General features: G+C 65.7%; 186 protein-coding genes, 1 tRNA gene and 1 other RNA gene (1 of these 188 only partly in view). 102 read left to right on the top strand and 86 right to left on the bottom strand.

All coding sequences use genetic code 11. The annotated features are described in order from the left end of the window. The 3 genes in view from ACE191_RS07435 to ACE191_RS07425 are tightly spaced (at most 24 nt apart) and all read left to right on the top strand, a layout consistent with a single transcriptional unit that may run on beyond the window. Window positions 1–1,818, top strand: partial view of a carboxypeptidase-like regulatory domain-containing protein gene (locus tag ACE191_RS07435; protein WP_400191559.1) — the 3' portion only. It extends 1,014 nt beyond the left edge of the window; only the last 1,818 of its 2,832 coding nucleotides appear in the window; its start codon lies beyond the left edge, outside the window; the stop codon is at window positions 1,816–1,818. Between the two features lies 1 nt (window position 1,819). Then, the gene (locus ACE191_RS07430; RefSeq protein WP_400191558.1) at window positions 1,820–2,968 is read left to right on the top strand and encodes a DUF4249 domain-containing protein; all 1,149 of its coding nucleotides are present in this window, start codon (window positions 1,820–1,822) and stop codon (window positions 2,966–2,968) included. 24 nt (window positions 2,969–2,992) lie between these two features. Beyond that, on the top strand, window positions 2,993–5,422 hold the full coding sequence (locus tag ACE191_RS07425) for a hypothetical protein (RefSeq protein ID WP_400191557.1): 2,430 nt from the start codon (window positions 2,993–2,995) through the stop codon (window positions 5,420–5,422). Window positions 5,423–5,521: 99 nt separating this feature from the next. On the opposite strand, the gene ACE191_RS07420 is transcribed toward ACE191_RS07425, so the two are convergent. Both ACE191_RS07420 and aspA read right to left on the bottom strand, forming a co-directional pair. After that, window positions 5,522–5,881 (bottom strand): DoxX family protein, encoded by a 360-nt coding sequence (locus tag ACE191_RS07420; RefSeq protein ID WP_400191556.1) that lies wholly within the window; start codon window positions 5,879–5,881, stop codon window positions 5,522–5,524. Between the two features lie 67 nt (window positions 5,882–5,948). Then, a complete protein-coding gene (aspA, locus tag ACE191_RS07415; protein WP_400191555.1) occupies window positions 5,949–7,355 on the bottom strand; it encodes an aspartate ammonia-lyase in 1,407 nt (468 codons plus the stop codon). Between the two features lie 159 nt (window positions 7,356–7,514). Between aspA and ACE191_RS07410 the strand changes: the two genes are divergently transcribed. From ACE191_RS07410 to ACE191_RS07315, 20 genes are all read left to right on the top strand, one after another. Then, entirely contained in the window at window positions 7,515–8,987 is a 1,473-nt protein-coding gene (locus ACE191_RS07410) for a CoA-acylating methylmalonate-semialdehyde dehydrogenase (protein WP_400191554.1), read from the top strand. Window positions 8,988–9,072: 85 nt separating this feature from the next. Continuing rightward, window positions 9,073–9,369 (top strand): GIY-YIG nuclease family protein, encoded by a 297-nt coding sequence (locus ACE191_RS07405; RefSeq protein ID WP_400191553.1) that lies wholly within the window; start codon window positions 9,073–9,075, stop codon window positions 9,367–9,369. 120 nt (window positions 9,370–9,489) lie between these two features. Beyond that, window positions 9,490–10,842 carry an aminotransferase class III-fold pyridoxal phosphate-dependent enzyme gene (locus tag ACE191_RS07400; RefSeq protein WP_400191552.1) on the top strand — a complete coding sequence of 451 codons (1,353 nt, stop codon included), beginning with the start codon at window positions 9,490–9,492 and terminating at the stop codon, window positions 10,840–10,842. Window positions 10,843–10,945: 103 nt separating this feature from the next. After that, window positions 10,946–12,736, top strand: coding sequence for an NCS1 family nucleobase:cation symporter-1 (locus ACE191_RS07395; protein WP_400191551.1), 1,791 nt, complete (start codon window positions 10,946–10,948; stop codon window positions 12,734–12,736). A 161-nt stretch (window positions 12,737–12,897) separates the two neighbouring features. Further along, a complete protein-coding gene (gene hydA, locus ACE191_RS07390) occupies window positions 12,898–14,274 on the top strand; it encodes a dihydropyrimidinase (RefSeq protein ID WP_400191550.1) in 1,377 nt (458 codons plus the stop codon). Between the two features lie 169 nt (window positions 14,275–14,443). Next, window positions 14,444–15,265 (top strand): nitrilase-related carbon-nitrogen hydrolase, encoded by an 822-nt coding sequence (locus tag ACE191_RS07385; protein WP_400191549.1) that lies wholly within the window; start codon window positions 14,444–14,446, stop codon window positions 15,263–15,265. Window positions 15,266–15,300: 35 nt separating this feature from the next. Continuing rightward, entirely contained in the window at window positions 15,301–15,600 is a 300-nt protein-coding gene (locus tag ACE191_RS07380) for a hypothetical protein (protein ID WP_400191548.1), read from the top strand. A 117-nt stretch (window positions 15,601–15,717) separates the two neighbouring features. Next, on the top strand, window positions 15,718–17,046 hold the full coding sequence (locus ACE191_RS07375; RefSeq protein WP_400191547.1) for an FAD-dependent oxidoreductase: 1,329 nt from the start codon (window positions 15,718–15,720) through the stop codon (window positions 17,044–17,046). 81 nt (window positions 17,047–17,127) lie between these two features. Continuing rightward, window positions 17,128–18,522: an NAD-dependent dihydropyrimidine dehydrogenase subunit PreA gene (gene preA / locus ACE191_RS07370; protein WP_400191546.1), complete on the top strand. Its 1,395-nt coding sequence runs from the start codon at window positions 17,128–17,130 to the stop codon at window positions 18,520–18,522. Between the two features lie 264 nt (window positions 18,523–18,786). After that, window positions 18,787–20,184 carry an undecaprenyl-phosphate glucose phosphotransferase gene (locus ACE191_RS07365; protein WP_400191545.1) on the top strand — a complete coding sequence of 466 codons (1,398 nt, stop codon included), beginning with the start codon at window positions 18,787–18,789 and terminating at the stop codon, window positions 20,182–20,184. 223 nt (window positions 20,185–20,407) lie between these two features. Then, window positions 20,408–21,169, top strand: coding sequence for a WecB/TagA/CpsF family glycosyltransferase (locus tag ACE191_RS07360; RefSeq protein ID WP_400191544.1), 762 nt, complete (start codon window positions 20,408–20,410; stop codon window positions 21,167–21,169). A 354-nt stretch (window positions 21,170–21,523) separates the two neighbouring features. Further along, entirely contained in the window at window positions 21,524–22,414 is an 891-nt protein-coding gene (gene rfbF / locus ACE191_RS07355) for a glucose-1-phosphate cytidylyltransferase (RefSeq protein ID WP_400191543.1), read from the top strand. Window positions 22,415–22,506: 92 nt separating this feature from the next. Beyond that, complete coding sequence (locus ACE191_RS07350) at window positions 22,507–23,613, top strand: NAD-dependent epimerase/dehydratase family protein (protein ID WP_400191542.1); 1,107 nt, start codon at window positions 22,507–22,509, stop codon at window positions 23,611–23,613. A gap of 35 nt (window positions 23,614–23,648) precedes the next feature. Further along, window positions 23,649–24,194, top strand: a complete 546-nt coding sequence (rfbC, locus tag ACE191_RS07345; RefSeq protein ID WP_400191541.1) for a dTDP-4-dehydrorhamnose 3,5-epimerase — start codon at window positions 23,649–23,651, stop codon at window positions 24,192–24,194. A gap of 32 nt (window positions 24,195–24,226) precedes the next feature. Further along, window positions 24,227–25,528 carry a methyltransferase domain-containing protein gene (locus ACE191_RS07340; protein ID WP_400191540.1) on the top strand — a complete coding sequence of 434 codons (1,302 nt, stop codon included), beginning with the start codon at window positions 24,227–24,229 and terminating at the stop codon, window positions 25,526–25,528. A gap of 69 nt (window positions 25,529–25,597) precedes the next feature. Continuing rightward, the gene (locus ACE191_RS07335) at window positions 25,598–26,419 is read left to right on the top strand and encodes a glucose-1-phosphate cytidylyltransferase (protein ID WP_400191539.1); all 822 of its coding nucleotides are present in this window, start codon (window positions 25,598–25,600) and stop codon (window positions 26,417–26,419) included. Then, a complete protein-coding gene (locus tag ACE191_RS07330) occupies window positions 26,413–27,075 on the top strand; it encodes a PIG-L deacetylase family protein (protein ID WP_400191538.1) in 663 nt (220 codons plus the stop codon). Before ACE191_RS07335 ends, ACE191_RS07330 begins: the two co-directional genes overlap by 7 nt. 37 nt (window positions 27,076–27,112) lie before the next feature. Then, window positions 27,113–28,378, top strand: a complete 1,266-nt coding sequence (locus tag ACE191_RS07325) for a methyltransferase domain-containing protein (protein WP_400191537.1) — start codon at window positions 27,113–27,115, stop codon at window positions 28,376–28,378. A 46-nt stretch (window positions 28,379–28,424) separates the two neighbouring features. Continuing rightward, window positions 28,425–29,714 (top strand): DUF4910 domain-containing protein, encoded by a 1,290-nt coding sequence (locus ACE191_RS07320; protein WP_400191536.1) that lies wholly within the window; start codon window positions 28,425–28,427, stop codon window positions 29,712–29,714. Between the two features lie 50 nt (window positions 29,715–29,764). After that, on the top strand, window positions 29,765–31,132 hold the full coding sequence (locus ACE191_RS07315; protein ID WP_400191535.1) for a glutamate-1-semialdehyde 2,1-aminomutase: 1,368 nt from the start codon (window positions 29,765–29,767) through the stop codon (window positions 31,130–31,132). Between the two features lie 129 nt (window positions 31,133–31,261). Here ACE191_RS07315 and ACE191_RS07310 read toward each other — a convergent pair whose 3' ends face one another. The 18 genes from ACE191_RS07310 to ACE191_RS07225 all read right to left on the bottom strand — a co-directional run bounded on the left by ACE191_RS07310 (window position 31,262) and on the right by ACE191_RS07225 (window position 57,466). Further along, window positions 31,262–32,551 (bottom strand): UDP-glucose dehydrogenase family protein, encoded by a 1,290-nt coding sequence (locus ACE191_RS07310; RefSeq protein WP_400191534.1) that lies wholly within the window; start codon window positions 32,549–32,551, stop codon window positions 31,262–31,264. After that, entirely contained in the window at window positions 32,548–33,666 is a 1,119-nt protein-coding gene (locus ACE191_RS07305; protein ID WP_400191533.1) for an NAD-dependent epimerase/dehydratase family protein, read from the bottom strand. Before ACE191_RS07305 ends, ACE191_RS07310 begins: the two co-directional genes overlap by 4 nt. A 45-nt stretch (window positions 33,667–33,711) precedes the next feature. Then, window positions 33,712–35,025 carry an NAD(P)H-dependent oxidoreductase gene (locus ACE191_RS07300; protein WP_400191532.1) on the bottom strand — a complete coding sequence of 438 codons (1,314 nt, stop codon included), beginning with the start codon at window positions 35,023–35,025 and terminating at the stop codon, window positions 33,712–33,714. Between the two features lie 91 nt (window positions 35,026–35,116). Continuing rightward, window positions 35,117–37,120, bottom strand: a complete 2,004-nt coding sequence (locus tag ACE191_RS07295) for a glycosyltransferase (protein WP_400191531.1) — start codon at window positions 37,118–37,120, stop codon at window positions 35,117–35,119. A gap of 46 nt (window positions 37,121–37,166) precedes the next feature. Next, entirely contained in the window at window positions 37,167–38,387 is a 1,221-nt protein-coding gene (locus tag ACE191_RS07290) for a glycosyltransferase family 61 protein (RefSeq protein WP_400191530.1), read from the bottom strand. 53 nt (window positions 38,388–38,440) lie between these two features. Then, window positions 38,441–39,394 (bottom strand): GDP-L-fucose synthase family protein, encoded by a 954-nt coding sequence (locus ACE191_RS07285; RefSeq protein WP_400191529.1) that lies wholly within the window; start codon window positions 39,392–39,394, stop codon window positions 38,441–38,443. Between the two features lie 102 nt (window positions 39,395–39,496). Beyond that, window positions 39,497–40,609, bottom strand: coding sequence for a GDP-mannose 4,6-dehydratase (gmd, locus tag ACE191_RS07280; RefSeq protein WP_400191528.1), 1,113 nt, complete (start codon window positions 40,607–40,609; stop codon window positions 39,497–39,499). 211 nt (window positions 40,610–40,820) lie between these two features. Further along, complete coding sequence (locus tag ACE191_RS07275; RefSeq protein WP_400191527.1) at window positions 40,821–44,144, bottom strand: Ig-like domain-containing protein; 3,324 nt, start codon at window positions 44,142–44,144, stop codon at window positions 40,821–40,823. A gap of 638 nt (window positions 44,145–44,782) precedes the next feature. Further along, window positions 44,783–45,988, bottom strand: a complete 1,206-nt coding sequence (locus ACE191_RS07270) for a hypothetical protein (RefSeq protein ID WP_400191526.1) — start codon at window positions 45,986–45,988, stop codon at window positions 44,783–44,785. 25 nt (window positions 45,989–46,013) lie between these two features. Beyond that, a complete protein-coding gene (locus ACE191_RS07265; RefSeq protein ID WP_400191525.1) occupies window positions 46,014–46,889 on the bottom strand; it encodes a hypothetical protein in 876 nt (291 codons plus the stop codon). A 33-nt stretch (window positions 46,890–46,922) separates the two neighbouring features. After that, complete coding sequence (locus ACE191_RS07260; RefSeq protein WP_400191524.1) at window positions 46,923–47,762, bottom strand: glycosyltransferase family 2 protein; 840 nt, start codon at window positions 47,760–47,762, stop codon at window positions 46,923–46,925. A gap of 12 nt (window positions 47,763–47,774) precedes the next feature. Then, entirely contained in the window at window positions 47,775–49,127 is a 1,353-nt protein-coding gene (locus tag ACE191_RS07255) for a glycosyltransferase family 4 protein (RefSeq protein WP_400191523.1), read from the bottom strand. Continuing rightward, window positions 49,124–50,158 (bottom strand): nucleotide-diphospho-sugar transferase, encoded by a 1,035-nt coding sequence (locus tag ACE191_RS07250; RefSeq protein WP_400191522.1) that lies wholly within the window; start codon window positions 50,156–50,158, stop codon window positions 49,124–49,126. The genes ACE191_RS07255 and ACE191_RS07250 overlap by 4 nt, the downstream gene beginning before the upstream one ends. Further along, a complete protein-coding gene (locus tag ACE191_RS07245; RefSeq protein ID WP_400191521.1) occupies window positions 50,145–51,461 on the bottom strand; it encodes an O-antigen ligase family protein in 1,317 nt (438 codons plus the stop codon). The genes ACE191_RS07250 and ACE191_RS07245 overlap by 14 nt, the downstream gene beginning before the upstream one ends. A gap of 12 nt (window positions 51,462–51,473) precedes the next feature. After that, window positions 51,474–52,580, bottom strand: a complete 1,107-nt coding sequence (locus ACE191_RS07240) for a glycosyltransferase family 4 protein (protein WP_400191520.1) — start codon at window positions 52,578–52,580, stop codon at window positions 51,474–51,476. Beyond that, on the bottom strand, window positions 52,577–54,199 hold the full coding sequence (locus ACE191_RS07235) for a lipopolysaccharide biosynthesis protein (RefSeq protein ID WP_400191519.1): 1,623 nt from the start codon (window positions 54,197–54,199) through the stop codon (window positions 52,577–52,579). The genes ACE191_RS07240 and ACE191_RS07235 overlap by 4 nt, the downstream gene beginning before the upstream one ends. A gap of 47 nt (window positions 54,200–54,246) precedes the next feature. Then, window positions 54,247–56,622 carry a GumC family protein gene (locus ACE191_RS07230; protein ID WP_400191518.1) on the bottom strand — a complete coding sequence of 792 codons (2,376 nt, stop codon included), beginning with the start codon at window positions 56,620–56,622 and terminating at the stop codon, window positions 54,247–54,249. Between the two features lie 67 nt (window positions 56,623–56,689). Continuing rightward, the gene (locus ACE191_RS07225; RefSeq protein ID WP_400191517.1) at window positions 56,690–57,466 is read right to left on the bottom strand and encodes a polysaccharide biosynthesis/export family protein; all 777 of its coding nucleotides are present in this window, start codon (window positions 57,464–57,466) and stop codon (window positions 56,690–56,692) included. A gap of 283 nt (window positions 57,467–57,749) precedes the next feature. Between ACE191_RS07225 and ACE191_RS07220 the strand changes: the two genes are divergently transcribed. After that, complete coding sequence (locus ACE191_RS07220; protein ID WP_400191516.1) at window positions 57,750–58,430, top strand: response regulator; 681 nt, start codon at window positions 57,750–57,752, stop codon at window positions 58,428–58,430. Here the strand turns inward: ACE191_RS07220 and ACE191_RS07215 are convergent. Next, window positions 58,413–59,588, bottom strand: a complete 1,176-nt coding sequence (locus tag ACE191_RS07215; RefSeq protein ID WP_400191515.1) for a glycosyltransferase family 61 protein — start codon at window positions 59,586–59,588, stop codon at window positions 58,413–58,415. The two genes, ACE191_RS07220 and ACE191_RS07215, sit on opposite strands and share 18 nt — an antisense overlap. A 238-nt stretch (window positions 59,589–59,826) precedes the next feature. Between ACE191_RS07215 and ACE191_RS07210 the strand changes: the two genes are divergently transcribed. From ACE191_RS07210 to ACE191_RS07195, 4 genes are all read left to right on the top strand, one after another. Further along, entirely contained in the window at window positions 59,827–61,212 is a 1,386-nt protein-coding gene (locus ACE191_RS07210) for an ATP-binding protein (RefSeq protein ID WP_400191514.1), read from the top strand. Between the two features lie 144 nt (window positions 61,213–61,356). Next, a complete protein-coding gene (locus ACE191_RS07205; RefSeq protein ID WP_400191513.1) occupies window positions 61,357–62,985 on the top strand; it encodes a SulP family inorganic anion transporter in 1,629 nt (542 codons plus the stop codon). Between the two features lie 54 nt (window positions 62,986–63,039). Then, window positions 63,040–63,759 (top strand): carbonic anhydrase, encoded by a 720-nt coding sequence (locus ACE191_RS07200; protein ID WP_400191512.1) that lies wholly within the window; start codon window positions 63,040–63,042, stop codon window positions 63,757–63,759. Window positions 63,760–63,971: 212 nt separating this feature from the next. Next, window positions 63,972–64,865, top strand: coding sequence for a hypothetical protein (locus ACE191_RS07195; RefSeq protein WP_400191511.1), 894 nt, complete (start codon window positions 63,972–63,974; stop codon window positions 64,863–64,865). A 92-nt stretch (window positions 64,866–64,957) separates the two neighbouring features. Here the strand turns inward: ACE191_RS07195 and ACE191_RS07190 are convergent, their stop codons facing one another. Continuing rightward, the gene (locus ACE191_RS07190; RefSeq protein ID WP_400191510.1) at window positions 64,958–65,752 is read right to left on the bottom strand and encodes an alpha/beta fold hydrolase; all 795 of its coding nucleotides are present in this window, start codon (window positions 65,750–65,752) and stop codon (window positions 64,958–64,960) included. Between the two features lie 220 nt (window positions 65,753–65,972). On the opposite strand from ACE191_RS07190, the gene ACE191_RS07185 reads away from it, so the two are divergent. From ACE191_RS07185 to ACE191_RS07165, 5 genes are all read left to right on the top strand, one after another. Beyond that, window positions 65,973–66,527 carry a hypothetical protein gene (locus ACE191_RS07185; protein ID WP_400191509.1) on the top strand — a complete coding sequence of 185 codons (555 nt, stop codon included), beginning with the start codon at window positions 65,973–65,975 and terminating at the stop codon, window positions 66,525–66,527. A gap of 91 nt (window positions 66,528–66,618) precedes the next feature. Beyond that, window positions 66,619–69,225 (top strand): DNA topoisomerase 3, encoded by a 2,607-nt coding sequence (locus ACE191_RS07180; RefSeq protein WP_400191508.1) that lies wholly within the window; start codon window positions 66,619–66,621, stop codon window positions 69,223–69,225. 17 nt (window positions 69,226–69,242) lie between these two features. Then, a complete protein-coding gene (locus ACE191_RS07175; RefSeq protein ID WP_400191507.1) occupies window positions 69,243–70,139 on the top strand; it encodes a hypothetical protein in 897 nt (298 codons plus the stop codon). Between the two features lie 13 nt (window positions 70,140–70,152). Next, window positions 70,153–71,223: a hypothetical protein gene (locus ACE191_RS07170; RefSeq protein WP_400191506.1), complete on the top strand. Its 1,071-nt coding sequence runs from the start codon at window positions 70,153–70,155 to the stop codon at window positions 71,221–71,223. 5 nt (window positions 71,224–71,228) lie between these two features. Beyond that, complete coding sequence (locus ACE191_RS07165; RefSeq protein ID WP_400191505.1) at window positions 71,229–71,453, top strand: DUF2905 domain-containing protein; 225 nt, start codon at window positions 71,229–71,231, stop codon at window positions 71,451–71,453. A 13-nt stretch (window positions 71,454–71,466) separates the two neighbouring features. On the opposite strand, the gene ACE191_RS07160 is transcribed toward ACE191_RS07165, so the two are convergent. Then, a complete protein-coding gene (locus ACE191_RS07160) occupies window positions 71,467–72,960 on the bottom strand; it encodes an SDR family oxidoreductase (protein ID WP_400191504.1) in 1,494 nt (497 codons plus the stop codon). 108 nt (window positions 72,961–73,068) lie between these two features. Between ACE191_RS07160 and ACE191_RS07155 the strand changes: the two genes are divergently transcribed. Then, the gene (locus tag ACE191_RS07155) at window positions 73,069–74,739 is read left to right on the top strand and encodes an ArnT family glycosyltransferase (RefSeq protein WP_400191503.1); all 1,671 of its coding nucleotides are present in this window, start codon (window positions 73,069–73,071) and stop codon (window positions 74,737–74,739) included. A gap of 89 nt (window positions 74,740–74,828) precedes the next feature. On the opposite strand, the gene lysA is transcribed toward ACE191_RS07155, so the two are convergent. Together lysA and ACE191_RS07145 are read right to left on the bottom strand one after the other, a co-directional pair. Next, window positions 74,829–75,974 (bottom strand): diaminopimelate decarboxylase, encoded by a 1,146-nt coding sequence (lysA, locus tag ACE191_RS07150; RefSeq protein ID WP_400191502.1) that lies wholly within the window; start codon window positions 75,972–75,974, stop codon window positions 74,829–74,831. Window positions 75,975–75,993: 19 nt separating this feature from the next. After that, complete coding sequence (locus ACE191_RS07145) at window positions 75,994–77,328, bottom strand: aspartate kinase (protein ID WP_400191501.1); 1,335 nt, start codon at window positions 77,326–77,328, stop codon at window positions 75,994–75,996. Window positions 77,329–77,767: 439 nt separating this feature from the next. Here ACE191_RS07145 and ACE191_RS07140 point away from each other — a divergent pair, with 439 nt between their 5' ends. Beyond that, window positions 77,768–78,634, top strand: a complete 867-nt coding sequence (locus tag ACE191_RS07140; RefSeq protein ID WP_400191500.1) for a DUF2911 domain-containing protein — start codon at window positions 77,768–77,770, stop codon at window positions 78,632–78,634. 192 nt (window positions 78,635–78,826) lie between these two features. On the opposite strand, the gene ACE191_RS07135 is transcribed toward ACE191_RS07140, so the two are convergent. Both ACE191_RS07135 and ACE191_RS07130 read right to left on the bottom strand, forming a co-directional pair. Beyond that, window positions 78,827–80,215 (bottom strand): FAD-dependent oxidoreductase, encoded by a 1,389-nt coding sequence (locus ACE191_RS07135; protein WP_400191499.1) that lies wholly within the window; start codon window positions 80,213–80,215, stop codon window positions 78,827–78,829. Between the two features lie 252 nt (window positions 80,216–80,467). Beyond that, window positions 80,468–82,192, bottom strand: coding sequence for an OmpA family protein (locus ACE191_RS07130; RefSeq protein WP_400191498.1), 1,725 nt, complete (start codon window positions 82,190–82,192; stop codon window positions 80,468–80,470). Between the two features lie 314 nt (window positions 82,193–82,506). Between ACE191_RS07130 and ACE191_RS07125 the strand changes: the two genes are divergently transcribed. The 3 genes from ACE191_RS07125 (at window position 82,507) to ACE191_RS07115 (ending at window position 85,215) form a co-directional block, all read left to right on the top strand. After that, window positions 82,507–83,070 carry a TetR/AcrR family transcriptional regulator gene (locus ACE191_RS07125; protein ID WP_400191497.1) on the top strand — a complete coding sequence of 188 codons (564 nt, stop codon included), beginning with the start codon at window positions 82,507–82,509 and terminating at the stop codon, window positions 83,068–83,070. Window positions 83,071–83,456: 386 nt separating this feature from the next. Next, window positions 83,457–84,479, top strand: coding sequence for an LLM class flavin-dependent oxidoreductase (locus tag ACE191_RS07120; protein WP_400191496.1), 1,023 nt, complete (start codon window positions 83,457–83,459; stop codon window positions 84,477–84,479). Between the two features lie 127 nt (window positions 84,480–84,606). Beyond that, complete coding sequence (locus tag ACE191_RS07115; RefSeq protein WP_400191495.1) at window positions 84,607–85,215, top strand: glutathione peroxidase; 609 nt, start codon at window positions 84,607–84,609, stop codon at window positions 85,213–85,215. Window positions 85,216–85,223: 8 nt separating this feature from the next. Here the strand turns inward: ACE191_RS07115 and ACE191_RS07110 are convergent, their stop codons facing one another. From ACE191_RS07110 to ACE191_RS07030, 17 genes are all read right to left on the bottom strand, one after another. Then, window positions 85,224–85,940: a hypothetical protein gene (locus tag ACE191_RS07110; RefSeq protein ID WP_400191494.1), complete on the bottom strand. Its 717-nt coding sequence runs from the start codon at window positions 85,938–85,940 to the stop codon at window positions 85,224–85,226. Between the two features lie 243 nt (window positions 85,941–86,183). Beyond that, a complete protein-coding gene (locus tag ACE191_RS07105; RefSeq protein WP_400191493.1) occupies window positions 86,184–87,116 on the bottom strand; it encodes an alpha/beta hydrolase in 933 nt (310 codons plus the stop codon). A gap of 67 nt (window positions 87,117–87,183) precedes the next feature. Further along, window positions 87,184–87,648, bottom strand: coding sequence for a hypothetical protein (locus ACE191_RS07100; protein ID WP_400191492.1), 465 nt, complete (start codon window positions 87,646–87,648; stop codon window positions 87,184–87,186). Window positions 87,649–87,793: 145 nt separating this feature from the next. Beyond that, entirely contained in the window at window positions 87,794–89,164 is a 1,371-nt protein-coding gene (locus ACE191_RS07095; protein ID WP_400191491.1) for a M28 family peptidase, read from the bottom strand. 131 nt (window positions 89,165–89,295) lie between these two features. Further along, window positions 89,296–90,480 (bottom strand): beta-ketoacyl synthase N-terminal-like domain-containing protein, encoded by a 1,185-nt coding sequence (locus ACE191_RS07090; RefSeq protein WP_400191490.1) that lies wholly within the window; start codon window positions 90,478–90,480, stop codon window positions 89,296–89,298. Next, on the bottom strand, window positions 90,477–91,772 hold the full coding sequence (bioA, locus tag ACE191_RS07085) for an adenosylmethionine--8-amino-7-oxononanoate transaminase (RefSeq protein ID WP_400191489.1): 1,296 nt from the start codon (window positions 91,770–91,772) through the stop codon (window positions 90,477–90,479). The genes ACE191_RS07090 and bioA overlap by 4 nt, the downstream gene beginning before the upstream one ends. A gap of 46 nt (window positions 91,773–91,818) precedes the next feature. Beyond that, a complete protein-coding gene (gene bioD, locus ACE191_RS07080) occupies window positions 91,819–92,433 on the bottom strand; it encodes a dethiobiotin synthase (RefSeq protein WP_400191488.1) in 615 nt (204 codons plus the stop codon). Window positions 92,434–92,471: 38 nt separating this feature from the next. After that, a complete protein-coding gene (locus tag ACE191_RS07075; RefSeq protein ID WP_400191487.1) occupies window positions 92,472–93,323 on the bottom strand; it encodes an acyl-CoA thioester hydrolase/BAAT C-terminal domain-containing protein in 852 nt (283 codons plus the stop codon). Window positions 93,324–93,397: 74 nt separating this feature from the next. Continuing rightward, window positions 93,398–93,970 carry a Crp/Fnr family transcriptional regulator gene (locus ACE191_RS07070; protein ID WP_400191486.1) on the bottom strand — a complete coding sequence of 191 codons (573 nt, stop codon included), beginning with the start codon at window positions 93,968–93,970 and terminating at the stop codon, window positions 93,398–93,400. Between the two features lie 78 nt (window positions 93,971–94,048). Continuing rightward, window positions 94,049–95,215: an aminotransferase class I/II-fold pyridoxal phosphate-dependent enzyme gene (locus ACE191_RS07065; RefSeq protein ID WP_400191485.1), complete on the bottom strand. Its 1,167-nt coding sequence runs from the start codon at window positions 95,213–95,215 to the stop codon at window positions 94,049–94,051. A gap of 19 nt (window positions 95,216–95,234) precedes the next feature. Next, window positions 95,235–95,498, bottom strand: coding sequence for a hypothetical protein (locus ACE191_RS07060; RefSeq protein WP_400191484.1), 264 nt, complete (start codon window positions 95,496–95,498; stop codon window positions 95,235–95,237). A gap of 135 nt (window positions 95,499–95,633) precedes the next feature. Continuing rightward, the gene (gene bioB, locus ACE191_RS07055; protein ID WP_400191483.1) at window positions 95,634–96,632 is read right to left on the bottom strand and encodes a biotin synthase BioB; all 999 of its coding nucleotides are present in this window, start codon (window positions 96,630–96,632) and stop codon (window positions 95,634–95,636) included. 142 nt (window positions 96,633–96,774) lie between these two features. Beyond that, complete coding sequence (gene yiaA / locus ACE191_RS07050; RefSeq protein ID WP_400191482.1) at window positions 96,775–97,206, bottom strand: inner membrane protein YiaA; 432 nt, start codon at window positions 97,204–97,206, stop codon at window positions 96,775–96,777. A gap of 88 nt (window positions 97,207–97,294) precedes the next feature. Continuing rightward, window positions 97,295–98,005 (bottom strand): hypothetical protein, encoded by a 711-nt coding sequence (locus tag ACE191_RS07045; RefSeq protein WP_400191481.1) that lies wholly within the window; start codon window positions 98,003–98,005, stop codon window positions 97,295–97,297. Window positions 98,006–98,137: 132 nt separating this feature from the next. Beyond that, window positions 98,138–99,142, bottom strand: coding sequence for a 23S rRNA pseudouridine(2604) synthase RluF (gene rluF, locus ACE191_RS07040; RefSeq protein WP_400191480.1), 1,005 nt, complete (start codon window positions 99,140–99,142; stop codon window positions 98,138–98,140). A 200-nt stretch (window positions 99,143–99,342) separates the two neighbouring features. Then, entirely contained in the window at window positions 99,343–99,756 is a 414-nt protein-coding gene (locus ACE191_RS07035; protein WP_400191479.1) for a DoxX family protein, read from the bottom strand. A 445-nt stretch (window positions 99,757–100,201) separates the two neighbouring features. Next, window positions 100,202–101,266: a proline iminopeptidase-family hydrolase gene (locus ACE191_RS07030; protein WP_400191478.1), complete on the bottom strand. Its 1,065-nt coding sequence runs from the start codon at window positions 101,264–101,266 to the stop codon at window positions 100,202–100,204. 305 nt (window positions 101,267–101,571) lie between these two features. On the opposite strand from ACE191_RS07030, the gene ACE191_RS07025 reads away from it, so the two are divergent. Further along, window positions 101,572–104,238: a M36 family metallopeptidase gene (locus ACE191_RS07025; protein WP_400191477.1), complete on the top strand. Its 2,667-nt coding sequence runs from the start codon at window positions 101,572–101,574 to the stop codon at window positions 104,236–104,238. Between the two features lie 231 nt (window positions 104,239–104,469). Here the strand turns inward: ACE191_RS07025 and ACE191_RS07020 are convergent, their stop codons facing one another. The 3 genes from ACE191_RS07020 to ACE191_RS07010 all read right to left on the bottom strand — a co-directional run bounded on the left by ACE191_RS07020 (window position 104,470) and on the right by ACE191_RS07010 (window position 107,052). Beyond that, complete coding sequence (locus ACE191_RS07020; RefSeq protein ID WP_400191476.1) at window positions 104,470–105,534, bottom strand: serine hydrolase domain-containing protein; 1,065 nt, start codon at window positions 105,532–105,534, stop codon at window positions 104,470–104,472. A 111-nt stretch (window positions 105,535–105,645) separates the two neighbouring features. After that, on the bottom strand, window positions 105,646–106,380 hold the full coding sequence (locus tag ACE191_RS07015) for a YebC/PmpR family DNA-binding transcriptional regulator (RefSeq protein WP_400191475.1): 735 nt from the start codon (window positions 106,378–106,380) through the stop codon (window positions 105,646–105,648). 198 nt (window positions 106,381–106,578) lie between these two features. After that, window positions 106,579–107,052 (bottom strand): hypothetical protein, encoded by a 474-nt coding sequence (locus ACE191_RS07010; protein WP_400191474.1) that lies wholly within the window; start codon window positions 107,050–107,052, stop codon window positions 106,579–106,581. Window positions 107,053–107,166: 114 nt separating this feature from the next. Between ACE191_RS07010 and ACE191_RS07005 the strand changes: the two genes are divergently transcribed. Then, a complete protein-coding gene (locus ACE191_RS07005) occupies window positions 107,167–108,081 on the top strand; it encodes an arginase family protein (protein ID WP_400191473.1) in 915 nt (304 codons plus the stop codon). Window positions 108,082–108,228: 147 nt separating this feature from the next. After that, window positions 108,229–109,062, top strand: a complete 834-nt coding sequence (locus tag ACE191_RS07000; protein ID WP_400191472.1) for a DUF4097 family beta strand repeat-containing protein — start codon at window positions 108,229–108,231, stop codon at window positions 109,060–109,062. Between the two features lie 102 nt (window positions 109,063–109,164). Here ACE191_RS07000 and ACE191_RS06995 read toward each other — a convergent pair whose 3' ends face one another. Then, window positions 109,165–110,193, bottom strand: coding sequence for an MBL fold metallo-hydrolase (locus ACE191_RS06995; RefSeq protein ID WP_400191471.1), 1,029 nt, complete (start codon window positions 110,191–110,193; stop codon window positions 109,165–109,167). Between the two features lie 154 nt (window positions 110,194–110,347). After that, window positions 110,348–110,797, bottom strand: coding sequence for a hypothetical protein (locus ACE191_RS06990; RefSeq protein WP_400191470.1), 450 nt, complete (start codon window positions 110,795–110,797; stop codon window positions 110,348–110,350). A gap of 315 nt (window positions 110,798–111,112) precedes the next feature. Here ACE191_RS06990 and hutU point away from each other — a divergent pair, with 315 nt between their 5' ends. The 7 genes from hutU to ACE191_RS06955 all read left to right on the top strand — a co-directional run bounded on the left by hutU (window position 111,113) and on the right by ACE191_RS06955 (window position 119,160). After that, window positions 111,113–112,870, top strand: coding sequence for a urocanate hydratase (hutU, locus tag ACE191_RS06985; protein ID WP_400191469.1), 1,758 nt, complete (start codon window positions 111,113–111,115; stop codon window positions 112,868–112,870). A gap of 31 nt (window positions 112,871–112,901) precedes the next feature. Beyond that, a complete protein-coding gene (locus tag ACE191_RS06980) occupies window positions 112,902–114,275 on the top strand; it encodes a PIN domain-containing protein (protein WP_400191468.1) in 1,374 nt (457 codons plus the stop codon). Between the two features lie 494 nt (window positions 114,276–114,769). Next, window positions 114,770–115,477, top strand: coding sequence for a hypothetical protein (locus ACE191_RS06975; RefSeq protein WP_400191467.1), 708 nt, complete (start codon window positions 114,770–114,772; stop codon window positions 115,475–115,477). A 463-nt stretch (window positions 115,478–115,940) separates the two neighbouring features. Continuing rightward, the gene (locus tag ACE191_RS06970; protein WP_400191466.1) at window positions 115,941–116,666 is read left to right on the top strand and encodes an NADPH-dependent F420 reductase; all 726 of its coding nucleotides are present in this window, start codon (window positions 115,941–115,943) and stop codon (window positions 116,664–116,666) included. Window positions 116,667–116,858: 192 nt separating this feature from the next. Further along, the gene (locus ACE191_RS06965; RefSeq protein WP_400191465.1) at window positions 116,859–117,758 is read left to right on the top strand and encodes a DUF5694 domain-containing protein; all 900 of its coding nucleotides are present in this window, start codon (window positions 116,859–116,861) and stop codon (window positions 117,756–117,758) included. A 169-nt stretch (window positions 117,759–117,927) separates the two neighbouring features. After that, window positions 117,928–118,257, top strand: a complete 330-nt coding sequence (locus tag ACE191_RS06960) for a GNAT family N-acetyltransferase (RefSeq protein WP_400191464.1) — start codon at window positions 117,928–117,930, stop codon at window positions 118,255–118,257. 279 nt (window positions 118,258–118,536) lie between these two features. After that, the gene (locus ACE191_RS06955; RefSeq protein ID WP_400191463.1) at window positions 118,537–119,160 is read left to right on the top strand and encodes a hypothetical protein; all 624 of its coding nucleotides are present in this window, start codon (window positions 118,537–118,539) and stop codon (window positions 119,158–119,160) included. A gap of 117 nt (window positions 119,161–119,277) precedes the next feature. On the opposite strand, the gene ACE191_RS06950 is transcribed toward ACE191_RS06955, so the two are convergent. Next, window positions 119,278–119,847 carry a hypothetical protein gene (locus tag ACE191_RS06950; protein WP_400191462.1) on the bottom strand — a complete coding sequence of 190 codons (570 nt, stop codon included), beginning with the start codon at window positions 119,845–119,847 and terminating at the stop codon, window positions 119,278–119,280. Between the two features lie 322 nt (window positions 119,848–120,169). Next, window positions 120,170–121,573, bottom strand: a complete 1,404-nt coding sequence (locus tag ACE191_RS06945; RefSeq protein ID WP_400191461.1) for an FAD-binding oxidoreductase — start codon at window positions 121,571–121,573, stop codon at window positions 120,170–120,172. Window positions 121,574–122,095: 522 nt separating this feature from the next. Between ACE191_RS06945 and ACE191_RS06940 the strand changes: the two genes are divergently transcribed. Both ACE191_RS06940 and ACE191_RS06935 read left to right on the top strand, forming a co-directional pair. After that, window positions 122,096–122,578 carry a hypothetical protein gene (locus tag ACE191_RS06940; RefSeq protein WP_400191460.1) on the top strand — a complete coding sequence of 161 codons (483 nt, stop codon included), beginning with the start codon at window positions 122,096–122,098 and terminating at the stop codon, window positions 122,576–122,578. A gap of 330 nt (window positions 122,579–122,908) precedes the next feature. Further along, window positions 122,909–125,083: a glycoside hydrolase family 44 protein gene (locus tag ACE191_RS06935; RefSeq protein ID WP_400191459.1), complete on the top strand. Its 2,175-nt coding sequence runs from the start codon at window positions 122,909–122,911 to the stop codon at window positions 125,081–125,083. A gap of 55 nt (window positions 125,084–125,138) precedes the next feature. On the opposite strand, the gene ACE191_RS06930 is transcribed toward ACE191_RS06935, so the two are convergent. Then, window positions 125,139–126,095, bottom strand: a complete 957-nt coding sequence (locus tag ACE191_RS06930) for an NmrA family NAD(P)-binding protein (RefSeq protein WP_400191458.1) — start codon at window positions 126,093–126,095, stop codon at window positions 125,139–125,141. A gap of 297 nt (window positions 126,096–126,392) precedes the next feature. Here ACE191_RS06930 and ACE191_RS06925 point away from each other — a divergent pair, with 297 nt between their 5' ends. The 4 genes from ACE191_RS06925 (at window position 126,393) to ACE191_RS06910 (ending at window position 130,867) form a co-directional block, all read left to right on the top strand. After that, window positions 126,393–128,840, top strand: coding sequence for a PQQ-binding-like beta-propeller repeat protein (locus ACE191_RS06925; protein ID WP_400191457.1), 2,448 nt, complete (start codon window positions 126,393–126,395; stop codon window positions 128,838–128,840). Between the two features lie 175 nt (window positions 128,841–129,015). Continuing rightward, a complete protein-coding gene (locus ACE191_RS06920) occupies window positions 129,016–129,444 on the top strand; it encodes a BLUF domain-containing protein (RefSeq protein WP_400191456.1) in 429 nt (142 codons plus the stop codon). 98 nt (window positions 129,445–129,542) lie between these two features. Beyond that, entirely contained in the window at window positions 129,543–130,382 is an 840-nt protein-coding gene (locus ACE191_RS06915; RefSeq protein ID WP_400191455.1) for a phosphatase PAP2 family protein, read from the top strand. Window positions 130,383–130,675: 293 nt separating this feature from the next. Beyond that, the gene (locus tag ACE191_RS06910; protein ID WP_073287653.1) at window positions 130,676–130,867 is read left to right on the top strand and encodes a cold-shock protein; all 192 of its coding nucleotides are present in this window, start codon (window positions 130,676–130,678) and stop codon (window positions 130,865–130,867) included. Window positions 130,868–130,939: 72 nt separating this feature from the next. On the opposite strand, the gene ACE191_RS06905 is transcribed toward ACE191_RS06910, so the two are convergent. Beyond that, window positions 130,940–132,034, bottom strand: a complete 1,095-nt coding sequence (locus ACE191_RS06905; RefSeq protein WP_400191454.1) for a mechanosensitive ion channel family protein — start codon at window positions 132,032–132,034, stop codon at window positions 130,940–130,942. A 274-nt stretch (window positions 132,035–132,308) separates the two neighbouring features. Here ACE191_RS06905 and ACE191_RS06900 point away from each other — a divergent pair, with 274 nt between their 5' ends. Further along, window positions 132,309–133,487, top strand: a complete 1,179-nt coding sequence (locus tag ACE191_RS06900; protein WP_400191453.1) for an outer membrane beta-barrel protein — start codon at window positions 132,309–132,311, stop codon at window positions 133,485–133,487. A 28-nt stretch (window positions 133,488–133,515) separates the two neighbouring features. Here ACE191_RS06900 and ACE191_RS06895 read toward each other — a convergent pair whose 3' ends face one another. Together ACE191_RS06895 and ACE191_RS06890 are read right to left on the bottom strand one after the other, a co-directional pair. Beyond that, a complete protein-coding gene (locus tag ACE191_RS06895) occupies window positions 133,516–134,349 on the bottom strand; it encodes an ion transporter (RefSeq protein WP_400191452.1) in 834 nt (277 codons plus the stop codon). Window positions 134,350–134,676: 327 nt separating this feature from the next. Further along, the gene (locus ACE191_RS06890) at window positions 134,677–134,982 is read right to left on the bottom strand and encodes a hypothetical protein (RefSeq protein WP_400191451.1); all 306 of its coding nucleotides are present in this window, start codon (window positions 134,980–134,982) and stop codon (window positions 134,677–134,679) included. A gap of 109 nt (window positions 134,983–135,091) precedes the next feature. On the opposite strand from ACE191_RS06890, the gene ctlX reads away from it, so the two are divergent. Beyond that, window positions 135,092–136,453 carry a citrulline utilization hydrolase CtlX gene (ctlX, locus tag ACE191_RS06885; protein WP_400191450.1) on the top strand — a complete coding sequence of 454 codons (1,362 nt, stop codon included), beginning with the start codon at window positions 135,092–135,094 and terminating at the stop codon, window positions 136,451–136,453. 45 nt (window positions 136,454–136,498) lie between these two features. On the opposite strand, the gene ACE191_RS06880 is transcribed toward ctlX, so the two are convergent. Together ACE191_RS06880 and ACE191_RS06875 are read right to left on the bottom strand one after the other, a co-directional pair. Further along, on the bottom strand, window positions 136,499–137,065 hold the full coding sequence (locus tag ACE191_RS06880; protein ID WP_400191449.1) for a GNAT family N-acetyltransferase: 567 nt from the start codon (window positions 137,063–137,065) through the stop codon (window positions 136,499–136,501). A 60-nt stretch (window positions 137,066–137,125) separates the two neighbouring features. Beyond that, a complete protein-coding gene (locus ACE191_RS06875; RefSeq protein ID WP_400191448.1) occupies window positions 137,126–138,652 on the bottom strand; it encodes a malate:quinone oxidoreductase in 1,527 nt (508 codons plus the stop codon). A gap of 92 nt (window positions 138,653–138,744) precedes the next feature. On the opposite strand from ACE191_RS06875, the gene ACE191_RS06870 reads away from it, so the two are divergent. Together ACE191_RS06870 and ACE191_RS06865 are read left to right on the top strand one after the other, a co-directional pair. After that, window positions 138,745–139,548 carry a class I SAM-dependent methyltransferase gene (locus tag ACE191_RS06870; protein ID WP_400191447.1) on the top strand — a complete coding sequence of 268 codons (804 nt, stop codon included), beginning with the start codon at window positions 138,745–138,747 and terminating at the stop codon, window positions 139,546–139,548. A 344-nt stretch (window positions 139,549–139,892) separates the two neighbouring features. Further along, window positions 139,893–143,717, top strand: a complete 3,825-nt coding sequence (locus tag ACE191_RS06865; RefSeq protein WP_400191446.1) for a T9SS type A sorting domain-containing protein — start codon at window positions 139,893–139,895, stop codon at window positions 143,715–143,717. A gap of 97 nt (window positions 143,718–143,814) precedes the next feature. On the opposite strand, the gene ACE191_RS06860 is transcribed toward ACE191_RS06865, so the two are convergent. The 3 genes from ACE191_RS06860 to pncA form a co-directional block, all read right to left on the bottom strand. Then, complete coding sequence (locus ACE191_RS06860; protein ID WP_400191445.1) at window positions 143,815–144,390, bottom strand: hypothetical protein; 576 nt, start codon at window positions 144,388–144,390, stop codon at window positions 143,815–143,817. Window positions 144,391–144,438: 48 nt separating this feature from the next. Further along, window positions 144,439–144,972, bottom strand: a complete 534-nt coding sequence (locus ACE191_RS06855) for a 2'-5' RNA ligase family protein (RefSeq protein WP_400191444.1) — start codon at window positions 144,970–144,972, stop codon at window positions 144,439–144,441. 127 nt (window positions 144,973–145,099) lie between these two features. Further along, window positions 145,100–145,696, bottom strand: a complete 597-nt coding sequence (pncA, locus tag ACE191_RS06850; RefSeq protein WP_400191443.1) for a bifunctional nicotinamidase/pyrazinamidase — start codon at window positions 145,694–145,696, stop codon at window positions 145,100–145,102. A 459-nt stretch (window positions 145,697–146,155) separates the two neighbouring features. Here pncA and ACE191_RS06845 point away from each other — a divergent pair, with 459 nt between their 5' ends. Beyond that, window positions 146,156–146,707: a cupin domain-containing protein gene (locus tag ACE191_RS06845; protein WP_400191442.1), complete on the top strand. Its 552-nt coding sequence runs from the start codon at window positions 146,156–146,158 to the stop codon at window positions 146,705–146,707. Between the two features lie 100 nt (window positions 146,708–146,807). Here the strand turns inward: ACE191_RS06845 and ACE191_RS06840 are convergent, their stop codons facing one another. After that, window positions 146,808–147,674 carry a hypothetical protein gene (locus ACE191_RS06840; protein ID WP_400191441.1) on the bottom strand — a complete coding sequence of 289 codons (867 nt, stop codon included), beginning with the start codon at window positions 147,672–147,674 and terminating at the stop codon, window positions 146,808–146,810. A 214-nt stretch (window positions 147,675–147,888) separates the two neighbouring features. Between ACE191_RS06840 and ACE191_RS06835 the strand changes: the two genes are divergently transcribed. The 8 genes from ACE191_RS06835 (at window position 147,889) to ACE191_RS06800 (ending at window position 157,387) form a co-directional block, all read left to right on the top strand. Further along, window positions 147,889–148,335 (top strand): hypothetical protein, encoded by a 447-nt coding sequence (locus ACE191_RS06835; RefSeq protein WP_400191440.1) that lies wholly within the window; start codon window positions 147,889–147,891, stop codon window positions 148,333–148,335. A gap of 557 nt (window positions 148,336–148,892) precedes the next feature. After that, window positions 148,893–150,149, top strand: coding sequence for an imidazolonepropionase (gene hutI / locus ACE191_RS06830; protein WP_400191439.1), 1,257 nt, complete (start codon window positions 148,893–148,895; stop codon window positions 150,147–150,149). A 147-nt stretch (window positions 150,150–150,296) separates the two neighbouring features. Continuing rightward, complete coding sequence (gene fdhD, locus ACE191_RS06825) at window positions 150,297–151,187, top strand: formate dehydrogenase accessory sulfurtransferase FdhD (RefSeq protein WP_400191438.1); 891 nt, start codon at window positions 150,297–150,299, stop codon at window positions 151,185–151,187. Between the two features lie 282 nt (window positions 151,188–151,469). Then, complete coding sequence (locus ACE191_RS06820) at window positions 151,470–153,815, top strand: FdhF/YdeP family oxidoreductase (RefSeq protein WP_400191437.1); 2,346 nt, start codon at window positions 151,470–151,472, stop codon at window positions 153,813–153,815. 193 nt (window positions 153,816–154,008) lie between these two features. After that, window positions 154,009–154,812 carry a PhzF family phenazine biosynthesis protein gene (locus ACE191_RS06815; protein ID WP_400191436.1) on the top strand — a complete coding sequence of 268 codons (804 nt, stop codon included), beginning with the start codon at window positions 154,009–154,011 and terminating at the stop codon, window positions 154,810–154,812. Beyond that, on the top strand, window positions 154,809–155,228 hold the full coding sequence (locus ACE191_RS06810) for a DUF5071 domain-containing protein (protein ID WP_400191435.1): 420 nt from the start codon (window positions 154,809–154,811) through the stop codon (window positions 155,226–155,228). The genes ACE191_RS06815 and ACE191_RS06810 overlap by 4 nt, the downstream gene beginning before the upstream one ends. A 114-nt stretch (window positions 155,229–155,342) precedes the next feature. Continuing rightward, window positions 155,343–156,404: a tetratricopeptide repeat protein gene (locus ACE191_RS06805; protein ID WP_400191434.1), complete on the top strand. Its 1,062-nt coding sequence runs from the start codon at window positions 155,343–155,345 to the stop codon at window positions 156,402–156,404. A 14-nt stretch (window positions 156,405–156,418) separates the two neighbouring features. Further along, on the top strand, window positions 156,419–157,387 hold the full coding sequence (locus ACE191_RS06800) for an NAD(P)-dependent alcohol dehydrogenase (protein WP_400191433.1): 969 nt from the start codon (window positions 156,419–156,421) through the stop codon (window positions 157,385–157,387). A gap of 28 nt (window positions 157,388–157,415) precedes the next feature. Here ACE191_RS06800 and ruvC read toward each other — a convergent pair whose 3' ends face one another. Then, the gene (gene ruvC / locus ACE191_RS06795) at window positions 157,416–158,048 is read right to left on the bottom strand and encodes a crossover junction endodeoxyribonuclease RuvC (RefSeq protein WP_400191432.1); all 633 of its coding nucleotides are present in this window, start codon (window positions 158,046–158,048) and stop codon (window positions 157,416–157,418) included. A 75-nt stretch (window positions 158,049–158,123) separates the two neighbouring features. Here ruvC and ACE191_RS06790 point away from each other — a divergent pair, with 75 nt between their 5' ends. The 7 genes from ACE191_RS06790 to ACE191_RS06760 all read left to right on the top strand — a co-directional run bounded on the left by ACE191_RS06790 (window position 158,124) and on the right by ACE191_RS06760 (window position 164,786). Continuing rightward, a complete protein-coding gene (locus ACE191_RS06790; protein ID WP_400191431.1) occupies window positions 158,124–159,086 on the top strand; it encodes a YbhN family protein in 963 nt (320 codons plus the stop codon). Next, window positions 159,083–160,264, top strand: a complete 1,182-nt coding sequence (locus tag ACE191_RS06785) for a glycosyltransferase (protein WP_400191430.1) — start codon at window positions 159,083–159,085, stop codon at window positions 160,262–160,264. The genes ACE191_RS06790 and ACE191_RS06785 overlap by 4 nt, the downstream gene beginning before the upstream one ends. 343 nt (window positions 160,265–160,607) lie before the next feature. Beyond that, window positions 160,608–161,231: a hypothetical protein gene (locus tag ACE191_RS06780; protein ID WP_400191429.1), complete on the top strand. Its 624-nt coding sequence runs from the start codon at window positions 160,608–160,610 to the stop codon at window positions 161,229–161,231. 130 nt (window positions 161,232–161,361) lie between these two features. Next, window positions 161,362–161,778, top strand: a complete 417-nt coding sequence (locus ACE191_RS06775; protein WP_400191428.1) for a hypothetical protein — start codon at window positions 161,362–161,364, stop codon at window positions 161,776–161,778. A gap of 187 nt (window positions 161,779–161,965) precedes the next feature. After that, window positions 161,966–162,223 carry a hypothetical protein gene (locus ACE191_RS06770; RefSeq protein WP_400191427.1) on the top strand — a complete coding sequence of 86 codons (258 nt, stop codon included), beginning with the start codon at window positions 161,966–161,968 and terminating at the stop codon, window positions 162,221–162,223. Further along, window positions 162,223–163,407 (top strand): ABC transporter permease, encoded by a 1,185-nt coding sequence (locus ACE191_RS06765; RefSeq protein WP_400191426.1) that lies wholly within the window; start codon window positions 162,223–162,225, stop codon window positions 163,405–163,407. Before ACE191_RS06770 ends, ACE191_RS06765 begins: the two co-directional genes overlap by 1 nt. A 110-nt stretch (window positions 163,408–163,517) precedes the next feature. Next, window positions 163,518–164,786 (top strand): PP2C family protein-serine/threonine phosphatase, encoded by a 1,269-nt coding sequence (locus ACE191_RS06760; RefSeq protein WP_400191425.1) that lies wholly within the window; start codon window positions 163,518–163,520, stop codon window positions 164,784–164,786. 233 nt (window positions 164,787–165,019) lie between these two features. Here the strand turns inward: ACE191_RS06760 and ACE191_RS06755 are convergent, their stop codons facing one another. Next, entirely contained in the window at window positions 165,020–166,483 is a 1,464-nt protein-coding gene (locus tag ACE191_RS06755; RefSeq protein ID WP_400191424.1) for an O-antigen ligase family protein, read from the bottom strand. Next, window positions 166,480–167,574, bottom strand: coding sequence for a hypothetical protein (locus ACE191_RS06750; protein WP_400191423.1), 1,095 nt, complete (start codon window positions 167,572–167,574; stop codon window positions 166,480–166,482). The genes ACE191_RS06755 and ACE191_RS06750 overlap by 4 nt, the downstream gene beginning before the upstream one ends. A gap of 107 nt (window positions 167,575–167,681) precedes the next feature. Between ACE191_RS06750 and ACE191_RS06745 the strand changes: the two genes are divergently transcribed. The 7 genes from ACE191_RS06745 to ACE191_RS06715 all read left to right on the top strand — a co-directional run bounded on the left by ACE191_RS06745 (window position 167,682) and on the right by ACE191_RS06715 (window position 175,225). Continuing rightward, window positions 167,682–169,136 (top strand): oligosaccharide flippase family protein, encoded by a 1,455-nt coding sequence (locus tag ACE191_RS06745; RefSeq protein WP_400191422.1) that lies wholly within the window; start codon window positions 167,682–167,684, stop codon window positions 169,134–169,136. Between the two features lie 149 nt (window positions 169,137–169,285). After that, a complete protein-coding gene (locus ACE191_RS06740) occupies window positions 169,286–170,425 on the top strand; it encodes a glycosyltransferase family 4 protein (RefSeq protein ID WP_400191421.1) in 1,140 nt (379 codons plus the stop codon). Window positions 170,426–170,686: 261 nt separating this feature from the next. Beyond that, window positions 170,687–171,313 (top strand): polysaccharide deacetylase family protein, encoded by a 627-nt coding sequence (locus ACE191_RS06735; protein WP_400191420.1) that lies wholly within the window; start codon window positions 170,687–170,689, stop codon window positions 171,311–171,313. A 297-nt stretch (window positions 171,314–171,610) separates the two neighbouring features. Beyond that, window positions 171,611–172,702 (top strand): glycosyltransferase, encoded by a 1,092-nt coding sequence (locus ACE191_RS06730; protein ID WP_400191419.1) that lies wholly within the window; start codon window positions 171,611–171,613, stop codon window positions 172,700–172,702. A 418-nt stretch (window positions 172,703–173,120) separates the two neighbouring features. Then, window positions 173,121–173,888, top strand: a complete 768-nt coding sequence (locus tag ACE191_RS06725; protein ID WP_400191418.1) for a TatD family hydrolase — start codon at window positions 173,121–173,123, stop codon at window positions 173,886–173,888. 92 nt (window positions 173,889–173,980) lie between these two features. Continuing rightward, complete coding sequence (locus tag ACE191_RS06720; protein ID WP_400191417.1) at window positions 173,981–175,087, top strand: asparaginase; 1,107 nt, start codon at window positions 173,981–173,983, stop codon at window positions 175,085–175,087. Between the two features lie 50 nt (window positions 175,088–175,137). Then, window positions 175,138–175,225, top strand: a tRNA-Ser gene (locus tag ACE191_RS06715). A gap of 162 nt (window positions 175,226–175,387) precedes the next feature. Here the strand turns inward: ACE191_RS06715 and ACE191_RS06710 are convergent. Both ACE191_RS06710 and ACE191_RS06705 read right to left on the bottom strand, forming a co-directional pair. Further along, a complete protein-coding gene (locus tag ACE191_RS06710) occupies window positions 175,388–177,016 on the bottom strand; it encodes a hypothetical protein (RefSeq protein ID WP_400191416.1) in 1,629 nt (542 codons plus the stop codon). 120 nt (window positions 177,017–177,136) lie between these two features. Continuing rightward, on the bottom strand, window positions 177,137–178,129 hold the full coding sequence (locus ACE191_RS06705) for a LamG-like jellyroll fold domain-containing protein (protein WP_400191415.1): 993 nt from the start codon (window positions 178,127–178,129) through the stop codon (window positions 177,137–177,139). A 506-nt stretch (window positions 178,130–178,635) separates the two neighbouring features. Between ACE191_RS06705 and ACE191_RS06700 the strand changes: the two genes are divergently transcribed. Continuing rightward, window positions 178,636–179,628 carry a helix-turn-helix domain-containing protein gene (locus ACE191_RS06700; protein WP_400191414.1) on the top strand — a complete coding sequence of 331 codons (993 nt, stop codon included), beginning with the start codon at window positions 178,636–178,638 and terminating at the stop codon, window positions 179,626–179,628. A 42-nt stretch (window positions 179,629–179,670) separates the two neighbouring features. On the opposite strand, the gene ACE191_RS06695 is transcribed toward ACE191_RS06700, so the two are convergent. Beyond that, on the bottom strand, window positions 179,671–180,123 hold the full coding sequence (locus tag ACE191_RS06695) for a hypothetical protein (protein ID WP_400191413.1): 453 nt from the start codon (window positions 180,121–180,123) through the stop codon (window positions 179,671–179,673). A gap of 142 nt (window positions 180,124–180,265) precedes the next feature. Next, entirely contained in the window at window positions 180,266–180,766 is a 501-nt protein-coding gene (locus ACE191_RS06690) for a nuclear transport factor 2 family protein (RefSeq protein ID WP_400191412.1), read from the bottom strand. Window positions 180,767–181,430: 664 nt separating this feature from the next. Between ACE191_RS06690 and ACE191_RS06685 the strand changes: the two genes are divergently transcribed. The 9 genes from ACE191_RS06685 to ACE191_RS06645 all read left to right on the top strand — a co-directional run bounded on the left by ACE191_RS06685 (window position 181,431) and on the right by ACE191_RS06645 (window position 196,468). Further along, on the top strand, window positions 181,431–183,497 hold the full coding sequence (locus tag ACE191_RS06685; RefSeq protein ID WP_400191411.1) for a 7TM diverse intracellular signaling domain-containing protein: 2,067 nt from the start codon (window positions 181,431–181,433) through the stop codon (window positions 183,495–183,497). A gap of 496 nt (window positions 183,498–183,993) precedes the next feature. Next, window positions 183,994–187,095, top strand: coding sequence for a SusC/RagA family TonB-linked outer membrane protein (locus ACE191_RS06680; RefSeq protein ID WP_400191410.1), 3,102 nt, complete (start codon window positions 183,994–183,996; stop codon window positions 187,093–187,095). Window positions 187,096–187,194: 99 nt separating this feature from the next. Further along, window positions 187,195–188,670, top strand: a complete 1,476-nt coding sequence (locus tag ACE191_RS06675; RefSeq protein WP_400191409.1) for a RagB/SusD family nutrient uptake outer membrane protein — start codon at window positions 187,195–187,197, stop codon at window positions 188,668–188,670. 40 nt (window positions 188,671–188,710) lie between these two features. Beyond that, a complete protein-coding gene (locus ACE191_RS06670) occupies window positions 188,711–189,979 on the top strand; it encodes a PKD domain-containing protein (RefSeq protein WP_400191408.1) in 1,269 nt (422 codons plus the stop codon). 34 nt (window positions 189,980–190,013) lie between these two features. Next, window positions 190,014–190,880 carry a family 16 glycosylhydrolase gene (locus ACE191_RS06665; RefSeq protein WP_400191407.1) on the top strand — a complete coding sequence of 289 codons (867 nt, stop codon included), beginning with the start codon at window positions 190,014–190,016 and terminating at the stop codon, window positions 190,878–190,880. Window positions 190,881–190,890: 10 nt separating this feature from the next. After that, window positions 190,891–191,697 carry a sugar-binding protein gene (locus tag ACE191_RS06660; RefSeq protein ID WP_400191406.1) on the top strand — a complete coding sequence of 269 codons (807 nt, stop codon included), beginning with the start codon at window positions 190,891–190,893 and terminating at the stop codon, window positions 191,695–191,697. A 19-nt stretch (window positions 191,698–191,716) separates the two neighbouring features. After that, entirely contained in the window at window positions 191,717–192,583 is an 867-nt protein-coding gene (locus ACE191_RS06655; protein ID WP_400191405.1) for a family 16 glycosylhydrolase, read from the top strand. Window positions 192,584–192,648: 65 nt separating this feature from the next. After that, window positions 192,649–193,920 (top strand): sugar MFS transporter, encoded by a 1,272-nt coding sequence (locus tag ACE191_RS06650; protein WP_400191404.1) that lies wholly within the window; start codon window positions 192,649–192,651, stop codon window positions 193,918–193,920. Between the two features lie 166 nt (window positions 193,921–194,086). Then, window positions 194,087–196,468 (top strand): glycoside hydrolase family 3 N-terminal domain-containing protein, encoded by a 2,382-nt coding sequence (locus ACE191_RS06645; protein ID WP_400191403.1) that lies wholly within the window; start codon window positions 194,087–194,089, stop codon window positions 196,466–196,468. A 131-nt stretch (window positions 196,469–196,599) separates the two neighbouring features. Here ACE191_RS06645 and ACE191_RS06640 read toward each other — a convergent pair whose 3' ends face one another. The 3 genes from ACE191_RS06640 to ACE191_RS06630 form a co-directional block, all read right to left on the bottom strand. Next, on the bottom strand, window positions 196,600–196,809 hold the full coding sequence (locus ACE191_RS06640) for a PID-CTERM protein-sorting domain-containing protein (RefSeq protein ID WP_400191402.1): 210 nt from the start codon (window positions 196,807–196,809) through the stop codon (window positions 196,600–196,602). 13 nt (window positions 196,810–196,822) lie between these two features. Next, window positions 196,823–200,341, bottom strand: a complete 3,519-nt coding sequence (locus ACE191_RS06635; protein WP_400191401.1) for a LamG-like jellyroll fold domain-containing protein — start codon at window positions 200,339–200,341, stop codon at window positions 196,823–196,825. 410 nt (window positions 200,342–200,751) lie between these two features. Then, entirely contained in the window at window positions 200,752–202,077 is a 1,326-nt protein-coding gene (locus tag ACE191_RS06630) for a chloride channel protein (protein ID WP_400191400.1), read from the bottom strand. 157 nt (window positions 202,078–202,234) lie between these two features. Here ACE191_RS06630 and ACE191_RS06625 point away from each other — a divergent pair, with 157 nt between their 5' ends. The 5 genes from ACE191_RS06625 (at window position 202,235) to ACE191_RS06605 (ending at window position 206,636) form a co-directional block, all read left to right on the top strand. Continuing rightward, complete coding sequence (locus ACE191_RS06625) at window positions 202,235–202,666, top strand: HU family DNA-binding protein (RefSeq protein WP_400191399.1); 432 nt, start codon at window positions 202,235–202,237, stop codon at window positions 202,664–202,666. 158 nt (window positions 202,667–202,824) lie between these two features. Beyond that, on the top strand, window positions 202,825–203,631 hold the full coding sequence (locus ACE191_RS06620) for a hypothetical protein (RefSeq protein WP_400191398.1): 807 nt from the start codon (window positions 202,825–202,827) through the stop codon (window positions 203,629–203,631). Between the two features lie 183 nt (window positions 203,632–203,814). Further along, window positions 203,815–205,185: an MFS transporter gene (locus tag ACE191_RS06615; protein WP_400191397.1), complete on the top strand. Its 1,371-nt coding sequence runs from the start codon at window positions 203,815–203,817 to the stop codon at window positions 205,183–205,185. Between the two features lie 95 nt (window positions 205,186–205,280). Further along, window positions 205,281–205,787: a DinB family protein gene (locus ACE191_RS06610; RefSeq protein WP_400191396.1), complete on the top strand. Its 507-nt coding sequence runs from the start codon at window positions 205,281–205,283 to the stop codon at window positions 205,785–205,787. 81 nt (window positions 205,788–205,868) lie between these two features. Beyond that, entirely contained in the window at window positions 205,869–206,636 is a 768-nt protein-coding gene (locus ACE191_RS06605) for a hypothetical protein (protein WP_400191395.1), read from the top strand. A gap of 1 nt (window position 206,637) precedes the next feature. On the opposite strand, the gene ACE191_RS06600 is transcribed toward ACE191_RS06605, so the two are convergent. From ACE191_RS06600 to ACE191_RS06590, 3 genes are all read right to left on the bottom strand, one after another. Then, window positions 206,638–208,302, bottom strand: a complete 1,665-nt coding sequence (locus ACE191_RS06600; protein WP_400192300.1) for an amidohydrolase — start codon at window positions 208,300–208,302, stop codon at window positions 206,638–206,640. A gap of 116 nt (window positions 208,303–208,418) precedes the next feature. Further along, complete coding sequence (locus ACE191_RS06595) at window positions 208,419–208,874, bottom strand: hypothetical protein (RefSeq protein WP_400191394.1); 456 nt, start codon at window positions 208,872–208,874, stop codon at window positions 208,419–208,421. Between the two features lie 21 nt (window positions 208,875–208,895). Further along, window positions 208,896–209,669, bottom strand: coding sequence for an AMP nucleosidase (locus ACE191_RS06590; RefSeq protein WP_400191393.1), 774 nt, complete (start codon window positions 209,667–209,669; stop codon window positions 208,896–208,898). Window positions 209,670–209,913: 244 nt separating this feature from the next. Here ACE191_RS06590 and ACE191_RS06585 point away from each other — a divergent pair, with 244 nt between their 5' ends. The 3 genes from ACE191_RS06585 (at window position 209,914) to ACE191_RS06575 (ending at window position 212,765) form a co-directional block, all read left to right on the top strand. Then, complete coding sequence (locus ACE191_RS06585) at window positions 209,914–210,384, top strand: type I restriction enzyme HsdR N-terminal domain-containing protein (protein WP_400191392.1); 471 nt, start codon at window positions 209,914–209,916, stop codon at window positions 210,382–210,384. Window positions 210,385–210,504: 120 nt separating this feature from the next. Beyond that, window positions 210,505–212,346 (top strand): PAS domain S-box protein, encoded by a 1,842-nt coding sequence (locus ACE191_RS06580; protein ID WP_400191391.1) that lies wholly within the window; start codon window positions 210,505–210,507, stop codon window positions 212,344–212,346. Between the two features lie 8 nt (window positions 212,347–212,354). Further along, window positions 212,355–212,765 carry a two-component system response regulator gene (locus tag ACE191_RS06575; RefSeq protein ID WP_400191390.1) on the top strand — a complete coding sequence of 137 codons (411 nt, stop codon included), beginning with the start codon at window positions 212,355–212,357 and terminating at the stop codon, window positions 212,763–212,765. Here ACE191_RS06575 and ACE191_RS06570 read toward each other — a convergent pair. From ACE191_RS06570 to ACE191_RS06550, 5 genes are all read right to left on the bottom strand, one after another. Then, entirely contained in the window at window positions 212,762–214,726 is a 1,965-nt protein-coding gene (locus ACE191_RS06570) for an LTA synthase family protein (RefSeq protein ID WP_400191389.1), read from the bottom strand. The two genes, ACE191_RS06575 and ACE191_RS06570, sit on opposite strands and share 4 nt — an antisense overlap. Window positions 214,727–214,729: 3 nt before the next feature. Next, window positions 214,730–215,470, bottom strand: a complete 741-nt coding sequence (locus tag ACE191_RS06565) for an SMI1/KNR4 family protein (RefSeq protein WP_400191388.1) — start codon at window positions 215,468–215,470, stop codon at window positions 214,730–214,732. A 117-nt stretch (window positions 215,471–215,587) separates the two neighbouring features. Then, entirely contained in the window at window positions 215,588–216,715 is a 1,128-nt protein-coding gene (gene ald / locus ACE191_RS06560) for an alanine dehydrogenase (RefSeq protein ID WP_400191387.1), read from the bottom strand. 192 nt (window positions 216,716–216,907) lie between these two features. After that, window positions 216,908–217,396 (bottom strand): hypothetical protein, encoded by a 489-nt coding sequence (locus ACE191_RS06555; protein WP_400191386.1) that lies wholly within the window; start codon window positions 217,394–217,396, stop codon window positions 216,908–216,910. Window positions 217,397–217,588: 192 nt separating this feature from the next. After that, entirely contained in the window at window positions 217,589–218,383 is a 795-nt protein-coding gene (locus ACE191_RS06550; RefSeq protein ID WP_400191385.1) for a DUF1573 domain-containing protein, read from the bottom strand. A 225-nt stretch (window positions 218,384–218,608) separates the two neighbouring features. Here ACE191_RS06550 and ACE191_RS06545 point away from each other — a divergent pair, with 225 nt between their 5' ends. Continuing rightward, on the top strand, window positions 218,609–221,032 hold the full coding sequence (locus ACE191_RS06545; RefSeq protein ID WP_400191384.1) for a thiamine pyrophosphate-dependent enzyme: 2,424 nt from the start codon (window positions 218,609–218,611) through the stop codon (window positions 221,030–221,032). 72 nt (window positions 221,033–221,104) lie between these two features. Here ACE191_RS06545 and ACE191_RS06540 read toward each other — a convergent pair whose 3' ends face one another. Then, window positions 221,105–221,641 (bottom strand): hypothetical protein, encoded by a 537-nt coding sequence (locus ACE191_RS06540; protein WP_400191383.1) that lies wholly within the window; start codon window positions 221,639–221,641, stop codon window positions 221,105–221,107. A gap of 120 nt (window positions 221,642–221,761) precedes the next feature. Between ACE191_RS06540 and ACE191_RS06535 the strand changes: the two genes are divergently transcribed. Both ACE191_RS06535 and ACE191_RS06530 read left to right on the top strand, forming a co-directional pair. Continuing rightward, window positions 221,762–222,781: an acyl transferase gene (locus tag ACE191_RS06535; protein WP_400191382.1), complete on the top strand. Its 1,020-nt coding sequence runs from the start codon at window positions 221,762–221,764 to the stop codon at window positions 222,779–222,781. A 96-nt stretch (window positions 222,782–222,877) separates the two neighbouring features. Then, window positions 222,878–223,267, top strand: coding sequence for a hypothetical protein (locus tag ACE191_RS06530; RefSeq protein ID WP_400191381.1), 390 nt, complete (start codon window positions 222,878–222,880; stop codon window positions 223,265–223,267). 81 nt (window positions 223,268–223,348) lie between these two features. Here the strand turns inward: ACE191_RS06530 and ACE191_RS06525 are convergent, their stop codons facing one another. From ACE191_RS06525 to ACE191_RS06500, 6 genes are all read right to left on the bottom strand, one after another. After that, window positions 223,349–224,566 (bottom strand): S8 family serine peptidase, encoded by a 1,218-nt coding sequence (locus ACE191_RS06525; RefSeq protein ID WP_400191380.1) that lies wholly within the window; start codon window positions 224,564–224,566, stop codon window positions 223,349–223,351. A 242-nt stretch (window positions 224,567–224,808) separates the two neighbouring features. After that, window positions 224,809–225,966, bottom strand: a complete 1,158-nt coding sequence (locus ACE191_RS06520) for a sigma-54-dependent transcriptional regulator (protein ID WP_400191379.1) — start codon at window positions 225,964–225,966, stop codon at window positions 224,809–224,811. A 190-nt stretch (window positions 225,967–226,156) separates the two neighbouring features. After that, window positions 226,157–226,618: RNase P RNA component class A (gene rnpB / locus ACE191_RS06515), an RNA gene on the bottom strand. A 46-nt stretch (window positions 226,619–226,664) separates the two neighbouring features. After that, window positions 226,665–228,554, bottom strand: coding sequence for a M1 family metallopeptidase (locus tag ACE191_RS06510; protein WP_400191378.1), 1,890 nt, complete (start codon window positions 228,552–228,554; stop codon window positions 226,665–226,667). Between the two features lie 24 nt (window positions 228,555–228,578). After that, complete coding sequence (locus ACE191_RS06505; protein WP_400191377.1) at window positions 228,579–229,313, bottom strand: hypothetical protein; 735 nt, start codon at window positions 229,311–229,313, stop codon at window positions 228,579–228,581. Between the two features lie 30 nt (window positions 229,314–229,343). Further along, complete coding sequence (locus ACE191_RS06500; RefSeq protein WP_400191376.1) at window positions 229,344–230,492, bottom strand: Smr/MutS family protein; 1,149 nt, start codon at window positions 230,490–230,492, stop codon at window positions 229,344–229,346. Window positions 230,493–230,686: the final 194 nt, after the last annotated feature.

Raw genomic sequence — 230,686 nt, 5'->3', positions numbered from 1 at the left:
GACGCGACCATCTTCAACCCCTCGCACCTGTTCGGCTTTTTCTCGGCCTTCAACCCCGACATGCTGCGCTCGGTGGAGCTGCACAAGAGCGTGGTGCCCGCCCGCCACGGCGGCCGCCTCTCCTCGGTGCTCGACATTGCCACCCGCGACGGCAACAAAAAGGAGTTTGGCGGGGCCGGCGGCATCGGTTTACTTTCCAGCCGCCTCACCCTGGAGGGGCCGCTGGCCAAGGACCGCAGCGCCTTTTTGGTGGGCGGGCGCACCTCGTACTCCGACTGGTTGCTGCAGAAGCTGCCCAACCGCAGCCTGCGCGAAAGCGCGGCCTCGTTCTACGACCTGAACGCCCACCTCACCCACGAGCTCAACGAACGCAACACCTTTTACGCCACCGGCTACCTGAGCCGCGACAAGTTCAAGCTGGCCAGTGATACGCTCTACGCCTACCGCAACCTGGCCGGCAGCCTGAAGTGGAAGCACGTGTTCAACAACCAGCTCTACGGCGTGGTGACGGCCACCCACAGCGGCTACGAGTACGACATTGCCAGCGAGAAAAACCCGGTCAACGCCTCGGAGCTGAGCTACGGCATCAAGCAAACCGGGCTGCGCGCCGACGTGAACTACTTCCAGAGCAACCGGCACACGCTGGACTTCGGTGCGAGCACGCTGCTCTACAACGTGCAGCCCGGCCAGATCAAGCCCCGGGGCGCCGAGTCGCTGATTGGCCGCGACGTGCTGGCGCGCGAGCGGGCCGTAGAAAGCGCCGTGTACGCCGCCAGCCTGCTCGACCTGACGCCGCGCCTGGCCATTTCGCTGGGGCTGCGCTACTCCCTGTTCAACGCCCTGGGCCCCCGGCAGGTGTACGAGTACCTGCCCGGCGTGAGCCGCTCGACCAGCACCATTGCCGACACGCTGGACTACCGCGGCGGGCAGGTGCTGGCCACCCACCACGGCCCCGAGTACCGCGTCTCGGCCAAGTACGCGCTGACCGACAACTCCTCGGTGAAGCTGGGCTTCGGGCGCATGCGCCAGTACCTGCACATGCTTTCCAACACGGCCTCGATGTCGCCCACCGACATCTGGAAGCTCAGCGACAACAACATCCGCCCGCAGGTGGGCGACCAGGTGTCCTTGGGCTACTACCGCAACTTCAAGCGCAACACCATCGAAACCTCGGTGGAGGCCTACTACAAGCGCACGAAGGACTTCGTGGACTACAAGAGCGGCGCCTCGCTGATTCTGAACCACACCATCGAAACCGACGTGGTGAATGCCCGCGGCGAGGCCTACGGGGTGGAGGTGCTGGTGAAAAAGCTCACCGGCAAGCTCAACGGCTGGGTCAGCTACACCTACTCCCGCTCCCTGGTGCAGCTGAACCCGCCCGTGGTAGCCGACCGCATCAACGGCGGGCGCTGGTACCCCAGCAACTTCGACAAGCCCCACGACTTCACCCTGATCGGCAACTACCGCTTCAACCGTCGGTTCAGCGCCTCGCTCAACTTCAACTACAGCACCGGCCGCCCCATCACGCTGCCGCTGGCCAAGTACTACGTGGGCAACTCCATGCGCGTGTACTACTCCGAGCGCAACGCCTACCGCGTACCCGACTACTACCGCGCCGACTTCGCGCTCAACATCGAGGGCAACCACAAGGTGAAAAAGCTGGCCCACAGCTCCTGGACGGTGTCGGTGTACAACCTGACGGGCCGCAAGAACCCGTACTCCATCTACTTCCGGGCCGAAAACGGCCGCATCAACGGCTATCAGCTGTCCATCTTCGGCCAGCCCATTCCCACCGTCACCTACAACTTCAAGTTTTAGCATGAAAGGCAAGCTGTCCTTGATTTCCCGGCTGCTGCTGGGCGCGGTGCTGGTGCTGCTGGCCGGCTGCGTGGAGCCCTTCAACCCCAAGGTGAAAAACGCCTCGGCCAACCTGCTGGTGGTCGATGGCTTCATCAACAGCCAGGGCGTGTCGACCATCAAACTCTCGCGCACCATCAACCTGGACGTAAACCGCCTGCCCCCGCCCGAGCCGCGGGCCGTGGTGTTCATCGAGGCCGAGGGCGGCGCCCAGTACAACCTCACCGAGGGGTTGCCCGGCACCTACTCCTCGCCGGCGCTGACGCTGGACCCCGGCAAAAAGTACCGCCTGCGCTTCACCACCGCCGCCGGCAAGGTCTACGCCTCCGACTTTGTGGCCGTGAAAACCACCCCGGAAATCGACCGCGTGAGCTGGGAAGCGCTGCCCACCGGCCTGCAGCTGAGCGTGAGCACCCACGACCCGCAGAACCAGACCCGCTACTACCGCTGGGACTACGACGAAACCTGGGAGTTTACCTCCGCCTTCAATGCCTACCTGGAATGGCGCAACAACCAGGTGCAGCGGCGCACCGACAACATCTACCGCTGCTGGACGTCGGAGAAGTCGACCCCTATTCGGCTGGGCAACAGCCTGCGCCTGACCCAGGACGTCATTGCCAACCAGCCGCTGGCCGTGTTGCCGCCCAACTCACTGAAGCTGCGCTACAAGTACACCGTGAACGTGCGCCAGTACGCCCAGAGCGCCGAGGAGTACGCCTACTGGGACAACCTGCGCAAGAACACCGAGAACATCGGCACCCTGTTTGACCCGCTGCCCAGTCAGCTCACCGGCAACGTGCGCAGCCTGAGCAACGCCGACGAGCCGGTCATCGGCTACGTGGGTGCCTTCTCCGTGGCCGAGAAGCGCCTGTTCATCACCCGCGGCGAGCTGCCCCGCAGTTGGGACCCGCTCACCGGCTACGAAGACTGCATCGACATCGACACGGTGCTGGTCCGCGACATGCCCGATATCTTCGGCGGCGGCAACTACGTCCCGCTCGAGCCACTGTACAACTTCCGCAACCAGATCTGGGCCTACCAGGCCGCCGTTACCGATTGCGTGGACTGCCGCCGCCGCGGCACCAACGTGCAGCCGCCGTTCTGGCAATAGCCCATGACCCTGAACCGCCCCACCTTGCCGAATTTATCTGACCTGACGCGGCGCCTGGCGGCGCCCGCCGGCGGCCTGCTGCTGGGCCTCACGGCCACCCTGCCGGCCCGGGCCCAGGGCGACTACGCCCGGGCCCTGAGCCAGCAGTTTACCCAGTACCAGCAGCAGCACCTGCAGGAGAAGCTGTTTCTGCACCTCGACCGGCCCTCCTACGTGAGCGGCGAAACGCTCTGGTTTAAGGCCTACGCCGTCGACGGCACCCGCCACCGGCCGCTGCCGCTGAGCTCGGTGGCCTACGTGGAAGTGCTCGACGGCGCCGGCCGGGCCCTGCTGCAAACCAAGGTCGCGCTGCGCGCGGCCACCGGCCAGGGTTCCTTGGTTCTGCCCGCCACGCTGCCCTCGGGCACCTACCGGGTGCGCGCCTACACCAACTGGATGAAAAACGCCGGTCCGGACTACTTCTTCCAGGCCCCGGTAACGGTCATTAACACCCTGCTGAGCCTGAACGCGCCGGCCCCGGCCGCCGCTGACTCGGCGGGCTACGACGTGCAGCTGCTGCCCGAGGGCGGCCAGCTGGTGCAGGGCCTGGCCAGCACCGTGGCTGTGAAAGCCACCGACCACCACGGCCGCGGCCTGGCCGCCGCGGGCGAGGTGCTTGACGGCGCCGGCCGGGTGGTGGCCCGCTTCGGCACCAGCCGCCTGGGTATGGCCCGCTTTGCCCTCACACCCGCCCCGGGCGCGGCCTACCGCGCCGTGCTGCGCCTGCCCGATGGCCGCCGCACCGAGCAGCGCCTGCCCACGGCGCAGGCTCAGGGCTTCGTGCTGCACCTCGACGACACCGACCCCAACCAGCTCAAGCTCACGGTGGCGGCCAACGTGGCCGGCGGCCGGCCCGAAGGCCTGCTGCTGCTGGGCCACACCCGCCAGCAGCTGTTTGCGAGCGCCAGCACCTGGCTCACCGACGGCCGGGCCGTGTTCTTCGTCGACCGCAGCCAGCTGCCCGAGGGCGTGGCCCACTTTACCCTGTTCAACGCCGACCGCCAGCCCCTGGCCGAGCGGCTGTACTTCCGCGCCCCGCAGCGCCGCCTGCTGGTGGCCGCCGCCGCCGACCAGACCCGTTACGGCGCCCGCCAGAAAGTGCGCCTGCGCCTAGCCACCACCGACCAGAACCGCCAGCCGGTGCCCGCCAACCTCTCGCTGGCCGTGTACCGCGTCGATTCGCTCAGCTCGGTTGCACCCGCCGACATAAGCACCTTCCTGGGGCTGACCTCGGATTTGCGCGGCCGCATCGAACAGCCCGAGTACTACCTCACGGCCCCGGCCGCCGAGGCCCGCGAAGCCCTCGACAACCTGATGCTGACCCAGGGCTGGCGCCGCTTCCGCTGGAGCGAGGTGCTGGCCGCCACGCCCGCCGCGCCCGCGTTCGTGCCCGAACTCAATGGCCACCTGGTGCAGGGCCGGGTGCTGCACCGCCGCACCGGCCAGCCCGCCGAGGGCGTGGCCACCTACCTGGCCACGCCCGGCCGCCTAGTGCGCCTCTACAACGCGGTGAGCAAGGCCGACGGCTTGGTGCGCTACGAGATGAAGGACTTTTACGGCCCCAAGGACCTGGTGCTGCAAACCAACCAGCTTCGCGACAGCCTCTACCGCTTCGAGCTGCTGAGCCCCTTCGCCACCGGCCGGGCCGCGTACCGCCTGCCCGCCTTCAGCCCCGCCGCGGGCCAGCGGGCCGAGCTGACCGAGCGCCACCTGCAGGCCCAGGTGCAGCAGGCCTACTTCCGCAAGTACCGCAACCGCTACCTCGTGCCGGCCTCCGACAGCCTGGCCTTCTACGGCAAGCCCGACGCGGCCTACATGCTCGACGACTACACCCGCTTCAAGGTGCTGGAGGAAGTGATGCGCGAGTACGTGCCCGGCGTGCTGGTGCGCCGGCGCAAGGACGGCTTCCACTTCCAGGTGCTCGACCTGCCCAACAAGGGTACCTTCACCGACGACCCGATGGTGCTGCTCGACGGCGTGCCGGTGTTCGACCTCAACAAGCTCATGGCCGTGGACCCGCTGCGCATTCGCCGGCTGGAGGTGGTCAACAGCCGCTACTTCCACGGCGAGCTGACCTACAGCGGCCTGCTGAGCTACACCACCTACCGCGGCGACCTGGAGGAATTCAGCCTCGACGAGCGCGCCCTGGTGCAGGACTATGAGGGCCTGCAGCTGCAGCGCGAGTTCTACGCCCCGCGCTACGACACGCCCGAGCAGCAGCAAAGCCGCCTGCCCGATTTGCGCAACCTGCTGTACTGGAACCCCAACGTGAACACCACCGCCGGCCCCGAGCAGGCGCTGGAGTTTTTCACCTCCGACCAGGCCGGCACCTACCGCGTGGTGGTGCAGGGACTCACGCCCACCGGCCTGCCCGGCAGTACCAGCTTCACCTTCGAAGTAACCGGCGCGCTGTAGCAGGCCGCATTACCCGGCTGAGGCCCGCTGCTCCAACCGGGGAAGCGGGCCTCAGTGCGCGGGGGCGGATTCGCGGCGGCGCAGCAGGGCATCGAGGCTTCAGATGCCGGGGCCGTGGGCGGCAATGCACAGGAACACGAAGCAGAACAGCACGGCTGGCTCGCCGCCGTTGAGCAGGGGCAGCGGGTGCTGGGGAAAGTGCTTCCAGAAAAAAGCCACCGCCATCTGCCCGCTGGCCAAGAACGCCGCCAGCCGGGTAAACCAGCCCAAGGCAACGAGCAGCCCGCCCAGCAGCTCGACCACGCCGGCCAAACCCATGAGGGAGGCCAACGGCACGGGCTCCCCGTCGCCGGGAAAACCCAGCAGCTTCTGGCTGCCGTGCAAGGCAAACAGCAACCCCGCCAAGATGCGCAGCAGCGCGTAGGTGTGGGGGGCAAAACGGCTTAGTGAGGTGTCCATAGTGCAGAAGGTTAAGGCGTTTGCCTGCTGCCTACGCACCCCGCCGGCCGGGGTTGGGCGCCCGGGGCTACTGGATAAAGTCGGGCCGAATCAGGTTTTCGAAGGTGAAGATTTCGTCCCACTTGGCCTGGGGCAGCAGCTGCCGCTCGACCACCGCAATCTGGTGCACCGACTTGCCCGTGCGCAGGGCTTCCTTGGCAATTTCCGAGGCCGTCTCGTAGCCCAGCACGGGGTTGAGCTGGGTGACGATGCCGATGCTGTTGCGCACCAGGTTTTCGGCGTGCCGGGCGTTGGCGGTGATGCCCACCACGCACTTCTCGCGCAGGGTGTGGCAGGCATTGGTGAGGTAGCTGATGGACGTGAACAGGGCAAAGGAAATCACCGGCTCCATCACGTTCAGCTGCAGCTGCCCGGCCTCGGCGGCCATGGTCACCGTCAGGTCGGCGCCGATGACGTAGAACGCGGTCTGGTTCACCACCTCGGGCACCACCGGATTCACCTTGCCGGGCATGATGCTGGAGCCGGGCTGCAAGGGCGGCAGGTTGATTTCGAACAGGCCCGCCCGCGGCCCCGAGGACAGCAGGCGCAAATCGTTGCAGATCTTGGAGAGCTTCACGGCCGTGCGCTTGAGCACGCCCGAAAGCTGCACGTAGGCGCCCGTATCATAGGTGGCCTCAATCAGGTCGCCGGCCAGCAGCAAGTCGAGGCCGGTGAGCTGGCGCAAATGCTCGGTGACGCTGGGGGCGTAGCCGGCCGGGGCATTCACCCCCGTGCCGATGGCGGTGGCGCCCATGTTGATTTCGCGGATCAGCTGGCGGCTGTCATCAATGCGCAGCAGCTCCTCACGCAGGTTGGTGGCGAAGGCGTGAAACTCGTCGCCCATGCTCATGGGCACCGCGTCCTGCAGCTGGGTGCGGCCCATCTTGAGCACGTTGCGGAACTCCTCGCCTTTCAGGGCAAAGGCGTCGGCCAGCTTTTCCAGCGCCTGCCGGTAGCCCACCAGTTTGTTGCTGAGCGCGATGCGGAAGGCCGTGGGGTAGGCGTCGTTGGTCGACTGCGAGCAGTTGACGTGGTTGTTGGGGTGGCAGAACTCGTACTCGCCCTTCTGCTTGCCCATCAGCTCCAGGGCCACGTTGGCAATGACCTCGTTGGCGTTCATGTTGACGGACGTGCCCGCCCCGCCCTGAATCATGTCGGTCAGAAACTGGTCGTCCAGCTCGCCGGCCGCCACCCGGTCGCAGGCCTGGGCGATGAAGCCGGCCAGCTCGGGCGAGAGGATGCCCGCGTCGCGGTTGGCCAAAGCCGCGGCCTTTTTCACCAGCGCCAGGGCCTGTACAAACAGCGGCTCCGACCTGAGCGGTATCCCGGTGATGTGGAAGTTCTCGAGGGCGCGCAGGGTTTGGATGCCGTAGTACGCCTGGGCGGGAATGGCCCGCTCGCCGAGGAAATCGTGTTCAAGCCGGGAGTTCTGCATAAAGCTCAACTGGTAGGGTGGGGAAGGGTGTACGCAAATCGACCGGGCGGGGCCGGGGCCTTGCGGCGGCAAAGCTGAAAGAAAATGCGCGGACGGCCCCCGCAAAGTTGCGATTGTGGGGCAAAACCATTACTTGCAAGGGCTTAACCTTGAGGTAACATGGAAGTCGAAGTTTTGAAGTACCCGGCGGTGCGCAATTACGTTGCCGGCCGGTTTGTCGACGGCCCGGCGGCCCGCACCCTGGACGTGTTCAGCCCCCTGAGCGGCGCAATGATTTCCACGGTTCCCCTGTCCGACGCCGCGGCGCTGGATGCGGCCGTGCAGGCCGCGAAGGCTGCTTTCCCCGCCTGGTCGGCCATGCCCATCAAGGAGCGCGTGCAGGTGTTCTACCGCTACAAGACCCTGCTCGAGCAGCACATGCAGGAGCTCACGGAGCTGGTGCACGAGGAAAACGGCAAAACCATGGACGAAGCGCGGGCCGAAATCGAAAAGGCCATTGAGCTGACCGAGTTTGCCTGCTCGCTGCCGCAGCTGGTGTCGGGCGAACTATTGGAGGTGAGCAAGGGCGTGGAGTGCCGCGCCGAACGCCGGCCCCTGGGCGTGGTGGCCAGCATCGCCCCGTTCAACTTCCCCAACATGGTGCCCCACTGGACGGTACCCAACGCCATTGCCCTGGGCAACTGCCTGGTGCTGAAGCCCTCGGAGCAGGTGCCGCTGAGCGCCGGCCGCATGGCCGAGCTGCTGAAGGAAGCCGGCTTGCCCGACGGCGTGCTGAACGTGGTGCACGGCGACAAGGAAATCGTGGAAGCCATCTGCGACCATCCCGACATTCAGGCCGTGTCGTTTGTGGGCTCCACCAAGATTGCCAAGGTGGTGTACCGCCGCGCCACCGCCAACCTGAAGCGCTGCGTGGCGCTGGGCGGGGCCAAAAACCACCTGCTGGTGCTACCCGATGCCCACGCCGATATGACCGCCTCCAACGTGGCCGCGAGTATGTCGGGCTGCGCGGGGCAGCGCTGCATGGCCGGCTCGGCCATGGTAGCGGTGGGCGCGGTCGACCACATCATCGAAAAGCTGGTGGACGAGGCGCGCAAGATCGTGCCGGGCCAGAACCTGGGCTCGGTCATCAGCCGCGAGGCCAAGGAACGCATTGAACGCTACATCACCGAAGCCGAGCAGGCCGGCGCCAAAGTGCTGCTCGACGGCCGCAACGCCACCGTGGCCGGGCAGGAGCAGGGCTACTACGTGGGCCCCACCGTCATCGACTACGTGACGCCCGACATGGCCATTGCCCGCGAGGAAGTGTTCGGCCCGGTGCTGGCCATCATGCGCACCCATTCCCTGGACGAGGCTTTGGCCATCGAAAACAGCTCGAACTACGGCAACGCGGCGGCGGTATTCACCCAGAGCGGCGCCCACGCCCGCTACGTGATGGAAAACGCCTCGGCCGGCATGATCGGGGTGAACATCGGGGTGCCGGTGCCGCGGGAGCCGTTTTCCTTCGGTGGCTGGAACGAGTCGAAGTTCGGCACGGCCGATATCACCGGCAAAAGCTCCATCGAGTTCTGGACCCAGATCAAGAAGGTGACGACCAAGTGGAACCCCGAGTCGCGCACCAACTGGATGAGCTAGTTCGTGTTGAATTGGCAAAATCGGGTGTCATGCCGAGCGCAGCCGAGGCATCTCGCGTGCTGACGGCTGATAGCAGCCTTTCCGCATGAGCTTCTACGTGTACATCCTGGCCAATCCCGCCCGCACAGTATTGTACACCGGCGTCACCAATAATCTGGAGCGGCGCTTGTTCGAGCACAGCCAGGGCTTAGGGGATGAGGCGCGGTTCACGGGCCGCTACCAATGCAATCTGCTGGTGTATTTCGAAATCATTCCGAGCGCCACTCAAGCCATTGCCCGAGAAAAGCAAATAAAGAACTGGACGCGGGCTAAAAAAGAATACTTAATTGGGTTATCAAACCCGAATTGGGAGCCGATTGATTTGCGGACCTGGCCCGGGTAGAAAATAGTATTTGGTATCAGCACGCGAGATGCCTCGACTGCGCTCGGCATGACGTTCTTTCACCTATATTACAAGCCCGTTTGCGCGTGCTTTTAATTGCCCTTTCCCCACAACCAAAAAATGGAAACCTACACCGAAACCGACAAGGAGCAAATCCTGCGCGATAACCTCGATCATACCCTGTTTTCGTGGTCGAAGCAGGCGGGGCTGAACCCCATCAGCGCCGAGCGGGCCGAGGGCGTGTGCCTCTGGGACCGGGACGGCAAACGCTACCTCGACTTCTCGTCGCAGCTGATGAACGTGAACATCGGCCACGGCCACCCGAAAGTGACCGAGGCGGTGGCCGCCCAGATGCGCGAGCTGAGCTACGTGTACCCGGGCATGATTACCAAGGCCCGCGGCGATTTGGGCCGGCGCCTGGCCGACATCACCGCGCCCAACCTGACCAAGGCGTTCTTCACCCTGGGAGGGGCCGAGGCCGTGGAAAACGCCATCAAGCTGGCGCGCATCTATACCGGCCGGCACAAGATTGTGGCTTTGTACCAGTCGTTTCACGGCGCCTCGTACGGGGCCATCAGCGCCGGCGGCGACCCGCGCAAGTTCGCCGTCGACTCGCAGGCCATGCCGGGCGTGGTGCACGTCGAAAACCCGTATTTCTACCGCTGCCCCTGGTACAGCGCCACGCCCGAGGAGTGCGCCGAGCGCGCCGCAGCGGCCATGGAGCGCATCATTCAGTACGAAAACCCCGGCAGCGTAGCGGCCATCATCATGGAGGGCGAGTCGGGCACCTCGGGCTGCATCAAATACCCGCCCGGCTACTGGCAGCGGGTGCGGCAGCTCTGCGACCGGTACGGCATCCTGCTCATTGCCGACGAGGTCATGTCGGGCTTCGGGCGCACCGGCAAGTGGTTCGGCTCCGACCACCACGGGGTGAAGGTGGACCTGATGACCATGGCCAAGGGCATCACGGCCGGCTACCTGCCGCTGGGCGCGGTGATGGTGGACGAGCAGATTGCCCGCCACTTCGACGAGCGGCCGCTGCCGCTGGGCCTCACGTACTCGGCCCACCCGGTGAGCTGCGCCGCGGCCGTAGCCGTGCTCGACATCTACGAGGAAGAAAACCTGGTGCAGAACGCCGCCGAGATGGGCCGCTATTTGGACGCCCGCATCTGCGAGCTGATGGGCCAGCACCCGAGCATCGGCGACTGGCGCAACACCGGCCTGCTGGGCTGCCTGGAGCTGGTGAAAAACCGCGACACGAAGGAGCCCCTGGCACCCTGGAACGCCGCGCCCGACCAGATGGCGGTGATGAACCAGGTAGCGGCCAAGATCAAGGAGCTGGGCATGTACACCTTCGTGCGCTGGAACTACATCTTCATTGCGCCGCCGCTCAGCATCACCAAAGACGAGCTGGAAGAAGGCCTGGCCATCATTTCCGAAGCCCTGCGCATCGCCGACCAGCACGTGCAGTAGCACGCCTTCGGCCCGGCATGGGCTGATACATAATAACATAGTTGCTGACATCTGGCCCGCTCTGCAGGATAGGGGCCGGGGTGAGGTTTAACCCGAACGCGTCATGGCCGACTTCCCCGAACTGCCCGCCGACGTCACCCGCTCGCCGCTCTACAACGCCGACCTGGCCCCCGTGCCGCCCAGCCAGCGCACCTGGAACCGTTGGCACCTGGCGGCGCTGTGGGTGGGCATGGCCGTGTGCATTCCCACCTACATCCTGGCCTCGTACATGATTCGGGCCGGGCTGAGCTGGCAGGCAGCCCTGATCATCATTGCCGTAGCCAACCTCATCATCACCGTGCCGATGGTGCTCAACGGGCACGCCGGGGTGAAATACGGCATTCCGTTTCCGGTGCTGGGCCGGGCGGCTTTCGGTACCCAGGGCATTCACGTGCCCGCGTTGGTGCGCGCCATCGTGGCCTGCGGCTGGTTTGGGGTGCAAACGTGGATTGGCGGGCTGGCCATCTACGCCATCTGGAACGCGGTGACGGGCCAGGCGGCTACCACCGGGCTGGATGCGGCCAAGTTCATCTGCTTCGGCGTGTTCTGGGTGATAAACATCTACTTCATCTGGCGCGGCACCGAAAGCATCAAGTGGCTGGAAAATTTCTCGGCGCCCTTCCTCATCCTGATGGGGCTGGTGCTCATTGGCTGGGGCGTGCTGCGCGGCGGCGGCTTTGCCAACGTGCTGGCCCAGGGCGCACAGCTCAGCCAGCCAGCCGCGCGGCTGCTGCCGGATGCGGGCACGGGCCAGCTACAGTTGCAGCTCTTGCCGCTGCGCGACGCCGCTGGCCGGCGCAAAGCCACCGAATACCGGCTGCACTACCCGATGAACAAGGGAGAAAAATCCTTGGCCGGACCCTGGCAGCCGATACCGGAAAACGCCACGCTTCCCTGGCTGAGTCCGCTGACCAACGCCCCGGTTTCGGCAACGCAGCTTCCCGCTGAACTGAAGATTGAATACCGCGCGCCGAAAGCCCAGGGCGGCTACCTGGTTTCCAGCGTGGCGCCGGTCAAGCTACCAGATGCTGGCACCGGTGGGGTAGGAGCCACCGTCTGGCAATACCTGCTCTGGCTTACGGCCATGGTCGGGTTCTGGGCCACTATGTCGCTGAGCATTGCCGATATCACCCGCTACGCCACCAGCCAGCGCGACCAGGTGGCGGGGCAGTTTATGGGTCTGCCGGGCACCATGGTACTGTACTCATTCGTGGGTATTTTCGTGACCTGCGCCACCGTGCTGCTGTTCCCCGACCTGCTCATTGCCGACGACGCGCCCTGGGACCCGGTGTCGTTCCTGGCCCGCTTCGACAATCCCTGGGTGGTGGTGGTGTCGCAGCTGGCCATGCTGGTAGCCACGCTCAGCACCAACATTGCTGCCAACGTCATTGCCCCGGCCAACGCCTTTGCCAACCTGCTGCCGGGGCGCATCAGCTTCCGCACGGGTGGGGTGCTGGCGGGTCTCATCGGCATCATCATCTGCCCGTGGTGGCTGCTCAACGAAATCAGCGGCATCCTCACCTTCGTCAGCGGGCTGCTGGGGCCCGTGCTGGGCATCCTGCTCTGCGACTACTTTACCATCCGGCGCAAGCAGCTGAACCTGGCCGAACTGTACCGGCCCGCGGGCGAGTACAGCTACGGCGGCCGCGGCTACAACCCCGCCGCCCTACTGGCCTTGGCCCTGGGCGTGGGCACGGCCCTGGTGGGCTACTGGGTGCCGGCGCTGAATTTTCTGTACACGCTCTCCTGGTTTACCGGTTTTCTGGTCGCCTACGTCGCGTATTATTTACTGCACCGGCGGCCGGTTCGACAGCCCGAAAAAAACGACCGACCGGTAGCCGTAGCTGCCGAATAATAGCCGTCGGGTCCCGCCATTTAATGGCATTGGCAATTCGATTTAAAGTCGAGCGGCCGCGGCGTGCGCAACTATTAATAAGAAATGGTCTGATTATTTGGAAAATTGAAATAATAATGGCTACATTTTACGTCTAGTTTGTTCCACATTTCCCCGCTTTAATGGCGTCTTTGCTGATCAAAAACGGCCGCGTCGTCACGGCCGATTCCGACGCGGTGTGCGACATCCTGATTGAGGGCGAAACCATCGCCGCCATCGGCCGCAACCTGCCGGTGCAGGCCGATGAAGTCATCGACGCCACCGGTAAAATCGTGGTGCCCGGCGGCATCGACCCGCACGTGCACCTGGACATGCCCTTCATGGGCACCTTCAGCTCGGACACCCACGAGACGGGCACCCGCGCCGCCTTGCACGGCGGCACCACTACCGTTATCGACTTCGTGCTGCAGAAGCAGGGCCATTCGCTGCGCGAGGCGCTTACCGAGTGGCAGGGCCGGGCCACCGGCACCGCTGTGGGCGACTATTCCTTCCACATGGCCGTGACGGACTTCAACCCGCAGACCAAGGAGGAAATCAAGGACATGGTGGCCGAGGGCATTACTTCCTTCAAAACTTTCATGGCCTACAAGGGCGCGCTCATGATTGACGACGCGCAGATGGTGGGGCTGATGCAGGAAGTGTGCAAGCACGGCGGGCTGGTGACGGCCCACGCCACCAACGGCGACATGATCGACACGCTCATTGCCCAGCACCGGGCCGCGGGCCAGCTCACCCCGCGCTACCACTACCTCTCGCAGCCCGAAGTAACGGAGGCCGAAGCCTCGGGCCGCTTCGCCGACATTGCCAACTACACCGGCGTCAACGCCTACATCGTGCACCTGACCTGCGAGGGGGCTTTGAACCAGGTGCGCCGCGCCACCGAGCGGAATCAGCGGTTGTTCGTGGAAACCTGCATTCAGTACCTGCTGCTCGACGCCTCGCTCTACGGCGACGAGTTTGAGGGCGCCAAGTGGGTGATGTCGCCGCCGCTGCGCGAGAAAAAGGACCAGCAGACGCTCTGGGCCGGCATCAACCAGGGCCTGGTGCAGGTCGTCGGCACCGACCACTGCCCCTTTATGTGGGAGCAGAAAAAGATGGGCGCCGACGACTTTTCCAAGATTCCGAACGGGCACCCGGCCATCGAGCACCGCATGGAGCTGCTGTTTTCGGAAGGCGTGAGCAAGGGCCGTATCTCGCTGCAGAAGTTCGTGGAAGTCAGCAGCACCAACGCGGCCAAGATATTCGGCATGTTTCCGCGCAAAGGCACCATCAGCATCGGCGCCGACGCGGATTTGGTGCTCATCGACCCGGAGAAAAAGCACTCGATTTCGGCCCAGACCCACCACATGAACGTGGACTACTCCGGCTACGAAGGCTGGGAGCTGACTGGCAAAATCGACACCGTACTGCTGCGCGGCCGGGTCGCCGTGCACGACGGGGAGGCGAAAGTCGGCCGCGGCTACGGGCAGTTTATTCGCAGAGGGCCAACGATTTACTAACTTAAATGAGAGGCTTCGCCTCAGCCCGTCGTGCCGAGCGAGCATGACGGCCTTGGTCGGGCGGTTTTCCTGCCTGAACCACTGAAACAGTCTTTTCCCCAACCAAATAACCGCTTACCCCACCATGCCAAGAATTATTAAATCTGGCTTGATCCAGATGAGCTTGCCCATGACCGAAGGCGAAGGCACGATCGAGGAAATCAAGGAGGCGATGGTGCAGAAGCACATTCCCTTGATTGAGGAAGCCGGGCGGCAGGGCGTGCAGATTCTGTGCCTGCAGGAAATCTTCAACACCCCGTACTTCTGCCCCGGCCAGGACAAAGCCTGGTACGCCTCGGCCGAGCCCGTGCCCGGCCCGACAACCGAGCGCATGGCCGAGTACGCCCGCAAGTACAACATGGTCATCATCGTGCCGGTGTACGAAAAGGAGCAGGCGGGTTTCCTCTACAACACGGCCGCCGTCATCGACGCCGACGGCACCTACCTGGGCAAGTACCGCAAGAACCATATCCCGCACACCTCGGGCTTCTGGGAGAAGTACTTCTTCAAGCCCGGCAACCTGGGCTACCCGGTGTTTCAAACCAAGTACGCCAAGGTGGGCGTGTACATCTGCTACGACCGGCACTTCCCCGACGGGGCCCGCGTGCTGGGGCTGAACGGAGCTGAAATCGTGTACAACCCTTCGGCCACGGTGGCCGGCCTCTCGCAGTACCTCTGGAAGCTGGAGCAGCCCGCCCACGCCGCGGCCAACGGCTACTTCATGGGCTGCATCAACCGCGTGGGGGAGGAGAAGCCCTGGAACCTGGGCCGCTTCTACGGCACCTCGTACTTCGTGGACCCGCGCGGGCAGATCATTGCCGAGGCCGACGAATACCAGGACGAGCTGCTGGTGGCCGAGTTTGATCTGGACATGATTGACGAGGTGCGCGCCACCTGGCAGTTCTTCCGCGACCGGCGCCCCGAAACCTACGAGAAGCTGGTGGAGCTGTAGGGCTGTTGAACCGAACAAGGCAACCGACCGCGCAAATGCCCTCTGGCAGAGCCCAGATTGTAACGTGCTACAAACGCGCGACTTACTGCTATGCGCTCCCCTTTGCATTGGGGCTGTTTGGCGTCATCGTTCCGTTCTTTTTCGCACTGGCGCTGCTTTCGCTGCTGCCTTTCGGCCTGGCAGGCCTCTTCCTGACCAAGCGCGGGTGGAAGCTGGCCGTCCGCAGCGGCGACCAGGAGAAAAAAGATGTCGGCTACGCCAACTTCGTCCTCGGTGGCATCATCCTGCTGCTCGGCTTTCTGGGGCTGGGACTGGCTTACGTAGTGACCGGCTGACAGCAGCGCCTCCGCATAGCGCCGGCGGTTCTTCATTCCCGCTCATTGACCGCCGCGCACGAGCAATGGCTCGTCTACAACGGCCTTTTTCCTTCTTCTGCAACCAACGCCACCCCCATGGCTGAGTACCCGACCCCCACGACCGAGCAGGAGTTTGCGGCGAATTTCGCCCAGATCAAGCCCCTGATGAGCAACACCGAGGCGCTGTACGAAAGCTCCCGGTGCCTGTTCTGCTTCGACGCGCCCTGCATCAAGGCCTGCCCCTCGGGCATCGACATTCCGCAGTTTATCCGGCAGATCAACACCGGCAATACCACCGGCGCGGCCCGCACCATCTATGAGGCCAATTACTTCGGCAACGCCTGCGGTAAGGTGTGTCCCACGGAAGTGCTCTGCGAAGGCGCCTGCGTGTACAACCTCAACGAGCAGAAACCCATCGAAATCGGACGGCTGCAAAGCCACGCCACGCGCAAGGTTATCGACAGCGGCCACAAACTGTTCGGGCCGGGGCCGGCCAACGGGCGCAAGGTGGCCGTGATTGGTGCCGGGCCGGCGGGTATTTCGGCGGCCTGTGAATTGCGGGCGTTGGGTTACGAGGTCGACGTGTTTGAGGCGCGAAGCCAGCCGTCGGGGCTGACTTTGTACGGCGTTGCGCCCTATAAAATCACCAACGCGGAAACGCTGGCCGAAATGGACTACCTAGAGCAGCAGTTCGGCTACCGGGTGCACTACAACCAGCGCATCGGCAGCCGCGAGGACTTGCAGCGGCTGGAAGACGAATACGACGCTATCTTCCTTGGCATCGGCCTCGGGGCGACCAACGCCCTGCTGCTGCCCGGCGAGGATCGGCAGAACTGCGTGGGCGCGGTGGAGTTCATCGAGCAGCTGCGCACCGAGCACCAGCACGTACACGTGGGCCGCAAGGTCATCGTGCTCGGCGGCGGCAACACGGCCATGGACGCGGCCTCCGAATCTTCGCGCCTCGGGGCGGAGGATGTGATTCTGGCCTACCGCCGCGGCAAGGACGAAATGGGCGCCTACGCGTTTGAGTACGACCTGGCCAAGAGCGTGGGCGTGAAGGGCTTGTTCAACGTAGCGCCGGTGGAAATCGTGGGCAACGGCCGGGTGGAGGGCGTACGGTTTATTCGGACCGCTACCGTGGATGGGCAGGTGCAGGCCGTGCCCGGCTCGGAGTTCGTGGAACCCTGCGACATGGTCATCAAAGCTACCGGGCAGGCTAAGCAAACCGGCTTTCTGCACCTGATTCCGGGTTTGCAGCTCGACGGTAAGGGCCGCATCGTGGCCGATGCGCGCACCGGGCAGACTTCCAACCCCAAGTATTTCGCCTCCGGCGACGCCCTGAACGGTGGGGCCGAGGTGGTCAACGCCGCCGCCGAAGCCAAGCAGACAGCGCGGGGCATTCACGGGATTTTGGTGGGTGGTTGATGGTTTTTGGCTTTAGACCCGAGTCGTTTAAAGCCGCCTTCATTCCCCCTGAGCCAAAAACCAATAACGAAAAACCAACCCATGCCTGACCTTTCCATCAACTTTGCCGGCATCAAGTCGCCGAACCCGTTCTGGCTGGCCTCGGCGCCGCCCACCAACTCCGGTTACCAGGTGATGAAAGCCTTCGACGCGGGCTGGGGCGGGGCCGTGTGGAAGACGCTGGGCGTGCCCGTGGTGAACGTATCCAGCCGCTACGGCGGGGTGAACTACCGCGACAAGCGCCTTATCGGCTTCAACAACATCGAGCTGATTTCGGACCGCCCGCTGGCCGACAACCTGCGCGAAATCGAGGAAGTGAAAAAGCGCTTCCCGAATAATGCAGTCATTGCCTCGCTGATGGTCCAGAGCCGGCAGGAGTGGCACGACATCGTGCGCGACGTGCAGAACGCCGGTTCCGACGGCATCGAGCTGAACTTCGGCTGCCCGCACGGCATGTGCGAGCGGGGCATGGGCTCGGCCGTGGGCCAGGAGCCGGAGGTGCTGCGCACTATTGTGGAGTGGGTGATGGAAGTGGCCCGCATTCCGGTCATCGTCAAGCTCACGCCCAACATTTCGGACATCACCGAGCCGGCCCGCGCCGCCCGCGCCGGCGGCGCCGATGCCATTTCGCTCATCAACACCATCCAGAGCATCGTGGGCGTGGACCTCGACCAGTTCGCGCCCTACCCCATCGTGGACGGCAAGGGTACCAACGGCGGCTACTGCGGCCCCGCGGTGAAGCCCATTGCCCTGAACATGGTAAAGAACTGCGCCCAGGACCCGGACGTGCGCCTGCCCATCTCCGGAATCGGTGGCATCGAAAACTGGCGCGACGCGGTGGAGCACATCCTGCTCGGCGCTTCAAGCGTGCAGGTGTGCACGGCGGCCATGCACTTCGGCTTCGGCATCATCCGGGAAATGACGGCCGGTCTGGAGCAGTACATGACCGAAAAGGGCTTCCACACCATCTACGACTTCGTGGGCAAGGCTCTGCCGAACGTGAAGCACTGGGAAGACCTGAACCTGAAGTACCAGGTGAAGGCCCACATCAACAAGGACAAGTGCATTGGCTGCCAGCTGTGCTACACGGCGTGTGAAGACGGCGCCCACCAGGCCATCCGGCTGCAGGAGGGTACCCGCACGCCCGCCATCATCGAGGACAACTGCGTGGGCTGCAACCTTTGCTCCCTGGTGTGCCCGGTGGAGCAGTGCATTACCATGGAGCGCCGCGACGACGGCACCCAGCACCGCACCTGGAAGGAGCGCACTGCCGCCAACGACATTCCAGTAACCTTCAATGACGACCGCGCCGGCGGTCTGCACCACTGGGTGCCCGAGCCGGCGGCCGCGCTGGGCAAGGAACGGCACAAGACGCTGCCCGGCAAGGCCCGCGCCCTGGGCAGCCCCACCGAGCCGGCGTTGGCGCCTACCGAATAGCCACCGCTTAAGGCAGCTTCGCAGAAGCCCCGTGCCCCGTCGGCACGGGGCTTTTTGTTGGTATTGAATTAGGAATCAGTGCTTTGTTGACAGAGCTTGGCTCAGCATTCACCAACGGCTAGCGGGATTATTAATTTGTTCTATAGAATTTGTTATAATAAATGTTGTTTAAAGTAAATTAATTGCTTTCTTTGTATCACTTGGTTCATATGTCGCACCAGCCTCAGCATCGCACCTTTTCCGAGCCCAACCTGCCCTGCTGCTATGGAACGCTACCGCCACTACTCCGATGCTTCCCGCTTAGTTCTTCCGGCCATTGATGTTCTCCTGATTCTGGGAGCATTTCACCTAAGCAGTTACCTGATCAGCGGCAGCTGGCAGTTCAGCGGGCTGAACACCGCCCTGTACGCCATCTTCGCCCTGCTTTGGTGGATTCTATCGGGCCACTACGCCAACATTTACCGCGTCGACCGGCTCATCACGTACCCCGAGAAGCTGCTTTACATCATTCGCACCTTCCTGCTGCACGCCGTGCTGCTGGGCCTGGGCGCGGTGCTGTTGCAGCAGTACTGGGTGTCGGCGCGCTTTCTGTTCGCCGTGTACAGCTTCTCGCTGATGGCCGTGGTGAGCGGGCGGTTTCTGCTGGCTTTCAGCTACCGTTTCTACCTGCGGCACTGGGCCCAGGCGCCCAGCCGCTACGTGATTGTGGGAGCCGGCGAAAGCGGCCAGAGCCTCTACCGCTTCCTGGCCTCGCACGACCCGGTGGGCAACGAATTCGTGGGCTTCTTTGCCGACGAGCCGGTGCCCGGCGGCCTGCGGGCCCTGGTACGGGGCAGCGTGGCCGACCTGAAAGCATTCTGCACGCATACCCAGGTCGACCAGGTGTATTTTGCCCTGCCGCTCGACCAGCGCGAGCTGATTGAGGATTTGTCGCGCTTTGCCGACCAGCACTTTCTGTCTTTCCGGATCGTGCCCGATTTCCGCGGCACCGTGCGCAAGGACGTGAACGTGTACTTCTACGACCACCTGCCCATTCTCACCATCCGGCACGAGCCCCTGGGCATCCGCACCAACCAGGTCCTCAAGCGCGTGTTCGACGTGGCCTTCTCGCTCACGGTCATCTGCACGGTTTTTCCCTTTCTGATGCCGGTGCTGGCTTTGCTCATCAAGCTCGATTCGCCGGGACCGGTTTTTTTCAAGCAGATGCGACCCGGCAAGCGCAACCAGCTCTTTCCCTGCTACAAGCTGCGCACCATGCGCACCGACCACGGCAAAACGGAGCTGCAGGCCACCAAGGGCGACGCCCGCATTACCCGGGTAGGAGCCTACCTGCGCAAGTACAACCTCGACGAGTTGCCGCAGTTCTTCAACGTGTTGCTGGGCCACATGTCGGTGGTCGGGCCGCGGCCCAACATGATTTCGCAGCTCGAAGAGTACTCCAAGCACATCACTGAGTACCAACTGCGCCATGCCGTGCCGCCGGGCATCACCGGCTACGCCCAGGTCAACGGCTACCGGGGCGAAACCCGCGAGGCCGGCACCATGGAGAAGCGGGTGGAGTACGACCTGAAATACATGGAAAACTGGTCGTTCAGCCTGGACATGAAAATCATCGGCCAAACGGTGTGGAACATGGTTCGGGGCGAGAAAAACGCCTACTAGATTGTTCGCGGCCCTAGGCCGCAATGCCCGAAATGGGGTGGTTTGGGGACCGGAGCCTTCGGAAAAACGGCCGGCATCAGGTTGCAGGTAGTGTTGGCGCACCTTGCAACAGCCGGTTCGTAGCGCAACGGCAGCGCGCCGTTTGGTGGAGCAGCGGGCTGCGCCTGCGTCGGAGGCTCCGTTCCCCAGCCGCCCCTCTGGTTTTTGTTCAACGCTACCTGCCGTGCTTCCCCGTCAGCAAGTGCTTTCCACCCGGGTTTCCACCGGCGCGCCAACCGATTTCATCGACGCCGTACTGCAGCTGGGAGCAGCGCGCAGTTCGGCGTACGTGTGTTTTGCCAACGTGCACATGCTGGTGGAAGCGCACCGCTCCCCCGAGTTTGCCCGCATCGTCGACGCTGCCACCGTAGTGGCGCCCGATGGCAGCCCCGTGGCGGCGGCCGTGCGGTGGTTTGGCGGCCCCCGGCAGCCGCGCGTGGCCGGCATGGATGCCCTGCCGCAGCTGCTGGCCGCCGCCGCCGCGCGCGGGCAGTCGGTGTATTTCTACGGTACTACGCCGCAGGTGCTGGCGGCCATCGAAGCGCGCATCCGCCACGAACTGCCGCAGCTGCGCCTGGCCGGCACCTACGCTCCCCCTTTTCGGGAACTCACGCTGGCTGAAGACGCCGCCGTGGTCGAGCAAATCAACGCGGCCGACCCCGATCTGCTGTTCGTGGCCCTGGGCTGCCCCCGGCAGGAGCAGTGGATGGCGGCTCACCAGGGACGCATCCGGGCTTGCATGCTGGGGGTGGGGCAGGCATTTCTCACCTACGCCGGCCTGGAGCCGCGCCTGCCCCTGTGGGCCCGCCGGCTGTGGCTGGAATGGGCCTACCGGCTCTGGCTCGAGCCCCGGCGCCTATGGCGCCGCTATCTGCTGACCAACTCCCGCTTTGTGTGGCTGATGCTGCGTCACCTGAAGCGGGTGCCCGGAAAATCTGCGGTTTAAGAGCGGTAAACCCGAAAAGCTGCTCCAGCAACTCGGGTAGCGTGCTGACAACCCGCGGGCTAACCTCTTGTGGGGCTGTGGTTACGCACGAGCCCGCGAGCCGCGCGATGGAAATCGGCTGCAGAGAGCAAGCCAGTCGCCCCGACTTCCAACGTCCAACACCGTTGCTGGTTATTTTGGATAATTCCAATTGTATTTATACTGTGAGGAAAATAATATTCAAAGTTATTGTTGAAAATTTATAATTAAATATATCTTTCGCCATACGCAGCCAGGAAGAAATTCTGACAATCATCCAACTCTGCACACCTCCACTTTTAGGCCTTTCTCACCTCTCAATCTTGCACCGGAGCTATGAAAGCAGTTATTCTGGCGGGCGGCTACGGCACCCGCATCAGCGAAGAAAGCGGGGTGCGGCCCAAGCCCATGGTGGAAGTGGGCGGCCGGCCGATTCTTTGGCACATTATGAAGCTGTATGCCCACCACGGCGTACGGGAATTCGTGGTATGCTGCGGCTACAAGGGCCACCTGATCAAGCAGTACTTTGCCGACTATTTCCTGCATAACGCCGACGTGACGTTCCGGATGGACCGCAACGAAATGCAGGTGCACCGGCACCACGCCGAGCCCTGGCAGGTGACGCTGGTGGATACCGGCCAGGAAACCATGACGGGCGGGCGGCTGCGGCGCGTGCGCGAATACGTGGGCAACGACACGTTCTGCATGACCTACGGTGACGGGGTGGGCGACGTGAATATTCGCGAGGCCATCCGCTTCCACCGGCAGCAGGGGGCGCTGGCCACGCTCACGGCCGTGCGCCAGCCGGGCCGCTTCGGGGTTTTCAGCCTGGGCGACGACGAAACGGCCATCCGCTCGTTTACCGAGAAGCCCGAAGGGGGGGAAACGCCCTGGATCAACGGGGGGTTCTTCGTGCTGGAGCCCGGTGTATTCGATTACCTGGAAGGGGATGAAACCATCTGGGAAAAAGCCCCCCTGGAACGACTGGCCCAGAACGGGCAGCTGGCCGCCTACCGCCATTCCGGTTTCTGGCAACCCATGGATACCCTGCGCGACCGGAACCTGCTAGAGGAAATGTGGCAGCAAGGTAAGGCCCGCTGGAAATTGTGGAGCGACGACCCCGAGCCCCTGCACGACGACCCGGTGCTGGCCGAGATTCTGGCCTCGCCCGTGCAGGCTCCCCACGGGCAGCGCGTAGCCACGCCCACCATCCTACCCCTGGATTAGTAACGGACCCGCCGTACCCGGGTCTGATTTTCCTCCCTCGTTCCCCTTCGGCCCAAGCAAGTCTTTGGCTCCTACCTCATTTCCTTGTTCGCATGAAACCCCTGCGCATCCTCATCACCGGCAACATGGGCTACGTTGGGCCCGGCGTAGTGCGCCAGCTTCGCCAGGCCTTTCCCCAGGCTGAACTTATCGGTTACGACCTAGGCTACTTCGCCCACTGCCTCACCGGGGCTGGCGCGCTGCCCGAAACCCACCTGAACCGCCAGCTTTTCGGCGACCTGCGCGAACTGCCCGCTGATCTGTTCGCGGGCGTCGATGTGGTGGTGAACCTGGCCGCCATTTCCAACGACCCGATGAGCTTCCTGTTCGAGCAGGTAACGCTGGAGGTAAACTACCGGGCCGGCATCCGGCTGGCCCGCCAGGCCAAGGCGGCCGGGGTGAAGCATTTTGTGTTTGCCAGCAGCTGCAGCATCTACGGCTCGGCCAGCGACGCCCCCCGCACCGAAGATGCCGAGTTCAACCCGCTCACGGCCTACGCCCGCTCGAAAATGTTGACGGAGCAGGACCTGCAGCCCCTGGCCGCCGACGATTTCTGCGTGTCGTGCCTGCGTTTTGCCACGGCCTGCGGCTGGAGCCCACGGCTGCGGCTGGATCTGGTGCTCAACGACTTCGTGGCCAGTGCCGTGGCTACGGGCCAAATCAACATCCTCAGCGACGGCACGCCCTGGCGCCCCCTGATTCACGTGGAGGACATGGCCCGGGCCATCGTCTGGGCCGTGCAGCGCCCGGCCAGCCACGGCGGCGCTTTCCTGGCCGTGAATGTGGGAAGCACCGAGTGGAACTACCAGGTGCACGAGCTGGCCCACGCCGTAGCCGAAGCCGTTCCGGGCACCACCGTTAGCCTAAACCCGGATGCGGCGCCCGATAAACGCTCGTACCGCGTCGATTTTGGCCTATACCGCGCACTGGCTCCCCATCACCAGCCCCAGCGCCGCTTGGCCGACACTATCGCCGAACTGCGCGACAACCTGCTGGCCATGAACTTCTGCGACGGCAACTTCCGCGCTTCCCAACTCATGCGCCTGCGCGTGCTGACGGCCCTACGCGAAAGCCAGGCCCTGACGCCGGAGTTGGCCTGGGCGCCCCCAGCGCTGGTGGCGCCCCCCCAACCAATTGAGCAGCCCGCCCTACTATTCTGAGCCTTCCCGTTCCACTGCCAAACCACCGCTTTGCCATGATTTTCACCGAAACCGAGCTGCCCGGCGCGTTTATCATCGACGTGGACCGCATGTCCGATGAGCGGGGATTCTTTGCCCGCTCTTGGTGCGAAGACGAATTTGCCGCCCACGGCATTCTGGCCCCCCCGCTGCAGGCCAACGTCTCCTCGAACCCGCACCGCGGTACGCTGCGCGGTATGCACTACCAACTGGCGCCCCACGAGGAAACCAAGCTAGTACGCTGCACCCGCGGCGCCATTTACGACGTCATCGTGGATTTGCGCGAGGAGTCGGCTACCTACGGGCAATGGCTGGGAGTCGAGCTCACGGCCGATTCGTTTCGCATGCTGTTCGTGCCTGCCCGCTTTGCCCACGGCTTCGTGACGCTGCAGGACCACTCCGACGTGTGCTACCAGGTTTCGGCCAAGTACGCGCCCGGGTACGAGCGCGGTCTGCGCTGGAACGACCCGGCCATCGGCATCGAGTGGCCCGTCGAGCCCACCCTGATTTCGGATAAAGACCGGCGCCATCCGGACTTCCGCCTGCTGGTTCACCAGCATTAGCTCCCCTTGCTCCACCTTCCCCCAACTGCCCTATGAACACCGCTACTTCTGTCAAAAAATCCCGGCGGCCAGCGGCGGCCGCCTCGCCCCCGGCGGCTCCCGCCGAGCACTGCCGTTTCTGCCAAACCGAGCTGCAAACCACGTTCGTCGACCTGGGTACTTCGCCGCTGTGCGAGGACTTCGTGCGCCCCGAGCACTTCAACCGCGCCGAGCCGGTGTACCCGCTGCACGCCCGCGTCTGCCACGCGTGCTTTCTGGTGCAGGTGGGCGAGTTTGTGCGGCCCCAGGACATCTTTCGCGACGAATACCCTTACTTCTCGTCGTACTCGACTTCCTGGTTGGACCACGCCCGCCGCTACACCGAGCAGATGATCGACCGGTTCGGGCTGGGGCCCGAGCAGTTTGTGGTGGAAGTGGCCAGCAACGACGGCTACCTGCTGCAGTACTTCGTGGAGCGCGGCGTGCCGGTACTGGGCGTCGAGCCGGCCGGTAACGTGGCCGATGCGGCCCGCGCCAAGGGCATCAATACGCTCAGCAAGTTTTTCGGCCAGGCCACGGCCCGCAAGATTCTGAGCACCTACGGCCCGGCCGACCTGCTGCTGGGAAACAACGTGCTGGCCCACGTACCCGACATCAACGACTTCGTGGCGGGGCTGAAAATCCTGCTGAAGACCGACGGCGTCATTACCCTGGAGTTTCCGCACCTGCTGCGCCTGATGGCGGGCCGGCAGTTCGATACCATCTACCACGAGCACTTTTCCTACTTGTCGTTCTACACCGTGGAGCAGATCTTCGCCCGCCACGGCCTCACCTTGTTCGACGTGGAGGAGCTGCCCACCCACGGCGGCTCGTTGCGCATCTACGCCCGCCACGCCGCCGACCCCGGACAGCCAGTGGGCGAGCGGGTAGGGGAGCTGCGCGAGCGGGAGTTGCGTGCGGGTGTCAATGAGCTGGACTTCTACCGCAGCTTTGCCGAGGAGGTAAAGCAAACCAAGCGCAGCCTGCTGACTTTCTTGATAGGGGCCAAGCAGGCCGGCAAGACGGTGGTGGGCTACGGCGCCCCGGGCAAGGGCAACACCCTGCTCAACTACTGCGGCATCGGCACCGATTTCCTCGACTACACGGTGGACCGGAATCCGCACAAGCACGGGTTGTTTTTGCCGGGCACGCGCATTCCCATTCACCACCCCGACCGCATTGCCCAAACCAGGCCCGACTACGTGCTGATTCTGCCCTGGAACCTGCGCCCGGAAATCATGCAGCAGATGGCTGGTATCCGCGCATGGGGCGGCCAGTTCGTAACGCCCATCCCAACCGCCCAGGTTTACGCCTAAGCCGCCGCCACGCGGCTTAGCCGGCTCAACGGGGAGCCGGCGCACTTTCCACCACCACATCCACCTACCATGAAAGTTGTTCTGTTCTGCGGCGGGCTTGGCCTCCGGCTCCGGGAGCACTCCGAGTCAACTCCCAAGCCGATGGTAACCATTGGCTACCGGCCCATTCTCTGGCACATTATGCGCTACTACGCGCACCACGGCCACACCGAGTTCATTCTTTGCCTGGGCTACAAAGCCGATCTGGTGAAGGAGTATTTCATGAACTACAACGAGTGCCACTCCAATGACTTCGTCTTTGCCCAGGGCGGGCGCCACGTGCAGCCCCTGCGCACCGACATCGACGACTGGAAAATCACCTTCGTGGATACGGGCCTGCACGCCAACATCGGGCAACGCCTGCTGGCCGTGCAGCCCTACCTGCAGGGCGAGGAAATGTTCCTGGCCAACTATGCCGACGGCCTCTCGGACGTGAATCCCAACGAGATGGTGGCCGAGCTGGCCGCCTCCAACGCCGTGGCCAGCTTCATGGCCTATCAGCCCACCCACAGCTTCCACGTAGTCAGCCTCGACGAAAACTCCCGGGTGGACTACATCAGCCCCATTGCCAAGTCGGGCCTGTGGATTAATGCCGGCTACTTCGCGCTGCGGCAGGAAATCTTCGACTACATCGGCGCCGGCGAGGAGCTGGTGGAGCAGCCGTTTCAGCGGCTCATTGCCCAGGATCAGCTGCTGGCCCACCGCCACCGGGGATTCTGGGCCGCTATGGACACGTTTAAGGACAAGCAAACCCTCGACGAGCTCTACACCCACGGGCCAGCGCCCTGGGAAGTCTGGCGCCAGCCGCTGCTGGCCCCGGCCCCGCAATTCCGGCACCTGGCCGCATGCTGAAGCTGGGTCTGATTCCGCAGGCCGGCAGTGCCGGCCTGCGGATACTGTGCCTCGGTGCCCACGCCGATGATATTGAAATCGGGGCGGGCGGAACCCTACTGCGGTTGCTGGCCGAGCAGCCGGTAGCCGCCGTCGGCTGGGTGGTGTTCAGCAGCACCCCCGAGCGGGCCCGCGAAGCCGAAGCCAGCGCCCAGGCCTTCCTGGCCGCCGCGCCGCCGGCACTGGGGCAGTCGGTGCGGGTGCTGGCCTTTACCGACGGCCGGCTACCCCAGGCCACTGCCGAGGTCAAGGCCGAGTTTGAGCAGCTCAAGGACTTTGCCCCCGACCTGGTTTTCACCCACTACCGCCATGACCTGCACCAGGACCACCGTTTGCTTTCCGACCTGACCTGGAACACCTTCCGCAGCCACCTCGTGCTGGAGTACGAAATACCCAAGTACGACGGTGACCTGGGCAACCCCGCCTTTTTCGTGGAGCTGCCCGCCGCGGTGCTCGACCAAAAGGTGGAGCTGCTGCTGAAACACTTCCCCAGCCAGCGCGGCAAGCACTGGTTTGACGCCGAAACCTTCCGGGCGCTGCCCCGCCTGCGCGGCATGCAGGCGGCCTGTGCCGGCCGCTACGCCGAGGCCTTCTACACGCGCAAACTGGTCCTTTAGTTCGCCCCTGTACTCCACTCTCTCTTCTTTCCTTGCTATGAACTGCCGTCACTGCGACTCGCCCCTGCACCACGTATTCGCCGATTTGGGGCATTGCCCGGCTTCCAACTCCATGCTGACCGCCCTGCAGCTGGAAGAGCCCGAAGTCAGCTATCCGCTCAAAATCTACGTGTGCGACAACTGCTTCCTGGTGCAGGTCGGGGAGGTGAAAAAGGCCGTGGAAATCTTTGGCGACCAGTACACCTATTTCTCCTCGTACTCTTCGAGCTGGCTGCAGCACGCCCGCCGCTACGTCGACATGATGATGGACCGGTTCGGCTACGGCGCTGACTCGCTGGTGATTGAGGCGGCCAGCAACGACGGCTACCTGCTGCAGTACTTTCAACAGCGCGGCGTGCCGGTGCTGGGCATCGACCCCACCGCCAACACCGCCCGCATGGCTGCCGACCGGGGCGTGGATACGCTGGTAGACTTCTTTACCAGCCACCTGGCGCGCGAGCTGGTGGCCCGGGGGCAGCAGGCCGACCTGCTCATCGGCAACAACGTGCTGGCCCACGTGCCCGACATCAACGACTTCGTGAGCGGGATGCAGCTGGTACTCAAGCCCGGCGGCGTGGTGACGATGGAGTTTCCGCACCTGCTGAACCTGGTACGCCAGTGCCAGTTCGACACCATCTACCACGAGCATTTCTCCTATCTGTCGCTGACGGTAGTCAACCGCATCTTCTCCGCCCAGGGGCTGGCCATATTCGACGTGGAGGAACTGCCCACCCACGGCGGCTCGCTGCGCATCTACGCCCGCCACGCCGCCGACCCCGGCAAGCCGGTAAGCCAGGCGGTGGTGGAGCTGCTGGCCCGGGAACGGCAGGAGGGCATGGGCGAGCTGGCCTACTACCAGGATTTTCAGCCCCGTGTCAACACCGTGCGCCAGGAATTTCTGGAGTTTCTGCTCGAGCAAAAGCGCCTGGGCCGGCGCGTGGCGGGCTACGGGGCCGCTGCCAAGGGCAATACCCTGCTCAACTACTGCGGCATTCAGGGTACCGACCTGCTGGCCTTCGTGGCCGACGCCTCGCCCCACAAGCAAGGCAAGTTTCTGCCGGGCAGCCACATTCCGGTGGTGCACCCCGAACAGATCCGTGAGGAGCAGCCCGACTACGTGGTGATTCTGCCCTGGAACCTGCGCGATGAGGTGGCCGAGCGCCTGGCTTACATCAACGAGTGGGGCGGGCAGTTTGTGGTAGCTATTCCGCAGCTCGAAATCTTCAGCCATGTCGCCGAGCCCGCCGCTTACGTCCGCATCTGAGGCTTTGCTGGAACGGGACGGGAAGCCGATTCGGGCGCGACGCAGCATGCACGCGCTGCTGCGGGAGCTGTATCCCATCTGCCGCAGCATTACGGGCGAAGGCGTGCGCCAGACCCTGCGCATCCTGACCGAGCACCTGCCCCCGGGCCTGACCATCCACGAAGTGCCCAGCGGCAGCCGCGTGCTCGACTGGACGGTGCCGCCCGAGTGGAACATTCACGAGGCCTACGTGCGCGATGCCGCGGGCCGGCGGATCATTGATTTTCGCCGGCACAACCTGCACGTGGTGGGCTACAGCACGCCCGTGCAGGGTTGGGTGTCAAGAGCCGAGCTGGAAGCGCATCTGCACTCCCTGCCCGAGCAGCCCGAACTGATTCCTTACCGCACCAGCTACTACAGTCCAGCCTGGGGATTCTGCCTGGCGCATAGCCAGCGCGAGCAGCTGCGCGATGCGGCCTACGAGGTGTGCATCGACTCGTCGCTGGACCCCAACGGCTCGTTGACCTACGGACAGTGGGTGCTGCCGGGCCAAACCGCGGAGGAAGTGCTGCTTTCCTGCCACATTTGTCATCCTTCGCTGGCCAACGATAACCTCTCGGGCGTGGTAGTGGCGGTGGCCCTGGCCCATTGGCTGGCCCGCCAGCCCCGGCGCTTTACCTACCGTCTGCTGTTTGTGCCGGCTACGGTGGGCGCCATTGCCTGGCTGCACGAACACCGCCACGCGGTGCTGCCGCAGATTCGCCACGGACTGGTGTTGTCGTTGCTGGGGGGGGCGGGAGCTTTCACCTACAAAAGCTCCCGGCAGGGCTCGGCCGAGGTCGACCGCGCCGTGGCGCTGGCCCTGCGCGACGCCGGCGCCGCCCACGAGCTGCGGAATTTCAGCCCCTACGGCTACGACGAGCGGCAATTCTGCTCCCCCGGCTTTAACCTGCCCGTGGGCTGCCTCACCCGCACGCCTTTCGGCGAATTCCCCGAGTACCACACCTCCGCCGACAACTGCGACCTGGTGCAGCCCGGACAGCTTACGGCGGCGCTGGGGCTGCTGCGCAATGTGTGCCGGGTACTCGAGCACAACCATCGATACCAGAACCTGAGCCCCTACGGCGAGCCGCAGCTGGGCCGGCGCGGCCTCTACAAACACGTCGGCGGCGGCCTCGACGGCTACCAGTGGCAGATGGCGCTGCTGTGGGTGCTGAATCAGTCGGACGGGCAGCACTCCCTGCTCGACGTGGCTGAGCACTCGGGCCTGCCGTTTGCCCTGCTGCGCCGGGCCGCCCGCCAGCTGGCCGCCGTGGACCTGCTGGCGGCCGCTGAAAAGTCCGATTTCACTGCCTGAGCGGCCGTGGCTGTCACCCCGTTTTCCTTCCACCACTGCCTTCCTCTGCCATGATGCCCTCTGAACTGCTGGCTGCCCCTGTGCAGTCTGCCGCGCCCGCGCCCCAGCCTTCCTTCACCGCTTCCCGGGCCTTGCAGCCGCGGCTGCACGCGCTCATCCCCGGCGGCAGCCACACCTATGCCAAGGGCGACGACCAGTTCCCCGAGCACATGCCGCCGGTAATGGTGCGCGCCCGCGGCTGCCGGGTATGGGACGCCGACGGCAACGCGTATATCGAGTACGGTATGGGGCTGCGGGCCGTCACGCTGGGCCACGCCTACCGGCCCGTGGTGCAGGCCGCCCAGCGGGAAATGCTGCGGGGGCTCACCAACGTGGGGCGGCCGACGGTGCTGGAGCTGCGGGCGGCCGAGGACTTCCTGCAAACAACCCAGGCGGGCGACATGGTGAAGTTCGCCAAAAACGGCTCCGACGTAACCACTGCCGCCGTGAAGCTGGCCCGCGCCGCTACCGGCCGAGACCTGGTGGCCGTGTGCGCCGACCACCCGTTTTTCTCCACCGACGACTGGTTCATTGGCACCACGGCCGTGCGGGCGGGCATACCCGAGGCCGTGCGCCGGCTCACGGTGTCGTTTCGCTACAACGACCTGGAAAGCGTGCGGCGGCTGTTTGCCGAGCATCCCGGGCAGCTGGCCTGCCTGATCCTGGAAGCCGAAAAGGACGTGGCTCCGCTGCCCGGCTTCCTGCGGGAGCTGCGCGAGCTGTGCACCGCGCACGGCACCATACTCATCTTCGACGAGATTATCAGCGGCCTGCGCTGGGCCAGCGGCGGGGCGCAGCAGGTGCACGGCGTCAGTCCCGACCTGAGCACCTGGGGCAAGGCCCTGGGCAACGGCTTCAGCATTGCGGCCCTCACCGGCAAGCGCGAGCTGATGCGTTTGGGGGGACTGCACCACGGCCAGGAGCGCGTATTCCTGCTCTCCACTACCTACGGCGCCGAAAGCCACGCGCTGGCGGCCATGCGCGCCGTGCTGGCTACCTACCGCCGCGAGCCGGTGATTGAGCACCTGCAACAGGCCGGGCGCTACCTGCGTGAGCTGCTGCTGCCCGCCATTGCCGAGCTGGGTCTGCAGAATCACTTCCTGCTGAGCGGCCCGCCGCAGTGCCTGATGTACGGCACCCGCGACGCGGCCGGGCAGCCTTCGCAGGCATTTCGTACGCTATTTCTACAGGAAACCCTGCGTCGCGGCTTGCTGGCTCCTTCGCTGATCGTGAGCTACTCCCACCAGCCGGCCGACCTGGAGCAAACCGCAGCCCGCGTGCAGGAAGCCCTGCAGGTGTACCGCCGCGCCCTCGACGAGGGCATCGAGCAGCACTTACAGGGGCACCCGGTCAAGCCCGTTTACCGCACCCGCAACTAGCCCTACGGCACTGGGCAAAGCCCGACGCCCCACGCCACGGTTTCCGCAGAAACTGGGCGTGGGGCGTTTTCGCGTGAACCTCTTGGAGGGGTACATGCAGGCCAGGCAAGTACGTCTGACCTGGCAAGCTTATACCGCTTCGACGGTAGCCAGCGGCGGGTTAGCCAGGTCAGCAAATACGTAGCGGAAGTCGAACAGGGGCTTGCTGGTGAGCAAATCCCGGTTTTGCTTGAACTCCGGCCAGCCGGTGAGCAGCACCAGGTCGTCGGCCTGGGCTACCAGTTCCTCCAGGGAATCAGCGTAATCAATGGGCAAGCGGTACTCGCGGGCAAACACCTCGTTGGCCAGGGGGTCGTAGGCCACAATGTTGCGGTAGCCCAGGGTGAGTAACTTTTCGATAATGAACTTGCTGGAGCTCAGGCGCACGTCGTCGGAACCGCCCTTGAAGGCCAGGCCCAGAATACCGATGCGGTGCTCCCGCGGAACCGCCGCCGCAATGCGGGCGGCCAGGAAGTCCTTGATTTCCTCGTTCACGTGCAGGTTGCCCTGGAGCATGTGCGGGGTGAAGCCGTGGGTCTGAGCAATGGCGCTGAGGGCGGCGGTATCTTTGGGCAGGCAGTAGCCGCCGTAGCCGCAGCCTGGGTATACGTAGCTGGCCATGGCCGCCGGCATGCCAAACCAGCGCCGGTCCTGGTGCAGGATCTTAAACGCCCGGGCCACGTCGATGTCGCCGATGTGCTCGGCTACCATGGCCATTTCGTTGGAAAAGCTCACCAGCGTCGACAGCAAGGTGTTCGAGAGGTACTTGATGAACTCGGCCGAGCTGTAGTTGACGTAATAGATCGGCGCCGAAAAAGGCAGGTACAGCTGGTCCAGCAGCTCCCGGGTCGAGTCATCTTCTACTCCCAGCACAATGCGGTCAGGCTGCATGAAATCGGCCCAGGCGTGGCCCTCGCGCAGAAACTCGGGATTGGAGGCCAAGCTGATCTGCCGCGGGAAGCGCCGGCTTAGCTCGTCCACGAAGGGCTTCACCCGCCGGGCTACGGTGGAAGGCGGTACCGTGGACTTGACCACCAGCACCCGGAACGCGTCGTCGCTGGCTTCGAACACCTGCTCGACGGCGCTGAGCAGGTAGGTGAGGTCGGCGCTGCCGTCGGGGTTGCCGGGGGTGCCCACGCACAGAAACACGGCTTTACTGTCGCGCACGGCTTCGGCCAGGGGCGCGTCCACGATGAAGTTACGGCCCAGCTCCTCGCGCAGGACCTCATCGAGGTGAGGCTCGTGGAAGGGCACCTCGCCGCCGCCGATTTTGGCCAGCCGCTCCGGGTTCACGTCGATACCGTAGACCTTAAATCCCTTTTTGCTAAATCCCAGGGCTGTTGTCAGGCCCACAAAGCCGAGTCCAAGTACCGTTATCATAAGAGCTTGCCGTTGGTGGTGTGCAGAAATTCCAGGTAGCGCCCCACCCCGTCCTCCACGGCCACGCGGGGCTGGTAATCCAGCAGCGCGCGGGCCTTGTCGATGTTGGGGCAGCGGCGGTTGGGATTGTCGGTCAGGTACTGCTGATCGGGCGAAACCCGGAAGGTGAGCTGGCCCTGGTAGTTGAAGATGCGCCGGCCCTGGCGGGTGAAAATGGCGGCAAACTCGCGCACCGACAGCTCGGGCCGGTCCATGCCAATGTTGAACACGTCGAAGCGGCCGTGCAAGAGCACCTTCAGGTAGCCGGTGATGGCGTCGGAAATGTAGCAGAACGTGCGCGTGGGCGTGCCGTCGGAAAGGATTTCCAGGTCGCGGTTTTCGACCACGGCCTTGGCAAAGTCGGCCGGCAGGCGCTGGTCGTTGAGGTTCATGCCCGGGCCATAGTTGTTGAAGGGGCGTGCGATGCCGATGGGCAGGCCGTGCTTTTCGGCAAACAGGTAGCACAGCGTTTCGCCGAAGCGCTTGGCCTCGTCGTAGCAGGCCCGCGGACCAATGGAGGCCACGTTGCCGCGGTAGTCTTCGCGGGTGGGAATGAACTCGGGAAACGGGTCGCCGTAGATTTCGCTGCTGGAAAAGAACAGAAACCCGCGCAGGGGCTTCTCGGCGTAGAAATTGAGCAGGCGACGCAGTCCGGTGATGTTGGCGTCGACGGTTTCGAGCGGGTAGCGGCGGTAGAAGCTAGGCGAGGCAATGGAAGCCATGTGAATGACCAGGTCGGCCTCGGCGGCGCCGGGTACGTCGGCCACCGAGTCGGTGATGACGTTGAATTCGTGCAGCCTGATTACCTCAGGGTTGCTGGCTACCAACTCGTCGAGCCAGTCCTTGGTGCCGGTCAAAAAATTCTCCAGCCCGATGATGCGCCGGATTTGCAGCTCGGCAGCAAAGTGGGCGAAGAAGTGCATGAAGTAGTAGCCCAGGAACCCACCGCAGCCTGTGAGCAGGATGGTAGAGTCGCGCAGCTTGTCGCGTTCGACCGCGCTCAGCTGCTGGTAGATGGCCTGCAGGTCGGCCTGCAGCACGCGGTTGCCGGTCTGCGGTAGCGGTGCCTCAATCATGGTTGTGTGGTGGTGGAAAGTGGAGCTCGGGTAGGGAGGCCAGCCTCAGGCCAGCACGGGCCGGGTTTGCAACTGCGGGAAAAACCGGCGGGTCTGCTCGCGGTACAGGCGCTGCACCAGGTTGTCGGGGGGCAGCGCCACGTCGTCGAAGGTCAATACCTCGTCCTGGGCCACGGCGCGGCGCAGCACGGCGCCCTCGGCCAGGCCCACCGGCAGCAGGTTTTCCTGCCGGGCCGTGGCGGCGTTTTCGCACTGCCCGTAGGTGTCGTAGCCGCCCAGGCCGTCGAGTACCTGGCCGGCGGCCAGCGGGCGTTTGGCCAGGGTAATGACCTCGACCACCGGTCCGGCCAGCGGGGCCATCGTCACGTCCTGAAACAGCACCAGGCGGGCAATGGAATTGGGAATTTCGGCGTAGATGAGGTGATAGGGCGCGTAGAAGCTGTAGAGCGGCCCCGGCCCGAGCTTGCCGTACTCCAGGTAGTGCCGCGACTTGGCGTCGTCGGTGGTGGCGTACACGAACACGCCGGGGCTGGGCTTGGGGCCCACCACGTAGTCGACGATGCCGCCCAGGCGTTTGAGCTCCGCCACGTCGTAGAGCGACACCATGTCGTCGATGTGCCCGTCGTAGGTGTAGCCCAGCATGCCGCGCTGGGCCACGCCCATGCCCGTGGCGTTGGCTACGCAGGCCTGTTCGATGGAAATCTTGGTGCCGTCGGCAAAGCTGGTCACCATTTCCGGCGTCAGGTGCCAGCGGGCGGCAAACGAGGCCTGGGTGGTGGGGTTGCGGTAGCGGTCCTGCAGGCCTTTGATGTTGCCGCAGAGCAGGGGCGTGAGGCCCATGCCCTTCACGAAGCGGTACAGGTCCATGATGCAGCCCGGCTGGTCGCCCGAGCAGCCGCTGAGCAGCACCCCGGCTTGGTCGGCGTACACTTTCAGGATGGGCCCGATAGTGGCGTCGACTTCGGGATTGAACAGCAGCACGTTGCGGCGGTGCGCAATGGCGTGCATGATCAGGCCCGCCGCATAGTGAATGGTGCCGGTGCACTCCACCAGCAAGTCAAGCCCCTCAACTTCGCACAGCAGCTCACCCTCGGTGGTCACGGCGGGCTGACCCGCCGCAATGCAGGCTTGCAGACTTTCCCGGTCATGGCATTCCTGGGCGGTATGGCCGGTATAGGCGTAGGCTTCGTGGGCTTTGTGCAGGGTGCGGTTGGCAATGGCGGCTACCACCATGCCGGGCGTGTAGCGCATCACCTGGTTTACCATACCCTGGGCCATTTCGCCCGCGCCCCACAGGCCCACCCGAATGGGGTTGCCGGCCTGCTCACGGGCTTGCAGAAACTTGTCGACGATGATCATAAGGCAAAATGGTTGGCGGGTTCAGACGAGGTTATAGCTATTGGGTGATATTAAGAATAAAATGCCTTATATAATGAAGAAGGTAGCGTTTCTAATGATTAAGCAGCAAATCGGTTGATTTTTCCCGCAGCAGGTTGCTGAGGCGGCCGGCGGGCAGGTGCCACCCCAACCGGGAAAGGGCCGTGAGGGCCAGGCGGGCCGGCAGCCAGCGGGCCGGCGTGGGCAGCTCGCGTACCTGGGGCAGCGTGAATAGGGCCAGAATCCGGCGGGCGGCGGGGCGGTCGTGGCGGCGCAGGGCGCGGTAGGCGCCGGCCAGAATAAACTGGTGAAAGAAGTGGGTGCGGGCACGCTGCAGGCGCGGCGCAGTCAGTACCCCAGTAGCTTCCATTTTCTGGAAGATGCGCAGCAGCCGCTGCACGGTGGGGGCGTCGAACATGCCCGTGGTCATAGCGGCCTCGTGCACCGTATAGGCCCCCACGCAGGCGGGCACGCGCAGCACGCCGTGGGCGGCAAACAGGCGGGCCCACAGGTCGGTGTCGTCAGTGTCCTGCTGGCTGGGGTCGAGGCCGAGGCTGCGGCAGGCGTCGCGGCTGGCCACCATGGCGGGCATGCGCACCAGCGAGGAGTTGGTGAGCACCTGCTCAACGGCTGCGGCCGGGGCCAGAAAGTGCTGGCGCCGCACCCGCTGCGTGCGCAGCGGTCGGCGGTTTTCATCGACCACCACCACCCCAAACAGCAGCGCGGCGTAGCGGTCGGGCTGGCTGCGCAGGGTTTGCATGATGGTGGTCAGGCCGTTGGGTAGCAAAAAGTCGTCGTCGTGCAGCATCAGCACGTACCGGCCGCGGGCGCGGCGCAGGCAGAGCTGCCAGTTGTCGGTGGCGTTGCTGCCCGGGGCATTGCGGAAGTAGCGCCACTGGCTTACGGGCTGGTGAGCCAACACGTAGCGCGTCATCTGCTCGCAGTGGTTGTCCCGCACCGAGTTGTCGGACACCACGATTTCCACGTCGGCGGGCAGCGGGCCAATGGAGCGCAGGGCGCGGGCCAGCAGTTCGGGACGGTGGTAACAGGGTACGCAAATGCTGAGCAGGGGCTGATGAATTTTCGCGTCAGTAGCGGCTACGGGCGGGTGCCAGCCTTCCGCGGCGCGGGCCTGCACCTGCTGGCGCGTGGCCCAGACCTCGCGCCAGTGCCGGCGCAGGTAAGCGTAGGCGCGCAGGGATTTTCTTTCGACCAGCAGCGCAAAAAGCAGAATGGCCGCCTGCCGGGGCAGCGCGCGCAGCCAGGTCAGCAGCAGCTGGTGGGGCGCAGGGTTTTTCAGCAGCAGCAGCAGCTGGTTTTTCACCGCGTCGGCTTTCATGGTGCTGCTCAGGCGGCGGCGCAGGCGCAGGTCGGCCGGGCGGAAATGGCGCGGGTGCAGGGCGCGGCAGTGGGGAGCCAGCACCGTGCGCCAGCCGTAGAGTTGGCTGCGCCAGGAAATGTCCCAATCCTCCTTGTGGGCGAAAAACCGCTCGTCGAAAAACTGCCCTTCCACGCGCAAGTCGTCGATAAAACGCCGGCGGTACAGCGGCAGGGCCCCGTCGGCCCCGGCTACGTCTTCCAGGTCGGCTCTCAGCGGTACCTCGCTCAGCCGGCGGCCGTGGTAGCGCAGCTGAAAGCGGCCGTCGGGCAGGGCATTCATGCCCGCCGAGTCGATAACGGGGTCGGGCTCGTCGAGCGACTGCACCAGTACGCCTACCACCGTGCCGATGCGCTCATCGCGCTGCAACACCGCCAGCACCCCGGCCAGGTAGTCGGGCGGCAGCACGATGTCGGGGTTCACCAGCAGCACCGCGTCGGAGTGGGTGCGGTCGAGGGTGTAGTTGTGGCCGCCGCAGAAGCCGGTATTTTCGGGCAAGGCGTGCAGGTGCAGGCGCGCGTCGGTGGCAGCCAGGGCCGCCACGAGGGCGCAGGTGTCGTCGGTCGAGGCGTTGTCAACCACCCACACGGTGAAATCGGCGTGGCTTTGGGCCAGCACCGAGCGCAGGCAGGCTTCGATGCTGTCGGCACTGTTCCAGGTGACGATGGAGAGCAGTACGGAAGGAAGGGGCGCGGGCATGAGGTGGAAGTCGGGGACGGTGAAGGGTAAGGGTAAGGTGGCGGCATCAGGCGGGCTGACTGAGCATGCGCTCGAGGTGGCGGCGCAGCTTGCCCAGGTCCACGGTGAGGTCTTCGCGGCGGGCCTCGGCCATGTTGGTAGCGGGCTGCGGATGGGCGCACACCTGCCAGTGGTAGTGCAGCCCGGCCCGGGCCGACAGCTCCAGGAAGTCGGGCACCACGAAACCCTGGGGCAGCAGCTCCAGGAAGGGGGTGCCGGGTGCGGTAAACACCAGGTTGGCCAGCGCAGCGCCCACGGGTGAGATGAGGGCCTGGGCGCCGGCAAACAGCGCAACCTTCTCGGCGAAGTTTAGCTGGCTGAGTACGTAGGTCTGAAACCCGAACTCGGTCAGCAGCGCTTCCACGGCCGGCTCGTTCAGCACCCGCCGGGCTCCGGCGTCGTTGCGGCTGATGTAAACGCGGGGCGAGAAGCGGGCGGGGGCAGTGGGTGGCAGGTAGGCGGCGCGCAGAAAAGCAACGGCCCAGGGTGGAGTATGGGCGCCGGTGCCGCGCACGGGTGAGGTTACCAGCAGGCGGTCGGCGCGCAGGTGGCGGTGGGTGCTCACATCAATGATCTGCTCGGGCCGGATGCCCAACGGAACCAGGCTGTCGCGCACGAAGCTCAGCTGCCGGTCGTAGACGAGGAAGTAGTCTACTTCGGCCAGCAGCCCGACGGCCTGCAGTAGGTGCAGGCGCGGTACCGAATCGATAAGCCAGTGGTAGTAGTTGCCGATGGCGGCGCCTCCGCCGGCCAGCAGGCTGCACACCGTACCCGGCACGCGCACCGGCTCCAGGAAATAGGCCTGCTGAAAGATGTTGTTGTCTTCGGGCCGGATGGTGTCCCAGGTCTTGTTGGTGTACTGAAAAGAGGCGTCGCCCACCAGAAAGCCGTCGGCGGCTATTACGGCCACGCTGTCGTGGTTGTCGGCGTAGAGGCGGCCCTGGCGCAGCTCCAGCACGAAGGCGGCCGGCACCGGTTCCTGGGCGTTGGGCTTGCTGTGCAAACTGCCCCCGTAGGCCGATGCCTGCTCGTAGAACCGGGGCGGAATAACATAGCTCGACGTATGCGCGGGCACTACTTCGTGGTAGCTCGCGCCACTGCCGGGCATGCCGGCCAATGCCCGGCTGCCGGGGTGCACCCCGGTCGGCCGCCAGTGGCGGTTGTAGGGAACCAGCTCGCGCAGTAAGCGCCCGGCCCGGCGCTGGGCGCGGCTCAGAACAGCGTGCATAGCGGGAAGACTAATGGTGGAAACAACTCCCGGCGGCAGACCGGCAGCTCAACTCAGCCGAGGGCCGGGGCGGGCTGGGCCTGAGCCAGCCAGTCGGCGCTGGCCAGCACCTGCCGCAGGCCCTCGTCGAGCCCGATGTGGTGCTGCCAGCCTAGGCCGTGGAGGCGGCTCACGTCGAGCAGTTTGCGCGGCGTGCCATCGGGACGGGATGCGTCGAAGGCAATGGGGCCGGCGTAGCCGGTGAGGCGGCCGATGAGCTCGGCCAGCTCGCGGATGGTCAGGTCCTGGCCGGTACCCACGTTCACCGGCTCGCGGCCGTCGTAGTGCAGCAGCAGGTGCAGGCAGGCGTCGGCCAGGTCGTCAACGTGCAGAAATTCGCGCCGGGGCGTGCCCGAGCCCCACACTTCCACCTGCGGCAAGCCCAGGCGCGCGGCCTCGCTGAACTTGCGCAGCAGCGCCGGCAGCACGTGCGAGTTTTCGGGGTCGTAGTTGTCGTTGGGACCGTAGAGGTTGGTGGGCATGGCCGTAATAAAGTTGCAGCCGTGCTGGTCGCGGTAGGCTTCGCAGAGCTTCAGGCCGGCAATCTTGGCAATGGCATAGGGCTCGTTGGTGGGTTCGAGCGGGCCGGTGAGCAGGTACTCCTCCTTAATGGGCTGCGGGGCCAGCTTGGGGTAGATGCACGACGAGCCCAGGAACAGCAGCTTGCGCACGCCGTGCCGGTAGCTGGCACCGATGACGTTGGTTTGAATCAGCAGGTTTTCCTGCAGAAAGTCGGCCCGGTAGCAGTTGTTGGCGTGAATACCGCCGACCTTGGCAGCCGCCAGCAGCACGTACTCGGGTCGCTCACGGGTGAAAAACTGCTCGACGGCGGCTTGGTTGCGCAGATCCAGCTCGCGCGAGGTGCGCAGCAGCAGGTTGGAGTAGCCGGCGCGGCGTAGGCGCCGCACCAAAGCCGAGCCCACCATGCCGCGGTGGCCGGCCACGAAAATTCGGGCGTTGAGGTCCATATCAGGTGGAGAAATGGCGGAGTGGTGAAATCGGGAGTTGGGGAGTGGGGAGGCCGGCCCAGTGCGGGCCGAAGGGGACTCCCTCGCTCGCCACTGCCCGGCTTATTCGTAGTAGTTCAGCACGCGGTGGCCGGCTTCGCGCAGGGTGGCGTCGCGCCGGAACAGCTCCAAGTCGGCCTGTACCATGTCGGCGGCCAGGGCGTGCAGGTCGTAGCGCGGCGTCCAGTTCAGCTGCTCGCGGGCTTTGGTGGCGTCGCCAATGAGCAGCTCGACTTCGGTGGGGCGGAAGTACTCGGGGTCGACGGCCACGATTTCCTTGCCCAGCGGCAGCTGGAAATCGGGGTTGTGGCAGGCTACCACGTGGCCCGTCTCGTCGGCGCCCTCGCCAAAGAATGTGAGTTCAATGCCCAGCTCGGCGAAGGCCAGGCGCACGAAGTCGCGCACGGGCGTGGTCACGCCCGTGGCAATGACGAAGTCCTCGGGCTTGTCCTGCTGCAGCATCAGCCACATGGCCTCCACGTAGTCGCGGGCGTGGCCCCAGTCGCGGCGGGCGTCGAGGTTGCCCAGGTAAAGCTTGTCCTGCAAACCCAGCGCAATGCGGGCGGCCGCGCGGGTGATTTTGCGCGTCACGAAGGTTTCGCCCCGCAGCGGCGACTCGTGGTTGAACAGGATGCCGTTGCAGGCGAACATGTTGTAGGCCTCGCGGTAGTTGATGGTAATCCAGTAGGCGTAGAGCTTGGCGACGGCGTAGGGCGAGCGGGGATAAAACGGCGTCTGCTCCGACTGCGGTACCTGCTGCACTAGGCCGTAGAGCTCCGAGGTGGAGGCCTGGTAGATGCGGGTTTTGTGGGTGAGGCCCAGGATGCGCACGGCCTCGAGCAGGCGCAGCGTGCCCACTCCGTCCACGTCGGCGGTGTACTCGGGCGTGTCGAACGATACCTTCACGTGCGACATGGCGCCGAGGTTGTAAATCTCGTCGGGCTGCACTTCCTGCACGATGCGGATGAGGTTGGTGGAGTCGCTCAGGTCGCCGTAGTGCAGGCGAAACCGCACGTCCTGTTCGTGGGGGTCCTGGTAGAGGTGGTCGATGCGGTCGGTGTTCAGCAGGGAAGTGCGGCGCTTGATGCCGTGTACTTCGTAGCCTTTGGCCAGCAGCAGTTCGGCCAAGTAGGAGCCATCCTGACCGGTGATACCTGTGATGAGGGCGCGCTTCATGGTACTAATGAATGAGGTGGAAGTTCGGCAAGGGTTTTTAGAACTTTGCAGTCAAATTATTGTATTTAAAATCAAAGAAGCAACTCTTTCTATAAAAAATGTTAATAATATTACTTTAAAAGTTATATTAATGAGGGTAGCGCACAAAAAAGCCCGGCCACTTGCGCGACCGGGCTTCGAATGGACCGTGGTGGAGGACGGCCCGGCGGAATTACTTCCGCAACTGGATGGTCTGGCCGTTGAGCGAGCCGGAGAGTACCTTCAGCACGTAGCTGCCGGCGGGCAGGCTGCTCACGTTCAGCTTGGTAGTGCTGGTGCCGGCAGCCGCGGCTACCGTGGTGCGCAGCACTTCCGTACCCGAGCCGTTGTAGAGACCCAGGGCGACGTTTTCGGCCTGGGCTACGGTCAGCGACACGTTCAGCTCGCTCACGAAGGGGTTCGGGAAGGCCTGCACGGCGCTAGTAGCGGCGGTGCGGCTGGCCGTGGTGGCGGCCGTCAGGCGGAACACTTCCACACCCGAGAGGTTCATCACGCCCCCGCTGCTCTGCAGGCGGATGGTGCCGTTGGTCACCGTGGTCTTGAAGGGACCGAACTTCTTCCAGGTGCCGGCGGCGCCGCTGTTGTAGCTGCTCACCACAGTCTGGCCGTTCAGGCTCACGTTGAACGTTTCCGGGTTGTTATCCTCGAAGGCGTAGAACGATACCTCGTAGTCACCGTTGGGCACGTTGCTCAGGCTGTACTGCAGGTTGTGGCCCCACACAAACGAGCGGATCAGGCCGGTACGGGCGGCGTCGGTGGCCGGGCTCAGGGCCAGGCTGGGGGCCGTCAGGCTGATGCCCGTGGTGCTCACGCCCGCGGCGCCGATGCCCGACTCGTAGTTGATGCCGTCGATGGTGGCGGCGCTACCATTCACGTTGATGGCGCGGAACAGGGTGCGGGTCGAGGTGGTCGGCGGGGTGGTTACTACCGGCGGGGCCGTGGCGGTGGTGGTGTGCTTCCATACTTCCACGCCCGAGAGGTTGGGGTGGCCACCCGCGGTTTTCAGGTCGATGATGCCGTTGGTAACGGTCGTCTGGAAAGGACCCAGCCGCTCCCAGTGGCCGGCCGAGCCGGTGCTGTAGCCCGAGCGTACGGTCTGGCCGTTGAGCACGATGCTGGTGGTTTCCGGGTTGTTGTCTTCCCAGATGTAGGCGTACACGCTGTAGGTGCCGTTGGGTACGCTGGCGAGCTTGGCGCCCACGGTCGAGCCGCCCACGGCCGATTTCAGCATGTTGGCGCGGGTAGCGTCAGTGGCCGGGTTCAGCACCGAGCCGCTGTTGCTGAACACCATGCCCGTCAGGGTTACGTTGGCAGCGTTGCCGGCTTCCCAGGTTTTGCCGTCCAGGGTCAGGCCCGAGGTCGAGCCCACGTCAATGCCGCGGTAGAAGGTAGCGTTAGCGGGGCCGCTGGTGCCGCCGGTGGGCGGGGTTACTACCGGGGCGGCCTGCACCGTTACGGTTACGGCCGCCGAAGTGGTAGCCAGGCCGGCGTTGTCGGTAGCCTTAGCCGTCAGGGTGAGGGTACTGGCGGCGGCCGGGGTGTAGGTCAGGGCGTAGGGGGCCGTGGCGTCTTCGCCCAGCTTAGTGGTGCCGTTGAAGAATTCCACTTTGGCCACGGTGCCGTTGGCGTCAGCCGCGTTAGCGGTCAGGTTTAGGGCCTGTCCCACGGTAGCGGTGGCGTTGTTGGCGGGGCTGGTCAGGCTCACGGTCGGGGCCGTGTTGGTGGTCGTGGTGTTCTGCTTCCAGATTTCGATGCCCGAGAGGTTGGCAAAGCCGCCCGTAGTGCCCACGGTGATGTTGCCATCGGTTACGTTGGCCGCGAACGGACCCAGGCGCTTCCAGTTACCGGCGTTGCCGCTGTTGTAGCCGCTCTGCACGGTCTGGCCTTCCACCTGGATGTTGAAGGATTCGGGGGCGTTGTCTTCGAAGAAGTACAGGTACACGCTGTAGCTGCCGTTGGCTACGCCCGAAACCGTCGAGCTCAGGGCGTTGCTGTACACAAACGAGCGGATCATGGCGGCGCGGGCAGCGTCGGTGTTGGTCAGCAGCGCAATCTGCTGGGCGGCCAGGGCCGTGCCGTTGACCTGGAAGTTGGCGGCGTTGCCAGCCTCCCAGTTCTTGCCATCGATGGTAGCGGCGCCGCCGTTCACGTTGATGCCGCGGAAGAAGGTCGAGTTAGCGGGGCCCGTCATGGGCGTGCTGCCGGTGTTGCCGCTGCCCGTGCCCGTGGTGGGCGGGGTAGTGGTGGTGGGAGGCGTGGTCGTGGTGGGCGGGGTGGTGGTGCCACCCGTGCCGCCGACGCCGATGGTCACGCCGTTCTGCTGAAGTTTCTGCTGCCAGAGGTTCCACTCGGTCTGCTCGGTCTGCAGCGTCACGGGGTTGGGCAGGTGGGTGGTGTTGGTGCAGGGGTTGCAGGCGCCGGTGTTCACGTCGAAGCGGTCCTGGTACGGCGAGTTGCGGCCCCAGCTCACAAAGCCCACCGTGTTGTTGTCCATGCTGTTGTTGTAGAACACGTTGCTGGGCTGGCCGTAGCCGTTCCAGATGGCAATACCAGCGTAGGAGGCCGTCAGCTTCTGGCCATCGGCCGTCACGCCCGCGGTTACCACGCGGTTGTTGTAGAAGCGGTTGTTGTGACCCGAGGCGATGTTCATGGCGGCGCAGGTGGCCACGAAGTGGTTGTTGTAGGCCTGCACGTAGCAGGTGGCTTCGCGGGCGTTCATGGCGCCGCCGTCGAGGGTCAGGCCCGAGCCGGTGTAGTGCGACGACGAAGCCGGGAAGGGCATGGCGCCGTAGATGTAGTTGTTATGAATGCGCACGGGCGCGGCGGAGGTACCACCCGAGTTGTAGAGGTTGATAACGTCCTCGGCCAGCGAGTTCAGCGGGTCGTTCACTACCTGGTTCCAGGCAATTTCCATGTTGCCCACGCTGTACACCCCGTTCAGTCCCACAAAGTTGGCGTAGGTGCCGCCGCCGTTGCGGTAGCGGCCGTCGATGTTCTTGGCCACGTTGCGCACGATGCGCAGCGTCTGAGTGGCCGAGCCGTCGCCGCTCCACATGTAGATGGCAATGCCGCCGGTCTGCTCGATGTAGTTATTCTCGATGCGTACCGAGTGGCCCTGGTTGGCTTCCACGAAGCGGCCGGGGCGGGTATTATCGGCGGTGGGGCGCTGGCCGTACGCGCGGTTGTTGCGCACGGTGATGTTACAGCCGCTCCACTTCGAATCGATGATGTCGCCGGGCCCCACCAGAGTGGAGTTCTCAATGATGACCGGCTGAGTGGTTTCGATTTTGATTACCGGCACCGACGAACTGGTGCTGCGGTAGTTGCCCGAGTAGGTACCACCCTGACGGATGACCAGCGGGCCTGAATAAGTCACGTTGGGCACCGTTTGCGCCCACACTTTGGCCGGAAGCAGGCCAATTACCAACAGCACGAGCGCCACCAACGGCAGAAAGCGTGCACCAGAGGAGGTGTGACGAGTGAATCGTACGTTCATTCCAGAGGTTTTTTGCATTCTGATTGTGTTTTTGAAAAGCCCTATATAGGGATGTTTGGGTGGTTAACTGGCAGGTAAGCCAATTCGTTCAAAGTGGTGAAATTAAATTTGTTCAATTGGTGGCCTTGGTGCCTGACTCCAATATGCTCAGGGGTGAGCTTGTCGTTTTCAAATCCCTAGCAGCCAGATTAGCTCCCGGGATTTGCCGTCTCGGACTGGGGGAGAAAACGAAAAAAGGCTTTCCTGAACTTTAAAGGAGTTTTTTGAGCCAACTTCACGTACCCACATCACCGGAAGCGCTGCCTTTAGCAGCCTTCCTCTTGCTTCTTCAATTGTCCTATTTGCAGGGCGGCTAGCGGCGTGCTATCGGGTTTTTGAAGAAATTAACTCGGTTTGTACATTTGAAATGTCCTAAACCGTAGACCGAGGTTCATTGCAAATGTATAAAAAGCAATGGTATTGCAAGCGCGAAGAAAAAAAACATATATATAACTATATTAAGGTTGAATTTCCTCATGCTAGCGAAAACCGGGCGCCCTTGCCACGTAGCCCGTTTTGGAGCCCGGAAAAAAAATGACGCTTTGGGCAAAAAAAAAGCCTTCGATTGAAGGCTCAGGAGGTAGGGCAGTAGCTGATAATCAGGGGGTGACCAGCGCGAGGCTGTCGCGGGACAGGCCCGGCGGGCCCAGCCGGATGCCGCGCCGCCGCAGTTTCTGCTGCCAGAGGTTCCACTCGTTCTGCTCAGTTTGCAGCGTTACGGGGTTGGGCAGGTGGGTGGTGTTGGTGCAGGGGGTGCAGCTATCCGAGTTCAGGTCGTGGCGGTCAGGGTACGGATGATTGCGCCCCGGCTTCACAAATCCAATAGTGTTGTGGTCGAAACGGTTGCCGAAGAAAACATCCTTGGGCTGCCCGTAGGCGTTGAAAATGGCCGCGGCCGCGTAGTTGGCTGTCAGACGGGCGCCGCCGGGCAGCAGGCCGCTGGTGACCATGCGGTTGTGGTGGAAGTAGTTGTGGTGGCCGGCGGCAATGTTCATGGCGGCGCAGGTAGCCACGAATTGGTTGTAATAAGCTTCCACGTAGGCCGTGGTGGTCAGGGCCGAGGCACCGTCCCCGTCGGTGGTCATGCCCGAGCCGCTGTACTTGGCGGCGGTTGCGGGGTAGGGGAAAGCGCCGTACACGTAGTTGTCGTGCACCCGGGCCGGGCTGGCCGCCGTGCCCGATGAGTTGTAGAAGTTGATGTTGTCCTCGACCAGGGACTTATCCGGCTCGTTTACCACTTGGTTCCAGGCTACTTCCATGTTAGCCACGCCGCGCACCCCATTAAGACCCAGGAAATTGGAGTAGGTCTGCCCGCCATCGGGGTGGCGCCCGTCGATGTTCTTGGCCACGTTGCGCAGCACAGTTAGCGTTTGGGTGGCCGAGCCATTGCCGCCCCACAGGTAAATGGCAATGCCGCCGGTTTGCTCCAGGTAGTTGTTTTCGATGCGTACCGAGCGGGCCGAGTTGACTTCCAGAAAGCGTCCCGGCCGTTTGTCGCCGAGGCTGGGGCGCAGGCCGTAGGCCCGGCAGTCACGGATAATCAGCTGCGCCCCGCCCTGGGTGGCCTCAATCAGCGTGCCCGCTCCTTCGAGGCGGCAGCCCAGCAGCGTCACCGGCTCAGTAGTGACGATGCGCACGCAGGGCACCATGGAGTCGAGGCTGCGGTAGTGGCCCGTATATACACCGCCACGCCGGATGATGAGGGCGCTGAGCTCGGCCGGTGCCGCCAGCTGCGAGGCGGGTACCAGCAGGCAGCTGCCTTCCAACAGCCAGCTCAACCAGCGCAACGACGGAAACACGGACATGGCAGCACGGCTGATTACGGGTTGATTATTGGTCCAGAAACACCTGGAAGTCGCTGAGTTGCACGTTTTGGTCGGCGCGGTGCAGGTGCAGCAGCGGGGTGAGGCCGTAGAAGGAAGCCCAGTACGAGTAGGAGCTGGGCGGCCCGATGATGTAGTCGCAGCCGGCCAGGGCGTACAAGTCCTCCACAAAATGCCCCGTGGAATGGGCCACCGGCAGCCCCGCAAACGCCTCGGTGCTGACGGCTTCGTTGGAGCACAGCAGAAAAACCACGCGGCGGTCGGGCGGCAGCTGCGCGCGCAGCTGATGCAGGGCCCGGGCGTAGGTGGCATCGTCGTAGTAGTAGGCGCCGGCGCAGTAGGTAGCGTAGTCGCCGCGCCGGATGTGTACGCCCACCACCACGTCGGCCGACTGCCGCAATCGGGTCAGCAAGGCATCCACGGCCTGGCGGTGCGGCGCTACGGGCGCGAAAAGCCGCCGCAGCAACGGGCCGTGCTGGGCAAAGTGGCGTTTGTCGCGAAACAGCCAGCCGTGGGCCAGCACCACGCCGGCGCGGGCCGCGTGCAGGTAGTCGGGGCGGTTCAGGTCGTAGTCCTGGTCGCCCTCGTCTGCCAGCAGGGCCGGGGCGCCGGGGAGCAAGCGGCTGGCCTGGCGCAGCAGGCCGAAGGCCCGCGGGTGCTGCATCAACTCGAACACGCGGTCGAAGCCCGGGCGCGGAAAGGCGTGCAGGCGCACGGGCAGTCCCCCAAAATCGCCGCTGGCCGTAGCCTCAAAAAAAGGAGCGTAACCGTTGAAGCTGGGGTTGATCAGCTCGTAGCCGTATTCGGCGGCGTTGGCCACAAAGTGGGCGAAGAGAAACAGCCGGTTGCCCAGTTGCCCAGTGCGTTTTACCAGAATGACCATGAGCAGGAGTGGAAAAAAGATGGCCCGGCCAGCTTAGTGGAGAAAGTAGCCGACCATGCGCCGAGCGTAACCGTTGAGCAGGAACAGGGGCACCAGTGGGCGAGGGCAGTTTTTGAGGGCGAAGTGCGTGAAGTTGCGCAGGTTGCCGCCGCCGCGGATGCCAAACAGGTGCTCGTAGTAGCCACGCAGGCTGCGCTGCCGCCGGGTTTGCTCCTGGCCGCTTTCGTCGGGATAAGTCAGCAGGCAGGCATCGTAGTTGATGAACACCGGAAAACCGTGGCGCCGCGCCACGCTGGTGTAGTCGTAGTCGGCCAGGTAATGCGGGAGGCGCTTTTCGTCGAACAGGCCGATGGCCGCTACCGCGGCGGCCGGAATGAGCAGGCCCCGTCCGGGGAGATAGGTAACCGGGTGCAGGCCGTGGCGCTGCTCGGGCGGGAGTTGCGCCAGCAGGGGCCGGGGCGTATGCGTGAGCCAGCTGAACCGCTCGCCGCCGTATACCGGCTGGCGGGTGGCCACGTCCAGCTCCAGGGCGCCAAGCAGGGCCCGGGGGTGCTGCTCGGCCGCCCGCAGCATGCGGGCCACGAAGTCGGGGGCGGCCTGCACGTCGTTGTTGAGGGTCATCAGGTGGGTGGCGCCCTGGGCCAGGGCGTGCCGCAGGCCCAGGTTCACGCCCGCGGTCCAGAACAACGAGCCCGTACCGGGCAGTACCTCTACCTCGGGAAACTCCCGGGCCAGGGCCGCTGCCGTGCCGTCGGTCGAGCCGTCGTCGACCACTACCACGCGGAAATCCTGGCAGGTCTGGCGGCGCAACGACAGCAGGCAGTCCCGGGTAAACACCCAGCGGTTGAAAACCGGAATAACAATGTAGAGCATGGCGGGGCAGGGTTAGGGCAGCACGTCGAGGGATGGCACGGGCTCGGCCGGGCGCCGCTCACGCACGGGCTCGTCGAGCAGGGCTTCGAGCGGCTGGGTGCGGGGCTCGGCCGGTAGCGGGGCCGGCACGTTGGGAATCCCGGCTTCGCGCATCAGATTCAGCAGCCGCTCGATGCGCTCGGGCCAGGTCTGGCGCAGGGCAAACTCGTAGCCGGCGCGGCCCATGGCCAGGCGCTCGGCGGGGTGGTCGTAGAGGTATTCCACGGCCCGGGCCAGGGCGTCGGCCGTGGCTTCGGGCTCGTCTACCGGTACTTTTATAGCCGCCGTTTCGGGCAGGTGCGTGCGCGCGCCTTGGTGGTTGACGGTGATGATGGGCAGGCCCGTGGCCATGGCTTCCATGAACTGCGAAGCAAACGACTCGCGCAGGCTGGTGAAGAAAAACACGTCGTGCGAGTGCATCAGCCCGCACACTTCCTGCCAGGGCACCAAGCCGCGCCAGGTTACGTGCTCGGCCACGCCATACTGCTCAATCCAGCCCGGCACCCTGGGGCCCATGGGCCCGTCGCCGAGCACGGTCAGGTGAAAGCGCACCCGCCGGTCGACCCGGGACAGGGCATCGAGCACCAGCGGCAGGGCTTTATTGGGGTAAAGCCGGCCCACCCACAGCAGCTTGAGCACGGGTCCGGGCTGGCGGTCGGGCAATTGGGCGCCGTAGAACGCCTCGGGCAGGCCCGTATCAAGGAACACGCGCACGCGCCGGGCGCCCAGGTGGCGCGCCAGCTCAGCCGACTCATCGTTGGAAGCCAGCACCAGGGAGCAGTGGCGCAGGTGCTGGCGCAGGTTGGGGTCGAAGCGGGTGAGCACCCAAGTTACCCAGGAGCGCAGGGTTTCGGTGCGAAACCAGTCGGGCACGTAGCGGCGGAAGGCAAGGGGGGCTTTCTGGGCGCCGCCCACCGGCCCGTATACCAGGGGCTTGCCCAGGCGCCACAGCCACGAGCCCATCTTCAGGCTGCTGTAGGTAGCGTGGTGCACCACGTCGAAATCAACCTCGGCGTCGAGGCGGCGGGCTACCCGCCAGGCGGCGTACTGCCAGGCGATGTAGTGCAGGTACACGCCGAATTGCCAGCGGTAAAGAAACTCAAACAGCGCGGGCACGGTCACAAACACGAAGTGCAGCCGGGCCAGGGCCGGCTCGTCGTCGGCGTGGCGGGCGAGGTAGCGGTTGATGTCGTCGCGGCCGAAGTCGGTGGTCAGGCACCACACGTCCTGCCCGCGGCAGGCCATCTGCAGGGCCCAGTGAAAGCCAATATTGTCCTCGCCCCCCTGGGCAGGGTTGCAGGCATAGGCGGAGAGCAGCAGTTTCATAGGTGGAGAGAGTTGGCGAGGGTAACCGGGGCGGGCCGTGGCGGGGCCGTCGTGGGCGAGAGAGCAGGCAGCGGAATGAGGCGGGCCAGCCATTTTCGGGCTTTGACCCGCGCCCGGCCGAGCAGAAACTCGCGGAAGCGCTGCTGGTCGCGGCGCCGGTCGCAGAGCACGAAGGCCGGGTGGTGGAGCGGAAAATTCAGGTCGGTCGTGGGCACGGCGGCCTGTTCGTCGTCGAAGTCAAAGGTGTGGGTGCCGTCGTCGCCGAACCCGATGTTGCTCACCAGGTTGACGGCGGGCACGATGGCCAGCCCCGAGTGCGCGGCCACCGTGAAGTGCCACTGGTAGTCCCACACGTCGGGGGGCTGCGGCAGGTCGAGCACGCTTTCGATCTTGCCCAGCCGGTAGCGGGTTTCCAGGGCCGAGCTGTAAAGCCCGCGCAGGGCGCCGCGGCGGCGCAATTCGTGGTAGCTGCCGAGCTGAAAGTCGTAGAGCTGCCAGGCCCGGCGCCAGGTGGCCCAGCCCCAGCTTTCCACCTGCCGCGAAAAGTGGTAGGAGGGCGCCCCGGGGGCCAGCGGGTGGCGGGCTTCGGCGCTGAAGTTGTTGCCGCCCACGTGCATCACCCGGGTGTCGTGGCGGTAGCGGGCCAGCATTTCGGCGCAGAACCGGAAAAAGCTGGGCGCCGGCACGCAGTCGTCCTCGAGGATGATGCCCTCGGGTTCGTGCTGAAAAAACCAGTCGATGGCCGTGGCCGGGGCCAGCCCGCAGTTCAGGTTGGTGGCGCGGTACAAAGTGCGCAGCTCGCAGGGCCAGTCCACCAGCTCGCGCACCAGTTGGCGGGCCGCCTGGCAATTAGCGGTGTCGGTGGGGTGGCTGGTGCGGGGGCCGTCGGCGGCTACGTACAGACGCGCGGGGCGGGCCTGGCGCAGCACTTCCAGCACCCGTCGCGTGGTGGCGGGGCGGTTGAAAATCAGGAGCAGAACCGGCGCCGGCCGGGTGGCGTCAGACCGGAGGACATCGTCAGGCGGTAGCATGGGCGTGGGGTGAGGAGGGCGTAAGGGGGGCCGCCGCGGGCGCGGGTTCGCGGGTCGGCAGGGCGGGCACGGGAGCGGCCGCGGGTACGGGCTCGGCGGCGGCCAGCGTCAGGCCCATGATGGCGTAGACGAAGACCGGCCAGTCGTACGACACGCCGTAGAGCAGATTGCTGGCGCTGTAGGCAATGAGGGCGGCCGCGGTGGCGTCGAGCGGGGTGGCCTGCCGCAGGCGGCGCACTACCTGCCCGATGGGCACGGCCAGCACCAGCAGCACGCCCAGCGTCCCGAAGTAGAACATGCGGTCGACGTACCAGCTGTGGAAGTGGTGGCCGGTGCCGTTGCGCCACACCCGCGAGTCCTCTACATCGTCGGTGTAGGAGCCGGTGTAGAACTGCACGGGCAGCTCAAAGCCCTTCAGGCGCATGCCCGCCACGGGATATTCTTCCATGTAGGGCACGTAAGCCTGAAACTGCTTGAGGCGCCAGCTGCCGGTCCCCTGCTTGTCGGCATTCTGAATGTCGGCAATGCTGGTTTGGAAGCGCTCAAGCACGGCCGGGTTTTCGAGGAAGGCCGCCAGCCCGCCGATCAGCAGCACGCTCACGGGAAACACGGCCAGGGGAATCAGCCGCGGCATGGCAAAGCTCACGCCCGCCACGCGCCGCAGCAGCAGCGCGTTTACGCCCAGCGCCAAACCCGTCGACAGCCACACGGTGCGGTGCTGCAGAAAAATGACGAAGCCCAGCAGGGCGAAAAACAGCACCATGCGCAGCAGCCCGCCTTTGGTCATGTACTGGTTGAAGTAGTACAGGGCCAGCAGCGGCAGCAGGTAGGTGGAGGTCGAGCCGAATCCCCGCTCGTTGTCGACGAAGGCCGAGGCGCTGAGCGCGTCCGGGTGGTAGAGCAGCATGTTGCTCAGCAGCCCCACCAGAATCACCAGCATCAGCGGGCCGTAGGGCGGCAGGCCGTAGCGCCGGTGAAAGCCGTACACGGCGAAGATGGCAAACAGGAAAATCAGCTTGGAAAACACATGCGGGTACACCATCCAGGTGCCCCAGCCGGCGTACGACTCGAAGGCTAGCAACACCAGGCACCCCAGCGTGAGCAGGCACCACTTGCGCATGGTGGGGCCGAAGTAGCGCAGCAGCAGCACGGCCACGCCCAGCGAGGCAAAGCTCAGCCCGTAGTTGTAGAGGCCCAGGCGCGGGTCGTCCTCACTGGCAAACACCAGCTCCGTAAAAGCCGTGTCGGTGACCACGAAGGCCAGCACCGCGACGATGAAGCGAAACCGGAGGCTGATTTTCATGACGGATAGAGCTTAGGCAAACACGGAAACTTCGCGCGCGGCCTGGTACACCCGGTGCGTGAGGGCGGCGGTGTGGCGCCAGGTAAAGTCCTGGCTACGCAGCTCCCCGGCCCGGCGCAGGTGCTGGCGCAGTTCGGCGTCGGCCACCAGCCGGTCGAGCTGGGCGGCCAGCTCATCGGGGCGGTGCGGGTCGAAGTACAGGGCGGCTTCGCGGGCCACCTCGGGAAAGCACGAGGCCTGGCTCAGCACCACGGGGCAGCCTTGGGCAAAGGCTTCGAGAATGGGCAGCCCGAAGCCTTCGTAGTGCGAGGGAAACACGAAGGCCAGTGCGTCGTGGTAGAGCCGGGCCAGTTGCTGGTCCGACACGGGGCCGAGCTGCCGGACCCGATCGGCCAAGCCCAGCTCCAGCAGGCGCTGCTGCTCGTCGGCGGTGAACGGGCCGCCGCCGGCGCACACCAGGTGCAGCCGCGGATGGCGGGGGCGCAGGCTGGCCAGGGCCGTCAGCAGGCAGGAGAAGTTCTTGTAGTAGTGGCGGGTGCCCGTGTACAGCAGGTAGTGCTCGGGCACGGGCAGAGCAGTGGAGGCCGGTGCCACGGCGGTGCGGCCGTGGGGCACCACGTGTACCCGCTCCGGCACCACCGGCAGCAGCCGTAGCAAATCGGCTCGGGTGTTTTCCGATACGGCAATAATGCGCGTGGCCTGGCTGATTACCCGCGTGGCCACCTCGCGGGCGGCATTGGCGTAGTACTGTGGGTAGAGAAAGGGAATTAAATCGTGCACCGTCACCACGTAGGGCCGGCCAACAAGCAGGGGCAGGAAGTAGTCGGTGTCGTTGAGGGTGGGGTGAAAGACGTCGAAGTCGCCGCGGCGCAGGGCGCGCCCGGCGGCCCACTGGTTGATCTGGCTGGAAGCCCGCCAGGCCTTTTCGGCCAGCCACTGGGGCCGGATGGCCAGGTGGCTGGTGTGGCGCCGGTCGCGCAAATACAGGTTATTGCTGAGCACCAGGGGCAGCTGGCACTGCACCGCCGGGGCCGCGTGGTCGAGCAGTTCGCTGAAGTAGCGGGTAATGCCTCCCACGTCCTGCAGCGAAAACGCATGGTGGTCGTAGAGGACTCTCATACCAGGGTGGTTTCAGGATCGGGAGTTCGGCGGTGAACCGGCGTGGAGGCCAGGGGCCGGCGCGGCGCAGGGGCTTCAGCTGGTCGCGTGAGGCGACCGGTAAGCCAATGCAGGGCCGGGGTTAGGCGGCCGTGGCGGGGCAGGGGCAGGCGTGCGAGGATGCGGCCGATTTCGGTGCGCAGTCGGGCCGGGGGCCAGAGCAGCAGCCCGGCTCCCAGGGCCAGGGCGCCGGTCAGCACCTCGGCGGCGAACAGCAGCGGCAAGGGAGTGGCAGACCCGCGCAGCGCCCAGGCTACCGCGCCAATGGCGGCGGCGACCGTGACGGCGGCCATCACCCCGGGGCCGTAGGCGCGCAGCACCTGCCAGGGGCTCACGCGCAGCACCTGCCGCATCAGGCCCAGGTACAGCCCGGTACGCACCAGCTCGCCCAGCACCACTGCGGCGGCCACGCCCAGCAGGCCGTAGCGACTGAAGCCCACGAACAAACCCGCCAGCAGGCCGGTGTACACCAGGTTCAGCACCAGCTTGCGGGTGAGCGTGGCCGTGGCGTCGCACACCACACCGGCAAACATGGTCACCATGCTCAGCGCAAAGGCCGCGCACACTACCTGCAGGATGGGTACGGCAGCCTGCCATTTGGGGCCCAGCATCACCAGCACGATTTCGGGCGCGGCCACGGCCACGCCCGCGCAGATGGGCATTACCAGGGCGCCTACCAGCACTACGCTGCTCAGGTACACCGTGCGCAGCCGCTCGCGGTCGGCCTGCACCTGACTGAAGGAGGGAAACATCACCTTGGCCACGCTGCTGGTGAGCAGGTACACGGGCAGGCCCACCAGCATCCAGGCCCGGCTGTAGAGGCCCAGCGCGGCGGCGCCCAGTAGCCGACCTATTAGTAAGGTGTCGAGTGAGGAAGTGAAAAACTCCAGGAAGCTGATGGCCGACATGCGGCTGCCGTAGGCCAGCATGGGCCGGTAGGCTTCCCAGCGCAGCAGCAGCACCAGGCTGTGGCGCACGGCCCCGTAGGCCAGCACCGTCAGCAGCAGGGCCTGCGCCAGCTGCGCGCCCACCAGGGCCCAGAGCCCGAAGCCCGCCGCTGCCAGGCCAATGCCCACCGCGCCGTAGCTCAGCACGTACGAAGCTACTTCCAGCAGGGCCAGGGTGCGAAAGCGCATCTGTCGGCGCAGCAAGCTCAGGGCCGTGGCGTTCAGGCCGGTGAGCAGCAGCCCACAAGCCAGAGCGCGCACCACGGGCACCACCGCGGGCTCGTCGAAGAAGAGCGTGGCCAGCGGGGCGCCCAGTAGCAGCAGGCCGGCAAACAGGGCCGAGAGCAGCACCGACGAGGTAAAGGCCACGCGCACGTCGTCGTCGTGCAGGTCGGCTTTCTGAATCAGCGCCTGCTCCATGCCCATCTGGGCAAAGTAGGAGCCGAAGCGCAGCACCACGCCGGCCAGGGCCACTACGCCAAATGCCTCGGGTGGCAGCAGGCGGGCCATGACGGCGGTGTAAGCCACCTGCAGCAGGGAGGTGGAAATGGTAGCGGCCGTGGTCCACTTCACGCCGTGCACGGTGGCGGCGGTCAGGCTGGGGGCCGGGGCAGGGGCAGCAGTCGAAGCCATGCTGGACGGGGGGCGCGGAGGTGGAGGAGAAGCAAGGCGGGCCGGGGCTAACTGTAGCCGTAGGCGTAGGCTTTCTGCTTGTAGCGGTACTCGTAGGTTTTGGTGAAGTGCACGTCGTTGATGATGAGGTAGACGTGCTTGATTTTCTCGTCGCGGTGCAGCTCGTCGATCTGGTTCACCAGCGCGCGGTCGGTGTAGTTCTGGCGCACCACGTACACGTTGGCGTCGAGGTGGCGCAGCAGCACGAAGTACTCCGAGACGTAGCCCACCGGCGGCGTGTCGAGCATCACGTAGTCGTACTCGTCGCGCAGCCGCTCAATGAGCGCGCCCATGCGCGGCGACTCCAGCAGCTCGATGGGGTTGGGGGGCACTTCGCCACAGCAAATCACGTCGAGGCGCTTGACGCCGCTGGGGCGCAGGCATTCTTCCAGACTGTTGAGTCCGGCCAGGTAGTTGGCCAGCCCGGGCGCTTCGGCATCGTGGCGGAAGTAGCGGGCCATGGTGGGGCGGCGCAGGTCGGTTTCGATCAGGGCCACGCGGCGGCCCGAGTGGGCCAGCTCCACGGCCAGGTTCACGGTACAGAAGGTTTTGCCCTCGCCCGGTACCGACGAGGTGACGCCCAGCACCTTCTTGTCGAGGCCGGCCGACATGTACTGCAGGTTCACCCGGATGGAGCGGAACGACTCGGCAATGGGCCCCTTGGGGTTGGTCAGCATCTGGTCCTGGTCGGCGGCGGTGCCGTGGGCCACTACCCCCAGAATCGGGATGTTGGTCAGGCGCACCAGGTCTTCGCGGCCCTGAATGCGCTGGTTGACTTTCTCCAGCAGGAAAGCCAGGCCCAGCGGCCCGAACAGACCGGCCAGCAGCGCCATCAGCGCCACAAACATGGGCTTGGGCTCCGAGGGACCCGCGCCCCACATGGCGGCCCGGTCGATGATGCGCTTGTCGGTGGCGTTGGTGGCCAGGGCAATGGCCGCTTCGGCGCGCTTCTCAATCAGGAAATTGTAGTTCTTGTCGTTGAAGTCCGACTGGTTTTTGAGCACGGCCAGCTGCCGCTCGTTGTCGGGCATGCGGCTCATGTCGCCGCGAATACGCCCGATCTGGCTGTTCAGGTCGCCGAGCTGGTAGTCCATCGAGCGGATCATGCTCGTCAGGTTCTGCTCCAGCGAGCCTTTGATGGTGCGGATGCGCTCCTCGAGCACGGTTACCAGCGGGTTCCGGTCGCTGGCATTGACCACCAGCCCGGCCTTCTGGTTCGACAAATCGGCCAGCTGCAGAATCAGGCTGCTGAGCACTTGGTCGTTGACGCCCGACGAGGAAAGGGCCGACATGTCGCGGTTGTTGCGCACGGTGTAGAGCAGGTTCTCGTAGTGCTTGCGCTGCGAGCTGAGCCGGCTGCGCTCCACTTCCAGGTTCGAGAGCTGCGAGATGCTGGAGGACGACTGCGCCCCCACGTCGACCACGCCGCGCTCGGCCCGGAACGAGCTGAGCGCCGAGGCCGACTGCTGGCGGGAGCGGTTGAGCTTGTTGATTTCCCCGTCGAGGAAGGCCACGGTTTTCTGGCCGGTAAGGTTTTTCTCGCGCAGATCGGCGGCAATGAACACGCTCATGAGCGTATCGAGAAACTGCTGCTCCTTGGCCGGCACGGTGCCCTTGGTGCTAAGCTCGATGATGCGGGACTCGTGGTCGGCAGCGCGTACCATCAGGGCGCCGCCGTAGTGACCTGCCAGGCTGCTCAGGTCGTTGAGCTGAAAGCTGTAGCGCTCCTGGCCCGCCGGCACCCCGGGCTCGGGCTGCAGCGTGACGCTCAGCAGCGGCGTGCGCAGGAGCTGGCCGGCCTTTACTACTTCATCCAGCTCCACCCCGAGCACCTCGCGCACCAGCTCGCCGGTGGGCAGGCTGCTCAGCTCGGCCTTGTCGGCCTTGGCGCGCAGGCGGTAGCGGCCGTCGGGCAGCACTTCCACCGAGATGCGCGTGCCGCTGAGCTGGAGGGCCGCCGGGTCAGGCACCACGCGGAAGGGCATGGCGCCGGCCGGTCGCTCGCGCACCTGCAGGTCGCGGAGCTGGTTCAGCCAGTTGTCGGGCGTGGCGTAGTAGCTGACCATGAAGCCCGGCAGCCGCTGCAGGGCCTGGCGCACCATGCCGGCCGAGCTGATGAGGCCGATTTCGTCCTCCATTTTGATGCCCTTGTCTTTGACTTCGAGCAGATTGAGCAGCTCCTGGGCGCGCTTCGAGCCGCTGCTCTGGTTGCCCAGCAGCATGGTGGCGCGGAAAGCGTACACGGGCGGCTTCACCTTCAGGTAAAGCAGGGCCCCGCCGAAAGCCAGCACCAGCCCGATGACAAACAGGGGCCAGCGGGCCCGCAGCTTGAAGAACAGCAGGTGAAGATCAATTTCGTCGGAGGCGGTAGGGCGGTTTTCCATGCCGGTAGGAGTTAAGGCGAAAGGGGCGCGCAACCGGGCCCGCAACGACAGGGCCGCACCGAGGCGGCTAAAACAGCTTCAGGTAATTCATTACCAGCACCGCGGCCGAAACCCCGGCAAACACCAGTCCCAGGTTGGCCACGTTGGCCCGCACGGTGCGGGCCCGCAGGGGTTCCACGTAGAGCGCGTCGTTGGGTAGCAGGTAGTAGTTGGGCGAACTCAGCAGCGCGGGGCTGGTCAAATCGAGCAGCACTACTTCCGAGCCCTGGGGCGTTTGGCGGATCAGCTTCACGTTCTGGCGGTTGCCAAACTCGGTCAGGTCGCCGGCCAGGCCCAGGGCTTCGAGCACGGTGGCCTGGCCGTTGTGCACGAAGTAGCGGCCGGGCGTGCGCACCTCCCCCAGGATCGTGATTTTGAAGGAGATGAGCTTGACCAGCACGTTGGCGTCGCGCACGAAGCGGTTGACCTGCTGCTGCACCATTTTCTGGGCCTCGTCCACGGTGAGCCCGGCCAGCTGCACTTTCCCGACGGTGGGCAGGTTGACCTGCCCGCTGGCGTCGATGTTGTAGCCGGCCAGAAACATGGTACCCGGGTCGCCCCCGAACATGGCGCGCGAGTCCGTCACGTTAAAGATGTCGTTCAGCGTGGGCTGGGCGCTCTGCACCCGCACCGACAGCACATCGTTGGGCTGGAGCTTGTAGGCTTGGGGAGCATTGGCCACGGCGACGGTAGCTCGGGTGGAGTACTCGGTGCCTTGCAGGTAGGGCAGCCGGCGCTGCGCTATGCAGCCGCTCAGCAGCACACCTGCCAGCAGCAAGTGGAAACATTGGCGCAGAAGCATCATGGCGGTGGAGATAATGCGGAAACCAAGACGACCGGCCGGCAGAGCTTGTGGCGAAGCCTACTGCAAACAAGTCAACGAAAGAAAAAACCGGGGTAAACAACCCGATAGAATTTTTCTCTAAACCTATAGGACTTGGGCCTAAATGTCAAGCTAATTTTAAATTATTCTGATAAAAACTTGTAATCATTTTTGTTTCCAGACTTTGGCCAACCCGTGCCGCCCGGTCCAAAGGCGTCCTCCCAATCCTACTCCCGTAATTTCGGGGCCCCAACCGTGCCAGCTTATGAAGATTTTGCTCGTTGAAGACGAACCCAAAGTGGCGGCCTTTCTGCAGAAGGGCCTGACCGAGCAGACGCACAACGTGGACATTGCTTCCGACGGGCTGCTGGGGCTGCGGCTGGCGCTGGCCAATCCTTACGACCTGATCATCCTCGACCAGCTGCTGCCGGGCCTCTCGGGCCTGGAAGTGTGCCGCGAAGTGCGCAACCACGACACCCGGGTGCCCATCCTGATGCTCACGGCCCTGGGCGAAACCGACGACAAGATCCGCGGCCTCGACGCCGGCGCCGATGACTACCTGGTCAAGCCCTTTGCCTTTCAGGAGCTGCTGGCCCGCATCCGGGCGCTGGTGCGCCGTCGGCAGGAGGCCCCGGCCCAGCTGCCCGTGCTGCGGCTGGCCGATCTGGCCCTCGACCCCATCAGCAAAATGGTTACCCGGGCCGGGCAGCCGGTGCAGCTCACCGCCCGCGAGTTTGCCCTGCTGCACTACCTGCTGCGCAACCAGGGGCGGGTAGTGTCGCGGGTCGATATTCTGGAGCACGTCTGGGAAACGTCCTTCGACACCGGCTCCAACGTCATCGACGTGTACATCAACTTCCTGCGCAAGAAAATCGATAAGGACTTCACCCCCAAGCTTATTCACACCCTGGTGGGCATGGGCTACGTGCTAAAGGAGGGCGACTGAGGCCCGTTCGGGCGGAGGCGAGCCGACCAGCAGGCGTTGCAGCTGCCGCTCCAGCGCGGGCACGTCTACCAGCATGTCGTGGCTCATGTTGGTCCAGTGGTTGCCGGCCGGGCCGGCGCTGTAGTCGACCAGGAAATGGTAGTCCAGCTGCAGGGCCGTGGTCAGGTAATGGTAATAGTTCGGCGCGTAGCCGTTGTAGAAGAACTCCAGCACCCGCGTGCCCGGCTCGCACCAGAGCAGGTTGGTGAGGCCCGCGCCGTGGGGCGCCACTACCACGCCGGCCTGCTGAAACAACGCAATCTGCTCATCGATGCTGTAGGCCCGGTCCTCGAGAATCTCGAAATCGTGGGCCCGCAGCAACTCGTACACCGGTGCCTCGTTGAGCACCCGGCGGCGGCCCCGGCGCTCAAGGTAAATGCGGCGCCCCGCGCCCGCGGCCATTTCCGGCAACCGGAACCGTTGCCGCAGCAGCGCCAAATCGCCCGCACTCGACGACCAGCTGGGCTGGCTGTTGGCCACAATTACCCGGTCGGCGCTCAGGGCCGTGTTCCACAGCGGGGCCGTGTCAATCAGGTTTTCAGCCGGGATGCCCAGCTTCCGCAAAAAGTCCCGCTCGAAGCCGGTGTGCAGCAGTGGGTAGCACACCTTGGCCCGCAGCCAGATTTCGGGGCCGTACACCTGCTCGATGCGGCACAGCTTGGCTACCACAAAGGTGACGTAGTCGTAGAAGCTGGCCCACAGGTGCGGCCAGGGCGCCACCACCAGCGGGTAGTGCTGCCGCCGGGGCTTCAGGGGCAAGTCGAGCAGGCCGGCCGTGGCCGAAAAGTCCAGGTCGGGCAGCCACTTGCCGTTGATGATCAGCCCACCGGCCCGGCACACGCCTAGGCTCCGGATGTCGGCCTGCCCGACGGCCAGCTCCCACACGCAATCGGGGACAAAAGTTCGGGTTTCGGCGGCGTGGGCCAGGTCGCCGCAGTTGGCGGCTGGCTGGTAGGGGAGGGCTACGGGTGGGTGGGGGCGCTCGTACACCAGGTGGCGGCGCAGCCGCTCGAAGCTGGCCGGCTGGCTGAGCGGCGCCCGCCACACCCGGGCCGAGGCCGCCAGCGCCGCCGTTTTTAGCAGCTCGCGGGTTTCCCCGGCAAGTTCCTTGATGTTCATGGACGGGACAGTGAGCGGGTTAAAGAAAGCTGCTGCTCCGTGGCGGAGTGAGCAGGCACAAGGAATGTTATAAATAGTATAATATCAAAAAATAATATGGTTTATGTATTGGTGGTAGGTGCCGCCCAAGTCCCTGAAGCAAACAGCAACCGCAATTCCCCAACTTTGCCGGCCTGCGGTCGGTTGACCAGCGGCTGCCCTGTGGGCAGTTCACCTGCCCTTCCAAACTGCCCGTTGCATGTCTATTCGCCTTCGGCTGGCGCTGCAGTTCGCGGCCATCGTGGCCATTACTCTGCTGCTGTTTTCGCTGCTGATTTATTTTTTCACGGCCCGCTCCCGCGGTGAGGTGTTCGAGCGCAGTCTGCGTAACCGGGCGCTGGTGGTGGCGCACGTGTACTTCGATGCGGGGCATCCGCGCTCTGACGAGCGGCACCGCAGCACCTACCAACGCTACCTGCGACAGTTCTACCGCACCCTGCCCGACGAAGAAGTGCGCATCTACGACGCGCAGGGCAAGGTGGTGTTCCGGGAAGGCCTCTCCACTGCCCGCCGCGTGCCGGCCGACTGGTTCGGGCGCCAGGAAGAGCTGCTGGTGAGCGAGCAGGGCGACTGGGCCTACACCGTGGGGCTGCGCTATACCGTGCCGGGCCGGGGCACTTTCCTGGTAGCGGCGTGGTCGGTGGATACCGACAGCCGGCAGATGCTGGGCACGCTGCGGGGCATTCTGCTGCTGGGCCTGCTCACTTCATTGGTGCTGGCGGGCGTGGGAGGCTGGGTGTTTGCCGACCAGGTTCTGCGGCCCATGCGCCAGATTGTGCGCGAGGTCAGCCGCATTTCGGCCTCCGACCTGCACCGGCGCCTTTCCCGCGCCGACGGCCACGACGAAGTGTCGCAGCTGGCCATGACGTTCAACCGCTTGCTCGACCGGCTGGAAACGGCTTTCGTGGGGCAGCGCACGTTTGTGCGCGACGCCTCCCATGAGCTGCGCACCCCGCTCACCGTGCTCATTGGCGAGCTGGAGGTAGCCCTGTTGCAGCCCCGCGAAGCCGAGGAGTATCGCCACGTGATGCAAAGCACCCTCGACGCGGCCCGCCTGCTGAAGGACCTCACCAACGGCCTGCTGCAGATTGCCCGCGCCTCCGACGACCCCTCGCAGGTGCCCCTCACCCGCCTGCGCTTCGACGAGCTGCTGCTGCAGGCCCACGACGAGGTGCGCCGCCGTCACCCCACCTACCGCATCGACCTCGATTTCCAGCTGCCCCCCGACTTGGATCCGGTGGTCGAGGGCAACGAGCCGCTGCTGTTGGTGGCCATGCTCAACGTGCTCGAAAATGCCTGCAAGTTTTCCCGCGGCGCCCCGCGCCCGGTGCTGGCCAGTTTGAGCGCCGACGCGCGCCGGTTACGGCTGGTCGTCAGCGACTGGGGTGTGGGCATGGCCGAGGCCGACCGCCTGCAGGTGTTCGTGCCCTTCTTCCGGGCCGACAATGCCCGGGGGGTGCCCGGGCACGGCATCGGCTTGCCGCTGACTAACAAGATTATGGAGCTGCACGGCGGAGCCGTGCACGTGAGCAGCCAGCTGGGGCAGGGCACCCAGGTGATGCTGGAACTGCCCCGGCAGGCCTGAAAGTCGTTTTAACCCGCTTTTAATGCGCTTTTAACCCCCTCTTAAGGCCACGGACGGAGCTTTGCGCCGTAGTATCCCTGCGTGGGCTCAAGCTGATCATGGCTAGGGTCCGGTTCGCGGTTCATTCTACCCCAAGCAAGCCCTATGTCTAATAACTCTGTTGTGTCGACGCCCGAGCCGCCGGTGAAGCCCAAGGTCGCTGCCGCGCCTCTGCAACCTTCCAAGATTTCGTACCGCGACTCGCTGTCCAAGGATTTGCCGGCCGGTTTGGTCGTATTTCTGGTGGCTCTGCCGCTGTGCCTGGGCATTTCTCTGGCCTCGGGGGCGCCCTTGCTGTCGGGTCTGATTGCCGGCATCGTGGGTGGCCTGGTCGTGAGCATGCTCAGCGGCTCGTCGCTGAGCGTGAGCGGCCCCGCCGCCGGCCTGACCACCATCGTGCTCGGCGGTATCAGCTCGATGGGCACCTACCAGGGCTTCTTGGTAGCCGTGGTGCTGGCCGGCCTGCTGCAGATGGCCATGGGCGCGCTTAAAGCTGGCGTCATCGGCATGTATTTTCCCACCTCGGTTATCCGGGGCATGCTGGCCGCCATCGGCCTGATCCTGATTCTGAAGCAGATTCCGCACTTCCTGGGCGGCGACTCCGACTTCTTTGAAGACCTGAACTTCTTCCAGGCCGACGGCCGCAATACCTTCTCCGAAATCGGTTATGCCTTCACCCAGCTCTTGCCCGGGGCCCTGGCTATTGGGGTGGTGTCGCTGCTGATTCTGCTGCTGTGGGAGCGGAAGTTTATTCAACGCAACCGCGTACTGAAGCTCATTCCCGGCGCCCTGATTGTGGTGGTGGTAGCCATCCTGCTCAACCTGCTGTTCCGCAGCGTGAAGCCCGAGTGGGTAGTGGCCAACACGCATTTGGTTAACCTGCCCACCATCAGCAGCATGCAGGATGTACTGGGCTTGCTCACCTTCCCCGACTGGTCGGTGCTGGCTTCGTCCAAAGTGTACCTGCTGGCCTTGACCATCGCCATTGTGGCCTCGCTGGAGTCGCTGCTGAGCGTGGAGGCTGTAGATAAGCTCGACCCGCACAAGCGCAATACGCCGCCCAATCGCGAACTGCTGGCCCAGGGCGCGGGTAACATGGTGTCGGGTCTGCTGGGCGGCCTGCCGGTGACGGCCGTAATCGTGCGTTCGTCGGCCAACATCAACTCAGGCGCCCAAACCAAGCTGTCGGCCTTCTGGCACGGCATTCTGCTGCTGCTGGCGGTGTTGTTCCTGGGCCCGGTGCTGAACCTGATTCCTTTGTCGGCGCTGGCGGCCGTGCTGCTGATGGTGGGTTACAAGCTCACCAAGCCGGCCCTGTACCGCACCCAGTGGAAGCTGGGCTGGGAGCAGTTCCTGCCCTTCGTGGTGACGGTAGGCGTTATCCTGTTCACCGACCTGCTCAAGGGCGTGGGCGTGGGTCTGGTGCTGGCCGTGTTCTTTATCCTGAAAGCCAACGCCGAGTCGGCCTTTTTCTTCCACCACGAGCCCAGCTTCGAGCGCGGCACCATTCACCTGAAGCTCTCCGAGCACGTATCGTTCCTGAACAAGGCCGCTATTGCCACCACCCTGGAGCGGTTTAAGCCCGGCAGCCACGTCATTCTCGACGGCACCGACACGGTTTCGATCGACTACGACGTGCTGGAGGCCATTGAGAACTTCCGCCAGACGGCCCCGGAGCGCGGCATCGAGCTGGAGCTGCGAAACATTCCCCAGGTAGAAGTGCTTGGGCACTAAGGCCGGCGCGACACCCGCTTACAATTTCCCTCACTACTCTCTCTTCTGCAGACTATGCAACGAATCATGGAAGGCAACCGCCGCTGGGTAAAAGAGCAGCTTGCCAAGGATCCGCAATACTTCGAGAAGCTGGCCATCGGGCAGAAGCCGCGCTACCTGTTCATCGGCTGCTCCGACTCCCGCGTACCCGGCAGCGGCATCACCGGCACCGGCCCCGGCGAAATGTTCACGCACCGCAACATTGCCAACCTGGTGGTGCACACCGACATGAACATGCTCTCGGTGCTGCAGTACGCGGTGGAAGTACTGAAAGTGGAAGTGGTGATGGTGGTGGGCCACTACGGCTGCGGCGGCGTGGCGGCGGCGGCTTCCGACAAGCAGTTCGGCCTCATCGACAACTGGCTGACCAACATCAAGGACGTGATTCGCCTGCACGAGACGCAGCTGCTGCGCATCAGCGACGAAGAGCAACGCCTGCGCCGGCTGGTGGAGCTGAACGTGATTGAGCAGGTGCGCAACCTGGCCAAAACCAACATCATCCAGAACGCCCGCCGCGGTTCCAACCCGCCCAAACTCTACGGACTGGTATACGACCTGCGCGAAGGCCTGCTGAAAGATCTGCAGGTGCAGACCGAGGACATCGACCAGCTGCAGCACATCTACGCCATGAACGCCCCCGAGCGCGCCAAGGCGGCCAAGGAGCCCGTTCAGGAGGTTGAAGCCGCGCTGGCGGAGTCGTCGACCAACCACCAGCCCAAGTCGGCCGCGAAATAAGCCGCCGGCCAGCCCCGCGCGCCGCGGCAAGGCCCCGAAATGTCCTGGCTTGGCGGGTTTCATAGCTCACCCACCCAGCCCCGAAACCTCCGGCACCCATGGTCCGGAGGTTTTTCGGTTTTGGGGCAGGCTCACATCATCGTGTGATGCCGGCTGCTGCAACGCCCCGGAGCCTGGGTAGTCTTCTGAGCCGAACCTCTACGCTCCGTTTCATGCTTGCTTCCCTTGGCCTGTGGGCCCTGGCCGCCGCGCTGTGGCTGCCCACCCCGACTCTTGCTCCCGCCGCCGACGCCCCCGACGACCTGGCCGCGCTCAGCGACGAATTCAACGATGCCGGCAGCCTGAGCCGCTGGCGGCAGTTTCACCAGGCCGAGGGCTGGCCCAGCATGGTGCAGCGCCTCGACGTGAACCAGACCGCCCGGGGCCAGCTGTACCTGGCGCCCACCACCAGCGGCTGGTACGCCGACTTCCACGGCACCTACCTCTACCAGGAAGTAACCGGCGACTTTCTGGTGACTTCGCGCGTGCACGTGACGGGCAAAACCACCGAGTTGCCCAAGGCGGCCTGGTCGCTGGCCGGGCTGATGGTGCGCGAGGCCCGCCCGGCCGTGACGCCCGCCAGCTGGCAGCCGGGCGGCGAGAACTGGCTGTTTCTGACCGCTGGAGTGGCCGAGCCCGTCAACCAGTTCGTGTTCGAGTCGAAAAGCACGGTGAACAGCCGCTCCAACCTGAAGCTGCGGCCGGCTAAAACGGGCTGGGTCGAGCTGGGCATTCTGCGGGTGCGCTCGGCCTTCGTGCTGCTGTACCGCTACGAGGGCCAACCCTGGCAAGTGCACGAGCGGTTTCACCGCCGCGACCTGCCCCGTACCCTGCAGGTGGGTCTGAACGCCTACACCGACTGGAACTCGGCCCGGCCGCTGCACAACGACCCGCAGCGCTTCAACACCACCGTGGTCACCAACGGCCAGCCCGACCTGGCCCTGTATGCCGACTACGTGCGCTTCAGCCGCCCGGCCTACCGCGTGGCCGCGCCCTACAGCGACGGCAGCGAGCTAACGGATTATTCCCTGACCAACGACGAGCTGCTGCGCCAGTTGAAGCTGTGAGTGCGGTGCCCGGCGCAGCCAGCCGGCCGCGTCGGGTACTGCCAGGGCCGCCGCCACCTTCGGGCGGCAGGCTCAGGAATGAGGGGCGGTGCTTAGTCGAGCAGGTAGTCTTCCAGCGCCGCTACGGTAGCCAGCGGTGCGCTCAGGTGGGGGCAGTGGCCAGTGGCATCGAGCGTGACCAGCTGCGACCCGCGCAGGTGCTGCTGCAGGTAGTGACCTACTTCGGGCGGGGCAATGAGGTCGTCGCGGCACTGCAGGATGAGCGAGGGCGTGCGCAGGCGCGGCAGGTCGCTGCGGTTGTCCGACAAGAAGGTGACGCGGGCAAACTGCCGGGCAATGGTGGGGTCGGTGCGGCAAAAGCTGGCGGCCAGCTCTTCCCAAAGCTCGGGCTGGGCGGGGTTGCCCACGATGAGCGGGGCCACCACCTGCGTCCAGTGCTGGTAGTCGTCATCCATCAGCTTCAGCAGCTCTTCCAGCTCGGTCCGCTCGAAGCCGCCCACGTATCCCGGCTCGTTGATGTAGCAGGGCGAAGGCGTAACCAGCACCAGCCGCTCGAAGCACTCGGGCGCCTGCATGGCCGCGAGCATGGTAATCATGGCGCCCACGGAGTGGCCCACGCCCACCACGCGCTCGAGGTTCAGCGCCCGGCAGATGTCGAGCAGGTCGTCGGCGTAGCCTTCCAGCTGCCCGTACTTGTAGGGGCTGTAGGCCGTCAGCTGCGAGCCGCCGGCGCCCACGTGGTCGTAGAGCACCAGGCGGTGGGTGGCCAGAAAACGCGGGGTTACGAAGCGCCAGATGTTCTGGTCGCAGCCGAAGCCGTGGGCAAGAACCAGGGTCTGCTGGCCCTGGCCCATTACGGTGACGTTGTTGCGTTTCAGAACATCCATGGCGACTGGCTGGGGAAGCTGATTCGACCAAGAGTAGTATAAGGTACCATTATTGGCCCGCAAAGCGTTCCATTGCCGTTCACTTTTCGCGGCCCCGGGGCGGGAGTGGTCAGGGGCCGGGCGGGCGCGGCGCAAGCCGGCCGACGGGCGTATCTTCGCGGCCTGAGAGCTGCTGGGCCGGCATGTGGCCCCGCCCGAAGGGCAGCTCTCCACTGCCCGTATGACCCGGATTCCGGCCTTATTGCTTTCGATGCTGGCCTCGCCCGCCCTGGCGCAGGCGGCCGCCCCAGCGGCGAGCGAGCCGGGCGGTTTGCAGGCAGCGAAGGGCTATTTGCCGCTGCTGGCTTTGCTGATTCCGCTGGTAGCCTACCTCACCACCCAGTACAAGGACTGGCGCACGGCCCAGGGCACGCTCAATAAGGCGTTTCAGGGCGACAACGACGCGGTGGTGTACATGACCCACAAGGTGCAGCACAACGAGTGGAAGCGCCGCATGAAGCGTGCCCCCGGCTTTCGGCGCGAGGTCATCACGGCCCTGTGCCTGGCTTGGTCGGTGCAGCGGCTCGACTACATCAAGGCGCTGCTCTTCGACGCGCTGCTGTGCGTGGGCCAGCAGGGCTACGGCGCCGAAACCCAGCAGGTGCTCGACAAGCTGCTGCGCCAGTACCGCCAGTACCAGGAGCGGTTCGGCGCGGCCGAGTTCACGGGCGTCATCCACGGCATCGAGCAGCTGCAGCGGGAACTGGCCCGCGGGTACGCCGACGGGGAGCGGTAGCTAGGGCTAGGGCGCTACGCTGCTGGCGGCCGGAGGGCCAGTCCGCTTTCCCAACTTCGCCCGTCCCAACCGACTTTTTCCCGGCTTATCTTTGTTGATTCCCTGGCTGCCGGTGCCCAATGCTGGCGGCCTGAATCAGAAGCCGAGAGAAGTGAAAGTCTGCATTGCCGAAAAACCCAGCGTCGCCCGTGAAATTGCCAACGTGCTCGGCGCCCGCCTGCGCATGGATGGCTACTTCGAGGGCAACGGCTACCAGGTTACCTGGACCTTCGGCCACTTCTGCACCCTGAAGGAGCCCCAGGACTACCAGCCCGAGTGGAAGCGCTGGAGCATTCACGACTTGCCCATGCTGCCCGAGCAGTTCGGCATCAAGCTGATGCAGGACGAGGGCGTCAAAAAGCAGTTCAACACTATCAAGCGCCTGCTGGCCGAGGCCGACGAGGTCATCAACTGCGGCGACGCCGGGCAGGAAGGCGAGGTGATTCAGCGCTGGGTGCTCACCGAGGCCAAGTACCGCAAGCCCTTCAAGCGCCTCTGGATTTCCTCGCTCACCGAGGAAGCCATCCGCCAAGGCTTCCAGAACCTGCGCGACGGCAAGGAATTCGACCGCCTGTACCTGGCCGGCAAGAGCCGCGCCATCGGCGACTGGCTGCTGGGCCTGAACGCCACGCGCCTGTTCACGCTCAAGTACGCCCAGGGCCGCGGGCAGGTGCTCAGCCTGGGCCGGGTGCAAACGCCCACGCTGGCTTTGCTGGTGGACCGCTACCACGAAATTCAGAACTTCAAGCCCGAGCCCTACTGGGTGCTGCGCACCGAGTACCGCGGCACCATGTTCAGCCACGTGGCCCCGCCCAAAAAAGGCAAGGCCGAGGACGACGAGCCCGACGAGAAGGCCCGCCTGAAAGCCCGCGGCTACTTCGTGAGCCAGGAAGAGGCCGATGCGGCTATGGCGGCGGTGAAAGATGCGCCGCTCACCATCACCGGCGTCGAAATCAAGAAGGCCCTGGAGTCGCCGCCCGCGTTGTTCGACCTAACCTCCTTGCAGGTGCAGTGCAACAACCAGCTGGGCCTTTCGGCCGAAGACACGCTCAAAACCGTGCAGGGCCTCTACGAGAAGAAGGTGGTCAGCTACCCGCGCGTCGACACCACCTTCCTGCCCGACGACCAGTACCCCAAGATTCCCGGTATTCTGCAGGGCTTGAGCGCCTACCACAGCCTCACCCAGCCGCTGCTGGCCGCCAAAATCCGCAAGTCGGCCAAGGTCTTCAACAACAACAAGGTTACCGACCACCACGCCATCATCCCGACGGGCGCGGCGGCCCAGGGCCTGGGCGGCACCGAGCACGCGGTGTACGACATCATCGTGCGCCGCTTTCTGGCCGCGTTTTACCCCGACTGCGAAGTATCGAACACCACCGTGACGGCCGAGGCCGCCGGGCACCCGTTCCGCGTGCGCGGCCGCCAGATTCTGTCGCCCGGCTGGCGCGTGGTGTACGGCGACCCCACCCAGCAGCAGGCCCCCAGCACCGCTAAGCCCGGCGAGGGCGACGACGACGTGGTGAGCACCGTGCTGCCCGCGTTTGAGAAAGGCGAAAGCGGCCCGCACAAGCCGCGCCTCGACCAGAAAGTAACCCAGCCCCCGCGCGAGTACACCGAGGCCATGCTGCTGCGCGGCATGGAAACCGCCGGCCGCAATGTGGACGACGAGGAGCTGCGCCAGGCCATGAAGGAAAACGGCATTGGCCGGCCCTCCACCCGCGCGGCCATCATCGAGACCCTGTTCAAGCGCGGCTACATTCAGCGCGAGAAGAAGCGCATCGTGCCCACCCAGACCGGCGTCGAGCTGATCGGCCTGATTCGCAACCCTACCCTGAAATCGGCCGAGCTGACGGGGCAGTGGGAGCGGAAGCTGCGCCAGATTGAGGGCGGCAACCTGGAGCCCGACGTGTTTCTGGACGAGCTGAAGGCGCTGGTGCGCGAGATGGTGCTGGAAGTCAAGCAGGACCGCGCCCGCATGACGGCCCCGCCGCCCACCCCCGCCGAGGTAGCTGCTACCGCCGGCAAAAATGGCGGCAGCAAACCGGCCCCGGCCAAGCCCACCGCGCCGGCCGGCCCTCTACCCGAGGGTGCCCTGGGCCTCTGCCCGGCCTGCCAGCAGGGCCACGTGCTGCGCGGCAAAACCGCCCTGGGCTGCTCGCGCTGGAAAGAGGGCTGCGCGTTTCGCCTTGCGCCGGTGGTCGAGGGCAAGAAGCTCACCGACCCGCAAGTGAAAGCCCTGCTCAGCAAGGGCCGCACCCCGGTGATGAAGGGCTTCATCGACGACCTGGGCGCCAAGTTCGACGCGGCCATTGGTCTGAACGCCCAGCACCAGCCCGAGCTGCTGCGCGCCGCCGAAAGCAAGCCCGCCACCGACGACAAGCCTCAGCAGATTCCCTGCCCGGTGTGCCGGCTGGGCACCATGCTCAAGGGCAAAACCGCCTGGGGCTGCTCGCGCTTCCGCGAAGACTGCCAGTTCCGCGTGCCCCTGGAGCTCTGCGGCCGCCCCCTCACCGATGCGCAGGTGGCCAAGCTGCTGCGCCGCGGCAAGTCCGACGTCATCCGCGGCTTCACCTCCCAGCGCACGGGGCAAAAGTTTGAGGCCGCCCTGGAAATCAGCGCCGAGGGCGAGGTAAAGTTTGTGTTTGAGCAGAAAGCGTGAGAAGCCCGGCTACCTGGTTGTTCGCGCTGCTGGCGCTGTGCGCGGTGGCCCGCAGCAGCCTCGCGCAGCAGCCTGGTGGCAACCGGATAGACGGCATCAGCACCGCGCAGGCGGTGGAAGAGTTGATTCACGGCGCCGATACGGCGGGGCAGTTTTCCCGCGTTACTGTTTCAGATACCTTGTCTATTCGCAATCGGGCCTGCAAATGCCAGGCGCGCAAGCGGAGTGTGCAGCCGTGGGTAAAAGCGGACTTCGACGGCAACGGCCACACCGATCTGCTGGCAATCGGCGACGACAACCGGCAGGAAGTACTGCTGGTTATGGCGTTTGGCAGTGACAAATACCACGTCCGGAGGGTCAATTCCGGCAGTAAGTACTGCTTTCTTCCCGTCGTTGCCAATGAAGGGGGCACTAGGCTGATAGAGGCTAAATCCTATGCGCGTCGGTTCGGCGGCGCGCTGGGGCCGTCCAGGCACTACCGGTTGGTTTACAAGCACGGTGGGCTGCTAGAGCACAACGCTCGGCCGGCCGTCCATCGGGTTGAAAGTGTGGCCCTGACTTACTTTATGTCGTATCATAGCACAACGAAAGTCGATCTGACCATCACCCGTTCCGGCTTTGTCGTTTGCCGCGAGGAAACCGATGGCGTGGTAAAGAACCGCGTGGCTATGCTGGCAAAGGAGGAATTTGAAGCCTTGAACGGCTTGGTCAACTATGCAGGAGTAGCCCGCCAACGCTCGTCGTATACCCGGAGCGGTAACCATCACGCGAATTATTATCTGACGGTGGCCTACGAGGGCAGCTTCAAGCAAATAGACGACGACGGCGGCGAAGGCTCAATGGGGCTGGAGCTGCTTTATGAGAAAATACTGGCCTTGCGTGAGTCTCTGCACTGGCAGGAGGTGCAGCAATAAGGCTTGCGTAACCGTGAAATCCTCTTGGCTGTGCGCACGAACAACTCGGCTTGCTACTGCTGCGGTTTGGTATCGAGCCTTTCCTTGCATTGCGGGCCTGCTGCTGAGCGCCTGTCGGCCCGACTCTGCGCCGCAGAATGCGCCGTCGGCCGTAGTCACCTCCGACTCTGTACTTCTCGCTCCACCGAAGCAATCAAGAATTGCGGCTTTGCGCACGTCGGCGCAGGTACAGCAACTGCTGGCATCGGTAGACTCTACCTATAACCACAAGCGCTTTACCGTTGATACGGCGATGCGCCTGCTCGACCCTCGGGTGGCATGGCGCTACCGCAAGGCGGGCGTACGCGCCTGGGAGCGGGCCGATTTGGATGGCAATTGCCGCCCTGATCTGGTAGTGACCGGCGTGTTTAATTCAGGCGCCCCTTATCCGCAAACCGGTGCGGTAGTTTGCCTGCTGGACATGGGTGATTCGCTGGTGCTGGATAATCTGGGTCGCGACTACGAGCGGTACGCACCGATAGCCCGCGTGGTGTATCGGCAGGGCCAGCCGCTGCTGCAGTATCAGGACTTTGACCCGCCAATTATTACGGTTGATAGCCTCCGGGATGCACAGTCGTTCCTGCTCACTTACCGTTTCGGAGGCTTTATCGAGTACAACCCGCGGCCCGGCCAGGATGGGCCGCTCGACAGCCTTAGCTATAAATACGATTTTGCCTACGACGACTATCTAACCTTCAAGCTGGTGCTAAAAGCCAACAGAGCGGCAACTTATCGGGCATGTGAAGGGCCGGTACTGAAGGTAGAAGGCCCAACCATCTGTGAAGACCTGACTACCCGGGTTACCGAAGCGAAAATGGCCGAAATCAATACGTTGTTGAGCTACCTGGATGCCGCTCAACTAAAGCCGTACTACCAAGCATCGGTCAACCACGTTCCCCATGCTACGCTGACGCTAGCCTATCGGGACGGCCGGTGCGTCAGGGTGTCCGATGCGGGCGAGAACGGCACCTTCGGTCTGGCCAGGTTGTACACGTTGCTGGCTGAGCTACGCAAAACCCAGCGCTGGCAACGCCTCAAACCCTAACTACTATGCCTCCCCAACTCGGCAAACTGCTCGTGCTCATCGGCCTTGGCCTGGCTTTGCTGGGCGGCATTATCTGGCTGGGCGGCGGCAGCTGGCTGAGCTGGTTTGGCCGCCTGCCCGGCGACATCCGCATTGAGCGGCCGGGCTTCCGCTTCTACCTGCCCCTGGCGTCGATGCTGCTGGTGAGCTTGCTGTTGAGCGCGGTGCTGTGGCTTTGGCGTCGGCTGTAGCCCCCGGAGCTATTCATCCGGTGCTGGCACGCTGAGGCCGTACCGGAGTTGCGGTCTGGTCGCCGTACTGCCCGATGTTCTCCACCATGCCCTTGAAGATGACGAAGTGGAAGGGCACCAGCGCGTACCAATACAGGCGCCCGGCCAGCCCGCGCGGGCGGAAGGCGGCCAACTGCTCCAGCGTGTGCGAGCCGTCGTCGTTGCCCACGATGCGGAACTGCAGCCAGGCCTCGCCGGGGAGCTTCATTTCGGCGTAGAGCAGCAGTCGCCGGGCCGCACGGTCGGCTACCAGCACGCGCCAGAAATCCAGCGAGTCGCCAGCCCGCAGGTCAGTAGGGGAGCGGCGGCCACGGCGCAAACCCACGCCGCCCACCAGCTTGTCGAGCACCCCGCGCAGCCGCCACAGCCAGTCGACCTTGTACCAGCCGCGCCGCCCGCCAATGCGCCAGATGTTGTCGAGCACTTCCCCCGGGGGGCGCGTAAAGCGCAGGTGTTGGCGGTCGAAGAACATGCCGTGCTGGGGAATCTGCACGTAGTCCATGTAGTGGCGGTCGGCCACGCCGCTGCTCACGGCGTCTTTCCAACTGCTGACCACCTCGTTTTGCTCGATGCGCTGAAAGGCCAACTGCAGGGCTGCGGCGTAGCTCATGCAGCGGTGCGGCACGGCCGCCTCGATGCTGTGCGCGGGGTCGGCCACCGAGTCGTTGCGCAGCGAGTCGACCAGGTTCTGGGCCAGCGAAAACGAGGTGCGCGTAACCAGAAACAGCCACCACGACGACAGCCGCGGCGTGAGCACCGGTACGGTGATGATGCGCCGCCGGAAGCTGCGTTGGCGGGCAAAGCCCGCTAGCATCTGCCGGTACGTCAGCACGTCGGGCCCACCGATGTCGTAGGTCTGCCCCAGGCATTCAGCCCGGCCCAGCACCTGGGTGAGGTAGTGCATCACGTCGCGTACGCCAATGGGCTGGCAGCGCGAGTTCAGCCAGCGCGGCCCGATCATGACCGGCAGCTTTTCCACCAGGTCGCGGATGATTTCAAACGAGGCCGAGCCCGAGCCGATGATGATGCTGGCCCGCAGCACGGTCAGGCGGGCGCGGGCGGCACGGCCCAGCTCGGTTTCCACGCCCTGCCGCGAGCGAAGATGGTGCGAGAGGTCGGCGTCGTTGGCCAGGCCCGATAGGTAGATAACCTGCCGCACCGGCGTGCGGTCGAGCAAGGCCACGAAGTTGCGGGCCGACTGCTGCTCGGCGGCGGCAAAGTCGCGGCCGTTGGTGCTCATTGAGTGCACCAGGTAGTAGGCCGCGTCGAAGTCGGTGGGCAGCTCGCGCAAGGACTCGGGCTGGCGCAGGTCGGCGGCCACCACCCGCACCCGGTCCGCCAGGTCGGCGGGCAGCTCGAAGCGGCGCGGGTCGCGCACCAGGCAGGTGACGGCGTGGCCGGCCTGCACCAGCAGGGGCAGCAGGCGCTGACCAATGTAGCCGGTGGCGCCGGTGAGGAGGATGCGCATAAGGCCGACGGGCAGGTGGGAAGCTCCGCCGAAGGACCAACCGCCGGCCGCGGGGTAAGGTTGGCTGCCACCCGGGTTTTGGCCTATTTTTACCGCCTTATCCCGCTTATGCACTTTTCATTTCTGTCTGCGCACAAGTGGCTGCTGCTGTGGTTGCTGCTGCTGGCCGCCGTTCTGCTGCTCAACCTGGGAGGCTGGGGCGTGCTCGAAACCAGCGAGGCCCGCTACGCCGAAATCGGCCGCGAGATGCTGGCTGGCGGCGACTGGTGGCACCCGCGCCTGCTGGGCATTCAGCACTACCACAAGCCCCCGCTTACCTACTGGCTCACGGCCGCCGGCCTGGCCGTGTTCGGCCACGGCGCCGCCGCCGTGCGGGTGCTGCCGGTACTGGCCTTGCTGGGGCAGGTAGCCTTGGTGTACGGGCTGGGGCTGCTGTACTTTGGGCCCGACCGGCGCCGGGCCCTGGCCGCGGCGGTGGTCTACGGCAGCCTGCCGGTGGTGCTGGCCGCGGCCCTGAACGTGACCACCGACGGCTACCTGATTACCCTGGAGCTGCTGGCCACCTACGCCTTCGTGCGCTACCACCACACACCCCGCGAAAAGCCCGCGGCCCCCTGGCTGTACCTGGGCTGGCTGGCGCTGGGCCTGGGCTTGCTCACCAAGGGGCCCGTTACGCTGGTGCTGCCGCTGCTGGCCGTGCTGAGCCTGCACCTGACGCCCACCGCCCCGCGCCGGCCCTGGAGCCCGCACCACCTGCTGGCGGGCGGGGTGTTTGGGCTGACCGGGCTGAGCTGGTACCTGGCGCTGCTGGCCGAAAACCCCGCCTTCCGCGACTATTTCCTGTTCAAGCACCTGGTCGACCGCTACGCCAATGCCCTGGCCTTCAAGCGCGACAAGCCCTGGTGGTACTACCTCGTGCTGGTCCCGCTGGGGAGTCTGCCGTGGTCGGGGCCGCTGCTGGTGGAGCTGGGGCGCACGGGCTGGCGCGGACTGGGGCGGCGCTGGCAGATGGTGCTCTTGTGCTGGGTACTGCTGCCGCTGCTGTTCTTTTCCTTTTCCAGCTCCAAGCTGCTGTTCTACGTGCTGCCCGTCTTTCCCGGCGTGGCCCTGCTCACGGTAGAGCTGCTGGGCCGCCGCACCGATGCCGTGCTGCTGCGCTGGTACGTGGGCTTCGTGGCGCTGTTTGGGCTGGTGCTGGGTGGCCTGTGCCTGCTGCCCGTTTTTGGCCCGGCCTACGGGCTGGAGGTTCGGCCCGCTACCCTGGCCTGGCCCGCGACGGGGCTGGTGGTCATCATTCTCACCCACATTTTCTGGGACGAAGTGCGCATCGCGCCCCGCTTGCTGCTGCTCACGGCCCTCTACACGGCCGCCCTGGTGCTGGGGCTGAAGGCGGTGCTGCGCCAGGCCGAGCCAGCCGTGGGCAGCCTGCGCCCGGTTGCCCAGCGCCTGCGCGAGCTGGGCCTGGACCGGCGCCCGGTGCTGGTCTACGACGAAATGCTGCCCTCGCTGGCCTTTGAGCTGCAGCGCCTGCCCGTGACCCTGAACGCCGGCGACGACAACCTGCGCCGCGAAACCCAGTTCGAGCACGACGACCAATGGCGCCGCTACTGGGTCAACCTCAACGACCCCGCCGACACCCTCGTGCTGGGCCCGCTGCTGCGCCAGCGCCCCGTCATCCTGGTGAAAGACCAGTTGCCGACCGACCGCCAGTGGCTGGTGCAGGGCCTGATGCAGCACGAGCACCTGGGCCGCTGGCGCATCTACTATACCGGCTGGTAGCCCCGCCCGACTGCCCCCGCGCCGGGACTTTCGCGGCGGAGGCGCCGCGTCCGGCCGCCGTTCTTCCTCGCACCCGACCGCTGCCCAGGCTAGCCCACGTACACGGCCGGAGCTTCATCGCGCAGGTTGTAGCGCGAGGCCATTACCTGCCCGTAGGCGCCGGCCGTGCGCAGCACCACCAAGTCGCCGCGGCGGGTTTCGGGCAAACTCACCTGCCGGCCAAAGGTGTCCGACGACTCGCAGATGGGGCCCACCACGTCGTAGAGCTGCGCCGGGGCCTGGCTGCTCAGGTTTTCGATGCGGTGGTAACTCTGGTACAAGGCCGGCCGAATCAGCTCGGTCATGCCCGCGTCGAGAATGGCGAAGCGCGTCTGCTGGCTTTCTTTCACGTACAGCACCCGGCTCACCAGCGTGCCGCACTGGGCAACCAGGGAGCGGCCCAGCTCCACGTGCACCTGCTGGCCTGGCCGCCGCTGCAAATACCGCTCAAACAAGCTGAAGTAGGCTTCAAAATCCGGAACCAGCTGTTCGTCGGGCTGCTCGTAGTCCACGCCCAGGCCGCCGCCCACGTTGAGGTGGGGCAACGCCAGGCCGCGGTGCTCAAACCACTGCTGCAATTCGTTCACGCGGTGGCACAGCGTCTCAAACACGGCCAAATCGGTTATCTGCGAGCCGATGTGCACGTGCAGGCCCACCAGCTCCACGTGGGGCAGCGTGGGCAGCAGCTCCACCACGCCCGCCAGCTCGCCCAGCCCAATGCCGAACTTGTTGGCTTCGAGGCCGGTGGTGATGTAGTGGTGGGTGCGCGCGTCCACGTTGGGGTTCAGGCGCAGGGCCACCCGGGCCCGGCGGCCCTGCCGGCCGGCCAGCTCGTTGAGCACCAGCAGCTCGGGCGCCGACTCCACGTTAAAGCACCAGATGTCGGCGGCCAGGGCCCGGTTGATTTCCGCGTCGGACTTGCCCACGCCGGCAAACACCACGTGCGCGGGCGCGAAGCCCGCATCGAGGGCGCACTGCACCTCGTTGCCGCTCACGCAGTCGGCTCCCAGGCCATACTCGCGCACCAGGTCCATAATGGGTTGGTTGGCGTTGGCTTTCAGCGCGTAGTGCACCTGAATGGCGCGCGGGCGGGCGGCCTGCTGCGCGGCCTGCAGGGTCCGGCGCAGCAAATCCAGGTCGTATAAGTAGAAGGGCGTGGGCCGGGCATCAAGGTCCGGCGGTAAGTGTAGGGGCATGGGTACGAGCAATAAGGCGCTACAAGGTAGCGGCGGCGCGGCGGAACAAGCCTTCGTTGAGAGCGTGCAGGGCGCGGGTTTTGTCGGCGGTGTGAATGAGCAGGCTGATGTTATTGGGCGAGCCGCCGTAGCTGATCATGCGCAGAGGAATGTCCTGCAGCGCGTCGAACACCTGCCGCGCGGCGCCGTGGGTGTTCTGAATCAGGTTGCCCACCAGGCAGATGATGGTTTGCTGCTCGTCGACCTCCACCTCGCCGATGCGGCGCAGCTCGTCGAGGATGGCGGGCAGGTGGGTGGCGTCGTCGATGGTGAGCGACACGGCTACTTCCGAGGTGGTAATCATATCAATCGACGTGCGGTGCCGCTCAAATACCTCAAACAGCGCCCGCAGAAAGCCGTGGGCCAGCAGCATGCGGCTGCTCTTGACCTTGAGGGCGGTGAGCCCGTCCTTGGCGGCCACGGCCTTGATGGCGTCGTGGCCGGTGCGGGCGGAGATGAGCGTGCCCGGGGCCTGGGGCTGGAGCGTGTTCAGCAGGCGCACCGGAATGCCGTGCTCGCGGGCGGGCAGCACCGAGCTCGGGTGCAGGATCTTGGCCCCGAAGTAGGCCAGCTCGGCCGCCTCGTCGAACGACAGCTCCCGGATGGGGTAGGTGCCCTCCACCACGCGCGGGTCGTTGTTGTGCAGCCCGTCGATGTCGGTCCAGATCTGGATTTCCTGCGCCCGCACCGCCGCCCCGATCAAGGAAGCCGAGTAGTCTGAGCCCCCGCGCTTGAGGTTGTCCACCTGCCCCTGCGCGTTGCGGCAGATGTAGCCCTGCGTGATGAACAGCTGCTGCCCCGCGTGCCGGGCCAGCTGGGCGCCGAGCTGCTCGCGGATAAAGGCCGCATCGGGCTCGTCGTCGGCGTCGAGGCGCATGAACTCCAGCGCGGGCAGCAGCACGGCCTCCCGGCCCAGCATGGCGGTGAGGTAGCGGTGAAACAGCAAGGTGCTCAGCAGCTCGCCCTGGGCCAGAATCACCCGCTCGCCCGCGGCCGAGAGCGGGGTGCGGGTGAGGTTGAACAGGGTTTTGAACGACTCGTCGAGCAGGCGCAGGGCCTCGGGCACGGCGGCCTCGGTCAGCAGCTCGCGGGCCACCATGTGGTACTGCTGGCGCAGAATTTCGATGCGGGCCGAGGCCGCTGTCAGCTCGCCCTCGTAGAGCAGGCGGGCAATGTCGACCAGGGCGTTGGTGGTGCCGGCCATGGCCGAGAGCACCACGATGCGGGGCTCGGCGGGGGCCTGAATCAGCTCGGCCACCGCGCGCATGCGCGCGGCCGACCCGACGGACGTGCCGCCGAACTTGAGAACGATCATGGAAGAAGAAGCGGAAGTAGTCAACTGCGGGGCCGAACCCGAGGGGCCGACAGCTTAAGTGAAACGCAAGAAAAAAGCGCCGGTTGGAAGACCGGCGCTGACTCGTGAAGGCAAAAAACCAAACAGAAGGCGACGGTCAGGGGCGGGCGTGTTTCACCCGTTTAGCGCCCTTGCATTTCTTCCCCGACAAGCACACCTCGACCAGCGCCGAACAGCGCGGGGCGGCGGGAAAGCAGGTAGAGGAGAAAAGCAGGTTCAACATCGTTGTCGTCAGGCAGAAAGCCGCAAGAACAGGCGGGGCCCGGGCTTTTGCGGCCGCAAGTACGGACATAATCGGCCAAAATCCAGTTCGCCGGCCGAAAAACCGCGCCGCGGGGGCAGGCAATAATCGGCGGGCCGGGGCGTTGCCGCTGCTGGTTTGCTTTCGTTATTTGCCCGCATGAAACGTTTCCCCGTTCTCCTTCTCTTCGCGGCCTGCCTGCTGGGCCCGGCCCTGCCCGCGGCCCGGGCCCAGCAGCTGAGCTTGCCCGCCATGAGCCCCGCCGTGCACTTGCGGCAGGCCTTTTCCACCACCTACATCGACCTGAAGTACTCGCGCCCCTCCAAGCGCGGGCGCGAGGTGTTCGGCAAGCTCGAGCCCTACGGCAAGGTGTGGCGCACCGGCGCCAACTCGTCGACCCGCATCAAGTTCGGCGAAGAGGTGAAGCTGGCCGGCCAGGTAGTACCCGCCGGTACCTACGCCCTGTTCACCATTCCCGACGCCAAGGAGTGGACCGTGATTCTGAACAAGGACACCTCACAGTGGGGCGCCTACGACTACAAGCCCGCCCTCGATTTGCTGCGCGTGAAGGTGAAGCCCACCGCCCTGGCCACGGCCGTCGAAACGTTTTCGCTGACCCTGGAAAACCTGCAGCCCGAAGCCGCCGACCTGGTGATGCGCTGGGACAAAACCCAACTGAGCGTGCCCATCACCGCCGACGCCGACGCGCGGGTGCTCAGCCAGATTCAGCAGGCCATGCAGGGCGACAAGAAGCCGTACTTCGAGGCCGCCCAGTACTACTACAGCACCGGCAAAGACCTGAACCAGGCCGTGAAGTGGATGGACGAGGCCATCAGGCTGGAGCCCAAGAGCTACTACTTCCAGTACTGGAAGGCCAAGATGCTGCAGAAGGCCAAGCGCCCGGCCGAAGCCGTAGCCGCCAGCCAGCAGTCGTTGGAGCTGGTGAAGGCCGAAACCAACCAGCCGGTAAAGGACGAGTACATCCGCCTCAACCAGCAGCTGCTGGCCGAGTTGGGCAAGAAGTAACGCTCCGCTGCTGCAAACCAAACCGCCCGCTACCCTTGGCCGCTGCCAAAGGTACCGGGCGGTTTTTTCGTGCGGCTACTGAACCGCCGCCGTAGCGGCCAGCTGCGGTTTGTAGCGCTGGTAGAAGTAGTTCTGAAACCGTTCTTCGGGGTCGTGCCGGAGTTTGTGCCGGAAGAAGTCATCGGCCATAGGTTAGGCCCGGCGAAACTGCTCGGCGCTGGCGTGCAGGCGGTAGGGCAGGTAGTAGGTGCCGCCCAGCTGGTCGGCCGCGTCAATTAGCTCCCGGGTCAGGGCCGCCATCCGCTGGTCGGCGGCCGCGTCTACGGGCTGGTCGAAGAACATCACGAAGGCAAACATTTCCTCGTCAGCGTAGCGTAGGAGGGCGTCCTGGTCAGGGTACACGTTGCGGATGGTGACGTTGAGCAGGTTGAGGTGGTGCCGGGGCACGATGGCCTGCAGCCGGCGCACGAAGCCCGCAAACTGCCGCCGCGGAATAAAGTACTCGTGCAGCACGTCGGTGCGCCGGGCCGACTGGTTGAGGTACAGCGCCGGGCTTTCGTTCATGATCTGGTTGCGCGCGACTTCGGTGCCCACGGTCAGGCGCGAAAACAGCTGCTCGGCATTCCAGCGCAGGGCCTTGCCGTAGTCGTCTTCCTTGGAGCCCAGAAATACTGCCCGCTTCACCGCCGCCAGGGCCGGCGCTTCGAGGGCCAGTCCGGGTGCGGCCGGCCGCCGGAACTCAAAGTAGTTCAGGCTGGCGTCCTGCAAAAACCGCTCGGCACTCACGTTCAGCCGGCCATAAACCATGCGCGCCCGCGGGTTGCGGTCGACGTGCTGGCGGTAGGCAGTGGTGTAATCGGCGGCGGCCACCAGCACCCGGCGGTAGGCGTATACCTCGTTGGGTACGGTGCGCAGTTCTACATTCAGGATGATGCCAAACAGCCCGTAGCCGCCCAGCGCCAGCCCAAACAGCTCGGCGTGCTGCTGCCGGCTGCAGCGCACCACCGTGCCATTGGCCAGGAGCAGCTGAAACGACTGCACCGTGGCGGCAATGGGCGGGGCGTTGTGCTGCCAGCCGTGGCAGTTCACGCTCAGCGAGCCGCCCACCGAAAAGGCGTTGTCCGACTGCATGGTGTGGATGGCGCGGCCGTAGCGGTTCAGGTAGGGAATCACGTCCGACCACAGCGCGCCGGCCCCCACCGTAAGCGTGCCAGTAGCGGTGTCGAGGCGCATGTGCCGGAAGGGGCGCATATCGACCTGGATGCCGCCGGGGGCAATGGTATGACCGCCCATGCTGTGGCGCGCCCCGGCAATGGATACGGGCAGCTTCCGTTGCCGGGCTTCAATCAGCAGGTGCTGCAGCTGCGCCACCGCCCGGGCCGAGTCGGCCGCTACGGGCACGATGGCCTGCACGCGCGTTTGGTTGAGCCGGCTCACGTCGTTGGCGTAGCCGGGCGCGTCGGTAGGCAGGTCGTGGGCGTCGTGGCGCAGGGCCTGCACCAGGGTGCTGGCAGGCCGCAGCAGCACCGCGCCCAGCACCAGCACCGCCAGGAAAACCCCGTAAAGGAGGCGTCGCTTCATTGGGTAGAATGGTTATGTACAGGCAACGCCGCGGCCGGTGCGCCAGTCTGGTCGCCACTGAAGTTGACTTCGGCGCAACATTAGTTATGCGGCCTCAACTTACCGAAGTTGGCCGGTAACGCCGGCCGCGCCGGCCCGGCGCATATCCCGCACCGTAGCGCGCAGGGCCCGGTCCCGCCGGAACGTGGTAGTTCCGGCGGGACCGGGCCCTGCGCAGCGGACTCAGAAGAATAGTTACTGACCGAGCCGGCTTTACCGCTGACCTGGGCGCGCGCCCGGTCGGGCGGGGGCTTTAGCGGGCTTCTTGGTCGGAACCTTGGCCTTGCCGGCCGGCCGCGCGGCCTTGGTCGGGGCTTTGGTGGCGCGGGCGGATGGACTCAGCGCTTTTCTAGCCGGGGCCTTCCGCGCGGGGGCTTTCCGGGCCGGGATTTTTTTCGCCGGTGCTTTCTTTACCGGAGTCGCCTTCTTGAGGGTTGCCGGGCTGGGCGCCGTGGGCTCGGGGCCATACTTGGCCTCGGCCGCGTTCGGGTCGCCGGTCAGGAACAAATCAAACTCCACGCGGCGGTTGCGGCTGCGGCCGGCATCGGTGGCGTTGTCGGCCAGGGGGTGTTGGGCGCCGTAGCCGCGCAGGGCCACGCGCGCCGCGTCAATGCCGCGGGTGAGCAGGTAGTCGCGGGCGGCGGCGGCCCGCTCGCGCGAGAGGCGCAGGTTGTAGGCGGCCGCCCCGCGGCTGTCGGTGTGGCCGGCAATGCTCAGGGTGTAGTCGGGGTAGCGGCGCAGCAGCTGGGCCAGGCTGTCCAGCGTGGGGTAGGAGGAGGGCAGCAGCGTGGCACGGTTCAGCTCGAAGCCGATGAACTGGGTGGCTTCCTTCAGCCGCTGGCGCACGTCGGCCCGGATTTCGGGGCAGCCGCGGTTGCTGGCCGGGCCGGGGCTGCTGGGGCAGCGGTCCACGTCGTTGGCCACGCCGTCGCCGTCGGTGTCGTTGTTGGCCTCGGTGGGCGAGGGGCAGCCCTGGGCATCCACCTGCGCGCCGGCCGGGGTGTCGGGGCACTGGTCTTCCTGGTCGGGCACACCGTCGTTGTCGGCGTCGGGACAGCCTTGCAGCTCTACTTTGCCGGGCACTTCCGAGCAGGCATCTTCCGCGTCGCCCACGCCGTCGCCGTCCTGGTCGGGGCAGCCGCGCAGCTCAGCCGTGCCCGCGTCGGTGGGGCACTGGTCCTGGTAGTCGGGTACGCCGTCCCCGTCGCCGTCGGGCGGGCAGCCGGTGGCGTTTACTTCCACGCCGGGGGTGGTGCTGGGGCAGCGGTCGAGGCGGTCGGGTACGCCGTCCTCGTCGGCGTCGGGGGCCTGGCCCAGGTTGAAGGTGAGGCCGGCGGTGTGCTGCAGAAAGCGGTCGGCCCAGCGCGGGGTTTCGGTTTCGCTTATGCCGTCGAGGTTGGCATTCAGGGGCAGGTGCTGGCCCGACTGCACAAACAAGCTCACGCCCCCGCCCAAGCGCAGGCTGATGCCGGCCGCGCCGAACACATCCACGTACCCCTTGTCGAGGTCGATGCGCTTGCCGTCGAACATGCCCGAGCGGCTGGCGTAGGTCCAGCCCGAGCCGGCCAGCAGGTAGGGCTGAAAGAACGCGTTCTGCTTGAGCACCCAGCCGTTGTTGAGCTTGAACTTGAAGCCCGCGTTGGCATTCACCAGGGTGGTGTTGAAGTGGGTCTTGTCGTCGCGCCGCCCGCTGAGCTCCCCGAAAAACAGCTGCGTGTTCAAGTCAATGCCCCGGCCCAGGTACTGGTTGATGGCCAGCCCCGGGGCGTAGCTGCTGCGCTCCATCTTCCAGTAGTCCGAGCCGAAGTCACCCTGGTACTGCAGGGCGCTGAGGTTGAGGCCCAGGCTGGTCCGGCGCTCGGCGGTCTGGGCCCCGGCCGCGAGGGGCAGAGCGGCCAGCAAAGCCAGCAGCCGCAGGTGAGGTAGCAAGTGCTTCATCGGGACGGGTGAGTTGAACAGCGAATTGTCCTTTGGCGGGTAAGGCCGTATACCGGTTGCGGGCTGCAAGGTTGATAATCTTCCGCGGGTTCGGGCAGCGCCGCCCCTGATTTCCGGCAAATAAACGCCCGCGGCCCGCGGCACCACGCCCGGACCACCGCCGCCGGCCAACTAAAATAGGAACATTTAGGTAATGCCCGGCCCCGGGCCGGGCCGGAAACCGGCGGGTGGAAAACCGGCCGGCGGCCGCGGCGCGGCCGACCGTGTTGATTGGGCGCTTAACTTGCGCCGGGCCGGAGCCCGCCCCTGAGCACATGAAAACCAGTTCGAAGATTCCCGCCCCGGGCAGCCGCAAGGACCTCATTGCCCGCACCGCCCTGCTGCAGTTTGCCGACAAGGGCTACGAGCACGTGTCGACCCAGCAGCTGGCGCGGGAGGCGGGCGTGTCGGAGGCGCTTATTTTCAAGCATTTTGGCACCAAGGAGCAGCTGCTGGCCTTCGTGGTCACCACCGGCTACCAGCGCGTGGTCGAGCGCATCCGCGGCCGCCTGGCCGAAACCGACCCGCTGTTGTTCGTGCACCGCATGATTGAGCTGCCGCTGGTGCTGGTGCGGGAAGAGCCCGAGTTCTGGAAGCTGCAGGCCCGGCTCGCCGACGTGGAGTTTGCCCGGCGTCAGCACGCGCGCTTTCTGCAGCCGCTGCCGCCCCTGCTCGAGCAGGCCTTCGGGAAACTGGGCTACGCTCAGCCCGCGGCCGAGGCCCAGCTGCTGCTGCTGCTGGTCGACGCGGTGTGGAAGGGACTGGCCACCAACCCCAGCGAGCAGCTGCCCGAGCTGCTGGACTTTATCAAAACCAAGTACCAGCCCCAGCCGGCCTAGCCGGCGGGCCGCCGCCCGGGCCCGTTCGGATCAGTAGCAAGCCCGGCCGCGGCTTGCGGCCGCCCGTCGAGGAAGGGATACACCCGCGGCTGGCGGCCGCCGGAAAGCCGGGAGAAGAAGGGGGCACAGCCCCACCCGGGCGTTGCAACAAATCTTTTGCAACAATTTAAATTGTTTCAGCCCGTGTGTTTCGGGTTTGCAACAAATATTCCGCAACAAAATAAAATGTTGCAGAATATTTGTTGCAGCCCGCGACGGGGGGCTGCTCCGGCGGCGGACCCGGGTGGGCTGCAACGCGCTACCCAATTGGGCGGCGCGGATGGGCGGGGATTGGCCGTGGGGACGGCGGGCAAACAACTCGTGGGCCGGGGCGGTTTAAGGGGCTTATGCAGCAGACCACCCCCGCCCCCGCTTTTTCCGCTTCCCCGCTGCCGCTGTCCATTCTGGACCTGGCGGCCATTCGGGAAGGCCACACCCCCGCCGATACTTTCCGCCACAGCCTCGAGCTGGCCCAGCACGCCGAACGCTGGGGCTACCGGCGCTTCTGGCTGGCCGAGCACCACAACATGGCCAGCATTGCCAGCTCGGCCACCTCGGTGCTCATCGGCTACATTGCCGGCGGCACGGCCACCATCCGGGTGGGCTCGGGTGGGGTGATGCTGCCCAACCACGCCCCGCTCATCATCGCCGAGCAGTTTGGCACCCTGGCCACGCTCTACCCCGGCCGCATCGACCTGGGCCTGGGCCGCGCCCCCGGCACCGACCCGCTCACGGCCCGCGCCCTGCGCCGCGACTTGCAGGGCAGCGTGGACGACTTCCCCCAGCACGTGCAGGAATTGCAGCAGTACCTCTCGGCCGACAACCGGCACAGCAAGGTTCGGGCCGTGCCGGGCGAGGGGCTCGACATTCCCATCTGGCTGCTGGGCTCGAGCACCTACAGCGCGCAGCTGGCCGGCTGGCTGGGCCTGCCCTTTGCCTTTGCCAGCCACTTCGCGCCCACCCACCTGCAGGCGGCCCTGCACCTGTACCGCGAAAATTTCCGCCCTTCCGAGCACCTGGCCCAGCCCTACGCCGCGGCCTGCGTCAACGTCATTGCCGCCGACACCGACGAAGAGGCCCAGAGCCTGGCTACCTCGTTTCACCAGCTGGCCCTGAACATCATCCGCGGCACCTCGCGGCCCCTGCAGCCGCCGGTGCCGAGCATGCAGGGTATCTGGAGCGAAATGGAGGCCGAGGCCGTGGGGCAGATGATGGACTACTCCTTCGTGGGCAGCGCCGCCACGGTGCAGCGGCAGCTGAAGGGTTTTGTGCAGGCCACCGGCATCAGCGAGCTGCTGGCCGTGTCGCACATCTACGAGCCGGCCGCGCGCCTGCGCTCCTACGAGCTGCTGGCTCAGGCCATGGCCTGAGCCGGTTCGTTGGCCGGAAGGCGCGGGCGCAGGTTGGCCGGGCAGCCAACTTTTTCGGCCCGAATTCGCTTGTAGGGCCAGCCTGGTCGCGTCGGCCCGTTTTGTTTGATTTACCCAACCCTTCCCTATGGCCTCCTTCCGCCAGAAACTCCTGAAAAAGCTCTACCCCGCCATCATGCGCCTGACCAAGTCGTCGGACCGGGGCAAGGTGCTCGAAAGCCCGCAGCCAGCGGCCGCGCCGGTGCCCTTTTACCAGCTGGGCGGGCAGCTCAACAACGGCCAGGAGCTGTCGTTTGAGCAGCTCAAGGGCAAGCAGGTGCTGCTGGTGAACACGGCCTCGAACTGCGGCTACACCGGCCAGTACGCCGAGCTGCAGCAGCTCTCGGAGCAGTTTGCCGACGAGCTGGTGATACTGGGCTTCCCAGCCAACGACTTTGCCGAGCAGGAAAAAGCCGACGACAAAACCATCGAGCAGTTCTGCCAGGTCAACTTCGGCGTGTCGTTTCCCCTGATGAAGAAAAGCGTGGTGGTGAAGCAGCCCCAGCAGCACCCGGTGTACCAGTGGCTGAGCGACGCGCGCCGCAACGGCTGGAACGAGCAGGCCCCCGACTGGAACTTCGCCAAGTACCTCATCAGCGAAGACGGCCGCCTGACCCACTACTTCGGCCCCGCCGTGTCGCCCCTGAGCGAGACGGTGACCCAGCACCTGAACGGGGCCAAGCGGGGCAGGGTGTAGGCGGGGCTTCAGCAGCCTGCCGAGGCATGCTGGCCCACGGCTTTGAGCAGCTGCCCCTTGCCGGCCGGTTTCGACAGGTACAGCGTGGGAATGAAGCTGTTATTCTGGCAGGAGGTGTCGAGGATGAAGTCCGGAAACGCGTCGCCATCCAGGTCGCCGGCAAAAAGCACGTAGGTCGACTGCGCGTTGAAAGACGGGTGGGCCACGAGCAGCGCGGTGGCCGTGTGGTTGCCGCGCATGGCTTGCAGGTACAGGCGGTAGTGGCGAATCTCAACGTCGGCCGGGGTGCCGTGCAAAGCTCGCTGCTGGCCGGTGGCAAACAGGCGGTAGCGCCCGTTGCCGTAGCTAAACGTCAGCTCCCGGCCCGGCAGCACGGATTTGGGGGACAAGGCCACTGGGCGAACCGGGCGGTTACGCAGGTAGCCGGGGCCGGCCACGAGCAGCAGGCAGGAATCGGGGTGCTGAACGCTGACTTGCCAGCCGGTGCGGCTGGTCAGGCTGTCGTCGAGCACCGGGTCGTACACCCGCCGCGTACTGACGGAACTCTGGGCCAGGTAAAAGCCGGTTTTGCCCTTGAAAAGCCCGACCCAGGATGCCTTACCCGCCTCCGGCCAAACCTCGTCGGCGTGGAATCTGCCCGGCGTTAACACCTGGGCAGCAAAACTTTCCTGGTTGGGAAACGACAACGCCGTATCCGGTGCTGCTTCGGGCTGCTTGGCTTGCAAATGCGGAAGAGAATCAACGTAGGCCAGAGCCGGGTGGGCCAGTGCCATTTGAGCCTGCTGCGGAGACTGGCAGGCTACCAGTCCCAACAGGAGGCTGCATGAGGGGAGCGAAATACACCGGAAGATAGTTTGCATGGGCCACGCTGCTGATACCGAATAGCTTTAGCTCAATAAAGCAACTTTTGGCGAACTGAGCTGTCGGCATTGGCGGCACTATTGCCGGTGCCCCTTAAGCCTGACCGGCTACTGGCTATGGCTGAGAGCTGGCCGCTGGTTATGCGCGGACTGACTGATGACTACAGCCAGTTCGCCGAGGGCCGCGCGGGCTTCACGCATGACGGGCAGCAGCGGCCAGATGTGCGGCATGCCGGCGCCGCGCACCACGCCGACGGGCACTCCGGCGGCAGTCATTTTCGCGGCCAGCCGCTCGGCGTCGGGCTGCATGATGTCGCGCTCGGCAATGAAGACGGTGGTGGGCGGAAAGCCGTGGAATGAGCCGTAGAGCGGGGATATTTCCGGGCTTTGCAGGCTTACCGGCCCGGCGCACAGCTGCTTGGCCGAGCGCGCCCCCGCCGGGGAGAGCATCAGGTCGCGGGCATCGAGGGCGGCAATGGCCGGGTTGCTCAGGCTTGCATCGGCTACCGGCGACACCAGAATCAGGCGGTTGGGCAGCGCGGGCGCGGCGGTCTGCAGCTGGCGCTGCAGGAGCAGCGTCAGCAGGGTGGCACCCACCGAGTCGCCCAGCAGCACAAGGTTGCGGGCCGCATACCGTTCGCACAGGTAGGCGTAGGCCTCGTCGACGCTGCGGTTGAGCGTGCCGATCTGGTGCTCGGGAGCTTTGGGATAGTCGAGCAGGTAGGCGCGGCGGCCGGTTTGCCGGGCCAGATTAGCCACGGCCTGCCAGTTCAGCTCGGTGGGGCCGTACACGAACGCACCGCCGGGGCAGTAGAAAATGGCGCTTTCCGGCGGGCTGAGCTTGGGCGGAGTCAGCTCCGTGAGCGTGCCCAGGCCGAGCGGAATGCGGCGGGTAACCAACCCCAGCGTGTGCTTGCTGGTCGGCACGGGCGCGTCGTCGCGGCGCAGCCGGTGGTAGTTGATGGGCGACTCCGAAAAAGTCTTTTTGAGGCCCTTGAGTTGGATGACGAGAGCGGTCAGGTAGTAGGTCAGGCTGGGCATGCGGCGGCAAGGTAAGCTGCCGCACTGACCAATGACGAGCGGTTCGGCTGCACGGCCTATAAACCAATCACTCGTTTATGCGATTGGAGGGGAGCGTGCTTATGTTGTCTGATGCATGGGCAATGGGTAGTTCCTCAATTTCAAATCTTCCCTTCCTTCTGGTTAAAAAGATGAATAGAAATGAAGCCGCCCAAATTCCGTAATCGAACTGATGAGGAAGGGCATAAACCCTCTTCAGGAATGCATAGACGAGGTTCAACAGAAATACTACTCCTAAGCTCCCAAGGTTGATAGTTTTACCTTTCTTGTAACGGCACGAGTAGACTTTCCTCTTGGTGTCGTTTTTATAAAAAGCGCACTGAATGGCACCTGTAAGAATACTATCTACTGTAAAGACGACTTGGTAGACAGAGCCGTTTGCTTCAAACACATGCTCGCCAACCCGGGCTATGTTTCTTTTTTCAGAAACCAACTCGTTGTTGAAGTATATTCTCTCTTTACCGTCTAGGCTGGAGCCGTTGGCGTGCAGCACGTCTCCGTCGATATGGCAAACGAACCAGAACCCTGTGGTTAGCCCGGCTTGGTGTCCGGTTGGGAATTGCTGCATTTCACTGAACCTGAACTCAGTTTGGTTGCACCATTAATGACCGGCTGCCAAACTGCTCGCATGTTATTTTTTACCGTACCGGCTTGGGAATAACCGGCAGGCTTTCGTGGCCCTGCTCATCCACGGCGGCCACGCCGAAAATAAAGTTGTCCTTGCTGTGGGGCAGGTTGGCCGTGGTGCCCTGCACCGGAAAGCGCTGCTGCCACACCGGCGACGAGGTTTCGCGCATCAGCACCACGTAGCCGGCGGGGGGGCGGCCGGTGGCCGGGGCTTCCCATTTCAACTCGGTTCGGTTGGTGAGGCCTGCCGTGAGTACGCCCACGTTCTGCGGGGCGGCGGGGGCCAGGGCTAGGCTGGCCATAGTAGCCAGGTTCACGCCGGTGTTCTTGCGCAGGTACTCGTAGTCGACGAACTCGGGCAGGTCGCCGTACTGCCGGCCGTTTTCGGTGCGCAGGTCCTGGTGCTGGTGGGTGAAGTCCTCGTTCATTTCCGAGAAGCGCACCGCCGCGTAGCCCTGCTGGTTGAAGGGGGTATGGTCGCCGCCGCGCAGGAAACGGTCGGGGCGGTACTCCAGCTCCACGGTGTGGCCCGGCACGTACCGCTCACCGGCTTCCTTGGCGTAGCGGGCCAGCTGGCGCGAGGGCGAGTCGTTTTCGGAGGAAAGCTGGCGGCGCAGCTGGGCCTGCTCGGGCGTTTCATTCGCCGGCACGCCCTCGCTGAACACGCGCACCTGGTTGGGGGCGTGCAAGTCCGGGTCGTGGCCGTGGGAGTTGCCCACGATGTCGTTGTTGAGCATGCCCACGATGTTCCAGTTCTGAGCCTTGGCCTTGCGCGCCAGGTAGCCCGAGCCGATTAGGCTTTGCTCTTCGCCCTGCACGGCCACGAAAACCAGGGTGCAGGGAAACTTGCGCTGCGACATCACCCGGGCCATTTCCATCACGATGGCCACGCCCGAAGCGTCGTCGTTGGCGCCGGGCGCGTCGGCGGTGCGGTTCATCACGTCAGTCACGCGCGAGTCGAGGTGGCCGCTGACGATGAACACGCGGTTATCGCGCGGGTCGGTGCCGGGCAGCGTGGCCATCACGTTGGCCATGACGGTTTTAACGTCCACGCGGCGGCCGTCGGGCTTCACCGTGAAGGTGTCCTGCTCTACTTTCAGGCGGCCGCCGCTGGCCTTGGCGTACTTCCGGAACTCGTCTTCCACCCAGCGCCGGGCCGCCCCGATGCCGCGCTTCTTGCTCTTGGTGTCGGACAGCGTGTGGCGGGTGCCGAAGGCGGCCATCTTGTAGACGTCGTCCTTGAGCCGCTCGGCGGAAATTTCGGCCACCATCTTCTGAATATCGGGGTCGATGGTAACCGTAGCCGGGGTTTGGGCCCGCAGCGGGGCGGCACAGAACAGCACGGCGGCGAGCAGGCAGGCGGGGAAGCGCAGTTGAATCATGGGAAAGGGAAAGTCGGGTCGGGCCTGGGCGGAAACTCCGGCGGGCCAGACCGTCTACGAAACTGGGTAGCGGCGCGGTGGTTTGCAAATTTCGGCGCAACTGCTTTTTCGCCGCCGCCCCACCGCCCAACTCACCCGGCCGCCACCACCGACACCAGCGCACTGGCCGCGTTGCCGCCGAAGCCGGCCGCATTCACCAGCACCCGCCGCAGGTGCGCTGGCGCGGGCCGCTGATTCAGCCAGCTGGCAAAGGGCAGGGGCGCCGGAGCCTGCTGCCCGCGGAGGAGGCGCAGCGCCAGATCGAGGCTGAGCGCGCCCGAAGCGCCCAGGGTATGGCCCAGCAGCCACTTGTTGGAGGTGCAGGCCGGCAGCGCGGGGTTGAACACCTGCGCCACGGCGGCGCGCTCGGCGGCGTCGCCGGCGGCGGTGCCGGGGCTGTGCAGCACCAGCAAATCCACCTCGGCGGGCCCGCGGCCGGCCAGCGTCAGGGCCTGGCGCATGGCCAGCTGGAAGTGTCGCCCCTCGGGGCTGAGGCCGGTTTTGGTGCCGGTAGCCTCGAAGCCAAAGCCCACGCTTTCGAGCAGCAGGTCGCCGGGGCGCAGCTGCGCGGCGGCCACGGCTTCGAGGGCCAGCACCGCCGCGCCCTCGCCCAGCACGAAGGTTGAGGCGCCGCCGGCGCCCGGGCGGCAGGGGTGCTGGTCGGCGGGCAGGGCGGAATAAATGCCCAGGGCCCGCATCTGGGCCAGGGTGAAGGCCGTGAGGGGTGCCTCGGTACCGCCGGCCACAAAGCGCGGTATCAGCCCGGCGCGCAGCCAGGCCACGGCGTTGCCCAGGGCCTGCAGCGCCGTGCTGCAGGTGCTGCTGTGGCTGATGGCCGCGCCGCTGCTCCCCAGCGCGTCGGCCACCCAGCTGGCCACGTTGCCCAGCGTGGTCAGCGGCGACGAAGCCGGGGCCGCCGTGCCGGAATGCAGGAAATCGGCGTGGTAGGCTTCCAGTCGCTCGGTGGCGCCCCGCGACGAGCCCACGCTCACTGCCAGCGGCTGCTCGTCCCGGGCCGACCAGCCCGCCCGCTGCGCCGCGGCCTGCGCGGCCAGCAAGGCCAGCAGCACGCTGCGGTCGAGGCTGCGGTAGGCTGGCCGCTGGCGGCGCAGGGTTTCCAGGGCCGCCTCGGCAGCCGGCGGCAGGGCCCCAACGGGCAGGCCCGTGGCCGCGTCGGACCGGAAACCGGGCTGGTTTAGCCAGGCGTCGGCTCCGGTGCCCAGGGCCGACACGCTGCCCCAGCCGCGGATGACTACGTGCAGGTCGGAAGGGCTCATGCGGTGGGCTCGGCTGGCAAAACCAGTTCCCGCAGCTCGTCCATCACCTGGTAGATCTGCTCCAGCTCCAGGTCGGTGGTGCAGTAGGGCGGCAGGGTGTAGACGATGTTGCCGAGGGGGCGCAGCAGCACGCCGCGGCGCAGGGCGTGGTGGTAGAGCTGGTCGCGCAGGGTGCTGAAGTAGCTGGTGCCTTCGCCGGGCACGGCCAGCTCCAGGGCCAGCATGGTGCCCAGCGTCCGCACGGCCCGCACGCCCGGCCGGCCCGCCAACCGCTGCGCCTGGGCGGCGTGGGCCGCGGCTATGCGGTCGATGTGGGCCCGGGTTTCGGGGGCGAGCAGCAGCTCCAGGCTGGCCAGCCCGGCCGCGCAGGCCACGGGGTTGGCGGTGTAGGAGTGGCCGTGAAACAAGGTCTTCTGCCGGTCCGGGCTCAGAAACGACTCGTACACCGCGGCCGAGCAGGTAGTAACACCCAGCGCCATGGTACCGCCGGTCAGGCCCTTCGACAGGCACACCAGGTCGGGCTGCTCCCGCAGGTAGTGGCTGGCAAACAGCCGGCCGGTGCGGCCGAAGCCGGTCAGCACTTCGTCGGCAATGCACAGCGTGCCGTGCTGCCGGCACAGGCGCAGCAGCTCGTCCAGCACGCCGGGCTCGTAAGTAACCATGCCGGCGGTGCCCAGCAGCAGGGGCTCGAAGATGAAGGCGGCCACCTGCCCGGTCGCCAGCAGCGCGGCGGCCTGGGCCAGCACCTCGGCTTCGCGGCCGGGCACGGGCACGTCGAGGTAGTCCACGTCGAAGAGCAGCCGGGCGAAGGGGGCAGTGAAGGTGCCGCGGCTGCTCACGCTCATGGCCCCGAAGGTGTCGCCGTGGTAGGAGTCGCGAAAGGCCAGGATGCGCGGGCGGGGCCAGTCCTGGTTGTGGTGGTACTGCAGAGCCATTTTCAGGGCCACTTCCACCGCCGTCGAGCCGTTGTCGGAGTAAAACACCCGGGCTTGGTTCGGGGGCAGAATCTGCAGAACACCCTCTGCCAGGGCCACCGCCGGCTCGTGCGTAAAGCCGGCGAAGATGACATGCTCCAGGGTTTGCAGCTGCCGGTGCACCCGCTCGGCAATGTGCGGGTGGGCGTGGCCGTGCAGGTTGGTCCACCACGAGGCAATGGCGTCGAGGTAGGCCGTGCCATCGTCGGCGTACAGCCAGGCGCCTTCGCCGCGCACCACCGCAATGGGCGCGGGCGCGGTCTGCATTTGGGTATACGGGTGCCAGATTACCTGTTGGTCGCGGGCGGCTAAGGACATAAGTGGGGAAAGCAGGCGCGGAATAGGCGCGGAAAGGAAACTGCGGTTACGCCGGCAGGTTTACCTGCGCGGCGTAGGCAGCTATTACCGAGGAGGTAAGCGTTGGCTCGGGGCGCAGCCGCAGCAGCACCGGCAGCGGAAATGCTTCCAGGATGGCCTGCTCCGAAGCCGGCGTCTCGGGCCCGTTGAACACCAGCCCGCGCACCGGCAGGCCGCGCTGCCGCAGCACTTCCAGGGTCAGCAGGGTGTGGTTGATGCTGCCCAGGTAGTGCCGGCTCACCACCACCACGGCCAGGCCCAGCTGCTGAATCAGATCGGCCACCAAGTAGCCCGGGGCCAGCGGCACCAGCAGGCCGCCGGCGCCTTCCACCACGAGGTGGTTGGCGGTGGCGGGCAATTGAAAATCGGTGGGGCGCAGGGTGAGGCCTTCGGCAGCGGCGGCGGCGTGGGGCGAGGCCGGCAGCTGCAGTCGGTAGCGTTCCGGCCAGAACTGGCTGATGGGGTTCTGGACCAGCTGGCGGACCGTGGCCGCGTCGGTGGTGGGCTCGAGGCCGGCCTGCACGGGCTTCCAGTAATCGGCCCGCAGGGCTTCGGTGAGCACGGCCGCGGCCACGGTTTTGCCCACGTCGGTACCGATGCCGGTGATGAAAAGTCGTTCCAAGGAGAAGAAGGTGAGCGGCGGGAAAAGCGCGGGTAGGCTTATCGGGCCGGAAAGTTCGTGTGCAGAAAGCGAATGATGGTGGGAAAGTGCTTAAGCGGCTCGGCGTGGCCGCCTTCGATGGCTAGGTGCTGCTGCGGGTAGCGTACGCCGCGGCGCTGCAGCCGGGCCAGCATGTGCTCGGCCATGGGCGTGGAGGGGCAGACCTCGTCCTGGGTGGCCGACACCAGCAGCACCGCGCCCCGGATGTTTTCGACCGGAATCAGCGCCGGCCGCACCGCGGCCGAGTCGGTGAGCATGGCCGCGAACGTCGCCCGCAGGTTGCCCTGTAGCAGGAACGGCACGGCCGCCTCGTTTACGGGCACAAAGGGCAGCTGCCGCCCCTGATACGACCAGGCCGAGGTGGTGAAATGGGCCGTGTGACCCGGAAACGCTACGTGGCTGCCCACGATGCTCACCACGCAGCGAATGTCGGGGTAGCGGCTGGCCAGCAGCAAGGCCAGGTCGGCGCCGCGCGAGCCGCCAATCAGCGCGATTTTGCGGCCGTTCACCCGCGGGTGCCGGGCCGCGGCCTGGATGGCGGCGTACACCGTGTCGAGAGAAATCCGGTCGAGCAGCGGCGGCGTGCCTGCGGCCTTGAAATACCCCAGGGCTAGGAAGGCGTAGCCGTCGGCTACCAGCTGGTCGCGGGTGGGCTGCCAGTGGGAGCTGGCCCAGGCGTTGCCGCCTTCCGAGCCGCCCAGGCCCACCAGCAGCGGCTGCTGGCGGCCGGAGCCCACGTACAGCAGGCTTTGCACACCGGGAGTTTGCAGGTCGAGCGGGGCCGAAGCGGCCGGGAGGGCAGCGAGCAGCAGGCCCAGGAAAAAGGCGAAAGAAAGCAGGAACTGGCGCATAACAGGGGTTGGTTGCGGGTGTCCACAAAGGTTATCCGGGCCCGGCCCCCACCTCTTTGATGTAGGTCAAATAATCACCGGTCGGCCCGAATGCGGCTCAGGGTTTCCTGGGTAATGCCCAGGTAGGAGGCCACCATGCCCAGCGGCAGCCGATGCAGAATATCGTGGTGAGTGCGGCAGAAGTGCGCGTATTTCTCCCGGGCCGAGGTAAAGCGCAGGGAAGTAATGCGGTCCATCAGGTGCCCGAACACGGAACCCATCGACAACCGGGCGTAGCGCTCCATTTCCGGGAAGTTGTCGAACAGGTAGCCCAGGTCCCGCACGGGCAAGCTCAGGGTCTGCGTCGGCTCCAGGGCTTCCAGGTAGTAGATGTCGGGCGTTTGCTTTATGAGGCTGTTGGGCGAGTTCACCCATTCACCCTCGGCGCTGAAGTACTCGGTTATCTTTTCCCCGTCGTGCTCATAGTAGAGGCGCACCAGTCCCTGCTGAATGAAGTCGCTGCGGGTGCACACGTGGCGGGCGTCGTGCAGCAGCTCGCCCTTGGCGTAGCTGGCGGCCTGTACGCGCGCCAGCAAGGCCGCCCGCAAGGTTTCCGACACCCGGATGTATTGCTCGATGTGCAGCAGTAAGGCGTCGGCGGAAGGCATGGGTGGCGGGAAAGGGTTGGAAGGGGCGCAGCTGGGCGCAAATACGGGCGCTTTCGGGCGGAAATGCGGGCGCCGGGCTTAGGCCCCGCGGGCCAGCTCCCGCCGCAGCACCGCCGTGAGCCCGTCGATTTCGGATTCGGTGTTGAAGCTGTGCACAATGACGCGCAAGCACTGCTGGCCCGGCGGCACCGTGGGCGGCACGATGGCGCGCACGTCGAAGCCGGCGGCCTGCACGGCGGCGGCCAGCTCGCGCACCCGCGAGGCCGAATAATGGGGCAGGCGCAGGGGCAGGATTACGCGGCAGTCGGGCGGCAAGTGCCCCGCGCCCAGGCCGCTGAGCTGGGCGTGAGCGTAGGCCGACAGCGCGAGCAGCCGGGCGCGCTCGGCCCCCAGCGTGGGCAGCAGCGCGTAGGCCGCCCGCAGCGGGGCCAGGGCGTAGTCGGGCGGGGCGGTGGTGTAAATGAAGGGGCGGCTGAAGTTCAGCAGGTAGTCGCGCAGCAGCGCCGGACCGAGCACCGCCGCGCCCTGCCCGCCCAGGGCCTTGCCGAAGGTGACCACCCGCGCCAGCACCTGCCCGTCGAGGCTCAAGGCCGTGACCAGTCCCTCGCCCCGCGGCCCGTACAAGCCCACGCTGTGCGCCTCATCGACCAGCAGGTGGGCGCCAGCGGCGGTGCAGGCCACCGCCAGCTCGCGCAGCGGGGCCGCGTCGCCGCCCATGGAATACAGCGCCTCCACGGCCACGAACACGGCCGCGTCGGCTGCCAGGGTAAGCTGGTCGAGGCGCCGGCGCAGGTCGGCCACGTCGTTGTGGCGGAAGCTGTAGGCGGTGGCGAAGCTGGCGCGGATGCCGTCCTTGACCGAGGCGTGGGAGGCTTCGTCGTAGAAAATCACATCGGCGCGCCGGGGCAGGGCCGAAAACAAGCCCAGGTTGGCGGCGTAGCCCGAGTTGAATAGCAGGGCGGCTTCGCTGCCGTGGAAGGCGGCTATGTCGGCCTCCAAATCCTGGGCCGGGGCCGAGTTGCCGGTGAGCAGGCGGGCGCCGGTGCTGCCCAGCCGGGGCGCGTCGGCAACGGCCCGCTGCAGGGCGGCCCGCAGGGCGGGCGCGCGGGCCAAACCCAAGTAGTCGTTGGAGGCGAAGTCGATTTGCCCGGCGGGCGGCAGCGCGAGGCGGCGGCGGGTGCCGGCCACCTCGCGCTGCCGCAGGTGCCGGGCCAGGCGCCCGAACAGGGGCGAGGCAGAGCTCATCGGCGGCAGGCGGGGCGGCTCAGGCCTCGAAGCGCTTGACCGCCAGCCACACGCTGCCGTCGCGGCCGAAGGTGCGGGCGCTGACCACCACCCACTGCTCGTCAACCTCCACCCGGTCGCCCACGGCAGGCAGCACGCCGTGGCGCTGGTACACGCGGTTGACGTCGGCACCGATCTGGTCTTCCAGGTCGGTTATCAGCTCCTGGGCGGCGAGGGAGCCGTGCTGCTGGCGCAAAGCCTCGGCGTATTCAAAGTCCAGGTTCAGCTCGAAGGAAATATCCATGGAGGCGGGCAATGGCGGAGTGAGTGAATGAGTGAATGGGTGAGTGAGCTGTTGCCGGGTAGTTGGGGGCCGGGATGGGACAACGCTGCCGGTCCATACGTGGTGGCCTGGCAAAGCGCCCGGTGCCTCATTCACTCAGGCCCCGCAGCCAGCCAGCACGGTGGCGCCTGCGGGCACGTGGTTTTTAAACGACTGCCGGGGCGTGAGGCCCAGCAGGGCAAACATCTGCTGGTCGGCGTCGAAGTCGGGGTTGGGCGTGGTCAGCAGCTTTTCGCCCGAGAAGATGGAGTTGGCGCCGGCCAGAAAGCACAGGGCCTGCTCAGTGACGGGCATTTCCTGGCGGCCGGCCGAGAGGCGCACCATCGTGCCGGGCATCAGGATGCGGGCGGTGGCAACCATGCGCAGCATTTCCCACACGCTCACCCGCGGCTGCTCGGCCAGGGGGGTGCCCGCTACCGGCACCAGCGCATTCACCGGCACCGACTCGGGGTGCTGGGGCAGGGTGGCCAGGGTGTGCAGCATCTTCACCCGGTCTTCGTCGGTTTCGCCCAGACCGATGATGCCGCCCGAGCACACCGAGAGGCCGGCCTTGCGCACGTTTTCCAGGGTGCCGAGGCGGTCGTCGTAGGTGCGGGTGGTGATGATTTCCGAGTAGTGCTCCTCGCTGGTGTCGAGGTTGTGGTTGTAGGCGTAGAGGCCGGCCTCTTTCAGGCGCTCGGCCTGGTACTCGTTGACCATGCCCAGGGTGGCGCACACTTCCAGACCCAGGTCGTTTACCTGCGTCACCATGTTCAGCACGCGGTCGAAGTCGCGGTTGTCGCGCACTTCGCGCCAGGCGGCCCCCATGCAGAAGCGGGTGGAGCCGGCGTCTTTGGCGCGTTGGGCAGCGGCCAGCACCTCGGCGTCGGGCAGCAGCTTGTGGGCCTGCACGCCGGTGTGGTAGCGGGCGGCCTGGGGGCAGTAGGCGCAGTCTTCGGGGCAGCCGCCGGTTTTCACGCTCAGCAGGGTACACACCTGCACTTCGCCTGTGGTTTGGTGCTGGCGGTGCACCTCGGCGGCCTGGGCCACGAGCTGGAGCACGGGTTGGTGGTAGAGGGCGTGTACTTCGGCAAGCGTCCAGTCGGTACGGAGCATAAACGGCGGGAGGGGTTGTGGTCGGGGAAAGGGCTGGTTCGTGGCAACGAAAACGGCCCGCCGGGGCAGCGCGGGGCTGCTTGGGCGGGCCGAAGGTAAGAGGCTGGCGCGTTTCAGGCGGGCACCTGCCCAAGATCAGGCATCACCGATCAAAGTTGGCGGGGGCCTGATCGGGACCGGCCGGGGAGTTGGGACTGCGGCTGTCGCGGGTGTTTTTCTGCACGGCAATGGCGGCGAACATGCTCAGCAGGAAGGACATGGCGTAGAAACCCTTCTCGCTGGGCGCGAGCGTGGCGTTCCACAAACCCACCGTGAGCAGCACCAGCGTGAGGATGGTGGAAAACCAGCACAGCCCGTAGTAAATGGGCGTGACGGCAATGCCCTCGAGCTGGTCGCGCACCGATTTCTGCAGCGACACGGCCGAAAACAGCCCGTACATGAGCACGGTGAAGTAGTAGCCTTTTTCGTTGAGCGCCATCTGCGCGTTCCACAAACCCACCACGAAGGCCGTCATGCCGGCGAGCAGGGCCACCCAGGAGGCGGCAATAAAGGCGTTGGAAGGTTTCTGGGCCATAAAGCAGGAGAAGGTTTGCGGGGCCGAAAGAAAGCTAATATTCCGAATCAGCAGCGCTCGGGGCGGAAAGCTGCCGGCCCGGCGGTATTTAGGGTTTGCCCACCAGCGTGTTTTGCTGCCAGAGCACCGTGCCGGTTTGGTCGACGGCTACCGCCCCGGCCAGCTCCCGGTCCGACTCGAAGATCATGCTGTGGGGGGCGGTTTTGCCGAAAAACAGCTGACCTTGGGCGTGGCCGATGCGCAGGCCCTTGGTCCCGTCTTCCAGCGCAAACAGGTGCACGGCCTCCCCGTCCTGGTCGTCTACCCCCAGCACGGCGCGGGTCTTGCCCTCGGCGGTGGTCGATACGCCCACGCCGCCGCGCTCAAAGCCCCGGTCATCGTTGAAGGTCATGCCCGCCGACTTCACCAGGCGCTTGCCCGTGTTGGGGTCGGGCATGGTTTCGCCCACTACTACCTTGTCGAAACCCTGCTCGTTGAGAAACACGATGCCGTTGGCGCTGTGGTTGTAGGTGGCGTAGTTGGCCATGTACTTTTCGCCCCCCAGGCGCCCGGCCCAGGCCTGCTTCGCCTTGGCAGGGTTGGTGCGCACGCGCTGACGTGAGTCAGGAATAGGGGCCCCAATCAGAATTCGGTCGCGGCCCTGCGCGTCTTCAATCACGATGCCTTTGACCCGGATAACGCCTTTCTGGGCGGAGCTGAGACTGAATAAGGTGAACGAGAGCAGCAGCAGGCTGCTGGTAAGAGCGTAGGCTTTCAGGTAATTAAGCTGGCGCTGAAGCTGCTGGAGTTGGGTTTGCATGGCTGCGGGAGCGAAAGGAAGAAAAGCGTTGGGCGGGGATACATTCCCCGTTCTGGCGCTTAGATTCCTTCTGGCTCCCGACCGTTGCCCCGTTTTTCGCTGCTCACATCATCGTGTGAGGCCGGCCGAGAGCTAGCGTCCCGCGCCGCGGCGGCCTTTGGGCTGGGGCTTGCTTTTGGGCGGGGCACCGGCCTTGCCGCCCGCGGCGGGCTTGGCGCGGGGAGTAGCGGAGGCCTTGGGCTTGGCGGGCGCGGTGCGCTGGCGGCCTTTGGCACCAGCTTCGGCGGCGCGGCCGGCCACCTTGGGTTTGGCCGGGACCCCGCCGCCGGGGCGGGCGGCGGGCTGACTGCGGGGAGCCTCGCTCAACCATTCCTGGCTGGCCAGCTTTTGGGGGCTGCGCGCGCCGGGGCGCCGCCGGCCGGCGGTGCCGCTGGAGCTTTCGATGGCGGCGAACAGGCCTTCCAGCTCTTTTTCCGTCAGCTCGCGCCAGTCGCCCACGCCCAGGCCTTTCAGCGTGAGGTGCATGATGCGGATGCGCTCGAGCTGCACCACTTCGTAGCCGAAAAACTCGCACATGCGGCGAATCTGGCGGTTCAGGCCCTGCACCAGGGTGATGCGGAAGATGTAGTCGGTTTCCTTTTTCACCTCGCACTTGCGGGTGACGGTACCCAGCATGGGCACGCCCTGGCGCATGCCTTCCAGAAAGGCCTCGGTGATGGGCTTGTCGACCATCACGATGTATTCTTTCTCGTGCTGGTTGCCGGCGCGCAGGATCTTGTTGACGATGTCGCCGTTGGACGTGAGCAGAATCAGACCCTGGGAGTCCTTGTCGAGGCGGCCGATGGGGAAGATGCGCTCCGAGTGCTTGATGTAGCGGATGATGTTGTCTTTGACGCCCCGCTCGGTGGTGGTGGTGATGCCCGGGGGCTTGTTGAAGGCAATGTAGATGGCGTCTTCGGCGGCGCGGGGCTCGATGTGGTTGCCGTTGACGACGACTTTGTCGTGGGGCTCGACTTGGTCGCCGATGCTGGCGCGGCGGCCGTTGATGAACACCACGCCCTGCTCGATGAAGCGGTCGGCTTCGCGGCGCGAGCAAACGCCGCTTTCGCTGATGTATTTGTTGAGACGGGTGGCCATGGGAAAGTGGGTTAGGGCGGTAGCAGACCGCTGATGCCGGGAGCCAGGGTAAGGGATTTGGGCCGGATAATGGTCTAAAAAAGGCTGCCGACCCGGAAAAGGAGTCGGCAGCCCGCAAAGATAACCCAGAACCGGACGCCGGGTCGCGCCGGCCGTTGGGCCGCGGGAAGCGAGCTACTCGCGCAGCGGCACCGGACCCGTTAGGCCACCCGCGGGCGGGCGGCGGCCAGGCGCGCGGCCAGCGAGTACCGGCCGGGTCCGCTGAGGGCCACCGAGACGCTGCCCAGCAGCATGGCTAGCGGCGCTACGTTCTGCGAAAACGGCAGGCCCCAGTGCACCATGCCCAGGGCCACCAGGAAGTTGACGGCCACTACCAGGGCCGCGGGGCGGGTAAACAGGCCCAGGCCCAGCAACAGGCCGCAGGCAAACTGGGCGTACACCGACAGCCGGGCGGCCAGCGGCGGCAGGGGAAACCGGTGCTGGGTCAGAAACTGCTCAAACTCCAGCATGCGCTCCGCACTCACGATGTTGTCAAGTACGCCGTACACCAGCACGCTGCTCAGGAAAAGCCGCAGCACCAGAATGGCCGCATCGGGGTAGTAGGGGAGCCGCATGGGAGAATGGGTAGACCAGTGGACAGACAAGCGGGGCGCGGAGGGTTGCGGCGAAAGATCAGTTCAGAAGCGCCGAAGGGGCTGGACTCGGCGAAAGGAGGTTTGCGGGCGCCAAGGGGTGTTTTGCGTTAGGCGCAAAGTGTTTTGCGGCTGACGGGGAGTGCTTCGTGGTTGCCGAAAGGTGTTTTGTGGCCCGCGAAAGGTGTTTTGCGACAGCCAAAAGGTGTTTTATGACTGGCAAGAGGTGTTTGGCGCTGGTCGAAGGGTGTTTTTTCGTTGCCGAATAGTGTTTGGCAATAGCCGAAGGGCGTTTTGCCTCGCTAGTCAGGTATTTATCCAGTTAGTGCGTGTTTTACTCCTATTGGTTGAGTAGCAAAACGGCAAGATTTTCCGGGATGCCCGATCGGTTAGTGGCACTACTCGTCGCAAGCGGGGCTTGAGGCATCTACAGCGCCACTTCCTTTTCGCCCCGGTCAACGCCCTTGAGGAACTTGATAAGACCGCGCATGTAGGTTGGCTGATCGTCATAGAAGCTCATGTGGCTGCCGCGGGGGCAGATGAGGGCCGTGCCGTTTTGCACCTTGTCGGCCACCATGCGCATGTGCGCGGGGTCCATGGTGTCGTGCTTGCCGCCGATGCTGAGCACGGGCACGGCGAGCTTGGGCAGGTCGGCGGTTCGGTCCCAGCCCAGCAGCTTGCCGGCTACGCCGAATTCGCTGGGCCCCTGCATGGTTACGTACAGGCTCTGGTTCATTTTGGCGAAGGAGCGGTTCACCGGTTCGGGCCACTGGTCGAGGGGCAGGCGCAGGATGTGCTCGACGTAGAAGTTGGGCAGCAGCAGCTCCATGTAGCGCGGGTTCTGGAAGTCCTTACGCGCTTCGATCTGGCGGATTTCGCGCAGCACCTCGGGCCTGAGCTGCGGGGCCAGCACCTCGTCGGCGTAGCGGCCATAGGCGGGCACGCTCATCATCATGTTGGAAATGACGAGGCCTTTGAGGTGCTGCTGGTACTTGAGGGCGTACTCGGCGGCCAGGATGCCGCCCCAGCTGTGGCCCAGCAGGTAGAAATTGTCCTTGTCGAGCCGGAGGGCCTGGCGCACCTGCTCCACTTCCTCCACGTAGCGGGGCAGGCTCCACATGCTGGTGTCCTTGGGGTTGTCGGAGTTGCCGCAGCCGAGCTGGTCGTAGTAAATGAACTCGATGCCTTCCCGGGGCAGGAAGCTCTCCAGGCACTCGAAGTACTCGTGGGTGGCGCCGGGGCCGCCGTTGAGCAGCAGCAGGCGGATGCGCGGGTTGTGGCCCACGCGCTTGGTCCAGACCTTAAAAGTGCCCTTGGGGGTGCTGATGGGAATCATCTGCACGCCGCCGGTTTTCACGCGGGCGGTGTCGCCGGCGAAGTAGCTGGCGGGCACGGCCGCGGCGGCCGGGGTTTCCGGCGAGTGCGAGGTGCAGGCCGGGGCAAGCAGGCTGGCGGCCAGCAGCCCGCCGGCCAGGAAACGGGAAAGGAGCATGATCCGTGAGGCGAGGAGTAGGCAATGGGTTAAACCTAGGTCATTGCCGGATAGCTTCCAACGCCCGGGGCCGAAGTTCGGGCGCCGGGGGAGCTGACGCGGGGCGCAGGCGGGCCGGAACGGGTGCTGCGGGTGGTGGCTGCGCTGCGTTGCGGCGCCGTGAGCCCGGCTGCGGGGTCAGGGCCCAAACTTCCCGCTGTTGCTGACGAGGTCTGGCATAATGTAAGTATGGTTGTATAATATATAGTACTATTCGAATATTAAATATTAATCATATACATTCCACTACACCAAACTCCGTTATCATGTTACACCCCATACCCCTTCTGCGCCGGCCGGTGCTGCTGGTAGCCCTAATGCTGGGCACCCTCACCGCCACCAGTCAAAACCGGGCTGCCGCCCCAAAACCGGTGCCCCAGGCCGCCCTGGAACATTTGCGGGAGCACAAGCAGCAGCTGCAAGTCAGCGACGAAGATTTAAGCGACCTGACGGTGAGCAGCGAAACCCGCACGGCGCACAACGGTATGCGCCACCTGTATCTGCAGCAGCGCTACCGCGGCATTCCCATCCACGGGGCCATCAGCACGGTAAACATGCAGGGCGAGGCCAAGGTGGTGAGCGTGGGCAACCGCTTTTACCGGGGCATTGCCCGCAAGGCCAACAAGCCGCTGCGGGTGATGGACGCCAAGCAGGCCGTGGCCGCCGCAGCCCGGCACCTGAACCTGAGTTTGCGGGAAACGCTCCAGGCCAGCGTCAGCAGCGGCGACGCCGAGCGGTTTACCCGGTTCGGCACCGGCGGCATTGCCCTGGAGCCCATTACGGCCCGGCTGGTGTATCAGCCACGGTCCGATGGCAGCCTGCTGCTGGCCTGGGAGGTGTTTATCTACAAGCTCGACGCCCTGAATGCCTGGAACATCCGGCTGGACGCCAGCAGCGGCGAAGTGCTCGACCAGGATGACCTGGTTACGCATTGCGAGTTCGACGTCGCCGAATCAGTAGGGGCTTTTGCCGGCTACAAACAGCTGCTGGCGCCCCGGACGGCAGCCCCCCTAGTGCCCTACGCGGCGCCGGCCGACAACGCCTATAACGTATTCGCGCTGCCGGCCGAAAGCCCCAGCCACGGCCCGCGCAACTATGTCGGCGCGACGCAGGCCGACGCCACGGCTTCACTTTACGGCTGGCACGATACCAACGGCGCGGCCGGGGCCGAGTTCACCATCACCCGGGGCAACAACGTGCACGCCTACGAGGACCCGGATAACAATAACAACAGCGGGGGCACCAATTACAGCCCCAACGCCGGGCCTGGGCTGCTGTTCGACTATCCCATCGACTTCGCGCAGCAGCCGGTAACGTACCGCGACGCGGCCACTACCAACCTGTTCTACATGAACAACATCATGCACGATGTGTGGTACCGGTACGGCTTTGACGAAGCCAGCGGCAACTTTCAGGTCAACAACTACGGGCGCGGCGGCCTCGGGGCCGACGACGTGCGCGCCGAGGCCCAGGACGACCGCAACGACCCCACCACCCGCAACAACGCCAACTTCTTCACGCCCGCCGACGGCGCCCGCCCCCGCATGCAGATGTACCTGTGGACCACCAGCAGCGGCATCGAGCTGGACGGCGACCTGGACAACGGCATCATCGCCCACGAATACGGCCACGGCATCAGCAACCGCCTCACCGGCGGCCCGAACGTGACGGGCTGCCTGAGCAACGCCGAACAGGGCGGCGAAGGCTGGAGCGACTGGTTTGGGCTGATGCTGACCATGCAGGCGGGCGACACCGGTGGCAAGCGGCGCGGCATCGGCACGTATGCCCTGAGCCAGCCCACCAACGGCCGCGGCATTCGGCCGGCGCCCTACAGCACCGACATGGCCATCAACGGCTACACCTACGACGATACGAATGATCCGGCGCTGTCCCGGCCCCACGGCGTGGGCTTTGTGTGGGCCACCATGCTCTGGGATTTGAACTGGGCGCTTGTGGACCGCTACGGCTTCGAGCCGAATGTGTACGCGGGCACCGGCGGCAACAACAAAGCCATGCAACTGATCATCGACGGCCTGAAGCTGCAGCCCTGCGGCCCCGGCTTCGTGGATGCCCGCGATGCTATTCTGGCGGCCGATAATGCGAACTACGGCGGCGCGAACCAGAAACTGATCTGGGAAGTGTTTGCCCGCCGCGGGCTGGGGTTCAGCGCCAGTCAAGGCTCGGCCAACAGCCGCTTCGACCAGGTAGAAGCCTTCGACCTGCCGCCGCTGTACGCTTGCGTGCCGCCCACGATTACGGCTACGCCAACGGCGGGAGCGTATACCGGCGGCGCTCCGGGTACTATTTTCCTGGGTTACGGCCCGCAAAGCATTCAACTCCAGGCCAGCGGCGTCAACATCAGCACCTACAGCTGGTCGCCGGCAGCGGGCCTGAGCAATGCCAACATTGCCAACCCGGTGTTTACGCCCACCGCCGCCGGTACCTACACCTTTACCGTAACGGCTACCGACGTGAACAGCTGCGTGGCCACGGCCCAGGTAACGATTACCGTACTGGATGTGCGCTGCGGCAACCGCAACAGCAAGGTGCTGGTGTGTCATAAGGGCAACACCCAGTGCATCGACGCGCACGCCGTGGCCGCGCACCTAAGCCACGGCGACAAGCTCGGCGACTGCGGCGTGCTGGCGCCGAGTACCCGCGAGTTGCCCGCCGCCGCCGGGCTCACCGCCGCGCCCAACCCCGCCGGCGCCCGCACCACTATTTCCTTTGAATTGCCGCAGGACGGGAATTACCGGCTCGAAGTAGTGAATATGCAGGGCCTGGTGGTGGCCGTGATAGCCGAAGGATCGGGCCGCGCCGGGCAGGTGTACCAGTACGAGTTTGCCAAGGGCCAGCTGCGCAAGGGGCTGTACCTGGCGCGCTTGGTCACCAGCAAAGCCAGCAAGTTTACGCGCATCGAGCTGCAGGACTAGCCCGCAGGGTAGCATGAATCAGCCAGCGGGCCGGCGTACGCAAGTGCGCCGGCCCGCTGTGCTTTGGGGTAGTCGAGTGTCCCGGCGGCTGTTATCCACCCGGGCCGCAAAGCCATGTGCGCACTGGCCGGGCCGGCGGAGAATCAGGCAGCGGGCCGGGTAGCTGCAAAAAAATCGAGCAGGCTGCCTTATTCAGCGCGGCCTGCAACAGGATCATTGAGGACCGGAACGCTATTTTTCCGCCGCCAGCCAATCGGTGGCCCAGTACTGGCCCGGGCCGAAGAATTGGCGCAGCAGCTCATCGGTCAGCTTGAGGCCGTTGGCGCTGTTGGTGAAGAACACCAAGCTCATTTTCTGCGCCGGAACGGCCATGAAAAAGGCTTGGAAGTCGCCGTTGTCGCCCCAGTGCCACAGGGCCGGGCCGGCGCTGGTGGAAGCCAGACCCACGCCGTAGCCCCAGGCAATGTACGCGTCGGTGGGAGTGGGGCCCCGGCCGCAGCGGTTGGCCGGGTTGGCAGCCGTGGTGAGCAGCCGTGCCGTGGCGGGCCTAAGGCCCCGGCCGAGCATGAGCGCCTGCACCAACCGGCTGTAGTCGGCGGCCGTGGTAAGCAGGCTGTAGCCGGCGTTGGCCTCCTGGAACTGCCGGATTTCCGTGGGCTGGCCGCCGGAGTCGTGGCCGAAGCTAGCGGTGCGCCCGAAGAACTCGCGCCACACGAAGCTGCTGGTAGTCATTTTCAGCGGGCCAAATACCTCCGTCTGCGCCAGCGTCGGCAAGGACTGGCCGGTAAGGTGCTCCAGCGTCCGTTGCAGCCACACGAAGCCTTCGCCGGAGTAATTCCAGCAGCTGTCAGGGGCATACTTCAGCCGCAGCGCCGAGGTTTTCCACGTTGGCGCCAGCGGGTTATCGGCCCAGTTCGGCAGGCCGCTGGCGTGCGTCAGCACCATGCGGGCGCTGATAACTGCGGCGCGCGGCTGGGCGCCCAGCCGCGGGTACGGCGCGTAATCCAGCAGCGGCCTGTCCAGGTCGATCAGGCCGCGGTCGTGCAGGCGCAGGGTGAGGTAGGCCAATACCACTTTGCTCAGCGAAGCCGCCTGCATGGGGGTGGTAGCGGTCAGCGCCTCGGTAGTTCCGGCCTGGCGCAAGCCCAGGCTATACTGCCTGGTTTCGCCCCCTTTGCGGAAGACAAGCTGCAAGCCGGGGACGTTGTGGTGGTTGAGCAGGGCGCTCAGCTCGGCTTGCTGCGCGAGGAGGGGAAGGCTGCCGAGCCAAAGCAGGGCCGTAAGTACTATTTTCATCGGTAGACAAGAGAAGGCCCAGGCCCGACATCCGGTTCAAGGTAAACGCAAACGCGGGCGGCCCCACCAGGAGCAGCCCGCGTTTATGCTCGCCGGTGCAAGCCGAAATGCTTAGCCCAGGGTGTGGTACACGGCCTGCACGTCGTCGTCGTCCTCGAACTTCTCGATCAGGTTCATTACCTCCTCCAGCTGCTCGCCTTCCAGGTGCACCGTGGTGTTGGGAATGCGCTGCAGCTGGGCACTGATGACGTTCAGGTTTTTCTGCTCCAGGGCTTTCTGCATCTGGCCGAAGTCGCTGAAGGCGGTTTCCACCACGATGAAGTGCTTCACGTGGCCCTGCTCGTCTTCTTCGGAGTCCTCGTAGATGTCGTCGGCGCCGAAGTCGATGAGCTCCAGCTCCAACTCGTCGCGGTCGAGGCCCTCGGCGGCCAGCTTGAACACGCCCTTGCGGGTAAAAGTGAAGTCGGAGGAGCCGGCCGTGCCCAGGGCGCCGTTGCCGCGGTTGAAGTACATGCGCACGTTGGCCACGGTGCGGGTGGGGTTGTCGGTGGCGGTTTCCACCACAATGGCCACGCCGTGGGGCGCGTAGCCCTCGTACACCACCTCGGTGTAGTTGCCTTCTTCCTTCGAGCTGGCGCGCTTGATGGCGGCTTCCACGCGGTCCTTGGGCATGTTCACGCCCTTGGCGTTCTGCATGGCCGTGCGCAGGCGCGAGTTGGTGTCGGGGTTCGAGCCGCCTTCCTTCACGGCAATGACGATTTCCCGGCCGATGCGGGTGAAGTCCTTCGACATCCGGTCCCAGCGCTTCATTTTGCGGCCTTTGCGGAATTCAAACGCGCGTCCCATCTATCTGTGAATGAGTAATTGAGTGAATGAGTAAAGTGGCGGCCCGGCGCGGGGCAGGGGCCAAAGGGGCCGCAAGTTAGCCGAAAGCCGCGCCAAGGGCAAGCCGTTGGAACTTCCTCCTGCCGGAGCTTCTGGGCCCGCAAACCGGCGTTTTACCTTGGGTAGGCGGCCCGGGCGGGACTGGAGCTGCCCGGCGGCTCAGGGTCGGCGGCCGGCGGCGGTGAGGGTATACACGCCCTTGTTGCCGGCCGGAAAGCCCTGAATGGTGAGTACCAGCAGCCCTTTTTTGGGGTCGAGGCGGAACGTGCCCTGGTCGGTGCGGGGCTGGCCTTTGCCATCGGTGTAGCTGAAGCTGATCTGGTCGCCGCGGAAGCTGAAGCGCCCGTCCTGGGCGAAGCTGACCGGGCCGCCGCCGTTGGTGAGCTGCAGGCGCTTGGCGTAGCTGCCGTCAGGCCGCAGGGTGAGCGTGCCGCCCACGCCGCTGGCGTACAGGGGCTCCTGCCCGCTGCCCTGGTCGAAAATGGCGTAGGAGGTGTAGGTGTACGTAGTGAAAAACGAGGCGGCCGGCGCCTGCTGCGCCGCAAACTGGTCGGGCCGGCTGGAAACCGGCAGCGGAAGCGGGGCGAGCAGGGCCGGGAGGGCGCTCAGAAAAGACAGCAGTACGAAAAGCATGGCGGGAGCGGGCCGCGGCCAACCCGGCCGACGGCGCCGGTAAAGCTAGCCCGGGTTTGCCGGATTCGGCCGGGGCGCGTTGCTTTGGGCTTTCTTTCCCCGACCTTGCCCGCCATGCCCACTTTCCTGCGCGAACTGATTCGCCCCGCCGCCGAGCTGCCCGAAGCCGACGTCTGCCTCGTGGGGCTGCCCCTCGACCACGGTACGGTGCTCGAGGGCGGCCGCGCCGGCGCCGTGGGCGCGCCCGCCGCCCTGCGCCGCGAGCTGCGCCGCTACCACAAAACCTACAACCTGGAGCACGACGTGCGCCTCGACCACCTGCGCATTGCCGACGCGGGCGACGTAAGCGGCCCCGAGCCCTACGACCACGCCGCCCACCACCAGCGCATTCGCGAGCGGCTGGGCGAGCTGCTGCGCCAGTACCCGCGGGTGGTGGTGCTCGGCGGCTCCCACGACGGCACCTACAGCACCGTGCGCGGCCTGTTCGACGCCACGGGCCGGCAGCCGGTGGGCGGCATCAACCTCGACGCCCACGCCGACGTGAAAGACCGCCGCGACCTGGGCAGCGGCACGCCCTACGGCAAGCTGCTGCGCGAAAACGTGGTGGCCGGTGGGCGCTTCACCGAGCTGGGGCTGCACTCCAACCTCAATACCTACGACGACGTGCAGTTTCTGCACCAGCAGCGGGCCACCATCGTACCGCTGGCCCACGTGCAGCAGGATGGCATGCCGCTGTTTATGGAGCGCGCCCTGCACCGGGCGGGCGCACCCGCTTTCGTGAGCTTCGACATCGACGCCGTGGCCCAGGCTTTCGCGCCGGCCGTGTCGGCGCCCAGCAGCGACGGATTTACGCCCCGGCAGGCCGTGGAGGCGGCATTTCTGGCCGGTAAGCACGAGAGTGTCCGGCTCTTCGAGGTGGTCGAGTTCAACCCCGTGTACGACCGCGACGCCATGACGGCGCGACTGGGCGCCACCATCGTCACGGCTTTTCTGACGGGCCTGGCCGCCGCGCTGCCCCGGCCGGAATAGCGGCGGGCTGAGCGTTTGGCCGGATGGAACTACGGGGCAGGCCGAATAGGCTGATTTGAACGTACGAAAAAATTCGTTGAAGATGCAGCCCTCGGAATCCGGCGCTTGTCAGTGCCCCAAGATTCCACTCCAACCCTTTCTGACGCTATGAAACACCTGCTCACCGCCCTGCTGCTCGGCGCGGCCTCGCTTTCCGCCGCGGCCCAGTCGGCCCCCGTTTTCACTTCCAGCTGCGACGAAAGCCAGTGGGGCAAGTCGGGCCAGAAGCGCTACTGCGAAACCCGCGACCTGACGCTGCCCGCCATCAAGAACGGCCCGCTTAAGGTAGACGGCCTGCGCAACGGCGGCATCACGGTGAAGGGCTACGACGGCAACGAAATCCGGGTGCGGGCCCGGGTGCAGGCCTGGGGCCGCGACGAAGCCGGAGCCAAAGCCACCGCCGCGCAAATCAAAGTTGGCCTCGACCAAAACACCCTGCGCGGGGCCGGCCCCGACGGCTCGGGCCAAAACGACGGCTACGCCATGAGCGAGGGCGGCTACGCAGTGAGCTACGAAATCTTTGTGCCCGAAAAGCAGGCCCTGGAGCTGACCACCCACAACGGCGGCATCAGCCTGCAGAACGTGCGCGGGCCGGTGACCTTTGAGGCGCGGAACGGCGGGGTCAACATCAGCGGCGACGGCGGCGACGTGCGCGGCAAAACCCACAACGGGGGCCTCAACATCACCCTTACCGGCAAGAAGTGGGAGGGCAAGGGCCTGGACGTGGCCACCACCAACGGCGGCATCAACTGGAAGCTGCCCCAGGAGTACTCGGCGCAGCTGTTCACCAGCACCCAGCGCGGCCCCATTCACACCGACTTTCCCACCACCGTGCAGGGCACCATCGGGCGGGAAGTGGCCGTGAACCTGGGCCGGGGCGGGGCGCCGGTGCGGGCCGTTACCACCAACGGCGGGGTCAACGTCAGCCGGGCCGGTAAATAATCCGTACATTCCTTTCTGCACACATAAACAAGTACGGGCCGCCCCGGCAATTGCCGGGGCGGCCCGTTGGTATTTAACCGGGCGCCGGCCCGCCGCTATCGGCTAGAAGTACACTTCCTTGTAGGGATAGGCCGGGAAGGGGTTCTCGGGGTCCTCGTTGAAGCGGTAGGGGCCGCGGGGGCGCCGCTTGCGGGCCGAGCCGTGGCTGGGCCGGGGCCGGTTCCAGAAGTAGGCCAGGGCTCCGGCCGCCAGCAGGGCCCCGGCGCCCACCGCCACCAGCGCGGCCTGGCGGGGCAGCGCATCGGGCGGGGCGGGAGGCAGGTAGCTCACGCCTGCTTCGTCGAGGCGGGCGGGCTCGGCTACGTAGCGGCCGTGGGCGGGCATAGGAAAGTTGTCGGCCAGGGCCTGCAGGCCGGCCGCCGCTGCGGGGCCGCTGATAACCGGCCCGTGCCCGCAGCCGATGGCCTGGGGCTGCAGCGCGGCCAGTCGCTGCACCGATTCCTGCACCTGCGGCCAGTTGTAGTTGAAGGGCGCCCCGGCCACGCTGATCTGGGGCCGCTGCAGCAGCAGGGCCGGCACCGACTCGTGGTTGGCCGTGGCAAAGGCATCGGCGCCGAGCAGGGTGCGGTCGGCTTCGCGGAACAGCGCTACCTGGCCGGGCGCGTGGCCGGGCACGGGCAGCCAGCGCCAGCCCGGCAGGTAGGGCACGTCATTGTCAGTAGTCGCCAGGGGCTGCACCACGTCGGTGAGCTGGAACGACTGCGGCGGGAAAAAGCGGGCCACGAAAGCCAGGGAGCCGCCGCCGTCCACGGTGGGGTCGGCGGGCGGGTACACGGCACGGCCGGTCAGGAAGGGCAACTCCAGCGGGTGGGCCAGCACGGGCACCTGCCAGTGCTCGGCCAGGGCACGGGCCGAGCCGGCGTGGTCCATGTGCCCGTGGGTGAGCAGAATGGCCGTGGGGTGGGTGCCGGGGTAAAACAGCTGGTTGGCGGCGGCAATGATGGCCTGCTCGGAGCCGGGCAAACCCGTATCCACGAGCACCCACTCGCCGGGGTTGGCCGACTCCACGAAGTACACGTTGACGAAGCGTTGAATCTGAAGCTGGGTTACGCCAGCGGCTACCTGGTTCATGTGGGACGGTCGGTATGGTGTAGCAGGGAGTACGCAAATGCCGACCGCCCGGATAGCCGGCCGTATTGCGCCGCTGAGCCCGGCTATCCGGGCGGGCATGAAAAAAGCTCCCCGAACGTCGGGGAGCTTTCCTGCTTAAGTCGGAAAAGCCGTCTTAGCGGCCGCCGGTGGTGCCGGTGGTGCCCGTAGTACCGGTGCCGCCGGCCGTCGAGCCGGTGCCTGTGGTAGTGGAGCCGCCCGCGGTGGTGCCGCCGGCGGTGCTGCCCATGCCGGCCGTGGTGCCCGTGCCCGTACCAGCGGTAGTGCCAGTGCCCGTGCCGGCCGTGCTGCCGGTAGTAGTGCCGGCCGTGCTGCCGCCGGTCATGGTGCCCGAAGTGGTGCTGCCGGTACCGCCCATATCAGAGCCGCCCATGTCGGAGCCGGTGCCGCTCATGGTGGTGTCGGTGCTCATGCCGGCGTCGGTGCCGCTGGCATCCATCGAGCCCGTGGCATCGGTGCCGGTTTCGGTGCCGGTGCCGCCGGCGCCGCCTTCCTGGTTGTTGTTGCCGCAGGAGGCAAGGGTGAACGAGGCGGCCGCCAGGGCCATAAACAGAACCTTTTTCATGGTGTTGGTTGGAAAGGGTGAGGATGAGTGGATTTGGGGCCGGAAAAGCCCGGTCAGCCGCTTTATACCGGCCTCATACGGAGGTAACCCGTCGATTGGAGAAAAAAAAGAACATATTCGTTTTACCTCGGCAATACGCCAGGCGAATGTGATAAAAGTAATGTCGAGCTTGCGGCGTGCCGCAGCGGGCGGCAGGAGGGGGCTGGCTGCATCGTTGCCAGAAACGGGGGTAAAGGCCGGGAAAAAGCCCACTGCCACGCGCCGAAAACGCTATATTCGCCGCTCCACCCCAACCCCGATTTCCCCGCCCCGACCATGTCGCACTCCGCGCTCGACACTCCCGAACTCAACCTCGAAGCCACCTCCCAATCCTCGGCCACCGGCAAAAACGCCCAGCGGCCCATGTTCTACGAGTACAAGCCCGCCGAAACGGTGAAGGCCCAGCACGGCGCCACGCTGCGCTGCAAAACCTGGGAGGCCGAAGCGGCTCTGCGCATGCTCGAAAACAACCTCGACCCCGCGGTGAGCTTGGTGTACGACGAGCTGATTGTGTACGGCGGCGCCGGCCGCGCGGCCCGCAACTGGAAGGAGTACCAGACCATCGTCAAGAGCCTCAAGGAGCTGGAAGCCGACGAAACCCTGCTGGTGCAGTCGGGCAAGGCGGTGGGCGTGCTGCGCACCTGGGCCCACGCCCCGCGGGTGCTCATTGCCAACTCGAACATCGTCCCCGCTTGGAGCACCCAGGAGTACTTCGACGAGCTGGACCGCATGGGGTTGATGATGTACGGGCAAATGACGGCCGGCTCCTGGATTTACATTGCCACCCAGGGCATACTGCAGGGCACCTACGAAACCTTCGCCGCCGTGGCCGACAAGCACTTCGGCGGCACGCTGGCCGGCACCGTCACCATCACCGCTGGCCTGGGCGGCATGTCGGGCGCGCAGCCGCTGGCCGTGACCATGAACGACGGCGTGTGTCTGGTCATCGAGCCCATCGACGCCCGCGTGAAGCAGAAGGTACGCGAAGGCTATGTCGACGAGCAGGCCCGCGACCTGGACCACGCTCTGGAGCTGATGGCCCAGTACAAAGCCGAGCGCAAAGGCTGGAGCATCGGCCTCACCGGCAACGCCGCCACCGTGCTGCCCGAGCTGCTGGCGCGGGGTTACAAGGCCGACATCGTGACGGACCAGACCTCGGCCCACGACCTGATGGACTACATTCCCGAGGGCGACATCGACCAGGTATTGCAGCTGCGCAAAGACAACCCCGAGGAGTTTAAGCGCGAGGCGCTGGCTTCCATCGTGAAGCACTGCCAGGCCATCATCGACATGCAGGCCGGCGGGGCCGTGGCCCTCGATTACGGCAACAACCTGCGCGGGCAGGCCGAAAAAGGCGGGCTGCGGGTGCGCGACGAAAACGGGCAGTTCCTCTACCCCGGCTTCGTGCCCGGCTACATCCGCCCGCTGTTCTGCGAGGGCAAAGGCCCTTTCCGCTGGGCGGCCCTCAGCGGCGACCCGCAGGACATCCTGCGCATCGACCGCGCCCTGCTCGAAACCTTTCCCGACAACAAGATGCTGGCCCGCTGGATTGAGAAGGCCCAGGCCAAGGTGCCCTTCATCGGCCTGCCCGCCCGTGTGTGCTGGCTGGGCTACGGCGAGCGGGAAAAGTTCGGCCTGGTCATCAACGACCTGGTGGCCCGCGGCGAAGTATCGGCCCCCATCGTCATCGGCCGGGACCACCTCGACTGCGGCTCGGTGGCCTCGCCCAACCGCGAAACCGAGGGCATGAAGGACGGCTCCGATGCCGTAGCCGACTGGCCCCTGCTCAACGCCCTGGCCAACACGGCCTCCGGCGCCGACTGGGTGAGCCTGCACAACGGCGGCGGCGTGGGCATCGGCAACAGCACCCACTCCGGCATGGTGATAGTAGCCACCGGCACCCCCGAAAAAGCCGAGCGCCTGCGCCGCGTGCTCACCACCGACCCCGGCATGGGCGTCTTCCGCCACGCCGACGCCGGCTACGAGCTGGCCCAGCAGGTAGCCCAGGAGCGCGGGGCGAAGATTCCTAGATAGTTCTGTTTTTGAAGATCTAAATTTCTTTGATATGTCGACAAAATTCAATGACGTTTTTGTTGCTAATAGAATATATCCAGATGCAAAGGATGTATTCTCTGTTTCTTTAAAGCCACTTTCTGCGGTAAAAAATAATTGTGTATTTGTGGTAGATACAAATGCTTTGTTGCTGCCATATTTGGCTAGTCAAAAAAGTATTAATGAAATCAAGAAAGTTTACAGCCTTTTGATATCCCAGGGTAGACTTGTTGTTCCTGGGCAGGTTGCAAGAGAGTTTGCAAATAATAGACCTGAGAAAATAAAAGAGCTTTTCCAGCAATTGAATAGAAAAAAGAATAAAGTAAGTTTTGGGGCAGTGTATCCTCTGTTATCTGATAACGGTGATTATAAAGAGGTTATTGAGGTTGAAGAACAGATCAATGATCTATTTAAAGAATATATCAAGAAGGTGAATAAAGTTATAGATGGAATCAAGTCGTGGACTTGGAACGATCCTGTAAGTGAAGTGTATAGTGAGCTTTTTAACGAAAATGTAGTAGTTGATTTAGTAATGGAGGAAGAAGTTGTAAAGAAAGAATTAGAGAGAAGATACCTCCATAAGATACCCCCGGGATACAAGGATGGCGGGAAGGATGACGATGGTATTGGAGATTTATTGATTTGGTTAACTATACTTGATATTGCTGAAAAACGAAATGTCGATGTTGTATTTGTCTCTGGAGAAGAAAAAACTGACTGGTATCATAGGAGTGAAGGCCAGACTCTGTATCCTCGCTTTGAATTAATATCAGAGTTTAGAAAAAAAACTAATGGGAATTCATTTCATATAATGAAGCTTTCAGAACTGCTAGATATGTTTAGTGCTGATAAAACTGCTGTGAAAGAAGTAGAAGTGGAAGAGAATTCAAGTGATGATATCGAGTTTCATAACCTTAGCTTTGTTGATACATCTATAAGTGATACTATGAGAAGATATTCTGAAAAAACTACTAAACAAATTAGTGTTATTGAGAGAAAATTATCTTTTAAAATTGCTAAGGATTGGGCTATGAATAATTTCTCAAGATTTTTTCAGGCTTCTGGTCGTGGGTCTGAATTTCCTGATTTGATTTTTTTTAATCCGGATGAAAAAATTGGTGTCGAAATAAAGTTACTTACAAAACGTTCGTCGATATCAATGATGGTAAATGATGTTTTTAGTAAAGCATATTATGAAGTTAGTAGGAATAACTTTAATAAAATTATATTAATTATTGCTTTTGTGGGTGAGGAAGATGAGCTTTATAGTGCGTATAATAGATTTGTACATGAGGTGGAACGTAGAAAGCCAGATAATCATTTTTTTGAAATGATATTCGGTCAAGTTGATGTATCTGGAAGCTTTTTTAAAGTGTTGCACATTTAATAATCGATTGTAAGTAAGGCTGGCTATTGCAACTTGTGCTTACATTAAAATTGTCTTTTGAGGGCCTGAACCAGTAGTTATTAGCCCTGTCATTGGCAAACCATCAACAACGCCGCCCGAGCCCCGCTCCGGCGGCGTTGCTCGTTCTGGCCGCACCACCTCATCCCAAAAACCCTCGAAACCCCAGGAAACCTTTCCTAAGCCTGCCGAGAAACTTGGGAAGGCCCGGGAAACCTTTCCCGGGCCTTCGCAGAAACTTGGGGTGCCTCAGGAAACCTTTCCCAGGCCTCCCCAGAAACTTCGGATGGCCTGGGAAACCTTTTTTTATGCCTCCCAGAAACCTGGGGTGGCCCGGGAAACCTTTCCTGGGGCATCCCAGAAACTTGGGAGGGCCTGGGAAACCTTTCTTCGGCCTTCGGAAGTTTTTTGGTTGGATAAATCAAATAAGAATAGTAGATAGAAGGAAGTTCAACCTTCTTTAACCTACCATTCTTATGTTGTCGTTCGACAAAATCTTTGGCGACTGGTTCGCCGACGACGTCATCAGCTTCCAGGACCTGGAAGCGGGTACGCGGGACCACCTGGAGCGCCTGCGCAAGGGCAACACGGGCGGCCGTTTCACCGCCCTCATTGCCGCCACCGAGGCCCGCTACCTGGCCTACTTCGGGCAGCGCAGCGACGCGGGCACCGGCCTGAGCACCGGCAAGGGCCACACCCTCACGCTGGGCGCGGCCGAAGAGGCCCTGGTGGACTGGCTCACCGGCCCGGGGCGCGAGTACGTGCTTTTCCGCATCAAGGACGAGGCCCAACGCCTGCGCTTCTACCCCCGCGGCGCCACCGAGTACCACAAGGCCGGCCGCGCCGAGTGGCCCGGCCTGCTGGAGCGCTTCGACCAGGCCCTCACCGACCTGGGCGCCGGCTTCGACGCCGATTTCAAGACCACCTACGCCGGGCACCGCGCCGCCCTGCTGGCGGCCCTGGCCACCCAGAGCGGCCAGAAAAAAGTGCAGGCCGACGCCCGGGTGGGCTCCCGCGCCGAGCGCGCCCTGCTCACCCGGCAGCTCTCGCGCAACGCCCGCCAGCTCGGCCTCGACTTCGACGAGCACCCCGCCGAGGCCCTCACGTACTTCGACCGGCAGTACTTCAACCAGCACCAGCCCGCGCCCAAAACCGCCCCGGTGAAGCCCCTGCCCGTGGCCTAGCGCCGGGCCGCCCGCCGGCCCCCGCCCGTTTTGTCGCCCGACCTTATCCTACTTACTCCTATTGGCCTGATAGCAGCGCCCGGCTCCCCTCGCGGAGGCCGGGCGCTGGTGCGTTGGGCGGGGCAGCCCGGGCGGGCTCCCACCGACCTGGGGGGCTAGCAAGCCCGGCACCACGACAGACTGAGTCAGAATGCCGGGTCGAATAAGACTAGGGTCCAAATCAAGACCGTCATGCTGAGCCTGTCGAAGCATCTCTCCCGCTTCGTTGAATGGCATCGAACGAAGCGGGAGAGATGCTTCGGCTGCGCTCAGCATGACAATCCCAATTAGGGTGACAAATTCCGGCTGACTCTACACCGAAGCACCTGCCCACAGCGCCTAAAAAAGCAATTCCCCGCCGCCGCTGTTTACCAACCTGCGGCGGCGCAGTGCCGGCGCACACACCCAGTAACCCTTCCCAACCATGAACATTGGAATCATTGGCGCGGGCCACATCGGCAGCGCGCTGGCCGTACGGCTGACGGACCTCGGCCATCAGGTATTCATTGCCAACTCCCGAGGGCCCGAAACCCTCAAAGACGTGGCGCAGAAAACGGGCGCCCAGGCCGTGACGGCCGAGGAAGCCGCCCGCCGCGGCACCGACCTCGTGGTGGTGACCATCCCGCTCAAGAACATTCCCGACCTGCCCCAGAACCTGCTGGCCGGTGTGCCCCGGGAGGTGCCCGTCATCGACACCAGCAACTACTACCCGCTGCTGCGCGACGGGCAGCTGCCCGAGCTGGAAACCGGCGACCTGACCGAGAGCGAGTGGGTGCAGCAGCACCTGGGCCGCCCCGTGGTGAAGATATTCAACAACATTCTCGCCGACCACCTCGCCCAGCCAGGGAAGCCCGCCGGTACGCCCGGCCGCATAGCCCTGCCCGTGGCCTCCGACGATGCCGCCGCCAAGCAGAAAGTCATGCAGCTGGTAGAAGAGCTGGGCTACGATGCCGTTGACGCGGGCAGCCTGCGCGAATCGTGGCGGCAGCAGCCCGGCGGGCCGATTTACTGCAACGACTTGCCGGCCGAGCAGGTGCAGGCGCAGCTGCAGCGCCTCGGCACCGAGCGCACGCCCGAGCAGCACGCCGAGTTCCTGGCCAACCAGGCCCAGCAGGAGCAAGCCATGCAGGCGCAGGGCATCAAGCTGTAAAAGAGCGGACGGGCCGGCGGCTGGTAACGCTGCCATTGGCCTTGACCCGGAAAAGCCCCTCATACCGCGCACAGGCCCGGCATGAGGGGGGGGGCAGTTTCGCCCGGTCCGGGTGGGCTGGGCGGGCCGCGCCGGCATCCCCTATTCATGTGATAAGACAACGGTTAAGGCGCCGGGTACATCTGGCCCGCTATGAAGAACCTCGCCCGACAACTCGTTGGATTGCTGCTGGCCACCCTTGGCCCGCTTTCCCTGGCTGCCCAACCGGCCCCCATTCAGGTGATGACGCTCGGCACGTTTCACTTCGCCTACCCCAACCTTGACCAGCACCAGATTGATCGGGCCGACCAGGTGGATGTGCTGGCCCCACGCCACCAGGCCGAGCTGGCCCGCCTCACCGATGCGCTGGCCCGCTTCCGGCCCACCCACGTGCTGATCGAGGCGGAGCCCGCCCGGCAGCCGCGCTACGACTCGTTGTACCGGGCGTATGTGGCCGGGCGGCACGCGCTGCGCCGCGACGAGCGGGAGCAGCTGGGCTTCCGGCTGGCCCGGCAGCTCGGCCTGCCCCGGGTGTGGGGCGTCGATGCCGAGGGTCGCTATTACCCCGAACTGTTGCAGCTGTTCAACGACACGGCCCGGGTCCGGCGCTTCGAGCGGTTTCTGGAACACAACCCCGATTCGGCGCTGGAGCGCCGCTACAAAGCCCTGTACGCGGCCGAGGACCTGCTGCCGGCGCGGGCGGGACTGGTAGCAGCCCTGACGAAGCTTAACGAGCCGGCCAATCTGCTGCACAAGCAGGGCGCCTACCTGGTGGGCGGCTTCAAATACGAGGAAACGCCGCAGAGCAATACGGGGGTGGATTTTGAAACCTCGCGCTGGTACAGCCGCAACTTGCGCATCCTGCGCAACGTGCAGCGCCTGCCCATTCGCCCCGGCGACCGGGTACTGCTCATTATTGGCGCTGGGCATGCCGGGCTGCTCAACTACTTCCTGCAATGCTCGCCCGAATACCAATTGGTGGACGTCAGGCCGTATCTGCAACAAGCCGCTACCGAAACCCCAATTCAGTCCCGGCCCCGGAAGCGCAGCTAGTGCCTCAGCAGGGCAAGCCGGGAGCTGCGGGCGTTGGGTAAGTGAACACGGACCAAACCGCAAGGTTACAGGTCACGATTCTGCTAACGAGCTGGCGTGGCGCCGCGGCTGGTACTACATTTAGCCCATCGAGCTTCGCTGGCTACCCGTTTACTCACCCTGCACCTGCATGAAACCCGAACTCCAGGATCTTCCCCTCATCGACAACCGCGGCGGCCACCGCTTCGAGCTGACCGTGAACCACAGCACCGCCTTCGTGGAGTACGGCGAGCGGGACGGGGGCCTGGCTTTGTTTCACACCGAAGTGCCGGGGCAGCTGGAAGGGCAGGGGGTAGGCACCGCCCTGGTGGAGAAAGTGCTGGCCGAAATCGAGCGGCGCCAGCAGCCGCTGATTCCCCTGTGCCCCTTCGTGACCAGCTACCTCAAGCGCCACCCCGCGTGGCAGCGGCTGGTGGCCCCGGCTTATAAGCGCTGGTTTCAGCCCGCCCAGCCGGAGTAGGCCCCCCTGCCTCCGGCTGCCCAAATCGGTGCGGCGGGCGGTGGCAAAGCCGGGCCAGTGGTTGCGCAAAGCTCCCGGTCTGCCCTGCTGGGTTCCGCGGAGCATCTCTGCCGCTTTGTTGGGTCAGTCGGTAGAGAGGCTTCGCCCGAGGCGCGCAGGACTTGACCTTAGCTTCCCTCTGCCCCTCAGGCGGGACCTGGGCTGGCGCCCCGAAGGCAAGCGACGCCGGGCGGAATATCGTTTGGTGGTAATATTGCCCGCTCACCAACCACTGCTTGCATGCCCCGCGCTGTCGTTACGGTTCATTACTGGTCGGGGCTGCTCCTGGCCGGGTTCATTTTGGTGCACCTGCTCAACCATCTCGCGGCCCTGGCCGGGGCAACGGCCCACCTGGGGCTGATGCAGCTTCTGCGCACGGTGTACCGCCACCCGGTGGTGGAAGGCGCACTGCTGCTGGCCGTGGCGGGGCAGGTGTTCACGGGCATTCGGCTGGCGCGCAGCCGGCGCGTCGGGGCCCGCGGCCGGGCCGAGCGGCTGCAGGTGTATTCGGGGCTGTACCTGGCGTTTTTTCTGCTGGTGCACACGGGCGCTGTACTCACCGGCCGGCTGTACTTCGGGCTCGATACCAACCTGTACTTTGGCGCGGCGGGCATCAACACCTTCCCGTTCAGCCTGTTTTTCGTGCCCTACTACCTACTGGCCGTGCTGGCCGTGTTTGGGCACCTGGCCGGCGTGCACTACCGCAAAGGCAGCGCGCGGTTTGGCGAGCAAGCCGCCCGCCGGCAGGCCCTTGGCCTGGGTGGCCTGGGCGTGGTGGTGGCGCTGCTCATTCTCTACGGCCTCACCAACGGGCTGCGGGGCCTGCCCATCCCGGCCGAGTACCTGAAGTCGTTGGGCCGCTGAGCCCAGACCGGCCAGAAAAAGCCCCGGCCTGCCGGCATGGGAATGTCGGCAGGCCGGGGCTGAAACGTGGGTGTACGGTACGCGGCGGCGAGCTACGCCGGGCAGCTGAGGGTGGCGCTACGCCGCGTGGGCATTCGACTGGGCCGGGCGGCTGGGGCCGGCAGCCTGCCGGAACAGCCAGGCCGAGAGCAGCCACAGCGCCACGAAAATCAGGTTGCCCCACAGGCCCCGCGTCACGTCCAGGTTGAACTCGGGCTTCCAGAACAGCAGCGCCACCAGCGGGGCCAGAAACTGCACCAGGCCCGCCGCCAGCATGGCCAGGGCCAGGCCCGACGCCCGCAGCCGCACCATCATGGCCCCCACAATGGCAACTACGAACGGCGCGCCCAGCAGCAGGTTGGCCGGGTTGGGGCCGCTGCCAATGATGCCCACGGCCAGATTGACCCACACCGACAGGAACCCGGCCGCTACGGCCAGCAGGGCGCCCATGCGGTAAGTCACCGAGCCGCCCTGGCTCAGCAGCAGCTCAAAAGCCAAGCCCGTGCCGAAGATCAGCGCGCCCATAATCACGAAGTCGGAAAAGGTCCAGTTGACTTCCTGGGTGAATTGCATGGCTACCAGGGGTATCAGCAGGATGCAGGCGGTTATCAGCGCGGGGCGAACGAAGTTTGGGCGACGCAGGGTCATGGCGGTAAGGAGGTTGGTTGATGGAAGAAGTCCGGTGAATCCTCGGCGTCCCAGCGCTCCGGTCAACCGCCGCGTGGCGCGCCGGGACCGGCAGAATTCGCCGAGGTGGTAAGATGATGCGAAGTAATAGAAAGAACTTTGAACTTCAAAGTAAATGCGGTCAATAAAAATTTGGTTGCTCGCATCCGCCGCCGTTTGCCTCCCGGCTTTGCCCCCGGAGGCGCCCCGGCTTCTCGCCCGCGGAGCTCCCGAGGCCGGCCCGCAAAACGCCGCCCCGCTGGTTGGGGCGGCGCTTCCGGCCACGGGGCCGCCATCAGGGTTGTTAAGTCAGGACGTGTCCGTGCTTGGTCGGCCGAATGTTCTGGTTGACGCGGAACAGGTTGTCCGGGTCGTACTTGTTCTTGATGCTCACCAGCCGCTCGTAGTTGGCGCCGTAAGTGGTTTTCACCCGTTCGGGGCCTTCGTCCATCATGAAATTGACGTAGCCGCCCCCGGCCGCGTGGGGATGCAGGGCCGCCCAGTAGTCGCGGGCCCAGGCCGTCAGCAGCTCGTCGTTGCGCGCATCGGGGTCGACGCCCACAATCACCATGGCCCAGGTCATGTCGCGGAAACCCCAGGCCGTGGCGTCGCTGGGCACCTGGGCTACCTTGCCGTTGATGGGGTAGAGGTGCATGGTCGACGAGGGGGAGGGCAGGTGCAGGCCAAAGCGCAGGTGCGCGTCGATTGCCTCGTCGTTGAGCTCCCGGAAAAAGTCGGTTTTCCAATACCAGCGGTGCAGCCCCGACACGTAGAGGGCGTCAAACATGCTTTGCAGCGCCGGCAGCGGCAGCGGACCCACCAAACTCAGGGCCGGGGGCGGCAGCTCCCGCAGCAGGTCTTCAAAGGTTTGCTCCGCCTCGGCCGGGGGCCCCACGTAGTTCCACACGATGCCGCACATGGTGTGCCCGTGCAGGGCCTCGGGGAAAGGTGGTCCGGGCGGCACGCTCAGAAAGGCAAAGAACCCGTTGATGGATTCGGGTGCCGTCTGAATAAAGCGGCGGTACCAGCGCAGTACCGTGGCCGTGTCCTGGGGATGCCAGAGCATGGGGCCGCCGTACACCGTGCTCACCTGCTCCAGCCGGAACCGGAAGGAGGTGACCACGCCGAAGTTGCCGCCGCCGCCGCGCAAAGCCCAGAACAGATCGGAGTTCTGGCTGGCCGAGGCTTTTACGTAGCGGCCGTCGGCCAGCACCACGTCGGCTTCCAGCAGGTGGTCGATGGTGAGGCCGTAGCGGCGGCTGAGGTGGCCCAGCCCGCCGCCGAGCGTGATGCCGCCGATGCCGGTGGAGGAGATGATGCCGCTGGGCAGGGCCAGGCCAAAGGCGTGGGTGGCGTGGTCGATGTCGCCGAGCAGGCAGCCGCCATCCACTAAGGCGGTGCGGGCCGCGGGGTCCACGTACACGCGCCGCATCAAGCTCAGATCGATGACCATGCCGCCGTCGCATATGGCCATGCCCGCGCCGCTGTGGCCACCGCCCCGGATAGCCACCAGCACGTCGTTGTCGCGGGCGAAGTTCACGGCCTCAATCACGTCGGCTACGTCCACGCACTGCACAATCAGGGCCGGGTGTTTGTCGATCATGCCGTTGTATACCTTGCGCGCGGTATCGTAATCGGCATCCTGCTGCCGGATGATCCGACCCCGCACGCTGAGCCGGGGTTCGGCAATGAGTTCTTCGGTAAGCATGGGTTGGGGGCTGGAAGTAAGAAAGAGCCACGGTCCGGCGGCGCCCAATGCGGAACCGTCGCTACGCCGGGGCCGCAAACCAGGAATGGCAAGTGCAACCGGGTCCAGTAGGACAGAGGACCGCGGAGCGGCAGGGAAAAGGCCTGGAGCAGCGGCAACAAGCCGGCGCCCCGGCGGCAACAGCACAGCACCAACGGGCGGCAGCGGGGCACAGTAACCCCAGGTCCTCGCCGCCCATACATATCACATCCTGAATATAAGCAAAAACTGAAGTAAGCGGAAGCTGCCGGGCCTGCTTTGGCCAGCGGGCAATCAAGGCAATAAAAAGCTTCCTGCATCCGGCCGGCGCACTCATCAGTGGCCCCTGCATAGGCCCGCCCGGCTGCGTGTCATACTACCCAGGCTCGTTGCCACGTTGACCATGCTCAATGACTGCCCAATACCAGTTGCCCCGCGGTAGCTTGGCGTGCCCGGGGCGCATAAGCAATCCATGACCAATTTGATCCGCTCAACCGCACTCTCATGCTGAAGCACCTGCTGCTGCCTCTCGGGCTGGCCTCCTCCTGCGGGGCCCTTGCTCAACCTTCCTGTCCGCCGGCCCTTGTGCAGGTAGTGCTGCCCGGCGGCGAGGTAGTGCCTGCCGCCGGCGCCCCCATGCAGGGGCTGATAACGCTGCAGGTGGTGCCCAACCCCGAGTGCCCCGGCGCGGCCGCCTTCCGCTTCCGCAACGCCGAGTACACCCTGGTGCGCAACGGCCGCCCCGTGCTGCCCACCTTCAACCTGCGCCAGCCCCAGGCCGACCTGCGCCCCATTATGCGCGCGGCCCGGCCCGGCGACCAGGTGCACGTGTTCATTGCCTACCAGAACCTGGGTATCGTAGCGGCCGACGGCCGCGTTCAGCTTTACCAGCCACCCGCGCCGCCCACCGACAAGCGCGGCCAGGTCGACCTCATTCCCGACGCAGCCAAGGGCATCAGCTTCAACTGGAAGCTGCTGGCCAGGTAAGCCAAACCGCCCGCCGCCGCTGCATCGCATAAACATGTGGTAAGCCGGCGGCTCAGGCTGCCAGGCAAGAGGTGGTTGCCGGCGTGGGAGGAGCTGAAAACTGCCTCGGTATCTGCCGGAATTGCGCGGGCAGGCAGTTGTTAGGCGGCATCACATCATCGGGTTAGGGCCGGCGGCCGCGGGGTGGCGGGGTGGCAGCGCCCTCCGTGGTGCGGCCGGCAGCGGCTATTTTGCCGCCTTACCCGCCTCCGTTGGTGGCCGGGCAGGCAGCAAGGCTGCGTTGCCCCGGCTGGCGAAGAGGTAGGCCGCGCTTCCTTCTCTCTGCCCGCTATGAAACCCTGCTTACCCCTGACCCTGCTGCTCGCGCTGGGCGGAACTGCCGCGCCCGCCTGGGCCCAACTGGCCGTCAGCTTCACCGTTAACACCGGCGCGGCCGGCCGCCGGCCCATCAGCCCGCTGATTTACGGCACCAACGAGCCCCTGCGCGACGCCGACCGCTACGGCTCCGTGCGCCTGGGCGGCAACCGCCTCACGGGCTACAACTGGGAAAACAACGCCTCCCACGCCGGCGCCGATTACAACCACCAAAACGACAGCTACCTCTGCGGCGGCCTCTCGGCGTCCGACTGCAACCTGCCCGGCCGGGCCCTGTCGCAGTTCTACCAAACGGCCCGCAGCAAGGGCCAGGCAGCCCTGCTTACCCTGCCGCTGGCTGGCTACGTGGCCGCCGATAAGTCGGGCAGCACCGTGACGGTGGCCCAAACGGCCCCATCGGGGCGCTGGAAGCCCGTGGTGTTCCGTAAAAACGCGCCCTTTACCCTTGCTCCAGACGTGAACGACAACGCCGTATACGTCGACGAGGAAGTCAACTACCTGGTGCAGCAGCACGGCACCACCGCCAGCGGCGGCGTGGCGGCCTACTTTCTCGACAACGAGCCGGGCCTGTGGGCCGAAAACCACAGCCGCCTGCACCCGGCCGCGGCCACCATGCAGGAGGTGGTGACCAAGTCGCACGACGCGGCCCTGGCGGTGAAGGCCGTCGACCCCTCGGCCCAGATCTACGGCGGGGTGCTCTACGGATTCAGCGACTATTTCAGCCTGCAAAACGCCCCCGACTACGGCAGCCAGATCGGCGGCTACGCGTGGTTTGTCGACTACTACCTCGACCGGCTGCGCCAGGCTTCCAATACCGCCGGCCTGCGCCTGCTCGACGCCCTCGACGTGCACTACTACCCCGAGGCCGTGGGCACCAACCGCGTATGCCTGACCACCGCTAACACCGCGCTCGACCGGCAGGCGCGCCTGCAGGCCCCGCGCACGCTCTGGCAGCCCGGCTACCAGGAAAACAGCTGGATTGCCAACGAGCCCTGGTTTCTGACCAACTACCTGCCCATCATTCCGCGCCTGCAGCAGTCCATCGACGCCTACTACCCGGACACCAAGCTCAGCATCTCGGAGTACGCCTTCGGCGGCGACGACGACATTTCCGGCGGCATTGCCCAGGCCGACGTGCTGGGCATCTTCGGCAAGTACGGCGTGCACCACGCCAGTTGGTGGAAGATGTACAACCCCGGCTCCACGGCCACCTACATTTCGCCCGCCTTCCAGCTCTACACCAACTACGACGGCGCGGGCAGCACCTTCGGCAGCACGGCCGTGGCCGCTACCACTTCCGATATTCCCAACACCTCGGTGTACGCCGCCATCAGCGGCAGCGACGAGCGGCGCCTCACGCTGGTGGTGCTCAACAAAGCCAGCCAGCCGGTGCAGGGCAGCTTCACGCTTGCCAGCGGCACTGCCTACGTGGCCGGGGCGGCCTGGGGCTTCGACCAGAGCGGCCCCAGCGTCGTGAGCCGGCCGGCCGTGACGGGCCTGGCGGGCAATCAGTTCACCTACACCCTGCCCGCGCTGTCGGCTACTACCATCGTGCTGACGGCTGCCGGGCCGCTGCCCGTCACCTTAAGCGCGTTCGACGGGCAGGAGGTGGGCGGCCAGCCCCTGCTGCGCTGGACCACGGCTAGCGAGCAGGACGCCGACTACTTCGAGGTGCAGCGCCGCGGTGAGGGGGAGGCCAGCTTCCAGCCCCTGGGCCGCGTACCCGCTACCAACGGCAGCACGCCCCGGCAGTATACCTTCCGCGACGCAGCCCCGCGCCCCGGCACCAACCACTACCGCCTGCGCCTGGTCGACCGCGACGGCAGCGCCACCACCTCGGCCATCGTGAGCGTGCACCGAACGGCGGGCGCTGACCCGACGCTGACGGCCTTTCCCAACCCGCTGCCCCCGGGCGAAGCGCTGCAGGTGCAGCTGCCGGCAGCGGATGGCGCCTCCCGGCAACTGCGCGTGCGCAACGCTTTGGGGCAGGTAAAGCTGCTCCGGGAACTGGAAGCCGGCACAACCCGCGTCAGTCTGCCTGAAGCCGTAGCCTGGCCGGCCGGCGTGTACGTAGTAGAGGTGAGCGGCCCGCACGGCCTGCTCCAGCGCCAGCAGCTCATGCGTCAGTAAACCCGGGCAGGGCTGATCGGACCTTTGGTGGCTTGCCTCGAAGCGACGCGCTAGCTTAGTCGGGCTTGCCCGCGGCCAGCACCTCGCGCACCGGCGTCCAGCGAATGTCGGGGTAGCGGGCGTTGTCGAGCGGGTAGAGCTTGGGGCGGCCGGTGAACATATTATGCAGGTACTGCATGCCCTGCCAGGCCGGAAATACCTCGTTGCTGGGCGGCGTCAGTGCCTTGGTTAGCCGGATGAGCAGACCGAACGCGGCCAGGCCGCCGGGGCGCAGAAGCTTGAACTCCTGGCCCGTAGCCGCCTCCGCTGCCTCCCGCAGCCCCCGGACGCTGACGACCTCGCCGGCCACCCGCAGAAAGCGGGGCGTAGTGGGGTCGAGGGCCGCGGCAGCGGTGAAGTTGGCCGTATCGTCCATGGTGGTGAAGTCCAGCGGCTGGTCGGCGTCTCCCCAGTACAGCACCCGCCGCGGGCCGAACAAGACCACCGGTGCCTGCCCCGTGAGCAGGTCGGTAAACATGCCATTGAGGATGGAAGTAGCCCGAATGGGCGCTTGGTCGAGCCGTTTCTGAAACTCTCGGCGCAAATCCAGGTTGCGGTTTGTGCCCTTCGGCAGCTTGGTGTAGTCGATGCAGTAGTCGGACGGAATGAAGCGTGGCACCCCGGCCGCCACGGCCGCCAGCAGCAGGCGGCGCTGGGCTTCCACTATCACCTCGCGCAGCCCCGACAGCGCCGACACCACGCAGCCGGCGCCCGCACAGGCCCGGGCCATTTCGGCCACGCTGGCGTAGCTCACTTCCACCAACTCGACGCCCAGGGCCCGCAACTCCGTGGCTGCGGGATGCTGGCTGCTGCCCGGGCGTACCAGGGCCCGCACGGTGGCGCCGCGCTGCCGCAGGTGCTGCGCGATGCGCCGGCCCAGCGCGCCGGTAGCACCGGCCAGCACTACGGTAGTCGGTGAAAAAGCAGGGGCAGTTTTATCTTCAGCCAGGCCGGCAGTAGAAGCAAGGTTCATGCAACGGGATTGGAGGTGGGAAGAAGGCCATCGTTGGGTCGGGCGGCCAAAGTCCAGCTACTACCACTGCGCCCGCCCGAAGGTTGTGGCCCGCTTCGGTGCCAGGGCGGGTTGCGGGTCGGAAAGCCTTCTGGGCGGTTGAAACCTGCCGGCCGCGGCGGCCGGGGTGAGGCTTGCGCAGAGCCTTTATTTTACCTTACTTTGTATTATGCAAAGACGCGTCCTTGTAGAAATACTTACATTCAGCGTCTGATTGATTACCTGCTTCCCGCCCTCGCACGCACACCGCCGTAGCCTATGCTGCACCGTTACACTTCCCACTCTTCCGGCTTGTCAGATGCCGCCGCGGCCGCCCGCTTTCGGCCGGCCCGTTTGCTGCGCGCCGCCACGCTGAGCCTGGGCCTGGCTGCTGCCGGCCAGGCTCAGGCCCAGGACATCATCATCAAAAACGACAAGTCGGAGCTGAGCACCAAGGTGGTCGAGATTACCGACGAGCACATCAAGTACCGCCTCTTCGACTTTCAGGACGGGCCCATCTACAACGTGCGCAAGGCCGAGGTGTGGATGATCATCTACGAAAAGGGCCGCCGCGAGAAATTCAACGTGGCCGAAACCGCCGCGGCCGCGGCTACTGCTGCTCCGGCGGTTCCGGCAGTGGCAAGCCCGGCCCCGGCGGCCGCGCCGCCGGCCGTAGCCGCCGCGCCCGCAGCGGCTGCTCCGGCAGCTGAGTCAGTGGCCCCGGCGGCCGAGCCGGTAGCGGCTGCGCCGGTCGTGGCCGCGGCCGCAGCTCCCGATGCGAGTAGTGCCGCTACTGCTTCGCTGCCAGCCCCGGTGGCGGAAAGCCAACCGGTGGTGGCCGCCGAAACTACTGCCGCGCCGGCGGCTGGCCCGGCCGCAGTGGCCACGCCCGACGCCGCGCCGGCCGAACCCGCGCCAGCAGTAGCCGCGGCCGAGCCGGTAGCCCCGGCTCCGGTGGCGCCCGCCCCCGCAGCAGCCGCAGCGCCGGCCAAGCCTTTCAAGTGGACGCGCGCCGCGGCCGTCGACACCGCCCCGGGCCAGGAAGTGTGGACGCGCCTGGGCAACGGCCCCGCCCCGCAGAAGTACGTGAGCCCCGACGGCAACCTGCTCATCCTCAAGGCCGACTTCGTGATGTGCCTCGACAAAAGCTCGGGCAAGCAGCTGTGGATGACCAAGGTGGAGAAAACCAAAACCGCCAACCTGCTCGGCACCAGTCCGCTGCTGCAGGTGCAGGCCGCGCCCGCCGAGGGCCCACAGTCGGTTATTCTGAACGCCCTCACCGGGCAGGTCGTGTACAAGCCCCAGGCCGGCACGGCGGTCGATACCCGCGTGGTGGCCGCTGCCAACGTAGTGGTGTGGGAGGCTGCCGACGCGGGCACCCGCGCCCTGGTGCTCAACCGGCACAACGGCGCCCGCGTGGCCGAGGTGCGCATTGCCGACGGCCGCGCCGCCGCCCTGAAGGTGCTGCCCCTGGCCGACCACCGGCTGGCCATCGTTTCGGGCTTCGGCGTGTCGGTGCTCGACGCGGCCACGGGCCAGCTGCTGCACAACGTGGCCCTGAAACGCTCCTACAAGGTGAGCGAGCTGCTGCCGCCCACCGAGCCCAGCTTCGAGGTGTTCGAAGCCGGCCTGTCCGGGCAGGTGTGCGTGCTCAAGGACGGTTACCTGACCAGCGTGAACCTGAAAACCGGGCAGATTACCGGCGAGCGGGAGCTGCTCAGCCCCGTGGTGATGTACCGCAACGCCGGCAAGGATCAGCTGGTCATCGGCAAGTCGCAGCGCAAGGACAAGGAGCTGGCCCTGAGCGTGTACAACAAGAACACCTGCCAGGAAGTGAAGTCGACGGTGCTGGAAATCGAAAACGCGGGCGCCATGGAAGTGGTGGGCAACAGCCTGTTTCTGGTCAGCGACGCCTCGGCCGTGAAGCAGCTGGAGCTGAGCACCCTGAAAGTGAAAGCCGAGCGCAGCCTGAAGGCCAGCAGCGGCGACTGCGGCCTGCTGTTCACCACCGCCGCGGGCGTGGGCATGCTCAACGCCTCGGTGGTCGACTTCTTCAACGCCCAGACCTTCGCCTCGACCGGCCGCACCAAGTACTACGACCCGGCAGGCAAGTCGCGCCTGAAGGTGGGCGACGAGGTGTACTTCTACGCCAAGGGCTACGTGGGCCGGGTGAACATGATGAAGGGCGAGGAAAAGCTCTACCTAAAGAACAAGCTGCCCATCAAGCTGCTCGACGACGAGGTGGTGGAGCTAGAAGTGCACGACGACGGCATTGCCGTGCTCGGCGCCCAGTCGATGGCCAAAATCGATTTGAACGGCAAGGTGGTCTACAACCAGTACTTTGCTCCGCCCACGCTTAAGGTAGGCGCCATCGTGGGCAACACCGGCGCGGCCACCCCCGACGTGCCCGCGGCTTCGGCCGATAAGGCGCCGGCCCGCCGGCCCGCCCGGCAAACCTGGTCGGCGGTGCAGCGCAGCTTCGAGGTGGGCGGCCCCGAGGTGGGCCCGGCGGCCGGCAAGGCCACCGCGCAGCAGTACCACCTCATTCTCACCAAGGCCGACAAGGAGCAGCCCGGGCGCTTTAAAGTGGTGAAGGTGAACAAGGCCACCGGCAAAATCGAAGGCCAGGCCGAGGTCGAAAACCGCACGCCCGACTACGTGTTCGACCCGATTGAGAGCGTGGTGTACTTCTTCGACGTGGACTCGGTGCGGGCCTACAAGATTTAAGTGCCGCCCCGCAGCCGGCCCGACGGGCACCCCGGCTCAGCCGGGGTGCCCGTCGGCGTTTATCTACCTGGCTCAGCTCCGCCGATTCGGCACCCGCCGAACTTGCGCGACCGGGGCGGGCGGGCTATCTTACCCCAGCTACGCTTATTCCCGGCTCTCATCTACTTCGGCCGTTATGCACCACATCGTGTACCAAAGCACCGCCGTGGGGCTGCCCACGCCCGCTGACCTGACGTTTCTGCTCGAGCAGGCGCGGGCCAACAACTACCGCCTGGGCATCACCGGCCTGCTGCTCTACGGTCACGACAGCTTCGTGCAGGTGCTGGAGGGCGAGGAAGCGGCCGTGCAGCTGATTTACGGCCGCATCCGCGCCGACCACCGCCATACCCGGGTGATGACCCTGGCCGACGGCCCCATTCCCCGGCGCCTGTTCGCCGACTGGTCGATGGGCTTCCAGCCGCTCTCGGGCGAGAACTACGCCCGCCTGGCCGGCTACGTGAATCCCTACCGCTCCGACTTTCTGGACGCCCACCTGCCCGCGCTCGACGAGGGGCTGCTGGACTTGCTGCGCTCCTTCGTGGAAGTGGACCGCCTGAACGGGTAAACCAGCTCAGCAGCAGAGGGGAAGCCGGCCCGAAAGCAACGCAGGCCAACCAAGCTCAACAGTTCCGCGTTTGAGCCGCATTCTTGACCTCCTTCCCGATGAAGCCTTTTCATACTCTTCTGGTGGGCGGCGCGCTGCTGCTGAGCGCGGCGCCCACCACCCCGGCGCGGGCCCAGCAGGCCCCTTCGCCCTACCGCACCCGCTTCGCCGTCGATGCCCCCGTAACGGCGGGCCTGGGCGTACTCAGCGGGCTGGGGCTGTACCTGGTGCAGCAGAAAAGCGGCCTGACCGAAACCCAGCTGGCCGCCCTGAATAAAAACGACGTGCCCAAGTTCGACCGGTTTGCCGCCGGCAACTACAGCGACCGGGCCCAGCTGGCCGGCGACATCCTCTGCTACGGCTCGATTGCCGCCGTGCCGGGCGTGCTGGCCCTAAACCCCGAGGTGCGGGGCCGCTACGGGCAGGTGATGGGCCTGTACCTGCAAACCATGCTGGCCACCGACGCCGCCTTCACCCTCACCGTGGGCTCGGTCACGCGCTACCGGCCCTTCGTGTACGGCACCGAGGGCCCCGAAAACAAGCGCCGCAGCAAGATTGCCACCAACTCGTTTTTTGCCGGGCACACGGCGCACACCGCCACCGCCACGTTTTTTGCCGCCAAGGTCTTCCACGATTTCCACCCCGACTCGCCCGCCCGGCCCTACGTGTGGGGCGCAGCCGCGCTGGTGCCCGCCGCCGTGGGCTACTCCCGCATTGCCGCCGGCAAACATTTTCTCTCCGACAATTTACTGGGCTACGCCCTGGGGGCTACGGTGGGCGTGGTCGTACCCCAGCTGCACAAAGCCAGCGGGGGCAGCGGGCTGTCGTTTACCCCCATTCAGGGCCTGAACGCCAATGGCTATTCCTACGGTGGTTTGCTGATTACCAAGCAGTTGTAGCCGGGCGCCGGCTTGACAACCCGCTGAGTATTTGAGCAGGGTAAGCATCAGCCACAAAGGAAATTGACCGTAAAAATGAGCCGGTTGAACTTAACCCCGAGGCGGCCCGTTAGCCCCACGTATTCGGATGTTTGGTCTTTCAAATCAGCCCCCCGGGCTTGCCCAGAAAAAAAGGCGTACGTTTACATCGTTTTAAGGCAAGTTGCCTCGTGTCACTACTACCGATTCACGCGTTGGATTATAGTAGAGTTCCGCTGTCAGTTGCTTCGTTTTCACTCTTTTTCCTAGCAATCATGCAGACAGGAACCGTAAAATTCTTCAATGAAACCAAAGGCTTTGGCTTCATCAACAACAGCGCCACCGGTCAGGACGTATTCGTTCACGTAACCGGCCTCATCGACGAAATCCGCGACAACGACAAGGTGGAGTTCGAAGTAGAGGAAGGCCGCAAAGGCCTGAGCGCCGTTAAAGTGCGCCGCGCCTAGTTCGCCCGAACTTCGCAAGCATCAAAAAGCAGTCTGCCACCCGGCAGGCTGCTTTTTTCGTTTCCGGCGGACTTAGCCGGCCGCCGTTGGGTCGAAGCGGCCGCCGCCCTCGACCATTTCAGTGCGGTTGCGCGGCAGGCAGTGGGGGTAGTGCTGCTGAATGAAGCCGATAAGCTGCTCGCGCACGGCGCAGCGCAGCTCCCAGGCGTTGCCGGCATCGGTGGCGCTGACCAAAGCCCGCAGCTCCAAGGTGCGCTCCTTCGAGTCGGTGACGTGCAGCACGCACACACGCCCGTCCCAGAGGGGGTGAGCGGCGGCAATGCGCTGCAGCTCGGCGCGCACGGCCGGCACCGGCAGGGTGTAGTCGGTGTGCAGGTGCACGGCTCCCAGCAGCTGGGCGCTGCTGCGCGTCCAGTTCTGAAAGGGCTTTTCGATGAAATAGTTGAGCGGCAGTACCAGTCGACGCTCGTCCCAGATGCGCAGCACCACGTAGGTGAACGTGATTTCCTCGACCCGGCCCCACTCACCCTCCACCACCAGCACGTCGTCGATGCGAATGGGCTGGGTGAAGGCAATCTGAAAGCCGGCCAGCAGGTTGCTGATGGAGCGCTGCGCGGCAAAGCCCACGATGACACTAGCAATGCCCGCCGAGGTAAGCAGGCCCGTGCCCAGGCGCCGCACCGTCTCGAAGCTCATCAGCACCAGGCCCACGGCCACGAACACGATGAGCGACACCACCAGCTTCTGCACGAACTGCAGCTGGGTGAACAGCTTGCGCACCCGCAGGTTGTTGGGCTGCTCCAGCTGATAATGGTGCCGCACCAAATCCTGCGCCACGCTCACCGTGCGCACCAGCCCCCAGGCAAAGCTAATGATGAGGGCCGTTTCCGTCAGGCGGCGCAGCACCTCGAAGGGGCGCGGCGGCAGCGGCACCAGCGGCAGCAGCAGCGACATGACCAGCACCGGAAAAAAGAAGGCGCTGGCGTAGCTCAGGTGCTTTTCTACCGACTGAAACAGGGGCCGGCCCTCGTGGCGGTTGTAGGCACGCAGCAGGCCAAACACCACCAGCTTCAGCCCCAGCCCCAGCACCAGGCCTCCCACCAGAATACCCAAGGTGGTGACGATGTCGGGAAAATGCTCCAGGAAATGCGTCAAAGTTTCTCGCATGGTAAATAGCCGGCCCCTAACCCCGGCCGCGCTGCCGGTGTACCGCCCCGGCCGCCGAAAGGTTAGCCCGGCGCCGGTTACGGAAGCGAGGCAGGCAGGTCAAGATTCCTGCGCCGACGCATGAGGTTATTCTGATAATAATTTGTACGTTCATGCCGGGCTCAATTACCTGCCTGGCCAGCCCGGCCCGAGCCCTTACCCGATACTGAATTCAAGCGAAGCCCTGCCTCGGCACGGCAGTATTTTTTTCTTCAACCCCTAGCTGATTTGTATCATGCTTAGCTTTATTCACCCCCGGGCAGCCGTGCTGCTGCCGGTTCTGCTTTGGTTGGCTCCCGCGGCTTCGGCCCAGCACCGGCCCAACGATTTTCTGATCCTGACCAACGGCGACACCCTTCGCGGGCAGATTCGCCAGGGGCTGATCAGCAAAAACTACCGCAACGGCGTCCGGTTTCAGCCCAACGGGCAGAAAACCACGCGCTACCAGCCGGCCGATATCCGGGGCTTCGGAACCGGCAAACAGCTTTCCTACCGCAGCGCGGTGCTGCCAGCCACTGGCCAGCCGGGTTTGGTGGCGCCCATCGTGGAAGGGCCGGTGCAGGCGTACGTGGGGGAGAAGGCACCGGGCGAAAAGCGCTTCTACCTGGCCCTGCCCGACTCGGCCCGGCTGCTCGAACTCGACCCCAAAACCTACCGCCTGCAGTACATTCGCGCCCTGCAGGGCTGCGCGGCCCTCGACCTGGGCTCGGCCACGTTCAACCGCGACTACCCGTACGCCTATCGTTCCGTTACCCGCCTGCTGCAGCAGTACAATCCCTGCCGCTACCCCGGCAGCAGCACCCGCCTCGTAAAGCCCGCGCAGGGCTGGTATTTCCGGCCGGGCGTGAAAGTGGGCCTGGCTTCGGCCACGTACAAAGATTTTCCGGCCAGCTACGGCAACGAGCCGCAAACCAACGAAATGCGGCCCTTCGCCGGGGTATTCGTGCGGGTTAGCAACCGTTCGCCCTTTGGTGCCCAGGTCGAGCTTAACTACCTGCAAACCAAGGTGCGGTTTACCGGCCGCAACGTGTACACCGGCGGGGCACCCTACACGGTCGACCGCGTGACCTATATCGAATCGAATCAGCTGCAGGCGGCCGTGCTGGCCAACCTGTTTCTGTACCGCGGACGGATTTCCCCGTTTGTCAACGGCGGCTTCGTGTACGAGCGTAATCTGCGGCACAACTCCTACCAGGAAATCAAGCGCTCTGACCGGCCGGCGGCGGAGGTGGTCGACGTCAACGACTTGGGCGACCAGAATTCGGGCTTCGCGGCCGGCGGCGGGGCCACCGTAGCCGTGTTTGGGCGCTCGTTGCTGAGTTTGGAGTACCGCTATTCCTGGCTGGTCGATGGCGACATCAGCCCCGCTCCGCGCCGCCGCGTGGCCCGCTTCGACCTGGGGCTGAGCTTCTAGTCTGATCGGCTTCAGGTAAACTGAGGACTCAGAGCTTCTCGCCGCAGCGCCAGCAGAATTCGGCATCGGGGCGGTGGTCGGTGGCCTGGCACACGTGGCAGATAACCTGCTTGTAGGTGGGTGTGCTCCGGCTGGCCGCCATCTGAGCCGTGACAATGCCCGTGGGCACGGCAATGATGGCGTAGCCCAGAATCATGAGCACCGATGCCAGGCCCTGGCCCAGCACAGTGTGGGGCGAGATGTCGCCGTAGCCTACCGTGGTGATGGTAACCACGGCCCAGTAGATGCTTTTGGGGATGCTGGTGAAGCCGTTCTGCCCGCCCTCCACCACGTACATGAGCGCACCCACCACCACCACCAGCGTGAGCACGGCCGAGAGGAAGACCATAATCTTGAAGCGGCTCGCGTGCAGGGCCGTGACGATAAATTCGCCTTCGCCCACGAAGTGCCCCAGCTTGAAGATGCGAAACACCCGCAGCAGCCGCAGCGTGCGGATGATGAGCAGGTAGCGGCTGCCGCTGAGTACCAGCGCCGCCAGCGCCGGCACGATGGACAGAAAATCGACGATGCCCAGGGGACTGAGGGCGTAGGCCAGCGGGCGGCGCACCACCACCAGCCGGGCCAGGTACTCGAGGGCGAACAGGGCGGTGAAGAACCACTCCACTACCCGCAGGTAGGGGCCGTACTGCTGGTTGATGGTTTGCACGCTCTCCAGCATCACCACCAGCACGCTCAGCAGAATGGTCCAGAACAGGGCAATGTCGAAGCGGCGCCCCGCGGGCGTGTCGGCCTCGAAAATGACGCTGTAGGCGGCGCGCTTCCAACGGGGAGCGTTATCGGAGGGGCGGATTTCTCGGACCATAGCGCCCAAACTTACGGCGTCCTCCGTTGGCAGGGCAAGCCAGGGCGCGGCGTTTTACAGCACGAAGCTCAGGGCGCAGCCCACGGCCAGGGCCATGAGCAGGTACAACACGGCATCGGCGCGGCGCACGGCGCGGTTATAGCTATTGTTGGAAAACATGGTCGGGCAGCTTGGTCATCGTGAGGCCGCCAGGAAAATGGCTGCTGGGCGCGGGCGGCGGAGGCGTGCCAACTCTAATCGTATACGAGGGCGCCCTGCCCCGCGGCTCAGGCCGGGGTGTTACCATACCGTTAAGTTTCGTCAGCCGCCAACTGTCCGCTGCCGGGGTTATTCCTGGGCGTAGGCGTGGGCAGCGGCGGCCAGCGCGGGCCACTGCTCCCGGTAGGCGGCGGGCACCTGCACCCATTCCTTCATGGGGCGGCCCTTGCCCGAGGGGTCAAACAGCTGAGCCTGGTTTAGCGCCAGGGCCTCGCGGTGGGCTTCGTCGCCGAGCTTGAACACCATGGCCTGCTGGAAAAAGCAAACGAAGGTCCTGCCGCCGACTTTGAAGCAGGGCTTGCCGAACAGCTGACCGGGCTGCGCCTCGGGCAGGGCGGTGCCGATAGCGGCAAAAGTCTCTTCGGGAGTGGGCATCGGCAATGCGGGTTTCAGACGGCCAAGGTAGGGCAAAACCCCAACCCAAACGGCCGCCGGACCGCACCGCCCGCGCGTTGTACCTTGCCGGCTCCAACTGCTGCTGCCCATGTCATCTGCCTCCACCATTCTGCTGGTGCGGCCCGCCCGCTTTGCCTTCAACGCCGAAACGGCGGCCTCCAACCATTTTCAGCAACTGCCGCCCGACCTCGCGGGGGCCGCGGCGCAGCAGCAGGCCCAGGCCGAGTTCGACGAGGCGGTAGCCCGGCTGCGAAGCCGCGGCCTGCAAGTGCGGGTGTTCGACGACACGGCCGAGCCGCCCAAGCCCGATGCGGTGTTTCCCAACAACTGGCTGACCCTGCACCCCGACGGCCGCGTGCTGCTGTATCCCATGTGCGCGCCCAACCGCCGCGCCGAGCGCCGCCCCGACATCCTCGCCGCCCTGGCCCGGGAATTCGTGGTAAGTGAGGTAATCGATTTGTCGGGCCATGAGCAGCAGGGGCGGTTTCTGGAAGGCACCGGCAGCCTCGTGTTCGACCACGCCGCCCGCGTGGCCTACGCCGCCCTCTCGCCCCGCACCGATGCCGGGCTGCTGCAGGATGTTGCCGCGCAGCTGGGCTATCGGGCCGTGGCGTTCCGGGCCACCGATGCCCAAGGGCAGGCCATTTACCACACCAACGTGATGATGTGCGTGGGCGAAGGATTTGCCGTGCTCTGCCGCGAAAGCATCGTCGACGCGGCCGAGCGGGCCGCCGTGGAAGCCGCGCTGCGGTCCGGGGGCCACGTCGTCGTGCCCATCACGCTCGGGCAGGTGGCGCGCTTCGCCGGTAACATGCTGGCTTTGCGCGCTGCCGACGGCCGGGCCGTGCTGGTGATGTCGCAGAGTGCCTACGAGGTGCTCACGCCGATGCAGCGGCAGACGCTGGAAACCCACGCCGAGCTGCTGCCCCTGCGCATTCCCACCATCGAAACCCTGGGCGGCGGCAGCGCCCGCTGCATGCTGGCCGAAGTGCGCCTGCCCATGCGCCCCACCGCTGCCGACCAGCCCGTAACCCTGCGCCGCGCCACCGCGGCCGATATTGCCGGCATGCACGTGGTGCGGGTGTCGGTGCGCGAAAACCGCCTGAGCCGCCCCGACCGCGTAACCGAAGCCGACTACCAGGATATGCTCGGCCGCCGGGGGGCTGGCTGGGTGGCCGAGGCTGCGGGCCGCATCGTGGGCTTTGCCATCGTCGATGCCGCGGCGCGCAGCGTGTGGGCGCTGTTTCTGCACCCCGACTGGGAAGGCCGCGGCATCGGCCGCCGGCTGCACGACGCGATGCTGAGCTGGTGCGCCGCCCAAGGCCTGCCCGATTTGCACCTGACCACGGAGCCGGGTACCCGCGCCGAGCACTTCTACCAGGTCGCCGGCTGGCAGCCCCAAGGCCTCGACGCAAGTGGGGAGCAGCGCTTCGAGCGCGTATTAGCCTGATCAGCCACCGGCTTTCGACGAGGCGGCTCAGGCGGCGGAAGTGGCTTATTCGGCCGGGGGCGTGGGCTGGGCTTTGGCCGCCTGCTGCTGCCGCCACTCGTCCTCCAGAATGCCCATTTCCACCAGGCTCCAGTACTCCTCGCCGTGGCGCACCACGTCGCGCAGCACGCCTTCCTGCTGGAAGCCGCACTTCAGGTAGCACTTGATGGCGGCATGGTTGAAGTCGTAGACGCCCAGGCTGATACGGTGCAGGTGCAGCTCCTCGAAGCCGATGCGCAGCAGGGCCCGGATCATGCCTTTGCACACGCCCTTGCCCCGCTCGCAGGTGTTGCCCACCAGCACCCGCGTGATGCGCGCCGACTTGTCGCGCTGGCTGATGCTGCCCAGCGAAATGTGCCCCACGGTCTGGCCGGTCTTGGTGTCCACGGCCTTGTACACGAACACGTCCGGATCCTTTAGGTCGTTGGCGCCCTGAATGTACCAGGCCAGGCTGTCTTCGCTGAGCGGGAAGGAAAACAGGGAGCCGCTCCATTCCTTCATCAGCCGCTCACTGTCAATCCACTCAATCAGCTGGTTGAAGTCGGCAGGGGTGAAGGGCTCCAGTTGAATCATGGGACGGGCGGGAAAAAGAGTTTTGGGGCGACGAAGGTACGGCCGCGGCAGGCAGAATGCCTACCCCGCCGCAGCCGACGATACCGGCGGAGTGAGCCCCAGCACGGCGTTGGTGTGGGTACGCACCTGCTCCAGCAGCGCCGGGTTTTGGTGCAGCGACTGGCCGTAGGAGGGAATCATCTCGCGGAACCTGGCCTGGCACTCGGGGGCGGCGGTTTGCGGAAAGCAGCGCTGAATCAGCCCCACCATGATGCTCACGGCGGTGGAGGCGCCCGGCGAAGCACCCAGCAGGGCCGCAATCGAGCCGTCGGCGGCCGCCACAACCTCGGTGCCGAACTCCAGCACGCCGCCTTCCTCCTTGTCTTTCTTGATGACCTGCACCCGCTGCCCGGCAATTTCCAGCTGCCAGTCCTCGGCCCGGGCCTCGGGAAGGTACTCACGCAGGGCCGCCAGCCGGTCGTCGGGCGTCTGGCGCACCTGGTTGATGAGGTAGCGCGTGAGCGGAATGTTCTTCAGGCCCGCAATAATCATGGGGCGCATGTTGCCGAGCTTGATGCTCAGGGGCAGATCCAGGAACGAGCCTTTCTTCAGGAATTTGGTGCTGAAGCCGGCGTAGGGGCCGAACAGCAGCTCCTGCCGCCCGTTGATGACGCGCGTGTCGAGGTGGGGAACTGACATGGGCGGCGAGCCCACGGCGGCCTTGCCGTAGACCTTGGCGTGGTGGCGCTCAATCACGGCGGGGTTCACGCACTTGAGCCACTGCCCGCTCACGGGGAAGCCGCCAAAGCCCTGGCCCTCCGGAATGCCCGACTTGATGAGCAGGGGCAACGAGCCGCCGCCGGCGCCGATGAACACGAACCGGGCGGCCACTTTGTGCACCGCGTTGGTGGTCAGGTCGCGGGCGCGCACCCGCCAGAGGCCGTCTTCCTTCTGGCTGAGCTTCTCCACCTCGTGGTGGAAGTGGAAGCTGACGCCGGGCTTTTCCTGCAGCAGGTAAAACATGACCCGGGTCAGGGAGCCGAAATTCACGTCGGTGCCCAGCTCCATGCAGGTGGCCGCCACCGGCTGTTGCGGGTCGCGGCCCTCCATCACCAGGGGCATCCAGCGGCGCAGCTCGGCCGGGTCTTCGCTGTAGCTCATGCCCCGGAACAAGGGCGACTCTACCAGGGCCGCGTGGCGCCGACGCAGGAAGCTCACGTTATCGGGCCCCCACACGAAGCTCATGTGGGCAATGTGGTTGATGAAGCGGCTGAGCTCCTTTACCTGGTATTTCTCGGCCAGGTACGCCCAGAACTGCTTGGACTGCTCAAACTGCTCGGCAATCTTGATGGCCTTGCTGATGTCCACCGAGCCGTCGGGGCGCTCGGGGGTGTAGTTCAGCTCGCAGAAGGCCGAGTGCCCGGTGCCGGCATTGTTCCAGGCATCGGAGCTTTCGGCCGCGGCCACGTCCAGGCGCTCGATGATGGCAATGGTGAGCTCGGGCCGCAGTTCCTTGAGCATCATGCCCAGGGTGGCGCTCATGATGCCCGCCCCAATCAGGACGACGTCGACCGGGGCCGGCTGGGCAGAAGGTTCAGCAGTTTGCATGGCAGAGGGAATGGAATGCCTCCCACTACGAGGGAAACGGCCAAAGAGTGACCGGGGCGCCGAAATCCGCCGGCAATGGCTTTCTTTGGCGCATGAGCCCTGCTGCCTACCTCGACCTGAACCGCGCCCTGTGGAACGCCCGCACCGGCCCGCACCTGACGTCCGACTTCTACGCCCTCGACGCGTTTCGGGCCGGCCAGACCTCGCTCAACGCCATCGAGCTGGGCTTGCTGGGCGAGCTGCGCGGCCGCGACGTGCTACACCTGCAGTGCCACTTCGGGCAGGATACGCTGTCCCTGGCCCGGCTCGGCGCCCGCGCCGTGGGCGTCGACCTCTCGGATCAGGCCATTGCCGCCGCCCTCGCCCTGAGCGCCGAGCTGAGCCTGCCCGCCGAGTTTATCTGCTGCGATGTGTACGAAGCGCCCGCGCACCTGGCGGGGCGGCAGTTCGACGTGGTGTTCACCAGCTACGGCGTGCTCGGCTGGCTGCCCGACCTCGACCAGTGGGCCGCGGTGGTGGCCGGCAGCCTGCGCCCGGGCGGGCGGCTGGTGCTGGTGGAGTTTCACCCCGTGGTGTGGATGTTCGACAACGACTTCACCCGCATCCAGTACGGCTACTTCAACGACGGCCCCATCGAGGAAACCGAGGAAGGTACCTACGCCGACCGCGCCGCGCCCATCACCCACCAATCCATCACCTGGAACCACAGCCTGAGCGAGGTCATCGGCAGTTTGCTGCGCCAGGGCCTGGAGCTGACCGGCTTTGCCGAGTACGACTACTCGCCCTACAACTGCTTTGCCCACGCCGTGGCCAACCCCGACGGCAGCTTTCACATCGGCCCGCTCGGCCGCAAGGCCCCGCTGGTATATTCGGTAACGGCCCGCAAAAAGCCGTAACCCCAACCAAGCCCGGCTCCGCGCCGAGCTTTTTTGTCCAGGCTTAGTTCTCTGCGAAGCCGGGGCGGCTACGGCGTGGCTGCCTGCCAGGGGTAAGCGGTGGAGAAACGCGTTCAGGCGGCGCAACAAGGCCTAACGCGGTTGCTTTTAGCCTCTTCAGAATGGGCTGGCAATTGTCGGCCGAATTGGCCCGGACCATAAAAAAGGACTTTTACTAAGAATAGCTAAGTATATTTGTTGATTAATCCAATCTTCTGGGTATTTCACAAAGCGAAACTGCTCGCTATACCCGCACCCCGCCGCGTATGCTGAATCCGTACTCCCGTTGCTCATTTGCCAAGGCTTTGACTAGCCGACGCGCCTTTACTCACTTCCTGCCGGTGGCCCTGTGCTGGGTAGCACTGTGGCTGGCCCCGGTAGCCGCCCGCGCCCAGGCGCCCGCCTGGACCGCCGCTACCATTGGCAGCAGCGTGCAGCACAACGGCTCGTCATTGGTTCGGGGTATTGCCGTGGATGTGGCGGGCAACGTGTTCGTGACCGGCCACTTCGGAGGGCAGGTGGCCTTTGGCAACACTGTGCTGACAGGAACCGGAAGCAGCGACATTTTCATTGCCAAGTACGTGCCCAGCACCAATACCTGGGCCTGGGTCGTGCGGGCCGGTGGCACCGGGGGCGACCAAGGCAACGCCATTGCCGTAAGCGGTGCCAGCGTGTACGTAACGGGTGTCATTCAAAGCAATCTGGCCAACGCTACCAACGTGCGCTTCGACACGGGCAGCGGCAGCGCCACGGCGGCGCAGCCCGGCGCCAGCAGCGCCAGCGGGGAAGACCTGTTCGTGGCCAAATACACCGACAACGGCAACTCGGCCAGCCTGAACTGGACCCAGGTAGCTGGCGGCACGGGCTACGATGTGGGCACCGACATTGCCGTGAGCGGCACGAGCGTGTACGTAACGGGCAACATCACCAATAGCGCGACGGATGCCAGCAGCCTGCGCTTCGGCGGCTCGGGCAGCACGCCCGGCACGCAGGTGCAAAACGGGGCCAGCACCGCCAACAGCCGCGACCTGGTGGTGGCCAAGTACACGGACAACGGCACCTCGGCCAGCGTCAGCTGGGTAGAGGTGGCCGGCGGCACCAACCTGGACCAAAGCGCCAGTATTGCCGTGGATGGTACGGGTGTGTTCGTAACGGGCTCCATCATCAACAGCCAGACCGACGTCAGCGCGGTGCGCTTCGGTGGTACGGCGGCGCAAGCTGGCGCCCACGCCAACAACACCCGCGACCTGGTGGTAGCCAAATACACTGACGGCGGGAGCTCGGCCACGTTCGACTGGAGCCAAGTGGGCGGCGGCGCGGCTAGCGACGAAGGCACCGGCATTGCCGTGAGCGGCAGCAGCGTATACGTAACGGGCGCCCTGACCAATACCAAGAGCAACGCCAATGGTGTACTCTTCGGCGGCAGCGGGCTGGTGGCCGGCACCGCCCAGCAGCTGGGCGCCAGCACCGCCAACTCCGGCGCCGACCTGGTGGTAGCCAAATACACCGACCACGGCACCTCGGCCTCGTTGGGCTGGACGCAGGTGGGCGGCGGCAACCAGGCCGACGGTGGCCTGTCCATCACCGCCAGCGGCACCGACGTGTACGTGTCGGGCAACATCTCCAACACCAGCGGCAACGCCAACCAGGTGTTTTTCGGGGGCAGCGGCACCATGCTGGCCGCGGTGGCCCGACCCTCGGCCAGCAGCGTGTACAGCCACGACGCGCTGGTGGCCAAATACACCGACAACGGCGCTTCGGCCACGCTCGACTGGACCCAGGTGGCCGGCGGCTCGCGTCAGGAATACGGCCAGGATATTGCGCTGCTGGGGGGCACCCTCTACGTGGGCGGGCAAATCAACCCCTCCGTCACGGGCTTTAGCTTCGGGGCGGCCAACGCCGCCGCGCTGGCCGGCACGCGCGACGTGCGCGCTACCATCAGCACCCTGGCGGCGGCCGATGGCAGCTGGCAGACCGTCGCCTCGCCCGTCCACGGGGGCACCAGCTTCACGCGGGCCGTGGCCACCGATGCCAATGGCAACGTGTTCGTGACGGGCTTCTTTACCGGCCAAATTACCTTCGGCAGCACCGTGCTGACCACCGACGGCGTGACGGAAGGCGGCAGCACCTCCAACGACATCTTCGTAGCCAAGTACGTGCCGAGCACCGGCACCTGGGCCTGGGCCCTGAGCGGGGGCGGCACCGGCGCCGACGGCGCCAACGGCATTGCCGTGCAAACCACCGACGGCGTGACCAGCGTGTACGTGACCGGCACCTTCTTCAACAGCACCGCCGACGCCAACCTGGTACGCTTCGGCGGCACCGGCGCCACGGCCGGCACGGTGCAGGTCAACGGCGTCAACACGAATAACAATGTCGCCTCCAACGACCTGATTCTGCTCAAGTTTACCGACCTGGGCACCTCGGCCACGCTCGACTGGAACCAGGTGGCCGGTGGCTACGGCAACGACCAGGGCTACGGCGTAGCCGTGGAAGGCAACAGCGTGTACATAACGGGCCACATCCACAACACCACGGGCAATAGCAGCAACGTGCGCTTTGGCAGCAGCGGCACCACGCTGGGCTCCTTCGTGCAGCGCGGCGCCCACAGCAGTTCTTTCACCAACAACACCGACGTCGTGGTGGCCAAGTACACCGACAACGGCGCTTCGGCCACGTTCAACTGGAGCCAGGTGGGCGGCGGCCGCGAAGCCGACGCGGGCTACGCCATTGCCGTGGCCACGGTAGACGGCACGACTAACGTTTATGTTACCGGCCAGATTACCAGCAACCTGAGCGACAACAACACCGTGCGCTTCGGCGGCAGCGGCAACACGCTCGCCTCCGTGCAGCAAAACGGGGCCAGCACCAACGGCGTCAACAGCGGTACCGGCAACGACCTGTTCGTGGCCAAGTACACTGACAACGGCAACTCGGCCTCGCTGGGCTGGACGCAGGTGGCGGGCGGTAACCTCTCCGACGCCGGCTACGGAATTGCCGCAGATGGTACGAGCGTGTACGTGACGGGCTTTATTACCAATACGGCGGGCGATTTGCGGCTCGTGCGCTTCGGCGGCAGTGGCACCACGCCCGGTACCGTGCAGCAGAACGGGGCCAGCGCCAGTGCCAGCGCCGACCTGATAGTGGCCCGCTACACCGATAACGGCAGCTCGGCTGGCCTCGACTGGACCCAGGTAGGCGGCGGCACCGGTGCCGACCAGGGCTACGGCATTGTGGTGGATACCGCGAATGTGTACGTGGCTGGCTACATCACCAACAGTTCCACCGACGGCAATGCTGTGCGCTTTGGCGGCAGCGGCACCACCGCCGGCACGACCGTGCAGAACGGGGCCAGCACCAGCGCCAGCCGCGACGTGGTGGTGGCCAAGTACGCCGACGCCGGCCCGGCCGCAACCGTGGCCTGGACCCGGGTGGGCGGCGGCACGGGCGGCGACGAGGGCTACGGTATTGCCCTGCACGAAGACCTGCTGTACCCAGTGGGCATGGTGGTGCCGGCGGCCACCTTTGGCAGCTTCACGTTCAACACGCCCACTGCCGGCCAAACCGATTTCCTGGGCGAACTGCCCACCACCTTTGCCCCGCTGCCGGTAAAACTGACGGCCTTTGAGGCCGCGGCGGAGGGCCGCCGCGCCGTGCGCCTGACCTGGGCCACGGCGCAGGAAGAGAACAGCGCCTTTTTCGAGGTGGAGCGCAGCCTCGACGGGCATAGCTTTGAGCGGGTGGGCCGCCGAACGGCCGCCGGGCACAGCAACAGCCCGCGCCGCTATAGCCTGCTCGACGAGGACCTGCCGGCCAGCGCAGCCGTTCTTCACTACCGTCTGCGTCAGGTCGACCACGACGGCACGTTCAGCTACTCACCCGTGCGCAGCGTTCTGCTGACGGCGCCGGCGGGCCTGGCGCTGTTTCCCAACCCGGCCACGGGCCGCACGACGCTCACGGGCGCCCTGCCCGGCAGCCCGGTGCAGGTGTTCGATGCGCTGGGCCGGCCGGTGCTGACGACTACCACCGATAGCACCGGCGCTGCTGCCCTGGCATTACCGGCCCACCTGGCGCCGGGCGTGTACGTGCTACGGACCGGAGCTATGGCTCTGCGCTTGGTGGTAGAATAGAGTGCCTACCTAAAAGCGTAACGCCCTAAACCCTTGGCATCAGCCAAGATTTAGGGCGTTACGCTTTGTTGGGCCGGTTGAATTACCCAAGAATCCTTCAGAAGCCAGCCGGACCAATGCCCAGGGGCAGCTGCGTGGGCGCAGCGCCCTGCGAGAAGCGCAACCCGCCCGATACTGAAAACCGCTCGGTAATCTGGTAATCGGCGCGCAGGTTCACGCCCGAGCCCAGGTTGCCAAACCCGGCGTAGGGATTGACGCGGGTACCCGGGGCTGGCCGGGGCGAAAAGTCTTTCCAGGCGCTGCCGGTCAGGGCCAGCCGCGGGCTGAGGGCGTAGGTGCCGCCGCCCTGCAGCAGGTAGTGGTTGCTGCCCAGCCGGCCAGCCGCCGGGGCCCCGTTCTCGGGCGCCGGGTAGAAGGCCGCGCCCGGCATGGCCCGCAGGTAGGTGAGCCCGCCAAACAGCTGCAGGCGGTTGCTGAGCTGGTAGGTGGCCTGCGGACTCAGGTAGCTGGCCGAGCCGTAGCGCCCGGCAAACGTGGCCCCCGCGTTGAGCGAGTACGACCAGCGCGCCGCGCCCAGCCCCAGGGGCCGGGCGGCGGATTCGTCGTCGGTTTGGGCCAGGGCGGGCACCGCCAGCAGCAGGCCAAGGGCGGGAAGCAAAAAGCGAATCATCATAAGCAAGGCAGCAAGCAGACCAGGGCGGCCGATAGTCCCGACAAGATACTAAACCGCACCACTACCTCCTGGTTGCAAGGCCGCGAAGGGAAACGTGCGCAGCAGCTCCCAGGGCCCGCCGCGGTAGGCCCACAGCTGCAGCCCGGTGCCGGTGGTATCGAAGGGCGCGAAGCCGGCGCTCAGCTGCTGGTGCAAAGCACGGGCAACCGCCGGCGCCACCTTGTTTTGCACCGTCACGTGGGGGCGGCACCGCTGCTGGTCCTGGGGCCGCAGTTCGGTCCACCACTCCTGCTGCAGCTGCCGGTGCAGCGCCTCCAGCGGCGGGCTGTCGATGGCGTAGGCCACGCCCTGCCCCAGAAACTGCAGCCCCGCCACGCGCAGCGGCAGCGGAGCCTGAGCGGCGCTGAGCGCGCTGAGCCGGATGGCAACGTCAGCCAGGCAGGCGCCGGGCAGGTGGTGAAACAGGGTGAGGTGGGCCGCCAGGTAATTGCGCGCGGGCGGAAAGTGCGCCCGCCTTAGGGCGTCAAAAAACGCCTGGGCCTCGGCGGCCAGCTGCAAAGTCAGAATCAGCGGAGCGGTCATCAGTTACCAGTTACCAGTTGCCAGTTGCCAGTTGCCAGTTGCCAGTTCTTAGTTGTCAGCTATCAGCTGTCAGCACGTGTTTCCTGAACCGAACAACCAGAAACGAGCAACCAAAAACGAACAACCATCAACCAACAACAAGCTGAGCGCCGCGCTGCTGCAGGTCGGCGCCGGCCCGCGCAAAGCCGGCCGCGTCGATGGGGCGGGTGGCGTCGGTGAGCAGGAAGGTTTCGAAGCCCTCCTGCAGCGCGTCGAGGGCCGAGTAGTACACGCAGTAGTCGCCGGCCAGCCCGGCCAGGTACAGCTGCGTTACGCCGCGCCCGCGCAGGTAGGCGGCCAGGCCGGTGGATTTGCGGTGGCCGTTGTCGAAAAAGGCGCTGTAGCTGTCGATTTCGGGGCTGGTACCCTTGCGGAAGATGGCCTCGATGCGCCGCTGATCCAGCCCGGGGTGCAGCTCGGCGCCCCGGCTGCCCTGCACGCAGTGGTCGGGCCAGAGCACCTGGGGCAGTCCGTGCAGGTCGATGGTGCTGAACAGCGGCTGGCCCGGGTGCTGGGAGGCAAAGCTTTGGTGGGTGGGCGGGTGCCAGTCCTGAGTGGCCACCACCAACTCGAAATCCGGCTGCCGGCGGTTGACCAGCGGCAGGATGGCGTCTCCCCCGGGCACGGCCAGCGCGCCGCCCGGTACGAAGTCGTTTTGAATGTCAATCAGCAGCAAAGCCCTCATAAAGCACCGGTAAGCGTAAATGGAATGGGGCCCGCCGGCCCGCCCGGCAAGGTAGCGCCGCCGGGTGAACTTCGGCGGCCGGCCCGCCGACACTGCACCGTTGGCCGGCGGGCCAGCGGCGCAAACATGGTCGTCCGCGTGCCGGAACAACCAGGTAGCTGGCACTGCGGCCCGCCCATACGGGGCGAGGATATAGGAACGACAACATTCGCGCTGCGGTACCTGCAGTTGGGATAGGGTGGCACTCACATCATTATGTGAATCAGCGGGCTAGGCTGTGGCGATACTTTTGCAGCGGCATTTATCGGTTGGGTTCGGCCGGGTCGTGGGCCCGCGCCAACTGCTTGGCCGGGCCGCCGCTCTTTGGGGCGCGCCGGGCATCCACGGTTGTTTTTTACCAAGCTTATTTTTCCCCGGCGGCCCGCGGGCGGCTTACGCATGGCATACCCAGGCAAACTCGTGCAGAATCCCCTTACCGGGCAAAGCATCCGCTTCATCACCACCAGCCAGGACTCGGCGGGCCGGGTGCTGGAAATGGAATCCAGCTTCAGCCACGCGGGCCCCGAGCCCCCGGCGCATTTCCACCCCGCGCAGGAAGAGCATTTCCTGGTGCTGGAGGGCGAGCTGCAGGTGCGCCTGCAAGGCCGGCTGCTGCGGCTGCGGCCAGGGCAGCGCCTGCGCGTGGCGCCCGGGCAGGTGCACTCGATGTGGAATGCCGGGGAAGCACGCACCACCGTGCGCTGGACGGTGCTGCCTGCCCTGCGCACCGAGGAGTTCCTGGAAAACGTGTTTGGGCTGGCCCAGGACGGACAGGTGAATGCCCAGGGCAAGCCCGGCCTGCTGCCCGCCGCCGTGCTGGCGGGCGAGTACGCGCCCGAGTTTCGGCTGGCCCGCCCCCCGCGCTGGGTGCAGCGGCTGGTGTTCGGCCTGTTGCGGCCCCTGGCCCGGGCCATCGGTTTGCCCGCTTTGGTGCTGCGCTACGCCGAAAGCCGCCACCCCCAGGCCGCCTGACGGCGACGATAGGACCGATATAAAAGCCCGCTGCCGGGTCGGATGCGTAGCCCGCAGGCTCGCACCCGACCCGGCAGCGGGCTTATTAAGGCAGCGACCTTTAGGGTTTGGGCTTGGGCGGCAGCGTGGGGTTGAGCACTTCAGCTACCAGCCGCCAGCCCCGGGCCTCGTGCTTCCACACGTGCACGTAGCTGCCCTGTACCTCGGCCCGCTCCGGGGCCTGGTAGCGGCCGAATACGTAGCCCAGCTCGCCGGCACTGGAAACCCGACTGCCCCTCGGCGTGAAGCGCAGGACCGGCTCGGTTTGCAGTTGCTGCTGCTGCCCGGCCGCCGTGGTGAGCGGCGTGAGGCCTTCGCGGTGCAGCCGCGACTCGGTGCTGAGCAGGCCGGCGTAGCCGGCCGCCATGCCATTTTTTTCGACGGCGGCCGACAGCTGCTGCTCCAGCTGCAACAGGTCAGCACGGCGGGCCGGGGAAGTGCGGGCCGGCAGCTGGGCGTAGCGCACCTGCTCGGGTAGCCGGGCCGGGGCGGGAGCGGGGTGGAAGATGCCCATGTCGGCCAGAAACTTCAGGCTGCCATCGGGCTGGCGGGCCCACACCGTGAAGTACTGGCCCTGGCCTACGCGCTGGCCGTCGGGCTGCTCCAGCCAGAACGGGCCGGTGGTGTAGCCCAGGTCGCCGCTGCGGGCCGCGTCGGCCACGGCGGGGCCCCAGATGAGCCGGGGTCCACTGGCCTGGTCAGGCGCCCGCTCCCAGGCTTGGCGGGTGAGCAGGGGCCGGCCGTTCTGAAACACCACGCCCGAGTCGGCGGAGCACGTCAGGAAGGCCTGCTTGAGGGTGGATTCGGCGCCCAGGCGGGCAAAGCGGCGCTCGGCGGCGGCAAAAGCCTCGGCCGGCTGCTGCGCCGGGACCAGCCGGGGAGCTAGCAGCAGCGCAGCGGGCACGCAGAGGCGGAACAAGGACGTCATCGGGGTAGATGGGAAGTGGAAGGTGAAAGCCGGGTGGCCACCGGCCGGGGGGTTACGCCGCGGGCGCGGCGGTTTGCTGCCCGGCGTGTGCGTGGAAGGCCGGAGATTCTGCCTCAGCCCGGCCGCGGCAAGTTGAGTAAATCGGCCCTGCCCCCGTACGGTTGCACGCTCACATAATGATGTGGCCGCCGGCCGGTTTCGCTACTTTCGCCGCATGAAAACCGCCGCCCAAAAACTGCAGCTCCGGCCCGGCACCCGCACGCTGCTGCTGGCCCTGCCCGCCTACCTGCAGCCCCTGCGCGAGGAGCTGGCCGCCACCGTGGCCCTGACCGAGGACGCCGTAGCCGGGGAGCTGGGCGCGGCGCTGGTGTTCGTGACGGCCCAGCGGGAAATCGATGCGCTGGCCCCGCCGCTGGCCGCCCAGGCCCCCGGCGACGCGGCCCTGTGGTTTGCCTATCCCAAGGGCACCGCCAAGCGCTACCGCTGCGACTTCAACCGCGACACCGGCTGGGCCGCCCTGGGGGCGGCCGGCTTCGAGCCCGTGAGCCAGGTCGCCCTCGACGCCGAGTGGTCGGCGCTGCGCTTCCGGCGCGTGGAGTACATTCGGCAGTTCCGGCGCGGCGGCGCCATCAGCGCCGCCGGCCAGGCCCGCCTGGTGTAGGGCGGGTCGCGGCAAGCCAAAAGAACGTCAGGCAGAGGTCAAAAAAGTACGTCAGGCGGAAGCTAAAAGAACGGTCATGCTGAGCGCAGTCGAACCGAAGGTCGGCGTAGCCAAGCATCTCTACCGCTTCGTTGAGACCTCACCCCCGGCCCCGGTTCGCTTGATGCGCGAAGCCTCGGGGAGAGGGGAGCCAGGCGAAGCAGTAGAGATGCTGCGGCTGCGTGGACGCCCGATGAAGCACGACCTGGCTCCAGGGGGCGTTGCGTGCCGGGCCGGAATGCCGCCGCAGGCTGCTTCGCCGACGGGCTGCCTACCTTAGTCCGCCCGTCGGACTAGGCTAGACGTGCTGCCGGACTAGGCAAGACGCGCTGCCGACCTAAGCCAGGCAGTACCTGTATCTAAGCCTACACCGGCTGCCGGCGTAGCTTACGCGGCCTTTAGGCGTAGGCCAGGCGCACACCCCGCTTAGCTTATGCGCGGTGCCCCGCGCTTAGCCTATGCGAGCCGCACGCATAACGCAGGCGCATTCTTTCACCCTTCTTTTCCCTTCGCTTTTCGTGACCCAGCCCTATACCCTCGTGCTGCGCGACTGCGCCCAGGTGCTGACCCTGGCCGGCGCCCCCACCGACCGCCCCCTCACCGGCCCGGCCCTGGCCGACTGGCGCATCATCGAGCAGGGCTTCGTGGCCTGTCAGGGCGACACCATTGCGGCTGTGGGGCCCATGAGCGAGCTGGACGAAAGTTGGCTCGGCCCCGAAACGCGGGTAATTGACGCCCGCGGCCGGGTGGTGATGCCGGGTTTGGTGGAGTGTCACACCCACCTGGTGTTCGGCGGCAACCGCGCCGACGAGTTTCAGCGCAAGCTGCAGGGCGAGTCCTACCTCGACATCCTGGCCTCGGGCGGCGGCATTCTGAGCACCGTGCGCAAAACCCGCGCCGCCACCGACGACGAGCTGCTGGCCGGCGCCCTGCACCACCTCGAAGGCTTCCGACGCTACGGCGTCACCACCCTCGAAGCCAAAACCGGCTACGGCCTCGACGCGGCTACCGAGCTGCGCCTCCTGCGGGTGGCCCACGCGGCGGGCCGCCAGCAGCCGGTGCAGCTGGTGCACACCTTCCTGGGCGCCCACGTACCCGGCCCCGAGTACAAGGGCCGCCCGGCCGAGTACCTGGCTATGCTCAGCGAGCAGGTGCTGCCGGCGCTGCAAGGGCAGGCCGAGTTCGTGGACATCTTCTGCGAGGAAGGCGCCTTCTCCGTCGACGACTCGCGGCGCTACCTGCAGCGGGCCCGGGATCTGGGCTTCAAGCTGAAAATCCACGCCGAGCAGCTCCACGACCTGGGTGGCTGCCGGATGGCGGCCGAGCTGGGCGCCGCCAGCGTCGACCACTGCGACTACCTGCCGGCCGCAGACGCCGCGGCCGTGGCCGCCGCGGGCCAGGGACGCACGGTGGCCGTGCTGCTGCCGCTGGTGCCCCTGTACCTGCGCCAGGACAAGTACGCCCCCGGCCGGCAGTTCATCGACGCGGGCCTGCCCGTGGCCCTGAGCACCGACTTCAACCCCGGCTCCTGCCCCAGCAAAAACCTGTGGCTGGCCGTGTCGCTGGCCTGCCTGAAAATGGGCCTGACCCCGCACGAGGCCCTGGCCGCCGTCACCCTGAACGCCGCCTGGGCCCTCGACCGGCAGCAGCAGGTGGGCAGCCTGGAGCCCGGCAAGCGCGCCGACCTGCTCGTGCTCGGCCTGCCCGACTACCGTGAAATTCCCTACTGGCTGGGCGAAAACCCGGTGCAGCAGGTCATCATCGGCGGCCAGTAGCAGGAGTTGCCGCGTGGCCCGTAGCGCGAACTGCGTAGCGCGGTACTGGCAGTCGGCCCCGCGCAGCTCATCGGCATCGACGCAGTAGCGCGAACTACGCCGTCCGCGCTACTGCGCTACCACCCCTTAGCCTAACCTGCAACCGCCATGACTTCCCCCGATTCCGCGGCCGTGCCGCCCTTGCTGCCGGCCGCCAGCTACGAGTACCTCACCGTGCAGGCCGTGGCCGCGGGCCGCCCCGCCGCCCCACGCTCCGACGTGGTGGCCGCCGAGGAGCCCTTGGAAATAAGTCTGGTGACCGGCCCCGAAAACCAGCGGCGGCGCTTTTCCCTGGCCATAACCATGCGCACCCCCGGCGACGACGCGGCCCTGGTGGCGGGCTTTCTGCTCACCGAGGGCATCATCGGGCAAGCCGCCGACCTGCGGGCCGTGCTGCCCTGTCCCGACGTGCGCAAGCCCGAGGAGCAAGGCAACGTCATCCGCGCCGAGCTGGCCCCGCACGTGCCCTTCGACGCGGCGCGGCAGCAGCGCCATTTCTACACCAGCTCCAGTTGCGGGGTCTGCGGCAAAACCTCCATCGACGCGGTGCAGGCCGCCGCCTGCCCGGTGCTGCCGCCGCCCGCGCCTTTGCTGCCCGCGGCCGTGGTGCACCAGCTGCCCGCCCGGCTACGCGCGGCCCAGGCCGTGTTCGAGCAAACCGGCGGGCTGCACGCGGCCGCTTTGTTCAGCCCCGCGGGCGAGCTGCTGCTGCTGCACGAAGACGTGGGCCGCCACAACGCGGTCGACAAGCTGTTGGGCGCGGCCCTGCTGCGCGGCTGGCTGCCCCTGGCCGGGCAGGTGCTGCTGGTGAGCGGCCGCCTGAGCTTCGAGCTGGTGCAGAAGGCGGCCGTGGCCGGCGTGCCGGTGCTGGCCGCGGTGGGCGCCCCGAGCAGCCTGGCCGTGCAGGCCGCCCAGCGCTTCGGGCTGACTTTGCTGGGCTTCGTGCGCGACCAGCGCTTCAACATCTACGCCGTACCCGAGCGCATCATCGGCGCCTGAGTCGGCGGCCGGCAGGGGAGGAGGAGGGAGAAGTTGCGGGGCTCGTTTGCTTAAACGTAGTGGCGCCCGGGCTTTGAGCCGGTTTGGAAGGGCTGAAGTTCCGTATGCTCGTTTACTTACACCATAGTGGTGCCCCGGCTCAAAGCCCAGGCACCACTCCGCCATCCACGCCGCCGTGGCTCCCCCTCTCTTCCATGTCGCGCATCAAGCGAGGGAAGGAGGCTGGGGGGGAGGCCCCGCGGCGGGTTTTCGTACATTTCCCGCTTCCAACCTGCCCGTGCCGTGAGCCAGAACCCGAACCCGCCCGACCCGACTACCGACATCCTGGCCCAGCCGCCGGCCGCGCTGACCGGCCTAAGGCTTTCGGCCGCGCCCACGGTGGCGGCCGGTCTGGAAGCGGTGCTGCAGTCGGTGCGCTTTGCCTGGCGCGAGGCGGGCCTGCAGCGCGGCACGCGGGCCCTGCTGCAGCTCAACCAGGCCGGCGGCTTCGACTGCAGCTCCTGCGCCTGGCCCGACCCCGACGACCACCGCTCGGTGGCCGAGTTCTGCGAGAACGGGGCCAAGGCCACGGCCAGCGAAGCCACCACCCAGCGCGCCGACGCGGCCGTGTTTGCCCGCCACTCGGTGGCCGAACTCTCGCACTTCTCCGACAAGGACCTCAACGACCTGGGGCGCCTGACCGAGCCGCTGGTGCTGCACCCCGGCGCCACCCACTACGCGCCCATTGGCTGGCCCGAAGCCTTCGAGCTGATCGGCCGGGAGCTGAACGCGCTGGCTTCGCCCGACGAGGCCGTATTTTACACCTCGGGGCGCACTTCCAACGAGGCCGCTTTCCTCTACCAGCTGTTCGTGCGGCAGTTCGGCACCAACAACCTGCCCGACTGCTCCAACATGTGCCACGAGTCGAGCGGGGCGGCGCTGAGCGGCACCATCGGCATCGGCAAGGGCACGGTGAAGCTGGAGGACTTCTACCAAGCCGAGGTCATTCTCATCGTGGGCCAGAACCCGGGCACCAACCACCCGCGCATGCTCTCGGCCCTGCAGCAGGCCAAGCAGAACGGCGCTACCATCATCACCATCAACCCCCTGTTCGAGGCCGGGCTCAACCACTTCCGCAACCCCCAGGACTTCCTCAGCCCCACCCAGGTGGCGGGTGCGCTGTTCGGCCCCGGCACGGCCCTCACCGACGTATTCCTGCAGGTGAAAATCAACGGCGACCTGCCGGCCTTCAAGGGCCTGGCCAAGGCCCTGCTCGAAGCCGAGGAGCTGAACCCCGGCCAGGTCGTCGACCACGCCTTTATCGGGCAGTACGCAGTGGAAAGCGAGTACGCGGCCCTGCGCCAGCACTTGCTCGAGGCCAGCTGGGCCGATATTGAAGCGCAGAGCGGCCTCACGCAAACCCAGTTGCGCGAAACCGCCGGCCGGCTGGCGCGGGCCGAGCGCATCATCACCTGCTGGGCCATGGGCCTGACCCAGCACAAGAATTCCGTGGCCACCATTCAGGAAGTGGTGAACCTGCACTTGCTGCGCGGGGCCATCGGCAAGCCCGGGGCGGGCCTGTGCCCGGTGCGCGGCCACTCCAACGTGCAAGGCGACCGGACCATGGGCATCTGGGAAAACATGCCGCCGGCCTTTCTCGACGCGCTGGGCTGGGAGTTCAAGTTTGAGCCCCCGCGCAAGCCCGGCTTCGACACCGTGAAGGCCATTGAGGCCATGCGCGACGGCCGCGCCGGGGTGTTCGTGGGCATGGGCGGTAACTTTCTCTCGGCCACGCCCGACACCGAGGCCACGGCCGAGGGCCTGCGCCGCTGCCGCCTCACCGTGCAGGTATCCACCAAGCCCAACCGCGGCCACCTCGTGACGGGCCGCACCGCCCTGATTCTGCCCGCCCTGGCCCGCACCGACGTGGACCGGCAGCGCGGCGGCGAGCAGGTAGTGACCACCGAAAACTCCATGGGCGTGGTGCAGACCTCGCGCGGGCAACTCGTGCCGCTTTCGGAGCACATGCTCTCCGAGCCGGCCATCGTGGCGGGCATGGCCCTGGCCACCCTGGGCGAGCGGACTACCGTGGACTGGGTGGGCCTGATTGAGGACTACGACCGCATTCGCCACCACATCAGCCGGGTGGTGCCGGGCTGCCGGCACTACGCGCAGGAAGTGCGGCGGCCCGGCGGCTTCTACCTGCCCAACGGCCCGCGCGAGCGGCGCTTCACCACCGACGACGGCCGCGCCCACCTCACGGTGAACCCGCTGCAGCCGGTGGCGCTGCTGCCCGGCCAGCTGCTGATGATGACCATCCGCTCGCACGATCAGTTCAACACCACCGTCTACGGCCTCGACGACCGGTACCGCGGCGTGCGGCAGGAGCGGCGGGTGGTGTTTCTGCACCCGCAGGATATGGCCGAGCGTGGCCTGCAGCCCCGGCAGCCGGTGGATTTGGTCAGCCACTTCGAGGGCGAGCAGCGCCGGGCCGAGCGGTTCCTGGCCATTCCTTACGATTTGCCGCGGGGCTGCTGCGCCACTTACTTTCCCGAAACCAACGTGCTGGTGCCCCTGCGCGCCGTGGCCGAGCGCAGCAACACGCCCGCCAGTAAGTCGGTGGTCGTGACGGTGCACCCCAGCGCGTAGGGGCGCCTTGCAGGCGCCCGCCGTTCGGGCCACCGGCAGAATGGACGGGTCCTGTCAGCAGTCAGTGCTATGCTGGCGGATCATTTAGGATGCGGGCCAACGGAAAACTTTGCCGATGTTCGGGCCGCCGACGGGTGAGTGCCCGAGCCGGCTCTTTCCACGATTCCGCGCAACGCCGGGCGCCCCTACCGCTATGACGCTACCCATCTACCAGGTCGACGCCTTCACCGATAAAGTGTTTGCCGGCAACCCCGCCGCCGTGTGCCCGCTGAGCGAGTGGCTGCCCGCCGAGCTGATGCAGGCCATTGCCGCCGAAAACAACCTGGCCGAAACGGCTTTCTTCGTGCCCCGCGCCGGCACCGCCGCCGAGTACGAGCTGCGCTGGTTTACGCCCGCCGTGGAGGTGGAGCTCTGCGGCCACGCCACCCTGGCCACGGCCCACGTGCTGCTGCGCCACCTCGGCGCCACCGCCGACACGCTCACCTTTCACACCCAAAGCGGCCCGCTGCGCGTGAGCCGGCAGCCCGACGGCCGCCTGACTTTGGACTTCCCGGCCCGCCCACCCCAGCCGCTTGCCACTCACCCCGACGGGCTCATCGATGGCCTGCGCCGCACCCCGCTCAGCATTTTGGCCGGCCCCGATCTGGTGGCCCTGTTCGGCAGCGAGGCCGAGGTGCGGGCCCTGCACCCCGATATGGGGCACCTGGCCAAGGTGGAGTACCGCGCCGTCATTGCCACCGCACCGGGCTCCAATGGGGTAGACTTCGTGTCGCGCTTCTTCGGCCCCCGCGTGGGCGTGCCCGAAGACCCGGTCACTGGCTCGGCCCACACCACCCTGGTGCCCTACTGGGCCGAAAAGCTGGGCAAGACCACCCTGCACGCCCGCCAGGTGTCGGCCCGCGGCGGCGACCTGTGGTGCGAGCTGCGCGGCGACCGGGTGCTGATGAGCGGGTTTGCCGTGACGTACCTGAAAGGGGAGATTGAACTGCCGGCATGACGACGGAGCCGCGTGACCCGCAGCGCATCGTGCCAGTCGATAAGTATGATGACTTGGCAGTGGAAAACCTGCGGCGGGCCGATAAGGCGGCCGTGCTGGCTCAGGCCGGACCGTTGCTGCACTGGCTGCAGGATGGCAACTGGCCGGTGGCCATGGAGCTATCCGTCATTCTCAATGACTACACTAACGACCTAGTACCTGAGCTGCTGGACATACTGCGCGGTACCGACGGCGACTGGAAGTACTGGTGCGTCATCTGGCTGATTCGGTTTACCACAGCCCCGCGCTTGGCGCCGGAGCTGCTGATCGAGTTGCGGCGCATTGCTGATTTGTCGAGCCGTGGCGAACAGGAGTTGGAGCCTATTGAAGAAGCTCAAGAGGTATGGGAAGAATGGATGGCCAAAGAGCCGAACTAATCAAGGCATACGGCTGAGCCTAGCCCATTGCACGGCAATTCGCCGCCGCGTAGCTTGCGCGGCGGCAGGGTCGGTTGGGCCTTCATGCACTTACTTGGTTTCAGGTCTTTTCCGATGAATTACCGCTTACTCCGTTCCCTGCTCGTGGGTGCCCTGGTCGCGCTGCCGCTGCTCGGGGCAGCCCAATCCACCGAAGTGCGCACCCTGGTGCGCGAGGGCACCAAGCTGCACGACGCCGGCCGCTTCGAGGAAGCCGTAGCCAAGTACCAGGAGGCTCTGAAGCTGGAGCCCGGCAGCGGCTTGGCGCAGTACGAACTGGCCATGACCTACAACAGCATGGGGCGCAACGAGGAAGCTGCCAAGCTGTGCCGGGCGCTGCTGGCCACCCCCCAAAGCGCTACGGCCGAGGTGTACGTGACCTACGGCAACGTGCTGGATGCGCAGAAGAAACCCAAAGAAGCCATCCGGATCTATGAGCAGGGCATCAAGCGGTTTCCGGAGGTGGAACTGCTGCATTTCAACCTGGGCATTGCGCAATACGGGCAGCAGCAGACTGAAGCCGCCGTTGCCTCGCTGCAGCGCGCCGTGCAGCTGCAGCCCCAGCACGCCAGCGCCCACCTGTTTCTGGGCCTGCTCACGGCCGAAACCGGTAACCGCGTGCCCGCTATCCTGGAGCTGGCGCGCTTCCTGATGCTGGAGCCCCAGGGCAGGCGCGCTAGTACTTACTTGCCCCATTTCGACAAGCTGATGCGGGCCGGTGCCGAGAAAACCGGCGACAACAGCATCACGCTCAACGTGAGCAAGCAAACCCTCGACGCGGCCCAAAAGGGCAAGGGCGCCGATAACTTCGCCCAAGCCGAGATGATGCTCTCGATGATGGCCGCGCTGGACTACGACGACAAGCACAAAGACAAAACGCCCACGGCCCGCATGGCCGAAAAGCTCGACCGGCTCATCGGTAGTTTTGCCGAGAAGGACACCCGCAAGGGATTTGTCTGGGAATACTACGTGCCGTACTTCCTGGAAATGAAGCGCCGGGATTTCGTGCCAGCCTTCACCTACTTCATCCGCTCGGCCCACACCGATCAGCCCGACGTGCAGCAGTGGCTCGACGCGCACAGCGCGGAGGTAGCCGCCCTGCGGGAGTGGTCGAAAAATTACGAGTGGGGTAAATAGCCTGCCATCTGCCCATGCAAGCCGCCATCTACCACCAATACGGCCCGCCGGAAGTTGTGAGGCTGGCGGAAGTCGAGCAGCCCCGGCCCCGGGAAAACGAAGTGCTGATTCGGGTGGGCGCCACCACCGTCAAACGCACCGACTGCGGCTTTCGCAGCGCCGAGTACGTGGTTTCGCGGCTGTTCAGCGGCCTGCTGCGGCCCAAGCGCCCCATCCTGGGCAACGAGTTTGCCGGCGTCATCGAGGCCGTGGGTGCGGGGGTGAGCAATTGGCAGGTAGGGGAGCGGGTGTTTGGCTACAACGACGCGACCTTCGGGGCCCACGCCCAGTACCTGGTGCTGCCGGCCGCCGGCGCCCTGGCCGCCATGCCGGCGGGCTTAACGTTTGAGGAAGCTGCCCCCATCACCGAAGGCGCGCACTACGCCCTGGGCAACCTGCGGGCCGCCAGGGTGGGCGCCGGCCACCGCGTGCTGGTAAACGGGGCCACGGGCGGCATTGGCTCGGCGGCCGTGCAGCTGGCCCGGTACTTCGGGGCCCGGGTAACGGCCGTGTGCGCGGGGCCGCACCTGGAGCTGGTTCGCTCCCTGGGGGCCGACCGCGTCATCGACTACACCCGGGAGGACTTCACGCAGCTGCCCGAGCAGTTCGACTTGGTGTTCGATGCCGTGGGCAAAAGCTCCTTCGGCCGCTGCCGGCGCCTGCTGCCCCGCCACGGCGTGTACATCTCCACCGAGCTGGGCCGCCGCGGCGACAACGTCTTCCGGGCCCTGGCCGCGCCGCTGCTGCGCGGCCCGAAGGTGCTGTTTCCTTTGCCCAGCATCAGCGCGCAGGACGTGCAGCTGCTGAAGGAGCTGGTGGAGGCGGGTCACTTCCGGCCGCTCATTGACCGCCGCTACCCGCTGGCGCAAATCGTGGAGGCCCACCGCTACGTGGAAACCGGCCAGAAAATCGGCAACGTGGTCATCAGCCTGAACGCGCAGTGAGCTGGCCGGCGGCTGACGCGGCGGCCAGCTACGCGGCCGGCTTCTTGCGGGCGGCCACGGCCTTTTTGCCGGCCACCGGCGCGGCCAGCTTGCCGGGGTTGTCGGCCAGGAACTTGCCCCAGCTTTTGCCGCCGGCCTGCACGTTGTTGCCCTTCTGGTAGTGGTGGCACATGGCCACGGCCAGGGCGTCGGTGGCGTCGAAGAACTTGGGCGCGTCTTCGGCCGGCAGCTTGAGCGTCTGGCGCAGCATGGCGGCCACCTGCTCCTTGCTGGCCGCACCCGAGCCCGTCACGGCCTGCTTGACCTTGGTGGGGGCGTACTCCACGTAGGGAATCTGGCGGGAGAGGCAGGCGGCAATGGCCACGCCCTGGGCCCGGCCCAACTTCAGCATGCTTTGCACGTTGGTGCCGTAGAACGGCGCCTCGATGGCCAGCTCGTCGGGCAGAAACTCCTCGATGAGCTCGATCATGCGGTCGAAGATCTTCTTTAATTTTACCGCGTGATTGGTGCCCAGCGACTTGAGGTTGATAACATCGTAGCGCAGCACCTGCACACGCTGCCCGGTCACCTCGATGATGGCGTAGCCCATGATCTGGGTGCCGGGGTCGACGCCCATGATGAGCTTGGGCAGGTCGGGGAGGGAAGCGGGAAGAACGGCCATTACCCACAAAACTACGGCAAAACCCCCGATACCCCCGCGCCCCGGCCGCCCCGCCACCCCGGGCGCCGCTGGGCCGTGGTGCTGGGCAAGCTGCTCATTACGGCCCTTACCCTGCTGCTGCTCTGGCGCTCGGTGGTGGCCGACGCCGAAACCGCCGCCGCCTGGCGCGGCCTGCTCACCGCGGCCCGCCGCGGCCCCGTGCTGGCGGCTTTGCTGCTGGTGCCCGTCAACTGGGGCGTGGAGGCGTGGAAGTGGTGGCGGCTGGCCCAATACCTCGAGCCGGTGTCGTTCGGGCGCAGCTTCCGGGCCGTGCTGGTGGGCCTCACCCTGGGCTTTGTGACGCCCAACCGCGTGGGCGACTACGCCGGGCGCATCCTGGAAATGAAAAACCGTCGTCCCGAGGCCCTGGGCGCCATTTTTCTGGGCCGCTACTGCCAGCTGCTCATCACCGTGCTCGGCGGCTCGGCGGGCCTGCTCTACTTCGCCGCCCGGCAGTTCGGGGCCGCATACCCCGCCACCCTGGCCGGCCTGGCTTTCACGGCGCTGCTGGTGAACCTGCTGGCCCTGCTGCCGCTCTACCGCAACCGCCTGCTGCTGCTGGCCGCCACCCAGTGGCGCCCGCTGCACGGCCTGCGCCGCTACGTAACGGCCATGCCGGCCTATCCGCCCCGGGTGCTGAGCGCGGTGCTGGCTTTGTCGGGGCTGCGCTACGCGGTGTTCTGTCTGCAGTTTGGGCTGCTGCTGCTGGCTTATGGCACCACCCCGGCCGTGGGGCCGGCCGCCGCGGCCATTGCCGGTACCATGCTGTTCAAGTCGCTGGTGCCCTCGCTCAACGCCCTCACCGACGTGGGCGCCCGCGAGCTGTCGGCCACCTACCTGTTTGGCTTGCTGGGCGTGCCGGCGCTGCCGGTGCTCAGCGCCAGCCTCAGCCTGTGGGTGCTCAACATTGCTCTGCCCAGCGCCGCCGGCCTGGGCTTCGTGCTGCGCCTGAAAGTGTTCCGCAAACGCAAAGGGCGCCCCGGCCGCGCGGACGCATGAGCGGGGCCGACTGGCTGGGCCTGACCCTGATGCTGCCCACCGTGCTCTACGCCTTCTGGTTTCAGCGCTACCGCGAGGCCTGGCGACAGTACCGCCGCGACGAATCCTCGTTCTGGCTGCCCGAGGACGACGACGGCTGCCCCCTGCCCGCCGGCCTGCAGGCGTCCGTTGTCATTGCCGCCCGCAACGAGGCCCGGGCCCTGCCCGAGCTGCTGGCCGACCTACGCCGCCAGACCTGGCAGTGGGAGGGGCCGCTGTTTGAGGTCATCGTAGTCGACGACCACAGCACCGACGCCACCGCCGAGGTGGTGCGCGCCGCCGCGGCCGATAGTCCGTTTCCGCTGCGCCTGCTGCCGCTGGCCGAGCTGCCCGGCCAGCCCACCGGCAAAAAAGCCGCCGTGGAAGCGGCCCTGGCCGTCGCCCAGGCCCCCTGGATAGTGTGCACCGATGCCGACTGCCGGCTGCCGGAGGGCTGGCTGGACGCCTACTCGCCGTATTTCGCCGCGCCCGAGGTGCAGCTGGTGAGCGGGCCGGTGCTGCTGACGGGCCGCGGGCTGCTGGCCGAGCTGCAGGGCCTGGAGCTGGCCGCGCTGGTGGGCACCGGCGGGGCCAGCATTGCCCTGGAAGCGCCTACTATGTGCAACGGCGCCAACCTGGCCTACCGCCGCGCGGCCTTCGTGGCAGTCGGCGGCTTCCGCGGCAACGACCACCTGCCCAGCGGCGACGACGAGTTTCTGCTCCACAAACTAGCGGCCCGCTACCCCCGGGGCATCCGCTTCGTGCAAAGCCCCGACGCCACGGTGCGCACCAGTGCCCAGCCCACCGTTGAGGACCTGCTGCAGCAGCGGGTGCGCTGGGCCAGCAAGTGGCGGCACTACCAGCCCGGCGGCGCCTCGCGCGGCCTGGCTGTGCTGGTGCTGGGAGCCAACCTGAGTTTGTACCTGCTGCCGCTGCTGCTGCTGTGGCTCCCGGCGGCCTGGCCCTGGGCCCTGGCGGGCTGGGGGCTCAAGCTCGGGGCCGACCTGCGGTTTCTGGGTCCGGTGCTGGCGTTTTTCGGGCGGCGGCGCTGGCTGCGCCTGGTGCCGCTGCTGCAGCTGCTGTACCCGCCCTACGCCCTGGCCGTGGGTCTGCTGGGTTTGCGAGGCGGGTATCGGTGGAAGGGGAGGAGGGTGGAGTAGTAGAGCGGCGGGGCGCAAAACCCGCAAGGCGTCTAGCTGGCAAGGCGCGCAGAAAAAGCGGTCATGCTGAGCCTCGGGCGAAGCATCTCTGCCGCTTCGTTGAATCGTATCGGGCAAGCGGCCTGGCTACGCCGGCCTTCGATGTACTCTGCGGACGCCCGATCAGGCATGACGGGCCAGACTTTCCAAATCGGCGCTTGGACCCGGGAGCGGCTCAGGGGGTGGGCTGGCACAAACAATTATTTTTTTTCTAGTTTGTGCCAAGTCTGGCACAAACCGCAATTTTTTTCATCATTTGTGTCAGGCGGCCCGGGTAGCCCGGGGCGCCGCTGCCGGTTTGCCTATGCCCCGTCGCTCCGTTTTCGCTTCGTCGCTGGCCGCCGCCGTGCGCGCCCACTTTGCCCTGACCCAGCAGGAACTGGCTCACTTCGTGGGCGTGAGCCGCGCCCTGCTGGCCAGTGCCGAAACCGGCCGCCGCCAGTTGCCCGAGGCCGCCGAACACCGGCTCTGGGTGCTGGCCCGCCACTTGCCCCCGCCCGACGGCCAGGGCCCCGCCGCGCCCGACTTCACCGCCGAGCCGGCGGCACCCGCCGCGGCGGGTTTCAGCGCCGCCGAAGCCGCGCCGCTCCACCAGCGGCGCCAGCGCCTGCGCTTCTACGTGGCCAAGCTGCGCTTCGAGCTAAACCAGCGCGGCAGCGGGCAGCGGGGCCACGCCCGCCGCCGCTGGGCTTTGGCCGCGTTGCGCCCCCTGCTGGCCGCCCCCGACCAGCCCGGGGCCGATGGCCGCCTGCGCTGGCCCGGCGCTACCCCCGAAGCGGCCCGCGACCTGCACTGGCTCGACGGGCTGACGCTGCGCACCGCCGCCGCGCCCGTGCCGCTGAGCCCCGCCGAGCGCCTGCGCCGCCTGGCCCGGCTGCGCGGCCTCGAAGCCGAGCTGGCCGTGCTGGACGAGGCCCTGGGCACCTAGCGGCGGCCCCGGTTTTTTTCCTGGTACAAGCCCTTGAGCTTTAGCGACTATTTTCATTATTTAAGCCCAGCAGTCAGCTACGCCCGATCCGTTTCCTTCCATCATTTCTTCCTTTTCTTACCGAAACGCCATGACTTACTCTTTCAATTACCTCACCACCCCGGCCCAGTGCGACGCCGTGCTGGCCGTTGCCTACGAGAAGCAGAAAGTGCTCAGCTTCCGCGACGCCGAAACCGACTACCGCGCCGACAACACCAGCGCCACGGCCAAAAGCCTGAGCGACGAGCTGAAGAGCCTCGACCAATACATCACCGCCATGACGCCCGTGCTGGCGGGTCTCAACCCCGGCAAGGACCGCGACAAGCTGGCCGACGAGCTGCGCCGCAAAACTGACCGCCGCGACGAGCTGCTGGCCCGCCAGGGCAAGGCCGGCGCCGAGAAGCTGGTCATCCGCGAGCTGGACCAGGCGCTGCTGGCGCCCCAGCTGCCTCTGGTGGAGCAATTCATTGCGCAGGTAACCGCGCACCGCGCCACGCTCAGCGCGTAAGGTTCCGCGCGCATAAGGGCCCGGGCGAAAGCGGCCTGCTACCCAAGAAGCCCCCGACCAGCCGGTTGGGGGCTTTTTTGCGGCCCGAACCGCAGCGGGCTAGGGCCGTCGACAAGCCCCCGCGCCGCGGCTGCGTTTCCGGCCCGCCCATGATACCTTTGCCCGTCATCAGCTGACTTCGCCTCCCGTGACCGACTCCGAATTCGACCTTCTCGACGAGCTGTACTTCGTCACCTCGTTCCGCGACCTGCAGCAGCGCACCCAGCTGAAGCCGGCCGCGCTGGAGCAAACCCTGCGCCGCCTGCTCGAGCAGGACCTGATCCGCTGCTACTGGCCCGACCCCGACACCGAGCTGGCCTACGAGCCCACCTCCTTCGGCGCCATCGGCCCCGACGCCTACTTCCTGGCCTCGAAGCAGGGGCTGCTGCAGCACAACACCCGCTGATGGCCGCGGCTGCTGCGCCCCCCGTGCTGCCCGCGTCGGCCGCGCCCGTGCGCACGCCGGGCTACTACGTGCGCCAGCGCCTGCTGGCCAACGGCCCGGCCATGGCCGGCCTGGCCTTTATCGTGCTGTGCACGGGACTGGCCTTGCTGGGCTACCTCATTCTGCCCGACCCCACGCCCAACGCCAACGACGGGCTGGTACAGCTGCAGAAGCAACCGCCGGGCACCGCCGTTACCATTCTGCACCGGCCCCTGGCCCAGGGCCGCGGGGCCGAGCCCTCGGTGCTGCAGCGCTGGTGGGGCGGGGCGCCGGCCCGCTCGCAGGCGGTGGCCATTGCCGGCTACCGCATCGTGGGCGACACGCTGCGGGTGCAGCCCTACCGGGTGAAGGGCGCCCTGGCCGAACCCGAGCTGCGCCTGGCCCTGCCGGAAGCAACCGGCCGCCCGGGTAGCGCCGCCGAGCTGCAGCGGCTGGTGGAGCAGGAGCACATCGAGCAGCGCACTTACTGGCTGGGAACCGACAAGGCCGGGCGCGACGTGCTCAGCCGCCTGCTGCTGGGCACGCGCATCTCCCTGGGCATCGGGCTGGTGGCGGTGCTCATCTCCCTGCTCATCGGCGTGACGGTGGGCGCGGTGGCGGGCTACGCCGGCGGCTGGCTCGACTCGCTGCTGCTGGGTTTGATGACGGTGGTGTGGAGCATTCCGGGCATCATGCTGGTCATTGCCATTTCGCTGGCCTTCGGCTCAAAAGGCGTGTGGACTTCCTTCGTGGCCGTGGGCCTCACCATGTGGGTCGACGTGGCCCGGGTGGTGCGCGGGCAGATGCTGAGTTTGCGCGAGAAAACCTTCGTGGAGGCCGGCCGGGTGCTGGGTTTGCCCACCGCGCGCCTGCTGGCCCGGCACCTGCTGCCCAACCTGCTGGGGCCGCTCATCGTCATTGCCACCAGCAACTTCGCCGCCGCCATCCTGCTCGAAGCCGGCCTGAGCTTCCTGGGGCTGGGCGTGCAGCCGCCGGCGCCTTCCTGGGGCCTGATGGTGAAGGAAGGCTACGACCTGCTGGGCACCCGCGCCGGGCTCTGGCTCACGCTGCTGCCCAGCACGGCCATCAGCTTGCTGGTTTTAAGCTTTAACTTGCTGGGCAACGGCCTGCGCGACGCCTACGACCCCAAAACTCCCCTGGGATGAAGAAGGCAATGGGTGAATGAGTAAATGGGTGAATGACTGATGCTCATTCCGTCAGCTACCCAGCCCTTCATTCACGCATTCGCTCATTCACCCATTCACCCATTGCTCCTATGCCCGATTCCTCGCCTTTCGTTACCATATCCCGGGAAGAACACCTGCTGCTCAAGCTCAAGGAGCGCGAGCTGGCGGCCCTGCTCGAAATTACCCGGGCCGTCAACGAGGAGTCCAACGACGAGAACCTCTACAAGATCTTCCAGTTTACCCTGCTCGGGCAGCTGGGGCTGCGCCAGGTGGCCGTGTACGTGGTGGAGGACGACCAGTGGCGCTGCGCCACGGCTTTCGGGCCCAAGCTGCCCGAGTTTCTGAGCCAGGCCCTGCCCGAGCGCCTGCAGCGGTTTCCGCCCGAGCACCTGGCCGCCGTCGCCGACCTGGAGCTGGACGCGCCCTGGCAGGCATTTGAGACGGTGATGCCCGCCTACGAGGGCGAGCAGCTGCTGGGGCTGGTGTTCATTGGCCCGCTCAACCAGAACTACACCGTGTCGGCCGAGGCCCGGCAGGAGGCCGTGAGCTTTATCGACTCGCTGAGCCAGATTCTGCTCGGGGCCGTGACCTCGCGGCGGCTGGTGCGCCAGCAGGTGACGGCCGCGGCCGTGCGCAAGGAAATCGAAATTGCCCAGGAAGTGCAGGCCATGCTGTTTCCCGGCAAGTTGCCCAACGACGCCGGCGCGGCGGTGCACGCCTCCTACATTCCGCACACGGCCGTGGGCGGCGACTTCTACGACGTGGTCGACATCGACCAGGACCGGTTTCTGTTCTGCGCCGCCGACGTGTCGGGCAAGGGCGTGGGCGCCTCGCTGCTGATGTCGAACTTCCAGGCCGGGCTGCGCACCCTGCTGCGGCAAAAGGCCGAGCTGGCCACCATCGTGCAGGAACTCAACTACCTGATTTTCCGCAACTCCGGCGGCGACCGGTTCATCACCGCCTTCTTCGGCATCTACAACCGCCGCACCCGCCATCTGCAGTACGTCAACGCCGGCCACAACGACCCGCTGCTGCTGCCCGACCAGGGCCCGGTGCAGCTGCTCAAAACCGGCGCCATCATGCTGGGCGTGATGGACGAGCTGCCCCTGCTGCAGGTGGGCGAGCTGACCGTGCCCCCGCGCACCCTGCTGCTGACTTACACCGACGGCCTGACCGAGGTGTTCGACGCCGAGGGCAACGAGTTCGGCGAGGAAGGCCTGCTGCGGGCCCTGCAGGAGCTGCGCTACGTGCCCCTGCCCAAGGTGCACGCCTCCCTGCTGGAGCGCATCGAGCAATTCAACGCCAAGGGCGCGCACTTCGCCGACGACATTACCATCCTGAGCTGCCGGTTTAAATAGCGGCTCGTTGTTGGTTTTTGGTTTTTGGGCGGGTGGCCGTTTGGCCGACGCGCGCTAAGCGGCCGGGCGCTATTTCCGATTGGCGAACGGGGTAACCCGTGGGTAGAGACGCCTAGTTGGCTACGCCTTCCTGCGGTTGCGTCTCTACGTTGAACGACTGACGTTCGAGCGGCGCGGACGAGGAGACGCAACTATGCGTCTCTACACCGGGCCGGAACCGGGCCTGCGCCGCGTTAGTCGGCCTCGGCCAGCTGGTGTTCCTCGTCGACCCAGTGCTCGGCGCGGATGAGAATGGCCAGGCCGATAAAGAAGAACGAGCCGATTTTGTCGACCTCGATCAGCTCGTTGAGCAGCAGGTGAAAGATGATGACCACCAGCGAGAGGGTCGTGGCCAGCACCACGCGCCGCAGCTCGGGCCGGCCCAGGGTGCGGTGGTAGAGGTTTTCGGCAAACAGCAGGGTGGTGGCGAGCAGCACCACGAACAGGGCAAAGCCCGGCAGCCCCTGCTCGGCCAGCTGCAGCAAAAAGTAGTTGTGGGTGGTCGACTTCTCGGGGTTGTCGCTCACGTAGGTGCGGAAGCTCTTGACGGTGTAGCGCTTGTACTCGGGGTAGAAAGTGGCCGGGCCGCTGCCGGTCAGGGGTTTGTCGGCCAGCATGCGCACGGCCGCCACCCAGCGGTACACCCGCTCCATGCCCGACACGTCTTCCAGCTTGTAGGTGGCCTCCAGGTGCTTCTCGAAGTTCTGGCCGTTGAAGATGGTTTTCTCGAAGTCGGGGGCGTAGAGCATGAAGTTGTTTTCCTTCACGAAGTACAGCCCCGCGCCCAGGGCCCCGGTCACCGCCCCCACCAGCACCCAGCGCGTGAGGCGCAGGCGCAGCACCACATAAAACAGCGCCGCCACCGGAATCGACAGCACCGAGGCGCGGGTGTAAGAAATCAGCAGGCCGAAGGCGAGCAGCCCCATGACCCCGCGCCAGAGCAGCCGCGTGCGGCCCCGGCTGCCCCGCTGGGCGTAGAAGGCGTAGGGCAGCAGCAAGGCCAGCACCGTGGCGAAGATGACGTGGTTGATGTAGAAGGGCTGAACGGCCTTGTTGATGGTGTCGAACGAAAAGCCGGTGGCCGCGTGGCGCAGGCCCGTGCTCAGCACCGTGATGCTGGCCCCGAAGGCGTGGCAGGCCGCCACCCGCCACACGTCGGCGGGGCGGCGCACCAGCATCAGCGTCACAAACAGGAAGGGGCCGATGTACCAGGACTTGGCCAGTAGGTACTTCACCGACTTGCCGGTATCCACCGAAAACAGGGTGGATACGCCCGCCCACAGCAGCGTAAGGCCCAGCACCAGCACCAGCGGGTGCAGCACTTCGCGGCGCGTGAGGCCGCTGCGGCCGGTGAGCATGGCCACGCCCAGGCAGCCCAGTAGCACCAGCATCAGCGGCTCCGAGGGCACGTCGAGGCTCAGGCCGCCGGGCAGCGGCAGCTCGCGCGAAAAGGCCAGGGTGGTCAGCAGCAGGTAGTACACCCAGCGCCAGTCCACCACTAGCACGCCCAGGCCCAGCACGGCCACCACGGGCAGCAAGCCCAACGGACTGCCGCTGAGCAGCACCGTGGCCCCGCCGCCCAGCAGCAGCAGCACGAAGGCCGCGAAGGCGCGCTGGTCCGCATCCTGCGGCAGCAGCCGGGCCAGGCGGGCGTTCATCGGGCTACGCGCTCGGGAGCCGCCACCACGAAGCGCTGGCTGTTGCGGCGGAACAGTTCCAGCAGGGTAATGAAGATGATGGACAAGGCCAGGGTAATGACCACCGACGAGGCCACGATCAGCCAGCGGATGGGCTTGGCTTTCTTGGTGGCGGGGTAGGCCTTCTGCACCACGTACAGCGACGAGATGCGGCCCTTCAGCGCCAGGTCGGCCGATTCGTAGGCCTCGCGCGACCTCACCAGGCGCTCCTGCAGGTTGTTGAAGCGGGCGTAGAGCGTGCTCATCGAGTCGGCGCCCTGCACGAAGTTTTCCAGGTTCAGTCGGTTGCCGCCCTCTACCTCGGTGAGGCCGCGCAGGGCCCGGCGCAAACCCGCGGCCCGGCCGCTGTTGCCCTCGCCCTCGGCCTGGCGCAGGGCCGACTCGGTGCGGATGATTTCCTGGGCCAGGTAGCGCGACTCGCGGTCCATGCCGTAGATGCCGTAGCGGCGGCGGCCGGCAATGAGGGCCTGCCGCGTGCTGGCGTACTCGCGGCTCAGAAAGTTGTAGCGGCTGCGGTAGAGGTCGAGCACCGAGCGGCGGTTGTCTAGGGTCAGCTGCTGGTTAAACGAGTCGATGAGGGCCACCAGGTCGTTGGCAATGCGGGCGGCCAGCTGCTTGTCGCGGTCCTGGAAGGTCAGCTCAATGGCGTCGCGCTCGTTGTGCACGATGTCGAGGTTGGCGGCAAACTCGTCGAGGGCGGCCTGGTCGGCCTGCTCGTCGCCGGGCTGGCCGAACTCGTAGTGCTGGTGCAGCCGGTACTTCTTGATGATGTACTCGGCCACCGGCAGCGAGTTGCCAATGGTCAGTACCCGGTCCAGGTCTTCGGCGCGGCCGCCCAGCTCCAGCTTGCCGCCCTCCGTCACGATGCGGTCGGGGTCGGTGGTCTGCGGGTTGGTGGGGTAAAACACCGACGTGGACCGGTAGATGTTGGGCAGCAAAAGGGCCACCACCGCACTCACCACGGCGGCCAGCGCCACGGCGCCTAGTACCAGGTTTTTCCAGCGCTGAACAATGGGCCAAAGGCTAAGCAACGAGTACGGGCGAGCGGACATGCCAAACTGAATGGGGTGAATAGCGGCGTGGGCCGGTGCCGAAACGCCGGCCCACGCCTCGACAAAGTTACCAGAAAAAACCGCGGCGGCCTGCCTTTTTGGTAGTTTTGCGGCCCACCTCAGATTTCGCCGGCATCAAACGCTTCTTCGGAAATATCAGCCTCGCGGTGCTGCTCAACCTGCTCATCAAGCCGGGCTGGGTGGTGGTCGAAAACGTGGTGCAGGACCGCCTGGGCCACGCCGCCTTCGGCACCTTCACGGCCCTCTACGCCCTGACCATGGTGCTGGCGGCCGTGTCGGACCTGGGGCTGACGCAGCACACTACCAAGCAGGTGGCCGTGCAGCCCAGCTTTCTGCCCGAGAACTTCCCCACCATTCTGCCGCTGCGGGGCGTGCTGAGCGCGCTGTTCCTTGGCCTGATGGTGATTCTGGGCTGGAGCATCGGCTACCGCGGCCACACGCTCACCCTGCTGGTGGTGCTGGGCATCAGTTTGCTGCTGACCCAGTACGCGCAGTTTCTGCGCGGGGCGGTGCAGGCCCACCAGCACTTCAACACCGACGCCTGGCTGTCGGTATTCGAGAAAGCCCTGCTGCTGGGTCTGGTGCTGGTGCTGCTGCCCCTGGGCATCACGCTCAACAACTACGTGGGGGCGCGCACGGTGGCGGCGGGCTTCACCTTCGTGCTGCTGTATGGGCTGGTGAGCCGGCTGTTTGGGCGGGTGCGCTGGCAGCTGAGCCGGCAGCGGGTGGGCACGGTGCTGCGCGGCAGCGTGCCCTTTGCCCTCATCACCCTGCTCTACGGCATCAACGAGCGCATCGACATGGTGATGCTCGAGCGCCTGTCCTCGGCCCGGGAAGCGGGCTACTACGCGGGCGCCTACCGCTGGGTCGATGCCGTGATGATTTACCTGTGGACGGTGCTGCCGCTGTTCTTCGCCAAGTTTGCCCACGCCCTGCACCGCCGCGACGAGCAGCGCGAGCTGCTCTGGTTTGGGCAGCGCGTGGCCGCCGTGCCTTTGCTGCTGGTGTGCGCCTTCGTGCTGTTTCGGGGCGAGGTGCTGTTCTGGCAGTACACCAACAGCACCGCCGCCGAGCTGGCCCGCATGACCTTGTGCGCCAAGATCCTGTTTCTGAACGTGCTGGTGCACGGCTTCTTCGCCATCTACAGCACCCTGCTCACCAGCACCAGCTTCGAGCGGCCGGTGGGCTGGCTGGTGGGCTTGAGCAGCGCCCTGAACATTGCGCTGAACGTGTGGCTGCTGCCCGAGTACGGCGCCCTGGCCGGGGCCGCCAACACGCTGGTGTGCGCCGTGTTTGTGTCGGGCGGCTACGTGTGGCTGGTGCAGCGCCGCGCCCGGGTGGCCGTGCCCTGGGGCATGATCGGGCGCATGGCCCTGGCCTTCGCGCTGCTGTGCGGGGCCTGGTACGGCCTGCAAACCCTGCGCCTGCACTGGCTGCCCGAAAGCCTGCTGGCCGCGGCCGTTTTTGCCCTGCTGCTGCTGGCCACCGGCGTGGTGCGGGGGCAGGAGCTGCTGGCCCTGCGCCGCAAACCCGCCGCATAACAGCAGGGCCTCAATCCAGCCCACCAGCCCATATCCGCCCGCCAATTATTCCCATTCGCCACATCCAGCACATTCGCGAAGCGAAGCACATTCCTGCACATCAGCGAAGCGCATCACATTTAGGCCCATTCCCTCACATTAGCCCCACCTTGGAAATAGCCGTCAACGTCCGCTTCCTGCTGCCCGGCAACCAGCTCGAAGGCATCGGCCGCTTCACCTACGAGACGCTGAGCCGGCTGGTGCGCGAGCACCCCGAGCACCGGTTTCACTTCCTCTTCGACCGGCCCTTCGACCCGCGCTACCGCTTCGCCGACAACGTGGTGCCCCACGTGCTGTTTCCGCCGGCCCGCCACCCGCTGCTGTGGCTGGCCTGGTTCGAGGGTGCCGTGGCCGCCTGGCTGCGCCGCCACCGCCCGGCCGTGTTTCTGAGCACCGACGGCTACACCACCCTCAACACCGCCGTGCCGCGCGTAACGGTGCTCCATGATCTGGCCTTCGAGCACTTCCCCCACGACACCGGCCGGCTCATCAACCGCTACTACCGCTACTTCACCCCGCGCTTTGCCCGCGCCTCCCGCCGCCTCGTGGCCGTGTCGGAAGCTACCCGCCAGGACGTGGTGCGCACCTACGGTATTCCGGCCGAACGCATCGACGTGGTGTACAACGCCGCCGACGCCCGCTTCCGGCCCCTGCCCGAGGCCGAGCAGGCCGCGGTGCGTCAGCGCTTCAGCGGGGGCCGGCCCTACGTGCTGTTCGTGGGCGCCCTGCAGCCGCGCAAAAATCTGGTGAACCTGCTGCGGGCCTTCGATCAGTTCAAGGCCCGCACCCACTCCGATACCCAGCTGCTCATCGTGGGGCGCAAGGCCTGGAAGGCAGGACCCATGCTGGACGTGTACCAGCAGATGCAGCACCAGCCGACCGTGCACCTCACCGGCCGGGTGAGCGACGAGGAGCTGGTGCAGCTCTACGCCGCCGCCCGGGCCTGCGCCTACGTGCCCTACTTCGAGGGCTTCGGCATTCCCATCGTCGAGGCCCAGCAGAGCGGCTGCCCGGTGCTTACTTCCGACCGCAGCTCCATGCCCGAGGTGGCCGGTCCCGGCGGCGCGCTGCTGGCCGACCCGTTTTCGGTAGAAGAACTCACCGCCGCCCTCGTGCGCCTCGACTCCGACGCCGGCCTGCGCGCGCAGCTGATTCAGCAGGGTTTGGTAAACGCGCAGCGCTTCAGCTGGGACGAAAGCGCCCGCCTGCTGTGGCAGAGCATTGAAATCGCAGTAAAATCGGGGAGCTGATAAGCCCGGTTACTGCTTTGGTAAACGAGTTTAGTAGTAGGGCCTCGCTCCGGGGGAGGCCATTGAGGTAAGGCATCTGCGGACACTGGGCGGGGCGAAACCTCGCCGGGACGCCCCGCGGCTGCAACATAAGCAAAGCGCCGCCAAAGTGAATGCGGCCGCCCGAGCCGGGAGCAGGGTAGGGAAGAGGGCGCCGGGCGGCCGCCGGTGGTATCGGCAGCCGGCCGTACCTTCGCCGGCTGTATCCCAGCCCCGCCGCCCATGCGCCTGCACCGTTTGCCCGAAGCCATGCACCGCTGGTTGCCCGGCACCATCTGGCAGAAGCCCGCAGCCGGGCGCCCGGTGTACCTGACCTTCGACGACGGCCCCATTCCCGAGGAAACGCCCTGGGTGCTCGAGCAGCTGGCCCAATACCAGGCCCCGGCCCTGTTTTTCTGCGTGGGCGACAACGTGGAGCGCCACCCCGAGGTGGCCCGGCAGGTGCTGGCCGCCGGCCACCAGCTCGGCAACCACACCCACCACCACCTTAGCGGCTGGTCAACCTCGCAGGCCCGCTACCTGCGCGACGTGGCCCGCTGCCAGCAGGCCCTCGACGCGCTGCAGCCCCAGCCCCGCCCGTTTTTCCGCCCGCCCTACGGCCGCATCACGCCCGCCCTCAACCGCCAGCTGCAGGCCCGCTACCGCATCGTGATGTGGGACGTGCTCACCTGCGACTACGACGCCGCCTACGCCCCCGACAAGTGCCTGCGCGACGCCCTGCGCCTTACCCGCCCCGGCTCCGTAGTCGTCTTCCACGACAGCCTCAAAGCCCACCGCAACCTGCGCTACGTGCTCCCCCGCTACCTCCAGGCCCTCGCCGAGCAAGGCTACCAGTTCGCGTTGCTCTAGTTGTTCGTTTTTGGTTGTTGGTTGCGGGCTGGCAGGGGAGGAGTGGCGGAAGCAGTTTCGGCCCCGTCAGCCTGAGCAAAGCGAACCGCAGGTCGACGTAGTCAAGGACTTTGCCGCGTCAGCCCGATTTGTGCTTGCCTAGAAAGGCCCCACGCAGGCTCAGAATGACAGAATAACAACCACGTCAGACTCCTGAAGTAGCTTCCCCAATTACCCAAAGAGCAACCCCCAGTACCGACAACCGGCAACTGACAACTGGTAACTCGCAACCGACCACTCGCACCTGACAGCTAAAAAATGCTCCTCTACTTTCTCGGCTGGTTTGTCGTTCTGCTCGGCTCCTGGCTGCTGTTTGCCCGGCGCCGGTCGCCGGGGCCGCAGCCGCTGGCCGAGCCCCCGCGGGTGAGCATCCTCATTGCCGCCCGCAACGAAGAAGCCGCCATTGCCCGCTGCCTGCGCAGCGTGCGCGCCCTGGCCTACCCGCACCAGCAGCTCGAAGTGCTGCTCGGCGACGACGGCAGCACCGATGCCACCGCCGCCCTGGCCACCGCCACCATGCAGGGCTTCGCCGGCTCCTTCCGCATCGTGCCCATCCAGCATACCCTCGGCGCGGCCCGCGGCAAGGCCAACGTGCTGGCCCACCTAGCCCGCGCCGCCACCACCGACTACTTCCTCCTGACCGACGCCGACATCTGCCTGCCCGCCACCTGGGTGCAGGGCCTGCTGGGCTACCTCCAGCCCGGGCAGGGCATCGTTACCGGCCTCACCGTGGTGCGCGGCCCCCAGCTGTTTCACCAGCTCCAGGGTCTCGACTGGCTCGTGTCGCTGGCCCTGGTGCAGGTGGTATCTGACCGCGGCCAGCCCGTCACGGCCATGGGCAACAACATGCTCATCACCCGCCAGGCCTACCAGGCCACCGGTGGCTACGAGCAGCTGCCCTTCTCCGTCACCGAGGACTACGAGCTGTTCCGCGCCGTGCTGGCCCGCGGCTTCGGCTGGCGCAACGTGTTTCACCCCGCCGTGCTGGCCGAGTCGCTGCCCGTGGCCACCTGGGGGCAGCTGCTGCACCAGCGCCGGCGCTGGCTGCGCGGCGTCGAGGCCCTGCCCTGGTTTATCCAGCTCGGCCTGCTGCTCTACGCCAGCTTCTACCCTATGCTGCTGCTGGCGGCCTTGCTGTGGGGCGCCCCCACGGCCCTGGCCCTGCTCGGCGGCAAAATGCTCGCCCAGGGCCTGCTGGCCTTCACCGCCTTCCGCCGCCTGCACCTGAGCCCCCCGCTGCGCCTGCTGCCCGCCTTCGAGCTCTACACCCTGGCCCTCACCGCTAGCCTGGCCTGGTTCCGCCTCACCCGCCGCCCCTTCGCCTGGAAAGGCCGCCTCTACCGCGAGTAGCGGGTGCTGGTTATTGGTTGTTGGTTTTCGTTGTTGGTTTTGGGACTCGGGTAGGGGCGCGTTGCACGCGCCCGCCGGCCCTGTGCCGCCGTAGCTTCCTTTCCCAGAGGGAAATCCGCCGCTACCGCGCCTCCCGGCTCACTCTATACAGGCGAGGGCGCCGGGAGGCCTTGGTTCCAGGGCATGAGTCTCCACGCCGTCAGAGCGCACCCCCTCTCCCCTGAGAGGGGGCCAGGAGTGAAGCCAATTGTGCCTCTGCAACAAGGATTTCCGCTAGCGTAAGTAGGATTTGCGCCAGAGCAACAACCGATTGCGCCTCCGCCGATGCGTATTCCGGCCGCCCCGCATCGTTTCGTAGCTTTGCCCACCCGCCCAATCGTCTACCAAATCCGCCCCATCCGAAAATCCGCAGCAATCCGTGATTCTGACTGATTCCCACGCCCACATCTACGCCGAGCAGTTTCGCGACGACCGCGACGCCGCCCTGGAGCGCGCCGCCCTGGCCGGGGTCACCACCATCGTGATGCCCAACATCGACCACACCAGCATCGACGTGATGCTCGAAACCGAGGCCCGCCACCCCCAGCAGTGCTTCGCCATGATGGGCCTGCACCCCACCTCGGTGAAAAAGGATTTCCAGCGCGAGCTGTACCGGGTAGAAGAGTGGCTGGGCCAGCGGCCCTTCGCGGCGGTGGGGGAGTGCGGCCTCGACCTGTACTGGGATAAAACCTTCCTGCCCGAGCAACAGGAGGCCCTGCGCATTCAGCTGGCCCTGGCCAAGCAGCACCAGCTGCCGATCGTGCTGCACACCCGCGACGCCTTTCAGGAAACCGCCGACCTCGTTGAGCAGGCCCAGGACGGCACCCTGCGCGGCGTGTTCCACTGCTTCTCGGGCACGCCCCAGGAAGCCGAGCGGGCCATCGAGCTGGGCTTCAAGCTGGGCATCGGCGGCGTGGCTACCTTCAAAAACGGCGGCTCCGATCAGGTGCTGCCGGGCCTCGGCCTCGAGCACCTGCTGCTCGAAACCGACTGCCCCTACCTCGCCCCCGTGCCCCACCGCGGCAAGCGCAACGAGCCCAGCTACCTGCCCCTGGTAGCCCGCCGCGTAGCCGAGCTGCTGGATAAGCCTGTGGAGGAAGTCGCCGAAGCCACCACCCGCAACGCCCGCGAGCTGTTCAAGCTGTGATAGAGTGAGTGACTTAGTGAATTGCCACCCCACCAATCCCCAGGTGAATGAAACCTCACCCATTCACTCAATCACTCATTCACCCATTCTCCATGGAGCCCACGCCGCTAATTGACATCAAGGCCAGTGCCCACGGGCAGCAGCCCGAGGCTTCGGTGCTGGTCATCTACACCGGCGGCACGGTGGGCATGGCCTACAACAAGCGCGGCGAGCTGGCGCCCATGCGCTTCGACCAGATTCGCAAGAAAATGCCCGAGCTGCGCCAGCTCAACATGCGCATCTCGGTGCTGAGCTTGCCCGAGCCCATCGACTCCAGCAACGCCACGCCCCAGAACTGGCTGCAGATTGCCGCCCTCGTCGCCGAGCACTACGCCCGCTACGACGGCTTCGTGGTGCTCCACGGCACCGATACCATGGCTTACTCGGCGGCGGCCCTGAGCTACTTGCTCGAAAATCTGGGCAAGCCCGTGGTGTTCACCGGCGCGCAGGTGCCCCTGGGCCGCATCCGCACCGATGCCCGCCGCAACCTCGTCACGGCCCTCGAAATTGCCGCCGCCCGCCACCCCCGCGCCGGCACCGTGCGCGTGCCCGAGGTCTGTTTGTTTTTCAGCGACGTGCTCATCCGCGGCACCCGCGCCAAGAAAGTCGAGAGCCAGCACTTCAACGCCTTCAAAAGCGAAAACTACCCGCCCCTGGCCCGCGCCGGCATCGAGCTCGAGTACCACGACCACCTGATGCGCCTGCTGCCCGGTGCCCCCCTGCGCGCCCACCACCAGCTCGACGACCGCGTGGTGGTGCTCAAGCTCTTTCCCGGCATCACCGAGCGTGTGCTGCGCACCGTGCTCGAGCTGGACGATCTGCGCGGCTGCGTGCTCGAAACCTACGGCTCGGGCAACGCGCCCACCGCGCCCTGGTTTCTGCAGGCCCTGCGCGAGGCCCGCGAGCGGGGCATTCAGCTGCTCAACGTGAGCCAGTGCGAGGAAGGCCGCGTAATTCAGGGCCAGTACGAAACCAGCGCCTCCTTTGCCGAGTTGGGCATCATCGGCGGCGAAGACATTACCACCGAGGCGGCCATCACCAAGCTCATGTTCGTGCTCGGTCTTGGCCGCGACGCCGTCACCACGGCCCGGCTGCTGGGCCAGGATCTGCGGGGCGAAATCTCCCTGGGCCAGCCCGTTGCCCCGGGCATTCGGTTCTAAGGTTGCGTTTCCGGAAAATTGGGCGTTATTTTGCGCAGCTTTCCGCATCCAGAGGGGTGTCCGAGTGGTCGAAGGAGCACGCCTGGAAAGTGTGTATGGGCCAAAAGCTCATCGTGGGTTCGAATCCCATCCCCTCTGCAGAAAAGCCCGTTTCCAGCTAGGAAACGGGCTTTTTGTTTGCCGCCGGACCGTGTAAAGGTCCACGTAGCCGATGTACTATGGCCCGGCCGGCCGGGTACGCCCGTGCTCCGTCCACCTGCTTCCAGGCTAACGGGCGGGGAAGAGCAGCCGCTGCCTGAGCTACTGCAGCAGCAGACGCTGGGTGCGCGGCAGCTCCTGGGGCAGCTGCACGGTGAGCAAGTAAGCCCCGGGCCGCAGCCCCCGCGTCGGCAGCTCGAAGCTGGTACCCTGCCAGCTGCCGGTGCGCACCACCCGGCCCAGCGCGTCGCGCAGCTGGTAGCCTACCGGCGCCGACGGCGCCTGGGGCAGGCGAATGTGCACGGAACCAGCCGCGGCGGCCGGGTTGGGGTAGAGCTGCCAGGCCGAGGAATGGGCCTCGCGGTTGGGTAGCAGGGAGCCGCCGAGCTGCGCCAGGAAGCTGTACGCCGTGCCGGGCGCCCCGGCGGGCAGCGTGCCGAAAGCGGCGGTATTCTGGGCAAACCCGGCTAGGTACACCTCACCCGCGGGCGTTACGGCCAGACTGTTTGCCCCGTCGGCATCGGGGCCGCCGGCCAGCCGCACCCAGCGCAGGTTGCCCGCGCGGTCGTAGCTCACCACGGCCGCATCGTAGAAGCCGGCGGTAGTGCCCACGCTACCGCCCCAGTCGATGGTGCCGTCGCAGGTGCCGGCCAGGTACACGTTGCCCAGCGCATCGGCCCCCAGAAACTGTTCGCGCCCGGTGTCGCCCAGGCGCAGGCTGCCGCTACTGGCGGGCAGCTGGCGCACCCACTGCCAGCTGCCGCTGCTGTCGAGGCGGGCCAGCAGGTAGTCATCGGCACTCAGCGCCTGCACCCGAAAAGGCCCGAGCTGAATGGGGCTGGTCATCATCAGGTCCACCCCGTAGTAGTAGCCGCCCTGGCCATCGGCCGCCACCTGGGCGTGCGGACAGGTACCGTCTTCCAGCAGGCGTACCCAGCGCAGCTGCCCAGCCGCGGAGTAGCGGGCCAGGTAGGCCACGTAACTGAAGTTGGGCACCGTCACCGCCTGGCCGCCAAACGTGGCCCCCAGTTCGACGCAGGCCCCGGCCACCAGCAGGTTGCCCGCCGCGTCGCGGTGCAGGCTGCGAATGGCCGTAACGCGCTCCTGCCTGAGCAGCACCTGCGGGCTGCCCCGCAATTGCGGACTCAGGCGGGCCACTTCGGTGTGCGGCATAGCGGCCGGCGTGTGGCGCGTGTAGCCCAAGAAGATGTTGCCGGCCGGATCGGTAGCCAGGCTCTGCGCCTCGCTGATGCCCGCTCCCAGTACCGTTGTCAGGTCGTGGGCCCACTGCAGCTGCCCGTCGGGGCTGAACTTGGCCAGGAAGGGCGCCACCTTGGGGTTACGCAGCACCGGGCCCGCCGGAAACTGCAGCGAGTCGGCATAGCGGCCCAGCAGCAGCAGGTCGCCGCGGGCATCGTAGTGCAGGGCCAGGGCCTCGCCGGTGCCCCGCAGCAGGCGGGCAAAGGCGGGGGCGGGCCCACCGGCCGCATAGTGCAGCACTTCCACCGCGCTCAGACCCGGCCCGCTCCAGAACGAAATCGGACCGGCGGGGCGGGCCAGTGCCACCCCGCCCTGCGCATCCGCCGCCAGGGCCCGCGTCACGGGAAATTGGCCGCTGGGAGAAAACGGCCTGGTTTGCACCCAGTTGAACTGCTGGGCACCGGCGGCCTGCGCCAGCAGCGTGCAAACCAGCAAGGCCAGGCCCCGGAAAACGAAACGTACGCGCATCATAGCAACCAAAGTCGGGTTCCCGGCCGCCGCCGGAAGGTTGAGGAAAAAGCCTGCCGAAAGTCGGGCTTGGAACGGGAGGGACGGTGGTGTGCGGCAGCGAAGGAGCAGGGGAGGAGCGAGTTAGCGCGCGAGCAGCAGCGGCTGGCGCGAGGTGCCCGCCTCGGTGGTGAGCACGGCCGAGTAGAGCCCGGCCGGGAGCGGACCGCGGCGCAGCACCGGGCGGTGGTCGCCGGCCGGCAGGCGGCCCTCGGTCAGCACGCTTACCAGGCGGCCGGTGGCATCGAACACGCGCAGCGAAACCGGCCCCGCGGTGGGCAGCCAGAACCGCAGCTCCGCGCTTTCGGTAACCGGGTTGGGGAAGGGCGGCTGCAGGGCCTGCGCGGCCGGTACCCGGCCCCGGGCGGTGGAATTAGGCAGCAGATTAACCACGCGCGGGTCCGACGGCTCCGCGGCGAGGGAAGTTCCCAGCACGCCCGCCGGGCCGCCGACCACCGCGTTCGGTACCGTTTGGCCAGAGACTTGTGCCAGCTTGAAGTAAGCCAGCAGCCCGGTCGTGGAGGTGGGCAGGGCTGACAACGGGCCCTGGAACAGCTGGCGGTCGGCCTGGATCTGGGCACCGGAGCGGGCCGTGTTCCACACCATCACGTCGGCAATGTAGCCGTCCCAGCCGGTGTCGCCTTCGTGGTAGCCGATGCCCAGGGCAGTGCCCCCGCGCTCGGGAGCCAGGGTAGAAGTGGTGGGCACCGGGTTGCCGTTGATGTAGAGGCGGCTGGTGACGCCGTCCCAGGTGTAGGCCACGTGGGTCCAGACAAGACGCGGCACCGAGCCGCCCGCCACGGCGCCGTACATGGACAACTCGCCGTTGGTCGTCACCCCAAACCACGACTGGTCGTCGCCAAACTCCAGGATGGTGTTGTGGGTGCCCTGGTAAACCAAGCCGGTGTAATTCACCCAGGCTTCGAGGGTGAGCGACCCGGTAGCGGGCATGGCCAGCGGCACGCTCACCCGATCCAGCTCGAGCGGCGTGAATTCGAGAGCAGTCAGGCGCTGGGCCTGGGTGGCACCAACGCTGCCGGTTAGCAGCAGGCCGAGGATGTAAGATTTCAGGTTCATGCGATGAGCAGGAAATAGGGTAAGCACAAGGAAAAAGGCCGCAGGCACAGGGCTGAACTCCAGTAGGCCGAGAGGCAGGCCTACCGCCGCCGGCCGGGGTCGGGGATGTAAGCTCCGGCCCCGGACGGCTGATCCGGCGGCGCAGCAAAATTCCTTTTTCGGCTTTGCTCCGGCCTTTGCGAAACGGAACGGTTTCTTTGCGCAACGGAATTTCCCGGCCGGGCCGCGAGCGGTAGCAGGCCGGCGGAATACCGGCCCGTAGCGGGCTGTCGACCGGCGAAAGCCGCCCGGTTTTCCCGGGCCGCCCGCCCCGAAAGCACAGCGGCTCCCGGGACGGTAACACATTATTATGTGATGCCCCGATGGACGGAAAACGGGCAATTTTGGGGTTGCCGCGCACCGCAGCAGGCAACTCGGCGGCCCGTTGCAGCCGAGTGCAGCCTGAACCCGCCCCGCGCCCCGGCCGGTCCGGACGGCCAGGCCGGGTAATCGATTACGCGTTTCCTATGCAGCCTTCCCAAGCCTATTCCGTGCAGAACTTCGCCCAGCACCGCCACTCCGTGCACGTGCCGCCGGCCGAGGTTGGCTCCCTGGCCTCGCAGTTTCACTGGCACGGGCCGGACGAGGTCGGCTCGCTTACCTTCACCAAGTACGAACTGCCGGGCGCCCTGATTTCGGATGTGCGCGGCACGCTGCGCAGCCCGCTCTTGCAGCAGGTGCCCCGGCACGAGCCCACCACCGCCCTGGTTTTCCAGTTGGCGGGCTGCAACGAGTCGACTCTGGAAGGCCGCCGCCGGCTGCAGGTGAGAGGCGGGCAGCACAACCTGCTCTTTGAGCCCAGCGACGACGTGCAGCACTTGCTGCTGCCCGACCGGGAGCAGCAGTTTCACCGGCTCTGCATTGCCTTCGACCCCGACTACTTCGGCAACCTGGTGGCCGGTAACGCCGACTGGCTGCCGCTGTACGAGCAGTTTCTGCCGCAGCAGAATCCCTGCGTGCTGTTTGATGATGCCCGGCCCACGGCTGCGCCGGTGCTGGAGCTACTGGCGCAGCTGCGGGCCTGCCCCTACACCGGCACGCTGCAACGGCTGTACCTGGAGGCGCGCCTGCTCGATTTATTCGTGGCCCAGCAGCAGCATTGCCTTACGCTGTGGGCCTCGCCGCGGCACCGCCGCGAGCGGGACCTGATTTATGCCGTGCGCGCCTACCTCGACCAGCACTACGCCGAGCCCCCGGGCCTGAGCGAGTTGGCCCGGCACTTCGGTACCAACGACTGCACGCTTAAGAAAGGCTTTCGGGAGCAGTTTGGCACCACCGTGTTTGGTTACGTGGCGCGGAAGCGGCTCAGTGAAGCGCACCAGCTGCTTGTGCAGACAACCGAGCCGGTGCAGGAGGTAGCCGCCCGCGTCGGGTTTGGCAATGCGGCGCACTTCGCCACGGTCTTCAAACGGCATTTTGGACTCAGCCCGCTCCAGGTCCGGCGGGGATTGGGTCGGTAGACGGCCACTGCGCACCCAACCCCCGCCGGCTTAGCCGGGAGTTTAGCGGCCGGTAAAGGTGTACGTGTGGGTGACCAGCTCGTCGTTTTTTAGCTGGGGTTCCTGCAGCACCAGCTTGGTGGCGGTCAGTTCCAGCACCTTGCTGCGCTGCTCGTTGCCGTGCAGCACAATGGTTAGCTCCTGATTGGCCGCCAGGCGGCAGGTGCCCACGTGCGGCTGCCCCAGGCCACTGCAAGCCAGCGGCCCCTGATCAGAGGAAAATACGCCGTTGGGCCGGTAGGAGTCCAGGTCATCTTTCTTGCAGGAATCCAGGTCGGCGTAGGCATCTTCGACGGGCGCGTGGGCGCCATACTGCTCCGTGGCTCCCGTCAGGGCCCAGGTTTTGGCCATCAGCAGCGTTTCGCCCGAGGCGGGGCGGGGTTGGGGTTCATCGTCTTCGCAGGCGCTCAGGCTACCGGCCGCCAGCAGCAGAGCCAGCATTGTTACAGTTTTCATGAAATGAGGAAGTTTGTGGGGCAGCGGTACTTAAAAACTGCTCCCCAAACCTCCCTGAATCTGGGCGCCGACTCCTTTGTGAAACGGAATGCTTTCTTTCCTGCGCGGAAAAAGTGTCCCCACTCCGGTAGACACCCTGAAATCAGTGGTCGTAGCTGACTACCCGCGTTATCTGCCACCGTCCGTCGCGCAGCCGCCACAGCATCATGTTCTTGAAGGTGCCGCAGTCGTCGCGGCCGTTTTCGACGTGGCAGAAGCGGTGCTGGTAGGTTTCCACGGCGCCATAGCCCTTGATGGGGTATACCTCCAGGGTGCCGGGTACCAGCTGCCGGTTGAGGCCGGTGGTTTGGTTGCGCTCGAACAGGGAACGGAAGCCGGCCATGGTCTGCTCAAAGTTGGTCAGGCCCCCGTGGTCGTGGTAAAACTCGAGGTCGGGGGCAAAGAACGTTTGCAGCTGCGCCAAGTCGTGGCGGTTGAAGGCCGCGAACAGCAGGCTGTCCTGCCGGGCAATGGTGGCAAACAGCTCGGTCTGAGCAGGGGACGGCGGCGCGCCAGCCGCGCCTGGCTTAGTTGAGTTGGCGGCGGCGCAGGCCCCCAGCAGCCCAAGCCCGAGGCTGACCAGGGCCCGGCCCAGATGCCGCAAGGGTGAGGTTCTAAATAAGGACGCATCTACTGGGCGGGGCATCGGCGGTCGATTCAGCGGAAAGAGCAGGCTGAATATATCTACTGCCAGATGTTTACCGGGGCTGATTGCCCGAAGCAGTGGTTACCAGGTGAACCCATGAGCCCGGGGCTGCGGCCTGGCGGCTTGCGTACATCCCACCAAGCCGCCCCGGCGGAAGCTATGAACTCCAAGGCTGGCCCGGTCGGAAAACCGTCGGGCTCACCGGAATTCCTGGGTTGTTTGTTAGCCGGCCGGGCAGGGGGCGCGGCAAAGGGCTGGGCCGGCCGTTGCCCCAAAAGCCGTGTGCAGTAAGCGTACAGCTTGGCCGGAAAAACGCGTTTTCAGGCCGCCGGAGCTTCTTGGGAAGCTTGCGTTTAATCCTCCGCCCCGTTAGATTTGGTAGCTGCCCATCGGTCTTTCGGGGCTGACGCCGGAACCGGGCACGGGTGACGCTCAACCAAAGTTTCTTCTGAGTGAGTGAATGCGAGGGCAACGGAATGGGGCTTCCCCGTTCCGTTCCTCGCGGGCTCTTTAGGCGTTGGCTGACGCAAAGCGAATTGGCGACATCGACCCTCCGCCCACATTGCCCGGACCGGGTTGCGGTCCGGGCAATGTGGGCGGTTTGTCTAACTTGGAAGCGACCATGTTGCACGCGCTCTGTTTTTCCGGCCGGGACTGGCTCCTGGGCTGCTGCCTGTTTGTTGTGGGCCTGCTGCTGACAACGTCGGCCGGGTGGGCCGAACCCGGCGGCTCAACCCGGCGGGCGGCCGAAAAGCCCCTGCGGCTGCACGCGGGGCTGCAGGAGCTGTTCGTCGAGCCCGGCAACTACAGCGTGCTCGAAGACCCCACGGGCCAACTCACCCTGCGCGAGGTGCAGTCGGCAGCCTGGGCCGGCCGGTTTGTGACCGGCAGCCGCACTGCGCCCAACATGGAGCGGCCGGGCGCGGCCTACTGGCTGCGGCTCACGGTGCAAGCCGAGGGCCCCCAGCCCCAGCACTGGTACCTGGAGCTGTTCGACTCTCACCTCAACGACGTGCGGTTTTACCCCGATGCCCGCACCGGGCGCGGCCTGGTGCACACCGGCGCCGACCAACCCTTTGCCTCCCGGCCCTTCGGCTACAAGAACTTTCTGCTGCGCCTGCCGCTGCGCCCCGACCAGGCCCAGACCTACTACCTGCGGCTGCAGTCCGACTCGAAGACCAGCTTTCTGTCGCGCCTGCGCACCGAGCAGACTTTGTCGGCGCACTTTCAGCACGAGTACGGGCTGCTGGGCGGATTCTATGGAATCCTGCTCATCATGGTGGTGTACAACCTGTGCCTGTACTTCTTCACCGGCGAGCAAACCTACCTGCGCTACGTGCTGTACGTGGTCAGCTCCAGCCTCGTGTTTCTGTCCGAAGACGGCCTGGGCTTTCAGTTTCTGTGGCCCAACGCGCCCGGATTCAACCGCCTGATCATCACCGGGGCGCCCATTCTGCTGCTGCTCACCTTCGGCTACTACGCCCGCCAGTTTCTCGATGCGCCCCAGCGCCTGCCCGGCTTCGACCCGCTGGTGCGCAACGTGGTGCTGCTGAGCGTGGGGGCCCTGCTGGTCGATGCCGTGTGGTGGCAAACGGGCTGGAGCTTCTGGCTGTATCTGCTGCCCTACGGCCTGCTGTTCTACGCGGCCGTGCGCATCTGGCGGGCGGGCTTCCGGCCGGCGCGCTTTTTCGTGCTCTGCCACACCCTGCTGGCCGTGAGCGTGATGTTCCTGATTCTGCGCAAGCTGGGCATTCACGCCTTCACCAACACGGTGACGGTGTACAGCATGAACGCGGCCTTCGTGCTGGAGGTGGTGGTGCTGTCCTACGCATTGGGCGAGAAAATCAAGGGCATTCAGGATGCCACCCTGCGCGCCCAGGGCCGGCTGGTGAAGCAGCTGCGCAAAAAGCACGAGGTGCAGCAGCAGCTGGTGGAGCAGCTGCACCAGAACCAGGAGCTGAAGGATCAGCTGAACACAGAGCTGGAAAACCTGGTGGCCCGCCGCACCGAAGAGCTGCGGCAGCAGGGTGAAACCATTGCCGCCCAGAACCGCGAGCTGCTGCAAGCCAATGGTTTGCTGGCCCTGCAGTCGGCCGCCATCGAGAAGCTGAACGGGGAGCTGCAGCACGACCTGCAACGGGCCCAGACCGCGCGGGTGCTGGCCCGGGAGGTGGACTTCGGTGAGTTCAGCCAGATCTATCCCGACAAGGAGGCCTGCCTGGCGTACCTGGCCGACCTGAAGTGGACCGGGGGCTACCACTGCCGCAAGTGCGGCCACGACAACTACTGCGAAGGGCGGGAGCCGCACTCGCGGCGCTGCACCCGCTGCCGCTACGTCGAGTCGGCCACGGCCTACACCCTGCTGCAGAAGTGCAAGTTCTCCATCGTGAAAGCGTTCTACGCCGTTTTTCTGCTGCACACCCACAAGGGCAGCTTCTCGGCCCAGGAACTGTCGCGGGTGCTGGAGCTGCGCCGCGCCACCTGCTGGAGCTTCAGCCAGAAAGTGCTCGAAGCTATGCGCCGACAGGCCGGCGACGATACCGACGCCACCCGCTGGACCCGCCTGCTGCTCGACGATGCGGGCAGCGAAATGGAAGAAACCGTCGAAGCCGCCGCTGACCAAGTGGCCGAGTTGTCGGCTGCGGCCGCAAGTTGGACGGGGCGGGCAAAAAATGTTGAAAAAAAGTAAGCCTTGCCTCGGGTTTTTCGCTTGTTTTTTACCCGTTGGGCCGACCGGCTCCCAAGCCCGCAAACGATTGTTTGGGCCGGGAAATGCGCCCGGCAAGTGGGTGCTCTAAGCGTACAGCAAAACGTGTGTGGTAAGCGAAAATCGCCTTTTCTGGCGTGTATCGGCAGTTTTGCGGCTTGACTTTTCGAAAACAAGACGGATATATTTGGCCGTTCGCTTCCCCGAGCTGCGGCGCCGGTCGCTGGCCTTGCCCCGGCGCCAATCGGTCAGTGACCTGCCGGCGGGCCGCTGGTACTTCTCGGGGAGGCCCTTTCACCTGACGTGGCTGACCACTCAGGTTTTCCTTTGCCAATCACGCGCTTGCTAGGGTCGCGGGTTTTCCCGCCCGCGCTTTCCCATCGGTCGGCCTGCCGACGGCGGGCTTTGACCTGCTACCTGGTCGGTTGGCTCCCGCCCGCAATTCCCACACTTTTCCTCAACCCCAACGCCTTTCCCAATGATGCGCAACCCTTACTCGTTTTTGATGCTGCGGCGGGCGGTGCCGCTGGCCGCCTGCGGGCTGCTGCTGGCCGCACCGCTGGCCGAAGCGCACCGCCGCGCGCCGGTTTACCGGCGGGCCGCCGCGGCCGACGTGCCCGTGTCGGGGCGCATTACGCAGCGCGGGGGCGAGCCGCTGCCCGGCGTAACGGTGGTGGTGCAGGGCACTACCATCGGCACCAGCACCGACGCCAACGGCAGCTTCTCGCTGCAGGCCCCCGAGGGCAGCACTCTCGTCATCAGCTCGGTAGGCTTTCAGCGGCAGGAGCTGCGCCTGACGGGCGCTACCAGCGGGCTGAGCATCGTGTTGCTGGAAGATCAGCAGGCGCTGAGCGAGGTGGTAGTGGTGGGCTACGGCACCCAGGAACGCGGCAGCGTAACCGGCGCCGTGTCGTCGGTGTCGGGCGAGGTGGTGAAGGCCCAGCCCATTGCCGACGCCACCCAGGCCCTGCAAGGGCGCGTGGCCGGCGTCAGCGTCACCTCCAACGGCGGCGACCCGGGCGGCGCGGCGGGCACCTCGGTGCGCATCCGCGGGCTGACCTCGGCCGGCAACAACGCCCCGCTCTACGTGGTCGACGGTTTCCCGCTGCCTTCGGGCGACGAAAACCAGCTCAACGCCATCAGCCCCAACGACATCGAAAGCATTGACGTGCTCAAAGATGCCTCGGCCACGGCCATCTACGGTTTACGCGCCGCCAACGGGGTGGTGCTCATCACCACCCGGCGCGGCAAGGCCGGCAAAGCCAGCGTCACGCTCGACGCCTACCGGGGCGTGCAGCAGGTGTGGCGCAAGCTCGATTTGCTCACGGCCGAGGAGTACGCCGTCATCAACAACGAAAACCGCATGGCCAAGGGCGACCCGGTGTTCGACAAGCTGCGCAACCCCGCGGCCCTGGGCGCGGGTACCGACTGGCAGGACCAGATTTTCCGCCGCGCCGCCATGCAGAACTACGCCGTCAACGCCTCGGGGGGCAGCGAAAAAGCCCGCTACGCGGTGTCGGCGGGCTACTTCCAGCAGGACGGCACCATCGTGGGCTCGAACTTTGAGCGCTTTACGCTGCGGGCCAACGGCGACGTGCAGGTGGGCCGCCTGCTCAAGCTGGGCAACAACCTCTCGCTCACCCACCTCAACGACCGGCGCGTGGATGCCGGCGGCAGCGAGTACGGCGTCATCAGCTTTGCCTCGCAGATTCCGGCCACCATTGCGCCCTACCGCGCCGACGGCAGCTGGTACGAGCCCACGGCCCTGGCCGACAACTTCATCGAGGAAAACCCGCTGGCGGTAGCCCTCATCGACAACAAGAAGTTTACCCGCAACCGAGCCATTACCACGCTGTTTGCCGAGTTGGAACCCCTGAAGGGCCTGCGCCTGCGCACCAACGTGGGAGCCGATCTGATCTTCGACAGCTACCGCGCGTTCCGGCCCAAGCTCGACAACTCGCAGCGCTACACCCTGGCCGGAGCCACCTCCAACGTTACCTACAGCCCCAGCTACCTGATCGAAAACACCATTACCTACGACCGGCTGCTGGCCGACAAGCACCAAGTAACCCTACTGGCGGGGCAGTCGGCCCAGCAGTTCGACAAGCAGTTCGTGGAGGCCGTCCGCTCGGGCTACACCCGCAACGATTTGCAGAACGTCAACAGCGGACCCATCAACGAGTTTCGGGCCGCCAACGGCTACATCAACCCGCCCTCGCGCCTGGCCTCGTACTTCGGCCGCGTCAACTACGAGTTCGGCGGCAAGTACCTGCTGCAGGCCATTGCCCGCTACGACGGCACCTACGCCTTCGACCGCGGTAAGAAGTTCGGCTTCTTTCCCGGCGTGTCGGCCGGCTGGCGGGTGTCGGAAGAAGCCTTCATGAAGCAGCAGCGCGTGGTGAGCAACCTGAAAGTGCGCGCGGGCTACGGCCGGGTGGGCAACGCCCTGAACGCGGGCGCCTTCCAGTACCTGTACGTCATCAACTCGGGCATTCAGTACCCCTTCGGCGCCGATGGGGCGGTGAACACCGGGGCGGCCCCCACGCGCCTGGCCAACCGCGACCTGCGCTGGGAAACCAACACCCAGATCAACCTGGGCGTGGACCTGGGCTTGCTCGACAACCGCTTCGAGGCCACCATTGACCTGTACCGCCGCGAGTCGCCCAACCTGATTGCGCCGGTGCCCGTGTCGCTGGTGTCGGGCACCTACGAGCAGATCAACACCAACGCCGCCTCGGCCTACAACCAGGGCATCGACCTGGCCCTGACCTCGCACAACGTGCGCGGTGGCGGCGCCGACTTCACCTGGACGACCACCCTGAACGTGTCGGCCTACAAGTCGGAGCTGCAGGAGCTGGGCCTGGGTTTGCCCTACAACGGCCTGGACTCGCGCAGCGGCGTGATTGTGCGCTACGACGAAGGCCAGCCTTTCGGCTCGTTCTACGGCTTCGTGGCCGACGGGCTGTTTCAGACCCCGGAGGACGTGAGAAGCCACGCCACCCAGGCCAGCGCCGCGCCCGGCGACATCCGCTTCCGCGACGTGAACCAGGACGGGGTCATCAACGCCGACGACCGCACCTTCATCGGCAGCCCGGTGCCCGACTTCACCTACGGCCTGACCAACACCGTGAACTGGAAGGGCTTCGATTTGAACGTGTTCATTCAAGGCTCGCAGGGCAACGACGTCTACAACCTGAACCGCTACTACACCGAGGGCGGCCTCTACAGCAACGGCAACGCCATTTCGCGGGTGCTGGGCCGCTGGACTGGCCCGGGCACCAGCAACGACGTGCCCCGCGCCATTGGCGGCGACCCGAACCAGAACCTGCGCGCCTCGAGCTACTTCGTGGAAGACGGCTCCTACGCCCGCCTCAAGCTGCTGACCCTGGGCTACAGCCTGCCCAAGGGCGTGCTCGAGCGCGTGTCGGCCTCCCAGATCCGGGTGTATCTGAGCGCCCAGAACCTGGTGACGCTCACCGATTACTCCGGCTATGACCCCGAGGTAGGGGCCGGCGGCGTCGACCGCGGCGTGTACCCGCAGCCCCGCGTGCTGCTGGCCGGCGTGAACCTGGGCTTCTGATCAGTTGACAATTGCGAGTTGTCGGTTGCCAGTTCGCTACCGACAGCTAACAGCTGACAACCAACAACTGGTAACTGACAACCAAGACTTTCCCCAACGATGATAACGGCAAAACACACCTGCACGGCCCTGCTGCTGGCCGGGCTGCTCACGGGCTGCGGCGAGAAATTTCTCGACGTGTCGCCCAACGACTCGGTGACCGAGGAAAACTTCTACAAAACCGAAACCGACGCCATTCAGGCCACCAACGCGGTCTACAGCGAGCTGGGCAAGGGCGGCCAGTACAACTACGCCCTGTGGGGCATCGGCGAGATTATGTCGGATAATTCCTTCACCGGCGGTGGGGGCGGGGGCGACGGCGCCGAGCACCAGCAGCTCGATAACTTCAACATTGCGGCCACCAACCCGCTCACCACCCGCCTCTGGGGCGGCTGCTACGTGGGCATCGGCCGCGCCAACACCGTGATTCAGCGCGTGCCCGGCATTGCGGCCATGAGCCCGGCCATTCGCCAGCGCTGCATCGGCGAGGCCCAGTTTCTGCGCGCCAAGTACTACTTCGACCTGGTGCGGGCCTACGGCGACGTGCCCCTGATTACGGTGCCGCCCACCAGCCTGGCCGAAGTCAACATTGCCCGCACGCCGGCCGCGCAGGTGTACGACCAGATTGTGAAAGACCTGGAAGAAGCGGCTGCCAACCTCGACGTGAGCTACGGCGGCGCCGACCTGGGCCGGGCCACCAAGGGCGCGGCGCTGGGGTTGCTGGCCAAGGTGCAGCTCACCCGCGGCAACAAGGCCGAGGCCGCCCGCCGCGCCCGCGAAGTCATTGCCCTGGGCAAGTACCGCCTGTGGGCCAATTACGCCGACAACTTCAAGGTGGGCAACGAAAACGGCCAGGAGTCCTTGTTTGAGGTGCAGTACGTGTCGGGCCTGAACGGCTACACCTTCGACGGGCTGGGCTTCGTGGGCAACGAGTTCTTTGGGCCCCGCGGCCAGGGCCTGACCCCGCAGGGCGGCTACGGCTTCAACATTCCCGAAGACGAGTTTGTGGCCGGCTACGAAACCGGTGACCTGCGCCGCGACGTGACCATCTGGAAGCCCGGCGACGCCTACCCCGACGGCGGCTCGCAGCCAGCGTTTCTGCCCGGCTCGCCCAGCGGCTACGGCTGTAAAAAGTGGTTCGTGGGCAAAACCAGCACCAACATCTGGGATTCGCCCCTGAACTTTCCGGTGCTGCGCTACGCCGAAATCTACCTGATTCTGGCCGAGGCCGTGGGCCCCACGCCCGAGGGGCTGGAGGCCATCAACAAGGTGCGGCGCCGCGCCTTCGGGCTGCCCATCGAAACGGCCTCGGCCCGCGACCTGACGGTGGGCACGCCCAACTTCGACGAGGCCGTGCTGCGCGAGCGGCGCTACGAGCTGGCCTTCGAAAACGACCGGTGGTTTGACCTCAAGCGCACCGGCAAGCTGCTCACCGTGCTGGCGCCCAAGCGCATCAAGCCCTTCAACGTGCTGCTGCCCATTCCGCAGAACGAGCGCGACGCCAACCCCAACCTGAGCCAGAATCCCGGCTACTAGGCCGCTGGCGGCCGTTTCCCACGTCTTTCCTCGACTTCGTATGCATTTCTTCTCTACCCATACATTCCGGCGCCGTCCGCTGGCCGGGCTGCTGCTCTTCGGTACCCTGGCCCTGGCTTCCTGCGAAGTGGAAGAAGGCCGGCTGGAAGGGCCCGCGCCCACGGCCGATTTTGCCGTGCAGCTCAACACCGCGCAGTACCCGGTGGTGGCCACCTTCACCAACAACAGCCAGAACGCCACCATGTCGCAGTGGAACTTCGGCGACGGGTCGCCCATCGTGACGGGCGGCAGCGTCACGCACACCTACCTCTCGCCCGGCGACTACGAGGTGAAGCTGCAGGTGGCCGGCCGCGGGGGCTCGGGCTACCAGCCCGTGCGGGTGAGCATTCCCACTATCTGCTCCAACACCGGCTTCAGCGCCCTCACCGACTGCGGCGGCAGCGGCAACGGCGGCTGGACGTTCAGCCGCCAGGCCGGGGCCATCAAGCGGTTTTCGGCCGGCGGCGCGCTGCTGTCCTCTTCGACGCCGCCCTTGCCCGACTGCCAGAGCGACGACGTGTTTACCTTCAGCAAAACCTTTGGCTTCAGCTACGACGCCGGCGGGGAAACCTACCGCAACGGCGCCTGCGCGGCGGCCAGCAACCCGGCCGCCTCCTCGTTTGTGTTCCGCCCCAGCGGCAGCCTGGGCCAGATTGTGCTGCAGGGCCGGGGCGCCTTCATCGGCCTGGCCGACTCGGTGAAAGACAAAACCTACGACATCGTGGAGGCCTCGGCCGCGCAGCTGCGGCTGCGGGGCATCCACCCCGACGGCTCTGTAACCGAAGTGACGCTCACCCCGCCGCCCTCGGCCTTGGAGCGGGCCAAGCTGCGCCTGACCGGCGGGGCTTCGCGCACCTGGGTGCTCGACAATACCCAGGCCGCGGCCATCGTGGTGGGCACCGAGGGCAACCCCACCGAGTACTACGCCGGGGGACCGGCCGGCTCGCTGCCGCCCTGCCAGGCCGACGATGAGTTTACCTTCTCCATGAGCGACGTGTACAGCTACAACGCCCTGGCCCAGACCTTGGTGGCGGGTGGAGGCGGCTGCTCGGCGCCGCGCTCGGGCACCACCCCATTTACCTTCGGCCCCGTGGCCGGCAGCGTGGAGGGCATGGCGCAGTTTACCCTGGCCACGGCCGGTTCCTTTATTGGCATCACCGACGCGCCCGACCTGGTGTACCGCATTCTGTCCATCACCAACCAGACCATGGTGCTGCGGGCCGGCGACGGTTCGGGCGTGGTGTTCACCATGAAGCTGCGCGTGAAGTAGCCCGCCGTGGCTGCCCACCCCCTGACCCGAATCCATGCGAATGTTCACTTTCGACCTCAGCCCCGTAGCGCACGCGGGCATCGGCCTGGGGCTGGTGCTGAGCTTGCTGGCCTGCACCGAAGACCCGCCCAAGCCCCTGCCTGCACCCGCTGCCACCGAGCCCAACGCCGCCCCGCGCGACTACGCGGCCTACACCCAGCTGGTAGCCGCCGACGAGTTCGACGGCAGCGCCCTGAACGCCCAGCGCTGGGAGTATGAGGTGCGCGACGACTGGTTCAACAACGAAAAGCAGGCCACCACCAACTCGCCCGACAACCTGTATTTGACCGGCGGCCAGCTCCACATCCAGGCCCGGCGCGAACGGCTGCGCCACCGGGAGTTTACCTCGGCGCGCATCGTGACGCGCGGCAAGTGGAACTTCGGCTACGGCCGCCTCGACGTGCGCGCCAAGCTGCCCCAGGGCAAGGGCATCTGGCCCGCCATCTGGATGCTGGGCGCCAACGAGCCCACGGTAGGCTGGCCGGCCTGCGGCGAAATCGACATCATGGAGCTGCGCGGCAGCCAGCCCAACCGCAACGTAACCACCGTGCACTACGGCAGCAGCGCCGCCACCCGCCAGCTCAAGGGCAGCAGCTACCAACTGCCCAGCGGCAGCTTCGCCGACGACTTTCACACCTTCAGCCTGGTGCGCAGCAAGGATCAGCTACGCTGGTTTGTCGACGGCACGCCGGTGTACACCATCACGCCCGCCGATGCCTCGCCCTACCCGTTCAACCTGCCCTTTTACCTGATTCTGAACGTGGCCGTGGGCGGCGACTTCGACGGCGACCCGGCACCCACCGAGCCCTTCCCCAAGGAAATGGTGGTCGACTACGTCCGGTTTTACCAGTACCCGCAATAGCCCGCTGAGCATGAGCAAACGGTGGCAGCAACGACCAGGGACGGCCCGGCGCCAGCACGAGAAAGATGCCGGGGTGGTGGCCCTGGGCATTTGGGGAACGGTAGTGCTGGCCTGGGCCGCGCCCGTCGGGGAGCCGCCCCCGCGCGACTACCCGGCGCCGCAAGCCCGGGTGGCCCCGGTGCTCGACGGCCGGGGCACCGACGCCTGCTGGGCCGCGGCCCCGTGGCGGCCCCTGGATCAGCGCTGGCTGGGGCCGCCGGCCGCGCCCACCGACTTTACCGGACGCTACAAGGTGGTGTGGACGCCCCAGCGCCTCTACGTGCTGGCCGAAATCACCGACGAGCGGCTCATCGACACCCACGCAGACCCGCTGGTGCGGTGGTGGGACGACGACTGCCTGGAAATCTTCGTCGACCCCGACGGCTCGGGCGGGGAGCATCAGTACAACTACAACGCCTGGGCCTACCACGTCGCCCTCGACGGCCACGTGGTGGACATGGGCCGCGACCGGAAAGGGCGGCTGTTCGACGAGCACGTGCGGGTGCGTCGCCGCCAGCGCGGCACGGTAACCACCTGGGAAACCGCCGTGGCCCTCTACGCCGATACCTACGACGACACCCGCCCCCAAGCCAACCGCCCGCTGCCCATCCAGCCCAACCAGCCCATCGGCTTTGCCCTGGCCTACTGCGACAACGACGGCAGCCCCGAGCGGGAAAACTTCTTCGGCAGCGTGCCGGTGGCCGGGCCCGATAAAAACCGGGGCTGGATCGACGCGGGTATCTTCGGTCGGCTGCGGCCGGTGCCGGCCCGTCCCTAGTTCTCACGTACTCGCAAGCATGAAATACCTGCTCTGGACTTCACTTCCCGCTACTGCGCTGGCCTGGCTGCTGGCCCTGGGCTGCACCTCGGCCCCGCCCGCACCGCGCCCGGCCGCGCCCGTGGCCGCGCCGCGCTACTCCTTCAAGGAGCTGGCCTGGAGCGACGAGTTCAACTACGGCGGCCTGCCCGACTCTACCAAGTGGACCTACGACGTGGGCGGCCACGGCTGGGGCAACAAGGAGCTGCAGTTCTACACCAAGGCCCGCCCGGAAAACGCCCGCGTGGAGGGGGGCCACCTCGTCATCGAGGCCCGGCGCGAAATGCTCAATCCGCCCAACGCCTACACCTCCACGCGGCTGGTGTCACGGGGCAACCGCGGCGGCAGCCTCACCTATGGCCGGGTGGAGGTGCGGGCGCAGTTGCCCGCCGCCCGCGGCACCTGGCCCGCCATCTGGATGCTGCCCGACGAGTGGAAGTACGGCGACAAAAGCTGGCCCGCCAACGGCGAAATCGACATCATGGAGTACGTGGGCTACCGGCCCGGCGTGGTGCAGGCCTCCACGCACTGCCAGAAGTACTACTTCCGCACCAACAACCAGAAAACCGACTCCATCAGCGTGCCCACCGCCACTACGGCCTTTCACGTGTACGCCCTGGAGTGGACGCCCGAAACCATCACCGCCTTCGTCGACGGCCAGGCCTACTTCACCAGCCGCAACGAGCACAGCGGCTGGCAGGCCTGGCCCTGGGACCACCCGTTTCACCTCTTGCTGAACGTGGCCGTGGGCGGGGAGTGGGGCGGCCGCCACGGCATCGATGCCGGCGCCTTTCCGCAGCGCCTGCTGGTCGACTACGTGCGCTTTTACAAACTCAAGCAAGAATAATTCCCCGGCGCGGCGGCATTGCGTAGCTTGCCCGACTACTCATTTGCCGACCGAACTTCACTCTTATGGCTGCTCCCGCTTTTTCCACCGTTCCCCCGCCCGCCCCAGCCGACGCCGGGGGCGCCCAGCCGCGCTACACCTCGGCCTTGTCGTCGCTCACGGTGCTGTTTTTCATGATGGGCTTCATTACCTGCCTGAACGACATTCTCATTCCGTACCTGAAGGCCATCTTTAGCTTGAGCTATGCCCAGGCCAACCTAATCAACCTCTGCTTTTTCGGGGCCTACTTTTTCATGGGTATTCCGGCGGGGCTGCTGGTGCAGCGCATCGGCTACAAGGGCGGCATGCTCGCGGGGTTCGTGGTAGCGGCGCTGGGCAGCTTCCTGTTCTACCCGGCCGCCGACAGCCGTAGCTACCCCTTCTTCCTGGCCGCTCTGTTTGTGCTGGCTACCGGCGTGGTGCTGCTGCAGGTAGCGGGCAACCCCTACGTGGCCGTGCTCGGCCCGGCCCAGTCGGCCCCAGCGCGCCTTACCCTCACCCAGGCCTTCAACTCGCTGGGTACCACCGTGGCCCCGCTGCTGGGGGCGGCCCTGATTTTATCGAACCTGCCCGACCTGGAGACGCCCGCCGCAGCCCAGGCCATCGACGTGCGCGCCGTGCAAATGCCCTACCTGGCCATCGGCGCGGTGCTGCTGGTCATCAGCGGGCTGCTGGCCGTGCTTAAGCTGCCGCGCATCCAGCACGCCGCCGATCCGGCCGACCACGCCGGGCGCCGGGCCTGGCACTTCCGCCACCTGGTGCTGGGCGCAGTGGCCATCTTCGCCTACGTGGGCGGCGAAGTGGCCATTGGCTCGCACATTGTTTCCTACCTGCACCTGCCCGAGGTCATGAGCATGAGCCCGAAAGGCGCCGGCGACCAGGTAGCGTTTTACTGGGGTGGGGCCATGGTGGGCCGCTTTGCCGGCGCCTATCTGCTGGGCAAGATGAATCCCGGTCGGCTGCTGGCCATCAACGCGGTAGGAGCGGTGCTGCTGGTAATCGTTTCCGTGCTGAGCACCGGCCCGCTGGCCATGTGGAGTCTGCTGGCGGTGGGGCTGATGAACTCCATCATGTTCGCCACCATCTTCACCCTGGCCGTGGCCGGCCTGGGGCGTCACACCGAGCAGGCCTCGGGCTTGTTGAACGTGGCCATCGTGGGCGGGGCGGTGGTGCCCATGCTCTTTGGCCTGGTTGCCGACGCCAGCAGCCTGCGCTGGGCCTTCGTGCTGCCAGTGCTCTGCTACGCCTACATTTTCTGGTACGGCCTCCGCGGCCACGTACCTGCGCAAACCACCTAACGGTTTAACCCCGGCCGCTGCGGCGGCCCGCTAATCACCCTTCCTTCAACTCGGCCAATCAACCCGCCGGCGCCCCCAAATGGGCTGCCCAGGCCGCGCCTTGCTTTTTCGCGACGGCAGCGTGCTGGCTGCTTTTCTGAACGTCCACCTTCTGATTGCTACTCCGATGCGACTTCAACCCACGGCCCTGCTGGCCCTGCTGCTGGCCGGCACCCTGAGCTCCGGCGCCCAGGCTCAAAAGCAGAAACCCAAAGTCAAAGCCAGAGCAGCCACCCAGGCAGCTTCCGCCGACGTGGAGCCGCGGGTGGAGGCCTTACTGGCCCGGATGACGCTGGAGGAGAAAGTCGGCCAGATGGCCCAGATTACCCTCGACGTGGTGGGCAAGGGCAGCAACCGCTACGCCAGCGACGAGCCCTTTGCCCTGGACCCGGCCAAGCTGCGCGACGCGGTGGTCAAATACAAGGTGGGCTCGATTCTGAACGCGGCCAACAACCGCGCCCGCACCCCGCAGGTGTGGGAGGGCATTGTGCAGCAAATCCAAGACGTGGCCCTGCAGGAAACCCGGCTGAAGATTCCCGTCATCTACGGCATCGACGCGGTGCACGGCGAGACGTACACCGCCGGGGCCACCATGTTTCCGCAGCAAATAGCCCAGGCCGCTACCCGCAACCGCACCCTGGTGCGCCGCGCCGCCGAAATCACGGCCTACGAAACCCGGGCCAGCGCCATTCCCTGGGCCTTCTCGCCGGTGCTCGACCTCGGCGCCGACCCCCGCTCGCCCCGGCAGTGGGAAACCTACGGCGAAGACCCTTACCTGGCCGCCGAGCTGGGCGTGCAGGTGGTGAAGGGCTACGAGGGCGAGCAGAACGACATCGGCCAGCCCACGCACGTGGCCAGCAGCATCAAGCACTTCTTGGGCTACCAGGTGCCGCAGTCGGGCAAGGACCGCACCAACGCCCACATCCCGCTGGAGTCGCTCTACGAGTACCACCTGCCCGCCTTCAAGGCCGCCATCGACGCCGGGGCCCACACCATCATGATCAACTCGGGCCTGATCAACGGCATTCCCGTGCACGCCAACCACGAGCTGCTCACCAAGCTGCTCAAGGAGCGCCTGGGCTTTCGGGGCTTGGTGGTGTCGGACTGGGGCGACATCGACAACCTTTACAAGCGCGACCGGGTGGTGGGCAACGTGAAGGAAGCCATTGCCCTGGCCGTCAACTCGGGCCTCGACATGGGCATGCTGGCCTACCAGTACGAGGAGTTCTGCGACAACCTGGTGGCCAACGTGAAGGAAGGCAAGGTCTCACCAGCCCGCATCGACGACGCGGTGCGCCGCATTCTGCGGGTGAAGTTCAAGCTGGGCTTGTTTGAGACGCCGGTGACGCGCTTCAAGGATTATCCCCGGTTCGGCAGCGCCGAGCACGAGCGGGCCGCCTACCAGGCCGCGGCCGAGGCCATTACGTTGCTCAAAAACCAGAACGGCCTGCTGCCGCTGAAGAAGGCGAGCAAGGTGCTGGTGACGGGCCCCAACGCCCACTCCATGCGCACCCTGAACGGGGCCTGGACCTACTCCTGGCAGGGCGAGAAAGTCGAGGACTTCGCCGCCCGGTACAACACCATCCTGGAAGCCGTGCAGAAGGAAATCGGGGCGGCCAACGTGCGCTACGTGCCGGGGGTGAGCTACAACATGAAGCCCGACGGCAAGTACTACGACGAAGCCGCGGACCAGCTCGACGAGGCCGTGGCCGCCGCCCGTGAAGTAGACGCAGTGATTCTGTGCCTGGGCGAAAACTCCTACGTGGAAAAGCCCGGCGACCTGAACGACCTGACCCTTTCGCCCCTGCAGGTAGAGCTGGCCCGGCGCCTGGCCGCTGCCGGCAAGCCCGTGGTGCTGGTGCTCAACGAGGGCCGGCCGCGCGTCATCAGCGCCTTCGAGCAGCAAATGCCCGCCATCGTGCAGGCTTACCTGCCCGGCAACCACGGCGGCGACGCGCTGGCCGACATCCTCTTCGGCGACGTGAATCCCTCGGGCCGGCTGCCCTACACCTACCCGCGCTACCCCAACGCGCTGGTGAGCTACATTCACAAGTACAGCGACGAGCAGAAGCGCGGGGAAGGTGCCTACAACTACGAGGCCGACTACAACCCGCAGTGGGAGTTTGGCCACGGCCTGAGCTATACCACCTTCAAGTACGCCGGTCTGGAGCTGGACAAAACCTCCATGACCCGGGACGGCCAGCTCACGGTGAAAGTGCAGGTCACCAACACCGGCCCGCGCGAGGGGCAGGAGGCCGTGCACCTGTACACCGGCGACCTGGTGGCCGGCAGCATTGCCCCCGACGTGCGCCGCCTGCGCCGCTTCGACAAAATCAGCCTCAAACCCGGCGAAACGCGCACCGTCACCTTCACCCTGCCCGCGCGCGAGCTGGCCTACACCGGCCGCGACGGGGAGAAAGTACTCGAAGCCGGCGAGTTCGAGGTGCGCGTGGGCGACCAGTCCAAGCGCTTCACGCTGGTAGATAGCGGCCCCGCGGCCGCCAACTGAGTCCCGTCGCCGCTGGCAATGGTAGAGCCGCTGCCCGCCGCAAGCTGTTGACGAAAAAAGGCCCCTCCGCACAGGAGGGGCCTTTTTCGTTGGGGCTGTTAAGTGAAACAGCGTTGGCGGGGGGAGCTAACTCAGGCCCGGCGACGCTGGCGCAGGTGGCGCAGACCGTAGGCGGCGCCGGCGGCGAGCAGCAGCGAGGCGCCCCCGTCGATGGGCACGGCCGTGGGCTGGCCGGGCTGGGGGCCGCCCGAGCCGGGGTTGCCCTGGGCCGCGGCCGTCAGGGAAAGCAGGGCGACTAGGGGCAGCAGGGCGAGGAAGATTCGGAAAGAACGCAGGTTCACTGGGCGAGGACCGTTAGTTGACGACGAGTTTGCGGGCCAGCGTGCCGGCCGGGGTGCGCAGTTGCAGGGTGTAGACGCCCGCCGGCAGGCCGGCCACTTCCACCTGATGTTCGAGCAGGCGTCCGTTCAGGGCCACAGTTTCTTTCCGGACTACCTGCCCCAGGCTGTTGAGCAGGTGCAGCTCGGCACGGCTGCCGCTCAGCCCGGCAGCCGAGACGGTCACCGGCTGGCCGTGGGCGGGGTTGGGGTACACCTGCAGGTCGGCATTGGTCAGGCGGGCCGTGGCCGTGGCCAGGGGGCGCTGGGCGTAGAGGTGCAGCACGAAGCGGGTGGGGTGCAGGCCCTGGCTCAATTGCACGGCGTAGGCGCCCTGGCGCAGGTCGTGCCAGGTGCCGCTCTGGCGGTCTTCCAGCCAGAGCTGGGCCGTGGCGGGGAAGTGCAGCAGCTGGTCGGCCGCGAAGCTGTAGGCGCCGGCTTGCGGGGCGTGCACGCCCAGGGGCAGGCGCAGCGGCTGCTGGCCGGTGGGCAGACCCTGGATGGCCAAAGAGTGGGTGCCGGACGTCTGGTAGAGCGTGGGCTGCTGGCCGCCGTTGAGCTGAATCTTCAGGGCGTCGAACTGGCTGTCGAAACCCTCGGTGGCGCCGGCTTCCTGGTAGACGTAGAGCACGTCCTCGGCCGGGGTGCCGCTGCGGCGCAATGCCAGCTGCAGCTGCGGACGCGTATCGGAGCCGCGGTTCAGGGCCGGGTTCTGGTAGGTGGTCACGCGGGCCGGGTTGCGGAAGGTGAGCGTGGGCGAGCCGCTGCTGGCGCGCACGAAGAAGGCCTGACCCATGGGAATGAGCTGGGTGCCGGGGGCGCCCTGACCGTTTACGTAGGCCACGTAGCCGCCGGAGTAGGGGCCGTTCGAGCGGTACACGTAGGCGGCCGCGTCAACGCCCGCGGGCAGCTGCATGGCATCCCAGCTCAGGGGCGAGGGGTAGGGGTTGCCCACCAGGTTCCAGCCCGGCGCGGCGGCGCCGCGCATCAGCGGTACGGCCACGTCGCCGTTGGTGAGCGTGCCCACGAAGTCCAGGGTCGTGGGCGCCAGGTTCACCGTGTAGCCGCGGCCCGGTACCAGGGTTTCACTGGTGCTCAGCGGCGACTCCCAGCCCGTGTCGAAGGTGTTGCCCGAGCCGGGCTGCAGGCGCATTTCGTTGTAGGTAAAGATGTTCGGGAAGGGCGTCACCAGCGTGGGCTCGGCCGCCGAGTTGTAGGCCGGGTTCAGCACCGGCGCGAAGCCCGGGGCCGTCAGGTCGGCAATGCTGCTGCTCTGCACCGGCGAGGAAAGGTGGCGGTAGCCGCGGCCCGGGTTAATCGAGGGGTTGATCCAGCGCTGTACCGTCACGGGGCCGACCACGACGCCGGGGTTGTTGTAGACCATGGCCGTGCCCGCCGAGTTCGATACCAGCGTCAGGATGCGGCCGTTGGTGTTCAGGTTGCCGGCCAGGCTCAGCAGGCCGGTAATCTGCACCGGGCTGGTCATACGGGCGCCCGATACGCCCACCAGCAGGTTGCGGAACTGCAGCTGGCCGGTACCGCCTACGTCGTCGAGGGTACCACCCATCAGGGCAATGGTGCCGCCGGTCTGGTCCAGGGTGCCGTTGTTGGTGAAGGTGCCCATTACCGAGAGCGTGCCGTCGGTCATGGTGAGCGTACCGCCCTGAATGGTGAGGTTACGCACGCTGGCCGAGCCGCTGCTGATAACCGGGTAGCGGGGCATGCTGGCCGGAATGGTGATGTCGTCGCCAAAGTTGGGCACCGAGCCGCAGGCCCAGTTGGCCGCGTCAAACCAGTTGGTGCTGACCGCGCCGCTCCAGGTGAAGGGGCCGCCCACGTTCACGCGCACCGTCGTCTCGTCGAAGCAGCCGCTGTTCACGTTGGTCACGCGCAGGGTGTAGGTGGTGCTCACCGTGGGGTTGGCCGTGACGGTGGGGCTGGTGGTCGAGTTCAGGCCGGTGGCCGGGCTCCACTGGTAGGTCAGGCCCTGGCTCAGGCCGGTGTTGGTGGTCGTCCACGACGGAGCAGCCGCGTTGGCGGCCAGGGTCATGGTGTTGCCGTTGCCGCTGAGGTCGGCCGCGGTGCTGCCGCTACCCTCGTCGAGGCGGTAGTAGGCCACCAGCCCGGCCTGCGGGGCCTGAATGGTTTTGTTGTAGTCGGCGGCAATCTGCGCCTCGGTGCGGGCTACGTTCCAGACGCGGATTTCGTCGGCCTCGCCGTTGTAGTATTCGCTGAAGCCCGGCTGGATGCCCAACGTCAGCGCGTTGGTGTTGGTCGTTACCGGGCCGGTCTGGGCCACGTCGAGCACTTTGGCGCCGTCGATGAATATTTTGACCCGGGCGCCGTCGTACGTGGCGGCGGTGTGGTGCCAGCTGCCGCGCAGCGCGGCGTAGGGAACCTGGAAGGTGCGCCACGAGCCGTTGATGTGCAGGTACAGCACCAGGTTGTTGAAGTTGTTGTCGGAGCGCGGGAAAATGTAGCCGGTGTTCTGGCTGTTCGACGACTTGTTTACCACGTCCTGCACGGCTACCCCCGTGCCGGTGGCGTTGATCCACGCCTCCAGGGTCAGGGCCGAGGTCAGGTTCAGGCTGGCGCTGTGCGGGGCCGAGGCCATGTCGTTGCTGCCATCGAAGCGCAGGCTGCGGCTGTCGACCACGGCGCCCGAGTTGGTGACCGTGGAGGTGAGCGTGACCGAGCCCCCCGAGCAGATGGTGGTAGTAGACGGCGCCACCGTGACGGTGGGCGGGGTGTCGGCCAGCACGTTCACCGGGGTACTGGTATTGGTGCAGGCGTCGTTGTTGGTCAGCCGCACCGAGTAGGCCCCGCTGGTCTCAATGTTGGACAGGCCCGGGCCGTCGGTGCCGGCTACGGTGGTGGGCAGCAGGGTGCCGTTGCGCAGCCAGCGGTACTCGGCCGACTCGCCCGACAAAGCCACCGCATCAATCTCGTTCCAGCCCGTTACGGCCGGCGAGTTGATGGCCAGGCGTACGTCCTGCACGTTGAAGGCCGTCTCGGGGAAATTGATGTTGAGAATGCGCGAGTTGCCGCCGGCGGGGGCCGCGGTGGCGGTATACACCGACACCCAGGCGTTGGTATTAGGGTTGCGCACCCATACCGTGTCGATGGCGCCGGGGTTATAGGTTTCCCAGATCAGAATGCGCTTGGCCGGGGCCGGATTGGCGAAGCGCAGCACCAGGTACTCGCGCTGGTCATCGGGGTCGGAACTGGCCCAGGCGCCGCTGATGTCGCCGTAGCGCGGGTACACCGTGGGGGCGCCCAGGGTGGTAGCCGCTGCCCACGAGCTGTTGTACTCGGTGCTGAAGCGCAGCACCGACTGGGCGTAGCGCACCGGGCCCGGCGAGGTGCGCAGGCTCACGGCGTCGTCGCAGAAGGTAGTGGGGCCATCGGCCGCCACGGCGGGAGCCGGACAACTCTGGGCCAGGGCAGTGCCGGCCCAACTGCTCAGCGCGGCGAGCAGTAGTAAGGGTTTGATCATAGCGTGCGGGAAGTGGAGTGGAGGTAAACGCGTGATTCCAATTCTGTTACCGCGGCAACCGAGGCAGTAAGCCGGGCGGGCGCAACGGGCAAAATTCGGTGTCCGCAAAGCAAGCGAACCTTCCGAAGCCAGGCAATGACATATTATGTCTGGGAATGGTGAAATGCATCACATGATGATGTGAGCGGCCAAGCTCGGCCGGGAAAAAGGGCGCGGTTTTCCTGCCGGCAACTACCGCCGGGGCCGGCGCCGGCCCCGCGGGGAGTCGGGCAATCCGACCCGGCCGGTAGCCGCGTAGGTAAGGGCGGATTGCTTGACAGAATCCGATCTTGCTTGCGGAGCCTGCGCTCATTGGGGGCAGGCTCCGTTGGCGTTTAAAGCCGGGCGCCGGGGCGGATTGGTCCGGCGGCTTAGGAGCGCAGGGCGCTCAGCGGGCGGCCCTGCTGCCGAGCGTCGCGGGGGTGCTTGGCCTCGCCCACTACCTGCGCACTGTAGATGCCCCGGTGCCCCGAAAACAGGTAGGCCACCACGCAGGCCAGCGCCAGGTAGGGTGCGGCCGGCAGCCCAAACAGCTCCAGGCCCAGGAGCAGGCAGGCCAGCGGGGTGTTGGCGGCCCCCGCAAAAACCGCCACGAAGCCCAGGCCCGCCAGCAGGGCCACCGGCAGCGGCAGCACCGCGGCCAGCGCCGAGCCCAGCGCCGCGCCGATAAAGAACAGCGGCGTCACTTCCCCGCCCTTGAAGCCCGCGCCCAGCGTAAGGGCCGTGAAGAGCAGCTTCAGGGCAAAGGCGTAGGCGGGCAGGGGCGCGGCAAAGGCGGCCACAATGGTGGGCACGCCCAAACCCAAGTACCGGCTCACGTCGGGCACGAGGCCGCTGTAGTGCAGCCCGGCCGCCAGGGCCAGCAGCAGCGCGCCGCCCGCGGCTGGGCGCAGGGGCGGCCAGGCAATGCGGGCCGAGAAAGCTGCCTGCAGCCGGTGAGTAGCCTCGATGAAGGCGCGGGCCGCCAGGCCGAACAGGATGGCCGCGCCGAGGGTGGCGGCTACCGTGGGCAAGCTCAGGGCGGGCACTACCGGAATGGGGTAGTGGGTGTGTCCCACGCCCCAGGCCCGCGTTACCCAGTCGGCGCCGAAAGCCGCCAGTACGCCGGGCAGCAGGGCGGCGTAGCGCAGCCGCCCCAGCCGCCCGACTTCCAGCCCGAACACCGCCCCGGCCAGCGGGGTGCCGAATACCGAGGCGAAGCCCGCGCTGACGCCCGCCACCAGCAGCAGGCGCCGCTCGCGCGGGCGCAGGCGCAGCTGCCGGGCGGGCAGCCGGCGGTAGAGGGCAGCGGCCAGGGCGCCGCCCATCTGCACCGCCGTGCCCTCGCGCCCGGCCGAGCCGCCCACCAGGTGGGTGAGCAGGGTACCCAGCAGCACCAGCGGGGCCATGCGCAGCGGCACGCCGGCGCCGGGCTGCTGCATCGCCTCGATGAGCTGGTTGTTGCCCCGCGCCACGCTTTGGCCCAGGTAGTGGTAGAGCAGCCCCACCGCCAGCCCGCCCGCGGGCAGCAGCAGCAGCAGGGCCGGGTGCAGCTCCCGGTGCCGGGTTACCCAGGCCAGTGCCACCAGGAAGCCCGCCGAAGCCGTGCCGGCCAGCAGGCTTACCAAGCCCGCCAGTACCACCCAGCGCAGCAGAAACAACAGCTGCGGCAGCGGTTCGGATAGGCGGCGGCGGGTGGGGGAATGGGGCAGGGGCACGGAGGACAGGCGTGGGCCGGGGCCGGCAAAAGTAAGTCCCGGGTTTGTTGCTGCTGATGGGCAGGCGCAGGAGTATCTTTTATATAATTATTATAATTTTATTTTGACATTTGATCAGGATTATTACCTTGAAAGCTCAACCTAACCCTTTTGTGTCATGCCAATCGAGTATTCTTTGGCCGAGCGCGGTAACCCCGGCAAGCCTACCGAACCCAAGAAGTTTTACGCTACCGCCCGCTCGCAGGGCGAGGCTACCGTGCGCGGCATTGCCGAGCGCATCAACCAGATGAGCACCGTCAGCACCATCGACGTGATGGCCGTGCTCGAAGCCTTTTTCCAGACGGTGCCCCGCGAGCTGGCCGACGGCCGCATCGTGCGCTTCGGCGACTTCGGCTCTTTCTTCGTTTCGCTGCAGGGCGAGGGTGCCGACTCGGAAAAAGAGTTCAACGTGGCCCTGATCAACAACGTGCGGGTGCAGTTTCGCCCCGGCCGCCTGTTCGAGCAGACCATTCAAGGGGCCGAGCTGCGCCGGGTGAACAATGCTATACCGGCTTCCCAGGCGCGGGCCACTGCCCGCAAGAAGTCGTAGCCACCCTTTTTCAAGACATAGTAATGTCTTAACCCAGACATACCGTTGTCTTAGCTCAGACATTACTATGTCTTGAAAACACGCCCGCGGGCCTGCCTTCACCGGCAGGCCCGTTATTTTTGACCCGTTGGCAAGTATTCATTGCCGCCCGACTATGTATGGCCCGCGTACTCGCTGAAACGACCCTGGAACTCACGGACTCGCGGACGCCCATATCGTTTGTGAAGACCGGTACGGATAACTGGCCCGTGTGGAATCGTTTCATTTACCTGAACGGCCAGCCGGCTTGCGAGATTGGTAATATCTGCAACACCTGCCAGTTCGACTTCGAGCGCCTAGGAGGAGCTTCCCCGGGCGTTGATTCCAAGTACGTTATCGAACAGCTCAACGATGGGGTAGCTTCCCTGGAACCGGAGTTGTTGCGCACGGTAGCGGCAATTGTGCCCGCCGGCCGCTACCGAGCCGTGCTGCTGAAAGTGTGGCCGCAATTGGTGAAGCTCGGTGGCCCGCTCGACTACTTTGCCCACGAGCAAGTGGCGCTATGGGGCGTTGAGGGCTTTTGGGGCCTGCCGCACTATCCGAAGATTCAGTATTATCGGGGAACGGATGATGATCTGGGGGAGAAGCGCAAAGCCTACGAGTTCATCGTTCCGCTTTTCCCACAGGGCTGGCTCGACGAGGAGCGGGTGGCGCATTACCAACGGGAACTGGAGGCCGGCAAAACGCCGACGGCCATCAGTCTCAGCGTGCTGGATGTCAAAGGCCCGGCATGGTTGAACCCTGACAACCCATTGCCTGAGTTCAGGGAACATTGGTGCCTGGCCCATTACCTACTCGACGGGCACCACAAGCTGTACGCGGCCAGCGGGCTGGGCAAGCTCATTCACTTGCTGGCCTTTATTGCCCTGGACGAGTGCATCGTAGATGAAGAGGCCAACTTCGATACCCTGCTGCAAGCCATTTGAGCGCAGCCCGGCCAGGGCGCGGCGGCGGAGGCGGCGCCCAACGGCGTGATTTGCTCCCAGATGCCCCGGCGCGTCGGCGGAAACCCGGGCGGCGGCAGATGGGGAACTCCCGGCTTACCGCCGTCGGCCCGGCCGCAAGCGCCCAAAACTCGTTAGCTTGGCGCATCTTCTCCCTTCCTTCCTATGACGACTGCTTCGCCGGCCGCCGCGGCTACTCCGGTAGCCATTCCCAAAAACGACAAGCGCATCACCCGCGGCTGGGCCATGTACGACTGGGCCAACTCGGTGTACCCGCTGGTCATCACCTCCAGCATCTTCCCCATTTACTGGGGGGCCGTGGCCGTCGACGCGCAGGGGCGCGACCTGGTCAACTTCCTGGGCTTCGAGCTGAAGGGCTCGTCGCTGCTCACCTTCGCCATATCGGCGGCCTTCCTGCTCATCGCCGCCATCAGCCCCCTGCTCACGGCCATTGCCGACTACTCGGGGCGCAAGAAGCTGTTCCTGCAGATCTTCTGCTACCTGGGCGCTACGGCCTGCGCGGCCTTGTTCTTTTTCACCAAGAACACCCTGGCACCGTCCACCTTCGTGTTCGTGGCCGCCACCATCGGCTTCTCGGGCTCCATCGTGTTCTACAACTCCTACCTGCCGCTCATTGCCACCGAAGATCAGTACGACCGGCTCTCGGCCCGCGGCTTTTCCATGGGTTACATCGGCTCGGTCGTGCTGCTGGTGCTGTGCCTGGGCCTCATCATGGGCCACGAGGCGCTGGGGCTGGAGGAGGGTTTCGCCACCCGCCTCTCGTTTCTGCTCACCGGCCTGTGGTGGGCGGGCTTTGCCCAGATTCCCTTCCGCGCCCTGCCGCCCGACCCGGGTCGCGCCGCCGATGCCGCCACCGACCAGAGCTGGCTGCTTAGCGGCTTCCGCGAGCTGAGCCACGTATGGGCCGAGCTCAAGCGCCTGCCCATGCTCAAGCGCTTCCTGCTGGCTTACTTCACCTACAACATGGGGGTGCAGACGGTGATGTACGTGGCCACCATCTTCGGCGACAAGGAGCTGAAGCTGGACTCCACGTCCCTGATAATCACCATCCTGCTGCTGCAGCTGGTGGCCATTGCCGGCGCCTATTTCTTTGCCCGCCTCTCCGAGCGCATCGGCAACACCCGGGCGCTGAGCTGGGCCGTGTTCATCTGGGCCCTGATCTGCATTGCCGGCTACTTCGTGCAGGCGGGCTGGAGCTTCTACGCCCTGGCCTCGGTCATTGGCCTCACCATGGGCGGGGTGCAGAGCCTCTCGCGCTCGACCTACTCCAAGCTCATCCCCGAAAACACCCCCGACACGGCGTCCTACTTCAGCTTTTTCGACGTGACCGAGAAGCTGAGCATCGTTATCGGCACTGCCACCTGGGGCATCATCGGCCAGCAGTTCGGCTCGATGCGCTACAGCATCCTGGCGTTGATCGTGTTCTTCATCCTGGGGCTGATCTTCCTCTTTACCCTGCGCGGCAAGGCCCTGCGCCCCGAGGCCGCCGAGCTGCTGCCGGCCGCCGGCCACTAATCCCGCGGTCCGCGCGGGCAACGGCTGGGTCGATGTACCCCGGGGGCCGGCGCGGGTTGTGGCACCCGAACCCACCTTTTCCCTCTCCCTTCCTTATGAGCGTTGCTAATTCCTCCCTGCAGGCGGTCCTGGGACAGGAGCTGAAATTCGAGCTGAATTTGACGCGCCGCCTGCTGGAGCGCGTGCCCACCGAGCAATTTGGCTGGCGCCCGCACCCCAAGTCCATGCCCATCGGCAAACTCGCCTGGCACATGGCCAACCTGGTGGCCTTCCTGGAACTCTCGCAGCAGGGCCCCGAAACCGACATGAGCACCGTGCAATGGCCCACCGCCGCTACCACCACCGACGAAGTGCTGAGCCGCTTCGACGTGACGGCCGCCAGCGTGCAGCAGGCCGTAGCCGGCATTGAAGACGAGGCGCTGCACGGCCAGTGGACCATGCGCGTGGGCGAGCGGGTGGTGGGCACCATGCCCCGCACCCGCGTGCTGCGCGTGCTCATCCTCAACCACCTCATTCACCACCGCGGCCAGCTCTCGGTATACCTGCGCCTGCTCGACGTGCCCGTGCCCAGCATCTATGGCCCCTCCGCCGACGAGCAGTAGGGGCCGGGTTCGGCTGTCAGCAGTTTTACCAACAATGCCCGGCAGGAACAGCGCGTTTCTACCGGGCATTTTCTTTCTCGCATGAAGAAGCATTTCGCCGCCTCTGCTATTCAATCCTGGATACTACTGGGCCTGTTTTGGCTGGTTGCCTGGGTCCCCGGCCGGGCGCAGGCCGTTGTTTTCTATGAATCCTCCAAAGAAAACCCCCAGCGCTACCCCTCAATAGAGTACCTGACGCACGTGACAAAAGGTCTGCAGCAACCAGCCCTGCGTGACATGCCCGAGCGGCCTAAGTACCTGAGCTTCGCGTTGCTGACCAATGCCGACGGAACGATCCGCGACGTGGTACTCAACAATCCGGTGCCTGAACCCCATGCCACGGCCCTTAAAGCCATGCTGCGTCAGGGACCGGCCGCGGTGCCCTATATATTCAGGGGGCAGCCGGTGGCCACCGTCATTCCCGTGGGAGTAAACTGGGAGCAGGCACTGACAGCCGAAGCGTCGTCGGCTGAGCAGGTAGCAGCGGTGCGAATGACTTCCGTTATCCAGGTACCTGATTACTCGGCGGCCGGAAGTCAGCTTGTTGTGGAGCTGGCGCTGAAGAGCCTGCGTGGCCGCCTGCGCAAAGACCTGGCGGGCCAGCCCTTACGGGTAGAGGTGGGCGTTAGTGCCCAGGGCCGCGTCGAGCGGTGGCAGCCCCTCAACCTACAAGACCCGGCGTTGGCCACAGAAGCGGAGCGTCGAGTGCTCGAAACGGCCCGCCGCTTAGGTCGCGGTACTCCGCTGAAGTTCGGCGGCACCGCCTATGCCAGCCGGCAGGTGCACGAACCCTCACTTAATTTCAAGTAGCTCAGCGCTGGCCATAGACTTTTTCGCCCTGGATGTAGGTGCCCAGCACCTTGATGCTGCGCAGCTGCTCGGCCGGGGCTTGCATCAAGTCTTGGTCGAGAATCACGAAGTCGGCCCACTTGCCCTTGGTCAGCGTACCCTTCTGCTGGTCCTCGAAGGCGGCCCAGGCGGCCCACTCGGTCATGCCGCGCAGGGCCTGCTCGCGGGTAAGGGCGTTTTCCATCTGGAAGCCGCCCTGCGGATAGTTCTTGGCGTCCTGCCGGGCCACGGCGGCGTGAAAGCCGAACAGCGGGTTGAGGTACTCCACCGGGAAGTCGGAGCCCAGGGGCAGGCGGCCGGTGGCGTCGAGCAGGGCCTTGTAGGCGTAGGCCGTTTTCAGGCGCTCGGCGCCCAGCCGCTCCCCGGCCCAGTACATGTCGGAGGTGGCGTGGGTGGGCTGCACCGAGGGCACGATGCCGTACTGGCGAAACTTGGCCACGTCGGCGGGGCTCACGACCTGGGCGTGCTCGATGCGCCAGCGGCGGTCTTTCTGCCCCTTCAGCACCTGCCCGTAGATGTCGAGCAGCACCCGGTTGGCCGAGTCGCCGATGGCGTGGGTGTTCATCTGAAACTTGCTGGCGGCCAGCTTCTCGGCCAGGGCCCTGTACTCAGCCACCGACTGCAACAGGAAGCCCGTTTCGCTGGGGCGGTCGGCGTAGGGGTGCAGCAGGCAGGCCCCGCGCGAGCCCAGCGCACCGTCGCCGTACACCTTAAAGGAGTTTACCGTCAGCCGATCCGTCGAGTAAGGGCCGCGCTGCAGGTAGTAGTCGAGGTTGGCCGGGCTCATGCTGATCATCGCGTCGAGGCGCAGCTTGAGCTGACCGGCCTGCTGCAGGGAATCGACGCGTTCGATCTGGGCGCGCTCCAGGCCGGCGTCGGCCAGGCTGGTGAGGCCCAGGGCCACGCATTCCTGCTGGGCCTGCAGCACCAGGCGGGTGGCTTCGGCGGCCGTCGGCTCGGGAATCTTGCTTGATACCAAATCCACGGCATTGTCGACCAGCAGCCCCGTCAGCTGGCCCTGGGCGTTGCGGGTAATGGTGCCGCCGCTGATGGGCGTGCGGGCCGTGATGCCGGCCAGGTCGAGGGCTTTCTGATTGACCAGCGCCGCGTGCCCGTCGATGCGAATCAGGAACACCGGCACGTCGGGAAACAGCCGGTCGAGGGTGTCCTTGGTGGGAAACTGCTTGACCGGCCAGTCGTTCTGGTCCCAGCCCCGGCCCGTCAGCCAGGCTGCCTGCGGATTCTGCCGGCGGTGCGCCTGCAGCTTCTGCACCACCTCGCCCCACGACTGGGTGCCCACCAGGTTGGCGTCGCGCAAGCCCAGGGCGTAGCGGTAGAAGTGGCAGTGCGCGTCGTAGAAGCCGGGGTAGATGAACTTGCCCTGGGCATCCACCTTCTCCCGGGCCTCGTAGCGCTGCCCGACTTCCCGGGACGTGCCCACGAACACGATGCGGCCATCCTGCACCGCAAACGCCTCGGCCCGGCTGAAGGCCGAGTCGACGGGGTACACCGTGGCGTTGTACACGACGAGGTCGGCCGGGTAGCGGGCCGCGGGGCAGCCGGTGAGGCCGAAGAGCAGGGGCAGGGCAGCCAGCGGAGCCAGCAAGGAGCGCAGACGAGCAGTCATCATAGAGCAGCAGTAAGGCCGGCAAGTTAGGGCCGGAGTGCGGGAAGCCGGCCAAAAAAGAGGTGCCCCGCCGCGGGGCGGGGCACCTCCGGCGGGTGCAACTGCCGGAGTTCGGCTTATTCCACGGTTACCTGCGTGCCCAGCTCAATGTCGGTGCGCTCGTCGAACACGATGTCGGCGTTGAAGGCCTCGTCGGCCCGGGCCGCCAGAAAGTGCTTGCGCCGACCGTATTCGCGGCCGCTTTCGTCGAAGAGCTTTACCAGCACCGTGTCGGCAAAGCGCTGCTGAAAGATGAAGTACACCGTGAGGCGGTTGTCGAGGCGGGCGCTGTCGGCCCGGCCCACCTGCACCTTGCCCACCTGCAGGCCCCGCTGCTGCAGGTCGGCGCTGAGCTTGAGGCGGCGGCCGGTGCCCTTGCCGATGCCCACGGCCACCCCGTTGGCCAGCACCGTGGCCGACTGGCCCACGGCTTCGCCGGTTTTCTGGATGGTGGTGCGCGCCGTGTCCTTGGCCCGGTCGCAGCTGCCCAGCGCCAGGGCCCAGCCGGCCAGCAAGAGGAAACGCTTGGTCATGACAACTCGTGGGGGAAAAGCTTACTCGAAGCGCATGTGCTTGACCGACTCGCCCGAGTTTTTCAGCTCCAGCAGCGAGTCAATGCCGATTTGCAGGTGGGTGTTGACGTAGTTGGTCGTCACGGTCTTGTCGCTCTCGGCGGTTTTCACGCCCTCGGGCGTCATCGGCTCGTCCGACACCAGCAGCAGCGCGCCGTGGGGAATTTCGTTGACGAAGCCCACCACGAAGATGGTGGCCGTTTCCATGTCCACGGCCATGGCCCGGATCTGGCGCAGGTAGGTCTTGAAGTTCTCGTCGTGCTCCCACACGCGGCGGTTGGTGGTGTACACCGTGCCGGTCCAGTAGTCCTTCTCGTGCTTCTTGATCATGGACGACACCGAACGCTGCAGGCGGAACGAAGGCAGGGCCGGAATTTCGGGCGGCAGGTAGTCGTCGGAAGTTCCTTCGCCGCGGATGGCGGCGATGGGCAGAATCAGGTCGCCCACCTTGGTTTTGCCTTTCAGGCCGCCGCACTTGCCCAGGAACAGGGCTGCCTTGGGCTTGATGGCCGAGAGCAAATCCATCACCGTGGCGGCCATGGCCGAGCCCATGCCGAAGTTGATGATGGTGATGCCGTTGGCCGTGGCCGTCTGCATGGGCTTGTCGATGCCGCGGATTTCGACGCCGAACTGCTCGGCAAACATGCCTACGTAGTTGATGAAGTTGGTCAGCAGAATGTACTGGCCGAACTCCTCGAGCGGGACGCCCGTGTAGCGCGGCAGCCAGTTCTTAACAATGTCGGATTTGTCTTTCATGCAGTAGGGGAAGAGTGTTTAGGGGCTTGAGGTGTTGGTTGCTGGGGACTTGGTTGTTGGGGTCTTGGTCTTAAAGTCCTCGGGGACCGGAGGCGGAGACTGAACGTCAGCCCAGCACCCAAGACCCCAGGCTCCCATAAGACCCCAACAGGTACGAAAAAACCGTCGTGCAGGGGCTGTACGACGGCAGGGCGGGGGCGAAAAGCGGAAGCAGTAGTCCCTCGGAGCCGTACCTTTGGAGGTGATGCAAGCGTTGAACCTGCCGCCTTTCGCCCACAAACTTACGCAATCGGGCCCGAACCTGCTGATCTGGGACGTGCTGCGCCGGCGCCACGTGGTGTGCACGCCCGAGGAGTGGGTGCGGCAGCACGTGGTGCATTACCTGATAACCCACCGCGGCTACCCGCGCGGGCTGCTGAGCCTGGAGCGCGGCCACACCTACAACCAGCGCCGCAAGCGCACCGACCTGGTTGCCCTCGATGCCGAGGGCCAGCCGCTGCTGCTGGTTGAGTGCAAGGCGCCCGCGGTGCCCATTTCTGCCGCCGTGGCCCAGCAGGCGGCCACATACAACCAAACTATCGGGGCGCCGCTGCTGCTGCTCACCAACGGCCTCGACCATTACTGCTGGCGCGTGGACTTTGCCGCGCGCAGCAACGTGCGGCTGGCCGAGGTGCCGGCCTTCCCGGTCGCGCCGCCCCCGGCCCGGCCCGGCTGAGCACGGCGCGGGCCCCGGTTGGAATTGCAATAGTGCGGCAGGAATTTGTATCTAGCGCTGCCAGGTAACCGCATGTCGCCGGTCCGGGCCGTAGCGCGATGCTTCTTCGTATTTCTTCCTATGCCTTCCGCTGATCCTGTGGGTGCCGGGGCCGCATTCGAGCACAGCCCGGCCGCCTTGTTCGTGCTCGACCCCGGGGGGTACTTCGTGCGCATCAATGCACGCTTTGCGCAGCTCACGGGCTACGCCGATTGGCAGCTGGCCGGCCGCGGACCCTGGCATTTCGTACCCGCAGCGGCGGCGGTCGGCCTGCGGCAGGCGCTGACGGCGGCCGGCACCGTAGCCGGCGCCGAAGCCGACTGGCTGACGGCCGCCGGCAGCCGCCGGCCCCTGTGGCTCACGCTGCTGCCCGCCCGGGCGGGCGAAGAACGGTACGGGGTGGCGCAGGACCGCAGTCCGGCCGCCTTGGCCGAGCGCGTGGTCTGGCAGCGCGAGCAGCAGCTGTCGGCCATCTTCAACTCCATTGCCGACGTGACGTTCGTGCTCGACGTGGAACCTGTCGGCCGCTACCGTTTCGCCTTCATCAACCGGGCCTTTGAGCTGACCACCGGGCTGCCGGAAGACAAGGTGCTGGGCCAGTACGTGGAGGACGTGATACCCGAGCCTTCGCTGAGCCTGGTGCTGACGCAGTACCGCCAGGCCATTGAAACCCGGCAGCGGGTAAGCTGGCTGGAAACCTGGCACTATCCCACCGGCCAGGTCATGGGCGAAGTGGGCATTACCCCCGTGTTCGACGAGGACGGCCGCTGCCGGCAGCTGGTGGGCATCGTGCACGACCTGACCGAGCAGTCGCGCGCGGCCGAGGCGCTGCTGCTGAGCAACGAGCGGTTCCGCTACGCCATCCGGGCCACTTCCGACGCCATCTACGACTGGAACATTCCCGCCGACTCGCTGTACTGGGGCGAGGGACTGGAAACCCTGTTCGGCTACTCGCTCACCGAAAATCCCAAGGCGCTCGACCAGTGGTCCGATGCGGTGCACCCCGACGATGCGCCGCGCATCACCGATGGCCTCAACGCATTGCTGGCCGACCCGCAGGCCCAGAAGTGGCAGGAGGAGTACCGCTTCCGCCGCGCCGACGGCTCCTGGGCCACCGTGGCCGACCACGGCTATATTCTCCGCAACCCGCAAGGGGAGGCTCAGCGCATGATCGGGGCTATGCAGGACATTTCGGCCCACAAGGAGGCCGAGGAAAAGCAGCGCCAAATGGCGCAGGAGCTGTTTGAGCAAAACGCCGACCTGCAGCAGTTTACCTACATCATTTCCCACAACCTGCGCGCGCCGCTGGCCAACGCCCACGGCTACGCCGACCTGCTCACGCGGGTGAGCAAGGATTCCGATGTGTTCGATACGTCGTTGCAGCACCTGCGTACCAGCCTGCGCCAGCTCGACGCGGTGCTCACCGACATCACCACCATCCTCTCCATTCGCGACAAGCAGCAGCTGCGCCCGCCCGAGCCCGTGCACCTGGCCGGGGTATGCCAGCAGGTAACCCAGCTGCTGGCCGAGTCGCTGCACGCCTGCGGCGGCACGGTGCAGTGCGGCCTAGCCCGCGAGCTGCGCGTGAACGGCAACCGGGCTTACTTTCACAGTATTTTCTACAACCTGGTTTCCAACGCCATCAAGTACCGCTCGCCCGAGCGCCCCCTGCGCGTAGCCATTACTGGGCAGGCCCAGGCCGGGGGCGGGGTAGTGGTGCAGGTGCAGGACAACGGCCTGGGCTTCGACTACGCCCGGGTGGGGGAGGGTGTGTTTGAGCTTTACAAGCGGTTTCACCCCGACCAGCCCGGACGGGGGCTGGGGCTGTTTCTGGTCAAATCCCACGTCGAAAGCATGGGCGGCCGTATAGCGGTGAGCAGCGCCGTAAATCAGGGCGCTTGCTTTACCTTGCATTTTAGCTGACGATGCGCATGAAGACCTATCTCATCGACGACGACAACCTGGGCAACTATCTGACGGAGACCCTGCTGCGCATTGAGGGCTTCTCCACCTGCATTTCCACGTTTGAGTCGGCCGAGGAGGCCCTGGATACCCTGCTGAGCAAGCGCGCCGCCGAGGCGCCCCGGGTGATTTTCCTGGATTTGAACATGCCCGTGATGAACGGCTGGCAGTTCCTCGACGCGCTGCAGCCCCACGAGAGCTGGCTGCGTGGGCGCTGCCACATCTACGTGCTCACTTCCTCCCTGGCCCTGGCCGACCTGGAAAAGGCCCGCCGTTACGACTTGGTAGCCGGCCTCATCCACAAGCCCATCGACAGCGAGGAAATCCAGGCCATCCGCTCGAAGCTGGAGGACGAAGACCGCGCCAACGACGCGGACTAACGGCTGGCTGGCGCGGGGCGCGGGGGGTAGAGGCGGTTGTCGAGCAGGCCGTTGGTGAAAAACTGCACGCAGGCCCGCAGCTCGTCGCCGTAGGCGCGGAGCTTGTCGGCCGGGGGCTGGGGCAGCGGCCCGCCGCTGGAGTCATGGGTGCGGTAGGGGTAGAGGCGCACCTGGTTGTCGGCCGTCAGTTCGGTGAGGTAGTCGCGGTGCACCAGGTAGTGCGTGCCCTCGGCGTAGAACAGGGCCCGACCCGTCACGGTAGAGTCGAACACCGAGTAGCCGAAGGGCAGCAGCTGGGCGGGGCCGCCGGGCAGGCCCAGGAAGTCAAGCACCGTGGCGGGCACGTCGGACTGCTGGGTGATGCGGCGCACATCGGCGGGAGGCAGCTGGCGGCCGGGGTGAAACAGCAGCAGCGGGGTTTTGTACTTGCCGAGCAGGTTCTGGTAGTCGGGCCGGATGCTCTGGGAGGTGTGGTCGGCCAGCAGCACAAACAGCGTGTTGCGGTACCAGGGCTGGCGGCGGGCGGCCTGGAAAAACTGCCGCAGGGCAAAATCGGTGTAGGCTATGGAGGCGTGAATGGGCAGCTCGCCCGGGGCAAACCGCCCCTGGTACTGCGGCGGCACCGGAAACGGCTCGTGCGAGGTCAGGGTAAACACCGTGGAGAAAAACGGCTGCGGCTGCTGGCCCAGCTGCCGGGCAAAGTACTGCAGGTAGGGCTCGTCGTAGATGCCCCAGTGGCCGTCGTAGTCGGGGCTGCGGCGGCCGCCGGGGTACTCGCTCAGGCCGTAGTACTGCTGAATGCCCGCCTTGCCGGCAAAGGTGTTGAAGCCCATGGTGCCGTTTTCGGCCCCGTGGAACACCGAGGTGGCGTAGCCCGCCCGGCCCAGCAGCTCGCCCAGCCCGTGCAGCTCGTTTACCTGAAACTCGGAGGTGATGAAGGCGCCTTCCATCAGGGCCGGCAGCCCCGCCAGTACCGCCGGCAGCGCCTCGATGGAGCGGCGGCCGTTGGCGTAATGCTCGCGGAAAAACCGGCCCTGGGTGGCCAGCGAGTCGAAAAAGGGCGTGTAGCTTTTCTGCCCCGGGTTTTCGATGCCGTTGTACTCGGAGGCAAACCCTTCGACCAGCAGGACAACCACGTTGTCGCGCGGGGCGCCGGGGCGGGCGGTTACCGGGCGGCGGTTCAGCGCTTGTTCCAGCGCCTGGGCAGAGGCGAAGTAACGGCGGCGCTCCAGTCCCGGCCGGCGGTCGGGATTGAGGTGGGCAATGGCGCTTTTAAGAAACGTGAACGTGCTGTTCAGCGCCAGGTGGCCCAGCGAAGGCGGCGTCTGCACGAAGGCGTGACCGGTGCGCAGGGGCTTGAGCTGCAGGCCGCCCCGAATGCCCAGCACAATGCCCGCCGCCACCAGGGCTACTTCCAGCGCCGTGCGGGCAAAGCGCCGCAGCGGCGGGGCCGCTGGTGCCGCCGGCTCTTCCCCCGGCCGGGGCATGGGGTAGCAGTACCACAGCAGGCCGAAGAGCAGGGCAAACGGCGGAATCAGAAACCAGTAGTGCGCCACCAGCTGCCCCGCCTGCCGCTCGATGTCGCCGGTGATGGTGAACAGCTCGTCGGAAGTGCGGCGGCCAATGAATTTGAAGTACTGGCTGTCGATGATGTTCAGGGCTAGCCCCGGCGCGTTCAGCGTCAGAAACACCCCGCGCAGGGCGCGCTGCCAGCCCCGGCCGGTCCCGGGCAGCAACGAAAGCAGCAGGAAGGGGATGTTCAGCAGCAGCAGGGCAGCCAGGTCGAAGCGGAAGCCGTGCCAGAAGGCCCAGAGCGTTTCCCGGGCCGAGGCCTCGGCAAATACCTCGCGGTTGGCCACGTAGAAACCCAGGCGCAGCAGCGCGTACGCGGCCAGCAGCAGCGAAAAGCGGCGCAGCAGCAGGCGCAGCGCGGGCGAGGGCTTCGGCAACGACCCGGTCACGCGCTACGCTTCGGCGGCTGGCTCGTCGGGGCGCGGCTGGGCGGGCACTTCAGCGGTCGGGGCCGCACCGGAATCCGCGGCCGGAGTTTCCGCGGAAGCCTGGGGAGCAGCGGGCTGCTCGCCCGACACGGGGTACTGCGGGCGGGGCTCGTCGGTGCGGAGGCGGATTTTCTGGCCCGGGCGCAGGCGGCGGATCTGGTTAAACAAATCGGCCAGGGAGTGCAGGCGAGTTTCCACCGGCATGCGGGTCAGGCGCATCAGGTCCCCGTCGGTCTGAATGCAAGTGGGCGGGTACACGGCCAGCAGCTCGCCGGGCTGCAGGTAGGTGCCCACCTTGCGGAAGGTGGCCACGGCCGAGAGGTCGAGGGCCTCGTTGGGAAAGCGCTCCACGCTCACGATAAAGCGCTCAAAATCCACCTTCAGCGGCTCCATCTGGCCGGTTTCGGTGTCGAGAAACCACACCTTGCCGGCGCGCAGCAGAAACTGGTTGCCCACCGCGTCCTGGGCAAAAGGAATGTCGGTTTCCTTGACGACGGGGTAAATCTTGTGGAAGGCCGTCTCGCCGTGCCACACCTCGCGCAGGGAGTGCCAGGCGGGCTCGTGGCAGCAGCCGCGGATGTGAATGCCGCCCAGGTAAGCCACTACGCCGTTCTGGCGCAGCAAAAAGTGTTGCAGCTCGATGGGCAGCTGCTTGAAGGTGGCCGAGTCGGAAACCGGTTCCCCGATATAGGTAATGTCTTTCATGAAAGCGAAGCGTAACGGTGACGGGGGCCGGAACCCACCGGATTGAAAAAGCCTTTCCGACAAGGCATCGGAAAGGCTTTTTCAGACAATTATTAATTAATAATTGTGAATTATTAATTAGACGTGGGCGGGCTGCAGCACCTTGGTGACGTTGGTCATGGGCAGGTTCCAGGCCTCGGCCACGCCTTTGTACACTACTTCGCCGTTCACCACGTTCAGGCCCAGGCGCAGGGTTTCGTCGCGCAGGCAGGCCTCGCGCCAGCCCAGGTTGGCCAGCTTGATGGCGTAGGGCAGGGTGGCGTTGGTCAAGGCCAGCGTCGAGGTGTAGGGCACCGCGCCGGGCATGTTGGCCACGCAGTAGTGCACCACATCGTCGATGATGAAGGTCGGGTCTTCGTGGGTGGTGGGCTTGCAGGTTTCGATGCAGCCGCCCTGGTCCACGGCCACGTCTACCAGCACGGTGCCGGGCTTCATGTCCTTGAGCATGTCGCGGGTGATGAGGTGCGGAGCCTTGGCGCCCGGAATCAGCACCGCGCCGATGATCAGGTCGGCGGTTTTGATGGCGGTGCGGATGTTGTACTCGTTGGAGTACTCGGTCACCACGTTCTTGGGCATGATGTCGTCCAGCTCGCGCAGGCGGTTCAGGCTGATGTCCATGATGGTTACCTGAGCACCGAAGCCGGCGGCTACTTTGGCCGCGTTGGTGCCTACCACGCCCCCGCCCAGAATGAGCACGTGCGCGGGGCGCACGCCGGGCACGCCACCCAGCAGGATGCCGCGGCCTTTCAGGGGCTTCTCGAGGTACTTGGCACCTTCCTGCGGGGCCATGCGGCCGGCTACCTCGCTCATGGGCACGAGCAGGGGCAGCGAGCGGTCGGCGCGCTCCACGGTTTCGTAGGCCAGGCACACGGCCTTGCGCTCGATCATGGCGTGGGTCAGCGGCTCGCTCGAGGCGAAGTGGAAGTAGGTGAACAGCAGCTGGCCCTCGCGGATCAGCTCGTACTCTTCCTGAATGGGCTCCTTCACCTTCACGATCATCTCGGCCTGGCCGTACACGTCGGCAATGGTCGGCAGAATCAGGGCGCCGGCCTGCTCGTACTCGGCATCGGTAAAGCCCGAGCCTACGCCGGCTTCGGTCTGCACGTACACCGTGTGGCCCGCCTTGCGGAATTCAGCAGCTCCGGCGGGGGTCAGGCCCACGCGGTTTTCGTTGTTCTTGATTTCCTTCGGTACGCCGATGATCATGGGGGAAGAGACGATGGGTGAGATGACGGGGAAAACGGCCGCAAATATACGCGAGGAGTCGGTGGTTTCTTGTTGTTGGTTGTTGGTTGCTGGTTGTTGGATTTTCGTTTATGGTTATTGGTTTATGGCTGTTGGGATTTCAGGATCGGAGCCGGGGCGAAAAACCAACAACCAACAACGAAAAACCAAACCCTAAAACGCCAGCTTGTTGCTGGGAATTTCCAGGCGGGTCGATTTCAGTTTGTGCGGCCCGTACACCCGGCCGTGGTAGAACACCTGCAGCTGGCGCTGCTGCCCAGCGGGCAGGCGGTTGCCGCCGGCGTAGAAGCTCAGCGGCAGATCGTAGGTGGTGCGGTAGCTGCCGCGGGCCGGAATGGTGATGCGCACGTCCTTGCCGCGCTTCTGGTGCAGCTCCCAGGGCACAATGCGCCCGTCGACCTGGACCACCGGCAAACTGCTCTGGGGCCGCGCCGGGCTCGACACTACGTAGGGCTCGTCGTTGGTGTTGACCAGCTCCAGCATAGCCCGCACGGTGTCGAGCGAGGTGGTGGCCGTGAGCGGGGGCAGCTTCACGCGCAGCTGCAAACCCAGCTGGGGAGTGGCCTGGGGCACGTGGATGTTTTTGACGCAGCCGGCCAGCAGCAGGGCCCCGCCGGCCAGAATCAGTAGAGAAGCACGCATAGCAAAGCAGTTGAGAGAAGGTGCCGGGCAAACTGCAAACTTCCCGCCAACCCGGGGCTGGGCAGCTCCCCAAAGGCCCGCTGGCAAAGCAGCGCGGCCGGCCGGCACCGGGTAAAAACAATGGTGCCACGATGTTAGCATCGCGGCACCACGCTGGTTCTGTCTGCAAAAATCCGGGCGAAGCCGCGTTGCTTACTTAAACGGCACGGCCGCGCCGCCTTCCTTCAGCATGCTCTGCTGCGAGAGGCTCTGCACCACGTTGGCGCGCAGGGTAATCTTGGGGTCGGGGGCGGTGATGTCGTTGGAGTGCAGCGTCACCACGTCTACCATCTGACCAATCTGGCGCTGGCCGTACTGCAGCTCGATGGTGGCCGACTGGCCCGGCTGAATGGCCTTGGGCAGGGTCTTGAAGTTCACGCAGTAGCAGTTGGAGGTGAGCGTGCTCAGCTCCAGCGGGCTTTTGCCGGCGTTTTTCACCGTGAAGCGGGCCACGGGCTGCTGGCCGGCCTCCATCTTGCCGAAGTCGTGGCTCATGCGGTCAATCACCAGCTTGGGCGACTTGGCCAGCTCGGCGGCGCTGAACTTGGGCCGCAGCTCGTCCTTGGTGAGCACCGTGCCCTTGATGGTGAGCATCTGCGACGACTCCGTGGCGTTGCTGGTCACCGTCACGGTTTTGTTGAACTGGCCCGGGCGGCCGGCGCTGTTGTAGGAAGCGCGGATAAAGCCGGTTTTGCCCGGCAGCACCGGGGTTTTGGTCCAGTCGGGCGTGGTGCAGCCGCAGGAAGCCTGCACGTTGGCAATGACGATGGGCTGGTTGCCGGTGTTCTTGAACTTGAACTCGTGGGTGGCCGTGGTGCCCTCGGTCACGTTGCTGAAGTCGTGGTCTTTTTTCTCGAAGCTCATCACGCCCTGGGCCGCGGCGCTCAGGGCCGAGGTCAGCAGCAGTGCTGCGCCCAGCAGCAGGGAAGTAAAGGTTTTGTGCAGCATAGCGGGTGGAAATGGAAAAGGGGCCAGGGGCAAGAAGCGGGCCACCGGGGCCGGCCGGCCGCCGGCCCCGGTGGCATCAGGCAAATATAGCCACAACTGCCGGGAGCCCCGCCACCCGGGCTTTCGTCCCGAAGCGGCCGTTTTGCGTACTTTTGCCCGCCCGTCCGAGCGGACGGGCCGCCCTCCCCGGGGCGTTTTCCCTCAGTTTCCCCCGCCACCTCCCGCATGTCCACTGCCGAATCGGCCGTTGCGCTTCAGGCCGCCGCCACGCTCAGCAAGGAAGAACTGCTTCGTGATTACCGCCTTGGCTGGGAAAGCCGCCAGGCTTCGCTCACCGGCCGCAAGGAGGTGTTTATGGGCAAGGCCAAGTTCGGCATCTTCGGCGACGGCAAAGAGCTGCCCCAGCTGGCCATGGCCCGCGCCTTCCAGGCCGGCGACTTCCGCGCGGGCTACTACCGCGACCAGACCTTCATGCTGGCCATCGGCGAGCTGACCCTGCAGCAGTACTTCGCCCAGCTCTACGCCCACCCCGACGTGGAGGCTGAGCCGGCCACCGCCGGCCGGGCCATGAACGGCCACTTTGCCACCCGCTCGCTCGACGAAGACGGGCAGTTTCGCAACCTGGCCGACCTGAAAAACTCCTCGGCCGACATTTCGCCCACCGGCGGGCAGATGCCCCGCCTCGTGGGCCTGGCCTACGCCTCCAAGCTCTACCGCCAGAACCCCGAGCTGCACCAGTTCACTCAGTTCTCGCGCTCGGGCAACGAGGTGGCCTTCGGCACCATCGGCAACGCCAGCACCTCCGAGGGCATGTTCTTCGAGGCCATCAACGCGGCCGGCGTGCTGCAAATCCCCATGCTGGTGAGCGTGTGGGACGACCACTACGGCATTTCGGTACCCGCCGAGTACCAGACCACCAAGCAGAACATCTCCGAAATCCTGAAGGGCTTCCAGCGCGAGGGCGAGGGCCAGGACGGCTTCGAAATCTTCGTGGTAAAGGGCTGGGACTATGCCACCCTGGTGGACACCTACCAGCGCGCCGCCGACGTGTGCCGCCGCCAGCACGTGCCGGTGCTCATTCACGTCACCGAAGTTACCCAGCCCCAGGGCCACAGCACCAGCGGCTCGCACGAGCGGTACAAGAGCAAGGACCGCCTCAGCTGGGAGCAGGAGTTCGACTGCCTGCGCCAGATGCGCCTGTGGCTGCTGCAGGAAGGCCACGCCACCGAGGCCGAGCTCGACCAGATCGAAGCCGAGGCCAAGGAGGAAGTGCGCAAAGCCCGCGCCGCCGCCTGGGAAGCCTTCTTCAACCCCATCAAGCAGGAGCGCGACGAGTGCGTGGCCCTGCTCGAAGCCCTAGCCGCCGAAACCGGCCGCCAGAACGAGCTGCACGAGCTCATTCACCAGCTCCAGCACAATCCCACGCCCATCCGCGCCGATCTGGTGCGCTCGGCCCGCCGGGCCCTGCGCCTGGTGCGCGACGTGAAGCGCAGCAGCGCCCGCGGCGAGCTGCGCCGCTGGCACGAGCAGGCCCTGGCCGAAAACGCCGACCGCTACAACTCCCACCTCTACAGCCAGAGCGAGGAATCGGCCCTGCAGGTGGAGGAAGTGAAGGCCGAGTTTGCCGCCGACGCCCCGCAGGTCGACGGCCGCGAGGTGCTGCAGGCCTGCTTCGACGCCATGTTCCGTCGCGACCCGCGCGTGTTTGCCATCGGCGAAGACGTAGGCCGCATCGGCGACGTGAACCAGGCCTTTGCCGGCCTGCAGGAAAAGTACGGCGAGCTGCGCATCACCGACACCGGCATCCGCGAGTGCACCATCGTGGGGCAGGGCATCGGGGCGGCCATGCGCGGCCTGCGGCCCATCACCGAAATCCAGTATCTCGACTACCTGCTCTACGCCATTCAGATTCTCTCCGATGACGTAGCCTGCCTGCAGTACCGCACCAAGGGCGGGCAGAAGGCCCCGCTCATCGTGCGCACCCGCGGCCACCGGCTCGAGGGCATCTGGCACTCGGGCTCCCCCATTCAGATGATTTTGGGTGCCATTCGGGGCATGCACCTGTGCGTGCCGCGCGACATGACCCAGGCCGCCGGCATGTACAACACCCTGCTCAAGAGCGACGAGCCGGCCATCGTGATTGAGTGCCTGAACGGCTACCGCCTCAAGGAGCGCATTCCCGCCAACGTGGGCGAGTTCACCGTGCCGCTGGGTGTGCCCGAGGTGCTGCGCGAAGGCTCGGATATCACCATCGTCACCTACGGCTCGATGTGCCGCATCGTGCTCGACGCGGCCAAGCAGCTGGAGCAGGTGGGCATTTCGGCCGAAGTAGTGGACGTGCAAACCCTGCTGCCCTTCGACCGTGAGGCGCTGATTCTGGAGTCGATCAAGAAAACGAACCGCGTGCTGTTTGCCGACGAAGACGTGCCCGGCGGCGGCACGGCCTACATGCTGCAGCAGGTGCTCGACGAGCAGGGAGCCTTCCGCTTCCTCGACTCGCAGCCGCGCTGCCTGGCCGCGCACGCCCACCGTCCGCCCTACGGCTCCGACGGCGACTACTTCTCCAAGCCCAACGCTGAGGACGTATTCGACGCGGTGTACGAGCTGCTGCAGGAGGCCGAGCCCGCGCGCTTCCCTGACATCTACTAAGCACCAAACGCACTACGCCCCGCCCGAACCAGCGTCGGGCGGGGCGTAGTGCGTTTGGCGGCCGCGGTGGGGCTACGGAATGGTAACGGCGTCGGTAATGACCTCGTTGCTTTCGTGCAGGGCGCGGTCGATGATGCTCACGCGGAAGCGCAGCTGCGCACCCGGCCGACCCAGGCTGCCCTGGAACAGCTTGTAACCGAAGCTCAGGTCACCGCGCAGCGGGGCCGGCTTTTCGGTGGGCGCCAGGCGCGGGAAACGGCTGTTGAAGGGAATCGAAAACGTAGTGTCCTCGAACTCGCCGTTGGCCTTGCGGATCTGCGGCTGCAGGTAGTAGTTGTTGTAGTAGCGGTTCTCGGTGCCGTCGAGGTTGAGGCGGTTGTAAGGCGGCTGCTCCTCGTCGTTGTTGAGACCCAGGTCGCCGTCGCCGTCCTTGAAGCTGATGGTCACCGTGAGCGTGTCGTAGGTGCCAAACCGGTCACTGACCCGCTGGCGGGTAAAGCTTTTGAAGCTGATGCTGGGCGTGTCGGGATAGTCGGGCGGGTTCAGGCAGGAAGTGGCCGCCAGCGCCAGCAAAACCGTCAACCCAAGGAGTAAGCGTGTGCGCATCATAGCAGTAAAAGGCAAAAGCCGGAACGGATGCTGCCTCCGGATTCGGGCCCGGAAAGTACGTATTTCCAACGCAGCCCGCGGCAGATTGTTATTCACCTTTGCAAACTCCGCCCTTCCGCAATGAGTTTCCGTTCCGATTACCTGCGCGACTTAAACCGGTTGCCCGCCGCCGAGGCCGAGGACCTGGCGCTGCGCCTGTTTCGCCACCAGGCCCGGTACTGCGCGCCCTACCGCCACTGGCTGCAGCACCTGGGCTGCCGGCCCGACGACATAAAGCAGCTGACGGACATTCCGTTTCTGCCCATCGAGTTCTTCAAGACCCACGCGGTAGTCACGACCGAACCCGGCGACGAGTGGACGGCGCAGGAGGAGTTCAGCAGCTCGGGCACCACCGGGCAGGTGCGCAGCCGCCACCTCGTGCGCGACCCGCAACTCTACCGCCGCAACGCCGCGCGCATCTTCGAGCAAACCTACGGCCCTCTGCAGAGCTGGACGTTTCTGGCGTTGTTGCCCTCGTACCTGGAGCAAGGGCAGTCGTCCTTGGTGGCCATGGTCGAGCACTTCGTGCGGAAATCGGGGCAGCCCACCGGCGCGGCCTTTTTCCTGCACGACCACGCCGCGCTGCTGCGCGCCATCGGCCAGGTTCGGCAGGCGGCGCCCCAGCGGCGCATCATGCTCATCGGCGTGTCGTACGCCCTGCTCGACCTGGTGCAGGCGCACGCCGCAGCGCCCGAACTGCGGCTGCTCGACGCGGTGCTGGAAACCGGCGGCATGAAGGGTCGGCGGCGCGAAATGATTCGCGAGGAGCTGCACGCCGAGCTGCAACGGGGCTTCGGGCCGGCGCCCATTCACTCGGAGTACGGCATGACGGAGCTGCTCTCGCAGGCCTACAGCCCCGGTTACGGACGCTTCCACCTGCCGCCCCAACTGCTGCTGCTGCTGCGCGACCCGTCGGACCCGTTTAGCCTGAGCGCCACGCGCGGGGCCGGGGCCGCGAACGTGGTGGATTTGGCCAACGTGGACAGCTGCGCCTTTATCGAAACCCGCGACCTGGCCCGCCGCCATCCCGACGGCTCGTTTGAAATCATGGGCCGGCTCGACAACTCCGACATCCGCGGCTGCAACCAGATGGCCGGCTAAGAACAGGGGAGGGGTATTGTGTTTATTAAATGGCTGATTTCAATTTATTTGGCTGGGTCTGCGTTACAGGATAACACCCTTCTCAGTCCTGTAGCCATGAAACACTTAGCCATACTCTTTTCGCTCACCCTGGCCGTCGGCGGGCTGCTGGCGGCCCCGGCCCAGGCGCAAACGCCAACCGCCGCCGACTCGGCCCAGCAGCGCGTCGACCAGCAGAAGCAGCGTACCCAGGATGCCCGCGAGGTAGTAGCCGACCAGCGCCGGCAAAGCACCGAGAGCCGCAAGGCCGTGGATGCCAGCGCCTCGGAGCTGCGGCAGCAGCGCAATGCCATGCGGGTGCAGAAACACCAGCTGAAGGAACAGCAGCTGCTGGCCCAGCAAACCCGCCAGCGCGAGAAAGCCGCCCAGGTGCAGTTGCGCGAAGAAAAAAGCCGCATGCGCGACCAGAAGAAGCAGCTGCGCGAAGCCTCTTCCCAGCCCCGCTAGCTACTCAGTCTTTAAAATTGCGCCTAAATGCAAAACGGCTTCCCAAAAACTGGGAAGCCGTTTTGCGTTAAATCAAGTGAACTACAAGTGCGCAATCGGGTCGGGCTTGCCGTCGGGGTCGCCCTTCACGTAGCCGCTGCGGGTGAAGGCCTTGCCGCGCAGCAGCAGCACGCCGGCCATGTGAGGCGCGGCCATGGAAGTGCCGCTCATAGTGCCGTACAAGCCGTCTTTGTACGTCGAAGCAATGGCCACGCCGGGCATGCAGTAGTCGACGGGCGGGGTGCCGAAGCAGGAAAACGGCGCCCAACTGTCGGTGCTGCTCATGGCCGAAATCGTGAATACGTTGGGGTGGTTTACCCGGGCCGGGGAGTGCAGCGTGGCGCTTTTGGCGTCGTTGCCGGCGGCCACCGAGAGCAGCATACCCTTGTTGGCGGCGCGCAGTACGGCATCGTCCAGGGCCTGCGAAACGCCGCCGCCCAAGCTCATGTTGACTACCTCGCCGGATTTGTAGAAGGCCGAAACGTAATCGATGCCGGCAATGACGCCCGACGAGCTGCCGCTGCCATCGGACCCGAGCACCTTTACGGCCACTACCCGGGCGCCGGCGGCCACGCCCACTACGCCAATGGTGTTGTTTTTGGCGGCAATGGTGCCGGCCACGTGGGTGCCGTGGCCGTGCAGGTCGTCGGCAGTGGTGGCGTCGGCGCCGGTGCTGACGAAGCTGCGGCTGCGGGCCACGTCGACGGTGAGGTCGGGGTGAGTCAGGTCGATGCCGGTGTCAATGATCCAGGCGGTTTTGCCCACGCCGCTGGCGTAGCCCACGCGCTTGACGCCGTAGGGTACGGTCTGGGCCGGAGCCGCGGTGGTAGTGCCCGTGGTTTGCTCGACGCGAATGATCTGATCGGGCTCGACGAAGGCCACGCTGGCGTCCTGGGCCAACTGCTTGGCTTCGGCCGGGGTCAGCTCGGCGGCAAAGCCGCGCAGCAGCTGGTTGTAGGTGCGCCGAACTTTCTCGGGGCGCAGGCCGCGCTTGCGCAGCAGGCCTTCGGCGAAGCCCTTCACTTTCTGGCCGCGCTGGCTGTACTCTTCGCCGGCGCCCAGCTCCACGCTGGCGTCCTTCAACACCACAATGTAGCGCCCGGCCAGCGGGGCCTCGGCGGCTTTAATCTCGGTAGAGTTGGCGGCCGTTGCCGGCGCTACTTCTTCGGCCTCGGTGGCGCAGCTGGCCAGCAAGGTGGTTCCCATCGCGGCGGCACTCAGCCAGGCCCCCAGGCGCAAATTCAGCAATGATTGCAGCATGTACAAAGAAGAGGTGAATGAGAAAAGCTATACAGACAGTGGCCTCTGCAGGTGCCAGGGTCGATACGATCCTTCAAAAGATGCAATCGGCGGCGCAAGAGTCAGACAGCCCGCCGCCGGTTTAGGTTCCGGTTCCCGGTTGGCTCAGACGCAAAAAAGCCCCACCGTCGTACGACGGTGGGGCTTGTGCATTTGCTTACCAGAACAGGCGAAAAACAGAAAACCAACAACGAAAAACGAACCTACTTGCCGGCAAACGACTGGGCGTCGGCCGCGGAAATGGGGTCCCCGCCGAGGATGACCAGGCGCTCGACCACGTTGCGCAGCTCGCGGATGTTGCCGCGCCAGTCGAGACCCTGCAGGTACTGCATGGCTTCGGGACTGATGCGCTTGGGCTTGCTGCCGTAGTCGTTGCCGATGTCGGCCAGGAACTTCTCCACCAGGGCCGGAATGTCGTCGCGTCGGTCGTTGAGAGCTGGCACCTGAATCAGGATGACCGAGAGGCGGTGGTAGAGGTCTTCGCGGAAGTTGCGGTCGGCAATTTCCTGCAGCAGGTTTTTGTTGGTGGCCGCCACCACGCGCACGTTCACCGGAATTTCCTTTTCGCCGCCCACGCGGGTAATCTTATTTTCCTGCAGGGCGCGCAGCACCTTGGCCTGGGCCGAGAGGCTCATGTCGCCGATTTCGTCGAGGAACAGGGTGCCGCCGTCGGCCTGCTCAAACTTGCCGATGCGCTGCTTCACGGCCGAGGTAAACGAGCCTTTCTCGTGGCCGAACAGCTCCGACTCGATCAGCTCGGAGGGAATGGCGGCGCAGTTGACTTCCACCATCGGGCCGCTGGCGCGGTTGCTTTGCTCGTGAATCTGGCGGGCCACCATTTCCTTGCCGGCGCCGTTGGGGCCGGTGATGAGCACGCGGGCGTCGGTGGGGGCTACTTTCTCGATGGCGGTGCGCACCACGCCCAAGGCGGCCGAGGTGCCCACCATCTCCGAGCTTTTGGCGACCTTCTTCTTGAGCGTCTTGGTTTCGGCCACCAGCTTGGTGCGGTCGAGGGCGTTGCGCACGGTCACCAGCAGGCGGTTAAGGTCCGGCGGCTTCTGCAAAAAGTCGTAGGCGCCTTTCTTGGTGGCGTCGACGGCCATTTCCACGTTGCCGTGGGCCGAAACCATGATGAAGGCCGCGTCGGGGGCAATGATCTGGGCGCGCTGCAGCACCTCGATGCCGTCCATCTTGGGCATCTTGATGTCGCAGAGCACCACGTCGTACTTGTCCTTCACCAGCATGTCGAGGCCGGTGGGGCCATCCTCGGCCTGGTCGACCTGGTAGCTTTCAAACTCCAGGATTTCCTTGAGCGTGTGACGAATGGCTTTTTCGTCGTCGATGATGAGAATACGGGGCATAGGCAGGGTGGAAGTGGGAAGGTAGAGACGCCGGCGGGCGCCTCCGCGTTGCCGGGCGCCAGCGAAACCAACCGTAGCAGAGGTGGAGTCGCGCCGGCAGCGTGACAGCGGCCACCCGCAAATATGCGCCTCTACGCCGATAAACAAGCCGGCCGCCGCTGCGGGCTGCAACGACGGCCGGTTGTGAAGTTCAAGTGATGCGCCTGTAAGCCGGGTTCTGTCCGCCCCTTGCGAGGCGGCCCCACCATTTATCTAGGCCCGCACTCGCGCGCGGGCTCCATCAGCCTACCCGCCGACCGGACGAGCCGCCCGTTGCAAAGCCTTGCGGCTCTGCGTGCCGGCCTATTTGGCCTTTCAACCCCTGAGGTTTACCCAGCCGGAACGGTCACCCGCCCGCTGGTGCGCTCTTACCGCACCTTTTCACCCTTACCTTTTCATTTATCATTTGACATTGATCATTTATCAGCGGGTGATAAATGCTAATTGATCAATGATAAATGAGAAAGGCGGTAGTTTTCTGTGGCACTGGCTGTCCAACGGCCGTTCCCAGCCGCCGTCCTTCCCGTTAGGAAGCAGGGTGCTCTGCGTTGCCCGGACTTTCCTCTCCGCTCCCCGGTTGCCCGGTTCGCGCAGCGGTGGGGCGGCGCATCACTTGCGGGCAAAGGTAGGGCAGTTTAGGGGGAAACGCTTCGGGTTTTCTACTTCCCCGTCCACACGTTGTCCTGCGGGTAGCTATCGGGTACCCAGGTGCTGCCCAGCTTTACCTGCTTCACGGCTTTATCGGTGGGCACCGGCACCGTAACGGAGGTGGCGCCCGATTCCCACACGGCAATGCTGCGGTGAATCTGCTGGGTCGTGTTGTCGGCGAAGGTGATGGTGAGGTCCACGGGCACGGGCTTGCTGCCTTTGGCCTGCACCAGCACCTCGTAGCCGCTGCCTTGCTTGGTCACGCGCTGGATGGCCAGGTCGGGGTAGCCCCCGTCGAAAAACCAGCGCTGCCAGAACCAGTTCAGGTTACGGCCCGCGCCCGCGTTCATCGCGTTGAAGAAGTCGTAGGGCATGGGGTGCTTGCCCTGCCAGGTCTGGATGTAGTGGTGCAGGGCTTTCGTGAACAGCTCGTCGCCCAGCAAGTCCTGCACGTAGAGGTAGCCCAGCGCGGGCTTGGGGTAGGAGTTCAGGAAAAACGCCGTGCCGGTTTGCTGGGTGCTGAGGGTAGTAATGGGCACGTCGACCTCGGTAGCGGCGTTCTGGGCGTAGGGCTGCACGCCGTAGTCGTCGTCGAGCTTGGGGTCGATAATCTTGGAAATGATCCACTCGCCCATGGTAGCCCAGCCCTCGTCCATCCAGCCGTACTTGGTTTCGTTGGTGCCCAGGTAGAAGGGAAACATGGTGTGAAACACCTCGTGGTCGGTGAGGGTAATGGCGTCCTCGCGCGAGTGCACCGGGTTGTCGTTCACCATCATGGGGTACTCCATCTGGTCGAGGCCGTCGAACACGGTGATGTGGGGGTAGGGGAAGGGCCACCGGGGAAAGGTGTAGCTCATGGCCTCCACCGTTTTGCGGGCAAACAGCACCACTTCCTCGTAGTCTTTGTGCTTGGTGTTGTACACGGCATCGACGCGGGTGCGGCGCTTGGTTTTGGGGTCGACCACCAGGCTGGTCGACTGCCACACGTAGTGGTCGGCGGTGGCGAAGGCAAAGTCGATGACGTTCTGGGCGGCAAAGCGCCAGGTGTTCTGGGCCTGGTCGGCGGTGATGTCGCGGCGCTGTAAGTCGGCGGTTTCAATGACGTTGACCACCGCGTCCTTCTTTTCCGCGTCGCGCAGGCGCTTCACGTACTTTTTGGTGAGCACCTGCTCGGCGTTGAGCAGGTCGCCGGTGGCCCACACCACGAAATGCCGCGGCACGGTGATGTTGACCTGGAAGTTGCAGAAGTCGTTGTAGAACTCCTGCTGGCCGTTGTAGGGGTGGCGGTTCCAGCCGTCGATGTCGTCGTACACGGCAATGCGCGGGAAGAAGTAGGCCACGAAATCGGCCCCCGGCTCAATCTCACCGGTGCGCATGTGCGAGGTCTGGTTCAGCACGTAGCTGTAGCGCAGCGCCACCCGGGCAGTCTGCTTCGGCCCCAAGGCCTGGGTGAGGCCCACGGGCAGGTTGGTGGCGTCGGCGCGCAGGCCGCGCACGTTCACTTCCTGGCCGTTGATGCTCATTTGCTCGATCTGCACGCCCTCGCTCACGTCCTCGGGGCGGATGGACGAGGCCCGGGCGGCGCCCTTCTGGTAGAGGTTGGGGTAGAGCTTAAACAGCAGCTGGCGCAGCGAGTCGGGGCTGTTGTTGCGGTAGCTGATATCCACTGTGCCCGCCACCCGCCGCGTGGCCGGGTCGAAGCTGATGTTGATGACGTAGTCGGCCGCGTTCTGCCAGTAGTTGGGGCCGGGCTGACCGTCGGGGCTGCGGGTGCCTTTGGCGTAGGTGGCCTGCAGGTTGCGCGGGATGGGCAGCGTTTGGGCAGCGGGTTGCTGCTGGGCCAGGCTGCCGAAGCTGAGCAGGGCTAGGAGGGAGGTGGCGAGTAGAATTTTGGTGCTCATTGGAGATGAGTAACAACGGAAAATCTATGCAGTATTTTGGGAATCATTACTCTGTTTTTTTACTGTGCTAAGTAGATACGATAATATTTTAGGTGTAAAATACGATACGATAATTATTGCAAGTGTTATTTTTATAATAAAAATTAAATTGTATCTTATTATAGTAGCATGGAAGCCCAATGCATTAACAGTTTTTTCGGGTTTTTCATAACCGCCTTTGTAATTTATTCTAATATCGCCATCGTATAGGGGCATAGTCCAAATGTGTAATGTTGCATTATCTTCTGGATTCATGTTATCTAGCTCTACTTTGCCCAAAAAGAAACCATCTTTGTATGGTTTGTTGTCCTGTAGTAATACATACGAACCTTCGCTTTTTGTGCTCACATTGATGCTTTCAATCTCTTTAGAGCCACTATTTCTGATATTAATAGTGTAGTGATAATGCAAGCTTTCTTTGAATCTGCTAAAGTCTCTATTTACTATTCTTTTATTTAATATATTATTTAAGCTGTCTATAGGTGAGTTGTTTTCATTTATATTTTTATAATTTCTTTCTACATACTTAAGAACGTCGAAGCTTATGGATTGAGCAGAATATTCAACAATAGTATCCTGAACCATTTTTGGAAGAATTGCTTTTTCCTCTTCGTACGAAGACTCTATTGTTGAAAACCTTGGTTCTATAAACTGCCAAATGGTAATGGCTGATACTGCTACTAGGAGGAATTTCTCAATAAAGCTGAAATGCTTTGTCATTTCAATGGTGATATTGTTGACTAATATGATTTACTTCAGCCGCACCAGCGTGGCGCCGTAGCCGAACTTCTCCTTGCGGGCTTCCTCGAAGAACTTGATGTCGCGGTTGCGGCTCAGGCGCTTGTGCAGCTCCTTGCGCAGCGTGCCGTTGCCGGCCCCGTGAATGAAGATGATTTCGTGCATGCCGGTGGCCAGGGCGCGGCTCAGCGCGTCCTCGAAGGCCGCCACCTGCATTTCCAGCATGGCCGTGTTGGTGAGGCCCTCGGCGCCCTCGGGGCGCAGGGCTTCCAGGTGCAGGTCGACCTCGTGCGGGGGCGCCACGATGGCCTTCACCGGTTCCTGCTTGGGCGCGGGCACCACCGAGCGGGCGTCGCCGCGCAGCTTTTCGGCCAGCTGGTCGCGCAGCTGACTGGCGCTGATGGCGGGCACCTCCTTGGGCTGGGGCGCGGCCGGGGCGTCGTCGGTGGGCAGGGCCACGGGGGTGGCGGGCTTCTCGTCGAGCTGGAACAGGTAGGCTTCGCGCTGCAGCACCGGCGCCGCGCGGCGGCTGGAGTAGAAGGTGTTGGCCTTGAAGGTGAGGCGCTTGAGCAGCACGTCGTAGAGCACCGGCGAGTTGGGCTGCGAGGGCAGTAGCTGCACGATGCTGGCCGGCCACTGCTCGAAGTCCTTGAGGTGGCGGTGGCCCAGCGGCTCACTGGCCGCCTTGGGCGCCAGCTTGCCCGCATTCAGCGCCCGGTACTGGCCGCCGCTGCGCTCCTCGCCGAAGGTGTAGAGCACCTCGGCGTCGGTGTTGTTGATCAGGTGCAGGGCCAGCAGCTCCGAGGTTTGCATCAGCAACGCCAGGTACAGACCCTTGGGCGCGGGCGGCGCCGGGGCGGGCTTTTCCGGCTTCGCGGCTCCGCCACTGGCGGGAGCCGCGCCGGGCTGCGGGGCAGCGGCTGCGGGCTTGGCCTTGCCGCCGGTTTTGGCGGTGGCTTTGCCGCTGGGCACCTGCGAGGGCGCCAGCTGGCTGCCGCCGAAGGCCTTGAACTCCTCGGCGGCAATGACCACCAGCTCGCGGCGCAGCACCGGCACCGGAAAATCGTCGATGGTGACTTCCACCAGATCGTGGTCGAGGATGCGGGTAACGATGCCTTCTTCGCGGCCGGACATCAGGCGCACTCGGTCTCCAATATTCATAGTCGTTGTGGTTCGGGTGGGGAAGGTCCTACGGCCATTAAGCTTCCGTGGGCGGAAGCCGGGCGCGGGGCAGGGGGTAAAGGTCGGCACAGAACCGCAAATGTTGCCGGGGCCTCACCCCCCGGCCCCCTCTCCGGGGAGAGGGGGAGCCACGGCGGCGCGGCGGCTGAGTGGTGCCACGGCTCAAAGCCGTG

The organism is Hymenobacter sp. B81 (genome assembly GCF_044628455.1).
GTDB lineage: Bacteria > Bacteroidota > Bacteroidia > Cytophagales > Hymenobacteraceae > Solirubrum.
The sequence above is the reverse complement of the archived record's forward strand: the minus strand, read 5'-3'. Positions and strand labels throughout refer to the sequence as shown.

Coding starts and splice junctions, on each gene's coding strand:
- ACE191_RS07430 (WP_400191558.1), top strand. CDS start 1,820: ATGAAAGGCAAGCTGTCCTTGATTTCCCGGCTGCTGCTGGGCGCGGTG.
- ACE191_RS07420 (WP_400191556.1), bottom strand. CDS start 5,881: ATGGACACCTCACTAAGCCGTTTTGCCCCCCACACCTACGCGCTGCTG.
- aspA (WP_400191555.1), bottom strand. CDS start 7,355: ATGCAGAACTCCCGGCTTGAACACGATTTCCTCGGCGAGCGGGCCATT.
- ACE191_RS07410 (WP_400191554.1), top strand. CDS start 7,515: ATGGAAGTCGAAGTTTTGAAGTACCCGGCGGTGCGCAATTACGTTGCC.
- ACE191_RS07405 (WP_400191553.1), top strand. CDS start 9,073: ATGAGCTTCTACGTGTACATCCTGGCCAATCCCGCCCGCACAGTATTG.
- ACE191_RS07400 (WP_400191552.1), top strand. CDS start 9,490: ATGGAAACCTACACCGAAACCGACAAGGAGCAAATCCTGCGCGATAAC.
- ACE191_RS07395 (WP_400191551.1), top strand. CDS start 10,946: ATGGCCGACTTCCCCGAACTGCCCGCCGACGTCACCCGCTCGCCGCTC.
- hydA (WP_400191550.1), top strand. CDS start 12,898: ATGGCGTCTTTGCTGATCAAAAACGGCCGCGTCGTCACGGCCGATTCC.
- ACE191_RS07385 (WP_400191549.1), top strand. CDS start 14,444: ATGACCGAAGGCGAAGGCACGATCGAGGAAATCAAGGAGGCGATGGTG.
- ACE191_RS07380 (WP_400191548.1), top strand. CDS start 15,301: ATGCCCTCTGGCAGAGCCCAGATTGTAACGTGCTACAAACGCGCGACT.
- ACE191_RS07375 (WP_400191547.1), top strand. CDS start 15,718: ATGGCTGAGTACCCGACCCCCACGACCGAGCAGGAGTTTGCGGCGAAT.
- preA (WP_400191546.1), top strand. CDS start 17,128: ATGCCTGACCTTTCCATCAACTTTGCCGGCATCAAGTCGCCGAACCCG.
- ACE191_RS07365 (WP_400191545.1), top strand. CDS start 18,787: ATGGAACGCTACCGCCACTACTCCGATGCTTCCCGCTTAGTTCTTCCG.
- rfbF (WP_400191543.1), top strand. CDS start 21,524: ATGAAAGCAGTTATTCTGGCGGGCGGCTACGGCACCCGCATCAGCGAA.
- ACE191_RS07350 (WP_400191542.1), top strand. CDS start 22,507: ATGAAACCCCTGCGCATCCTCATCACCGGCAACATGGGCTACGTTGGG.
- rfbC (WP_400191541.1), top strand. CDS start 23,649: ATGATTTTCACCGAAACCGAGCTGCCCGGCGCGTTTATCATCGACGTG.
- ACE191_RS07340 (WP_400191540.1), top strand. CDS start 24,227: ATGAACACCGCTACTTCTGTCAAAAAATCCCGGCGGCCAGCGGCGGCC.
- ACE191_RS07335 (WP_400191539.1), top strand. CDS start 25,598: ATGAAAGTTGTTCTGTTCTGCGGCGGGCTTGGCCTCCGGCTCCGGGAG.
- ACE191_RS07330 (WP_400191538.1), top strand. CDS start 26,413: ATGCTGAAGCTGGGTCTGATTCCGCAGGCCGGCAGTGCCGGCCTGCGG.
- ACE191_RS07325 (WP_400191537.1), top strand. CDS start 27,113: ATGAACTGCCGTCACTGCGACTCGCCCCTGCACCACGTATTCGCCGAT.
- ACE191_RS07320 (WP_400191536.1), top strand. CDS start 28,425: ATGCACGCGCTGCTGCGGGAGCTGTATCCCATCTGCCGCAGCATTACG.
- ACE191_RS07315 (WP_400191535.1), top strand. CDS start 29,765: ATGATGCCCTCTGAACTGCTGGCTGCCCCTGTGCAGTCTGCCGCGCCC.
- ACE191_RS07310 (WP_400191534.1), bottom strand. CDS start 32,551: ATGATAACGGTACTTGGACTCGGCTTTGTGGGCCTGACAACAGCCCTG.
- ACE191_RS07305 (WP_400191533.1), bottom strand. CDS start 33,666: ATGATTGAGGCACCGCTACCGCAGACCGGCAACCGCGTGCTGCAGGCC.
- ACE191_RS07300 (WP_400191532.1), bottom strand. CDS start 35,025: ATGATCATCGTCGACAAGTTTCTGCAAGCCCGTGAGCAGGCCGGCAAC.
- ACE191_RS07295 (WP_400191531.1), bottom strand. CDS start 37,120: ATGCCCGCGCCCCTTCCTTCCGTACTGCTCTCCATCGTCACCTGGAAC.
- ACE191_RS07290 (WP_400191530.1), bottom strand. CDS start 38,387: ATGCACGCTGTTCTGAGCCGCGCCCAGCGCCGGGCCGGGCGCTTACTG.
- ACE191_RS07285 (WP_400191529.1), bottom strand. CDS start 39,394: ATGGACCTCAACGCCCGAATTTTCGTGGCCGGCCACCGCGGCATGGTG.
- gmd (WP_400191528.1), bottom strand. CDS start 40,609: ATGAAGCGCGCCCTCATCACAGGTATCACCGGTCAGGATGGCTCCTAC.
- ACE191_RS07275 (WP_400191527.1), bottom strand. CDS start 44,144: ATGAACGTACGATTCACTCGTCACACCTCCTCTGGTGCACGCTTTCTG.
- ACE191_RS07270 (WP_400191526.1), bottom strand. CDS start 45,988: ATGTCCGTGTTTCCGTCGTTGCGCTGGTTGAGCTGGCTGTTGGAAGGC.
- ACE191_RS07265 (WP_400191525.1), bottom strand. CDS start 46,889: ATGGTCATTCTGGTAAAACGCACTGGGCAACTGGGCAACCGGCTGTTT.
- ACE191_RS07260 (WP_400191524.1), bottom strand. CDS start 47,762: ATGCTCTACATTGTTATTCCGGTTTTCAACCGCTGGGTGTTTACCCGG.
- ACE191_RS07255 (WP_400191523.1), bottom strand. CDS start 49,127: ATGAAACTGCTGCTCTCCGCCTATGCCTGCAACCCTGCCCAGGGGGGC.
- ACE191_RS07250 (WP_400191522.1), bottom strand. CDS start 50,158: ATGCTACCGCCTGACGATGTCCTCCGGTCTGACGCCACCCGGCCGGCG.
- ACE191_RS07245 (WP_400191521.1), bottom strand. CDS start 51,461: ATGAAAATCAGCCTCCGGTTTCGCTTCATCGTCGCGGTGCTGGCCTTC.
- ACE191_RS07240 (WP_400191520.1), bottom strand. CDS start 52,580: ATGAGAGTCCTCTACGACCACCATGCGTTTTCGCTGCAGGACGTGGGA.
- ACE191_RS07235 (WP_400191519.1), bottom strand. CDS start 54,199: ATGGCTTCGACTGCTGCCCCTGCCCCGGCCCCCAGCCTGACCGCCGCC.
- ACE191_RS07230 (WP_400191518.1), bottom strand. CDS start 56,622: ATGGAAAACCGCCCTACCGCCTCCGACGAAATTGATCTTCACCTGCTG.
- ACE191_RS07225 (WP_400191517.1), bottom strand. CDS start 57,466: ATGATGCTTCTGCGCCAATGTTTCCACTTGCTGCTGGCAGGTGTGCTG.
- ACE191_RS07220 (WP_400191516.1), top strand. CDS start 57,750: ATGAAGATTTTGCTCGTTGAAGACGAACCCAAAGTGGCGGCCTTTCTG.
- ACE191_RS07215 (WP_400191515.1), bottom strand. CDS start 59,588: ATGAACATCAAGGAACTTGCCGGGGAAACCCGCGAGCTGCTAAAAACG.
- ACE191_RS07210 (WP_400191514.1), top strand. CDS start 59,827: ATGTCTATTCGCCTTCGGCTGGCGCTGCAGTTCGCGGCCATCGTGGCC.
- ACE191_RS07205 (WP_400191513.1), top strand. CDS start 61,357: ATGTCTAATAACTCTGTTGTGTCGACGCCCGAGCCGCCGGTGAAGCCC.
- ACE191_RS07200 (WP_400191512.1), top strand. CDS start 63,040: ATGCAACGAATCATGGAAGGCAACCGCCGCTGGGTAAAAGAGCAGCTT.
- ACE191_RS07195 (WP_400191511.1), top strand. CDS start 63,972: ATGCTTGCTTCCCTTGGCCTGTGGGCCCTGGCCGCCGCGCTGTGGCTG.
- ACE191_RS07190 (WP_400191510.1), bottom strand. CDS start 65,752: ATGGATGTTCTGAAACGCAACAACGTCACCGTAATGGGCCAGGGCCAG.
- ACE191_RS07185 (WP_400191509.1), top strand. CDS start 65,973: ATGACCCGGATTCCGGCCTTATTGCTTTCGATGCTGGCCTCGCCCGCC.
- ACE191_RS07165 (WP_400191505.1), top strand. CDS start 71,229: ATGCCTCCCCAACTCGGCAAACTGCTCGTGCTCATCGGCCTTGGCCTG.
- ACE191_RS07160 (WP_400191504.1), bottom strand. CDS start 72,960: ATGCGCATCCTCCTCACCGGCGCCACCGGCTACATTGGTCAGCGCCTG.
- ACE191_RS07155 (WP_400191503.1), top strand. CDS start 73,069: ATGCACTTTTCATTTCTGTCTGCGCACAAGTGGCTGCTGCTGTGGTTG.
- lysA (WP_400191502.1), bottom strand. CDS start 75,974: ATGCCCCTACACTTACCGCCGGACCTTGATGCCCGGCCCACGCCCTTC.
- ACE191_RS07145 (WP_400191501.1), bottom strand. CDS start 77,328: ATGATCGTTCTCAAGTTCGGCGGCACGTCCGTCGGGTCGGCCGCGCGC.
- ACE191_RS07140 (WP_400191500.1), top strand. CDS start 77,768: ATGAAACGTTTCCCCGTTCTCCTTCTCTTCGCGGCCTGCCTGCTGGGC.
- ACE191_RS07135 (WP_400191499.1), bottom strand. CDS start 80,215: ATGAAGCGACGCCTCCTTTACGGGGTTTTCCTGGCGGTGCTGGTGCTG.
- ACE191_RS07130 (WP_400191498.1), bottom strand. CDS start 82,192: ATGAAGCACTTGCTACCTCACCTGCGGCTGCTGGCTTTGCTGGCCGCT.
- ACE191_RS07125 (WP_400191497.1), top strand. CDS start 82,507: ATGAAAACCAGTTCGAAGATTCCCGCCCCGGGCAGCCGCAAGGACCTC.
- ACE191_RS07120 (WP_400191496.1), top strand. CDS start 83,457: ATGCAGCAGACCACCCCCGCCCCCGCTTTTTCCGCTTCCCCGCTGCCG.
- ACE191_RS07115 (WP_400191495.1), top strand. CDS start 84,607: ATGGCCTCCTTCCGCCAGAAACTCCTGAAAAAGCTCTACCCCGCCATC.
- ACE191_RS07105 (WP_400191493.1), bottom strand. CDS start 87,116: ATGCCCAGCCTGACCTACTACCTGACCGCTCTCGTCATCCAACTCAAG.
- ACE191_RS07095 (WP_400191491.1), bottom strand. CDS start 89,164: ATGATTCAACTGCGCTTCCCCGCCTGCCTGCTCGCCGCCGTGCTGTTC.
- ACE191_RS07090 (WP_400191490.1), bottom strand. CDS start 90,480: ATGAGCCCTTCCGACCTGCACGTAGTCATCCGCGGCTGGGGCAGCGTG.
- bioA (WP_400191489.1), bottom strand. CDS start 91,772: ATGTCCTTAGCCGCCCGCGACCAACAGGTAATCTGGCACCCGTATACC.
- ACE191_RS07075 (WP_400191487.1), bottom strand. CDS start 93,323: ATGCGCCAGTTCCTGCTTTCTTTCGCCTTTTTCCTGGGCCTGCTGCTC.
- ACE191_RS07070 (WP_400191486.1), bottom strand. CDS start 93,970: ATGCCTTCCGCCGACGCCTTACTGCTGCACATCGAGCAATACATCCGG.
- ACE191_RS07065 (WP_400191485.1), bottom strand. CDS start 95,215: ATGAGCTCTGCCTCGCCCCTGTTCGGGCGCCTGGCCCGGCACCTGCGG.
- ACE191_RS07060 (WP_400191484.1), bottom strand. CDS start 95,498: ATGGATATTTCCTTCGAGCTGAACCTGGACTTTGAATACGCCGAGGCT.
- bioB (WP_400191483.1), bottom strand. CDS start 96,632: ATGCTCCGTACCGACTGGACGCTTGCCGAAGTACACGCCCTCTACCAC.
- yiaA (WP_400191482.1), bottom strand. CDS start 97,206: ATGGCCCAGAAACCTTCCAACGCCTTTATTGCCGCCTCCTGGGTGGCC.
- ACE191_RS07045 (WP_400191481.1), bottom strand. CDS start 98,005: ATGCAAACCCAACTCCAGCAGCTTCAGCGCCAGCTTAATTACCTGAAA.
- rluF (WP_400191480.1), bottom strand. CDS start 99,142: ATGGCCACCCGTCTCAACAAATACATCAGCGAAAGCGGCGTTTGCTCG.
- ACE191_RS07035 (WP_400191479.1), bottom strand. CDS start 99,756: ATGCGGCTCCCCTACTACCCCGATGCGGCCATTCTGGTGCTGCGGCTT.
- ACE191_RS07030 (WP_400191478.1), bottom strand. CDS start 101,266: ATGCTCCTTTCCCGTTTCCTGGCCGGCGGGCTGCTGGCCGCCAGCCTG.
- ACE191_RS07025 (WP_400191477.1), top strand. CDS start 101,572: ATGTTACACCCCATACCCCTTCTGCGCCGGCCGGTGCTGCTGGTAGCC.
- ACE191_RS07020 (WP_400191476.1), bottom strand. CDS start 105,534: ATGAAAATAGTACTTACGGCCCTGCTTTGGCTCGGCAGCCTTCCCCTC.
- ACE191_RS07015 (WP_400191475.1), bottom strand. CDS start 106,380: ATGGGACGCGCGTTTGAATTCCGCAAAGGCCGCAAAATGAAGCGCTGG.
- ACE191_RS07010 (WP_400191474.1), bottom strand. CDS start 107,052: ATGCTTTTCGTACTGCTGTCTTTTCTGAGCGCCCTCCCGGCCCTGCTC.
- ACE191_RS07005 (WP_400191473.1), top strand. CDS start 107,167: ATGCCCACTTTCCTGCGCGAACTGATTCGCCCCGCCGCCGAGCTGCCC.
- ACE191_RS07000 (WP_400191472.1), top strand. CDS start 108,229: ATGAAACACCTGCTCACCGCCCTGCTGCTCGGCGCGGCCTCGCTTTCC.
- ACE191_RS06995 (WP_400191471.1), bottom strand. CDS start 110,193: ATGAACCAGGTAGCCGCTGGCGTAACCCAGCTTCAGATTCAACGCTTC.
- ACE191_RS06990 (WP_400191470.1), bottom strand. CDS start 110,797: ATGAAAAAGGTTCTGTTTATGGCCCTGGCGGCCGCCTCGTTCACCCTT.
- hutU (WP_400191469.1), top strand. CDS start 111,113: ATGTCGCACTCCGCGCTCGACACTCCCGAACTCAACCTCGAAGCCACC.
- ACE191_RS06980 (WP_400191468.1), top strand. CDS start 112,902: ATGTCGACAAAATTCAATGACGTTTTTGTTGCTAATAGAATATATCCA.
- ACE191_RS06975 (WP_400191467.1), top strand. CDS start 114,770: ATGTTGTCGTTCGACAAAATCTTTGGCGACTGGTTCGCCGACGACGTC.
- ACE191_RS06970 (WP_400191466.1), top strand. CDS start 115,941: ATGAACATTGGAATCATTGGCGCGGGCCACATCGGCAGCGCGCTGGCC.
- ACE191_RS06965 (WP_400191465.1), top strand. CDS start 116,859: ATGAAGAACCTCGCCCGACAACTCGTTGGATTGCTGCTGGCCACCCTT.
- ACE191_RS06960 (WP_400191464.1), top strand. CDS start 117,928: ATGAAACCCGAACTCCAGGATCTTCCCCTCATCGACAACCGCGGCGGC.
- ACE191_RS06955 (WP_400191463.1), top strand. CDS start 118,537: ATGCCCCGCGCTGTCGTTACGGTTCATTACTGGTCGGGGCTGCTCCTG.
- ACE191_RS06950 (WP_400191462.1), bottom strand. CDS start 119,847: ATGACCCTGCGTCGCCCAAACTTCGTTCGCCCCGCGCTGATAACCGCC.
- ACE191_RS06945 (WP_400191461.1), bottom strand. CDS start 121,573: ATGCTTACCGAAGAACTCATTGCCGAACCCCGGCTCAGCGTGCGGGGT.
- ACE191_RS06940 (WP_400191460.1), top strand. CDS start 122,096: ATGCTGAAGCACCTGCTGCTGCCTCTCGGGCTGGCCTCCTCCTGCGGG.
- ACE191_RS06935 (WP_400191459.1), top strand. CDS start 122,909: ATGAAACCCTGCTTACCCCTGACCCTGCTGCTCGCGCTGGGCGGAACT.
- ACE191_RS06930 (WP_400191458.1), bottom strand. CDS start 126,095: ATGAACCTTGCTTCTACTGCCGGCCTGGCTGAAGATAAAACTGCCCCT.
- ACE191_RS06925 (WP_400191457.1), top strand. CDS start 126,393: ATGCTGCACCGTTACACTTCCCACTCTTCCGGCTTGTCAGATGCCGCC.
- ACE191_RS06920 (WP_400191456.1), top strand. CDS start 129,016: ATGCACCACATCGTGTACCAAAGCACCGCCGTGGGGCTGCCCACGCCC.
- ACE191_RS06915 (WP_400191455.1), top strand. CDS start 129,543: ATGAAGCCTTTTCATACTCTTCTGGTGGGCGGCGCGCTGCTGCTGAGC.
- ACE191_RS06910 (WP_073287653.1), top strand. CDS start 130,676: ATGCAGACAGGAACCGTAAAATTCTTCAATGAAACCAAAGGCTTTGGC.
- ACE191_RS06905 (WP_400191454.1), bottom strand. CDS start 132,034: ATGCGAGAAACTTTGACGCATTTCCTGGAGCATTTTCCCGACATCGTC.
- ACE191_RS06900 (WP_400191453.1), top strand. CDS start 132,309: ATGCTTAGCTTTATTCACCCCCGGGCAGCCGTGCTGCTGCCGGTTCTG.
- ACE191_RS06895 (WP_400191452.1), bottom strand. CDS start 134,349: ATGGTCCGAGAAATCCGCCCCTCCGATAACGCTCCCCGTTGGAAGCGC.
- ACE191_RS06890 (WP_400191451.1), bottom strand. CDS start 134,982: ATGCCCACTCCCGAAGAGACTTTTGCCGCTATCGGCACCGCCCTGCCC.
- ctlX (WP_400191450.1), top strand. CDS start 135,092: ATGTCATCTGCCTCCACCATTCTGCTGGTGCGGCCCGCCCGCTTTGCC.
- ACE191_RS06880 (WP_400191449.1), bottom strand. CDS start 137,065: ATGATTCAACTGGAGCCCTTCACCCCTGCCGACTTCAACCAGCTGATT.
- ACE191_RS06875 (WP_400191448.1), bottom strand. CDS start 138,652: ATGCAAACTGCTGAACCTTCTGCCCAGCCGGCCCCGGTCGACGTCGTC.
- ACE191_RS06870 (WP_400191447.1), top strand. CDS start 138,745: ATGAGCCCTGCTGCCTACCTCGACCTGAACCGCGCCCTGTGGAACGCC.
- ACE191_RS06860 (WP_400191445.1), bottom strand. CDS start 144,390: ATGATGATTCGCTTTTTGCTTCCCGCCCTTGGCCTGCTGCTGGCGGTG.
- ACE191_RS06855 (WP_400191444.1), bottom strand. CDS start 144,972: ATGACCGCTCCGCTGATTCTGACTTTGCAGCTGGCCGCCGAGGCCCAG.
- pncA (WP_400191443.1), bottom strand. CDS start 145,696: ATGAGGGCTTTGCTGCTGATTGACATTCAAAACGACTTCGTACCGGGC.
- ACE191_RS06840 (WP_400191441.1), bottom strand. CDS start 147,674: ATGACGTCCTTGTTCCGCCTCTGCGTGCCCGCTGCGCTGCTGCTAGCT.
- ACE191_RS06835 (WP_400191440.1), top strand. CDS start 147,889: ATGAAAACCGCCGCCCAAAAACTGCAGCTCCGGCCCGGCACCCGCACG.
- fdhD (WP_400191438.1), top strand. CDS start 150,297: ATGACTTCCCCCGATTCCGCGGCCGTGCCGCCCTTGCTGCCGGCCGCC.
- ACE191_RS06815 (WP_400191436.1), top strand. CDS start 154,009: ATGACGCTACCCATCTACCAGGTCGACGCCTTCACCGATAAAGTGTTT.
- ACE191_RS06810 (WP_400191435.1), top strand. CDS start 154,809: ATGACGACGGAGCCGCGTGACCCGCAGCGCATCGTGCCAGTCGATAAG.
- ACE191_RS06805 (WP_400191434.1), top strand. CDS start 155,343: ATGAATTACCGCTTACTCCGTTCCCTGCTCGTGGGTGCCCTGGTCGCG.
- ACE191_RS06800 (WP_400191433.1), top strand. CDS start 156,419: ATGCAAGCCGCCATCTACCACCAATACGGCCCGCCGGAAGTTGTGAGG.
- ruvC (WP_400191432.1), bottom strand. CDS start 158,048: ATGGCCGTTCTTCCCGCTTCCCTCCCCGACCTGCCCAAGCTCATCATG.
- ACE191_RS06785 (WP_400191430.1), top strand. CDS start 159,083: ATGAGCGGGGCCGACTGGCTGGGCCTGACCCTGATGCTGCCCACCGTG.
- ACE191_RS06780 (WP_400191429.1), top strand. CDS start 160,608: ATGCCCCGTCGCTCCGTTTTCGCTTCGTCGCTGGCCGCCGCCGTGCGC.
- ACE191_RS06775 (WP_400191428.1), top strand. CDS start 161,362: ATGACTTACTCTTTCAATTACCTCACCACCCCGGCCCAGTGCGACGCC.
- ACE191_RS06765 (WP_400191426.1), top strand. CDS start 162,223: ATGGCCGCGGCTGCTGCGCCCCCCGTGCTGCCCGCGTCGGCCGCGCCC.
- ACE191_RS06760 (WP_400191425.1), top strand. CDS start 163,518: ATGCCCGATTCCTCGCCTTTCGTTACCATATCCCGGGAAGAACACCTG.
- ACE191_RS06755 (WP_400191424.1), bottom strand. CDS start 166,483: ATGAACGCCCGCCTGGCCCGGCTGCTGCCGCAGGATGCGGACCAGCGC.
- ACE191_RS06750 (WP_400191423.1), bottom strand. CDS start 167,574: ATGTCCGCTCGCCCGTACTCGTTGCTTAGCCTTTGGCCCATTGTTCAG.
- ACE191_RS06735 (WP_400191420.1), top strand. CDS start 170,687: ATGCGCCTGCACCGTTTGCCCGAAGCCATGCACCGCTGGTTGCCCGGC.
- ACE191_RS06730 (WP_400191419.1), top strand. CDS start 171,611: ATGCTCCTCTACTTTCTCGGCTGGTTTGTCGTTCTGCTCGGCTCCTGG.
- ACE191_RS06720 (WP_400191417.1), top strand. CDS start 173,981: ATGGAGCCCACGCCGCTAATTGACATCAAGGCCAGTGCCCACGGGCAG.
- ACE191_RS06710 (WP_400191416.1), bottom strand. CDS start 177,016: ATGATGCGCGTACGTTTCGTTTTCCGGGGCCTGGCCTTGCTGGTTTGC.
- ACE191_RS06705 (WP_400191415.1), bottom strand. CDS start 178,129: ATGAACCTGAAATCTTACATCCTCGGCCTGCTGCTAACCGGCAGCGTT.
- ACE191_RS06700 (WP_400191414.1), top strand. CDS start 178,636: ATGCAGCCTTCCCAAGCCTATTCCGTGCAGAACTTCGCCCAGCACCGC.
- ACE191_RS06695 (WP_400191413.1), bottom strand. CDS start 180,123: ATGAAAACTGTAACAATGCTGGCTCTGCTGCTGGCGGCCGGTAGCCTG.
- ACE191_RS06685 (WP_400191411.1), top strand. CDS start 181,431: ATGTTGCACGCGCTCTGTTTTTCCGGCCGGGACTGGCTCCTGGGCTGC.
- ACE191_RS06680 (WP_400191410.1), top strand. CDS start 183,994: ATGATGCGCAACCCTTACTCGTTTTTGATGCTGCGGCGGGCGGTGCCG.
- ACE191_RS06675 (WP_400191409.1), top strand. CDS start 187,195: ATGATAACGGCAAAACACACCTGCACGGCCCTGCTGCTGGCCGGGCTG.
- ACE191_RS06670 (WP_400191408.1), top strand. CDS start 188,711: ATGCATTTCTTCTCTACCCATACATTCCGGCGCCGTCCGCTGGCCGGG.
- ACE191_RS06665 (WP_400191407.1), top strand. CDS start 190,014: ATGCGAATGTTCACTTTCGACCTCAGCCCCGTAGCGCACGCGGGCATC.
- ACE191_RS06660 (WP_400191406.1), top strand. CDS start 190,891: ATGAGCAAACGGTGGCAGCAACGACCAGGGACGGCCCGGCGCCAGCAC.
- ACE191_RS06655 (WP_400191405.1), top strand. CDS start 191,717: ATGAAATACCTGCTCTGGACTTCACTTCCCGCTACTGCGCTGGCCTGG.
- ACE191_RS06650 (WP_400191404.1), top strand. CDS start 192,649: ATGGCTGCTCCCGCTTTTTCCACCGTTCCCCCGCCCGCCCCAGCCGAC.
- ACE191_RS06645 (WP_400191403.1), top strand. CDS start 194,087: ATGCGACTTCAACCCACGGCCCTGCTGGCCCTGCTGCTGGCCGGCACC.
- ACE191_RS06635 (WP_400191401.1), bottom strand. CDS start 200,341: ATGATCAAACCCTTACTACTGCTCGCCGCGCTGAGCAGTTGGGCCGGC.
- ACE191_RS06625 (WP_400191399.1), top strand. CDS start 202,235: ATGCCAATCGAGTATTCTTTGGCCGAGCGCGGTAACCCCGGCAAGCCT.
- ACE191_RS06620 (WP_400191398.1), top strand. CDS start 202,825: ATGGCCCGCGTACTCGCTGAAACGACCCTGGAACTCACGGACTCGCGG.
- ACE191_RS06615 (WP_400191397.1), top strand. CDS start 203,815: ATGACGACTGCTTCGCCGGCCGCCGCGGCTACTCCGGTAGCCATTCCC.
- ACE191_RS06610 (WP_400191396.1), top strand. CDS start 205,281: ATGAGCGTTGCTAATTCCTCCCTGCAGGCGGTCCTGGGACAGGAGCTG.
- ACE191_RS06605 (WP_400191395.1), top strand. CDS start 205,869: ATGAAGAAGCATTTCGCCGCCTCTGCTATTCAATCCTGGATACTACTG.
- ACE191_RS06600 (WP_400192300.1), bottom strand. CDS start 208,302: ATGACTGCTCGTCTGCGCTCCTTGCTGGCTCCGCTGGCTGCCCTGCCC.
- ACE191_RS06595 (WP_400191394.1), bottom strand. CDS start 208,874: ATGACCAAGCGTTTCCTCTTGCTGGCCGGCTGGGCCCTGGCGCTGGGC.
- ACE191_RS06590 (WP_400191393.1), bottom strand. CDS start 209,669: ATGAAAGACAAATCCGACATTGTTAAGAACTGGCTGCCGCGCTACACG.
- ACE191_RS06585 (WP_400191392.1), top strand. CDS start 209,914: ATGCAAGCGTTGAACCTGCCGCCTTTCGCCCACAAACTTACGCAATCG.
- ACE191_RS06580 (WP_400191391.1), top strand. CDS start 210,505: ATGCCTTCCGCTGATCCTGTGGGTGCCGGGGCCGCATTCGAGCACAGC.
- ACE191_RS06575 (WP_400191390.1), top strand. CDS start 212,355: ATGAAGACCTATCTCATCGACGACGACAACCTGGGCAACTATCTGACG.
- ACE191_RS06565 (WP_400191388.1), bottom strand. CDS start 215,470: ATGAAAGACATTACCTATATCGGGGAACCGGTTTCCGACTCGGCCACC.
- ald (WP_400191387.1), bottom strand. CDS start 216,715: ATGATCATCGGCGTACCGAAGGAAATCAAGAACAACGAAAACCGCGTG.
- ACE191_RS06555 (WP_400191386.1), bottom strand. CDS start 217,396: ATGCGTGCTTCTCTACTGATTCTGGCCGGCGGGGCCCTGCTGCTGGCC.
- ACE191_RS06550 (WP_400191385.1), bottom strand. CDS start 218,383: ATGCTGCACAAAACCTTTACTTCCCTGCTGCTGGGCGCAGCACTGCTG.
- ACE191_RS06545 (WP_400191384.1), top strand. CDS start 218,609: ATGTCCACTGCCGAATCGGCCGTTGCGCTTCAGGCCGCCGCCACGCTC.
- ACE191_RS06540 (WP_400191383.1), bottom strand. CDS start 221,641: ATGATGCGCACACGCTTACTCCTTGGGTTGACGGTTTTGCTGGCGCTG.
- ACE191_RS06535 (WP_400191382.1), top strand. CDS start 221,762: ATGAGTTTCCGTTCCGATTACCTGCGCGACTTAAACCGGTTGCCCGCC.
- ACE191_RS06530 (WP_400191381.1), top strand. CDS start 222,878: ATGAAACACTTAGCCATACTCTTTTCGCTCACCCTGGCCGTCGGCGGG.
- ACE191_RS06525 (WP_400191380.1), bottom strand. CDS start 224,566: ATGCTGCAATCATTGCTGAATTTGCGCCTGGGGGCCTGGCTGAGTGCC.
- ACE191_RS06520 (WP_400191379.1), bottom strand. CDS start 225,966: ATGCCCCGTATTCTCATCATCGACGACGAAAAAGCCATTCGTCACACG.
- ACE191_RS06510 (WP_400191378.1), bottom strand. CDS start 228,554: ATGAGCACCAAAATTCTACTCGCCACCTCCCTCCTAGCCCTGCTCAGC.
- ACE191_RS06505 (WP_400191377.1), bottom strand. CDS start 229,313: ATGACAAAGCATTTCAGCTTTATTGAGAAATTCCTCCTAGTAGCAGTA.
- ACE191_RS06500 (WP_400191376.1), bottom strand. CDS start 230,492: ATGAATATTGGAGACCGAGTGCGCCTGATGTCCGGCCGCGAAGAAGGC.